General features: G+C 72.1%; 205 protein-coding genes, 1 tRNA gene, 1 other RNA gene, 3 pseudogenes and 1 riboswitch (2 of these 211 cut by a window edge). Of the genes and pseudogenes, 97 read left to right on the top strand and 113 right to left on the bottom strand.

Annotation, left to right across the window (positions count from 1 at the left end):
- A protein-coding gene (locus tag ACFYMM_RS06480; protein WP_388384426.1) for an EI24 domain-containing protein crosses the window boundary here: on the top strand, positions 1 to 175 show its end. 653 nt of this gene lie to the left of the window's left edge; only the last 175 of its 828 coding nucleotides appear in the window; its start codon lies off the left edge, out of view; the stop codon is at positions 173 to 175.
- Here ACFYMM_RS06480 and ACFYMM_RS06475 read toward each other — a convergent pair.
- The 3 genes from ACFYMM_RS06475 to ACFYMM_RS06465 form a co-directional block, all read right to left on the bottom strand.
- Positions 120 to 1,391, bottom strand: coding sequence for a pyroglutamyl peptidase (locus tag ACFYMM_RS06475; RefSeq protein WP_388384425.1), 1,272 nt, complete (start codon positions 1,389 to 1,391; stop codon positions 120 to 122). The genes ACFYMM_RS06480 and ACFYMM_RS06475 overlap by 56 nt on opposite strands.
- A 227-nt stretch (positions 1,392 to 1,618) precedes the next feature.
- Entirely contained in the window at positions 1,619 to 2,593 is a 975-nt protein-coding gene (locus ACFYMM_RS06470; protein WP_388384423.1) for an aldose epimerase family protein, read from the bottom strand.
- A gap of 9 nt (positions 2,594 to 2,602) precedes the next feature.
- Positions 2,603 to 3,496: an SGNH/GDSL hydrolase family protein gene (locus ACFYMM_RS06465; protein ID WP_388384421.1), complete on the bottom strand. Its 894-nt coding sequence runs from the start codon at positions 3,494 to 3,496 to the stop codon at positions 2,603 to 2,605.
- A 265-nt stretch (positions 3,497 to 3,761) separates the two neighbouring features.
- Here ACFYMM_RS06465 and ACFYMM_RS06460 point away from each other — a divergent pair, with 265 nt between their 5' ends.
- Complete coding sequence (locus tag ACFYMM_RS06460) at positions 3,762 to 4,256, top strand: DUF3145 domain-containing protein (RefSeq protein WP_388384419.1); 495 nt, start codon at positions 3,762 to 3,764, stop codon at positions 4,254 to 4,256.
- A gap of 90 nt (positions 4,257 to 4,346) precedes the next feature.
- On the opposite strand, the gene fabF is transcribed toward ACFYMM_RS06460, so the two are convergent.
- From fabF to ACFYMM_RS06435, 5 genes are all read right to left on the bottom strand, one after another.
- Complete coding sequence (gene fabF / locus ACFYMM_RS06455; protein ID WP_388384417.1) at positions 4,347 to 5,609, bottom strand: beta-ketoacyl-ACP synthase II; 1,263 nt, start codon at positions 5,607 to 5,609, stop codon at positions 4,347 to 4,349.
- Between the two features lie 263 nt (positions 5,610 to 5,872).
- Positions 5,873 to 6,121: an acyl carrier protein gene (locus tag ACFYMM_RS06450; protein WP_030341284.1), complete on the bottom strand. Its 249-nt coding sequence runs from the start codon at positions 6,119 to 6,121 to the stop codon at positions 5,873 to 5,875.
- A gap of 80 nt (positions 6,122 to 6,201) precedes the next feature.
- Positions 6,202 to 7,233 carry a ketoacyl-ACP synthase III gene (locus ACFYMM_RS06445; RefSeq protein ID WP_388384415.1) on the bottom strand — a complete coding sequence of 344 codons (1,032 nt, stop codon included), beginning with the start codon at positions 7,231 to 7,233 and terminating at the stop codon, positions 6,202 to 6,204.
- A gap of 17 nt (positions 7,234 to 7,250) precedes the next feature.
- Positions 7,251 to 8,198, bottom strand: coding sequence for an ACP S-malonyltransferase (locus ACFYMM_RS06440; RefSeq protein WP_388384413.1), 948 nt, complete (start codon positions 8,196 to 8,198; stop codon positions 7,251 to 7,253).
- Positions 8,199 to 8,287: 89 nt separating this feature from the next.
- Positions 8,288 to 9,493 (bottom strand): PucR family transcriptional regulator, encoded by a 1,206-nt coding sequence (locus ACFYMM_RS06435; protein WP_388384412.1) that lies wholly within the window; start codon positions 9,491 to 9,493, stop codon positions 8,288 to 8,290.
- 86 nt (positions 9,494 to 9,579) lie between these two features.
- Between ACFYMM_RS06435 and ACFYMM_RS06430 the strand changes: the two genes are divergently transcribed.
- Positions 9,580 to 10,236: a pirin family protein gene (locus ACFYMM_RS06430; RefSeq protein ID WP_388384536.1), complete on the top strand. Its 657-nt coding sequence runs from the start codon at positions 9,580 to 9,582 to the stop codon at positions 10,234 to 10,236.
- A 25-nt stretch (positions 10,237 to 10,261) separates the two neighbouring features.
- On the opposite strand, the gene ACFYMM_RS06425 is transcribed toward ACFYMM_RS06430, so the two are convergent.
- Both ACFYMM_RS06425 and ACFYMM_RS06420 read right to left on the bottom strand, forming a co-directional pair.
- The gene (locus ACFYMM_RS06425) at positions 10,262 to 11,083 is read right to left on the bottom strand and encodes a serine hydrolase domain-containing protein (RefSeq protein ID WP_388384410.1); all 822 of its coding nucleotides are present in this window, start codon (positions 11,081 to 11,083) and stop codon (positions 10,262 to 10,264) included.
- Positions 11,084 to 11,271: 188 nt separating this feature from the next.
- Positions 11,272 to 11,751: a GNAT family N-acetyltransferase gene (locus ACFYMM_RS06420; RefSeq protein ID WP_388384408.1), complete on the bottom strand. Its 480-nt coding sequence runs from the start codon at positions 11,749 to 11,751 to the stop codon at positions 11,272 to 11,274.
- A gap of 95 nt (positions 11,752 to 11,846) precedes the next feature.
- Here ACFYMM_RS06420 and ACFYMM_RS06415 point away from each other — a divergent pair, with 95 nt between their 5' ends.
- Positions 11,847 to 12,314: a MerR family transcriptional regulator gene (locus ACFYMM_RS06415; RefSeq protein ID WP_388384406.1), complete on the top strand. Its 468-nt coding sequence runs from the start codon at positions 11,847 to 11,849 to the stop codon at positions 12,312 to 12,314.
- A 39-nt stretch (positions 12,315 to 12,353) separates the two neighbouring features.
- Here ACFYMM_RS06415 and ACFYMM_RS06410 read toward each other — a convergent pair whose 3' ends face one another.
- The 3 genes from ACFYMM_RS06410 to ACFYMM_RS06400 all read right to left on the bottom strand — a co-directional run bounded on the left by ACFYMM_RS06410 (position 12,354) and on the right by ACFYMM_RS06400 (position 15,208).
- Positions 12,354 to 13,208, bottom strand: a complete 855-nt coding sequence (locus ACFYMM_RS06410) for a DUF4429 domain-containing protein (protein ID WP_388384403.1) — start codon at positions 13,206 to 13,208, stop codon at positions 12,354 to 12,356.
- 67 nt (positions 13,209 to 13,275) lie between these two features.
- The gene (locus tag ACFYMM_RS06405) at positions 13,276 to 14,493 is read right to left on the bottom strand and encodes an alpha/beta hydrolase (protein ID WP_388384401.1); all 1,218 of its coding nucleotides are present in this window, start codon (positions 14,491 to 14,493) and stop codon (positions 13,276 to 13,278) included.
- 82 nt (positions 14,494 to 14,575) lie between these two features.
- A complete protein-coding gene (locus ACFYMM_RS06400; RefSeq protein WP_388384399.1) occupies positions 14,576 to 15,208 on the bottom strand; it encodes a TetR family transcriptional regulator in 633 nt (210 codons plus the stop codon).
- Positions 15,209 to 15,325: 117 nt separating this feature from the next.
- On the opposite strand from ACFYMM_RS06400, the gene ACFYMM_RS06395 reads away from it, so the two are divergent.
- Positions 15,326 to 16,954 (top strand): MFS transporter, encoded by a 1,629-nt coding sequence (locus tag ACFYMM_RS06395; protein ID WP_388384396.1) that lies wholly within the window; start codon positions 15,326 to 15,328, stop codon positions 16,952 to 16,954.
- A gap of 310 nt (positions 16,955 to 17,264) precedes the next feature.
- Positions 17,265 to 17,573 carry a small hydrophobic protein gene (locus ACFYMM_RS06390; protein WP_388384534.1) on the top strand — a complete coding sequence of 103 codons (309 nt, stop codon included), beginning with the start codon at positions 17,265 to 17,267 and terminating at the stop codon, positions 17,571 to 17,573.
- A gap of 20 nt (positions 17,574 to 17,593) precedes the next feature.
- Here ACFYMM_RS06390 and ACFYMM_RS06385 read toward each other — a convergent pair whose 3' ends face one another.
- Positions 17,594 to 18,334 carry a potassium channel family protein gene (locus ACFYMM_RS06385; RefSeq protein ID WP_388384394.1) on the bottom strand — a complete coding sequence of 247 codons (741 nt, stop codon included), beginning with the start codon at positions 18,332 to 18,334 and terminating at the stop codon, positions 17,594 to 17,596.
- A gap of 86 nt (positions 18,335 to 18,420) precedes the next feature.
- Positions 18,421 to 21,168, bottom strand: coding sequence for a pyruvate dehydrogenase (acetyl-transferring), homodimeric type (aceE, locus tag ACFYMM_RS06380; RefSeq protein ID WP_388384393.1), 2,748 nt, complete (start codon positions 21,166 to 21,168; stop codon positions 18,421 to 18,423).
- 356 nt (positions 21,169 to 21,524) lie between these two features.
- On the opposite strand from aceE (ACFYMM_RS06380), the gene ACFYMM_RS06375 reads away from it, so the two are divergent.
- From ACFYMM_RS06375 to ACFYMM_RS06350, 6 genes are all read left to right on the top strand, one after another.
- Complete coding sequence (locus tag ACFYMM_RS06375; protein ID WP_388384391.1) at positions 21,525 to 21,959, top strand: DUF3052 domain-containing protein; 435 nt, start codon at positions 21,525 to 21,527, stop codon at positions 21,957 to 21,959.
- A 111-nt stretch (positions 21,960 to 22,070) separates the two neighbouring features.
- Positions 22,071 to 22,529 (top strand): peroxiredoxin, encoded by a 459-nt coding sequence (locus ACFYMM_RS06370; protein WP_388384389.1) that lies wholly within the window; start codon positions 22,071 to 22,073, stop codon positions 22,527 to 22,529.
- Positions 22,530 to 22,641: 112 nt separating this feature from the next.
- On the top strand, positions 22,642 to 23,217 hold the full coding sequence (locus ACFYMM_RS06365) for a TerD family protein (RefSeq protein WP_388384387.1): 576 nt from the start codon (positions 22,642 to 22,644) through the stop codon (positions 23,215 to 23,217).
- Positions 23,218 to 23,332: 115 nt separating this feature from the next.
- Positions 23,333 to 23,908, top strand: a complete 576-nt coding sequence (locus ACFYMM_RS06360; RefSeq protein WP_388384385.1) for a TerD family protein — start codon at positions 23,333 to 23,335, stop codon at positions 23,906 to 23,908.
- A gap of 104 nt (positions 23,909 to 24,012) precedes the next feature.
- Positions 24,013 to 25,161, top strand: coding sequence for a DUF475 domain-containing protein (locus tag ACFYMM_RS06355; protein WP_388384384.1), 1,149 nt, complete (start codon positions 24,013 to 24,015; stop codon positions 25,159 to 25,161).
- Positions 25,162 to 25,259: 98 nt separating this feature from the next.
- On the top strand, positions 25,260 to 25,988 hold the full coding sequence (locus tag ACFYMM_RS06350) for a Tellurium resistance (RefSeq protein WP_388384382.1): 729 nt from the start codon (positions 25,260 to 25,262) through the stop codon (positions 25,986 to 25,988).
- A 25-nt stretch (positions 25,989 to 26,013) separates the two neighbouring features.
- On the opposite strand, the gene ACFYMM_RS06345 is transcribed toward ACFYMM_RS06350, so the two are convergent.
- Positions 26,014 to 26,796, bottom strand: coding sequence for a TerD family protein (locus tag ACFYMM_RS06345; protein WP_388384380.1), 783 nt, complete (start codon positions 26,794 to 26,796; stop codon positions 26,014 to 26,016).
- A gap of 174 nt (positions 26,797 to 26,970) precedes the next feature.
- On the opposite strand from ACFYMM_RS06345, the gene ACFYMM_RS06340 reads away from it, so the two are divergent.
- The 3 genes from ACFYMM_RS06340 to ACFYMM_RS06330 are packed head-to-tail and all read left to right on the top strand — an operon-like array spanning position 26,971 to position 31,423.
- Positions 26,971 to 28,137: an HpcH/HpaI aldolase/citrate lyase family protein gene (locus tag ACFYMM_RS06340; RefSeq protein ID WP_388384378.1), complete on the top strand. Its 1,167-nt coding sequence runs from the start codon at positions 26,971 to 26,973 to the stop codon at positions 28,135 to 28,137.
- Positions 28,138 to 28,160: 23 nt separating this feature from the next.
- Positions 28,161 to 30,611 carry a phosphoribosyltransferase gene (locus tag ACFYMM_RS06335; RefSeq protein WP_388384376.1) on the top strand — a complete coding sequence of 817 codons (2,451 nt, stop codon included), beginning with the start codon at positions 28,161 to 28,163 and terminating at the stop codon, positions 30,609 to 30,611.
- Positions 30,611 to 31,423 carry an HAD family hydrolase gene (locus ACFYMM_RS06330; RefSeq protein ID WP_388384374.1) on the top strand — a complete coding sequence of 271 codons (813 nt, stop codon included), beginning with the start codon at positions 30,611 to 30,613 and terminating at the stop codon, positions 31,421 to 31,423. The genes ACFYMM_RS06335 and ACFYMM_RS06330 overlap by 1 nt, the downstream gene beginning before the upstream one ends.
- Before the next feature lie 18 nt (positions 31,424 to 31,441).
- On the opposite strand, the gene ACFYMM_RS06325 is transcribed toward ACFYMM_RS06330, so the two are convergent.
- The gene (locus tag ACFYMM_RS06325) at positions 31,442 to 31,666 is read right to left on the bottom strand and encodes a zinc ribbon domain-containing protein (RefSeq protein WP_388384373.1); all 225 of its coding nucleotides are present in this window, start codon (positions 31,664 to 31,666) and stop codon (positions 31,442 to 31,444) included.
- Between the two features lie 209 nt (positions 31,667 to 31,875).
- Here ACFYMM_RS06325 and ACFYMM_RS06320 point away from each other — a divergent pair, with 209 nt between their 5' ends.
- The 3 genes from ACFYMM_RS06320 (at position 31,876) to ACFYMM_RS06310 (ending at position 36,684) form a co-directional block, all read left to right on the top strand.
- Entirely contained in the window at positions 31,876 to 34,053 is a 2,178-nt protein-coding gene (locus ACFYMM_RS06320; RefSeq protein ID WP_388384533.1) for a transglycosylase domain-containing protein, read from the top strand.
- Between the two features lie 53 nt (positions 34,054 to 34,106).
- Complete coding sequence (locus ACFYMM_RS06315; RefSeq protein WP_388384372.1) at positions 34,107 to 35,390, top strand: hypothetical protein; 1,284 nt, start codon at positions 34,107 to 34,109, stop codon at positions 35,388 to 35,390.
- Between the two features lie 175 nt (positions 35,391 to 35,565).
- Positions 35,566 to 36,684, top strand: a complete 1,119-nt coding sequence (locus ACFYMM_RS06310; protein ID WP_388384531.1) for an amidase domain-containing protein — start codon at positions 35,566 to 35,568, stop codon at positions 36,682 to 36,684.
- Here the strand turns inward: ACFYMM_RS06310 and ACFYMM_RS06305 are convergent.
- Together ACFYMM_RS06305 and ACFYMM_RS06300 are read right to left on the bottom strand one after the other, a co-directional pair.
- Positions 36,672 to 37,223 carry a DUF4383 domain-containing protein gene (locus tag ACFYMM_RS06305; protein ID WP_388384370.1) on the bottom strand — a complete coding sequence of 184 codons (552 nt, stop codon included), beginning with the start codon at positions 37,221 to 37,223 and terminating at the stop codon, positions 36,672 to 36,674. The genes ACFYMM_RS06310 and ACFYMM_RS06305 overlap by 13 nt on opposite strands.
- Positions 37,224 to 37,308: 85 nt before the next feature.
- A complete protein-coding gene (locus tag ACFYMM_RS06300; RefSeq protein WP_388384368.1) occupies positions 37,309 to 38,580 on the bottom strand; it encodes a hypothetical protein in 1,272 nt (423 codons plus the stop codon).
- Positions 38,581 to 38,734: 154 nt separating this feature from the next.
- Between ACFYMM_RS06300 and ACFYMM_RS06295 the strand changes: the two genes are divergently transcribed.
- A tRNA-Val gene (locus ACFYMM_RS06295) sits at positions 38,735 to 38,809 on the top strand.
- A gap of 49 nt (positions 38,810 to 38,858) precedes the next feature.
- Here ACFYMM_RS06295 and ACFYMM_RS06290 read toward each other — a convergent pair.
- Both ACFYMM_RS06290 and ACFYMM_RS06285 read right to left on the bottom strand, forming a co-directional pair.
- Positions 38,859 to 39,203 carry a hypothetical protein gene (locus ACFYMM_RS06290; RefSeq protein ID WP_388384366.1) on the bottom strand — a complete coding sequence of 115 codons (345 nt, stop codon included), beginning with the start codon at positions 39,201 to 39,203 and terminating at the stop codon, positions 38,859 to 38,861.
- A gap of 67 nt (positions 39,204 to 39,270) precedes the next feature.
- Positions 39,271 to 40,176 (bottom strand): ketopantoate reductase family protein, encoded by a 906-nt coding sequence (locus ACFYMM_RS06285; protein WP_388384364.1) that lies wholly within the window; start codon positions 40,174 to 40,176, stop codon positions 39,271 to 39,273.
- A 106-nt stretch (positions 40,177 to 40,282) separates the two neighbouring features.
- On the opposite strand from ACFYMM_RS06285, the gene ACFYMM_RS06280 reads away from it, so the two are divergent.
- Positions 40,283 to 40,522, top strand: coding sequence for a DUF2277 domain-containing protein (locus tag ACFYMM_RS06280; protein WP_388384363.1), 240 nt, complete (start codon positions 40,283 to 40,285; stop codon positions 40,520 to 40,522).
- 62 nt (positions 40,523 to 40,584) lie between these two features.
- Here the strand turns inward: ACFYMM_RS06280 and ACFYMM_RS06275 are convergent, their stop codons facing one another.
- A complete protein-coding gene (locus ACFYMM_RS06275) occupies positions 40,585 to 41,196 on the bottom strand; it encodes a DedA family protein (protein ID WP_388384361.1) in 612 nt (203 codons plus the stop codon).
- Between the two features lie 214 nt (positions 41,197 to 41,410).
- The gene (locus tag ACFYMM_RS06270; RefSeq protein WP_388384359.1) at positions 41,411 to 41,866 is read right to left on the bottom strand and encodes a DoxX family protein; all 456 of its coding nucleotides are present in this window, start codon (positions 41,864 to 41,866) and stop codon (positions 41,411 to 41,413) included.
- 373 nt (positions 41,867 to 42,239) lie between these two features.
- Between ACFYMM_RS06270 and ACFYMM_RS06265 the strand changes: the two genes are divergently transcribed.
- From ACFYMM_RS06265 to ACFYMM_RS06250, 4 genes are all read left to right on the top strand, one after another.
- Positions 42,240 to 42,797, top strand: a complete 558-nt coding sequence (locus ACFYMM_RS06265) for a DUF3291 domain-containing protein (RefSeq protein ID WP_388384357.1) — start codon at positions 42,240 to 42,242, stop codon at positions 42,795 to 42,797.
- Between the two features lie 206 nt (positions 42,798 to 43,003).
- Entirely contained in the window at positions 43,004 to 43,738 is a 735-nt protein-coding gene (locus ACFYMM_RS06260) for a dienelactone hydrolase family protein (protein ID WP_388384355.1), read from the top strand.
- A gap of 262 nt (positions 43,739 to 44,000) precedes the next feature.
- Positions 44,001 to 44,582 (top strand): TMEM165/GDT1 family protein, encoded by a 582-nt coding sequence (locus tag ACFYMM_RS06255; protein ID WP_388384354.1) that lies wholly within the window; start codon positions 44,001 to 44,003, stop codon positions 44,580 to 44,582.
- A 180-nt stretch (positions 44,583 to 44,762) separates the two neighbouring features.
- Positions 44,763 to 45,422 (top strand): HAD family hydrolase, encoded by a 660-nt coding sequence (locus ACFYMM_RS06250; protein WP_388384352.1) that lies wholly within the window; start codon positions 44,763 to 44,765, stop codon positions 45,420 to 45,422.
- 54 nt (positions 45,423 to 45,476) lie between these two features.
- Here the strand turns inward: ACFYMM_RS06250 and ACFYMM_RS06245 are convergent, their stop codons facing one another.
- A complete protein-coding gene (locus ACFYMM_RS06245) occupies positions 45,477 to 46,373 on the bottom strand; it encodes a peptidoglycan-binding protein (RefSeq protein ID WP_388384350.1) in 897 nt (298 codons plus the stop codon).
- A gap of 173 nt (positions 46,374 to 46,546) precedes the next feature.
- Here ACFYMM_RS06245 and ACFYMM_RS06240 point away from each other — a divergent pair, with 173 nt between their 5' ends.
- Positions 46,547 to 48,595, top strand: a complete 2,049-nt coding sequence (locus ACFYMM_RS06240; protein WP_388384348.1) for a DHA2 family efflux MFS transporter permease subunit — start codon at positions 46,547 to 46,549, stop codon at positions 48,593 to 48,595.
- On the opposite strand, the gene ACFYMM_RS06235 is transcribed toward ACFYMM_RS06240, so the two are convergent.
- Positions 48,588 to 49,094, bottom strand: coding sequence for a GNAT family N-acetyltransferase (locus tag ACFYMM_RS06235; RefSeq protein WP_388384346.1), 507 nt, complete (start codon positions 49,092 to 49,094; stop codon positions 48,588 to 48,590). The genes ACFYMM_RS06240 and ACFYMM_RS06235 overlap by 8 nt on opposite strands.
- Positions 49,095 to 49,235: 141 nt before the next feature.
- On the opposite strand from ACFYMM_RS06235, the gene ACFYMM_RS06230 reads away from it, so the two are divergent.
- Entirely contained in the window at positions 49,236 to 49,874 is a 639-nt protein-coding gene (locus tag ACFYMM_RS06230; RefSeq protein WP_388384344.1) for a hypothetical protein, read from the top strand.
- 5 nt (positions 49,875 to 49,879) lie between these two features.
- The gene (locus ACFYMM_RS06225) at positions 49,880 to 50,608 is read left to right on the top strand and encodes a hypothetical protein (RefSeq protein ID WP_388384342.1); all 729 of its coding nucleotides are present in this window, start codon (positions 49,880 to 49,882) and stop codon (positions 50,606 to 50,608) included.
- 9 nt (positions 50,609 to 50,617) lie between these two features.
- On the opposite strand, the gene ACFYMM_RS06220 is transcribed toward ACFYMM_RS06225, so the two are convergent.
- Positions 50,618 to 51,025 carry a DUF1992 domain-containing protein gene (locus tag ACFYMM_RS06220; protein WP_388384340.1) on the bottom strand — a complete coding sequence of 136 codons (408 nt, stop codon included), beginning with the start codon at positions 51,023 to 51,025 and terminating at the stop codon, positions 50,618 to 50,620.
- 99 nt (positions 51,026 to 51,124) lie between these two features.
- Between ACFYMM_RS06220 and ACFYMM_RS06215 the strand changes: the two genes are divergently transcribed.
- Positions 51,125 to 51,517, top strand: a complete 393-nt coding sequence (locus ACFYMM_RS06215) for a hypothetical protein (protein ID WP_388384338.1) — start codon at positions 51,125 to 51,127, stop codon at positions 51,515 to 51,517.
- Positions 51,518 to 51,635: 118 nt separating this feature from the next.
- Here ACFYMM_RS06215 and ACFYMM_RS06210 read toward each other — a convergent pair whose 3' ends face one another.
- Both ACFYMM_RS06210 and proP read right to left on the bottom strand, forming a co-directional pair.
- Complete coding sequence (locus tag ACFYMM_RS06210; protein ID WP_388384336.1) at positions 51,636 to 52,307, bottom strand: O-methyltransferase; 672 nt, start codon at positions 52,305 to 52,307, stop codon at positions 51,636 to 51,638.
- A 100-nt stretch (positions 52,308 to 52,407) separates the two neighbouring features.
- The gene (gene proP / locus ACFYMM_RS06205) at positions 52,408 to 53,763 is read right to left on the bottom strand and encodes a glycine betaine/L-proline transporter ProP (RefSeq protein ID WP_388384529.1); all 1,356 of its coding nucleotides are present in this window, start codon (positions 53,761 to 53,763) and stop codon (positions 52,408 to 52,410) included.
- Positions 53,764 to 54,161: 398 nt separating this feature from the next.
- On the opposite strand from proP, the gene ACFYMM_RS06200 reads away from it, so the two are divergent.
- Positions 54,162 to 56,201, top strand: coding sequence for a bifunctional glycosyltransferase 87/phosphatase PAP2 family protein (locus ACFYMM_RS06200; RefSeq protein ID WP_388384335.1), 2,040 nt, complete (start codon positions 54,162 to 54,164; stop codon positions 56,199 to 56,201).
- Here ACFYMM_RS06200 and ACFYMM_RS06195 read toward each other — a convergent pair whose 3' ends face one another.
- From ACFYMM_RS06195 to ACFYMM_RS06185, 3 genes are read right to left on the bottom strand one after another with little or no spacing between them, the layout of a single operon-like run.
- Entirely contained in the window at positions 56,202 to 58,298 is a 2,097-nt protein-coding gene (locus tag ACFYMM_RS06195) for a hypothetical protein (protein ID WP_388384332.1), read from the bottom strand.
- Positions 58,295 to 58,735, bottom strand: coding sequence for a hypothetical protein (locus tag ACFYMM_RS06190; protein WP_388384330.1), 441 nt, complete (start codon positions 58,733 to 58,735; stop codon positions 58,295 to 58,297). The genes ACFYMM_RS06195 and ACFYMM_RS06190 overlap by 4 nt, the downstream gene beginning before the upstream one ends.
- Before the next feature lie 58 nt (positions 58,736 to 58,793).
- Positions 58,794 to 59,159 carry an ATP-binding protein gene (locus ACFYMM_RS06185; RefSeq protein WP_388384527.1) on the bottom strand — a complete coding sequence of 122 codons (366 nt, stop codon included), beginning with the start codon at positions 59,157 to 59,159 and terminating at the stop codon, positions 58,794 to 58,796.
- A 117-nt stretch (positions 59,160 to 59,276) separates the two neighbouring features.
- On the opposite strand from ACFYMM_RS06185, the gene ACFYMM_RS06180 reads away from it, so the two are divergent.
- Together ACFYMM_RS06180 and ACFYMM_RS06175 are read left to right on the top strand one after the other, a co-directional pair.
- Positions 59,277 to 60,104, top strand: a complete 828-nt coding sequence (locus ACFYMM_RS06180; RefSeq protein WP_388384328.1) for a helix-turn-helix domain-containing protein — start codon at positions 59,277 to 59,279, stop codon at positions 60,102 to 60,104.
- Positions 60,085 to 60,339, top strand: a complete 255-nt coding sequence (locus ACFYMM_RS06175) for a DUF397 domain-containing protein (RefSeq protein WP_388384326.1) — start codon at positions 60,085 to 60,087, stop codon at positions 60,337 to 60,339. Before ACFYMM_RS06180 ends, ACFYMM_RS06175 begins: the two co-directional genes overlap by 20 nt.
- On the opposite strand, the gene ACFYMM_RS06170 is transcribed toward ACFYMM_RS06175, so the two are convergent.
- Positions 60,323 to 61,492 carry a steroid 3-ketoacyl-CoA thiolase gene (locus ACFYMM_RS06170; protein WP_388384324.1) on the bottom strand — a complete coding sequence of 390 codons (1,170 nt, stop codon included), beginning with the start codon at positions 61,490 to 61,492 and terminating at the stop codon, positions 60,323 to 60,325. The genes ACFYMM_RS06175 and ACFYMM_RS06170 overlap by 17 nt on opposite strands.
- 239 nt (positions 61,493 to 61,731) lie before the next feature.
- Here ACFYMM_RS06170 and ACFYMM_RS06165 point away from each other — a divergent pair, with 239 nt between their 5' ends.
- The gene (locus ACFYMM_RS06165; protein WP_388384322.1) at positions 61,732 to 62,976 is read left to right on the top strand and encodes a cytochrome P450; all 1,245 of its coding nucleotides are present in this window, start codon (positions 61,732 to 61,734) and stop codon (positions 62,974 to 62,976) included.
- A 14-nt stretch (positions 62,977 to 62,990) separates the two neighbouring features.
- Here the strand turns inward: ACFYMM_RS06165 and ACFYMM_RS06160 are convergent, their stop codons facing one another.
- The 8 genes from ACFYMM_RS06160 to ACFYMM_RS06125 form a co-directional block, all read right to left on the bottom strand.
- Positions 62,991 to 63,731: a YoaK family protein gene (locus tag ACFYMM_RS06160; protein WP_388384320.1), complete on the bottom strand. Its 741-nt coding sequence runs from the start codon at positions 63,729 to 63,731 to the stop codon at positions 62,991 to 62,993.
- 207 nt (positions 63,732 to 63,938) lie between these two features.
- Positions 63,939 to 64,346 carry a transglycosylase SLT domain-containing protein gene (locus ACFYMM_RS06155; protein WP_388384318.1) on the bottom strand — a complete coding sequence of 136 codons (408 nt, stop codon included), beginning with the start codon at positions 64,344 to 64,346 and terminating at the stop codon, positions 63,939 to 63,941.
- Positions 64,347 to 64,681: 335 nt separating this feature from the next.
- Positions 64,682 to 65,500: an ECF transporter S component gene (locus ACFYMM_RS06150; protein ID WP_388384317.1), complete on the bottom strand. Its 819-nt coding sequence runs from the start codon at positions 65,498 to 65,500 to the stop codon at positions 64,682 to 64,684.
- Positions 65,497 to 67,557, bottom strand: a complete 2,061-nt coding sequence (locus ACFYMM_RS06145) for an ATP-binding cassette domain-containing protein (protein WP_388384526.1) — start codon at positions 67,555 to 67,557, stop codon at positions 65,497 to 65,499. Before ACFYMM_RS06145 ends, ACFYMM_RS06150 begins: the two co-directional genes overlap by 4 nt.
- Entirely contained in the window at positions 67,554 to 68,621 is a 1,068-nt protein-coding gene (locus tag ACFYMM_RS06140; protein WP_388384315.1) for a CbiQ family ECF transporter T component, read from the bottom strand. The genes ACFYMM_RS06145 and ACFYMM_RS06140 overlap by 4 nt, the downstream gene beginning before the upstream one ends.
- Positions 68,614 to 69,279: an SCO2322 family protein gene (locus ACFYMM_RS06135; RefSeq protein ID WP_388384313.1), complete on the bottom strand. Its 666-nt coding sequence runs from the start codon at positions 69,277 to 69,279 to the stop codon at positions 68,614 to 68,616. The genes ACFYMM_RS06140 and ACFYMM_RS06135 overlap by 8 nt, the downstream gene beginning before the upstream one ends.
- Complete coding sequence (locus ACFYMM_RS06130) at positions 69,276 to 70,499, bottom strand: prenyltransferase/squalene oxidase repeat-containing protein (RefSeq protein WP_388384312.1); 1,224 nt, start codon at positions 70,497 to 70,499, stop codon at positions 69,276 to 69,278. Before ACFYMM_RS06130 ends, ACFYMM_RS06135 begins: the two co-directional genes overlap by 4 nt.
- 185 nt (positions 70,500 to 70,684) lie before the next feature.
- Positions 70,685 to 71,764: a hypothetical protein gene (locus tag ACFYMM_RS06125; RefSeq protein WP_388384310.1), complete on the bottom strand. Its 1,080-nt coding sequence runs from the start codon at positions 71,762 to 71,764 to the stop codon at positions 70,685 to 70,687.
- A 247-nt stretch (positions 71,765 to 72,011) separates the two neighbouring features.
- On the opposite strand from ACFYMM_RS06125, the gene ACFYMM_RS06120 reads away from it, so the two are divergent.
- Positions 72,012 to 72,632, top strand: coding sequence for a helix-turn-helix domain-containing protein (locus tag ACFYMM_RS06120; protein ID WP_388384308.1), 621 nt, complete (start codon positions 72,012 to 72,014; stop codon positions 72,630 to 72,632).
- A gap of 11 nt (positions 72,633 to 72,643) precedes the next feature.
- On the opposite strand, the gene ACFYMM_RS06115 is transcribed toward ACFYMM_RS06120, so the two are convergent.
- Entirely contained in the window at positions 72,644 to 73,093 is a 450-nt protein-coding gene (locus tag ACFYMM_RS06115; RefSeq protein ID WP_388384307.1) for a nuclear transport factor 2 family protein, read from the bottom strand.
- Positions 73,094 to 73,165: 72 nt separating this feature from the next.
- Entirely contained in the window at positions 73,166 to 74,191 is a 1,026-nt protein-coding gene (locus tag ACFYMM_RS06110; protein ID WP_388384305.1) for an MBL fold metallo-hydrolase, read from the bottom strand.
- Between the two features lie 85 nt (positions 74,192 to 74,276).
- Between ACFYMM_RS06110 and ACFYMM_RS06105 the strand changes: the two genes are divergently transcribed.
- Together ACFYMM_RS06105 and ACFYMM_RS06100 are read left to right on the top strand one after the other, a co-directional pair.
- Positions 74,277 to 75,734: an aldehyde dehydrogenase gene (locus tag ACFYMM_RS06105; protein ID WP_388384303.1), complete on the top strand. Its 1,458-nt coding sequence runs from the start codon at positions 74,277 to 74,279 to the stop codon at positions 75,732 to 75,734.
- A gap of 6 nt (positions 75,735 to 75,740) precedes the next feature.
- On the top strand, positions 75,741 to 76,010 hold the full coding sequence (locus ACFYMM_RS06100; protein ID WP_388384301.1) for a ferredoxin: 270 nt from the start codon (positions 75,741 to 75,743) through the stop codon (positions 76,008 to 76,010).
- Between the two features lie 87 nt (positions 76,011 to 76,097).
- Positions 76,098 to 76,276: riboswitch (TPP riboswitch) on the top strand.
- A 56-nt stretch (positions 76,277 to 76,332) separates the two neighbouring features.
- Here the strand turns inward: ACFYMM_RS06100 and ACFYMM_RS06095 are convergent.
- Entirely contained in the window at positions 76,333 to 76,986 is a 654-nt protein-coding gene (locus tag ACFYMM_RS06095; RefSeq protein ID WP_388384300.1) for a TetR family transcriptional regulator, read from the bottom strand.
- Between the two features lie 220 nt (positions 76,987 to 77,206).
- Here ACFYMM_RS06095 and ACFYMM_RS06090 point away from each other — a divergent pair, with 220 nt between their 5' ends.
- The 3 genes from ACFYMM_RS06090 to ACFYMM_RS06080 are packed head-to-tail and all read left to right on the top strand — an operon-like array spanning position 77,207 to position 80,399.
- A complete protein-coding gene (locus tag ACFYMM_RS06090) occupies positions 77,207 to 78,604 on the top strand; it encodes a glycosyltransferase family 4 protein (protein ID WP_388384298.1) in 1,398 nt (465 codons plus the stop codon).
- On the top strand, positions 78,598 to 79,332 hold the full coding sequence (locus ACFYMM_RS06085; protein WP_388384295.1) for a class I SAM-dependent methyltransferase: 735 nt from the start codon (positions 78,598 to 78,600) through the stop codon (positions 79,330 to 79,332). The genes ACFYMM_RS06090 and ACFYMM_RS06085 overlap by 7 nt, the downstream gene beginning before the upstream one ends.
- On the top strand, positions 79,329 to 80,399 hold the full coding sequence (locus ACFYMM_RS06080; protein ID WP_388384293.1) for a prenyltransferase/squalene oxidase repeat-containing protein: 1,071 nt from the start codon (positions 79,329 to 79,331) through the stop codon (positions 80,397 to 80,399). Before ACFYMM_RS06085 ends, ACFYMM_RS06080 begins: the two co-directional genes overlap by 4 nt.
- A gap of 251 nt (positions 80,400 to 80,650) precedes the next feature.
- Here ACFYMM_RS06080 and ACFYMM_RS06075 read toward each other — a convergent pair whose 3' ends face one another.
- Complete coding sequence (locus tag ACFYMM_RS06075; RefSeq protein ID WP_388384291.1) at positions 80,651 to 80,938, bottom strand: hypothetical protein; 288 nt, start codon at positions 80,936 to 80,938, stop codon at positions 80,651 to 80,653.
- A gap of 137 nt (positions 80,939 to 81,075) precedes the next feature.
- On the opposite strand from ACFYMM_RS06075, the gene ACFYMM_RS06070 reads away from it, so the two are divergent.
- Positions 81,076 to 81,642, top strand: coding sequence for a hypothetical protein (locus ACFYMM_RS06070; RefSeq protein WP_388384289.1), 567 nt, complete (start codon positions 81,076 to 81,078; stop codon positions 81,640 to 81,642).
- Here ACFYMM_RS06070 and ACFYMM_RS06065 read toward each other — a convergent pair.
- The 7 genes from ACFYMM_RS06065 to ACFYMM_RS06035 form a co-directional block, all read right to left on the bottom strand.
- A complete protein-coding gene (locus tag ACFYMM_RS06065; protein WP_388384288.1) occupies positions 81,639 to 82,649 on the bottom strand; it encodes an LLM class F420-dependent oxidoreductase in 1,011 nt (336 codons plus the stop codon). The two genes, ACFYMM_RS06070 and ACFYMM_RS06065, sit on opposite strands and share 4 nt — an antisense overlap.
- Positions 82,650 to 82,762: 113 nt before the next feature.
- Entirely contained in the window at positions 82,763 to 83,599 is an 837-nt protein-coding gene (locus ACFYMM_RS06060) for a hypothetical protein (protein ID WP_388384523.1), read from the bottom strand.
- Positions 83,600 to 83,682: 83 nt separating this feature from the next.
- On the bottom strand, positions 83,683 to 84,675 hold the full coding sequence (locus tag ACFYMM_RS06055; RefSeq protein WP_388384286.1) for an N-acetylmuramoyl-L-alanine amidase: 993 nt from the start codon (positions 84,673 to 84,675) through the stop codon (positions 83,683 to 83,685).
- A 22-nt stretch (positions 84,676 to 84,697) separates the two neighbouring features.
- Positions 84,698 to 85,348, bottom strand: coding sequence for a class I SAM-dependent methyltransferase (locus ACFYMM_RS06050; RefSeq protein ID WP_388384284.1), 651 nt, complete (start codon positions 85,346 to 85,348; stop codon positions 84,698 to 84,700).
- Positions 85,349 to 85,438: 90 nt separating this feature from the next.
- On the bottom strand, positions 85,439 to 87,181 hold the full coding sequence (locus ACFYMM_RS06045; protein WP_388384282.1) for an MFS transporter: 1,743 nt from the start codon (positions 87,179 to 87,181) through the stop codon (positions 85,439 to 85,441).
- 145 nt (positions 87,182 to 87,326) lie between these two features.
- On the bottom strand, positions 87,327 to 88,106 hold the full coding sequence (locus ACFYMM_RS06040) for a TIGR03943 family putative permease subunit (protein WP_388384279.1): 780 nt from the start codon (positions 88,104 to 88,106) through the stop codon (positions 87,327 to 87,329).
- On the bottom strand, positions 88,103 to 89,140 hold the full coding sequence (locus ACFYMM_RS06035; RefSeq protein ID WP_388384277.1) for a permease: 1,038 nt from the start codon (positions 89,138 to 89,140) through the stop codon (positions 88,103 to 88,105). The genes ACFYMM_RS06040 and ACFYMM_RS06035 overlap by 4 nt, the downstream gene beginning before the upstream one ends.
- A gap of 144 nt (positions 89,141 to 89,284) precedes the next feature.
- Here ACFYMM_RS06035 and ACFYMM_RS06030 point away from each other — a divergent pair.
- A pseudogene (locus tag ACFYMM_RS06030) lies at positions 89,285 to 89,659 on the top strand (MFS transporter); the annotation flags it as partial.
- 273 nt (positions 89,660 to 89,932) lie between these two features.
- On the opposite strand, the gene ACFYMM_RS06025 reads toward ACFYMM_RS06030, so the two are convergent.
- The 4 genes from ACFYMM_RS06025 to ACFYMM_RS06010 form a co-directional block, all read right to left on the bottom strand.
- Positions 89,933 to 90,544 (bottom strand): response regulator, encoded by a 612-nt coding sequence (locus ACFYMM_RS06025; protein ID WP_388384275.1) that lies wholly within the window; start codon positions 90,542 to 90,544, stop codon positions 89,933 to 89,935.
- 39 nt (positions 90,545 to 90,583) lie between these two features.
- Positions 90,584 to 91,822 carry a sensor histidine kinase gene (locus ACFYMM_RS06020; RefSeq protein WP_388384274.1) on the bottom strand — a complete coding sequence of 413 codons (1,239 nt, stop codon included), beginning with the start codon at positions 91,820 to 91,822 and terminating at the stop codon, positions 90,584 to 90,586.
- A 64-nt stretch (positions 91,823 to 91,886) separates the two neighbouring features.
- Complete coding sequence (locus ACFYMM_RS06015) at positions 91,887 to 92,603, bottom strand: ABC transporter permease (protein WP_388384272.1); 717 nt, start codon at positions 92,601 to 92,603, stop codon at positions 91,887 to 91,889.
- The gene (locus ACFYMM_RS06010; RefSeq protein WP_388384270.1) at positions 92,603 to 93,520 is read right to left on the bottom strand and encodes an ATP-binding cassette domain-containing protein; all 918 of its coding nucleotides are present in this window, start codon (positions 93,518 to 93,520) and stop codon (positions 92,603 to 92,605) included. The genes ACFYMM_RS06015 and ACFYMM_RS06010 overlap by 1 nt, the downstream gene beginning before the upstream one ends.
- Before the next feature lie 277 nt (positions 93,521 to 93,797).
- Between ACFYMM_RS06010 and ACFYMM_RS06005 the strand changes: the two genes are divergently transcribed.
- Genes ACFYMM_RS06005 through ACFYMM_RS05995 form a run of 3 tightly spaced genes read left to right on the top strand, consistent with a single transcriptional unit; the run spans position 93,798 to position 96,708 of the window.
- Complete coding sequence (locus tag ACFYMM_RS06005; protein WP_388384268.1) at positions 93,798 to 94,652, top strand: MaoC/PaaZ C-terminal domain-containing protein; 855 nt, start codon at positions 93,798 to 93,800, stop codon at positions 94,650 to 94,652.
- A 29-nt stretch (positions 94,653 to 94,681) separates the two neighbouring features.
- Positions 94,682 to 95,758, top strand: a complete 1,077-nt coding sequence (locus ACFYMM_RS06000) for a Zn-dependent alcohol dehydrogenase (RefSeq protein ID WP_388384265.1) — start codon at positions 94,682 to 94,684, stop codon at positions 95,756 to 95,758.
- 11 nt (positions 95,759 to 95,769) lie between these two features.
- Complete coding sequence (locus tag ACFYMM_RS05995; protein WP_388384263.1) at positions 95,770 to 96,708, top strand: 3-oxoacyl-ACP reductase; 939 nt, start codon at positions 95,770 to 95,772, stop codon at positions 96,706 to 96,708.
- Positions 96,709 to 97,305: 597 nt separating this feature from the next.
- Here the strand turns inward: ACFYMM_RS05995 and ACFYMM_RS05990 are convergent.
- Both ACFYMM_RS05990 and ACFYMM_RS05985 read right to left on the bottom strand, forming a co-directional pair.
- Positions 97,306 to 97,458: a hypothetical protein gene (locus ACFYMM_RS05990; protein ID WP_388384262.1), complete on the bottom strand. Its 153-nt coding sequence runs from the start codon at positions 97,456 to 97,458 to the stop codon at positions 97,306 to 97,308.
- A gap of 94 nt (positions 97,459 to 97,552) precedes the next feature.
- Positions 97,553 to 98,773: a hypothetical protein gene (locus tag ACFYMM_RS05985; RefSeq protein WP_388384260.1), complete on the bottom strand. Its 1,221-nt coding sequence runs from the start codon at positions 98,771 to 98,773 to the stop codon at positions 97,553 to 97,555.
- 187 nt (positions 98,774 to 98,960) lie between these two features.
- Between ACFYMM_RS05985 and ACFYMM_RS05980 the strand changes: the two genes are divergently transcribed.
- The 3 genes from ACFYMM_RS05980 to ACFYMM_RS05970 are packed head-to-tail and all read left to right on the top strand — an operon-like array spanning position 98,961 to position 101,915.
- Positions 98,961 to 99,824 (top strand): Nif3-like dinuclear metal center hexameric protein, encoded by an 864-nt coding sequence (locus ACFYMM_RS05980; protein ID WP_388384257.1) that lies wholly within the window; start codon positions 98,961 to 98,963, stop codon positions 99,822 to 99,824.
- Complete coding sequence (locus ACFYMM_RS05975) at positions 99,821 to 100,564, top strand: zinc ribbon domain-containing protein (RefSeq protein WP_388384520.1); 744 nt, start codon at positions 99,821 to 99,823, stop codon at positions 100,562 to 100,564. Before ACFYMM_RS05980 ends, ACFYMM_RS05975 begins: the two co-directional genes overlap by 4 nt.
- Positions 100,565 to 100,595: 31 nt before the next feature.
- The gene (locus ACFYMM_RS05970; RefSeq protein WP_388384256.1) at positions 100,596 to 101,915 is read left to right on the top strand and encodes a bifunctional RNase H/acid phosphatase; all 1,320 of its coding nucleotides are present in this window, start codon (positions 100,596 to 100,598) and stop codon (positions 101,913 to 101,915) included.
- Here ACFYMM_RS05970 and eda read toward each other — a convergent pair.
- The 3 genes from eda to ACFYMM_RS05955 form a co-directional block, all read right to left on the bottom strand.
- Entirely contained in the window at positions 101,887 to 102,573 is a 687-nt protein-coding gene (gene eda, locus ACFYMM_RS05965; protein WP_388384254.1) for a bifunctional 4-hydroxy-2-oxoglutarate aldolase/2-dehydro-3-deoxy-phosphogluconate aldolase, read from the bottom strand. The genes ACFYMM_RS05970 and eda overlap by 29 nt on opposite strands.
- 81 nt (positions 102,574 to 102,654) lie before the next feature.
- Positions 102,655 to 103,446, bottom strand: a complete 792-nt coding sequence (gene yaaA, locus ACFYMM_RS05960; RefSeq protein WP_388384252.1) for a peroxide stress protein YaaA — start codon at positions 103,444 to 103,446, stop codon at positions 102,655 to 102,657.
- A 47-nt stretch (positions 103,447 to 103,493) separates the two neighbouring features.
- Positions 103,494 to 105,104 (bottom strand): FAD-dependent monooxygenase, encoded by a 1,611-nt coding sequence (locus ACFYMM_RS05955; protein WP_388384251.1) that lies wholly within the window; start codon positions 105,102 to 105,104, stop codon positions 103,494 to 103,496.
- Positions 105,105 to 105,206: 102 nt separating this feature from the next.
- Between ACFYMM_RS05955 and ACFYMM_RS05950 the strand changes: the two genes are divergently transcribed.
- From ACFYMM_RS05950 to rnpB, 5 genes are all read left to right on the top strand, one after another.
- Positions 105,207 to 105,803 carry a TetR/AcrR family transcriptional regulator gene (locus tag ACFYMM_RS05950; RefSeq protein ID WP_388384518.1) on the top strand — a complete coding sequence of 199 codons (597 nt, stop codon included), beginning with the start codon at positions 105,207 to 105,209 and terminating at the stop codon, positions 105,801 to 105,803.
- 132 nt (positions 105,804 to 105,935) lie between these two features.
- Entirely contained in the window at positions 105,936 to 106,763 is an 828-nt protein-coding gene (locus tag ACFYMM_RS05945) for an AraC family transcriptional regulator (protein WP_388384248.1), read from the top strand.
- A gap of 19 nt (positions 106,764 to 106,782) precedes the next feature.
- The gene (locus ACFYMM_RS05940) at positions 106,783 to 107,712 is read left to right on the top strand and encodes a DMT family transporter (protein WP_388384246.1); all 930 of its coding nucleotides are present in this window, start codon (positions 106,783 to 106,785) and stop codon (positions 107,710 to 107,712) included.
- A gap of 106 nt (positions 107,713 to 107,818) precedes the next feature.
- Positions 107,819 to 108,397, top strand: coding sequence for a Uma2 family endonuclease (locus ACFYMM_RS05935; protein ID WP_388384244.1), 579 nt, complete (start codon positions 107,819 to 107,821; stop codon positions 108,395 to 108,397).
- Positions 108,398 to 108,475: 78 nt separating this feature from the next.
- An RNA gene (gene rnpB, locus ACFYMM_RS05930) (RNase P RNA component class A) lies at positions 108,476 to 108,879 on the top strand.
- 99 nt (positions 108,880 to 108,978) lie between these two features.
- Here the strand turns inward: rnpB and ACFYMM_RS05925 are convergent.
- Positions 108,979 to 109,362 (bottom strand): annotated as a pseudogene (locus tag ACFYMM_RS05925) (helix-turn-helix domain-containing protein); the annotation flags it as partial.
- Positions 109,363 to 110,044: 682 nt separating this feature from the next.
- Between ACFYMM_RS05925 and ACFYMM_RS05920 the strand changes: the two are divergent.
- The 4 genes from ACFYMM_RS05920 (at position 110,045) to ACFYMM_RS05905 (ending at position 116,188) form a co-directional block, all read left to right on the top strand.
- Positions 110,045 to 110,242, top strand: a complete 198-nt coding sequence (locus ACFYMM_RS05920) for a hypothetical protein (protein ID WP_388384242.1) — start codon at positions 110,045 to 110,047, stop codon at positions 110,240 to 110,242.
- Between the two features lie 9 nt (positions 110,243 to 110,251).
- Positions 110,252 to 110,656, top strand: a complete 405-nt coding sequence (locus ACFYMM_RS05915; protein ID WP_388384239.1) for a type II toxin-antitoxin system VapC family toxin — start codon at positions 110,252 to 110,254, stop codon at positions 110,654 to 110,656.
- A 743-nt stretch (positions 110,657 to 111,399) separates the two neighbouring features.
- Positions 111,400 to 111,741: a CU044_2847 family protein gene (locus ACFYMM_RS05910; protein ID WP_388384237.1), complete on the top strand. Its 342-nt coding sequence runs from the start codon at positions 111,400 to 111,402 to the stop codon at positions 111,739 to 111,741.
- Positions 111,734 to 116,188, top strand: a complete 4,455-nt coding sequence (locus tag ACFYMM_RS05905) for a trypsin-like peptidase domain-containing protein (protein ID WP_388384236.1) — start codon at positions 111,734 to 111,736, stop codon at positions 116,186 to 116,188. Before ACFYMM_RS05910 ends, ACFYMM_RS05905 begins: the two co-directional genes overlap by 8 nt.
- Before the next feature lie 57 nt (positions 116,189 to 116,245).
- Here ACFYMM_RS05905 and ACFYMM_RS05900 read toward each other — a convergent pair whose 3' ends face one another.
- From ACFYMM_RS05900 to ACFYMM_RS05890, 3 genes are all read right to left on the bottom strand, one after another.
- Positions 116,246 to 116,959 carry a hypothetical protein gene (locus ACFYMM_RS05900; protein ID WP_388384234.1) on the bottom strand — a complete coding sequence of 238 codons (714 nt, stop codon included), beginning with the start codon at positions 116,957 to 116,959 and terminating at the stop codon, positions 116,246 to 116,248.
- Positions 116,960 to 117,068: 109 nt separating this feature from the next.
- The gene (locus tag ACFYMM_RS05895; RefSeq protein WP_388384232.1) at positions 117,069 to 117,422 is read right to left on the bottom strand and encodes a MazG-like family protein; all 354 of its coding nucleotides are present in this window, start codon (positions 117,420 to 117,422) and stop codon (positions 117,069 to 117,071) included.
- 30 nt (positions 117,423 to 117,452) lie between these two features.
- Entirely contained in the window at positions 117,453 to 117,998 is a 546-nt protein-coding gene (locus ACFYMM_RS05890) for a DoxX family protein (RefSeq protein WP_388384231.1), read from the bottom strand.
- A gap of 261 nt (positions 117,999 to 118,259) precedes the next feature.
- Here ACFYMM_RS05890 and ACFYMM_RS05885 point away from each other — a divergent pair, with 261 nt between their 5' ends.
- Both ACFYMM_RS05885 and ACFYMM_RS05880 read left to right on the top strand, forming a co-directional pair.
- Positions 118,260 to 119,264: an aldo/keto reductase gene (locus tag ACFYMM_RS05885; protein ID WP_388384229.1), complete on the top strand. Its 1,005-nt coding sequence runs from the start codon at positions 118,260 to 118,262 to the stop codon at positions 119,262 to 119,264.
- 128 nt (positions 119,265 to 119,392) lie between these two features.
- Positions 119,393 to 120,673: a D-alanyl-D-alanine carboxypeptidase family protein gene (locus ACFYMM_RS05880; RefSeq protein WP_388384227.1), complete on the top strand. Its 1,281-nt coding sequence runs from the start codon at positions 119,393 to 119,395 to the stop codon at positions 120,671 to 120,673.
- Between the two features lie 328 nt (positions 120,674 to 121,001).
- On the opposite strand, the gene ACFYMM_RS05875 is transcribed toward ACFYMM_RS05880, so the two are convergent.
- Together ACFYMM_RS05875 and ACFYMM_RS05870 are read right to left on the bottom strand one after the other, a co-directional pair.
- Positions 121,002 to 121,760, bottom strand: a complete 759-nt coding sequence (locus ACFYMM_RS05875; protein WP_388384225.1) for an SDR family oxidoreductase — start codon at positions 121,758 to 121,760, stop codon at positions 121,002 to 121,004.
- 119 nt (positions 121,761 to 121,879) lie between these two features.
- Positions 121,880 to 122,887 carry a Gfo/Idh/MocA family protein gene (locus ACFYMM_RS05870; RefSeq protein ID WP_388384516.1) on the bottom strand — a complete coding sequence of 336 codons (1,008 nt, stop codon included), beginning with the start codon at positions 122,885 to 122,887 and terminating at the stop codon, positions 121,880 to 121,882.
- A 138-nt stretch (positions 122,888 to 123,025) separates the two neighbouring features.
- Here ACFYMM_RS05870 and ACFYMM_RS05865 point away from each other — a divergent pair, with 138 nt between their 5' ends.
- The 4 genes from ACFYMM_RS05865 (at position 123,026) to ACFYMM_RS05850 (ending at position 127,389) form a co-directional block, all read left to right on the top strand.
- On the top strand, positions 123,026 to 124,321 hold the full coding sequence (locus ACFYMM_RS05865; RefSeq protein WP_388384224.1) for a multidrug effflux MFS transporter: 1,296 nt from the start codon (positions 123,026 to 123,028) through the stop codon (positions 124,319 to 124,321).
- Entirely contained in the window at positions 124,273 to 125,460 is a 1,188-nt protein-coding gene (locus tag ACFYMM_RS05860) for a serine hydrolase domain-containing protein (protein ID WP_388384222.1), read from the top strand. The genes ACFYMM_RS05865 and ACFYMM_RS05860 overlap by 49 nt, the downstream gene beginning before the upstream one ends.
- A gap of 110 nt (positions 125,461 to 125,570) precedes the next feature.
- Positions 125,571 to 126,551 (top strand): small ribosomal subunit Rsm22 family protein, encoded by a 981-nt coding sequence (locus tag ACFYMM_RS05855; protein ID WP_388384220.1) that lies wholly within the window; start codon positions 125,571 to 125,573, stop codon positions 126,549 to 126,551.
- Between the two features lie 106 nt (positions 126,552 to 126,657).
- Positions 126,658 to 127,389: a bifunctional DNA primase/polymerase gene (locus tag ACFYMM_RS05850; protein WP_388384217.1), complete on the top strand. Its 732-nt coding sequence runs from the start codon at positions 126,658 to 126,660 to the stop codon at positions 127,387 to 127,389.
- Positions 127,390 to 127,440: 51 nt separating this feature from the next.
- Here ACFYMM_RS05850 and ACFYMM_RS05845 read toward each other — a convergent pair whose 3' ends face one another.
- Positions 127,441 to 128,436: a hypothetical protein gene (locus ACFYMM_RS05845; protein ID WP_388384215.1), complete on the bottom strand. Its 996-nt coding sequence runs from the start codon at positions 128,434 to 128,436 to the stop codon at positions 127,441 to 127,443.
- Positions 128,437 to 128,595: 159 nt separating this feature from the next.
- Between ACFYMM_RS05845 and ACFYMM_RS05840 the strand changes: the two genes are divergently transcribed.
- Entirely contained in the window at positions 128,596 to 129,267 is a 672-nt protein-coding gene (locus ACFYMM_RS05840) for a PhzF family phenazine biosynthesis protein (protein ID WP_388384213.1), read from the top strand.
- A 10-nt stretch (positions 129,268 to 129,277) separates the two neighbouring features.
- Here the strand turns inward: ACFYMM_RS05840 and map are convergent, their stop codons facing one another.
- Positions 129,278 to 130,135 carry a type I methionyl aminopeptidase gene (gene map, locus ACFYMM_RS05835; RefSeq protein WP_388384211.1) on the bottom strand — a complete coding sequence of 286 codons (858 nt, stop codon included), beginning with the start codon at positions 130,133 to 130,135 and terminating at the stop codon, positions 129,278 to 129,280.
- Positions 130,136 to 130,193: 58 nt separating this feature from the next.
- On the opposite strand from map, the gene ACFYMM_RS05830 reads away from it, so the two are divergent.
- Positions 130,194 to 130,427 carry a hypothetical protein gene (locus ACFYMM_RS05830; protein WP_388384209.1) on the top strand — a complete coding sequence of 78 codons (234 nt, stop codon included), beginning with the start codon at positions 130,194 to 130,196 and terminating at the stop codon, positions 130,425 to 130,427.
- A 27-nt stretch (positions 130,428 to 130,454) separates the two neighbouring features.
- On the opposite strand, the gene ACFYMM_RS05825 is transcribed toward ACFYMM_RS05830, so the two are convergent.
- Positions 130,455 to 131,054: a hypothetical protein gene (locus tag ACFYMM_RS05825; protein WP_388384207.1), complete on the bottom strand. Its 600-nt coding sequence runs from the start codon at positions 131,052 to 131,054 to the stop codon at positions 130,455 to 130,457.
- A 149-nt stretch (positions 131,055 to 131,203) separates the two neighbouring features.
- Between ACFYMM_RS05825 and npdG the strand changes: the two genes are divergently transcribed.
- Positions 131,204 to 131,920 carry an NADPH-dependent F420 reductase gene (npdG, locus tag ACFYMM_RS05820; RefSeq protein ID WP_388384205.1) on the top strand — a complete coding sequence of 239 codons (717 nt, stop codon included), beginning with the start codon at positions 131,204 to 131,206 and terminating at the stop codon, positions 131,918 to 131,920.
- 78 nt (positions 131,921 to 131,998) lie between these two features.
- The gene (locus tag ACFYMM_RS05815; protein ID WP_388384204.1) at positions 131,999 to 132,184 is read left to right on the top strand and encodes a hypothetical protein; all 186 of its coding nucleotides are present in this window, start codon (positions 131,999 to 132,001) and stop codon (positions 132,182 to 132,184) included.
- On the opposite strand, the gene ACFYMM_RS05810 is transcribed toward ACFYMM_RS05815, so the two are convergent.
- A complete protein-coding gene (locus ACFYMM_RS05810) occupies positions 132,174 to 132,974 on the bottom strand; it encodes a site-2 protease family protein (protein ID WP_388384202.1) in 801 nt (266 codons plus the stop codon). The genes ACFYMM_RS05815 and ACFYMM_RS05810 overlap by 11 nt on opposite strands.
- A gap of 156 nt (positions 132,975 to 133,130) precedes the next feature.
- Between ACFYMM_RS05810 and ACFYMM_RS05805 the strand changes: the two genes are divergently transcribed.
- Positions 133,131 to 136,472 (top strand): BTAD domain-containing putative transcriptional regulator, encoded by a 3,342-nt coding sequence (locus ACFYMM_RS05805; protein ID WP_388384199.1) that lies wholly within the window; start codon positions 133,131 to 133,133, stop codon positions 136,470 to 136,472.
- Positions 136,473 to 136,494: 22 nt separating this feature from the next.
- Here ACFYMM_RS05805 and ACFYMM_RS05800 read toward each other — a convergent pair whose 3' ends face one another.
- The 3 genes from ACFYMM_RS05800 to panB all read right to left on the bottom strand — a co-directional run bounded on the left by ACFYMM_RS05800 (position 136,495) and on the right by panB (position 139,461).
- Positions 136,495 to 137,307, bottom strand: coding sequence for an ABC transporter permease (locus tag ACFYMM_RS05800; RefSeq protein WP_388384197.1), 813 nt, complete (start codon positions 137,305 to 137,307; stop codon positions 136,495 to 136,497).
- Positions 137,304 to 138,329 (bottom strand): ATP-binding cassette domain-containing protein, encoded by a 1,026-nt coding sequence (locus ACFYMM_RS05795; protein ID WP_388384195.1) that lies wholly within the window; start codon positions 138,327 to 138,329, stop codon positions 137,304 to 137,306. Before ACFYMM_RS05795 ends, ACFYMM_RS05800 begins: the two co-directional genes overlap by 4 nt.
- Before the next feature lie 253 nt (positions 138,330 to 138,582).
- Positions 138,583 to 139,461, bottom strand: coding sequence for a 3-methyl-2-oxobutanoate hydroxymethyltransferase (panB, locus tag ACFYMM_RS05790; protein WP_388384193.1), 879 nt, complete (start codon positions 139,459 to 139,461; stop codon positions 138,583 to 138,585).
- A gap of 189 nt (positions 139,462 to 139,650) precedes the next feature.
- Between panB and ACFYMM_RS05785 the strand changes: the two genes are divergently transcribed.
- From ACFYMM_RS05785 to ACFYMM_RS05770, 4 genes are all read left to right on the top strand, one after another.
- A complete protein-coding gene (locus ACFYMM_RS05785; protein WP_388384192.1) occupies positions 139,651 to 141,240 on the top strand; it encodes an MFS transporter in 1,590 nt (529 codons plus the stop codon).
- A gap of 76 nt (positions 141,241 to 141,316) precedes the next feature.
- Positions 141,317 to 141,946, top strand: a complete 630-nt coding sequence (locus ACFYMM_RS05780) for a TetR/AcrR family transcriptional regulator (RefSeq protein WP_388384190.1) — start codon at positions 141,317 to 141,319, stop codon at positions 141,944 to 141,946.
- Positions 141,947 to 142,219: 273 nt separating this feature from the next.
- A complete protein-coding gene (locus ACFYMM_RS05775; RefSeq protein WP_388384514.1) occupies positions 142,220 to 143,179 on the top strand; it encodes an endonuclease/exonuclease/phosphatase family protein in 960 nt (319 codons plus the stop codon).
- A gap of 101 nt (positions 143,180 to 143,280) precedes the next feature.
- A complete protein-coding gene (locus tag ACFYMM_RS05770; protein WP_388384188.1) occupies positions 143,281 to 144,513 on the top strand; it encodes an MFS transporter in 1,233 nt (410 codons plus the stop codon).
- Positions 144,514 to 145,002: 489 nt separating this feature from the next.
- Here ACFYMM_RS05770 and ACFYMM_RS05765 read toward each other — a convergent pair whose 3' ends face one another.
- On the bottom strand, positions 145,003 to 145,569 hold the full coding sequence (locus ACFYMM_RS05765; RefSeq protein ID WP_388384186.1) for a Uma2 family endonuclease: 567 nt from the start codon (positions 145,567 to 145,569) through the stop codon (positions 145,003 to 145,005).
- Between the two features lie 490 nt (positions 145,570 to 146,059).
- A complete protein-coding gene (gene glnA, locus ACFYMM_RS05760; RefSeq protein ID WP_388384184.1) occupies positions 146,060 to 147,421 on the bottom strand; it encodes a type I glutamate--ammonia ligase in 1,362 nt (453 codons plus the stop codon).
- A 353-nt stretch (positions 147,422 to 147,774) separates the two neighbouring features.
- On the opposite strand from glnA (ACFYMM_RS05760), the gene ACFYMM_RS05755 reads away from it, so the two are divergent.
- Positions 147,775 to 148,971: a globin domain-containing protein gene (locus ACFYMM_RS05755; RefSeq protein WP_388384182.1), complete on the top strand. Its 1,197-nt coding sequence runs from the start codon at positions 147,775 to 147,777 to the stop codon at positions 148,969 to 148,971.
- Between the two features lie 66 nt (positions 148,972 to 149,037).
- Here ACFYMM_RS05755 and ACFYMM_RS05750 read toward each other — a convergent pair whose 3' ends face one another.
- The gene (locus ACFYMM_RS05750) at positions 149,038 to 149,478 is read right to left on the bottom strand and encodes an RrF2 family transcriptional regulator (protein ID WP_388384180.1); all 441 of its coding nucleotides are present in this window, start codon (positions 149,476 to 149,478) and stop codon (positions 149,038 to 149,040) included.
- A 146-nt stretch (positions 149,479 to 149,624) separates the two neighbouring features.
- On the opposite strand from ACFYMM_RS05750, the gene ACFYMM_RS05745 reads away from it, so the two are divergent.
- From ACFYMM_RS05745 to ACFYMM_RS05730, 4 genes are all read left to right on the top strand, one after another.
- The gene (locus ACFYMM_RS05745; RefSeq protein WP_388384178.1) at positions 149,625 to 150,296 is read left to right on the top strand and encodes a DUF3105 domain-containing protein; all 672 of its coding nucleotides are present in this window, start codon (positions 149,625 to 149,627) and stop codon (positions 150,294 to 150,296) included.
- Positions 150,296 to 150,919 carry a DUF305 domain-containing protein gene (locus ACFYMM_RS05740; RefSeq protein WP_388384176.1) on the top strand — a complete coding sequence of 208 codons (624 nt, stop codon included), beginning with the start codon at positions 150,296 to 150,298 and terminating at the stop codon, positions 150,917 to 150,919. Before ACFYMM_RS05745 ends, ACFYMM_RS05740 begins: the two co-directional genes overlap by 1 nt.
- Before the next feature lie 210 nt (positions 150,920 to 151,129).
- Positions 151,130 to 153,067: a protease pro-enzyme activation domain-containing protein gene (locus ACFYMM_RS05735; RefSeq protein ID WP_388384174.1), complete on the top strand. Its 1,938-nt coding sequence runs from the start codon at positions 151,130 to 151,132 to the stop codon at positions 153,065 to 153,067.
- Positions 153,068 to 153,262: 195 nt separating this feature from the next.
- Positions 153,263 to 154,825, top strand: a complete 1,563-nt coding sequence (locus ACFYMM_RS05730) for a protease pro-enzyme activation domain-containing protein (protein WP_388384173.1) — start codon at positions 153,263 to 153,265, stop codon at positions 154,823 to 154,825.
- Positions 154,826 to 154,836: 11 nt separating this feature from the next.
- Here the strand turns inward: ACFYMM_RS05730 and ACFYMM_RS05725 are convergent, their stop codons facing one another.
- The 3 genes from ACFYMM_RS05725 to ACFYMM_RS05715 are packed head-to-tail and all read right to left on the bottom strand — an operon-like array spanning position 154,837 to position 158,040.
- Entirely contained in the window at positions 154,837 to 155,856 is a 1,020-nt protein-coding gene (locus ACFYMM_RS05725) for a TolB family protein (RefSeq protein WP_388384171.1), read from the bottom strand.
- Positions 155,853 to 157,166, bottom strand: a complete 1,314-nt coding sequence (locus ACFYMM_RS05720; protein ID WP_388384169.1) for an MFS transporter — start codon at positions 157,164 to 157,166, stop codon at positions 155,853 to 155,855. Before ACFYMM_RS05720 ends, ACFYMM_RS05725 begins: the two co-directional genes overlap by 4 nt.
- A 1-nt stretch (position 157,167) precedes the next feature.
- Positions 157,168 to 158,040, bottom strand: a complete 873-nt coding sequence (locus ACFYMM_RS05715; RefSeq protein ID WP_388384512.1) for an alkaline phosphatase family protein — start codon at positions 158,038 to 158,040, stop codon at positions 157,168 to 157,170.
- 177 nt (positions 158,041 to 158,217) lie between these two features.
- On the opposite strand from ACFYMM_RS05715, the gene ACFYMM_RS05710 reads away from it, so the two are divergent.
- On the top strand, positions 158,218 to 159,165 hold the full coding sequence (locus ACFYMM_RS05710) for a DUF72 domain-containing protein (protein ID WP_388384167.1): 948 nt from the start codon (positions 158,218 to 158,220) through the stop codon (positions 159,163 to 159,165).
- Positions 159,166 to 159,277: 112 nt separating this feature from the next.
- Positions 159,278 to 162,283, top strand: coding sequence for a bifunctional [glutamine synthetase] adenylyltransferase/[glutamine synthetase]-adenylyl-L-tyrosine phosphorylase (locus ACFYMM_RS05705; protein WP_388384165.1), 3,006 nt, complete (start codon positions 159,278 to 159,280; stop codon positions 162,281 to 162,283).
- 13 nt (positions 162,284 to 162,296) lie between these two features.
- On the opposite strand, the gene ACFYMM_RS05700 is transcribed toward ACFYMM_RS05705, so the two are convergent.
- The 6 genes from ACFYMM_RS05700 to ACFYMM_RS05675 all read right to left on the bottom strand — a co-directional run bounded on the left by ACFYMM_RS05700 (position 162,297) and on the right by ACFYMM_RS05675 (position 169,327).
- Complete coding sequence (locus ACFYMM_RS05700) at positions 162,297 to 163,130, bottom strand: phosphatase PAP2 family protein (RefSeq protein ID WP_388384163.1); 834 nt, start codon at positions 163,128 to 163,130, stop codon at positions 162,297 to 162,299.
- Positions 163,131 to 163,198: 68 nt separating this feature from the next.
- Entirely contained in the window at positions 163,199 to 164,233 is a 1,035-nt protein-coding gene (locus tag ACFYMM_RS05695) for a LacI family DNA-binding transcriptional regulator (RefSeq protein ID WP_388384161.1), read from the bottom strand.
- A 25-nt stretch (positions 164,234 to 164,258) separates the two neighbouring features.
- Entirely contained in the window at positions 164,259 to 165,908 is a 1,650-nt protein-coding gene (locus tag ACFYMM_RS05690; protein ID WP_388384159.1) for a glycoside hydrolase family 13 protein, read from the bottom strand.
- A gap of 77 nt (positions 165,909 to 165,985) precedes the next feature.
- Positions 165,986 to 166,897 carry a sugar ABC transporter permease gene (locus ACFYMM_RS05685; protein WP_388384157.1) on the bottom strand — a complete coding sequence of 304 codons (912 nt, stop codon included), beginning with the start codon at positions 166,895 to 166,897 and terminating at the stop codon, positions 165,986 to 165,988.
- A gap of 12 nt (positions 166,898 to 166,909) precedes the next feature.
- The gene (locus ACFYMM_RS05680) at positions 166,910 to 167,899 is read right to left on the bottom strand and encodes a carbohydrate ABC transporter permease (protein ID WP_388384155.1); all 990 of its coding nucleotides are present in this window, start codon (positions 167,897 to 167,899) and stop codon (positions 166,910 to 166,912) included.
- A gap of 138 nt (positions 167,900 to 168,037) precedes the next feature.
- Complete coding sequence (locus ACFYMM_RS05675) at positions 168,038 to 169,327, bottom strand: extracellular solute-binding protein (RefSeq protein WP_388384153.1); 1,290 nt, start codon at positions 169,325 to 169,327, stop codon at positions 168,038 to 168,040.
- A gap of 305 nt (positions 169,328 to 169,632) precedes the next feature.
- Between ACFYMM_RS05675 and ACFYMM_RS05670 the strand changes: the two are divergent.
- Positions 169,633 to 169,833: pseudogene (locus tag ACFYMM_RS05670) on the top strand (glycosidase); the annotation flags it as partial.
- Positions 169,834 to 169,951: 118 nt separating this feature from the next.
- Here the strand turns inward: ACFYMM_RS05670 and ACFYMM_RS05665 are convergent.
- Positions 169,952 to 172,021 carry a carbohydrate-binding module family 20 domain-containing protein gene (locus ACFYMM_RS05665; protein ID WP_388384151.1) on the bottom strand — a complete coding sequence of 690 codons (2,070 nt, stop codon included), beginning with the start codon at positions 172,019 to 172,021 and terminating at the stop codon, positions 169,952 to 169,954.
- Between the two features lie 196 nt (positions 172,022 to 172,217).
- Between ACFYMM_RS05665 and pulA the strand changes: the two genes are divergently transcribed.
- The 3 genes from pulA (at position 172,218) to ACFYMM_RS05650 (ending at position 179,789) form a co-directional block, all read left to right on the top strand.
- The gene (pulA, locus tag ACFYMM_RS05660) at positions 172,218 to 177,656 is read left to right on the top strand and encodes a pullulanase-type alpha-1,6-glucosidase (RefSeq protein ID WP_388384149.1); all 5,439 of its coding nucleotides are present in this window, start codon (positions 172,218 to 172,220) and stop codon (positions 177,654 to 177,656) included.
- Between the two features lie 198 nt (positions 177,657 to 177,854).
- Positions 177,855 to 179,390 (top strand): SpoIIE family protein phosphatase, encoded by a 1,536-nt coding sequence (locus tag ACFYMM_RS05655; RefSeq protein ID WP_388384509.1) that lies wholly within the window; start codon positions 177,855 to 177,857, stop codon positions 179,388 to 179,390.
- Between the two features lie 36 nt (positions 179,391 to 179,426).
- Positions 179,427 to 179,789 (top strand): 5-carboxymethyl-2-hydroxymuconate Delta-isomerase, encoded by a 363-nt coding sequence (locus ACFYMM_RS05650; RefSeq protein ID WP_388384147.1) that lies wholly within the window; start codon positions 179,427 to 179,429, stop codon positions 179,787 to 179,789.
- 26 nt (positions 179,790 to 179,815) lie between these two features.
- On the opposite strand, the gene ACFYMM_RS05645 is transcribed toward ACFYMM_RS05650, so the two are convergent.
- The gene (locus ACFYMM_RS05645) at positions 179,816 to 180,532 is read right to left on the bottom strand and encodes a TetR/AcrR family transcriptional regulator (protein WP_388384145.1); all 717 of its coding nucleotides are present in this window, start codon (positions 180,530 to 180,532) and stop codon (positions 179,816 to 179,818) included.
- Between the two features lie 117 nt (positions 180,533 to 180,649).
- Complete coding sequence (locus ACFYMM_RS05640) at positions 180,650 to 182,581, bottom strand: hypothetical protein (protein WP_388384143.1); 1,932 nt, start codon at positions 182,579 to 182,581, stop codon at positions 180,650 to 180,652.
- A 66-nt stretch (positions 182,582 to 182,647) separates the two neighbouring features.
- Between ACFYMM_RS05640 and ACFYMM_RS05635 the strand changes: the two genes are divergently transcribed.
- From ACFYMM_RS05635 to ACFYMM_RS05610, 6 genes are all read left to right on the top strand, one after another.
- Positions 182,648 to 183,016 (top strand): arsenate reductase family protein, encoded by a 369-nt coding sequence (locus ACFYMM_RS05635; protein ID WP_388384141.1) that lies wholly within the window; start codon positions 182,648 to 182,650, stop codon positions 183,014 to 183,016.
- A gap of 118 nt (positions 183,017 to 183,134) precedes the next feature.
- A complete protein-coding gene (locus ACFYMM_RS05630; protein ID WP_388384139.1) occupies positions 183,135 to 183,908 on the top strand; it encodes a hypothetical protein in 774 nt (257 codons plus the stop codon).
- A gap of 256 nt (positions 183,909 to 184,164) precedes the next feature.
- Positions 184,165 to 185,193: a glutamine synthetase gene (gene glnII, locus ACFYMM_RS05625; protein WP_388384137.1), complete on the top strand. Its 1,029-nt coding sequence runs from the start codon at positions 184,165 to 184,167 to the stop codon at positions 185,191 to 185,193.
- A 380-nt stretch (positions 185,194 to 185,573) separates the two neighbouring features.
- Positions 185,574 to 186,152 carry a winged helix-turn-helix domain-containing protein gene (locus tag ACFYMM_RS05620; protein WP_388384136.1) on the top strand — a complete coding sequence of 193 codons (579 nt, stop codon included), beginning with the start codon at positions 185,574 to 185,576 and terminating at the stop codon, positions 186,150 to 186,152.
- 67 nt (positions 186,153 to 186,219) lie between these two features.
- Positions 186,220 to 187,251, top strand: a complete 1,032-nt coding sequence (locus ACFYMM_RS05615) for an SDR family oxidoreductase (protein ID WP_388384135.1) — start codon at positions 186,220 to 186,222, stop codon at positions 187,249 to 187,251.
- 262 nt (positions 187,252 to 187,513) lie between these two features.
- Entirely contained in the window at positions 187,514 to 189,073 is a 1,560-nt protein-coding gene (locus ACFYMM_RS05610) for a DUF1996 domain-containing protein (protein WP_388384134.1), read from the top strand.
- A gap of 101 nt (positions 189,074 to 189,174) precedes the next feature.
- Here ACFYMM_RS05610 and ACFYMM_RS05605 read toward each other — a convergent pair whose 3' ends face one another.
- A complete protein-coding gene (locus tag ACFYMM_RS05605; RefSeq protein WP_388384132.1) occupies positions 189,175 to 189,582 on the bottom strand; it encodes a hypothetical protein in 408 nt (135 codons plus the stop codon).
- A gap of 121 nt (positions 189,583 to 189,703) precedes the next feature.
- On the opposite strand from ACFYMM_RS05605, the gene ACFYMM_RS05600 reads away from it, so the two are divergent.
- Positions 189,704 to 190,222 (top strand): tetratricopeptide repeat protein, encoded by a 519-nt coding sequence (locus tag ACFYMM_RS05600; protein ID WP_388384508.1) that lies wholly within the window; start codon positions 189,704 to 189,706, stop codon positions 190,220 to 190,222.
- Positions 190,223 to 190,438: 216 nt separating this feature from the next.
- Positions 190,439 to 190,729 (top strand): hypothetical protein, encoded by a 291-nt coding sequence (locus ACFYMM_RS05595; RefSeq protein ID WP_388384131.1) that lies wholly within the window; start codon positions 190,439 to 190,441, stop codon positions 190,727 to 190,729.
- Between the two features lie 66 nt (positions 190,730 to 190,795).
- On the opposite strand, the gene ACFYMM_RS05590 is transcribed toward ACFYMM_RS05595, so the two are convergent.
- Positions 190,796 to 191,998: a winged helix DNA-binding domain-containing protein gene (locus ACFYMM_RS05590; RefSeq protein WP_388384129.1), complete on the bottom strand. Its 1,203-nt coding sequence runs from the start codon at positions 191,996 to 191,998 to the stop codon at positions 190,796 to 190,798.
- Between the two features lie 85 nt (positions 191,999 to 192,083).
- The gene (locus tag ACFYMM_RS05585; protein ID WP_388384128.1) at positions 192,084 to 192,818 is read right to left on the bottom strand and encodes an alpha/beta hydrolase; all 735 of its coding nucleotides are present in this window, start codon (positions 192,816 to 192,818) and stop codon (positions 192,084 to 192,086) included.
- 120 nt (positions 192,819 to 192,938) lie between these two features.
- Here ACFYMM_RS05585 and ACFYMM_RS05580 point away from each other — a divergent pair, with 120 nt between their 5' ends.
- The gene (locus ACFYMM_RS05580) at positions 192,939 to 193,226 is read left to right on the top strand and encodes a hypothetical protein (RefSeq protein WP_388384126.1); all 288 of its coding nucleotides are present in this window, start codon (positions 192,939 to 192,941) and stop codon (positions 193,224 to 193,226) included.
- Positions 193,227 to 193,245: 19 nt separating this feature from the next.
- On the opposite strand, the gene ACFYMM_RS05575 is transcribed toward ACFYMM_RS05580, so the two are convergent.
- The 3 genes from ACFYMM_RS05575 to ACFYMM_RS05565 form a co-directional block, all read right to left on the bottom strand.
- Entirely contained in the window at positions 193,246 to 193,830 is a 585-nt protein-coding gene (locus ACFYMM_RS05575; RefSeq protein ID WP_388384124.1) for a hypothetical protein, read from the bottom strand.
- Between the two features lie 2 nt (positions 193,831 to 193,832).
- A complete protein-coding gene (gene htpX / locus ACFYMM_RS05570) occupies positions 193,833 to 194,750 on the bottom strand; it encodes a zinc metalloprotease HtpX (RefSeq protein ID WP_388384122.1) in 918 nt (305 codons plus the stop codon).
- Positions 194,751 to 194,885: 135 nt separating this feature from the next.
- Positions 194,886 to 195,143, bottom strand: a complete 258-nt coding sequence (locus tag ACFYMM_RS05565) for a hypothetical protein (protein ID WP_388384120.1) — start codon at positions 195,141 to 195,143, stop codon at positions 194,886 to 194,888.
- A 299-nt stretch (positions 195,144 to 195,442) separates the two neighbouring features.
- Here ACFYMM_RS05565 and ACFYMM_RS05560 point away from each other — a divergent pair, with 299 nt between their 5' ends.
- Positions 195,443 to 195,703, top strand: coding sequence for a hypothetical protein (locus ACFYMM_RS05560; protein WP_388384118.1), 261 nt, complete (start codon positions 195,443 to 195,445; stop codon positions 195,701 to 195,703).
- Positions 195,704 to 195,782: 79 nt separating this feature from the next.
- On the opposite strand, the gene glnA (ACFYMM_RS05555) is transcribed toward ACFYMM_RS05560, so the two are convergent.
- Complete coding sequence (gene glnA, locus ACFYMM_RS05555) at positions 195,783 to 197,192, bottom strand: type I glutamate--ammonia ligase (RefSeq protein ID WP_388384116.1); 1,410 nt, start codon at positions 197,190 to 197,192, stop codon at positions 195,783 to 195,785.
- A gap of 223 nt (positions 197,193 to 197,415) precedes the next feature.
- Here glnA (ACFYMM_RS05555) and ACFYMM_RS05550 point away from each other — a divergent pair, with 223 nt between their 5' ends.
- Entirely contained in the window at positions 197,416 to 197,883 is a 468-nt protein-coding gene (locus tag ACFYMM_RS05550) for an RDD family protein (RefSeq protein ID WP_388384114.1), read from the top strand.
- A gap of 333 nt (positions 197,884 to 198,216) precedes the next feature.
- On the opposite strand, the gene ACFYMM_RS05545 is transcribed toward ACFYMM_RS05550, so the two are convergent.
- From ACFYMM_RS05545 to lipB, 4 genes are all read right to left on the bottom strand, one after another.
- A complete protein-coding gene (locus ACFYMM_RS05545) occupies positions 198,217 to 198,918 on the bottom strand; it encodes a DUF4191 domain-containing protein (protein ID WP_388384112.1) in 702 nt (233 codons plus the stop codon).
- A 60-nt stretch (positions 198,919 to 198,978) separates the two neighbouring features.
- Positions 198,979 to 199,176: a hypothetical protein gene (locus tag ACFYMM_RS05540; RefSeq protein ID WP_388384111.1), complete on the bottom strand. Its 198-nt coding sequence runs from the start codon at positions 199,174 to 199,176 to the stop codon at positions 198,979 to 198,981.
- Positions 199,177 to 199,411: 235 nt separating this feature from the next.
- Positions 199,412 to 200,365 (bottom strand): lipoyl synthase, encoded by a 954-nt coding sequence (gene lipA, locus ACFYMM_RS05535; protein ID WP_388384109.1) that lies wholly within the window; start codon positions 200,363 to 200,365, stop codon positions 199,412 to 199,414.
- An 80-nt stretch (positions 200,366 to 200,445) separates the two neighbouring features.
- Complete coding sequence (lipB, locus tag ACFYMM_RS05530; RefSeq protein WP_388384107.1) at positions 200,446 to 201,288, bottom strand: lipoyl(octanoyl) transferase LipB; 843 nt, start codon at positions 201,286 to 201,288, stop codon at positions 200,446 to 200,448.
- 198 nt (positions 201,289 to 201,486) lie between these two features.
- Between lipB and ACFYMM_RS05525 the strand changes: the two genes are divergently transcribed.
- The gene (locus ACFYMM_RS05525) at positions 201,487 to 202,974 is read left to right on the top strand and encodes a regulator (protein ID WP_388384105.1); all 1,488 of its coding nucleotides are present in this window, start codon (positions 201,487 to 201,489) and stop codon (positions 202,972 to 202,974) included.
- 10 nt (positions 202,975 to 202,984) lie between these two features.
- Here the strand turns inward: ACFYMM_RS05525 and ACFYMM_RS05520 are convergent, their stop codons facing one another.
- A complete protein-coding gene (locus ACFYMM_RS05520) occupies positions 202,985 to 204,340 on the bottom strand; it encodes an NAD(P)/FAD-dependent oxidoreductase (RefSeq protein WP_388384104.1) in 1,356 nt (451 codons plus the stop codon).
- A 163-nt stretch (positions 204,341 to 204,503) separates the two neighbouring features.
- On the bottom strand, positions 204,504 to 205,397 hold the full coding sequence (locus ACFYMM_RS05515) for a TIGR01777 family oxidoreductase (RefSeq protein WP_388384102.1): 894 nt from the start codon (positions 205,395 to 205,397) through the stop codon (positions 204,504 to 204,506).
- A gap of 69 nt (positions 205,398 to 205,466) precedes the next feature.
- On the opposite strand from ACFYMM_RS05515, the gene ACFYMM_RS05510 reads away from it, so the two are divergent.
- Positions 205,467 to 205,955 carry a GNAT family N-acetyltransferase gene (locus tag ACFYMM_RS05510; protein ID WP_388384100.1) on the top strand — a complete coding sequence of 163 codons (489 nt, stop codon included), beginning with the start codon at positions 205,467 to 205,469 and terminating at the stop codon, positions 205,953 to 205,955.
- A 12-nt stretch (positions 205,956 to 205,967) separates the two neighbouring features.
- On the opposite strand, the gene ACFYMM_RS05505 is transcribed toward ACFYMM_RS05510, so the two are convergent.
- Positions 205,968 to 207,161, bottom strand: coding sequence for a MarP family serine protease (locus tag ACFYMM_RS05505; RefSeq protein ID WP_388384098.1), 1,194 nt, complete (start codon positions 207,159 to 207,161; stop codon positions 205,968 to 205,970).
- Between the two features lie 179 nt (positions 207,162 to 207,340).
- On the opposite strand from ACFYMM_RS05505, the gene ACFYMM_RS05500 reads away from it, so the two are divergent.
- The gene (locus ACFYMM_RS05500) at positions 207,341 to 208,156 is read left to right on the top strand and encodes a peptidoglycan recognition protein (RefSeq protein WP_388384096.1); all 816 of its coding nucleotides are present in this window, start codon (positions 207,341 to 207,343) and stop codon (positions 208,154 to 208,156) included.
- A 170-nt stretch (positions 208,157 to 208,326) separates the two neighbouring features.
- Positions 208,327 to 208,545: a hypothetical protein gene (locus ACFYMM_RS05495; protein ID WP_388384094.1), complete on the top strand. Its 219-nt coding sequence runs from the start codon at positions 208,327 to 208,329 to the stop codon at positions 208,543 to 208,545.
- A gap of 30 nt (positions 208,546 to 208,575) precedes the next feature.
- Here ACFYMM_RS05495 and ACFYMM_RS05490 read toward each other — a convergent pair whose 3' ends face one another.
- The 8 genes from ACFYMM_RS05490 to ACFYMM_RS05455 all read right to left on the bottom strand — a co-directional run bounded on the left by ACFYMM_RS05490 (position 208,576) and on the right by ACFYMM_RS05455 (position 220,104).
- On the bottom strand, positions 208,576 to 209,094 hold the full coding sequence (locus tag ACFYMM_RS05490; protein WP_388384506.1) for a DUF4240 domain-containing protein: 519 nt from the start codon (positions 209,092 to 209,094) through the stop codon (positions 208,576 to 208,578).
- 66 nt (positions 209,095 to 209,160) lie between these two features.
- Positions 209,161 to 210,147 carry a helix-turn-helix transcriptional regulator gene (locus ACFYMM_RS05485; RefSeq protein WP_388384093.1) on the bottom strand — a complete coding sequence of 329 codons (987 nt, stop codon included), beginning with the start codon at positions 210,145 to 210,147 and terminating at the stop codon, positions 209,161 to 209,163.
- 90 nt (positions 210,148 to 210,237) lie between these two features.
- A complete protein-coding gene (gene aceE / locus ACFYMM_RS05480) occupies positions 210,238 to 212,940 on the bottom strand; it encodes a pyruvate dehydrogenase (acetyl-transferring), homodimeric type (protein ID WP_388384091.1) in 2,703 nt (900 codons plus the stop codon).
- 283 nt (positions 212,941 to 213,223) lie between these two features.
- Positions 213,224 to 213,847, bottom strand: a complete 624-nt coding sequence (locus ACFYMM_RS05475; protein ID WP_388384089.1) for a GntR family transcriptional regulator — start codon at positions 213,845 to 213,847, stop codon at positions 213,224 to 213,226.
- Positions 213,848 to 214,024: 177 nt separating this feature from the next.
- Positions 214,025 to 215,842 (bottom strand): 2-oxoglutarate dehydrogenase, E2 component, dihydrolipoamide succinyltransferase, encoded by a 1,818-nt coding sequence (gene sucB / locus ACFYMM_RS05470; RefSeq protein WP_388384087.1) that lies wholly within the window; start codon positions 215,840 to 215,842, stop codon positions 214,025 to 214,027.
- 74 nt (positions 215,843 to 215,916) lie between these two features.
- Positions 215,917 to 217,305: a dihydrolipoyl dehydrogenase gene (lpdA, locus tag ACFYMM_RS05465; RefSeq protein ID WP_388384086.1), complete on the bottom strand. Its 1,389-nt coding sequence runs from the start codon at positions 217,303 to 217,305 to the stop codon at positions 215,917 to 215,919.
- A gap of 254 nt (positions 217,306 to 217,559) precedes the next feature.
- Positions 217,560 to 219,095 carry a leucyl aminopeptidase gene (locus ACFYMM_RS05460; protein ID WP_388384084.1) on the bottom strand — a complete coding sequence of 512 codons (1,536 nt, stop codon included), beginning with the start codon at positions 219,093 to 219,095 and terminating at the stop codon, positions 217,560 to 217,562.
- A gap of 208 nt (positions 219,096 to 219,303) precedes the next feature.
- On the bottom strand, positions 219,304 to 220,104 hold the full coding sequence (locus ACFYMM_RS05455) for an adenosylcobinamide-GDP ribazoletransferase (RefSeq protein WP_388384082.1): 801 nt from the start codon (positions 220,102 to 220,104) through the stop codon (positions 219,304 to 219,306).
- A gap of 74 nt (positions 220,105 to 220,178) precedes the next feature.
- Between ACFYMM_RS05455 and ACFYMM_RS05450 the strand changes: the two genes are divergently transcribed.
- Positions 220,179 to 220,946: a hypothetical protein gene (locus ACFYMM_RS05450; protein ID WP_388384081.1), complete on the top strand. Its 768-nt coding sequence runs from the start codon at positions 220,179 to 220,181 to the stop codon at positions 220,944 to 220,946.
- A 4-nt stretch (positions 220,947 to 220,950) separates the two neighbouring features.
- Here the strand turns inward: ACFYMM_RS05450 and ACFYMM_RS05445 are convergent, their stop codons facing one another.
- The 3 genes from ACFYMM_RS05445 to cobT form a co-directional block, all read right to left on the bottom strand.
- On the bottom strand, positions 220,951 to 221,661 hold the full coding sequence (locus ACFYMM_RS05445; protein WP_388384079.1) for a hypothetical protein: 711 nt from the start codon (positions 221,659 to 221,661) through the stop codon (positions 220,951 to 220,953).
- Positions 221,662 to 221,671: 10 nt separating this feature from the next.
- Positions 221,672 to 223,447 (bottom strand): phosphatidylglycerol lysyltransferase domain-containing protein, encoded by a 1,776-nt coding sequence (locus ACFYMM_RS05440; protein WP_388384077.1) that lies wholly within the window; start codon positions 223,445 to 223,447, stop codon positions 221,672 to 221,674.
- 64 nt (positions 223,448 to 223,511) lie between these two features.
- Positions 223,512 to 223,817, bottom strand: partial view of a nicotinate-nucleotide--dimethylbenzimidazole phosphoribosyltransferase gene (cobT, locus tag ACFYMM_RS05435; protein ID WP_388384076.1) — the final stretch only. It continues 828 nt past the right edge of the window; the window shows 306 of its 1,134 coding nt (coding positions 829–1,134); its start codon lies off the right edge, out of view — the gene reads right to left on this strand; the stop codon is at positions 223,512 to 223,514.

Raw genomic sequence — 223,817 nt, 5'->3', positions numbered from 1 at the left:
GGCCTTCCTGGTGCCGTTCGTCGCCGTGTTCCTGATGCCGGGCGCGGTCGCGGGCGCCACCCTCCTCGCCCGCGACCTGCTGGGCGAGGACGAGGAGGAGGGCCAGGAGGACGACGACGTCAGTTCAGCGCCGCATTCACCGCCACCGTCAGGATCGACCTCGCCTGCGCGATGATGTCCAGCCGGTTCCGCACGAACTGCGGGTCCGTGACCGTACCGGTCGCCGGATCGGTGTTGCCCGGGCCGAACTCCAGCACCGGCGTGTGCACATGCCCGCCCGGCAGCGTGTCGTGCAGGCCCAGCCGGTCGCGCAGCAGGGTCGCCCGGTAGGCGATCTCGTTGGAGAGGTAGTCGCCGCCACCGCCCGCACGGGCCGTGGAGCCGGGGGTGGGCCCGTCGGGGCGCACGACGGGACCGGCACCTCCCCCAGAGGGGGTACCCCCAGCCGGGATCTCGGTGACCTCGGTGTGGTCGTACACGGGGAAGCGTCCGGTGTCCGCGGCCGTGACGGCGGCGTACGGCAGGGTCGTCGTCGTCCACTGGGGCTGGGTGGCCGGGTCGGCGACCGGGACGGTCCCCGTGCTGCCGACCCGGTCGTTGTCGGGGAAGCCGCCCCGCCAGGCCCCGTTCGTCCGCTCGACGTCGAAGCGCCCGGCCCGCCCCTGGCTGACGGTCGTGAACAGGTCGACCCTCGGCAGGCACGGGGCCAGCGTCCGCTCCACCGTCCCCTGCGCGAAGTCCTCCCAGCGCACCGGGAAGGTGACGGTCTCGATCCGCGCCGGACCCGCCCCGGTCGGGATCACCGTCCCGTCCAGGGCGAGCGCGGTGGCCCCGGACGGATTGGAGATCCGGATGTCCCGGTCCAGCGTGAACGGGTCGAACCCGGTGACGAGGATCCGTCTGATCCCCGTCGCCCGGTCCGGAAAGCGGATGTCGCCCTGGCCGCGCGAGGTCCGCTCCAGCTCGCCCAGCAGTGCCGAACGCTGGACCTCGGTGAGGCCGAACCCCGGTTCCCAGGTGCGGACTTCGCGGGTCATCCCGAGCCGTGCCCAGTACAGCGGCCGGTCGTCGTCCCGGCTCAGGTCCCCACCGGCCGGACCCCGTCCCTGCGCGCGGTCCACGGCCCGCCGCCACAGGGCCGAGCCCTCGCGCACCACGAGGTGGCGGGCCTGGGCGTAGGAGCGCGCCCGGTCGAGCGCGCGGACGAAGCGGGGGGTGACGGTGTCGAATCCGGAGCGGCGCAGGATCTCCTGGGGCACGGCCCCGTCGAGGCGCTGTTCCTCGACGGTCGGGGCGGGCGCCGTGTCCGCGGCGGCCGGGGCCGAGGGTGCGGCCAGCCCCGCGAGCAGGGTCAGTCCGAGGATGCCGATCCGAAGGCGTACGGCGCTCAAGGCGGTCGGGGTCCTTCCGTCACAGTGGGGGCGCAGTGGGGTGCGTGCGGTGGTGCCGGACGGGCGCAGTATCCCGTGAGGCCGCCGGTGTTTGTGAAGGGTTCGTACGGGATCGCCGTCGGGTGCTCGATCGCCGACCGTCGCCGTGCCGTCACGATTAACGTCTGATCGGGGAAACCCCCAGAGCAGCCCCGGCCCGGGACCTGACCCCTGGGCCGGGGCTCGGTTCAGCCCCGCACGCCGAAGCCGTACACCGTCTCGGAGCGGAACACCCCGCCCGGCCGCAGTTCCGTGCTCGGGAAGTGCGGGTGGTTGGGGGAGTCCGGGAAGTGCTGGGTCTCCAGGGCGATGCCGTCACCGGGGGAGAACGGGCCGGTCAGATGGTCGGCGGTGTAGAGCTGCAGGCCGGGCTCGGTGGTGGCCACGGTCAGCACCCGGCCGGACGCCGGGTCGTGCAGCTCGGCGACCTCCTCGGGCGCGTCGGTGACGCCCTTGTCGAGCACGAAGTTGTGGTCGTAACCTGCGCCCGTCTCGCGGGCCGTACGGAAGTCGAAGCGGGTGCCGGAGACGTCCTCCAGGACGCCGGTCGGGATCAGATCGGCGTCGACCGGGGTGAACCGGGACGCCGCGAGCCGCAGTTCCTGCCCGACCGCGTTCCCCGAACCGCCCAGGTCGAAGTAGCTGTGGTTCGTCAGGTTCACCACGGTCGGCGCGTCCGTCACCGCCTCGTACGCGATCCGCAGCGCGCCGGACCCGTCCAGGGTGTACGTCGCCGAGACCTCCAGCCGGCCAGGGAAGCCCTCCTCGCCGTGCGGGCTGACCCGGCTCAGCCGGACCCCGTGCCCGACCGGCTCCGCGTCCCACACCCGCTTGTCGAAGCCGCGCTCACCGCCGTGCAGGGAGTTGGGCGCGTTGTTCGGCGCGAGCGCGTAGGTCACGCCGTCCAGCGGGAAGCGGGCGCCCGCGATCCGGTTCGCGTACCGGCCGACCAGGGCGCCGAGGTACGGCCCCGGGTGGGCGAGATAGCCGTCCAGGCCGGCGAACCCCAGCACGACGTTCGCCGTGCGCCCGTCCCGGTCCGGGACCTCCACCGACCGCACGATCCCGCCGTACGTCAGGATCTCCACCCGGGTGCCGGCCCGCTCCAGCGTCCAGCGGTGCACTTCGGTGCCGTCGGAAAGTGTGCCGAAAAGTTCACTCATGTGGGAACCCTAGGACACGGGTTTCCTCGCGGTGACCGTCCGGTAGGCGATCGCCGCCAGCCGCGCCTGGCCGTCCGGGCTCGGATGGAACCAGTCCCAGTGGCTCAGCTGGTCGGTGCCGAACCGGTAGTCGTACACCGCGCCCCCGTCGAACCGGCACCGCCGGTCCTTGGCGCAGACCTCCTGAAGCACCCGGTTGTAGGCCACCACCCGCCGCTGGACCTCGTCCCGCCGCAGGGTGGCCGCGCTGGTCAGGTCGTCGGCCCCCGCCAGCATCGACGGGCAGATGCCCAGCTTCCATACCCGCATGCCCAGCGGATTGGTCCGCCCCTGCGACCACAGCCGCTTCAGGTTCGGCACGCTCGCCACGTACACCTGCGCCCTCGGCAGCGCCGCGCGCAGGGTGCCCATCGCCTTCTCGAAGTCGGCGCGGAAGTCCGCCACCGGTGTCATCGCCGACGCCGACGCGCGACAGGCGTCGTTCGCCCCCGCCATCACCGTCACCAACTGGGGCGCGCGGGTGACCGCCTGCGCCATCTGGGCCGGCAGATCGGCCATCCGGGCGCCGGTCACCGCGTAGTTCCAGCTGCGCCGCGCCGCCCCGGTCACCCCGAGCAGCCGCACCGCCAGGCTGTCCACCCTGGCGTCGCTGCCCGTCGCCCAGGACACCTCGGGACAGTCCGACAGCACCGTGCACGCGTCGAAGCCGCGGGTGATCGAGTCGCCGACGGCGGCGATGGAGGACGGGCTGCGGTCCCACACCGAGACCGGCCGCCCGGCACGCGTCCCGCCGGCGCTCGGCGCCGCGGAACCACCGCCCCGGGCCGTGCACCCGCCGGCCGCCAGCACGGCCGTCACGGCCACGGCGAGGGCCGCCCGCACCCGGTGGCTTCGCTTCCGCATCCCCTGGTGATCCCCTCGTTCGTCCTCGCGGTTCCCGCAGTACTCCCCTCCATGACAACGCGCGGGAGTTCCCGGGCGGCGCGGTGCAACGGCTCACCCCCGTACAAGCGTCCCCCTGGGTGAATGGCGGGGGTTTCCTGGCACCGGGACCGACGGTACGTCACACTCCTTGCGCCGCCGCACGGTAGCCTCGCCCTCAACGCGGCCGTCGCGCCACTGCCGCCCAGCCAGTCCGCAAGATGTCCCGCTCTGCCCGGAGGTTCCGGTGACGACACGTGGAGTTCTGTACGTGCACTCCGCGCCGCGCGCGCTGTGCCCGCACGTCGAGTGGGCCATCGCCGGGGTGCTCGGCACCCGGGTCAACCTCGACTGGATCCGGCAGCCCGCGGCCCCCGGCACCTGGCGCTCGGAGTTCTCCTGGCAGGGCGAGGCCGGTACGGCCTCCAAGCTCGCCTCCGCGCTGCGCGGCTGGCACCTGCTGCGCTTCGAGGTCACCGCCGAGCCCTGCGCCACCGCCGAGGGCGAACGCTACAGCTGCACCCCGGACCTCGGGATCTTCCACGCCGTCACCGGCATACACGGCGACATCCTGATCCCCGAGGACCGGCTGCGCGCGGCCCTGCTGCGCAGCCAGCGCGGGGAGACGGAGCTGGAGGCGGAGCTGTCCAAGCTGCTGGGCAAGCCCTGGGACGACGAGCTGGAGCCGTTCCGGTACGCGGGAGAGGGCGCGCCGGTGCGCTGGCTGCACCAGGTGGTCTGACCGGTGGCCTGACCCGGCCCGACACGACGTGAGGGGCCCCCACCGGCCGGTGGGGGCCCCTCACGTTCGTACCGGTGTGCTGCCGGCCGGTCAGACCGTCCGGAACGCCAGCACCACGTTGTGGCCGCCGAAGCCGAACGAGTCGTTCAGCACGGCGATGCGGCCCTGAGGCAGCTCACGGGCCTCGCCGTGGACGACGTCCGCGTTGACCTCGGGGTCGAGGGCGTCGAGGTTGATCGTCGGCGGAGCCAGCCGCTTGGTGAGCGCGAGGACGGACGCGACGGTCTCGATGCCGCCGGCGCCACCGAGCAGATGCCCGGTCATCGACTTGGTCGCGGAGATCGCCATGTGGTCGACGTCGTCCCCGAACACCTTCCGCAGCGCCTTGATCTCCGCCACGTCACCCTGAGGCGTCGACGTGGCGTGCGCGTTCACGTGCACGATGTCGGCCGGCTTGAGGTCGGTGTTGTCGAGCAGGTTCTGCAGCGCGTGCGCGATGCCGTTGCCGGACGGCTCGGGCTGCGTGATGTGGTGGCTGTCGGAGGAGATGCCCTGGCCGACGGCCTCGACGTAGATCCGCGCACCGCGGGCCTTCGCGTGCTCCTCGGACTCCAGGACGATCACACCGGCGCCCTCGCCCATCACGAAGCCGTCGCGGCCGGAGTCGTAGGGGCGCGAGGCGCCCTGCGGGTCGTCGTTGTTCTTGGACATCGCCATCATGTTGCCGAACGCGACGATCGGCAGCGGGTGGATGGCCGCCTCCGTGCCACCCGCGACGACGACGTCGGCGCGGCCGGTGCGGATCATCTCGATGGCGTAGCCGATGGCCTCGGCGCCCGAGGCACAGGCCGACACGGGGGTGTGCACACCGGCGCGGGCGCCCAGCTCGATACCGACGTTGGCCGCCGGCGAGTTGGGCATCAGCATCGGCACGGTGTGCGGGGAGACCCGGCGTACGCCCTTCTCCCTGAGTACGTCGTGCTGGTCGAGGAGGGTCGTCACACCGCCGATGCCGGAGGCGATGACGGCGCCCAGCCGGTCGGGGTTCACCGACGAGTCCTCGCCGGCCCGGGCGGTGAAACCGGCGTCCTTCCAGGCCTCCTGGGCGGCGATCAGGGCGAACTGCGCCGACCGGTCCAGCTTGCGGGCCTGCGGACGCGGGATGATCTCGCCCGGCTCGACGGCGATCCGCGCGGCGATACGGACGGGCAGCTCGGCCGCCCAGTCCTCCTGAAGAAGACGGACACCGGACGTGCCGGCGACCAGGGCCTCCCAGTACGAGGCTGCGTCGCCACCCAGCGGTGTGGTTGCGCCGATACCGGTGACGACCACGGTGCGATTGGTCGGGCTCACGGGAATTCTTTCTCCAACGGAACGGGATTCGACGGCGCCACCGCCGGGTGGCGGGGCCTTGCGGCCGACGGGGCGGGCCCCGCCGGCCGCAGGGGTCTCGCACTGTGCCCGCCCGGGTCGCGGGGCCTGGCACCGCACCTCGCCGCGTTGCCGGAAAACCCTAGTAGCTCCGCTACGAGAACCTTCCGGCGCCTTGCGATGCACGGCACCAGACCACGCGACCTCATCGGGCGCTCACAGTGCGAGAACCCCCAAGGGACGGCTCAGGCCTGGTGCTTGAGGATGTAGTCGGTCGCGTCGCCGACGGTCTTGAGGTTCTTGACGTCCTCGTCCGGGATCTTGACGTCGAAGCGCTCTTCGGCGGCGACGACGACCTCGACCATGGACAGCGAGTCGACGTCCAGGTCGTCGGTGAAGGACTTGTCCAGCTGGACGTCCTCAACCGGGATCCCGGCGATCTCGTTCACGATCTCCGCGAGACCGGCGACGATCTCTTCCTGAGTGGCGGCCATGTCAGGCGCTCCTTCTTAGATATCCAGACGGTTTGTGGCGGTACGTCCCGTACCGGATCGCATGATCCGGCACGGAGTGCCTAGGGGAGGGTAACGACCGTGGCGGCGTAGACGAGACCCGCCCCGAATCCGATGACGAGCGCGGTGTCGCCGCTCTTCGCCTCGCCGGTCGCCAGGAGCCGCTCCATCGCGAGCGGGATCGAGGCGGCCGAGGTGTTGCCGGTGGTGCGGATGTCACGGGCGACCGTGACATGTTCCGGCAGCTTCAGCGTCTTCACCATCGAGTCGATGATCCGCACATTGGCCTGGTGCGGAATGAAGACGTCCAGGTCGTCCGGGGTGATCCCGGCCGCGTCCAGCGCCTGCTGGGCGACCTTCGCCATCTCGAACACGGCCCAGCGGAACACCGCCTGGCCCTCCTGCGTGATCGCAGGGAACTTGATGTTGCCCTCGCTGTCCAGGGGCAGCGTCGAGACGTCGCCCACGTGGAAGCGGTCCCAGGGGGTCGTCTGCTTGATGGTCTCGGACTTGTCGCCCTCGGAGCCCCAGACGGTCGGGCCGATCGCCGGCTCCCGGGAGGGGCCGACCACGACCGCGCCGGCGCCGTCACCGAACAGGAAGGCCGTCGCCCGGTCCTCCAGGTCCGTCAGGTCGCTCAGCCGCTCCACGCCGATGACCAGGACGTACTCCGCCGAGCCCTCGACGATCATGCCCTTGGCGAGCGTGAGGCCGTAGCCGAAGCCCGCGCAGCCCGCCGAGATGTCGAAGGCGGCGGCCTTGTCGGTGCCCAGCTTGTCGGCGATCTCGGTGGCCACCGCCGGGGTCTGGCTGAAGTGCGAGACCGTCGAGACGACCACGGCGCCGATCTGCTCGGCGTCGATCCCCGCGTCCGCGATCGCCTTGCCGGAGGCCTCGATCGCCATCGCGGCGACGGTCTCCTCGGGGCCCGCCCAGTGCCGGGTCTCGATGCCGGAGCGCGAACGAATCCACTCGTCCGAGGAGTCGATCTTCTCCAGGATCACCTCGTTGGGCACCACCCGGGTCGGCCGGTAACCGCCGACACCGAGGATGCGCGCGTACGGGGCACCCTTGCTGGGCTTGATCTTCGACATTGCTCCTGGGCTCCCTTTCAGGCGCCCGCCGCGTCAGCGGCAGGTGCGGTCGTCTCGGCGATGAGCTCGCGAGCGGCGTCGAGGTCGTCGGGTGTCTTCAGGGCCAGCGTCCGCACCCCGGGCAGGGCGCGCTTGGCCAGGCCGGTCAGCGTGCCGCCGGGGCACACCTCGATGAGGGCGGTCACGCCCAGCTCCTTGAACGTCTCCATGCACCGGTCCCAGCGGACCGGGCTCGCGACCTGGCCGACCAGCCGCTCCAGCACCTCGGCGCCGGTGGCGACCGTCCGGCCGTCCTTGTTGGAGACGTAGGTGATCTCCGGGTCGGCGGGCGTGAGGTCCGCGGCGGCCTTGGCCAGCGTCTCGACCGCCGGGGCCATGTGGTGGGTGTGGAAGGCGCCGGCGACCTTCAGCGGGACGACCTTGCGGACGCCCTCGGGCTTGTCCTCGTTCAGCGCGGCCAGCTGCTCGAGGGTGCCCGCGGCGACGATCTGGCCCGCGCCGTTGATGTTCGCCGGGGTCAGGCCGAGCTTCTCCAGGTGCGCGACGGACACCTCCGGGTCGCCGCCGAGCAGCGCCGACATACCGGTCCGCGTGACCGCGGCGGCCTCCGCCATGGCCAGGCCGCGCCTGCGGACGAGGCCCAGGGCGGCGGTGTCGTCCAGGACACCCGCGAAGGCGGCGGCCGTGAACTCGCCGACGCTGTGACCCGCGACCGCGCCCGGCGCGGTCCCCGGGCGGGTGCCGAGTGCCGCGGCGGACAGGATCCCGGCGGCGACCAGCAGCGGCTGCGCCACCGCGGTGTCACGGATGGCGTCCGCGTCGGCCCGGGTGCCGTAGTGGACCAGGTCCAGTCCGATGGCGTCGGACCACGCGGCGACGCGGTCGGCGGCACCGGGGAGTTCGAGCCAGGGAGTCAGGAAGCCGGGCGTCTGGGCGCCCTGGCCGGGAGCGACGAGTACGAGCACTCTCACACTCTCTCTTGGGGACGGCCGGGGCCGCCCGTGGGGACAGGGACGAAGAACACGGAGGGGTTTTGTGGACCCCCGACAAAAGCTTAGGTTTGGGCATCCCCATCGGCCAGACGCCCCAGGATCAGCGCGATCCGCAGTGTGAAGGCGGATCGTACATCGGATGGCGACCAACCGGTGACGTCAGTCACACGTCGGAGCCGGTAGCGCACGGTGTTCGGGTGAACGAAGAGCATCCGGGCGGCTCCCTCCAGGCTGCTCGCCTGCTCCAGGTAGACGCTCAGGGTCTCCAGCAGCGCCGAGCCGGCCTCTTCGAGCGGTCTGTAGATCTCCTCCACCAACTGCTCACGCGCGCTCGGATCGCCCGCGATGGCGCGCTCCGGGAGCAGATCGTCCGCCAGCACCGGCCGAGGCGCGTCCTGCCAGGCGGAACACGCCTTCAGCCCGGCCGCGGCGGCCTGCGCGGACCGGGTGCCGGCCAGCAGGTCGGGTACCACCGGACCGGCCACCACCGGTCCGGCGGCATAGGGTCCGATCAGCGACTTCGCCACCGCGAGCGGGTTGTCGCTGCCCCCCGCGATGACCACGAGCCGGTCCCCGAGCACTCCCGTGAGCACCTGCAGCTTGGCGTGCCGGGCGGCCCGCCGGATCGCCTCCACGGTCAGCTCGCTGTCCCCGTCCGGCGCGGTGCCGAGCACGACGCACACATGGTCCGGCGAGTTCCAGCCGAGCGCGGCGGCCCGGCTCACCGCCCCCTCGTCGGCCTCCCCGCTCAGGACGGCGTTGACCACCAGCGACTCCAGCCGCGCGTCCCAGGCACCGCGTGCCTCGGCGGCCTGGGCGTACACCTGGGCGGTGGCGAAGGCGATCTCCCGGGCGTACACGAGCAGCGCCTCGCGCAGCACGCCCTCGTCGCCCGGGGCGGCGACCTCGTCGATCGCGCTCTCCATGACCTCGATGGTGGTGCGCACCATCTCCACGGTCTGCCGCAGGGTGATGGCCCGGGTCAGCTCGCGCGGGGCGGTCCCGAACACGTCGGTGGAGATGGCCTGCGGGGCGTCCGGGCGCCGGAACCACTCGGTGAAGGCGGCGATACCGGCCTGGGCGACCAGCCCGATCCAGGAACGGTTCTCCGGGGGCATGGCCCGGTACCACGGCAGCGTCTCGTCCATCCTGGCGATCGCCTGCGCGGCCAGGGACCCGGAGGACCTCTCCAGCCGCTTCAGGGTCGCGGAGTGCGCGTGGACGTCGTGCGCTGCGGGTTCGGACTTGCGCGTTACGGGTTCGGGCACGGGACAAGACTGCCTTATCGGGACGGGACCGTGCGCCGCCGGGGTTGTGCCCGCCGCCGCCCGGCAGGGCTACCGTGGTGGGCGTGATGGATGTGAGGCGCGCGGCGGAGCGCTATCCAGGCGGGGATCCTGAGGCCGGGATCGACTCCCGGCACGCGTTCTCCTTCGGGCCGCACTACGACCCCGACAACCTCCGCTTCGGCGCGATCATCGCCTGCAACGAGGAACGGCTCGCGCCGGGCGCCGGCTTCGACGAGCACCCGCACAGCCACACCGAGATCGTCACATGGGTGGTCGAGGGCGAGCTGACCCACCGCGACTCCACCGGCCACGAGACGCGGGTCCGCCCCGGTGACGTCCAGCGCCTCAGCTCGGCGGCGGGCGTGCGCCACGTCGAGCGCAACGACACGGAGGTCCCCCTGACCTTCGTCCAGACCTGGCTGGCACCGCTGGAACCGGGCGGCACCCCCGCCTACGAGATCGTCCCGGGCATCGCCGACTCGACCCCCTACGCGGTTCCGGGGGCGGCGGCCATGCTCCACGTCCGCCGTCTGGCACCGGGGGAGCGGACGGCGGTGCCGGACGCGGCGCGGCTGTACGCGCATGTGGTGCGCGGCGAGATCCGGTTGGCCGGGCGGACACTGCGGGCGGGCGACGCGGCCCGGATCACGGACGCCCGGGACCTGGCGGCGGAGGGGATCACCGCGGCGGAACTGCTGCTGTGGGAGATGGCCGCCGCGTGAGCCGGCCGCGCGGTCCCCGCCGGCCTCAGCCGCGCAGCTCCGCCAGCACCGCGTCCGTGAACGCCGGCCACGCCTCGGTCGCCCAGGGGCCGAACGCCCGGTCCGTCAGGGCGACCCCCGCGACCTGGGCGTCGGGGTCGATCCACAGGAACGTACCGGACTGCCCGAAGTGGCCGAAGGTGCGCGGTGAGGACGAAGCGCCGGTCCAGTGCGGGGTCTTGGAGTCCCGGATCTCGAAGCCGAGCCCCCAGTCGTTCGGGTTCTGGTGCCCGTACCCCGGCAGGACGCCCTTCGTCCCCGGGTACTGCACGGTCATCGCGTCGGCCACCGTCCGCGGGTCCAGCAGCCGCGGCGCCTGCACCTCCGCCGCGAACCGCAGCAGGTCCTCCACGGTCGAGACCCCGTCCTTCGCGGGGGAGCCCTCCAGGGACGTCGACGTCATCCCCAGCGGCTCGAACACCGCCTGCCGTACGTACTCCCCGAACGGAATGTCCGTGGCCTTCGCGACATGGTCGCCCAACTGTTCGAACCCGGCGTTGGAGTACAGCCGCCGCTCACCGGCGCCCCCGGTCACCCGGTGCTCGTCGAAGGCCAGCCCGGAGGTGTGCGCCAGCAGATGACGGACCGTCGACCCGGCCGGCCCCGCGGGCTCGTCCAGCTCCACGGCCCCCTCCTCGTACGCCACGAGCACCGCGTACGCCGCGAGCGGCTTGCTGACCGAGGCCAGCGCGAACCTCTGCCCGGCCGGCCCATGGGTCCCCAGGACCGTCCCGTCGGCCCGTACGACCCCCGCGGCGGCGGTCGGCACGGGCCAGCTCTCGATCAACGACAGGCTCTTCAACGACATGTCCCCGAGCCTAAGGGGTCCTTGCACTATGCCCGCCCGGGTCGCGCGGCCTGGCACCGCGCCTCGCCGCGTTGCCGTAAAGCCCTGGTAGCTCCGCTACCAGGGCTCTCCGGCGCCTTGCGATGCACGTCACCAGACCACGCGACCTGATCGGACGCTCATAGTGCAAGGACCCCTCTAAGGGGTCCTCAAGCGCCCGGAAGCGTCAGCTCCATCAAGGGGTCCGGCTTGGGCAGGAAGCCGAGGGAGTCGTACAGCGGCCGTGCCTCGGCGGACGCGGTGAGCTGCACCCGGACCGCACCCCGGGCCCGGAACCAGTCCAGCAGAACCGCCATGCACGCGCGGGCGTAGCCCTGCCGGCGCGTCCCGGGGTCCGTGGCGACGCTGAAGACGAAGCCGACGGTGCCGAGCGGATTGCCCATCCTCCCGATCCGGTAGTCCACCGTCCCGGCGACCAGCGCCGCCAGCGCCCCGGGCCGCTCCGGGTGGTCGACGACGAACGCGGCGAAGTCCCCGTCGGTGTCGGCGAGGCGTTCGCGAAGGGTCGGCAGGGACGTCTCGTGCCAGTCCGTGGACGGGTCCGAGCCGACCATGGAATCGATCATCACCTGACGCAGACGCAGTACTTCCTCCGCGTCCTCGGGCGTGGCACGTCGTACGAGGCTCATGCCCCGCACGCTAGCGGCCGTACCCTGGCCGGTCCCCCTCTTTTCTTACCGGTTCCGCTTGCTTGGAGTGCACTCGAAGGTCATAGCGTGGGGGCATGACGGTGATGCAGACCATGAAAGTGGACACCGAGCGAGTCACCCCCGCGCCGGCCGACAGCTGCTCCGCCGCGCCCCGGCGCCACCCACGCCCCGCCGGCAAGGACAAGTACACGATCAGCGAGGTCGTCGCCTTCACCGGTCTGACCGCCCACACGCTGCGCTGGTACGAGCGGATCGGCCTGATGCCCGACGTCGACCGCTCGCACACCGGCCAGCGCCGCTACAGCAACCGCGACCTGGACTGGCTGGACTTCGTGACCAAGCTGCGGCTGACCGGGATGCCGGTGGCGGACATGGTCAGGTACGCGGAACTGGTCCGCGAGGGCGAGAGCACCTACCTGGAGCGCCAGGCGCTGCTGGAGTCGACCCGCCGGGACGTCCTGGCCCGGATCGCCGAACTGCGCGACACGCTCTCCGTGCTCGACCGGAAGATCAGTTTCTACGCCCAGGGAACCATCCGCTGACCGGTGCGGCCGGCGCCGGGACGATCCGGACGACAGGGCCTAGAGCTCCGCGAGGAGTTCCGCCTTCTTGGCCGAGAACTCCTCGTCCGTCACCAGTCCCGCCTGGTGCAACTCCCCGAGGTGGCGGATGCGTTCGGCGATGTCGGCGGGGTCGCGGCGCGGGGTCGTTGCGGTCACCGCCGCCACCGCCCCGCGCGAGCGCACCGCGGCCAGCACCGCCGCGGCGAACGGCAGCGACTCGTGCACCGGGCCGTACCCGAGCCCGAACACCACCGCCGCCGGATCCTGGTCCGGCTGCTCGCGGCGCTCCCCGCCCGCGGGGTCCCGGGGCAGCAGCCGCAGATGCCCCTCGAACACCTCCGGCGAGCGCCACTCGACGCCGCTGAGGGCGCTGACCGGGTAACTCTGGTCCCCGGCCTTCCACTTCGCCGAGGACGCCCCCGTCCAGGACCACCGGAACCGCACGGCCTTCCCGTCGAAGGAGACCTTCGCGTCGTACGACTTGAACCGCAACGGGGCCTCGGGTGCCGCGACCAGATACCGCTCGGCCGGCCCGGACTCGGTCAGCAGCGGGCGCAGCTCCTCGGCGTAGTACTCGGCGAGCGTCTCCCGCTCGGCCGGCAGGACCAGCCGGTAGGGGTCGCAGGCCTCCCTGAGCTGCCCGTCGGCCGCCTCCATCAACGGGTCGGCGCCCGGGCGCACCTGGGCGCGCAGGACGACGGTGCCGCGCTTGCCGGGAGTGAGGGTCACCCCCTCGAGCGCGGACAGCGGGACGCGCCGTTCCCCCAGGGCCTGGAACAGCCTGGGTGTTCGAATCCCCCGTTCGTAGCGGATGAGCACGGAGTCGGACTCGAACTCCCAGACGGCATGAAAACCGGCCAGCACGTCACCCATGCGGCTCATGGTAAGCGGCACGTACTCCTCACGTCCCTCCCCGAGTGGACCGCACTTCCTGCTGTCTCTACGCGCGTCGGCCCGTCGACGCGTCGGACAAACCGGTCCGGCAGCCCTCGACATCGTGCGCGCAGGTCACCGAGTGGTATGCGCCGACCCCGATGTCCGCGAGGTTGCGCAGGCTGTCCGTGCCGGGCCGGAAGTACCCGGCGTGTCCCTGGGCGTCCCGGGCCGACAGCACCCGCGCCCCGAAGTCCGAGGAGACCGGGTCGGCCCCGTGCCCGAGTCCGCCGACCTCCAGGTAGGGCACGTTCTGGATCCAGTCGGTGGCGTCCCGCATCGCCCACACCTGGGCGGAGGTGTCCAGGTGCGAGGCCCTGGAGACCCGCATCCCGGGGCTGGCGGCCACGGCTATGTCGGCCACCCGGCGCGGCATGCCGTGCGCGGCGACCCCGCAGACCACCGAGCCGTAGCTGTGGCAGAACATCGACACCGGGGCGCCGCCGGGCAGGGCGCGCAGCAGCGCGTTCAGCCGTACGGCACCCTCCTCGGCGCGCATCGCGGTGGCCGCGTCCACGCCGAGTCCGTCGGGGGAGGTGTAGTCGGCCCAGGCGATCACGGCCGTCCGGGTCGTGGGGCTCGCGGTGCGCTCCGCCGTGTACAGCGCCTCGGCCATGCCGACCGGGGCGGTGTACTCGCGGTAGGTCTTCTCGAAGGTGAGCAGGTCCGTGTCGACACCGGGGACGACGACCGAGATCCGCTCGGCCTTCGTCAGGTTCCCGAACACCTCGGCGACCCGCCCGGAGCCCTCGGGGTCGAAGGCGAGGATCTGCCGGTCGCCCCGCATGAGCGCCTCGTAGCGGTGCATACGGCGCCCGGCGTCCTGCTGGCCGGCCGTGCTGAGCCGGTTGTCGTGCATGCGTTTCTTCTCGACCTTGCGCGCCTGGTTCAGCGCGACACGGTTGGCGCGGTAGCGCAGGGCGACCGGGGCGCCGTTCATGTTGCCGACCGCGAGCGGATAGCGCTGGACGAGGTACTCGCGCTCGTGCGGGGTGAGCGAGGCGAAGAAGCGGGCGAGCCGCGCGGGGTCCGCCCCGGGGTCCGGCAGGTGCAGTCCGTGGAGCGTGCCGTGCTCCCACTGGGAGAGCGAGGCCTGCAGTGCGGTCGTCTCCCGGTGGCTGCGCAGGGCGGTCCAGCCGGTGGTCGCGAGCATCACGAACACGACGGCCAGGGCGAGCAGCATGCGCCAGACGCTGAGTTGCGGGGGGGTGTCGAAGGAAGTCACTGGGAGGACACACTAGGAGAACGAGAGGGTCTCGGGGCAACCGAGTGACAGGGATCACGTTTTGCCGGGCGTGAGGTTGACCTCAGGCGCTGCGCCAGTTCCCGGTGAGCGCCGGCCCCACCTGGTCGAGGTAGGACGCGGTGAGCGCGCGGATCGCCTCCAGGCTGAAGTCCTCGCCGGTGCTCCACTGTCGTTCGGTGACCCGGATCACCCCGCCGAAGACGGCCACCATCAGCCGGGGCCGGGGGTCGGCGTCCACGTCGACGCCCTCCCGTTCGGCGAGGATGCGCGCGATGGTCTCCTCGGTGGCGGCGCTGCGGCGCAGATGCGCGGCGAGCAGGGCCGGGGTCGACTCGATCGTCCGGTACATGCGCAGGTACAGCTCGACCGGGACGGCCGACTCGACGGTCTCGCGGATCGTCTCCCAGCCCTCCAGCACCGCCCGGCGCAGCGCCTCCATCGGCGCCTCGTGCGGCGGGCGCGCCCGCACCGCCGCCACGTACTGCTCCTCGGTCATCTCCTGGACGGCGAACGCGGCCTCCTCCTTGCCGGCGAAGTAGCGGAAGAAGGTGCGCTGCGAGACGTCGACGGCCTCGGCGATCTCGTCGACGGTGGTGTGTTCGTAGCCCTGGGTGGTGAACAGTTCGAGCGCGGCCAGCAGCAATGCCTCCCGAGTACGCCGCTTCTTCCGCTCGCGCAGCGTTTCCGTCTCCATCGCCTCTTCTCTCCCGGTGGACGTCCTTCCAGCTCAGCGTAGGCGCTGGAGTTGTGTCAGTCACCGACTCGTGTCGGCGTTTGTCAACTGTCAGTGGCTGTCACTAGCCTCGAACACATGACTAGTCAGACCACCGTCGACACGACGGGACCGGGGGACCGGGCGGACGGCGTCCCGTCCGAGCCGCCCAGCCCCGCCGCGGCCTCCGGCCTGCGCGGCCATCCCTGGCTCACCCTGATAACCGTCGCCGTGGGGGTCATGATGGTGGCCCTCGACGGCACCATCGTGGCCATCGCCAACCCGGCGATCCAGAAGGACCTGGGGGCCACCTTCGCCCAGGTGCAGTGGATCACCAACGGCTACTTCCTCGCCCTCGCGGTCTCCCTGATCACCGCGGGCAAGCTCGGCGACCGCTTCGGGCACCGGCAGACCTTCCTCGTCGGCGTGACCGGCTTCGCCGCCGCCTCCGGCGCCATCGGACTGTCCGGCAGCATCGCGATGGTCGTCACCTTCCGTGTCTTCCAGGGACTGTTCGGCGCGCTGCTGATGCCGGCCGCGCTCGGCCTGCTGCGGGCCACCTTCCCGGCCGAGAAGCTCAACATGGCGATCGGCATCTGGGGCATGGTGATCGGCGCGTCCACCGCGGGCGGCCCCATCCTCGGCGGTGTCCTCGTCGAACACGTCAACTGGCAGTCGGTGTTCTTCATCAACGTGCCGGTCGGCGCCCTCGCCCTGGTCCTGGGCGTGCTGATCCTGCGCGACCACCGCGCCGAGAACGCCCCGCGCTCCTTCGACCTGCTCGGCATCGCCCTGCTCTCCGGCGCCATGTTCTGTCTGGTCTGGGCGCTCATCAAGGCTCCGGCCTGGGGCTGGGGCGACGGCAGGACCTGGGCGTTCATCGCCGGCTCGGTGCTGCTGTTCGGCCTCTTCTCGTTCTGGGAGACCAGGGTCGGGGAGCCGCTGATCCCGCTCGCCCTGTTCCGCTCGGTCCCGCTGTCGGCCGGTGTGGTCCTCATGGTCCTGATGGCCATCGCCTTCATGGGCGGCCTGTTCTTCGTGACGTTCTACCTCCAGAACGTGCACGGCATGAGCCCGATCGACGCGGGTCTGCACCTGCTCCCGCTCACCGGGATGATGATCGTCGGCTCCCCGCTGGCCGGCGCGTTGATCACCAAACTGGGCCCGCGCATCCCGCTGGCCGGCGGCATGGCGGCCACCGCGATCGCCATGTACGGCATGTCGACGCTGAAGGCCGACACCTCCAGCGGTCTGATGTCCGTCTGGTTCGCCCTCCTCGGTCTCGGCCTCGCGCCGGTCATGGTCGGCGCCACCGAGGTCATCGTCGGCAACGCCCCCATGGAGCTGTCCGGCGTGGCGGGCGGTCTGCAGCAGGCGGGCATGCAGATCGGCGGCAGCCTCGGTACTGCGGTGCTGGGCGCCGTGATGGCCTCCAAGGTGGACAGCGACCTCGCGGGCAACTGGACCGGCGCGGGGCTGCCGAAGCTGACCCCGGCTCAGCTGGACCAGGCCTCCCAGGCGGTCCAGGTCGGTGTGGCGCCGGTGCCGCACGGCACACCGGCCGCCGTCGCCGCGAAGATCACCTCCGTGGCGCACGACACCTTCATCTCCGGGATGAGCCTCGCCTCGCTGGTCGCGGCCGGCGTGGCGGCGGTCGCGATCTTCGTGGCCCTGCTCACCAAGCGGGGCGAGAACGCGGAGGCGGGCGCGGGCGTGGGCCACATCTGAGCGGTCTCCCGGAACGGCGGCCCTCAGCCGTTTCCGGGCGGTTCCTCCCGGCTCGCGGTGATTCATGCGGCCGGCGGGCGAATTCACGCCATCGCCGGACGGGATTCCCCTATCAGGGTGACTCCCCTAAAGATCCCTGGCACTGGGCCCGCGCCGCAGGTCACAGTGGGTCAAGTCCTCCGCAGGGCATGGGAGGACGGTGGGCCGGCGGCGCGCTGCCGGAGGGGGGCAGCGCGCGCAGGTCTGAGTCCGCGGAACAGGGGTACCCGTCGTACCGAACCCGAACTGTCCATACGTGACGAGGGAGTTGATGATGGCGGGATTCGGGCACGGAACGCGCAGGTACCCCCGTTCACGCGGCCGGACGTGGTCCCGGAGCGGGCCGGATCGCGCGACGCTCGGAATCATCGGGACCATCTGCGCGGTCGCCGGTTTCTTCACCCTGGGCATCATCCTGGGGCCGGTGGCCGCCGTGTGCGGCTGGCTCTCCATGGGCCGCGCATGGTCTCCCGACCGCAACATCCCCGCCCTCGTGGCCCTGGTCCTGGGCGCCATCGACACCCTGCTGGCCATCCTCTGGCTGGCGGGTTCGGCAACGGTGGGCCACGGGTTCTTCTGAGCGGCGCGGGTGGGCAGCGCTCAGTGCCGCTGCTCCTCCCGCGCGGCCAAAGCCGCCACTTCCGAGCGCAGCCGGCGGACCTCCTCCGTCAGTGACTCGATGGCCTGGGTCTGCCGCCGCTCTTCCAGGTCGTCCTTGGCGAACTGCCCGATGAACCACGCGGCGATGTTCGCTGTGACGACACCGAGCAGCGCGATCCCCGACAGCATCAGCCCGACCGCGATCATCCGGCCCAGCCCGGTGGTGGGCGCGTGGTCCCCGTACCCCACGGTCGTCATCGTCGTGAACGACCACCACACCGCGTCACCCAGCGTCCGGATGTTCCCGTGCGGGGCGTCGCGCTCCACGGACAGCACGGCCAGTGACCCGAACATCAGCAGCCCCACCACCGCACCCGCTACGTACGTGGTCAGGCGGATCTGCGAGGCCATCCGCGCCCGCCGCCCCACCAGCAGCAGCGTCGCCACCATCCGCAGCAGCCGCAGCGGCTGCAGCAGCGGCAGCACCACCGCGCACAGGTCTATCCAGTGCGACCGCACGAACTCCCGTCGGCGCCGGGCGAGTGCCAGCCGTATGACGTAGTCCACGGCGAACGACCCCCACACCACCCACTCCGTCACCGTGCACAGCCAGGTCAGCGACCGGTCGGCGGTGCTGTCCACGATCGGCACGGCATAGGCGACCGCGAACGTCACCGCGAGCGCCAGCAAAGGCCGTTGGGTACGCCGCTCCCAACAGGTCTGCGCCGACTGTTCGTTCATGCGGATAATCGTAAAGAACTGGTAAGGGCGGTGGAGACCGGCTCCACCGCCCTTCACCCGCTCACGCCGCCCGGGGCGGCGCGGCGCTACGCGTCGCCGCCGGCCGTTCCCGGGTGCGCCGCCGAGACGTCCAGCAGCTGGTACCGGTCGATGGCCTGCTTCAGCACCGACCGGTCCAGCTTCCCCTCGCGGGCCAGTTCGGTCAGCACCGCCACCACGACCGACTGCGCGTCGATGTGGAAGAACCGCCGCGCCGCACCGCGCGTGTCGGCGAAGCCGAAGCCGTCCGCGCCCAGCGACTGGTACGTCCCCGGCACCCACCGCGCGATCTGGTCAGGAACCGACCGCATCCAGTCGGACACGGCCACGAAGGGACCCTCGGCCCCGCTCAGCTTCCGTGTCACGTACGGCACCCGCTGCTCCTCCTCCGGGTGCAGCAGGTTGTGCTGCTCGACGGCGACGGCCTCGCGCCGCAGCTCGTTCCAGGAGGTCGCCGACCACACGTCGGCCCTGACGTTCCACTCCTCGCCGAGGATCCGCTGCGCCTCCAGCGCCCAGGGCACCGCCACGCCGGAGGCCATGATCTGCGCCGGGATCGAGCCCGTCGCGCTCTCGCTGATCCGGTGGATGCCCCTGAGGATGCCCTCGACGTCCACGTCCGCCGGCTCGGCCGGGTGCTGGATGGGCTCGTTGTAGACGGTCAGGTAGTAGAAGACGTCCTCGCCGTGCGGGTGCTCGGCGCTCTCCCCGTACATCCGCCGCAGACCGTCCTGCACGATGTGCGCGATCTCGTACGAGTACGCCGGGTCGTAGGCGACACAGGCGGGGTTGGTCGAGGCCAGCAGCTGGGAGTGGCCGTCCGCGTGCTGGAGCCCCTCACCGGTGAGAGTGGTACGCCCGGCGGTCGCACCCAGTACGAAACCGCGCGCCAGCTGGTCGGCCATCTGCCAGAACTGGTCGCCGGTGCGCTGGAAACCGAACATCGAGTAGAAGACGTAGACCGGGATGAGCGGCTCGCCGTGGGTGGCGTAGGCCGAGCCCGCCGCGATCAACGAGGCCGTGCAGCCCGCCTCCGAGATGCCGTCGTGCAGCATCTGACCGGTCGGCGACTCCTTGTAGGCCAGCAGCAGTTCCCGGTCCACGGACTCGTACTGCTGCCCCAGCGGGTTGTAGATCTTCGCACTCGGGAAGAAAGAGTCCATGCCGAACGTGCGGTACTCGTCCGGCGCGATCAGTACGAACCGCTTGCCGATCTCCTTGTCCCGCATCAGGTCCTTGAGCAGTCGCACAAAGGCCATGGTGGTGGCGATCGACTGCTGACCGGAACCCTTCTTCACGCTCGCGTACGTCTTGTCGTCGGGCAGCGCGAGCGGCTTGGAGCGCACGACGCGCGTCGGGACGTACCCGCCGCACTGCTTGCGCATGTCGTGCATGTACTGGATCTCTTCGGTGTCGCGGCCCGGGTGGTAGTACGGCGGCGCGCCGGACTCCAGCTCCTTGTCGGAGATCGGCAGGTGCAGCCGGTCCCGGAAGCGCTTGAGGTCGTCGACCGTCAGCTTCTTCATCTGGTGCGTGGCGTTGCGGCCCTCGAAGTTCGGGCCGAGCGTCCATCCCTTGATCGTCTTGGCCAGGATGACCGTCGGCTGGCCCTTGTGCTCCTTGGCCGCCTTGAAGGCCGCGTAGATCTTGCGGTGGTCGTGACCGCCGCGCCCCAGGTGCAGGATCTGGTCGTCGGTCATGTTCTCGACCATCGCGCGCAGCCGGTGGTCGTCGCCGAAGAAGTGCTCGCGGATGTAGGCGCCGGTCTCGGTGGCGTACGTCTGGAACTGGCCGTCGGGGGTCGTGTTCATCCTGTTGACCAGGATCCCGTCCCGGTCCTGCGCCAGCAGCGGGTCCCAGGAGCGGTCCCAGACCAGCTTGATCACGTTCCAGCCGGCACCCCGGAACTGCGACTCCAGCTCCTGGATGATCTTGCCGTTGCCGCGCACCGGCCCGTCCAGCCGCTGCAGGTTGCAGTTGACCACGAAGGTCAGGTTGTCCAGGCCCTCACGGGCGGCGATGGACAGCTGGCCGAGCGACTCCGGCTCGTCCATCTCGCCGTCGCCGAGGAACGCCCACACGTGCGACTGCGAGGTGTCGGCGATGCCCCGCGCCTCCATGTAGCGGTTCATCCGCGCCTGGAAGATCGCGCCCAGCGGGCCGAGCCCCATGGAGACCGTCGGGAACTCCCAGAAGTCCGGCATGGAGCGCGGGTGCGGGTAGCTGGAGAGGCCGTCCGGGTACTTCGACTTCTCCTGCCTGAAGCCGTCCAGCTGCTGCTCGGAGAGCCGGTCGAGCAGGTAGGCGCGCGCGTAGATGCCCGGGGAGGCGTGACCCTGGAAGAAGACCTGGTCGCCGCCGTCGCCGCCGTCCTTGCCGCGGAAGAAGTGGTTGAAGCCCACGTCGTAGAGGGAGGCGGAGGAGGCGAAGGTCGCGATGTGGCCGCCGACGCCGATGCCGGGGCGCTGGGCGCGCGAGACCATCACGGCCGCGTTCCAGCGGGTCGCGTTCAGGATCCTGCGCTCGATCTCCTCGTTGCCGGGGAAGAACGGCTCACTCTTGGTCGGGATCGTGTTGACGTAGTCCGTGCTGCGCATCTCGGGCACGGCCACGCGCTTCTCGCGGGCCCGCTCGATCAGGCGCAGCATGAGATAGCGGGCCCGCTCCCGGCCGCGCTCGTCGACGGCGGCGTCCAGGGAGTCGAGCCACTCCTGGGTCTCTTCGGGATCGAAGTCAGGAACCTGACTCGGAAGGCCGCCAATGATGATCGGGTTGCGATCGGATCCGGAAGCCACGCTGTTCCTTACCTGTCAGAGGGCCACTTTTTTTGCTTGTGCCTACACCGTTCCCCATCGTGTACCTCGGGAGGGCGTACGTCATCTCTACCGTGAGGTAACCGAGACGTCCGCCGAGCCCCTCTCCGGGCATATGGTTCCAAACCGGGCAAATCGGGCACAACGGTGTGGTGGATGACCATCGGGCTCGCGATACGGTGCCAGGAGTTGCGGCGACACGGCCCGGATCGTCACCGTTTCGGCGGTCTGTACGGCCGGGTACTTGCGCGATCCGCCCCGCCCGTGTGGACTACGGCCAATGCTTCGCGCACGCGCGTGGCTGAGATACTCACCAAGACATGATCAGGAGGCAACCCGTGAGCGCGACCGCGGACCACGCGGAGGAGCGGACGAGCCCTGCCGTCAGGCTGGGGTTCCAGCCCGAGCAGGTGGTCCAGGAGATCGGCTACGACGACGACGTCGACCAGGAGCTCCGCGAGTCCATCGAGGAAGTCATCGGCAACGAGCTGATGGACGAGGACTACGACGACGTGGCCGACGCCGTCGTGCTCTGGTTCCGCGACGATGACGGCGACCTGACGGATGCGCTGGTGGATGCCACCACGTACATCGAGGAAGGCGGCGCGATCCTGCTCCTGACGCCGAAGACCGGCCGTTCGGGGTACGTGGAGCCGAGTGACATCTCGGAAGCCGCGGCCACGGCGGGGCTGACGGCGTCCAAGAGCGTCAGCGTCGGCAAGGACTGGAGCGGCTCGCGACTGGCGACGCCGAAGGCCAAGGCCAAGAAGTGACCTGCCGGCCGGGCCGGGCGAGTGCGCCCGGCCCGGCCGCGGCACGGGCCACGGTGCCGGCTGCGTAGGGTGGTTCCCACCCGAACAGCCCACCGAGAGGAATGCAGGACGATGGCGATCCAGGTCGGCGACAAGGCCCCCGACTTCGAGCTCAAGGACAACCACGGCGCGAGCGTGAAGCTCTCCGACTTCCGCGGCCAGAAGAACGTGGTGCTGCTCTTCTACCCCTTCGCCTTCACCGGGGTCTGCACCGGTGAGCTGTGCGAGGTGCGCGACAACCTGCCGAAGTTCGCCGACCGCGACACGCAGGTGCTCGCCGTCTCCAACGACTCCATCCACACCCTGCGCGTCTTCGCCGAGCAGGAGGGCCTGGAGTACCCGCTGCTGAGCGACTTCTGGCCGCACGGCGAGGTCTCCCGCGCCTACGGGGTCTTCGCCGAGGACAAGGGCTGCGCGGTGCGCGGCACCTTCGTCATCGACAAGGAGGGCGTCGTCCGCTGGACGGTCGTCAACGCGCTCCCGGACGCCCGTGACCTCGGCGAGTACGTCAAGGCGCTCGACACCCTCTGACGGCGGGTCCAGGGACTGCGGGGAGCGGGAACCCGTCACTAGGATCGACACGTTGATCCCATATCCGAAGCACGACGGGGCTCCCCGCCCCTGGACACCAACTGGAGGACTCGTGGGAGTCAGCCTCAGCAAGGGCGGCAACGTATCGCTGACGAAGGAGGCTCCGGGCCTGACCGCCGTCATCGTCGGTCTCGGGTGGGACGTGCGCACCACGACCGGCACGGACTTCGACCTGGACGCCAGCGCGCTGCTGCTGAACGCGTCGGGCAAGGTCGGCAGCGACCAGAACTTCGTCTTCTTCAACAACCTCAAGAGCCCGGACGGCTCGGTCGAGCACACCGGGGACAACATCACCGGTGAGGGCGAGGGCGACGACGAGCAGATCAAGATCAACCTGGCGGCGGTCCCGGCCGACGTCGACAAGATCGTCTTCCCGGTGTCGATCTACGACGCGGAGAACCGCCAGCAGTCCTTCGGTCAGGTGCGCAACGCGTTCATCCGCGTCGTCAACCAGGCCGGCGAACAGGAGATCGCCCGGTACGACCTGAGCGAGGACGCCTCCACGGAGACCGCGATGGTCTTCGGGGAGCTGTACCGCAACGGCGCGGAGTGGAAGTTCCGGGCCATCGGCCAGGGCTACGCCTCGGGCCTGCGCGGCATCGCCCAGGACTTCGGCGTCAACGTCTGACCGTCGGTGCCCGTCTCGGCACCGACCCCCGGATCGTCCGGCGCCGCACCGTTTACGGTCGGCGCCGGACGCGCAGGACAACCGAAGAGGCACCACTAGGGGAGGACCAGCAATCATGGGCGTCACGCTCGCCAAGGGAGGCAACGTCTCCCTCTCCAAGGCCGCACCCAACCTGACCAACGTCATGATCGGGCTGGGCTGGGACGCGCGCTCCACCACCGGCGCCGACTTCGACCTGGACGCCAGCGCGCTGCTGTGCAGCGGCGGCCGGGTGATGGGCGACGAGTGGTTCGTCTTCTACAACCAGCTCAAGAGCCCGGACGGCTCGGTGGAGCACACCGGGGACAACCTCACCGGTGAGGGCGAGGGCGACGACGAATCGATCCTGGTCGACCTCGCGAGGGTCCCGGCCGGCTGCGACAAGATCATCTTCCCGGTCTCCATCCACCAGGCCGACGAGCGCGGCCAGACCTTCGGCCAGGTCTCCAACGCGTTCATCCGCGTGGTCAACCAGGCCGACGGCCAGGAGCTGGCCCGCTACGACCTCAGCGAGGACGCCAGCACGGAGACGGCCATGATCTTCGGCGAGCTGTACCGCTACGGCGGCGAGTGGAAGTTCCGCGCCGTCGGCCAGGGGTACGCGTCGGGGCTGCGGGGCATCGCCATGGACTTCGGCGTGAACGTCGGGTAGGCGGCGTCCGGGCCGTAGCCACCACGCTTTACACTCGTCGGGGTCAACGTTTAGCAAAGCCGAGTGCGGCGCGGGGCAGCCCGTACTTACAGGAGGGTTAGCCAGTGCTTCTGAAAACCTTCGGCTGGTCGTTCGCGGTCACCGCGCTCGGTCTGGTCGCGGCGGCGTTCTACGGGGGATGGACCGCCTTCGGCATCGTGGCGATCCTCGCCGTCCTGGAGATCTCGCTGTCGTTCGACAACGCGGTGGTCAACGCCGGGATCCTGAAGAAGATGAACGCCTTCTGGCAGAAGATCTTCCTCACCGTCGGCGTGCTCATCGCCGTCTTCGGTATGCGTCTGGTCTTCCCCGTCGTCATCGTGGCCCTCACGGCCAAGATCGGCCCCATCGACGCGGTCGACCTCGCGCTCAACAACAAGGACCACTACCAGCAGCTGGTCACCGACGCCCACCCGGCGATCGCCGCCTTCGGCGGCATGTTCCTGCTGATGATCTTCCTCGACTTCCTCTTCGAGGACCGGGACATCCAGTGGCTGCGCTGGATCGAGCGGCCGCTGGCCAAGCTCGGCAAGGTCGACATGCTGTCGGTCTGCATCGCCCTGATCGTCCTGCTGGTCACCTCCTTCACCTTCGCCACCCACGCCCACCAGCACGGCGGCGCCCACGTCGACAAGGGCCAGACGGTCCTGATCGCCGGCATCGCCGGCCTGATCACCTACATGATCGTCGGCGGTCTCTCCGGCTACTTCGAGGACAAGCTGGAGGAGGACGAGGAACGCGAGCACGAGGAGGAGGAAGAGGCCGAGCGCACCGGCCGCAAGCGCTCCGCGGTCGTCCTGGCCGGCCAGGCCGCGTTCTTCATGTTCCTCTACCTGGAGGTCCTGGACGCGTCCTTCTCCTTCGACGGCGTGATCGGCGCCTTCGCCATCACCAACGACATCGTGCTGATGGCGCTGGGCCTGGGCATCGGCGCGATGTACGTCCGCTCGCTCACCGTCTACCTGGTCCGCCAGGGCACCCTCGACGACTACGTCTACCTGGAGCACGGCGCGCACTACGCGATCGGCGCGCTGGCCGTGATCCTCATGGTCACCATCCAGTACGAGATCAACGAGGTCATCACCGGCCTGGTCGGCGTCGTCCTGATCGGCTGGTCCTTCTGGTCCTCGGTCCGCCGCAACCGCGCGCTGGCGGCGGCGGAGGGAAAAGCGGCGGGCTCGGACGAGAAGGCTGAGGTCCCGTCCGGGGTGTGACACCCTGCCGGGTGAGGAACGCTCAAGGCGGGGCGGCCTGCGAGGACGGACGTGTCCTTCGGCCGCCCCGCCGGTTTTCGACGAACGTGGGGGCGGGAATGGGCTTCTTCGACGGTCTGCTGGGCGCACGCGTCAACGACTTCGACACGGGCAGCGCCGACAACTCGATCCAGCTCACCAGGCGGCACCAGCAGGTGTCCCTCACCAAGCAGGACGCGGCCACCGGCCATCTGCGCGTCAACCTGAACTGGCGGATGCGCACCTCCGACTTCGACGGCACCCAGCGCACCAGCCTGCTGCGCCACCCCTTCAAGGCGCTGAAGCCGCCGGAGGTGCTGGGGCACGGCCAGAGCATGGTCAACGTCGACCTCGACCTGGGCTGCCTGTACGAGCTGATGGACGGCACCAAGGGGGTCGTACAGCCGCTGGGCGGCTACCTCGGTGACGTCAACGCGCCGCCGTACATCAAACTCAGCGGGGACGACCGGTTCGGCTCGGCGTCCGGCGAGACGATGTACGTCAACCTCGACCACCGGGACGCCATCAAACGGCTGCTGGTCTTCGTGTACATCTACGACCAGACCCCCGCCTTCGACCGCACGCACGCGGTGGTGACGCTCTACCCCAGCAACGGTCCCCGGATCGAGATAGGCCTCGACGAGCGGCACCCGCAGGCCCGGTCCTGCGCGGTGGTCCTCATCGAGAACGTCAAGGGGGAGCTGCTCGTCCGCCGCGAGGTGAAGTTCGTGTACGGGTTCCAGGGCGAGCTGGACCGGCTGTACGGGTGGGGGCTGCAGTGGGGGCGCGGCTACAAGACCAAGACGTGACAGCGCCGGCGCGGCCCCGGCGCGGTCAGCGTCCGACGAACTGCGGGCCCTGCGGCGGCAGCCGGAAGTTCGGGTCCTGGGCCGTCAGTACCGGCTGCGGCGGCTGCTGCGGATAGCCGTACGCCGGCTCCGGATAGCCGTAGGCGGGCCGGCCCGACGTGGGCTGCGGGTAGCCGTACGCCGGCTGGACCGGGGCCGCCGTGGGCCGCTCCGGAGGCAGCGGCCGGGAGGCGGGCTCCGGCTGCGGCGGCTCCTCGGCGGACTCGGACTCGTCCACCGAGATGCCGAAGTCGGTGGCGAGGCCCTTGAGGCCGTTGGAGTAGCCCTCGCCCAGGGCCCGGAACTTCCAGCCCTCGCCCCGGCGGTACAGCTCCCCGCAGATCAGCGCCGTCTCCCCGCCGGTCTCCGGCTTGATCTCGAAGTGGGCCAGCGGCTCGCCCTCGGCGACGGCGGCGTCGTACAGCAGGATGCGCAGGGCGGGTACGTGTTCGAAGGCGATACCATCCGCCGAAGCGACCAGCAGGATCCGGCCGACACCGGGCTCGACACCGGCGAGGTCCGTCTGGATCGTGTCCGTGAGGCCGTCGGCGCCCCGCTTCTTGCCGAGCCGCCACACCTTCCCGGAGGGGTGCCGGGGCTGGTTGTAGAAGACGAAGTCCTCGTCGGAGCGCACCCGACCGTCGAGGCCGAGGAGCAGCGCGGAGACGTCGACGTCCGGCACCTCCTGGCCCGGCGTCCAGCACAGCACGGCTCGCACCGTGGTGGCTTCGACCGGGACGTTCGACCCCTTCAGCATCGCGTGCGTCATGCGGTCATCCTGCCCTCTCGGTCCTGGTCACGACAATGCGGGGGGTGGGTCGGGCGACATGGCGGAGTTACCAGAAATTCATGCCCCGCGGGAACCTTGGACATGGATCCCTACGTACTATTACCGGCCACCCTTTACCGAATCCACAGCATCTCTTGGCCCTGGGGAAGTCCTATGCGTCATTTCGGGCACATCGCCCCTGAGGTGCGACAGCGCCTCTTCCACCAGGAGCCGTGCGAGTTCGGCGTCGGCTCCCCGGCCCGGCTGCTGTCCGCCGCCCTGGGCGCCACGCTGTACAGCCCGGCCACCCGGCCGAGGCTCGCCGACGACATCGTCAGACAGGCCGGCAACGGCGTGGTCTCGATGGTGCTGTGCCTGGAGGACTCGATCTCCGACGCGGACGTGGTGGAGGGCGAGGACAACCTCGTCCGCCAGTTCGCCGACCTCGCCGCGCGGACCGGCGGGGAGCTGCCCCTGCTGTTCGTCCGGGTCCGGGCCCCCGAGCAGATACCCGACCTCGTGCGGCGCCTCGGGCCCGACGCCCGGCTGCTGTCCGGGTTCGTGATGCCGAAGTTCACCGAGGAGCGCGGCATCCCCTTCCTCGAGGCGCTGACCTGCGCCGAGGCGGAGAGCGGACGGCGCCTGTTCGCCATGCCCGTACTGGAGTCCCCCGAACTGCTGTACCGCGAATCGCGCGTCGACACGCTCGAGGGCATCTTCCGCGCGATCGACAAGTACCGAGACCGGGTGCTCGCGCTCCGCCTCGGCGTGACCGACTTCTGCTCCTCCTACGGCCTGCGCCGCGCCCCCGACATGACGGCGTACGACGTCCAGATCGTCGCCTCCGTCATCGCCGACGTGGTCAACATGCTGGGCCGCGCCGACGGCACCGGATTCACCGTGACCGGGCCGGTGTGGGAGTACTTCCGGGTCCCGGAGCGCATGTTCAAGCCGATGCTGCGGCACAGCCCCTTCCTGGAGGGGCAGGCCGTGGAACTGCGCGAGCGGCTCATCGAGCACGCCATGGACGGTCTGCTGCGCGAGATCTCCCTGGACCAGGCCAACGGCCTGCTCGGCAAGACCTGCATCCACCCCTCCCACGTACTGCCCGTGCACGCGCTGTCCGTGGTCAGCCACGAGGAGTTCAGCGACGCGGCGGACATCCTGCGGCCCGAACGCGGCGGCGGGGGTGTCCTCAGGTCGGCCTACACGAACAAGATGAACGAGGTGAAGCCGCACCGCGCCTGGGCCGAGCGGATCATGCTCCGCGCCGAGGTGTTCGGCGTCGCCAACGAGGACGTCGGCTTCGTGGAACTGCTCGCCGCCGGGATACCCGGCTGACCACCCCCCAAAGCAAGGAACGCATGAACAAGGCAGTGAACGACGGGGTCTGGTCCGGCAGCTGGGTCGCCGAGCGACTCGGCGTCGAACTCGTGGGCGACGACGGCCTGCGGGCCCTGCTGGGGATGGCGCTGCGCCGCAACCCCAAGCGCGCCCACCTGCTCGTCTCCCACGTCCTGGGCAAGCACGTACCGCAGTCGCCGTCCGTGGTGTACGGCCACGGGTTCGCCCTGGGCCGGCGGGTGCGCGAGCTGCTCGGTGAGAAGGAGGCGGCCCGGGCCCTCGTGCTGGGCTACGCGGAGACCGCCACCGGCCTCGGCCACTCGGTCGCCGACGGCCTCGGCCTCGCCCCCTACCTGCACTCCACCCGCCGCCCGGTCGCCGGCGTCGCCCGGGCCGGCGGCTTCGAGGAGGCGCACTCGCACGCCACCTCGCACCTGCTGCTCCCCGAGGACCCGGCGCTGCTCGCCCAGGACGGCCCGCTGGTACTGGTCGACGACGAGTTCTCCACCGGCAACACGGTCCTGAACACCATCAGCGACCTGCACGAGCGCCATCCGCGCGAGCGGTACGTCGTGGTCGCCCTGGTCGACATGCGCTCGGCGCGGGACGCCGGCCGCCTGGAGCGGTTCGCGCGCGAGATCGGCGCCCGTGTGGACCTGGTCGCGACCGCCTCCGGGACCGTACGGCTGCCCGAGGGGGTGCTGGAGAAGGGGCAGGAACTGGTGGCCCGGTACGAGTCCCCGGCAGGCACCGCGCCCAAGGCGGCCGGCCGGATCGCCCGGGTCGGGCTCGACTGGCCGCACGGTCTGCCCGACGGCGGCCGGCACGGCTTCACCCCGGCCCACCGGGCCCGCCTGGAGGACGCCCTGCCCGCGCTGGCCGCCCGGCTCGCCGAGGCCCTGCCCGCCGACGCCCGGCGGGTGCTGGTGCTGGGCTTCGAGGAGCTGATGTACGCGCCGCTGCGGCTGGCCCACGCGCTGGAGCAGCTCGCCCCCGCCCCGCGGATACGGTTCTCCACCACCACCCGCTCGCCCGTCCTCGCGGTCGACGACCCCGGCTACGCGATACGCAGCCGGCTGGTCTTCCCGGCCCACGACGACCCGGCCGACGGCCCCGGTGAGCGCTACGCCTACAACGTGGCCGGCGGCGGCTTCGACGCCGTCGTCGCGGTCGTCGACTCGGCCGCCGACACCCCCGCGCTGCACGCGCCCGACGGCCTGCTCGCCCAGCTGGCCGCGCACACTCCGCACGTCCTGCTCGCCGTCGTACCGTCGTACGTCCCCGAGCCCGCGCAGGTTCCCGAAAGGCCGCCCATGCTCCCCGAGCCCCTCCGTGGTCCCGCCTTCTCCTCGTACCCGCCCGACGAGGTCGGCTGGCTGCTCCAGGACCTCTCGGACGTCACGCTGGAGGCGCCGACCGAGGAACGCGAGGAGGCCATCCAGAGCGGCGGGGCGCACTACGCGGAGTCACTGCCGGTGGAGTACCAGCCGAGCGAGCAGTACCAGGAGCTGTTCCGCACGGCACTGGACGCCTCGGCCGCGCGGCTGGCCCTGGCGGCCGGCGTGGTCACCGAGACGGTGATCGCGGAGCGGTCCCCCCGCCCCGTGCTGGTGTCGCTGGCCCGCGCGGGCACCCCGGTCGGCGCTCTCATGCGCCGCTGGGCCCGGTTCCGGCACGGCCTGGACCTGCCGCACTACGCCGTCTCCATCGTGCGCGGCCGGGGCATCGACACCAACGCGCTGCGCTGGCTGGCCGACCGTCACGACCCCCGGGACGTGGTCTTCGTCGACGGCTGGACCGGCAAGGGCGCCATCACCCGCGAACTCGCCGACGCGATCGCCCTGTTCGAGGCGACGGACGGCATCACGGGCTTCGACCCGGAGATCGCGGTGCTGGCCGACCCCGGCTCGTGCGTGCGCACGTACGGCACCCGGGAGGACTTCCTCATCCCCTCCGCCTGCCTGAACTCGACGGTCTCCGGACTGGTCTCCCGCACCGTGCTGCGCGCGGACCTGGTCGGCCCGCACGACTTCCACGGCGCGAAGTTCTACCGCGAACTGGCCGGCGCGGACGTGTCGGTGGCCTTCCTGGACGCGGTCTCGGACCGCTTCCCGGAGGTCGCGGACAGCGTGGCCACGGCGGCCAAGGAACTGGCCTGCGCCGACCGCACGCCGACCTGGGAGGGCTGGAAGGCGGTCGAGCGCATCAGCGAGGAGTACGGCATCCACGACGTGAACCTGGTCAAGCCCGGCGTCGGCGAGACCACCCGGGTGCTGCTGCGCCGGGTGCCGTGGAAGATCCTCGCGCGGGCCGGAGCCGGGGCCGACCTGGACCATGTGCGCCTGCTGGCCGCGCAGCGGGGCGTCCCCGTCGAGGAGGTCGCCGAACTGCCGTACACCTGCGTCGGGTTGATCCACCCGCAGTACACGCGCGGGGCGACCGGCGCCGACGGCCGGGCGGTGGCCCTCTGATGCCGGTGCTGGTGGCGAGCGACCTCGACCGTACGCTGATCTACTCCGCGGCGGCCCTCGCGCTGACCATGCCGGACGCGCGGGCCCCCCGGCTGCTGTGCGTGGAGGTGCACGAGAGCAGACCGCTGTCGTACATGACGGAGACCGCGGCCCAGCTGCTGACCGACCTGGGCGACGCGGCGGTGTTCGTGCCGACCACCACCCGCACCCGCAAGCAGTACCAGCGCATCAACCTGCCCGGTCCGGCGCCGAAGTACGCGATCTGCGCCAACGGCGGCCACCTGCTCGTGGACGGCGTCACCGACGCCGTCTGGCACGCCGGGGTGCTCGCGCGGCTGGCCGACGAGTGCGCGCCGCTGGCCGAGGTGCGGGCGCACCTGGAGGAGAGCGCCGATCCGGCCTGGGTGCGCAAGCACCGCGTCGCCGAGGACCTGTTCGCCTACCTGGTGGTCGAGCGCGAGCTGCTGCCCGAGGAGTGGGTGAAGGAGCTGGCGGTGTGGGCGGAGAACCGGGGCTGGACGGTGTCCCTGCAGGGCCGCAAGATCTACGCCGTCCCCAAGCCGCTCACCAAGAGCGCGGCCGTGCGCGAGATCGCCCGTCGCACCGGGGCCGAACTCGTCCTGGCCGCCGGTGACTCCCTCCTGGACGCCGATCTGCTCCTGGCGGCGGACCGGGGCTGGCGCCCCGGCCACGGCGAACTGGCGGACACGGACTTCACGGCGCCGGGGATCAGCGCGCTCCCGGAGCGAGGGGTGCTGGCCGGGGAACGCATCCTGCGGGAGTTCCTGCGGGCGCAACGCGCGACCGCCTAGGTCTCCAGGACCGGTCGGTCAGCCGCAGCAGCCCCCTCCGCAGCAGCCGCCGCCTCCGCCGCCCGCGCGGGGGGCCGGGGCGGACGGTGCCGACGCCGAGCCGCCGACGGCCACGGTCGACAGGAGCTTCACCGTGTCGTCGTGGCCGGCGGGGCAGGGGGCGGGGGCCGAGGACTCCGCCATGGGGCGGTTCAGTTCGAAGGTGTCGCCGCAGGTCCGGCAGCGGTACTCGTAACGAGGCATGCGCCCAGGTTAACCGTCGAGAGCAAACACACAGGGTTCTGTGTTTCTTATGGGTTGGTTTCCGTTCCCCACCCATGTGGAGGAATTGAAAAGAACGCTGATAATTTTATAGCGCGTGAGGCCGCGGTGCGGCGGTGAAAGTAAGGGGCGCAGTGGGGACCGAAGAGGGTCGGGGGGAGGGCGGCGCGCCGCTTCCGCCGGACGAGACGATGCGGCTCAAGGTGGACGCCCTGCGCGAACCCCGCCCGGACGAGACCATGGCCCTGCGCCTGCCCGGCCCGCAGCATCCCGCCGAAGCCGCCCGCGCAGTGAACGAGCCGGCCCCCCGGCGGCCCGGCCACCGCTCCACCCGTCGCAAACCGCGCCCCCGTCCCGCGCTTCCCCCGGCCCTGACGCGTGCCGCCGCCACCGCGGTCGCCCGCCTCGCCCCGCTCGCCGCCCGCGTCGCGCCGTACGCCCGCAGGCTGAGGCCCGCCTACCCGCGCCGGGGCCGCGCGGGCTGGCGCCGCTGGATACCCTCCTGGCGGCAGTGGCTCGGCGCCTGGCTGACCTCCATCGGCCTGACCGGAACGTTCCTGGTCGTCGCCTACGCCGCCACCGGCATACCGAGCAACCTCAACAGCTACGCCACCCAGCAGGACAACGTCTACTTCTGGTCCGACGGCACGCCCATGGCCCGTACCGGCTGGGTGCAGCGCCAGGCGATGCCGCTGAAGGACATCCCCGAGAACGTCCGCTGGGCCGTGCTGGCGGCGGAGAACGAGAGCTTCTACACCGACCCCGGCATCTCCGTGAGGGGCATCGCCCGCGCCCTGTACCGCACCATCGGCAAGGGGGACACCGAGGGCGGCTCCACCATCACCCAGCAGTACGTGAAGAACGTCTACCTCACCCAGAACCAGACCGTCACCCGCAAGTTCACCGAGGCGATGATCGCCCTCAAGCTCGACGACAGGATGAGCAAGGACCAGATCCTGGAGGGCTACCTCAACACCAGCTGGTTCGGCCGCGGCACCTACGGCATCCAGCGCGCCTCCCAGGCCTACTACGGCAAGGACGTCAGCAAGCTCGACGTCAGCCAGGCCGCCGTGCTCGCCTCCCTGCTCAAGGGCGCCGGCCTCTACGACCCCACCCTCGGCAAGGCCAACCACAAGCGGGCCGTCGAACGCTGGTCCTGGATCCTGGACCGGATGGTGAAGATCGGCAAACTGTCCAAGCAGGAACGGGCCAAATACACCAAGTTCCCGGACCCGCTCAAGACCAACCCGCTGTACGACACCGGCGAGCAGAGCGACTACCTGGTCGAACTCGCCTCGCAGTACGCGAAGAAGGCCGGACACCTCACGGACCGGCAGTTCGACCTGGGCGGCTACCAGATCTACACGACCTTCGACCGCAAGCGGGAGACCGCGCTCACCGACGCCGTCACCAAGGCCCGCAAGCGGGCGCGGCACGAGCATCCGGGCCCGGCGAGGACCGCCCACTACGGTGCCGCCTCGGTCACCACCGACGGCCGGATCCTCGCCGTCTACGGCGGCCCCGACCACCGCACACAGGGCTACAACGAGTCCAACGCGTCCACCGTGCGGGCCGGATCGGCCTTCCTGCCGTTCGTCTACGCGGCCGCCCTCGAACACGGCGTCCACAAGACGCGCACCGGCCCCGCGACCCCCGTCACGCCCCGGACGCTCTACGACGGCGACGACGCCGTCCCCGTCACCACCCCCGAGGGCCCCTACTGGGACCGGGGCGGCCACAAGGTCTTCGCCCACAACGACGGCCGCAGATCCTATGGGCAGATCACCCTCGAACAGGCGCTCGCCCAGTCCGTGAACACCCCCTTCATGCAGCTCGGCATGGACACCGGACTGGCCACGGTGCGCCAGACCTCCGAGGCGGCCGGCCTGTTGGAATCCAGCCTGGGAGCCCAGGTGCCCGCCCTGTCCGTCGGCAACTCCACCCCCAGCGCGATCCGGATGGCGAGCGGATACGCCACCTTCGCCGCCGCCGGCACCCACACCGAGCCGTACTCCGTGCTCCGCATCACCCGCAACGGCACCCAGATCGCCCTGCCCACCCCACGCCCCCGGCGTGCCGTCGGCGCCGATGTCGCCCAACAGGTCGGCCAGGCGCTCGCGCGGTCCTTCGACAGCGCACACCCCTCGGCGAAGGCCACCCTGGCCCGGGCGGCGGGCAAGCCCGGCACCACCCAGGACGGCACCGCCGCCTGGTACACCGGCACCGCCTCCTCCGTGTCCACCGCGGTCGTCGTCTACCGCATGGACCTGGGCAAGTCCCTGGAGCCCCTCCCGCTCGACGGACTCGCCGGCACCACCACCGACAGCTCCCCCTACGACATCTGGGCGAGCGCCATGGGCCTCGGCTGACCCCGGGCCGCCGTTCCGCAGCCTCCACCTCACCACGCAAGAATGAGCCGCGCATGTCCCGCACCACACAGTCGACGGGCCGCCGTCGCAAGGCCCGTGCCCGCCGCACCAGCCGCTCGCAGTTCATGACCCTGGCCGCCTTCCTCGTCGTGTCCTCCGTCGTCGCCGGCTACCTGGTGCTGACCCGGTCGGACGGAACCACGCCCGCCGCCGCCGACACCGGCACCAGGCCCGTGCCCAGATCAACCGAGGAGGCCAAGTGGGACGGCAGGACGCACATCCTCGGCGACGGCTCCACCTCCTACACCGGACCGCAGAAGGACCAGCTGAAGCCCGTACCGCTCAAACCCGGTGAGAAACCGCCCCAGTTCGTCGTCTTCTCCTGGGACGGCGCCCTCCAGGGCGACGACCGGCTCTTCTCGCACTACCGCGAGATGGCCCAGCGCTACAACGCCCACATGACGTTCTTCCTCACCGGCATCTACCTGCTGCCCAAGAGCAAGCGGACCCTCTACCACCCGCCGATGCACCCGACCGGCTCCGCCGCGATCGACTTCGCCACCGACCAGCACATCCGCGACACCCTGGAACAGCTCCGCCTCGCCTACACCGGGGGCAACGAGATCGGCACCCACTTCAACGGCCACTTCTGCGGGGCGAAGGGCGGCGGCGACTGGAGCGTCGACCAGTGGCGCAGCGAGATCAACCAGTTCTTCTCCTTCGTCGAGAACTGGAAGACCAACACCGGCTACCAGGACGTCCCCGCCCTGCCCTTCGACTTCAAGAAGGAGGTCGTCGGCGGGCGCGCCCCCTGCCTGGAAGGCCAGCCGAACCTGCTCAAGGCGCTGCAGGGCTACGGCTGGCGCTACGACGCCAGCTCCCCGGGCGACTTCCAGATATGGCCCAAAAAGAAGGACGGCCTGTGGGACTTCCCGCTGGAGATGCTGCCGTACCAGGGGCACGACTTCCAGGGCCTGTCGATGGACTTCAACTTCCTCTACAACCAGTCCAACGGCGAGACCCACGGCGCCCCCGCCGACTACGCCCAGTGGGAACAGCAGACCGTCGCCTCCTACATGGCCGGCTTCGACCGGGTGTACTACGGCAGCCGGGCACCGCTGTTCATCGGCAACCACTTCGAGAACTGGAACGGCGGCATCTACATGAAGGCCATCGACCAGGTCATTCCGAAGATCTGCACCAGGAAGGGCGTCCGATGCGTGTCCTTCAAGGAACTCGCCGACTGGATGGACGTACAGAAGCCCTCGACCCTGGCGAACCTGCGCGGTCTGGACCCGGCACAGGCCCCGTCGGACTGGTCGACCGTGGTCGGCTGAGCCGCGAACTCCCCTCATTCCACTTGTGTATCCCCTCTTCACATCCGTCGCAGATGCCATGCGAAGATGCGGTCTCCCGGTAGGTGTACCGGCGTAGAGGGGAACAGCATTGAAATCCAGAAGACTCAGCCGTAAGGGGCGTCGCACGGGCATAGTCACGGTCGCCGCCGCCTCGGTGGTGGCGGGCGTCGCCCTGGTGCCGAACTGGAGCGCGGGCGCCGCCGTCGTCAACGATCCGACGGTGGACGCGGCGACGAAGGCGACCTTCCAGCGGCTGGCCGACGCGGTGTTCACCGACCGCACCCAGGCCCTGGTGGACTCCGCCCACGGGGACACCGAACGGCACCAGCGCACGGCGGCCTTCTCCGGCAACGTGCGGCTGTCCGGCACCCAGTCGCGCGAGGAGCACTCCGCGCTGACCGAACTGCGCGGCCGCAAGTCCCGGCTCGCCAGGGCCGGGGAGAAGTACAGCAAGGGCAGCACGACGGTCACGCTCGACGCCACCCAGGTCAAGGGCCGCAACGCCACCGTCGACGTCACCGAGAGCACGACCCTCACGTACGAGAAGGTCAAGGGCACCGAGCCGAAGACCACCGGCTTCCAGGCCCACCACGAGCTGACCTTCAAGGCCGACCAGCAGGGCGACTGGCAGCTCACCGGCATCCGCGACACCGACGACGGCTACCTCGCGGTGAACCAGGTGGCCACGCCGTCCGTCAGGACGCCCGCCACCCCCGCCGACGACAGCCCGCCCGAGGCGCCCCGCGCGGCCACCGCCTGGCCGGCGCCCGCCAAGCCGAAGAACCTCACCACCGGCGCCTACGACTACAAGGCCATGGTGGCGTACGCGACCAAGTACTGGAGCCACTACAACCCGGACTACCCCGACTTCAACGGGGAGGCCGACGGCGGCGACTGCACCAATTTCGTCAGCCAGACCCTCAAGGCCGGTGGCTGGAAGCACGTGCCCGGCGACGGCAGCGACTTCCACAAGTGGTTCGGCAACTCCTCGATCCAGTCGGACTCGTTCGTCGGCGTCAACGAGTTCTCCTGGTTCGCCCTGTCCTCCAAGCGCGTCACCAGCCTCGCCGACGTCTACCAGCTGGACATCGGCGACGTGCTGCAGATGGACTTCAACAAGGACGGCTCCAAGGACCACTCCATGATCGTCACCTACCGCAGCCCGCAGGGCGTGCCGTACGTGACGTACCACTCCACCAACACCTACAACAGGTCGGTGGCCAGCCTGGTCGCGTCGTACCCGAACGCCGCGTACTACGCCTACCGCACCTGATCCGGCCGGGCCCGCTCCTCGTCCGGCGCCTCCGCGTCGGGATGCCGGGCCCGCCAGTACGGGTTGTCGTGCGGGAGGCTCGAACTGACCCTCCCGTACATCCCGAACACCATCAGCAGCAACCCGACCACAAAGCTGAACAGCACGTTCTGGATCCTGAAGGCCAGGAAGTTCTGCGGGGTGTCGAGCAGGCCCAGGAACAGGAACCCGTTCAGGATGAACAGGACGCCCAGCACCATGTTCAGCGTGGACGCGAAGTTCCCCCCGACCACCATGCCGACGAAGAGCAGCACCCCCACGCAGACCGACAGCACGCTCAGCGTGCCGTTGGTGTTCAGCCCCACAGCGGTGTTCCCGCCGGTGTCGAAGAAGCCGATGTTGTCGGTCAGCCCGAGGACCCCGAAGGCCAGCAGGAACAGGCCCATCAGGCCCGCGCCGATCCGGTAGACCGTGTTCAGCCGGTGGTCGACGGGCAGGTGCTCGTCGAACTTGATCCGCTGCCGCGACTGCGACTGCGGGTGCAGTGCGTTCGAGGCCATGTCCGCCTCCTGGTGCGAGTACGAGCGCAGGGCGTACGTCACTCCAATATCCGCCTGCCCCGGCGCACCGGCAACACCCGGCCGCTCAGTGCGGTGCGCCTCCGCGGTCCTCCCGGATCCGGGTCACCACCCGCGCCACCGTCTGCCGTACGGCCTCCGTCTCGGTCAGGAAGTGCCAGTAGTCCGGATGCCGGCCCTCCAGCGTGCCGACCGCCCGCTCCAGCCGGGCCACGCACTCGTCCAGCGGGCCCGCGTGCCGCGGATCCGGGGTCGCCCGCCCGGTCATGGCCAGCCGCTGCGCGTCCCGGATCGCGAACCGGGTCCGCTCGATCTCCTGCTGCGGATCCTTCTGTACGGCGTTCAACCGCCGCAGCCGGTCCCCGGCGGCCGACACCGCCTCGTCGGTGGTGTTCAGCAGCGCCCGGACCGTCGACAGCAGCGAGGTGGCCTCCGGCCAGCGCTGGGCGTCCCGGGCGGCCCGCGCCTCGGTCAGCCTCCGCTCCGCCTGCCGCACGTTCTCGGCGGCCTGCTCGGGCACGTGCTGCAGATCCTGCCAGCAGGCGGCCGAGAACCGGCGCCGCAGCTCGCTCAGCACCGGGTCGACCTGCCCCGCCCGTGTCGTCAGCGCCTGCGCCCGGGTCCGCAGGCTCACCAGCCGGTGATCGATCTCGGCGGCCCGCTCCGGCAGCCGCGCGGCCTCGGCCCGGATCGCCTCCGCCTCCCGGGCCACCCGCTCGGCCCGCTCCAGCGTCTGCGGCACCCCGTGCTGACCGGCGCCCTGGTTCAGCCGGGTCAGCTCGGGGGACAGGGCGGCCAGCCGGGCGGCGAGGTCGTCCGCCCTCAGCCCCGACTCGCGTACGGCGTCCAGGGCGTTCGAGGCGGCGAGCAGCGCCTGACGGGCCCGCTCGACGGCCGGGGCGAGCCGGGCCAGCTGGGTCTCGGCCTTGCCCAGCAACGGCCCGAGCGAGCTGCCGAAACGGTCCAGCTCCTGCTTGACCCGGACCAGCTCGTCCCTGGCCGCCGTCAGCTCCGCCCGGGCCCGGCCGGCGACGGAGGCCTCCAGGTCGTCCCGGTCGAGGTCCTGCGCGTCGACGGCCTCGATGTAGCGGCTGCTGGCCTCGTCGATGCGCCGGCCGAGCGCCTCGAAGTCGGCGATCGCGCGCCGGGCGGCGGCGGAGTCGTCGACGGCCGAGATGGTCTCGACCGAGATCCGGAGATCACGCTGGGCGGTGTCGAGTTCGTAGAACGCGCCGGCGGCGGCGTCCTTGGCGGCCTGCGCCTCGGCCCGCTGACTCTCCGCCCGGCCACCGAACCAGCCACGCACCGGACCGGGGGTCCTACGGGGTGTCGCCGCCACATCCCTCTCCTGTGCCGTGGGTCGACCTGCGATGGGTCATTCTCCCACCCGTTGGAGACGAACACACAGGCTGGTCGGTTCGCGATGTCCCGGGTTCGCCCAGGACGGGTTTGCGGGGCAGGGCTCCGGGCAATGTAGGCTGTCGACTCGTCGCGGGTGCGTAGCTCAGGGGTAGAGCGCCTGCCTTACAAGCAGGATGTCGGCGGTTCGAAACCGTCCGCGCCCACCAGGACGAACGAGGAGCCCCCGGCCGGTCACGGTCGGGGGCTCCTCGCTTTTCACTCCGTGGGGTTCTCCGGCTCCTCGTGCGCGTGCTTGAGCTTCATCCGGGCGTCCACCCGGTCGGCCGCCGCGACCTCGGACCAGAAGCGGTGGCCGCTGACGAACACCGCCAGCTCGTGCTCCCGTCGCCGCAGCTTCTCCACCTCGGCCTGTTCGTCCTCGGACCAGCCCGGGGAGGCGGGGCGCTCCACCTTGCGCCAGCCGCCGTCGTCACTGAGACCGTCCATCGGCTCGACCGACCAGGGGAGCCGCTTGAGCAGGGCCGACAGCTCGGCCCGGACCTGATGCAGCTCCTCCTGACCGGCGAGGAGGTCACTGGGGAATTCATAGGTCGTAGCCACGCGGCAATGCTACGCCTGTTCGAATTTGGGTGACGAGTTCACCGGTGGGGTTCCTTCGAACGAGTGCTCAGTCCGTCGCGGTCCGTTCCCTCAACTCCCGCACCAGGCGCGCGGTTACGGGTACCGGTACGCCGTGTCGGTCCGCCGCGCGCAGCAGTGCCCCGCCGATCGCGTCGAGTTCGAGGGCGCGGCCGGCCTCGGCGTCGCGTTGCATGGACGACTTGGCGGCGGGCGGGAAGGCGTCGTACCGGGCGAGGGCCTGGGCCGGGTCGGCGGGGGCGCCGCAGGCGCGGCTGACCGCGGCCGTCTCCGCGACCAGTGACTCCAGCTCCTCGCGGTGGCGGGTGCGGGCCTCGCCCAGGGGGAGGCCGTAGCGCGTGGTGAGCAGGGCGAAGGGGGCGAGGAAGGCCATCTTGGCCCACAGGGCCGCCGTCTCGTCGTCGAGGACGCGGGCGGTGACGCCGGCGCCGGTGAGGGCCGCGGCGAGGGTGTCCAGGCGGTCGCGCGGGACCCGGTCGCCGGTCAGGTCGATCTCGGTGAAGGGGCTGCCGTGGTCGATCAGGCCGGGGGAGAGCCGGGTGGACTCGACGCGGATCACGGCGGGGGCGACCCGGTCGGCGCGGTAGCGGGTGCGCAGGCCGGCGGGGTGTTCGACGCCGTTCAGGAGCGGTACGAGCAGGGCGTCGCCGAGGGCCGTGGCCGGTACGCGGGCCAGGGCCGTGTCGAGGTGGGTGTGCTTGACGGCCACCACGCACGCGTCCACGGCTTCGCGCAGCTCGGTGTCCGCCTCCACGGGTGCCGTGAAGTCGCCGTACTGGCCGCTGCGGACCTGGATGCCGGTCCGGGTCAGGGCGTGGGCGGTGTCCGGGTTCGCCAGGCAGACGACCCGGTGGCCGGCGCGGGAGAGCAGGCCGGCGAGGAGGCCGCCGGTGCCGCCGGGGCCCAGGACGGCCACGGTGAGTCCGGTCGCCATGATGTGTTCCTCTCTTCGGTCGGCCCCGGTGGGTCGGTGGCCGCCTTCGGAGGTGATCTTCGCAGAGGGGTGCGGGTGGCGGAGGCGGATGGGTCAGACTGGGGGCATGTGCCGGAGTATCAAGACGCTGCGTCCGCCCGCGCTGGCCGAGGAGGCCACGGAGGACGAGATGCGGGCCGCTGCTTTGCAGTACGTGCGGAAGGTCTCGGGGTTCCGGGCGCCTGCCGCGCACAACCAGGAGGCGTTCGACCGGGCGGTGGACGCCGTCGCCGGGGCCACGGCCGAGCTGCTCGGCGCGCTGGAGGTGCGGGGGCAGGCGGCGCGGCGGGCGGGCCAGGCGGTCTGACGGGGCTCGGCCTCGGTCACCGGGTCACGGAGTGCCGGGGCGTCGGTGCGGTCGTCACGCCGTCACGTCGGGCGTCTGCGCATCAGGTAGCCCGCGCCCGCTCCCGCTCCGAACAGGGCCGCCAGCGACACCAGCGTGGCCAGCCAGGTCGTGCCCAGCCACTGGGCGCCGTAGTAGCCGAGTGCCACGCTGTAGGCCGCCCAGGAGAGGCCGGCCAGGGCCGACCAGGGCAGGAAGTCGCGGGCGCGGCGGTGTGCGGCCCCGGCGCAGAAGGAGACGACCGAGCGGCCGGCCGGGGCGAACCGGGCCAGGACGACCAGCGCGCCGCCGCCCCGGGTCAGCGCCTCGCCGAGACGTTCCTGCGCGCTGGTCAGGCGCCGGGAGCGGGCGATCGCGCGGTCCAGGCGTTCGCCGCCGCGCCAGGCCAGGCGGTAGGCCACCAGGTCGCCGAGGACCGAGGCGGTCGCGGCGGACAGGATCAGCGCGAGGGCGCTGGGTACGTCCTGCGGGACGTGGCCCGTGGCGCCCGAGCCCGCCGCGGCCGCCGTCGCCGCCGTGATCACCAGTACCCCGCTCGGCAGGACCGGCACGAACACGTCCAGCAGCACCGACAGGGCCACCGTGGCGTAGATCCATGGCCCCGCCGCCAGTTCCCCCAGGCTGTCCAACACCATGACTCCCCGTTGCTCCCCCGATGACAGCCCAACAGCGTACGCCGCAGATGTGACAGTGGGGTCACGGGGGGCGTATGGGACTCCGGCAGCGAAACGGCACCCTCCGGGAGGGTGCCGTCACACCGGCGCGGGCGCCGGCCGGAGGGTCACGAGGTCACGCCGGTCCCGCGGTCACGCGGTCACGCCGGTCCCGCTGGTCCCGCGGTCACGCCGGTCAGGCCGCCACCGGCGTCTGGTCCGTGGCCGTCTGCTGCTCGCTCGCCGTGCGGCGGGCGAGGAGCCGGTCCAGGCCGAGGGCGCCCGAGCCGGTGAAGACCAGCAGGAAGAAGGCCCAGCAGAACATCGCGGCCGGCTCGCCGCCGTTCTGGATGGGCCACAGGGCCACCTTCAGGTGGACGTCGAAGTAGGCGTACGCCATCGACCCGGAGGCGATCAGCGCGGCCGCGCGGGTGCCGAGGCCGAGCAGGACCAGACCGCCGCCGACCAGCTGGATCACCGCCGCGTACCAACCGGGCCAGGTGCCGGCGTCGACGGTGCCGCCGTGGGTGCCGGGCATGCCGCCGAGGACGCCGAAGAGCGAGGCGGCTCCGTGCATGGCGAAGAGCAGGCCGACGACGATGCGGAACAGGCCTATCACGTACGGCTGGGCGGAGTTGAGACGAGCGGACATGTGGGGGGTTCTCCTCTTCGGGGGAGGTGGGCCGGTCGGGGACTGACCGGTCTCCTGGGGACGGCGGTACCGAACGAGCCATCCACGTTAGGTGGGCCTAATGAAAACTTGCAAGTTCAACATTCGGCCAGGATTGCCCCTCTGATCACGGCTCCACGCAGGCCGTAGCGGCACGTAGTGGCACGTGGGACGGTTCGTGCCGCCCCGCCGGTATCCGAAAGCGTGACCGAATACACGCCTGGACAGCCGACCAGAGGCCACTTTGACAGGGACAGCGCAACTTCGACAGGGCCCGCGGACGCGGCTACCTTCACCTGGCCTTGGTGGCGACCGTCGGTCGCGCCCCAACTCACCCCGGACCAGGGAGAGACGCGTGCCTCATCTTGCTCTGTACACCTTCGGCGTCCTGAAGACCCCTCTCGCCGATCCCGCACCCCTCACGCACGAGTTCTACGACGTCGGTGAGGCCGTCTACCGGCAGGTCGGCAGGCACCCCGGATACCTCGCGCATGCCGAAGCGGCGGACGGCGGCCGGGGCGAACTCTTCGGGGCGGACTGGGGTGCGTGGGGAGAGTTCGCCGTGCCGGCCTGGTACGGCAAGGGCCGTACGCCGGACACCGCCGCCCTGGCCGCGACCCTCTCGCTCTGGACCGGCCCTCGAGCCGCCTTCGACGCCGTCCACACCGGTCGGCACCGTGAGGCGCTGAACCGGCGGTACGACTGGTTCGAGAGGACAGGGCACCCGAACTACGTGTTCTGGTGGGTCCCCGAAGGCGTGATACCCACCTGGCGTGACGGGGTCTCCCGGCTGGAGCACCTCAGCGACCACGGCTCCGCGCCGCACGCCTTCACCTTCCACCACTCGTTCGCCGCCGACGGAACTCCGGCCAGGGTCGACGGAATCGGGCCGAGGAACGATCAGGTTCCCTGACCCGGGAGCGCGGACACGGCTATGTTGTGGGAATGACCACCGGGACGGCTTCGCGCCACACACGGATCGGTGACCCGGTGCTCCGCTGAGCGCCGTACGGGCCGGTGCGGGCCCGCTGCTCGATCGCGGAGCCCGCACCGCCGCGCGGGCTCCGCCTCCGTCGTGTCGATCACAGCCCAGGCACATCGACCACGACAGGAGAACCCATGCCCACCCAGACCTTGCGAATTCCCACCGAAGACGGCCAGGCCGACGCCTTCGCGGCCTTCCCCGACCGTGGCGGGCGGCACCCGGGAGTGCTGATGTACGCGGACGGCTTCGGCATCCGGCCCGTGCTGCGCGAGATGGCCCGCGAACTCGCCGGACACGGGTACTACGTGCTCGTCCCCAACCTCTTCCACCGGCACGGCCCGGCACCGGTGATCGAGCTTCCCGAACACATCGGAGAAGAGGCCCGGCCGCGGGTCATGGCCCGGGTCATGCCGTTGCTCAAGGCGCACACCACCGAACGCGTCCTGAGCGACGCCGAGGCCTACCTCGGGTTCCTCGCCGCCCGGCCCGAGGTCGCCGCCGGTCCGGTCGGGGTGACCGGCTACTGCATAGGGGGCCTCTACGCGATGCGCACCGCGGCCGCCCACCCCGGGCGGGTGGCCGCCGTCGCCGCGTTCCACGCCCCCGTGGCCGCCGACGGGCCCGGCCTCCTGTCCAAGCTGACCGCCCGGGTCCACCTGGGCCACGCCGAAGGCGACATGACCCCCGAGGGGCTCGGCCGGCTCGACGAGGCCCTGGACGCCGCGGGTGTCGGCTACACCTCCGAGATCTACCCCGGCACCGTCCACGGCTTCACCATGTCCGACACCGACGCCTTCAGCGCCTCCGGGCTGCAACGCCACTGGGACGACCTGCTCCCCCTCCTGGACCGCACCCTGGGCACGGGCTGAGGCTCCGGTTCCCTTCCCGTACCATGGACGGCGTTGAAGGGGAGTAGCTCTTCGCCGGACCGTCGACATACTGCTCAGCCAGCCTGAGCCGGCGCCCGGAGGCGGGTCCTTGGGGACCGGCCAGCGAGACCTTCGGCAAGCAGTGCACGCCCGTGCTCCACGGCACGGGTGCCATGTGCGCTGCCCTGCCGAGGTGTCGTGTCGCGTGATGTACGTGAGGTACAGCACTCTCGGTGGGGCAGCCCCGACCGATTGAGGAACCTTGATCAGCATCACCGTGACGGCGCTCGTCTTCGGCGTCATCTTCCTCGCCGAACTGCCCGACAAGACCGCGCTCGCCGGCCTCGTCCTCGGCACCCGCTACCGGGCCTCCTACGTCTTCGCGGGCGTCGCCGCCGCCTTCCTGCTGCACGTGGTGGTCGCCGTCGCGGCCGGCAGCGTGCTGACCCTGCTGCCGCAGCGGATCGTGCACGCGGTCACCGGCGTCCTGTTCCTGGGCGGTGCCGCGATGCTGCTGCTGGCGAAGCACGAGGACGACGAGGAGATCCGCAAGCCCGCCGACCAGTCCTTCTGGAGGGTCGCCGGTACGGGCTTCATGCTCATCCTGGTCGCCGAGTTCGGCGACCTCACCCAGATCATGACCGCGAACCTCGCCGCCCGCTACGCCGACCCGCTCTCCGTGGGTCTCGGTGCGGTGCTGGGGCTGTGGGCGGTGGCCGGTCTGGGCATCGTCGGCGGAAAGGCGCTGATGAGGCGGGTGCCGCTGAAGCTGATCACGCGGATCGCCGCCCTGCTGATGCTGGGGCTCGGGGCGTGGAGCCTCTACGAGGCGGTGGCCGGCTGAGCGTGCCGGAGCCGGGTGTGCGAGGCGAACACCGGGTGAACGGTCGCCGGGGGTGGTGGCGCGGCCCGGCCGGATTTTGTACCGTGATGGAACAAAGTGGCTCCCGCCCGTTCTCCCTGACCGGCGGGCGGGGCACTTTGTTTCCCTCCGGGGTCCCGTCCTCTCGCCATGGAGCTGCCGATGCCGGCCACCGCCCTGACCGCCCACGCCCTGCTGCTCGACATGGACGGCACCCTCGTCAACTCGGATGCCGTGGTCGAGCGCATCTGGCGCCGCTGGGCCGGGCTCCACGGGCTGGACGCGGAGGAGGTGCTGAAGGTCGCGCACGGACGGCAGGGACACGCGTCGATGGCGCTGCTGCTGCCCGACCGGCCCGTGGAGCAGAACCTCGCGGAGAACGCGCGGCTGCTCGCCGAGGAGACGGCCGACATGGACGGCGTCGTGCCGGTGCCGGGCGCCGCGGAACTCCTCGCCTCCCTGCGGGGGTTGCCGCACGCCCTGGTGACCTCGGCGGACGTCGCCCTGTCCACCGCGCGGATGGCCGCCGCCGGACTGCCCCTGCCCCAGGTGCGGATCACGGCCGAGTCGGTGGGCGCGAGCAAGCCCGACCCCGAGGGGTTCCTGAAGGGGGCCGCCGAGCTGGGCGTCGATCCGGGGGAGTGCGTGGTGTTCGAGGACTCGGGGGCGGGCATCTCGGCGGGACGCGCCGCGGGGATGCGGGTGGTCGGGGTCGGGCCCCGGGCCCTGTCCCATGCGCCGGACGTCGTGGTGCGTGACCTGACCCAGGTGCGGGTCGAGCCGGCGGAGGACGGGACGATCCGGCTGCACTTCGCCGAGTAGGTTCCGTCGGCTCACGGCTCACGGCTCACGGCTCACGGCTCACGGCTTCGCGGCTCACGGCTTCGCGGTCTCCGACTCCAGGCGTGCCCGGGTCGCCGGGCCGTACACCCCCAGGTCGTCCCCCTGGATCCCCCGCGCCCACTGGTAGGTGCGCACCGCGTCCTCCAGTTGGCGGTCGAAGACGCCGTTCGTCGCACCGTCGAAGAGGTTCAACTGTTTTAGCCGCAGCTGGAGTTCCATGACCTCGGGGCCGCTGTCGCCGAGGCGCAGGGCCGGGGCTGCGGAGGGCCGGGGCGTGACCGGGGTGTCCGCGATCGTCGCGGTCTGCGTCGGGGAGGCCGAGCGGGACGGCGTGGGCGTGGGTGACGGCCGCGACGGAGACGGGCTGGGGGAGTGGGCCGGGACGGCCGGCCGAGCCTGCGCGGGCCTCGACGCCGGAAGTGAGGAGGGGGCCGGAGCGGCGGGTGACGACGGAGTCGTACTCGGAGCCGTGTCCGGGACGCTCTCCCGGACCTCGGGTGCCGACTCGTCGTGCGACGGGTTCCGGTAGGAGAGCAGGCCGCCGGCGAAGGCCGCCGTCGCGGCGACCCCGAGCACGGCGGCCGTGGCGGCGGACAGCAGCAGGGCGGTACGGCGACGGCGGGGCCGGATCTCCCGCGGCGGCTCCGGGTCCGGCTCGGGCTCCGGCCGCGCCGGGCCCGCCTCGAAGAGGTTCGCCCCCGGCACGTCCGTCACGCGACGCAGCGGCATGGTCGCGTCCGGAGCGGGGCCCTCCAGCTCCACGTACGGCCGTATCCGCAGCGGGTCGAAGTCCTCCGCCGCTGCCGCCTCCGCCGTACGCGTGTGACGTAACGCCTCCGCCGCCCGCCGGGCGCAGTCGCAGGACGGAGTGTTGCCCGCCCCCTTCGGCGCCCCGCACTCCGGGCAGGTGTGCCCCTCAGGACCGGTCACGCGGTGTCCCTCCCCTGCCGTTTCCCCTCAGGAACTCCAGAGTTTATGCAGACCTCCCCCACACCCGTCGGCCCGCGCGCCACACGATTCCCCCGCCCCCGGAGGACTCAACAGGCCATAACGGGAGACACCGATCAGGATGGAAGGTGCACGACAGCCCCGGGAGGTCCGAGATGGCCCTGGACACGCACGGCACGGAGAAGGACGCGAGCAACGCGCGGGGCCAGGAGCACGTCTCCGGCAACGTCCTCGTCTCGATCGGCGCCCTGCTGCTCGGCCTGCTGCTCGCCGCGCTCGACCAGACCATCGTGTCGACCGCGCTGCCCACGATCGTCAGCGACCTCGGCGGCCTCGAGCACCTGTCCTGGGTGGTGACGGCCTATCTGCTCGCCTCGACCGCCGCCACCCCGCTGTGGGGCAAGCTCGGCGACCAGTACGGACGCAAGAAGCTGTTCCAGACCGCCATCGTGATCTTCCTCGTCGGCTCCGCACTGTGCGGGGCCGCGCGGAACATGCCCGAGCTGATCGGCTTCCGGGCGCTGCAGGGCCTCGGCGGCGGCGGACTGATGGTGCTGTCGATGGCGATCGTCGGCGACATCGTGCCGCCGCGTGAACGCGGGCGCTACCAGGGCCTGTTCGGTGCCGTGTTCGGCGCGACCAGTGTGCTCGGACCGCTGCTCGGCGGACTGTTCACCGAGCACCTGAGCTGGCGCTGGGTGTTCTACGTCAACCTGCCCGTCGGTGTCGTCGCCCTCGCCGTCATCGCGACCGCCCTGCGCATACCCCGCCACGCCGCCCACCACGTCATCGACTACCTGGGCACCCTGCTGATCGCCTCCGTCGCCACCTGCCTGGTCCTCGTCGCCTCCCTCGGCGGCACGACCTGGCCCTGGGCGTCGGCGCAGATCATCGGGCTCGCCGTGCTGGGCGTCCTGCTCGCCGTGGCGTTCGTCGCCGTCGAACGCCGGGCCGCCGAACCGGTCCTGCCGCTCAAGCTGTTCCGGCTGCGCACCTTCACCCTCGCCGCCGTCATCAGCTTCATCGTCGGCTTCGCCATGTTCGGCGCGATGACCTATCTGCCGACCTTCCTCCAGGTCGTGCACGGCGTCTCCCCGACCATGTCCGGCGTCCACATGCTGCCGATGGTCTTCGGCCTGCTGCTGTCCTCGACGGTCTCCGGACAGATCGTCAGCCGCACCGGCCGCTGGAAGGTCTTCCCCGTCACGGGCACCGCCGTCACCGCCATCGGCCTGCTCCTGCTGCACCGGCTCGACGAGCACAGCCCGACCGCCGAGATGAGCGCCTGCTTCTTCGTCTTCGGCCTGGGCCTCGGCCTGGTCATGCAGGTCCTCGTCCTCATCGTGCAGAACGCCGTCTCCTACGAGGATCTCGGCGTCGCCACCTCCGGCGCCACCTTCTTCCGCTCCATCGGCGCCTCCTTCGGCGTCGCCATCTTCGGCACGGTCTTCGCGAGCCGCCTCGGCGAGAAGCTCACCGACGCCTTCCGGGGCGCCCGGCTGCCGGGCGGCCTGTCCGCCGACGCGCTCAAGTCCGACCCGCGCGGCATCGCCGCCCTGCCGCCCACGCTGCGCCCGGCGGCCCTGCACGCGTACGCCACCTCCATCACCGACGTGTTCCTCTACGCCGCTCCGGTCGCCGGCCTCGGCTTCCTGCTGGCGTGGTTCCTGAAGGAGGACCGGCTGCGCGCCTCGGTCACCGCGCCGGACGTCTCCGAGACGATCCCGCCCAACCCGGTCGAGCGCTCCTCCTACGACGAGGTGTGCCGGGCGCTGTCCGTGCTGGGCACCCGGGAGGGCCGGCGGAGGATCTACGCGACCATCACCGAGCGGGCCGGGTACGACCTGCTGCCCGCCGCGAGCTGGCTGCTGCTCAGGATCCGCCGTTACGGCTCGGTCGAGCCCGGCGCGCTCGCCGAGTCCACCTCCGTCCCGCTGGGCGCCGTCCTCGCCGCCGCCCGCCAGGTCGAGGAGCGGCGCCTGGCCGAACGCCGGGGACTCGATCTGACCCTCACCGACCAGGGCCGCCAGGTCGCCGACCGGCTGGCGCGGGCCCGGGAGGAGTCCCTCGCGGAGCTGCTGGGCGACTGGTGGGGCCCGGACCGGCCCACCGACCTGGCGCGGCTGGTGAAGGAACTGACGGACGAGCTGTGCGGCTCGGAGCGGGAGCGGCCGCAGAACGGGCAGGTCGCGCAGGTCAGCTGACCTGCGAGGCCGCCAGTTCCTTGCGGAACCAGTGCTCGGCGTACTCGTTGTCGTTGTACGGCTCGGTCTCCTCGTAGCCGAGCCGGGCGTACAGGGCCCGCGCCGCGACGAGGTCGGAGCGGGTGTCCAGGACCATGCGCGTGGCGCCGAGGGCACGGGCGGCGTCCTCGGCGGCCCGGACGAGCAGCGCGGCACCGCCCCTGCCGCGCATCCCCTCGTGCAGGAAGACCCGGGTGAGTTCGGCGGTGTCCGGCTCCAGCAGCCGTACGCCCGAGCAGCCGGCCGGCTCGCCGTCGTACCGCGCGACCAGCAACCGGCCGGTGGGCGGGGTGAGTTCGGCGCCGGTGTGGGCGGCGATCTCGCGCTCCAGCTCGTCCGGGTCGGTGCGCCGGCTCTCGTACAGGAGGTACCAGCGGTCGCTGACCTCCGTGTAGTACGCCCGCCACAGCGCGGCGGCGACCGGGGAGTCGAAGGGTTCCGGGGCGATGGTCCAGCTCATGCGGCCCATTCTCGGCGCGCCGGGCGCGGTCGCCGCAACCGAATATGGGAGGCGGGGACCGGACGGCCGTTTGTGGGCCGTCTTCCGGGTCACCCGAGGGATGAACCGGCCAGTGGGGCCGGTCGGATCCGGAAGGCAACCATGTCCACAGGCATGATCATTGTTCTGATCGTGATCGTGGCGGCCGTGGTCCTCGTCGCGGCCGCCCTGACGGCACGTAGTCGCGGGCGGGGCGGACCGAGCCTGAAGCGGCGCTTCGGGCCCGAGTACGAGCGGACCCTGGCCCGGCACGACGGCGACACCACGGCCGCCGAGCGGGAGCTGGCCGAGCGGGTCGAGCGCCACGGCGACCTGCGGGAGCGTCCGCTGCCGCCCGAGGAGCGGGAGCGGTACACGCAACGCTGGACGGTCGTCCAGGAACGCTTCGTCGACTCGCCCCGGGAGGCGGTCGCCGAGGCCGACCGGCTGCTCTCGGAGGTGGCCGGAGCGCGCGGCTTCCCCGACGGCGCCCGGTACGAGGAGCAGTTGGCCGCCCTGTCCGTGCACCACGCCGACCATGTGAACGGCTACCGGCAGGTGCACCGGGTGGCCGTGGCCGGAGTGGGTGACGACGGCGTCGGCACGGAGGAACTGCGTACGGCCCTGGTCGAGGCCCGCGCCCTCTTCGACGACCTCACCAGCGGCCAGGGCGCCACGCCCGGCCGGCACCGCGCGACCACCGACACCCACGCCCATCACCTGCCGTGGGCCCTCCACCGGACCCACCCGAAGGGGAGCTGACGACCATGGCTGACACCACACCCGACCGGGCCCCGGGAACCCCGGCCCGGGAGAGGCCGACGCCGAACGCCGACCCGTTCGGCGCGGCTGCGGAGGACCGGCCCGAGTCCGGCACCGTCGGCAGCGGCGCTCTGGCGTCCGGTGGCCCCGGCGCCCGCAGGCCGGACGACGACCCGCCGGCCCCGCCCGCGCGGGGTGCGGCCCCGGACCGGCCCGAGACCGGCACGCCCGGCGGTACCTCCGTGAGTGGTACCACCGGCGCCGGAACCGGCATGGAGAAGGCCCGGGGGGCGGACGACGACCCCTTGGCCCCGCCCGCGCCCGGAGCGGCCCCCGGTCCGACCGGGACCGACACCCCCGCGTCCGGGATGACCCGAACCGATCGCGCCGGCGGCACCTCCGGCACCCCTGACACCGGCGCTACCGGTACCCGGCTGTCCGGCGGTGCCGCCCCGCTCCTCCCCCACGAGGAGACCGGCAAGCTGGAGCAGCGGCTCCGGCATGCCGTGGCCGGGTTCGTCGACGAACCCCGGGAGGCCGTCGAGGAGGCCGACCGGGCCTTGGAGGAGATCAGCGCGCGGTTCACCGACGCCGTGACCCGGCGCCGCCGCACCCTGCGCATGTCCTGGCAGGAGGGTGACGACGACCGGCCCGGGACCAAGGCCGACACCGAGCAGTTGAGGCTCGCCCTGCGCGACTACCGCGAGTTGGCCGACCGGCTGCTCCACATCTGAGGCACCGCACTACCGCGCCGCCCGGCGCTCCCGCCACCGGCCCACGACCTCTTCGACGTCGTACGGCTTCTTGCCCAGCGGGGGCCCGGGCGGCGGCTTGAACATCATGTCCCGGATCTTGACGTTGACGTCCTCGATGATCTTCCGGGCCATTCGCTCCGAGGGGGCGGCGAGGGCGGCGACCAGCGCGTCCTCCGCCTCCTTGCGCAGGGCCAGCGCGGGGGGAAGGACGGTCAGGCCCTCGCGCGCCAGCTTCCGTTTGACCCACCACAGTTCGTCGTAGGTGGAGTCGAGCCCGGCCGGCAGCGGTTCACCCGCCCCCGCGAGCCGCTCGAACTCACCGCGCCGCTGCGCTTCACGGATCTGCTTGTCCACCCAGGACTCGAACGGCACACCCGGCGGCTTTCGCTCGGTCATGAATCCATTGTGCCGGACGCGGCCCCTCCGGGCGTTTTATCATGCGGCGGCGGTGCGGCAATCGGGCCACCGCACAAGGACGTTTCAGGGGGAACGCACGTGCTCGAACTCACCATGGCCTCCGTCTCCTCGGCGGACTCGGGCGCCACGGCCGGCATGCTGATGGCCGACGCGCCCAGCGAACCGGGCGCCGTGCTGCGGGTGGGCCGGGACGCGGCCGTGTGCCGGCTCGTGACCCCCGAGGACTGGCTGTTCGTCTCCCGGGTCCATCTGGAGTTCCTGTGCGGCCCCGACGGTACCTGGCAGGTGACCTGGCTGCGCGGCTCCCAGCCCGATCCGTCGTCCGAGGTACGGCTGACGGCCGGGGAGTACGCGCAGCCCCTGGTCTACGGCGGTACGGTCGCGCTGCCCCACGGCGGTTCCGGCGAGATCATCGTCCAGGACCGCACCGAGCCCCGCAGCGTCAACGTCGGCTTCTACCACGAGGTCTAGTGCCGCGGCAGGTGCGGCGAGTGGGGGTCCCCCCCGGCCGAAGGCTGGGGGAGCGTGCCGGGCGTCGCGACGGGGCGAACGTTGCCTGTTGCGGCACCAGCCTCGTGGACGGCAGGACCTAGCCCAGCACGCGGGCCAGTGCGAAGCCGTCGTACCCCTTGCTGCCCACGGTCTGGATCGCCGTGCCGCTCAGCCTCGGGTGGGCGGCGATCATCTCGATCGCGGCGCGGGTGCCGACGACGTCCGGCTCGTCGCTCCCGGCGTTCAGGACCCGGCCGCCGCGCACCACGTTGTCCACGATGATCAGGCTGCCCGCGCGGGTGAGCCTGAGCGCCCACTCCACGTAGTGCGGGTTGTTGACCTTGTCGGCGTCGATGAACACCAGGTCGAAGGGGGCCGGGTTCTCGTCGGCGAGCTTGGGCAGCGACTCCAGGGCCGGCCCCACCCGCACCTCCACGATCCGGTCGAGGCCCGCCCGGGCGATGTTGCGGGTGGCGACCTCGGCGTGCTTGGCGCTGTACTCCAGCGAGATCAGGCGGCCGTCGGCCGGCAGGGCCCGGGCCAGCCAGATCGTGCTGTAGCCGCCGAGCGTGCCGATCTCCAGGATGTGCCGGGCGTCCTGGATCTGGGCGAGCAGCTGGAGCAGCTTGCCCTGGGTCGCCGTGACATTGATGTGCGGCAGCTGAGCCGCCTCGCTGTCCCGCACCGCCGCCTGCAAGGCCTCGTCATCGGGGGAGAGATGGCTGCTGAAGTAGAAGTCGACGTCGTCCCAGAGCTGTGTCCCGCTCATGCGCCTGCTGCCTTCCGTGTCCACTTGTATCGTAGCTAGCTCCACCTACTTAGCACGTCTAACTAGATACGCGACGGATCTCGGCCGGCTTTCGCGCTACTCAGAGCGACGGCGCCGACCCCGGCAGCGGACGTCCCGCCGACTCCGCCATCCGCCACACCGCGAACCCGCCGACGACGGCCGCCGCCATCATGTAGTACGCGGGCATCATCATGTTGCCGGTCGCGCCGATCAGGGCGGTCACCACCAGCGGGGTCGTGCCGCCGAACAGCGACACCGACACGTTGAAGCCGATCGACAGGGAGCCGTAGCGGACCCGGGTCGGGAACAGGGCCGGCAGCGCGGCCGGCATCGCCGACGTGAAACACACCAGCAGCATGCCCAGGGCACCCATGCCCAGCGCGACCGCGAGCAGGCTGCCCTGCCGGATCAGCAGCAGCGCGGGAACGGACAGCAGCAGGAAGCCCGCGCAGCCGGCGGCGATCACCGGGCGACGGCCGACGCGGTCGGTCAGCGCGCCCGCGAAGGGCTGCACGATCATCATCAGCGCCATCACGCCCAGCACGACCAGCAGTCCGTGCGTCTCGTCGTACTTCAGCTCGCTGGTCAGATAGCTCGGCATGTACGACAGCAGCATGTAGTCGGTGACGTTGAAGACCAGGACGAGGCCCATGCAGAGCAGCAGCGACTTCCACTGGCCGGCGAGCATCTCGCGCAGCGGCACCTTCGGGCGGGCGGCCTCCGCCTTCTCGACCTCGGCGGCGAAGGCCGGGGTCTCCTCCAGGCGCAGTCGCAGGTACAGTCCGACGATGCCCATCGGCCCGGCGATCAGGAACGGGATCCGCCAGCCCCAGGTGAGCAGGTCGTGGGTGGAGAGCAGGGTGGTCATGAGGGTGACCAGGCCGGCGCCGCCGATGTAGCCCGCCAGCGTGCCGAACTCCAGCCAGCTGCCGAAGAAGCCGCGCTTCTTGTCCGGCGCGTACTCCGCGATGAACGTCGACGCGCCCGCGTACTCGCCACCGGTGGAGAAGCCCTGCACCAGCCGCGCGGCGAGGAGCAGCAGCGGCGCGCCGACCCCGATCGACGCGTACGACGGAATCAGGCCGATCGAGAACGTGCCCGCCGCCATCATGATCATGGTCACGGCGAGGACCTTCTGCCGGCCCACCCGGTCGCCGAGCGGTCCGAAGACCAGGCCGCCCAGCGGGCGGACCAGGAAGGCCGCCGCGAAGGCGCCGAAGGTGGACAGCAACTGCGCGGTCGGATTGCCGGAGGGGAAGAAGACCTTGCCGAGGGTGACCGCGATGTAGCTGTAGACACCGAAGTCGAACCACTCCATGGCGTTGCCCAGCGCGGCCGCCTTGACGGCGCGTTTGACCAGGGCGGGTTCGGTGTGGGTGGCGTCGGCGGCCTGCCTGGCCGACCGGGCCTTGCGCGGTGGGATGTTGGCTGCGATGGTCGCCAAAACGGGGTTCGCCTACCTTTCGACGGGGACAGGGGCGAGGCCGGCCCGGCGGCGCTGCCATGAGCGGCCCGAAAAACGACGATAGGCGGACTTCACCGCCTTACGTCCCGTACGCGAATCGATGCATAGCGCAGCTAAAGGTTGCGTACGCAGGTACGTCTGCCCGCTTCCATGCGGGATTTTCGGCCACCCCATGTGATCTTTGTCCCGTTCCGAACAAGTGACCGCACGGCCCTGGACCGTCGTCTTCCGGACAAAAGGCGGGAGGACGGGAGGTGAAGTGAGGGTTGCCCGCGTCTGTGTCAACGGGTGCTGCAAGGCTCAGAGGGTTCTCAGAGGTACCGGGCGTGTGGGACGCCCGGGACGAACGGGGCGGAGGCCGGCGAGGCGTGGCGAACGTGGAGCACAGCGGGGGAGCGACGGAGGCCTTCGGGACGGTGGGGGCGGGGGCCCGGCTGCGCGCGGCCCGGCTCGGGCTGTGGGCGGTGGCCGCCGTCCTCGCGGTACGGCAGGTGGCCGTCGTCCTCGGTACCCCCAGCGGGGAACGGCTCACGGACCTGGAGACCTGGGTCGGCCCGCACGGCGTCCTGCATGTGAAGGGCTCCCTGTACGACTCGACGAGGTTCACCGGCACCCCCTTCGCCGGGCTGGTCCTCAAGCCCCTCACCAGATCCGCCGAGCAGGCCCTCGGCTGGGGCTGGACCTTCGGCACCCTGCTCCTGGTGGTCGCGCTCGGCCTGGTCGCCGCCCGCGCGCTGCCCCGGCCGGTCAGCCGCCGCACCTCGCTGCTGGCCGCCCCGGTCGCCGTCAGCCTCCTCATGCTCTCGCTGCCGGTCCGCAACACCCTCTGGCTCGGCCAGACCAGCATCATCCCGGTACTGCTGGTGCTGCTCGGCTGCTTCACCGTGCGCGGCGAACGCGCCGGCGGCCTGTGCGTGGGCCTCGCCGCCGCCCTGCAGCCGACCGTGCTGCTGTTCGTCCCGCTGCTGTGGTTCACCGGCCGGCGCCGGGCCGCGCTCTCCACCGCCGCCGCCTTCGCCGTGTGCACCGCGCTCGCCTGGGCCGCGATGCCGCACGACTCGCACACCTACTGGCTCCACCACATGGCGGGCGTCGGTCTCGGCGGCAAGGCCGACGCCCTCGGCAACCAGTCCCTGCACGGCGCCCTGCTGCGCCTCGGGGTCACCGGCGACCTGGAGATCGGCCTCTTCCTGCCGCTCGCCGCCGCCGTCGTGGTCCTCGCCCTGCGCCGCGCCGTCCGCTACGCCCGCGACGGCCAGCTCCTGCTCGCCGTGGCCGTCACCGGCTGCGCCGCCGTCGCCGTCTCACCCACCACCTGGGAGCACCAGCTGCTGTGGGTGCTGCTCGCGGTCGTCGGCCGGGTCGGCACCCGCGCCTCCGACCGGTACGTCTGGCCGGTCGCGGTCGTCCTGGTCACCACGCTCCCGGCCAAGATGATGCTGCCGAACGTGCCGGTGATGTACCCGCTGCGGGACAACATCGCGCTGCTCGCGGCCCTGTCCGCCGCCCTCGCCGTACCCTTCCTGCCCCGCAGCTCGCCGTACTTCCGGGACCCGACGCCCACGGAGTACGCCGAACCCGTACCCGCCCGCTTCTCCCGCGTCCCGCTCCTGCCGTTCCTGCGCAGGGTCCTCACCCGCCCCAACCTCGTCCTGGAACTGCTCCTCATACGCGTCACCTACGCGGCCTACCAGCGGGTACGGCTCGCGGCCACCGGCGGCGGTTCGGCGGGCCGGGCGACGGCCGAGCACCACGGCCGCATCGTCCTGGACACCGAGCGGTTCCTGCACATCGACATCGAGCACGCGCTCAACCACGCCGTGGCCGGTGTCGGCTGGCTGCGGGACTTCTTCGGGTTCTACTACGAGTCCTTCCACTTCGTCTTCCCGCTGACCGTCCTCGCCGTCCTCTACTGGCGCCGCCCGGTCGACTACCGCTGGGCGCGCTCCGCCCTCGGCTTCGCCACCTTCCTGGCCCTGATCGGCTTCTGGCTCTTCCCGCTGGCCCCGCCCCGCCTGATGCCGGCCCTCGGCATCATCGACACGGTCCACGGCGTCCAGGACTTCTCCAAGCCGGACTACGGCGCGCTGACCGCGCTCACCAACCAGTACGCGGCGATGCCCTCGCTGCACTTCGGCTGGGCCCTGTGGTGCGGGATCGTCATCGCGGTCATCGCCCCCAGGTGGTGGATGAAGGCCCTCGGTCTGCTCCACCCGCTGCTGACGGTCTCGGCCATCGTCGTCACCGGCAACCACTGGGTCCTCGACGCGGTCGGCGGCGCGGCGGTGGTGGGCGCCGGCTTCGCACTGGCGTACGTCTTCCAGGGACCGAGGGCGCGCACCGCCACCGTGGCGGCGGAGCGCGTCGCATCCCCCGAGCAGCCCGTGAAGGACCCGGCACCCAGCTGATCAGCGGGTCCGGGCGAGGCGTTCCTGGAGACGGGAGTGCCGGAACTGGTAGACCGGGCCGGTGGCCCGCAGCAGGTTGCGGCGGCGGGCGTCCTCCAGGAACGCCATCAGGAGCACCGGGGTGCCCTCGCGGGCGGAGAGCTGGAGCGCGGTGGCGGTGGTGGCGACGGCCGTGTTGCAGACCGGCCCGGCCATGACGGCCGTCATCAGCGCGCCCGAGAACGCTGTCATCGCGCCGAGCGGGAAGCCCAGCCACCAGCCCACCAGAGGTCCGGCCAGCAGCCCCACCGCGACCCCGGTCAGCAGGCCGAGGACCAGGCGCAGTCCGAGGTGGTGACGCCACACGTCCCTGGGGCCGACCGAACGGGTGTCCTGTACCGGTGGGCGGTTGTAGTGCTCCCGTACGTCGTCGTACCAGGAGCCCGCCCCGGCGGACAGGAACGGCACCCCCGCCACGATCTCGTGGCCGCGGCCCGTCACCAGCACCCCGGTGTACCCGAGCGGCAGGGTGGTGAGGAAGCAGAGCCACGCGGGCGGCGGGTGGTCACCCGGCAGCAGCGGGGCGGTCAGAGTCGCCGCGGTGCCGAGGACCAGCCACTCCACCACGCCCGAGACGATCGCTCCCGGCGTGAAGATGTCCCGCCAGCCGGCACTCTGCAACGGCTGCGGATCGCTGAGTTCCGCGAAGCGGTCGCCGGCCGCCCAGCCGCCCAGGACCACGCCCGGGACCCCGACCAGCACGGTGGACAGGCCCGGGGAGACCAGCCACACCACGACGAAGGTGGGCACCCCGCACACCAGGCTGACCAGCGCCCACATGGCGAGCTGTCTGGGCCGGACCTCCGCCCAGCCCGGGATGTGCCACCATCGCAGGTCCCGGTCCCTCTCCTCGGTGAGGCGCCGCGCGACGAACCGCAGGGTCCGCTCCGCCGTCTCGGCGGACCAGCGGGGTGCCGGGGTGCCGGGCCGCGCCGTGTAGGCGGCGGTGACGGCGTGGTCCAGCAGATGGTTCTCGACCTTGGCGCACGTGTCGAAGCGGGCGCTGTCGAGGAGTTCGTCCACCGGCCCGTCGTCGGCGTAGATGTCCCGTACGAGGGTGATCGCCAGCGGCTTGGCGAGGGCCAGGGCCACCGCGCTGTCCGGGGCGTGCAGCAGCCGGTCGGTGAGTGCCCGCCACGCGGCCGGCGCCGGGTCGGGCAGCTGGTCGAGCAGGTACCTGGCGGCCTCGGCCGGTTCGACGGACTGGATCTCCAGCGCGACCGCACTGCCCAGCCGGGCGCACCTCTTCGCGGTCAGTACGGCCTCCAGCGCCCGGGAGACCAGCACCAGCCGGCACGGAGCCTGCGCCAGCGCCTTCACCATCGCGCCCCGCAGTTTGTTGCCGTCGACCTCGTCGAGCCCGTCCAGGAACAGTGCCACCCGTCCCGACTCCAGGAGCTGCCGGGCCCGCTCGCGCCCGCCGCGCCCGGCGAACAGCGTGTACTCCCGGGACAGGCGCTGCGCCGCCCACTCCGCCGGCTTCTCCCGGGCCGGGTCCCAGCCGTCGAGTGTCAGCAGCACCGGCACCGGTACCCGCGCCCGCTCCCTCGCGCCGAGGTCCGGCCGGGCGCGGTGGCGCAGCGCGGCCAGGAGCAGCAGCACCGCGGTGGCAGTCTTGCCCACCGCCGGGGCGCCCAGCAGGAGCAGCCGGCCCGAGGCCAACCCGCCGTACACGGCGTGCAGTTCGTCCAGTCCGCCACCGGCCCGCAACCGCTCCTGGGTCACCGCCGCCAGCCCGGGCAGCGGCTCGAACCGGGACCACCGGCCCTCGGCGGTCGCCGCGCGGACGGGACCTGACAGGTCCCGGCTGGTCACCCGCCAGCGCGACGGCAGCGGGGCGGGATCCAGCAGCCGCCGCAGCCCGGCCTCCTCCTGCCACTGCGCCCACACCGCGCGGGCCAGCTCGTCGGCCGAGGCGTCCAGCGGGGTGAGGGGCTCGGAGCCGTAGTGGTATTGGACGTTCTGCGTGCTGCCGGCGCCGGTCTGCAGGGCGACCGGCCCGTTGAAGGCGTTGCCGGACACCCCGCCTGGTCCGGCACCGGGTACGGACCCGCTCATCCCGCCGTCCCGAAGCGGATGTCCTGGGTGCTGTGCGCGCCCGTCTGGAAGGCGACCGGCCCGCGAAAGGTGTTCCCGGACACCGTCCCGCCGGTCCCGTCGCCCCCGGTCCGCGCCCGCAGCGCGTCGAGCCCGGCCACCAGCTCGTCCCGCTCCGCCGCCGCCACGCTCTCCAGCAGCGAGGCGAACTCCTCCCGCCACAGGCGTGCCTGCACCTCGCGCCGCCACTCCCGCTCGGCCTCGTCCTCGCCCGCCGCCGCGAGGGTGGCGGCGGTGCGGTCCAGCCGCTCCAGCGCCTCACCCTCCCGGCCCGGGTCACCGCGGCCGACCAGCCGGGCGCACCGGGTCCGGAACCAGGCCCACAGGTCCGAACCGGCGGCCTCCACCACCGCGGTGCCCCCCGCCGCGGCGGCCGCCGTCATCACCTCGTCAAGCATCGCCAAACCCCCCAGTCCAGCCAGAACGTCCTGAACGTCCTGAATCAGGACAGGGACCCTAGCGCGGTACGCACTCGAACCAGACGGTTTTCCCGATTCCCGGGCCGGGGACCACGCCCCACTCGTCGACCACGGCGTCCAGCAGCAGAAGGCCCCGCCCGCACTCGGCCTCCGCCGGGGAGGCGTCCTGCGGACAGGGCAGCCTGGGGGACCCGTCGCCCACCTCCACCCGGACCGCCGACGCCAGCCGAAGCACCGCCAACGAGCAGCGCCGGTCCGGTACATGGCGTACGACGTTGGTGACCACCTCGGTCACCGCCAGCTCGACGCTGTCGGCCAGTTGCGGTAGCTCCCAGTCGTCGAGCAGGGAGCGGACGATACGACGGATGTGCCGCACCGAGTGCTCGCCGACGGTGAGGTTCATGCGGTAGTGGGGGATGTGGAGTTTCACGGGACGAGCCTCACCCGGCGCCGCTACCGTCGGCAACGGAACGGATACAACCGGTCCCGTTGTGGGCCGAGTTGCGAGAGGGGACCGTGCGTGACCCACATCAACGTCCTCGACCCGGGCGCCTCGCCGCTCGACTACTACGGCTTCGAGCTGCGCCGGTACCGGGAGGCGGCCGGCCTGACGCAGAAGCAGCTGGGGGACGTCCTCAACTACACCGGGTCACTGGTCGGCCAGATCGAAACGGCGAGAAAACTGCCCACGCCGGCGTTCAGCGAACGGGCGGACGTGGCGCTCGGCACGGGCGGACTGCTGTCCCGGCTGGTCGTACTGGTGATGCGGAGCCAACTTCCGGCTTGGTTTCAGCAGGTGGCTGAGCTTGAGGCTCGGGCGACGGAGATCTGCACCTTTCAGATGGGCATGGTCCATGGCCTGCTCCAGACCAAGGCGTACGCGCAGGCCACCCTCGGGACCATCGACGAGACCAACCTCGACGACCGCACCGCCGTGCGGCTGGCTCGGCAGAGCATCTTCGTGAAGGGTGAGCCGCCGGTCTTCTGGCTGGTCCTCAGCGAGGCCGCGCTGTACCAGGAGATCGGCGGCCCGGCCACCATGCGCGAGCAACTGGCTCACCTGTTGTCGTTCGAGTTCGACCCGCGGGTCAACATCCAAGTGCTGCCGTTTTCAGCTGGGGCGCACGCGGGATTGACCGGCTCATTCACCGTCTTCCGCTTCACGAGCGATCCGACCATCGTCTACACGGAGGGATACGGCAGCGGGCATCCGACCGCCAATCCGGACACCGTCAAGGACTGCTCGCTCCGTTACGATCATCTACAAGCCGCCGCTCTCTCCCTCAAGGACTCGGCGGAGCTGATCCGACGGGTGATGGAGGACCGCTATGGAGAGCAAGTGGCGTAAGTCGTCGTACAGCGGTGACCAGGGGGGCCAGTGCGTCGAATGCGCGGCGCTCGGTGGCCTCGCCTGGCGCAAGTCGTCGTACAGCAGCGACCAGGGCGGCGAATGCGTGGAGATCGCGGAAGCGCCCTGCACCGCCGTAGCCGTACGAGACTCCAAGACCCCCACCGGCCCGGTGCTGACCCTCGCGCCCGCCTCCTTCTCCGCCTTCCTGGAGTGGACTACAGGCGCTGAATGATCGTGCCGGTGGCCAGCCCGCCGCCCGCGCACATGGTGATGAGCGCGAACTCCTTGTCCGCTCGCTCCAGTTCGTGCAGGGCGGTGGTGATCAGGCGGGCCCCGGTCGCCCCCACCGGGTGACCGAGGGCGATCGCACCGCCGTTGACGTTGACCTTGTCCAGGTTCTGGTCGAAGACCCGGGCCCAGCTCAACACCACCGACGCGAAGGCCTCGTTGATCTCGACGAGGTCGATGTCCTTCAGGGACATGCCGGCCTTGCCCAGCACCGCGCGGGTCGCGTCGATCGGGCCGTCGAGGTGGAAGTGCGGGTCGGCGCCCACCAGCGCCTGGGCGACGATCCGCGCCCGGGGCCGAAGCTTCAGCGCCCGCGCCATCCGTTTCGACGCCCACATGATCGCCGCCGCGCCGTCCGAGATCTGCGACGAGTTGCCCGCCGTGTGGACGGCCGTCGGCATCACCGGCTTGAGCCGGGCCAGCGCCTCCGCCGACGTGTCCCGCAGGCCCTCGTCCTTGTCGACGAGGCGCCACATGCCCTGGCCGGCGTGCTGCTCCTCCTCGGTGGTGGGGACCTGGACGGCGAAGGTCTCGCGCTTGAAGCGCTCCTCGGACCAGGCGGCGGCGGCCCGTTCCTGGGAGAGCAGCCCGAGGGAGTCGACGTCGGCGCGGGTCAGCCCACGGTGGCGGGCGATCCGCTCGGCCGCCTCGAACTGGTTCGGGAGATCGACGTTCCACTCGTCGGGGAAGGGCTTGCCGGGACCGTGCTTGGAGCCCGAGCCCAGCGGCACCCGTGACATCGCCTCGACCCCGCAGCTGATCCCGACGTCGATGACGCCCGCCGCGATCATGTTGGCGGTCATGTGCGAGGCCTGCTGCGAGGAGCCGCACTGGCAGTCGACGGTCGTGGCGGCCGTCTCGTACGGCAGCCCCATGGCCAGCCAGGCCGTACGCGCGGGGTTCATGGACTGCTCGCCGGCGTGGGTCACCGTGCCGCCGACGACCTGCTCGACGGCGTCGGCGGGGATGCCGGTGCGGCCGAGGAGTTCCCGGTAGGTCTCGCCCAGCAGATAGGCGGGATGGAGGTTGGCGAGCGCGCCGCCGCGCTTGCCGATGGGGGTGCGTACGGCTTCGACGATCACGGCTTCCGCGGCCATGGGGGCTCGTCCTCTCCTCGGTCACCCGCGCGGCGCGGGCGCGTCCCGGCCCGGCCCGCCACGCAGAACTAGAACGCGTACCAGTTCTCCGTGCAGTGTGCTGACCAGCTGTCCAGAACGGCAAGGGGCGTGCAAGTAATTGGGGTGCCCGTGCCCCTTGCCTCTTGTAGAACCCGTTACTACCTTCACGGCATCCGTGAGTTCCTGATGGTCCGTCAGATGGTGGGAGTGAGTCGCTCATGCCCTGTCCCGCGCTGCCCGACGGGTTCGACTTCACCGACCCCGATCTGCTGCACCACCGGGTGCCCCTGCCGGAGTTCGCCGCGCTGCGCCGGGCGGAGCCGGTCCGCTGGATCCCGCAGCCGCACGGTCTGGCGGGCTTCGCCGACGACGGCTACTGGGCCGTCACCCGGCACGCGGACGTCAGGTACGTCTCCACGCACCCCGAGATCTTCTCCTCGTACCTCAACACGGCGATCATCCGCTTCAAGGAGGGCATGGACCGGGCGTCGATCGACGCGCAGCGGCTGATCCTGCTGAACATGGACCCGCCGGAACACACGCGGGTCAGGCAGATCGTGCAGCGCGGTTTCACCCCGCGCGCGATCCGGGCGCTGGAGGACCGGCTGCGGGCCCGCGCCCGGTCGATAGCCTCGGCCGCCGGTGCCCGCTCCGGTCCCTTCGACTTCGTCACCGAGGTGGCCTGCGAACTCCCGCTCCAGGCCATCGCGGAACTGATCGGCTTCCCCCAGGAGGACCGCTCCAAGATCTTCGACTGGTCCAACAAGATGATCGCCTACGACGATCCGGAGTACGCGATCACGGCGGAGGTGGGCGCCGAGTCGGCCGCCGAGATCATCTCGTACGCGATGAACATGGCGGCGGAACGCAAGCGGTGCCCGGCGCACGACATCGTCACCACGCTGGTGGCCGCCGAGGACGAGGGCAACCTCAACTCGGACGAGTTCGGCTTCTTCGTCCTGATGCTGGCGGTGGCGGGCAACGAGACGACCCGCAACGCCATCACCCACGGCATGCACGCCTTCCTGACCCACCCCGAGCAGTGGGACCTCTTCAAGCGCGAACGCCCCGGGACGACCGCCGAGGAGGTGGTCCGCTGGGCGACCCCGGTCAATTCCTTCCAGCGCACGGCCACCCAGGACACCGAACTCGGCGGCCAGCACATCCGCAAGGGCGACCGGGTCGGCCTCTTCTACGCCTCGGCCAACCACGACCCCGAGGTCTTCGCCTCCCCCGACGCCTTCGACATCACCCGCGACCCCAACCCCCACCTCGGCTTCGGCGGTGGAGGCCCCCACTACTGCCTCGGCAAGTCCCTCGCGGTCCTGGAGATCGACCTGATCTTCAACGCGGTCGCGGACACCCTGCCCGGCCTGCGTCTGGCGGACGCCGACCCCCGCCGCCTGCGTTCGGCGTGGATCAACGGCGTGAAGGAACTCCAGGTGACGACCGCCCCGGCGTAATCGTCGAAGAACGGTCACTCCCGGCCGGAGGCCACCAGCGCCAGCACCCCGGAGGCCAGGGCCGCGACCAGCAGCGGCGGCGCCAGGTCGTGGTGGACCACCAGCCACGCGCCCAGGGCGGCGCCGGCCAGCATCGCCACGACCGCCGCCGTGCGGCGCGGGGAGCGGTGGCCGGAGGCGTCGCCCAGCCGGGAGTCGGAGGCCAGCCCGGTCAGGGTCATGGTCAGGACCGTGGTGGTGAGGTCGGGGACGCCCAGTTTGCGGACCGTCGCGTTGCGCAGGCCCATGGCGAAGGCGGTGAGGGCGATGAGGGCGTACCGCGTCGGCGCCCCGTGCGGCCAGGCGAAGGCCACCGCCGCCGACGCCCCGACCAGCACCGCCTCCGCAGCCAGCGTCAGCCGGGCCCAGGTGCGGCGCGGGCCGGAGCCGAAACGGGCCGCCACCCTGCCGCCCGTCACCGCGCCGAGCAGGAAGCAGACGAGGGAGGTCACCGTGTGCGGGACGGAGAAGCCCGGCGCGCCCGCCGCCGCGAAACCGAGGACCACCACGTTGCCGGTCATGTTCGCCGTGAAGACGTGGCCCAGGCCCAGATAGCTGACCGCGTCGATCAGACCGCTCACCACCGTCAGCGCCAGCAGCACCGCCACCAGGCGAATCCCGCGGTCCCTGGTCGTCCCGCCGTCGTCGGGGACGGTCCCGCCGTCGTGGGCCGTCCCGCCGCTCCCGGTCGCCCCGTCGCCCTCGGTCGTCGTCATCGGTCCACCATGACATCCGTGACATCGGTGGCGCACATACGCGCGCACCCCCGCCCGTCAGGGGGCGAGGGTGCGGGTCTGGACCGGCGAGCCGTTGACCGCGGGGGGTCTCAGCTGGTGGTGCCGGAGGTCACGTGGTGCCTCGGCGGGGGAGCGGCCCGGATCCAGCGGGTCGAATCCAGCGGATCAGGTCCGGGACGGGACGGCTCAGTACCAGCCGTTCGCCTGCCAGAAGTTCCACGCGGCGGCCGGGCTGCCGTAGCGGGAGTTCATGTAGTTCAGGCCCCACTTGATCTGGGTGGCCGGGTTGGTCTTCCAGTCGGAACCGGCGGACGCCATCTTGGAGGCCGGCAGCGCCTGGACCAGGCCGTAGGCGCCGGAGGAGCTGTTGGTGGCGGAGATGTTCCAGCCGCTCTCACGCGAGACGATCTTGTCGAACGCGCTGTACTGCTTGGCGTCCGGGATCATCTTGTGCGCGATCGCCTGGGCCGAGGAGCCCGAGGCGGCCTGGGCGGGCGCCGCGGTCAGGGCCATGCCGGCGGTGGCGGCGACCACGGCGGCGGCGGTGAGGGCCTTCTTCGGGGAAGCGATGCGGCGGATGAAGGAGACGGTCACAGGAAACCTCTTGGGTGGGGGACAGGGGATCGCCCGTACTCGGGAGCCACACGAGGTGGCCCGCCGCATACGTCGGCGCCGCGGCCCGGGAGGGCTCGTGGCGCCTGGCGACTGCTCCAGAGAAACAGGCTCCGGGATCGTCCGCAATGACCCCTTTTACTAGTTGTGGCCGAATCGAGGGGAAAGGTCGTCTGTGTGAGCTGGCTCTCAAACCCCAGGTCAGCGGGGGTATGGAAACGGACATATCGGACAAGGCGGGGTACGGCCCCGCGTCGTAGGTGACGTGCGTCATGTGGGGTGCTTCACCGACTCGCTGACCGGACGCGTACGAGCGCTCACCCAGCGGGTGCGTCGAATGTGACCGCGGTCTCGAAAGCGGCCCGTCGGGTGGCCCGGCGCAGCGCCCGCAGCAGGGCCGGACCCAGAGCCAGGGTCAGGGCGACCGTGCACAGGGCCCGGCCCAGGTCCCAGCCGAGCGAGGTGGCCAGGCAGTACGCGAGGAACCGGGCCAGGTTGGCGGGCACACCGGCGCGCGGGTCGAAGGCGATGTCCGAGGACAGCGCGCCCAGGAAGGGCCAGCCCGCCAGATTCATGACGGTGCCGTAGGCGAAGGCCGCCAGGAAGCCGTAGGCGGACAGCATCAGCAGCTCGGCCCGGCCGCGCAGGCGGGCGGCGCCCGGCAGCAGCCCCGCGCCCATCGTGAACCAGCCCATGGCCAGCATCTGGAACGGCATCCACGGCCCCACACCGCCGGTGAGCAGCGCGGACGCGAACATCGTCACCGCGCCGAGCACGAACCCGAAGCCGGGCCCCAGCACCCGCCCGCTCAGCACCAGCAGGAAGAACATCGGCTCGATACCGGCCGTCCCCGCACCGATCGGCCGCAGCGCCGCCCCGGTCGCCGCCAGCACGCCCAGCATGGCGACCGCCTTCGGGCCGAGCCCCGACTCCGAGATCGTCGCGGCCACGACGGCGACCAGCAGTACCAGCAGCCCCGCGAACAGCCACGGCGCGTCCTGGGCGTGGGCACTGATCCGGGACGTGGGCGGGGCCAGGAACGGCCAGCCGAAGGCGGCCACCCCCACCGCTCCGACCAGGGCGAGGGCGGCCAGCGAGCGGGGGCCGAGCCGGACCGGGCGCGGGGCGGCGCTCACGACAGGGCCCGCCTGACCTCGGCGACCGTGAGCCACTGCCGAGGCGCCAGGATCTTGGTCACCTGCGGGGCGAAGGACGGCGAGGACACCACGATCTCGGCCGTCGGACCGTCGGCGATCACCTCGCCGTCGGCCAGCAGCACCACCCGGTGCGCGATCTCGGCGGCCAGCTCCACGTCGTGCGTGGCCAGCACGATCGCGTGCCCCTCGGCCGCGAGACCGCGCAACACGGCGACCAGGCGGGACTTGGCCGCGTAGTCGAGGCCGCGCGTCGGCTCGTCGAGCAGGAGCAGTGGAGGGCGGGCCGTCAGGACGACGGCCAGGGCGAGCGTCAGCCGCTGGCCCTCGGAGAGGTCGCGCGGGTGGGTGTCGTCCGTGATGCCCGGCAGCAGCTCCGAGACCAGCGCCCGGCAGGTGCCGGGGTCGGCCCCCGCGTCCCGGTCGGCGGCCCCGCACTCGGCGGCCACCGTGTCGGCGTACAGCAGGTCGCGCGGTTCCTGCGGGACGAGACCGACCCGGCGTACGAGGTCACGGGGCGCGAGCCGGTGCGGCACCGCCCCGCCCACCCGCACCGCGCCGGCGGTCGGCTCGACCAGCCCGACGAGCGAGCCCAGCAGCGTGGACTTCCCGGCGCCGTTGCGGCCCATCAGGGCGATCGTCTCGCCGGGGGCGACGGTGAGGTCGACCCGGCGCAGGGCGTCCACGCGTCCACGGCGGACGGCGAGGGAACGGACTTCGGCGACCGTGGGCCGGGGAAGGGGGTCCGCTTCGCGCTGGGCGCGCCGGAAGAGACGCCTACGGGGGGCTACCGGCGGGACGGGCTTCACGGCGGCCTGCGGCGCGGCCTCGGGTGCGGGCTCGGGTGTGGCCTGCGGTACGACCTTGGGTGTGGCCTCGGGTGTGGCCTGCGGTACGACCTTGGGTGTGGCCTCGGGTGTGGCCTGCGGTACGACCTTGGGTGCGGGCTCGGGTGTGGCCTGTGGTGCGACCTTGGGTGCGGGCTCGGGTGTGGCCTGCGGTGCGACCTTGGGTGTGGCCTCGGGTGTGGCCTGCCGTGTGGCCTGTGGCGCGGCCTCCGGTGCGACCTTCGGTGCGGTCTGCGGCGGGGCCTCGGGTGTGGCCTGTCGTGCGGCCTGCGGTGCGACCTCGGGTGTGGCCTCCGGTGTGGCTTGCGGCGTGACTTCCGGTGCTGTCTGCGGTGAGGCCTTCCTCGCTGCCTCCGGAGGAGGGGGTACCGCCCGGTCCCCGAGGCGTTCGCGCAGGGCGCCGGCGCGGCGGCGGGCGTCGCGGACCGTCAGCGGCAGCGGGGACCAGCCCGCCAGCCGGCCCAGCTCCACCACCGGCGGACACACCGGCGAGACGGCCATGATCTCGGCCGGGGCGCCCAGGCGCGGGGCGGCGCCGGGGGCCGGCAGGAGGGCGACCCGGTCGGCGTACTGGACGACGCGTTCCAGGCGGTGCTCGGCCAGCAGGACCGTCGTACCGAGGTCGTGGACCAGGCGCTGCAGGACCGCCAGGACCTCCTCGGCGGCGGCCGGATCCAGGGCGGAGGTCGGCTCGTCCAGGACGAGGACCTTCGGATGCGGAGTGAGGACCGAGCCGATGGCGACACGCTGCCGCTGCCCGCCGGACAGTGTGGCGATCGGCCGCTCGCGCAGCTCGGCCAGGCCCAGCAGGTCCAGGGTCTCCTCGACGCGCCGCCGCATCACGTCCGGGGCGAGCCCCAACGACTCCATCCCGTAGGCGAGTTCGTCCTCGACCGTGTCCGTCACGAAGTGCGCCAGCGGATCCTGGCCCACCGTGCCGACGACATCGGCGAGTTCGCGCGGCTTGTGCGTACGCGTGTCCCGGCCCGCGACCGTGACCCGGCCGCGCAGGGTGCCGCCGGTGAAGTGCGGGACCAGCCCGCTGACCGTGCCCAGGAGGGTGGACTTGCCGACGCCGGACGGCCCGACGAGAAGGACCAGTTCGCCCTCGGGCACCTCGAAGTCGACGCCCCGGACGGTGGGTTCGGCCGCGCCCTCGTAGGTGACGCCGACCTCCTCGAAGCGGATCACCATGGCTCCCTGGGGACGACGAAGGCGGGCAGAAGGGCGAGCAGCACGGCCGCCGCCGGCCACAGCGGCAGGGTGGGCGCGACCAGCGGTACGACCCCCGGGTGCAGCGCGGCGGGGTCCTCGGCCGAAGCCCACGCCAGCAGCGCGGCCACCGCCGCCCCGGAGCCCGCGACCAGCCAGGCGCGAACACCCCACGGGTCCGGGCGGTAACGGGTGCGCAGGGTACGGCGGCCGCCCAGGCGCAGGCCCGCGAGGGCCGCGGCACAGCCGGCCAGCAGTACCGGCACACCGTAGGTGCCGCCCTCGGCGGTGAGCAGACCGTACGTTCCCGCGCAGACACCGAGCAACCCGCCCAGGGTGAGCGCGGCCGTCGTACGGCGGACCGGGGCGGGAACGTCGGCGGTGCGGCCGTAACCGCGGGCGTCCATCGCGGCGGCGAGCGCCACCGACCGCTCCAGCGCGCCCTCCAGGACCGGCAGTCCGACCTGCAGCAGACCGCGCACGCCCCGGTCCGGACGCCCCCGCAGCCGGCGGGCGGCCCGCAGCCGCCGCACGTCGGCGATGAGGTTCGGCGCGAAGGTGAGGGCGACGACCACGGCCACACCCATCTCGTACAGCGCCCCCGGGAGGGACTTCAGCAGCCGGGCCGGGTCGGCGAGGGCGTTCGCGGCGCCGACACAGACGAGGAGCGTGGCCAGCTTCAGGCCGTCGTAACAGGCGAACACCAGGGCCTCCGCCGTCACCTCACCGCCCAGCCGGATGCCCTGCGCCCAGTGGGGGAGCGGGACTTCGGGGAGGGTGAGGAGGACATGGGTGCCCGGGATCGGGGAGCCGAGGAGGACCGCGAAGACGAGCCGGACGAGGAGGACGGCGAGGGCGAGCCGGACGAAGCCGGCGTAGGAGCGGGACCAGGGGGCGGCGGTGCGGTGGGTGGCCACCACATAGCCGGAAGCACCGGCGAGGAGGGCGAGCAGGAGGGGGTTGGTGGTGCGGCCGGCGGCGGTGCCGAGGCCCAGCGCCCAGAGCCACCAGGCGCCGGGATGGACCGGGGTCCGGCTACGCATTGCGGCGCCGCCTGGCCTGCCACACCGCGGCCCCGGCCAGGAGGACGACCACACCGGCCCCGGCCGGCAGCCCCAGGGAGGGCCCGGGGTGCTTCGCCGGTGCCGGGGCCGTGGTCGTCGTCGGGTCAGCGGACTCTCCCCCGGGACTCCCGCCGGCCGACACCTGTTCCCCGCACCCCTGCCGCGGATACCCGGCGATGGCGCACAGCAGCGCGTTGGTGTCGTAGCGCAGCGGCGGGGCGACCGAGGCCAGGGCGTCGGCGGTGGTCGCGTCGGGGGAGACGCGGGCGCAGGCCGTACGGGGCGCGGGCGGCCGCTCGCCCGACGGCGCGTCCTGGGGCGTACCGAAGTCGAGGACCAGCGCCACCCGTTTGCTGCCCGCCCGCGCGGGCGTCGCCGCGCAGATCGTGCCGAACCCGCCCGTGCCGCGTGGCCGTGTCGCGTCGGCCGAGTCCTCGCTCACCGCGAAGCGGAAGCCCTGCACGTCACCGTCGGACGGGCGGGCGGTCGACGGGCCCTGGGTGGCGTACGTCCAGTGGCCGCCGGACCGTTCCCAGAACGACCAGTACCGGTAGCCGGCGGCCCGCGCCTGCCCGGCGGCGGCGCACAGCACCCAGACGGCGAGGAGCAGGGCCCCGGCGCGGCGCACGGCGATCACGGCCGCCGCTTCCCGCGACGGCCGCTGAGCAGGAAGCCGATGCCGATGCCGGCGACCAGGCCCACGCCGACGATCCACCAGACGCCGGCGCCCGAACCCTTGGTGTGCTTCGTGGCCTTCTCGGCCCCGGCGGGGTGTGCCGCCGGCGCCGGGCCCGTCGCGTCGAGGGCCGCCACGAGGTCGGTGCCGCCGAAGGCGTGCGGGTCGGCGCCCAACGCGTGCGCCGCGAGGATCAGTTCGGCGTAGGCGGCCGGGCCGCTCTGCTTCGCCCACGGCGTGGCGTTCTTCTCCAGCCAGGCGTACGGCTCGCGCGCCTCGGCGGTCCAGCCCAGTGCGGCGAGGGCGACGACCGTGTCGGCGGTGTTCCCGAAGTCGGGCTGGTCCTTGGCGCCGGGGAGGACGGACTTCAGGTAGCCGGTGCCGTGGACCTGGGCCGACAGGTAGGCGGCACCGTTGCGGGCGACCTCTCCAGGTGTGAGCGGCTTGCCGGAGCCGGCGCAGCCGTGGGCCCCCTCGGGTGTCCTGCCGGGCGCCACCACGAACCCCTGGCCGAGGGCGGCGGGCACACCGGCCGCCGTCGCGTCCGCGTTGGCGGCGAGCGTGCCCTTCTTGTCCGGCTGGTAGGCGAGACCGCCCCCGCCGTCCTTGTCGCACGGCACCGACCACTTGGCGAGCAGTGCGAACGGCGTCCCGCCCCCGGCACCGCGCGGCCGGCCGGGATCCTCCCCGGCCGCCTTCAGCGCGCCGACGACCACGGAGGTGGAGTTGGTGTCGCTGGGGCCGCCCGGCGCGTAGCCCCAGCCGCCGTCCTCGTTCTGCGCCTTCTTCAGCCAGTCGGCCGCCCTGCGGACCGCGCCGTCGTGCCCGCCGAGCGCCGCCAGGGCCTGTACGGCCGCCGCCGTGCTGTTGGTGTCGGCCTGGGCGGCCGTCGCCTCGCAGGACTTGGCGGGGTCGGGGCGGAAGGCGGCGAAGCCGCCGCTCGCGCACTGCTGGCCGGTGAGCCAGCCGACGGCCGCGGCGGCGGGCCGGACGCCGACGGTGTGCTGGGCGAGCAGCGCGAGGGACTGGCGCCAGACGCCGTCGTACTTCGGGTCGGTGGTGCCGTACAGCCCCGACGGTGCCGGGGAGGGGGACGGGGACGATGCGGCGGTGGCCGGTGCTGCGGCGGTGGCCATCAGGCCGACTGCGGCCAGAGCCGTGGCGCTGCGGCGGACGTTCATGGTCGGCGACTGCCTCTCCCTGAAGAGAGCCGGGCAGCGCGGGACACCCCGGGCGGCTCGGCTCCGTAGACCTCGACGGTGCGTCAGCGCCGGAATCGCCCCGGCTTCCTCCCGTACGGGTGTGACGACGACCCGGCCACCTTACCGGCAGCGCTGCGGGGCTTCCGGGGGTGGGGCACCAGGGCCTATGCGGCGTGCGGGGTACGGGCGAGGGGGGTGACGGCGGCGCTCAGATGGCGGGCCATCCGGCGCAGCGCGTGCTCGCACTGTGCCGGGGTCTCGGCGACCGCCACCCAGTGCGCGAGCCGGTCGGCCGCGCCCGCCGACGGGCCCGCCGTGACCGGGTTGCCGACGTGCTGGGTGAGCACCATGCGCTCGGCGTACGGCTCGTGGGCGGCGGCCGGGTCCAGGTCCAGGTGGGCCAGGTGTCCGGTGACGGCCGGGTAGGCGAACTGGATCGCGGCGGCCCGCTGCCGGGTGGGGGCCACGTCCGGGACCTGGCCGGTGGCGAGTTCGGCGGCGGCCCGCGCGAGGTCGACGCCGGTCGCACGCTTGACCAGCAGCGGGATCAGGTCGCCGGGCAGGTGCGCGGCGACGTCGGTGACGCGGGGGCCGCGGGCGGTGAGGCACAGCCCGATGTGCAGGACGCCCCGCGAGATGCCGGTCGCGCGCACGGTCCGTTCGACGGTCTGCCGCAGGAACGGGTTGTGCAGCAGCCCGTCATGGGCGTGCACGGTGTGCCGCAGCGGCTGCCGGGCGGGCGGCGGGCCCAGGGTCGTACGGGTGAGCGCGGTGATCCGGACCTCGCCGTCGAGGACGACGGTCTCGGCGGAGATACGGGGGTCGACGGGGGTGTCGTGGCCGCCCGGCTGCGGCTCGGGGTCCCACGGGTCGGCCAGCGGCACCCGGTGGCGGGACAGCAGGGACCGTAACTCGGCGCGGTCGGCGCAGGCGGCCGCCGTGCCGGGGGAGACGCCGGGCAGCCCCAACTGCCCGGCGATCCGTGCGGCGGCGACCAGGTGATGCCTCGCGAGGGTCAGCACGCCGCGGACCGCGTGCCGTGCCGCGTACCGCGTCACGGCTGCCGCCGTCGCCTCGCCCCGGCCGGGATCGGCGGCCAGATGCCCGGCCAGGAAGGGGCGCGCCCAGGCCGGCGGGGCCGCGTCGACCAGCAGCACCGGGCGGACCGCCGCGATCCCGGCGAGCGGGAACTCGCCGCACGCGGGATCCCGGCCGGCGCCGAGCAGAAGGACGGGCCGCGGCATCGGCGCCTCACCTTCGTGGGGAGGAGGCGGTCGGATGACGCCCCGGATGCTGCTCCCCCGTAGGCAGCACCCGGAGCGGGTCAGATCGTGGCCGTGCCTGGTGATCCTCGCCTCTGCCGCCCCAACTGTCAACGATTGCTGCCTCTTTGAGCAAGCGTCGCTGCATGTCTGGCCGGTGGACGGGCGATCGGTTAGCCTCGCGTCAGCCCAGCCACCGATCGTGACGACGCACCCAGGGGGGACCTCGGTGAGTGACGCCCATGCCCCGCTGGCCGGCCTGCTGCAACGGCTCGGGGAGCTGACCGGACGCCCCGGACAGCCCGGCCGGCTGCCGGAGGTCCTGGACGTGGCCGACCTGTCCTACCGCGCCGGCATCCCCGTCGGTGTCGTGGTGGAACTCCTCGCCGGCGGTACCGCGCCCGAGGCCGGACTGGCCGAACGGGTGCGGCAGCGCCTGGACTTCATCCGCGAGACCCGGCGCCGGCCCGACGGCAAGCGCTACTCGCTGGACGAGCTGGCGCGGATCGCCGGGACCAGCAGGCAGTGGCTGAGCGAGTGGCGCAAGAGCGGTATGCCGAGCCTTGAACACACCGACCGGCTGCGGAGGTTCTTCGGCCTGCCCGCCGGCTTCTTCACCGCCGACGAGCCGGAGGCGCTGTTCGAGGCGCTGCAACCGGTGGTGCAGTCGCTGGAGGCCGAGTCGGACCCGCTGCTGCGGCTGCGCGAGAGCGGGCTCGTCCGGCTGGCCGCCCGCGCCCCGCAGATGAACGCCCGCCAGCTCGCCACCCTCGCGGACCTGGCGGAGATGATCATCTCCGCCGAGAACGTGGAACGTGCCGGGCGGCCCGAGCGCGTCGAGCGTGCGTGAGGCGACGGGACTCACTCCCCGCCGACCGTCGGGGTCGGACCCCCGAACGGCAGGTTGAGCACCCGGGTGGCCAGCAGCCACTTGCCGTCGACGCGGCGGAAGGTGTCCGTGTAGTCACCGACCTGGACGGGCGGTCCGGCGGGGACCAGTCCGCCCCGGTGGCCGTCGACCCGGTGCGTCGCGAAGTACGAGGTGCCGGTGGCCGTCTCCGGTGAGTCCACGGTGACCAGGATGTTGGTCATCAGACGGCGCGAGAGCCGGTCGTCCGGGCGGGAGCCGAAGTAGGCGCGCAGCGCCTCCCGGCCACTGACCAGACGCCCGCCCGCCGGCCACTCCCAGGTGCCGTCCTCGGTGAACAGGTCGGCCACCGCGGACGGATCGCCGAGGTCCAGGCGGCGGACGAAGTGCAGGATCAGGTGCTCGCAGGCGTGTTGCGCGCGGATCCGCTCGAGGAGGTCCATGAGGACTGTGTAACAGCCGTGCCCCGGGCGGCGCGATCGGATTACACCCCCGGTCACCGCACCGGCGGCCGGCTACACCGCCACGTAGGCCACCGGCTCGCCCCCCGTCGCCGGTTCCGCCCGGCCCAGCTTCACCAGGCGTCGCAGATGTGCCTCCGCCTCCGAGACGGCGATGTTCCTCGACCCGTGCGGGATCTGGTCCCAGGGCCGGTTCCACTCCATCCGCTCGGCCAGCTGCCAGGGGGTCAGCGGTTCGGCGAGCAGCGACAGCAGCCCGGCGAGGCGGTCCTCGTGGTGGGCCAGCAACTCCCGGACGCGGGCGGGCGCGTCGGTGAAGGCGTGCTGGTGGGCCGGGAGCACCTCGGCGGGGGACAGCCGGCCGACGCGCTCCAGGGAGTCGAGGTAGTCGCCGAGGGGGTCGGTGACCGTGGTGTCGTCGGGATCCTCGTACAGGCCGATGTGCGGGGTGATCTCGGGGAGCAGGTGGTCGCCGGAGAAGAGACGCCCGTGGCCCGGGAGCCGGGCGGGGTGCTCCTCCTCCAGGTGCAGGCAGACATGGCCCGGCGTGTGCCCCGGCGTCCAGATGGCGCGCAGCCGCCGCCCCGGGAGGCCGAGGAGTTCGCCCGGGACGATCTCACGGTCGGGCAGGGCGGGGGAGAGGCCGGGCAGGACGCGGTGGGGGGGCGTGCGCAGCGGGGCCACGTGCTCGTCCGGCGCCCCGGCCGCCGTGAGCTTGGCGGCCATGTACGTGAACCACCGCTCGGGCCGGGTCTCCCGGGTGCGCCGCACGATCGCCGCGTCGGCCGCGTGCATCGCGATCCAGGCGCCGGAGGCCTCACGCACCTTGCCCGACAGGCCGTGGTGGTCGGGATGATGGTGGGTGACGACGACGCCGTGGATCTCGCCGACGGAGGTGCCGCAGGCGGCCAGCCCCTCGGCCAGCTCGGTCCAGGACACCGGGTCGTCCCAGCCGGTGTCGATCAGGACGGGGCCGCGGTCGGTGTCGACGACGTACACCAGGGTGTGGCCGAGGGGGTTGTCCGGGATGGGGACCCGTACGGACCGTATGCCCCCGCCATGATCGAACGTCTTCGTCATCTGCCCTCCGCTTCACGGCCATTGCCCACTATAACCAGACCTGATATCAGTTTCTGAAACACCGTCAGAAACGAGGGCAGTGGCGATGGCCGAGCTGATGGAGCACGGACAGCTGTTCATCGGCGGGGAGTTGACCGACCCGCTCGGCGAGGACGTCATCGAGGTGATCTCCCCGCACACCGAGGAGGTCATCGGGCGGGTGCCGCACGCCTCGCGGGAGGACGTCGACCGGGCGGTGGCGGTCGCGCGCCGAGCCTTCGACGAGGGGCCCTGGCCGCGGACGACCCTGGACGAGCGGATCGAGGTCGTCACCCGGATCAAGGACGCGATCGCCGTACGGCACGAGGAGATCGCCCGCGTGATCTCGTCCGAGAACGGGTCGCCGTACTCCTGGAGCGTCCTCGCGCAGGCCCTCGGCGCGATGATGGTGTGGGACGCGGCGATCACGGTCGCGCGGGACTTCACGTACGAGGAGACGCGGAACGGGGTGCTGGGGAAGATCCTGCTGCGGCGCGAGCCGGTCGGGGTCGTCGCCGCCGTGGTCCCCTGGAACGTCCCGCAGTTCGTCGCCGCCGCCAAGCTCGCGCCCGCGCTGCTCACCGGCTGCGCGGTGATCCTCAAGCCGTCGCCCGAGTCGCCGCTGGACGCCTACCTCCTCGCCGAGATCACCAAGGAGGCCGGGCTGCCCGAGGGTGTGCTGTCCGTCCTGCCCGCCGACCGCGAGGTCAGCGAGTACCTGGTCGGGCACCCGGGGATCGACAAGGTCTCCTTCACCGGCTCGGTCGCGGCGGGCCGGCGGGTGATGGAGGTGGCGTCGCGGAACCTGACGCGCGTGACGCTGGAACTGGGCGGGAAGTCGGCGGCGGTGGTGCTGCCGGACGCGGACGTCGCGACCTCGGTGGCCGGGATCGTGCCGGCGGCCTGGATGAACAACGGGCAGGCGTGCGTCGCCCAGACCCGCATCCTGTTGCCGCGATCGCGCTACGACGAGTTCGCCGAGGCCTTCGCGCAGGCGGCGGGCGCGCTCGTGGTCGGCGACCCGCTGGACCCGGCGACCCAGGTCGGCCCCCTGGTCGCCCAGCGCCAGCAGCGGCGCAACCTCGACTACATCCGCATCGGCCAGGAGGAGGGCGCCAAGATCCTCACCGGTGGCGGGCGCCCGCCCGGCCTGGACCGGGGCTGGTACGTCGAGCCGACCCTCTTCGGCGACGTCGACAACTCCATGCGGATCGCGCGGGAGGAGATCTTCGGCCCGGTGATCTGCCTGCTTCCCTACGGCGACGAGTCCGAGGCCCTCAGGATCGCCAACGACTCGGAGTACGGGCTGAGCGGCAGCGTGTGGACGGCCGACGTCGCGCACGGCATCGAGGTGGCCAGGCGGGTCCGTACCGGCACCTACTCGGTGAACACCTTCAGCCTCGACATGCTCGGCCCGTTCGGCGGCTACAAGAACAGCGGCCTGGGACGGGAGTTCGGGCCGGAGGGGTACGGCGAGTACCTGGAGCACAAGATGATCCACCTCCCGGCCGGCTGGGAGGGGTGAGGGACGGTGACACCTCCCGGGCGAGCGAATCCGGGCGCGGGGGCGGGCGACCGCTGGCACGTCGACGTCGACCGTTCCCTGTGTATCGGCTCCGCCCAGTGCGTCCATCACGCCCCCGACGGCTTCCGGCTCGACACCGCCCGCCAGTCCCACCCGGCCGAACCGGACACCGGCGCGGCCGAACAGGTCCTGGCGGCGGCGGAGAACTGCCCGGTGGAGGCCATCACCATCACCCTGCTGGGCAGCGGGGAACCGGTGTTCCCGCCCGAGGAGTGACCGGCGGTCCACCGGCGATCCGGGGGTAAAAAATCCGATTCGGGGTATTGCATCCGGGAGTGGGCGTTCTATCCTGGAAGTGGCCTACGGGACGAGTGAGGGAGTTCGACCGGAGTAGCCGACTCGGGCGAGACGTCCCACGGGCATCCGCCGGGGCCGACGTCGACGGTCAGACTGAGAGGCCGGAAGGCAGCAGTTGGGCCGGAAGGCGACCCCCAGCACCTGATCCGGGTAATACCGGCGAAGGGAACCCGTCTCGTAGGTTCTTCGCGTGCGCTCGCCGGTTCTCCTCGCGCGTCCGCCAGGTCTCCTCGCGCGCCCGCTACCGGCGTTCGGCCGGTTCCGTCAGGTCGATCAGACGGCACACCGTCTCGATGTCGATCTTGACCTGGGCGATCGAGGCCCGGCCGGACAGCCAGGTGACCAGGGCCGAGTGCCAGGTGTGCTCGATGACCCGGACGGCGGACAGCTGCGCGGGCGTGGGATCCGCCAGGCCCATCGCGTCCAGGATGATCACCGTCGTCTGCCGGGAGACCTGGTCCACCTCGGGGGAGACGCTGCGGTCGGCGAAGGTGAGGGCCCGCACCATCGCGTCGGCCAGATGGGGCTCGCGCTGCAGGGCGCGGAAGGCCCGCATCAGGGTCTCCGCCACCCGCTCCGCCGCGGTGTCACCCGCCGGCGGCTTCTTGCGCAGGGTGCCGTGCATGTGCTCCAACTGGTCCTGCATGGTGGCGACCAGCAGATGGACCTTCGAGGGGAAGTAGCGGTAGAGCGTGCCGAGGGCCACCTGCGAGGACTCGGCCACCTCCCGCATCTGCACCGCGTCGAAACCGCCCCGGCTGGCCAGCTGCGCGCTCGCGTGCAGGATCCGGCGCCGGCGGGCCTCCTGGCGCTCGGTGAGCGCGGAGGACGGGGGTCCCCCCGCGCGAGCGGAGCCGAGGGCGGGGGAGGTTCGGGGGCTGACTTCCGCAGGCATGGGTCCCGTTCCGTGACACTCGGTGAGGCAGCCGGTGAAGGCGGTGATCATCCAGCATGGCAGGGGTGGCCGCCGTGGCGCGAATCACCTGATCCACTGCTCACAGCACCCTTACCTGCCGGTAGATTCGGAGCCTCTTGAACGATCAAGTCTGAAACTTGTTCTAGATTAGCGTCCCGGCGTAGTCTCGCGGGACCATGCAGGCAGAAGGGGGCCCGGAGTGACCGCTGAGGCCAGGGAGGCGGGTGCTCCTCGGGACCCCGCCGCCGACGGCGAGCGACCGCTCGACATCGCGCTCCTCACCTACAAAGGGAACCCGTTCTGCGGCGGCCAGGGCGTCTACGTACGGCACCTCTCCCGCGAGCTGGCCCGCCTCGGCCACCGGGTGGAGGTCATCGGCTCCCAGCCCTACCCCGTCCTCGACGAGGGATACCCCGGGCTCACCCTGACCGAGCTGCCCAGCCTCGACCTCTACCGCCAGCCGGACCCCTTCCGCACCCCCGGGCGGGGCGAGTACCGCGACTGGATCGACGCCCTCGAGGTCGCCACCATGTGGACCGGTGGCTTCCCCGAGCCGCTGACCTTCTCCCTGCGCGCCCGCCGCCATCTGCGCGCCCGGCGCGGCGAGTTCGACGTCGTGCACGACAACCAGACCCTCGGGTACGGGCTGCTGGGCGACCTGGGCGCCCCCCTGGTCACCACGATCCACCACCCCATCACCGTCGACCGGCAGCTGGAACTGGACGCGGCCGAGGGCCGCGCCCGCCGCCTCTCGGTGCGCCGCTGGTACGCCTTCACCCGGATGCAGAAGCGCGTCGCCCGCCGCCTGCCCTCCGTGCTCACCGTCTCCGGCACCTCCCGCCAGGAGATCGTCGACCACCTCGGCGTCCGCGACGACCGCGTCCACGTCGTCCACATCGGCGCCGACACCGACCTCTTCTCGCCGAATCCGGCCGTGCCCGTCGTACCGGGCCGGATCGTCACCACCTCCAGCGCCGACGTCCCGCTCAAGGGCCTGGTCCACCTCGTCGACGCGCTCGCCAAGGTCCGCACCGAACACCCCACCGCACACCTCGTCGTGGTCGGCAAACGCCCCGAGGAGGGACCGGTCGCCCAGGCCGTGGAGCGCTACGGCCTCGAAGGCGCCGTCGAGTTCGTCAAGGGCATCTCCGACGCCGAACTCGTCGGCCTGGTCCGCTCGGCGGAGATCGCCTGCGTGCCGTCCCTGTACGAGGGCTTCTCGCTGCCCGCCGCCGAGGCCATGGCCACCGGCACCCCGCTGGTCGCCACCACCGGGGGCGCGATCCCCGAGGTCGCCGGACGCGACGGCGAGACCTGCCTCGCGGTGCCGCCCGGCGACGCGGGGGCGCTGGCCGCCCAGCTCGGGCGGCTGCTCGGCAACCGTGAGCTGCGGTCGCGGCTCGGCGCGGCCGGCCGGGACCGGGTGCTGCGGAACTTCACCTGGGCGCGGGCCGCCGAGGGCACCGTCGCCCGCTACCGCGAGGCGATCGCCCGTTCCGGACCGAGCCGCTCCGGGGGGCCGGTGACCACGCAGCGAAACCCTGGCCGCGAGACGGCCGCAACAGGTGTCTACTCCGAAAGCAGGGCCACGTGCTGACCGTCGACTTCTCCCGGTTCCCGCTCGCCCCCGGCGACCGCGTCCTGGACCTCGGCTGCGGGGCCGGCCGGCACGCCTTCGAGTGCTACCGGCGCGGCGCGCAGGTCGTGGCCCTCGACCAGAACGGCGAGGAGATCCGCGAGGTCGCCAAGTGGTTCGCGGCGATGAAGGAGGCCGGCGAGGCCCCGGCGGGTGCCACCGCGACGGCCATGGAGGGCGACGCCCTCGCGCTGCCGTTCCCGGACGAGTCCTTCGACGTCGTGATCATCTCCGAGGTGATGGAACACATCCCGGACGACAAGGGCGTACTCGCCGAGATGGTCCGGGTGCTCAGGCCCGGCGGCCGCATCGCCATCACCGTGCCGCGCTACGGCCCCGAGAAGGTCTGCTGGGCCCTGTCCGACGCCTACCACGAGGTCGAGGGCGGACACATCCGCATCTACAAGGCCGACGAACTGCTCGCCAGGATCAGGGAAGCCGGCCTGAAGCCGTACGGCACCCACCACGCGCACGCCCTGCACTCGCCGTACTGGTGGCTGAAGTGCGCGTTCGGCGTCGACAACGACAAGGCGCTGCCCGTGCAGGCGTACCACAAGCTGCTGGTCTGGGACATCATGAAGAAGCCCCTGGCCACCCGGGTCGCCGAGCAGGCGCTGAACCCGCTGATCGGCAAGAGCTTCGTGGCCTACGCGACGAAGCCGCACCTGCCGGCGGTGGACGCCCGGTGACCACTCCCCGGACAGAACACCTCGTCCTGCCCGGGGTCCTCACCGCCGAGCAGGCCGCCGCGACCGTCCGCGGCGTCCTCGCCGAGCAGCGGGAGGACGGCGCGATCCCGTGGTTCCGCGGCCACCACCTCGACCCGTGGGACCACACCGAGGCGGCCATGGCCCTGGACGCGGCCGGCGAGCACGAGGCCGCCGAGCGGGCCTACACCTGGCTCGCCGCCCACCAGAACGAGGACGGCTCCTGGTACGCGGCGTACGCGGACGGAGCCCACGACGAGGTCACCGACCGCTCCCGCGAGTCGAACTTCGTGGCCTACGTCGCCGTGGGCGTCTGGCACCACTACCTCTCCACCGGCGACGACACCTTCCTGGACCGCATGTGGCCGTGCGTGTACGCGGCCGTGGAGTGGGTCCTGCGGCTGCAGCGGCCCGGCGGACAGATCGGCTGGCGGCGCGAGGACGACGGCACGCCCACGGCGGACGCGCTGCTCACCGGCAGCTCCTCGATCCACCACGCGCTGCGCTGCGCGCTCGCCATCGCCGACCAGCGCGAGGAGCCGCAGCCCGACTGGGAGCTGGCGGCCGGCGCCCTGCGCCACGCGATCCGCCGCCACCCCGAGCGGTTCCTGGACAAGGACCGCTACTCGATGGACTGGTACTACCCGGTGCTGGGCGGCGCCCTCACCGGACCGGAGGCCAAGTCCCGCATCGAGTCCGACTGGGACCGCTTCGTCGTGCCCGGCCTCGGCGTACGCTGCGTGGTCCCCAACCCCTGGGTGACCGGCGGCGAGTCCGCCGAACTCGCCCTGGCCCTGTGGGCGATGGGCGAGTCCGACCGCTCTCTGGAGATCCTCCAGTCCATCCAGCACCTGCGCGACCCCGACTCCGGCCTCTACTGGACCGGCTACGTCTTCGACGACGACGCCCTGTGGCCCCGGGAACTGACCACCTGGACGGCGGGCTCCCTCCTCCTCGCGGTCGCCGCCCTCGGCGGCCACGAGGCGACCTGCGCGGTCTTCGGAGGCGAGCACCTGCCCTCCGGCCTCGACCCGGACTGCTGCGGCTAGTACCGCAACAGGCGACGTTCGCCCCGTCGCGACGCCCGGCACGCGCCCCCGCTCTCGAACCGGCTTCGCCGCCTCGGGCGGGGGGACCCCCTTCGCCGCACCGGGCACAGGCCCAAGTACGTCCAGTACGAGGGCCCGTACCCGGCACTCCCCCAGCCTTCGGCCGGGGGGGACCCCCAGAGCGCGCACCGGACGCCGCGAGCTTCTCGGCAAACCTTTCCGGTCACAGCACTGGCCGGTGGCGGAGCCGGTCAGTGGCGGTGCATCCGGTTCGCGATCGCGTGCCCCACGAACAGGTAGACGACCGCGGCCAGGCCGTAACCGGCGACCACCCTCGCCCACGCCTCGTCGAAGGTGAACAGGTCGTGCGACCAGCCGGCGAGCCAGTTGGCCGCGTCGTGGACGAACTGCACCAGGCTGTTGGCCCGGTTGGCGTCCAGCAGGTACATCAGAATCCACAGGCCCAGGATGACGGCCATGACATCGGCGACGACCGCTATCACGGTCCCGGCCTCATTCGCGCCTCTGCGAGATGACATGTCCTTCGGATTGCCGCCGGCGGCCCCTTGAAACCGGGGCGGGACCGCTCCCGAGTGGCGAAGCTCGGCCATCTGGGTGAGCCTGCCGGAAGGAGCACCTGCTCGGGGGACATGTCCAGACCACCCCGGAGGACCCAGTGCCCGTACCGATACGGCGTCTCATAGTGGCGCTGACCGTCTGCTGCGCCCTGCTCGCGGGCGCCACCGCCTACGGCAGTGTCAGCGGCAGCAAGTCCACCGACACCGCGGCGGTGGCCTATCCCTACGCCGCCACCCCCAGTCCGAGCACGACCGTGGAGAAACAGAAACTGGCCAAGACCCGGTTCGTGGCCAACGCGGGCCTCGCCGCGGGCGCGGCCTACGAGTGGATCGTGAAACCCTGGAAGGCCGGCAAGTTCAAGAAGGGCACCCATGGCCGCACCGGGACCCTGATCAAGGCCGGTCTCGCGGGCGCCTTCGCCTACAACCGGCTGCAGGCCGCCAAGCGGAACGCCCAGGGTGACCCGCTGCTGTCCAAGGCGCTGGCGCCGCTCACCGCGAGCATCGACGGCCTGAAGAGCCTGCCCTCCAAGCTCCGCAAGGGCGACGGCAACGCCGCCGGGTCCTTCGACGACGTCATCAACAAGGTCAAGGACGCGGGGAACAGCGCGGGGGCGCCGGTCCACGACAAGGTACCGTCGGCCGGCCAGCTCACCGGGGGCTAGGAGTTCAGCTCCGCGAGCACCCTGAGCGTGTGGGGGTCCGGTGCCAGCGCCAGCAGGTCCGTCACCGGGCCCTTGCGCCACAACTCCAGCCGCTCGGCGATGCGTTCACGCGGGCCGACCAGGGAGATCTCGTCGGCGAAGGCGTCCGGCACGGCCAGCACCGCCTCCTCGCGCCGGCCCGACAGGAACAGTCCCTGGATCCGCCGGGCCTCCTCCTCGTAGCCCATGCGCGCCATGAGATCCGCGTGGAAGTTGCGGGCCGCGTGCCCCATCCCGCCGATGTAGAAGCCGAGCATCGCCTTCACCGGGAGCAGCCCCTCGGCCACGTCGTCACAGACCTTCACCCGCGCCATCGGCGCCACCAGGAACCCCGGGGGCAGCTCCCTTACCGCGTCCCCGTACACCTCCGGCCGGCTCGGCGACCAGTACAGCGGGAGCCAGCCGTCCGCGATACGGGCCGTCTGGGCCACGTTCCTCGGGCCTTCGGCGCCGAGCAGGACCGGAAGATCATGGCGGAGGGGATGGGTGATGGACTTGAGGGCCTTGCCCAGCCCGGTGCCGTCCGCACCCCGGTAGGGGAAGGGGTGGAAGCGCCCGTCCAGCTCCACCGGCGCCTGTCTGCGCAGCACCTGCCGTACGACCTCCACGTACTCCCGGGTCGCGGTCAGCGGCGAGGCCGGGAACGGGCGGCCGTACCAGCCCTCCACCACCTGCGGCCCCGACAGCCCGAGCCCCAGCGTCATCCGCCCGCCGGAGAGGTGGTCCAGGGTGAGCGCGTGCATCGCGGTGGTGGTCGCGGAGCGCGCCGCCATCTGCGCGACCGCCGTACCCAGCCCGATCGTCGACGTCCGCGCCGCGATCCAGGTGAGCGGGGTGAAGGCGTCCGAACCCCAGGACTCCGCAGTCCACACCGAGTGGTACCCGAGCCGCTCCGCCTCCTGGGCCAGCGGCAGATGGTCGGTGGACGGACCACGACCCCAGTAGCCGAGCGCGAGACCGAGCCGCATGGACACCAACCTCCTGACGGACCGTCAGCAATCGCCGGGAGGCGACTGTACGACAACGGCCCCCCGCCCGGAAGGGCGAGGGGCCGTGCCGACGGCCGTACGGCTCTCGCGGCTCAGCCGCGCTGGATCCCGGAGGTGTCCTGGAGCACGCCACGGCGGCCGTCCTGGGTCTGCGCGACCAGCGCCGGGCCGCGCTGCTCCACGGCCAGGTACCAGGTGCCCGGCGCCAGTTCGGCGATCGGCGCCGGCGAGCCGTCCTCCGCGAACAGCGGCCGGGCCACCGGCACCGCGAACCAGAACGGGGAGAAGTCGGCGGGCGGCTGCGGCTGCTGCGCCGCGGCCGGCTGCCCGAACGGCTGGCCCTGCTGCGGCTGACCGGGCTGCCCCGGCTGCGGCTGGGCACCGTACGGCTGCGGCTGGGCGGCGCCCGGGTAGCCGTAGCCACCGGGCGGCTGGGCGCCGTAGGGCTGCGGGGCGGCCGGCTTGGGGGCCGGGATCAGCGCGGCCTGGAGGACCGGGACGAGCGGGGTGGCGACGGCGGCGGCGGCCATGACGAGGGTGGCGACGAGGGCGAGGATCAGGCCCAGGCCGGCGCTGGGCGCCTTTGACGTGTCGCCGCCGAGGTTGTCCAGGCCGCCGACCGGGTCGATGACGTTGCCGAGGGCGCTCCACGCGGCGAAGACCGCGAACGCGGCCCCGAAGGCGCCGAGTTCGAGACCGGCGACCTTGAGGGGCTGCGGCAGGGCGCGGGACACGACGACGAGCGCTGCCCCGATGATCCCCGCAAGTACGACGCCCATCAGGACCGGTCCGCTCGACCAGAGGCTCGGCAGGTCGACGCCGTCGGGCAGGCCGTCGTACGAGTAGTTGTCGAGGAACGACGCGATGAAGAGCAACACCGCTGCTCCGATCACCACGCCGTCGCCTCTAGTGAGGGAGCGGATATTCACTTCAGGTCCTTCGTAGGTCGTCTCGTCGTCGGTAGACACTATCGTTCGCATGATCGGGCCGTCCGCCCGGATGCGCCCGCCGGTCACGACTCGCGCAGGAAACTCACGATTCCCTCAGAGATCCCTTGCGCCGCCTTCTGCCGCCAGGCGCCGCTGCCCAACAGCGCCGCGTCCTTGCTATCGCGCATGTTGCCGCACTCGATGAACACCTTGGGAACCGTTGACAGATTGAGACCGCCGAGGTCCGTCCGCGTGACGAGACCGGTGCCGCCGCCGACGTAGTTGGAGGGCGGCTCACCCGTGGCCCCGACGAAGTTGCCCGCGACGCGCTCACCGAGGTCGCGGGAGGAGGCGACGATCGGGCCGGTGTCGGCGGCCCCCGCGTGCACGGCACCCGGCAGGATGACGTGGAAGCCCCTCTCGCCCTGCGCCGCGCCGTCCGCGTGGATCGAGATGGCCGCGTCGGCGTGCGCGTTGTTGCCGATCCGGGCCCGCTCGTCCACGCACGGACCCCAGGCCGGCCGGTTCGCGTCGTGGGTCAGCTCCACCGTCGCGCCCTCCTCCTCCAGCAGCACGCGCAGCCGGTGAGCGACGTCGAGGGTGAACTCGGCCTCGCTGTAACCGTCGTTGGTGGACGTCCCGGTGGTGTCGCACTCCTTGGAGTTCGTCCCGATGTCCACCTTGCGGTTGATCTCGGCCGGGTGCTGGAAGTTGCCCGGGTTGTGCCCGGGGTCGATGACGACAACCTTGCCCTTGAGCGGCGCCGCGCCGGCCGGCGCGGTCCCGGCGGACGCGGAGCCGGTGGACGCGGACCCGGTGGGCGCGGACCCGGCCGGCGTCGGCTTCTTGGCGTCGTCGGTGGCCGACGCCGACGACGGCGGCGCCTCGCGCAGGGTGGAGGCGGAGGGCGCCACGGTGGTGGCCGAGTGGTCCGGGCCGCCGGGCCCGCCCACCGTCGCGTACACCAGCCAGCCGAGCAGCGCACCCGGCACCAGCGCGGCGAGCGCGATGGCCATCGGTCCGCGCCGGGGGCGGCGGGGCTGCGGGGGATCGAAGTCGGGGCCTACGTAGGACACGACTGTGACTCTAACGGCGCACTCAGATCCCTGCTCCGGTTCGCCGCAGGACGCGCAGCGAGTCGTGCACCGAGACCTCGGTGAACGCGCCGGACCGAAGGGCCCGGAGGTAGACGCGGTACGGGGCCTGGCCGGTGAACTCGTCGGCCGGGTCGGGGAAGACGTCGTGGATCAGCAGCAGGCCGCCGTCGGCCACGTGCGGGGCCCAGCCCTCGTAGTCGGCGCCCGCGTGCTCGTCGGTGTGGCCGCCGTCGATGAAGACCAGGCCGAGAGGAGTCCCCCAGACCTTCGCCACCTGCGGCGAGCGGCCGACCAGCGCCACCACGTGCTCCTCCAGGCCGGCCCGGTGCAGGGTGCGGCGGAACGTGGGCAGCGTGTCCATCAGGCCGATCTCGGGGTCCACGGTCTCCGGGTCGTGGTAGTCCCAGCCGGGCTGCTGCTCCTCGCTGCCCCGGTGGTGGTCGACGGTGAGCGCGGTGACCCCGGCCCCACGGGCCGCGTCGGCGAGCAGGATCGCCGAGCGCCCGCAGTACGTGCCGACCTCCAGCAACGGCAGCCCCAGCCGCCCCGCCTCCACCGCCGCCGCGTACAGCGCCAGCCCCTCGTCCAGCGGCATGAACCCCTTCGCCGCCTCGAACGCGGCCAGGATCTCGGGCTTGGGTGCCGCCGGCATGGGGTCCCTCTCGGTCGTACGTGCGGATGGGCGCCCCCATGCTGCCGTACCCCCGGCCGGCGACGCGACAGGGGGTACGGCGGGACGGGCTCAGGCGCTGACCGTCTCCCCGGGCAGGGCGAGGTCCAGCAGCACCGCCCGGTCGTCGCCCGCGTGGGTCGCGGACGAGGCCAGCGGGCCGTGCCCGGAGGCCTTCGCGGCCAGGACGTACGGGCCCTGCGCGGGGACGGCGAGGGCGTAGGTGCCGTCCTCGGCCGACACCGTGGCGCCCGCCTGACGGCCCCGGCGGTCGATCAGGGTGACCTTGGCGCGGGCGACCGGCAGGCCGTCGGCGCCCAGCACCCGGCCGCGGAAACCGCGCAGCGCCTCCCGGGCGTGCGCCAGGTTCGCCTCCTCCTCGCTGCTCGCCCGCAGCTGGACCTGCTGGGCGGGGCGGGCCTGCCTCGGCAGGAACAGGGCCAGCAGCAGGCCGACGGCCACCGCGGCGGTCGCGATCAGGAAGGAGACGTGGAAGCCGTGCATGGTCGGGATCGCGAGCCCGCCCACGTGGTTCGCGGTGTTGGCCAGCACCATGCCGATGACGGCGCTGGACACCGACGTGCCGATGGAACGCATCAGCGTGTTGAGGCCGTTGGCCGCGCCGGTCTCCGAGGCGGGGACTGCGCCGACGATCAGGGCGGGCAGGGAGGAGTAGGCGAGGCCGATGCCCGCGCCGAGCACCACGGACGTGACGATCGTCTGCCAGGCCGCGTCCATCAGGCCGAGGCCGCCGCCGTAGCCGATCGCGATGATCAGCATGCCGAGGATCAGGGTGGTCTTCGGGCCGTAGCGGGCGGACAGACGGGCGTAGACGGGCGCCGTGAACATCATGGTCAGGCCCAGCGGGGCCACGCACAGGCCGGCGACGACCATCGACTGGCCGAGGCCGTAGCCGGTGGCCCTGGGCAGCTGGAGCAGCTGGGGCAGGACGAGCGAGACGACGTAGAAGCTGACGCCGACCATGATCGAGGCGAGGTTGGTGAGCAGCACCTCGCGGCGGGCGGTGGTGCGCAGGTCGACCAGCGGGGCCGCGATGCGCAGTTCCAGGACGCCCCACAGCAGGAGGACCACGACGGCCGCGGCGAACAGACCGAGGGTGGTGCCGGACGACCAGCCCCAGTCGCTGCCCTTGGTGATCGGGAGCAGGAGAAGCACCAGTCCGGTGGACAGGCCTATCGCTCCCAGCAGGTCGAAGGAGCCCTCGGCGCGCATCGGGGACTCCGGTACGACGAGGAGGGTGAGGGCGATGGAGAGCACGCCGAGGCCGGCGGCGCCGTAGAAGAGGGCGTGCCAGTCGGCGTGCTGGGCGACCAGGGCGGCGGCGGGCAGGGCGAGGCCACCGCCGACGCCGATCGAGGAACTCATCAGGGCCATGGCCGAGCCGAGCTTCTCGCGCGGGAGCATGTCCCGCATCAGGCCGATGCCGAGCGGGATGGCGCCCATGGCGAAGCCCTGCAGGGTGCGGCCCACGATCATCAGGAGCAGCTGGCTGGTGAGCGCGCTGACCAGGGCGCCGACCACCATGACGGCGAGGCTGAGGATCAGCATGCGCCGCTTGCCGTACAGGTCGCCGAGGCGGCCCATGATCGGTGTCGCCACGGCGCCCGACAGAAGCGTCGAGGTCAGCACCCAGGTGGCGTTGCTGGGGGCGGTGTCCAGCAGCTGCGGCAGGTCCTTGATGACCGGCACGAGCAGGGTCTGCATCACCGCGACCACGATGCCCGCGAAGGCGAGTACCGGGACCACGGCCCCGCTCGTCCTCCGGTCGGGCTGGTCGGTCGTCGTGTGCGTCATTGAGTGAGGCCTCCCGTGGAACATAAGTGGTGGGTAAACCTCGTATGCGCAGGCAACTATTCCGTTGCTTCGGGCCTCTAACGAATCCTTGACCGACTCATGGGTTTCTGACGAGCGCTCAGCGGGTTGTCGTGTGGGCCTTCGCTCAGCGGGCGGCCGGTGGGACGAGGGGGAGGTCGTCCGTGTAGCCGTTGGCCGGCCGTTCGATCCCGGTGACGGTACGGGCGTCGAGCGCGACCGGCGCGGACGGGGTGCCCAGGGTCCCGCCGGGGTGCCAGGTGCCGGTGACGGAGACCCAGGTGCCGGCGGCCGGGGCGGGGGCGTAGACCCTCACCTTCACGGTCTCCGCGTCCGCCGCGCAGCACGAGATGATGATCCGGGTCAGGTACCAGTAGCCGCCCGCGCCCGGCCGGCCGGGCGTGACCAGACCGGACATCCGCACGGCGCGCCCCCCGATGGCCCGCCCGCGGTCCTGCCGCACCCGGCGGGTGAAGTCGGTGAGGGTCATCGGGAGGGGCGAGGCGGCGGGCAGCGGGTCGAAGTGCCGCTGCAGCGTCACGGCCCTGGGGGCCGCGTGGGCTGCGGTGTACGCCCCGAGGGCGGGCGGGGCGTAGAAGAGCAGGCTCAGGGCCGGCAGGAACAGCAGCCAGGCGACCCGGGGGACGCGGGAGTGGTCGTGGCCGTGGCCGCCGTCACCGTCCTGGCCGTCGTGGCCGTCGTGGCCGTCGTGGCCGTCGTGGTCAGGGCGCGGTTTCGACGACCAGGCCTCCGCCAGGCCCAGCAGGAGCAGCACGGCCCCCGACGCGATCAGCAACGGCCGCATCCCCGGCTTGACGTATCTCAGGCACAGGTCGGTGAAGAGCGAGGCGTGCAGCACGCCGAGGCCGCCGAGGACGAGCAGGACCACCTGAAGGGGGCGTCTCACAGCAGTACTCCTCCGACCAGCGCGCTGCACAGGACCGCGACGACCGTCGTGGCGGCGGAGAACCGGACCGCGAAGGCCCGGCCGAACGTGCCCGCCTGCAGCGCGATCAGCTTCAGGTCGACCATCGGCCCGACCACCATGAACGCCAGCCGCGCCGTGGGCGGGAAACCGGCGAGCGAGGCCGCGACGAACGCGTCGGCCTCCGAGCAGACCGCGAGCACGACGGCGAGCGCGGCCAGGAACGGCACCGACAGCCAGGGCGAGCCGGAGAACGTGTCGAGCACGGAGCGCGGGACCGTCACGTTGAAGGTGGCCGCGGCCATCGCCCCGACGACCAGGAAGCCGCCCGCGTGCAGGAAGTCGTGCTGGAAGCCGCGCCGGAACTCGCTCCAGCGGCTGTGTCCGGGCCGGTGCCCGGTGTGCCGTACGGCCGGCCGCAGCCACTCCTCCCTGCCCAGCCAGAGCCACAGCCAGCCCATCACGGCGGCGGTGGCGAGCGAGGCCAGCAGCCGGGCCAGGACCATCGCGGGGCTGCCCGGGAAGGCGATGGCCGTGGCGGTCAGCACGACCGGGTTGATGGCGGGGGCCGACAGCAGGAACGCGAAGGCGGCGGCCGGGGTGACACCGCGGCTGATCAGACTGCTCGCGACCGGCACCGACGCGCACTCGCAGCCCGGCAGGACCACTCCGGCGAGGCCGGCGACCGGGACGGCGAGCGCGGGCCGCCCGGGCAGCAGCCGGCCGAAGACATGGGCCGGCACGAAGGCGTTGATGGCACCGGACAGTGCCGTGCCGAGCAGCAGGAAGGGCAGCGCCTGCACGGTGACGGCCAGGCACACGGTCCGCCAGGCCTGCACGGCCGCCGCGTCGACCGACCGCCCGAGGAGGACGATCGCCGTACCGGGCACCACGGCCGCGGCCAGCAGCACGAGCGGCCAGAACCGGGGCAGCTCACGTCCGGGGTCCTCGCCGGGACCGGCCGGGCCGGCGGAGGCCGCCTCCGGCGCCGTCGCCAGTTCGGATGTGTGCTGCATGCCGGCTCCGCAGGTCGGGTGGTCCGTAGAAGATAGCGGGCGACCGGCGCGCCGTACGTAGGCCCCGGGACCTACCCCGCCTCCTGCGAAATCCCGATGCAAGGACCGTAACCCGGTTGAGAGCATGACACCCATGCTCGAAGCGGCCGGCAGTCCACGATGAGCGCGCACGGCGCCTATCCGACGGCGATCATGATCCCGGGGGTCCTGATGATGCTCGGCGCGGGCCTGGCCGGCACGCCGCTCGCCGCGCCGGCCACGTCGGGCACGGCGCCGGGGGAGGCCGGACTGGTGTCGGGGCTGATCAACACCTCGCGCACGATGGGCGGTTCGCTGGGCCTCGCGGTGCTGTCGACGATCGCGGCGGCACGCACCGGCGGCGCCCCGGGCAGCGCGGCCGAGGCGTTGACCGAGGGATACGCGCTGGCCTTCCGGACGGGGACGGGGATGCTGCTCGGCGGGGCGGTGCTGATGCTGCTGTGGCTGCCGCGAGGAACGTCCCCGACGTCCGCCGACTGAGCGACGGCAGGGCCCGTCACCGGGCCCGTCGGCCGAGCGGCGGCAGGGCCCGTCACCCGGGCCGTCGGCTGAGCGGCGGAAGGGGCCTCCACCGCGTCACGGCCCGGGCCGTCACCCGGGCTGTCGGCTGAGCGGCGGAAGGGGCCTCCACCGCGTCACGGCCCGGGCCGTCACCCGGGCCGTCGGCTGAGCGGCGGCAGGGGCCGCCACCGCGTCACGGCCCGGGCCGTCACCCGGGCCGTCGGCCGAGCGGCGGCACGGGCCGCCACCCAGTCACAGCCAGCCCTGCTGCCGTGCCTCCCGGACCGCCTCCGCCCGGTTGCGGGTGCCCGTCTTGCCGATGGCCGAGGACAGGTAGTTGCGCACGGTCGACTCGGACAGGTGCAGTCTCGCGGCGATGTCGGAGACCGTCGCGCCGTCCACCGACGCCTTCAGGACGTCGCACTCACGCGTCGTCAGCGGACTGGGCCCGGCGCTGAGCGCGGCCGCGGCCAGGGCCGGGTCGACCACGGTCTCCCCGGCGAGCACGCGCCGGATCGCCGCGGCCAGTTCCTCCACCGGGCCGTCCTTGACGAGGAAGCCGGCCGCCCCGGCTTCCATGGCCCGGCGCAGATAACCGGGCCGGCCGAAGGTGGTGAGGATCAGCACCTTGCAGCCGGGGGCCCGCTCCCGCAGCTCGGCCGCGGCGTCCAGACCGCTCCTGCCCGGCAGCTCGATGTCCAGCAGGGCCACGTCCGGACGCCGGTCCAGCGCGGCCTCCACGATGGCGTCGCCCGCCGCGACCTGGGCGACGACCTCGATGTCGGGCTCCATGCCGAGGAGCAGGGCGAGGGCGCCGCGCATCATCCCCTGGTCCTCGGCGAGCAGCACCCTGATCTTGTCCACGGATCCAGGTTAGCCAACGCAACTCCGGTGACAGGGCGGTCAGCTCGCCCCGGGCGCCGTGGACAGGGACAGCGCCGCCGGCCCGGCGGACAGGTCGCCGTCCACCGGGAGTTCCGCGGTGACCGTGAAGCCGCCGCGCGACGCCGGGCCGGCCCTGAGGGAGCCGCCCGCCGCCGCCAGACGCTCGGTCAGCCCCTTCAGACCGGTGCCGCCGATGCCCTCCCGGGGCCCGGCGGCGGCCACGCCCGTCCCGTTGTCGGTCACCGTCAGCCGGGCCCGCTCGGTACCGCTCTCGACCGTGATCTCGCAGCGGCCGGCGTCGCTGTGCCGGACGACGTTGGTGACCGCCTCGCGGACCACCCAGCCGAGCAGTGCCTCGGTCTGCGAGGTGAGCGGGGTGCCGGACTGGCGGACGACCGGTTCGATGCTCGCCGCGGACAGCGCCGAACGGGCCCGGGTCAGCTCGGTGGCCAGACTGCCCTCGCGGTAGCCGGTCACCGCCTCCCGGATCTCGGTCAGGGCCTGCCGGCCGACCGACTCGATGTCGCCGATCTGTGCCAGCGCCGCGTCCATGTCGCGCGGCGCCAGACGGCGGGCCGCCTCCGACTTCACCACGATCACCGACAGGGTGTGGCCGAGCAGGTCGTGCAGGTCGCGGGAGAAACGCAGCCGCTCCTTCTCCACCGCCCGCCGGGCCAGCTCCTCCCGGGCGGCGCGCAGTTCCCGTACGGCCTCGGTCAGACCCAGGATGGCGGCGGTGACCATGGTCGACAGGAAGGTGCCGTAGGCGATGTTCACGGCGTCCGTGCCGTCCCGGTAGGCGGAGACGGCGCCCGCGAACGCGGCCAGCAGCAGGCCGGTCCTGCCCAGCCAGGGCCCGCGCAGGACCGCGCCGGTGGCGAGGCCCAGCAGCGGGAAGAACATCAGCCAGCTGCCGCCGTAGCCGAGGGCGAGACCGGTGGTCACCAGGCCCATCAGCAGCAGCGCCACACGGGTGGCCGGGGCCTCGCGCCGCTCCTTGTCGAAGGCCCGGAAGGTGACGTAGAGGTAGAGCGAGTTGAAGGCGAACAGGCCCACGCCGCCGACCCACGGGTCGGACGCCTTGCCCTGGACGAGGTTCGAGAAGGCACCCATGCCCATCAGCAGCCAGGGCATCAGACCGAAGCCGGTGGGCGGCGGCCCGGGGTGCTCGGGGCCCTCCCCGCACGTTCCGGCGGTCTTCCGCGCGGCCTTGAACCGCGCCATGTCCTCCTTCCAGGCCGCGCGTGCCCGGCGCATCTCCTCCCACTGGCACCGCACCCCACGCCACCACGACACGCCACCGGTCACCGCGATCCCCCGATCAGATGTTCCCCGCGCTACGGCGGTACGACAGCACAGCGTACGAGCCGAACGCCAGCAGCCAAGCGCCCAGCACGAGGATCGCACCGGGAGCCGGGGCGTGACCGCCGGCCACCGAACCGCCCAGCTGCGCGAAACGGTTGGTCGGGGTGTAGGCGGACACCGCGCGCAGCCAGCCGGGGAACAGGGCGACCGGGAACCACAGGCCGCCGACCACCGCAAGCCCCAGGTTGCACACCATGTTCGTCACGCCGGTGGCCGCGCCGGTCAGCCGGTAGCCGTTGCCGAGCCCCAGCAGCGTGAAGGGGACCGAGCCCAGCCACAGCAGCAGCGCGGTCGCCGCCCACTGCCAGGGCGAGAGCCGGACGCCGTTGACCAGACCGCCCGCCGCGAGCACCGCGACGATCGCGGGCAGCACGGTCACCGCCCCCGTCAGCGCCCGCCCGGTCACCACCTCGCGCGGGGTCATCGGCGTCACCCGCAGCTGCCGCAGCCAGCCGATCGCCCGGTCCTCGGCCACCGCGCCGCCGGTGTTCAGCGCCGAACCGACCGCGCCGTAGGCGGCCATCCCCACCATCGACGCGGTCTTCCACTTCCCGTCGCTCTGGCCGATGTTCGTGAACAGCAGGTACATCATCACCGGCATCGCGATCCCGCCGATCACGAAGGTCATGTCGCGCAGCGTCCGGCGCACCTCGAGGCGCAGATAGTCCAGCATCACGCCGACTCCATTTCCTCGTGAGGGGTCTTCGGGGCGGTCAGGGCCAGGAAGGCGTCGTCCAGCGAGGCGGGGGCGACCTCCAGGCCCCGTATCGCCCCGAGCCCCGCCAGGGCGACGACGGTCGCGTCCGAGTCGTCGGTGCGCATGCGGGCCCGCCGCCCGCGCACCTCCACCGACCGCACGCCGGGCAGCAGCGCCAGCCCGTCCGGGTCGCGTCCGGCCAGGTCGACGGTGACCAGGTTGCCGCCGGCCGCCCGGCGCAGCTCCTCGCCGGTGCCGTCCGCGACGATCCGGCCCCGGTCGATGACGAGGATCCGGTCGGCGTGGTCGTCGGCCTCCTCCAGGTAATGGGTGGAGAACAGGACCGTGTGCCCCTGGCCGGCGTACGCCCGCATCGACTCCCAGAAGGCGCGCCGCGCCTCCACGTCCAGGGCGGCGGTCGGCTCGTCCAGCACCAGCAGGGAGGGGTTTCCGGCGAGGGCCACCGCGAACCGCACGCGCTGTGTCTGCCCTCCGGACAGCCGGTCCACCCGCCGGCCGGCCAGCTCGGCGATCCCGGCCAGCTCCAGGGCCCGGGGCACGGGCAGCGGAGCCGGATAGCGGGAGGCCACGAAGGCCACCAGTTCCCCGACGGTGACCCGGGGGACGGCACGCGCCTCCTGGAGCATGGCGCCCACCCGGCCGGCGCGCACGGCCCGCTCCGGGGCCGCGCCGAACAGTTCGACGTGGCCGGCGTCGGGTTCGAGCAGGCCGAGCAGCAGGGCGATGGTGGTGGACTTCCCGGCGCCGTTGCGGCCGAGCAGGGCGACCGTCTCGCCGCGCGCGATCCCCAGGTCGACGCCGTCGACGGCGCGTACCTCGCCGTAGGCCTTGACCGCCCCCCGGAAGGAGACCGCGGGTGATGTCTGTGTCATGCCTGTGAGACTAGGAGTCCGCGCCCGGTGGACGGCAGATGCGCTTGTACGGAACCGGGCGGTACAAATGTCACGGCCGGCGGATCTGACACACTGTCAGGAGCCTTCACAAGTAAGGGGTGCTGGGCTATACAGGGGGCGCCGGACTGGAACGCGTTCTAGATCGGCCCGTGACGACCTCGGTGCGGCCGACGGTGCGGACGGTCGCGCCGGGGTCTCGCAGCCGCGGTCGCACGAACCCGCCGGTGTCCCTCGAACCCACGAGTGCAGGAGCCGTATGCCCATCGACGCAGCGAAGGCCCTCGCCGCCGAACCCCGGTCCGGCGAGATCAGCTGGGACCGCAAGGACGTGCAGCTCTACCACCTCGGGGTGGGCGCCGGGATCCCGGCCACCGACCCCGGCGAACTGCGCTACACCCTGGAGTCCCGGCTGCACGTGCTGCCGAGCTTCGCCACCGTCGCGGGCGCCGGCTCGCCCGGGGTGATCAGCTCACTGTCCATGCCCGGCATCGAGGTCGACCTGGCCAGGGTCCTGCACGGCGGTCAGTCCCTCACCCTGCACCGGCCGATCCCGGTCCAGGGCACCGCCACCGCCACGGGCCGGATCGCCGCCGTGTACGACAAGGGCAAGGCCGCCGTCCTCGTCATGCGCACCGAAGTCGCCGACGCCGAGGGGCCGTTGTGGACCAACGACGCCCAGATCTTCGTACGCGGCGAGGGCGGCTGGGGCGGCGACCGCGGCCCCTCCGCCCGTTCGAACCCGCCCTCCGGCGAACCCGACCGCGTCCTCGACCGGCCCGTCCGCGAGGACCAGGCGCTGCTCTACCGGCTGTCCGGCGACTACAACCCGCTGCACGCCGACCCGGAGTTCGCCAAGCTCGCCGGCTTCGACCGGCCCATCCTGCACGGCCTGTGCACCTACGGCATCACGCTCAAGGCCGTCGTCGACACGCTGCTCGACGGGGACGTGAGCCGGGTCCGCTCCTACGCCACCCGCTTCGCCGGGGTGGTGTACCCGGGCGAGACCCTGCGCATCCGGGCGTGGCGGCGGCAGGGCCGGATCCTGGTGGCCGTGAGCGCCGCCGAGCGGGAGACGCCCGTCCTCGCCGACACCGTCGTCGAACACTCCTGAGCCACGCAGATTCCGAGGGGAGCCGCACCATGCGCGCAGCCGTACTGCACGAGATCGGCCAGGACAAGCTGGAGGTCCTCGACGACGTCGAGGCGGTGGGCTTCGGCCCGGGCAGGGTGCGGGTGCGGGTGCGGGCCACCGGGCTGTGCCACTCGGACCTGTCCGCGATGAACGGGGTGCTGCCGCAGCCCGCGCCCTTCGTACCCGGCCACGAGGGAGCGGGCGAGGTCCTGGAGGTCGGGGAGAACGTGAGCCACCTCAAGCCCGGCGACCGGGTCGTCCTGTGCTGGCTGCCCGCCTGCGGCGCCTGTCCCGCCTGCCGGCGCGGCCAGACCGAGCTGTGCCTGGCCGGCTTCATGAACGCCGGCACGCCCAACTTCAGGCGCCCCGGCGGGGACCTGTTCGGCTTCGCCGGCACCGGCACCTTCGCCGAGGAGGTCGTCGTCGACGCCGGATGCGCCGTGCCCATCCCGGACGACGTGCCCTTCGACATCGCGGCCCTGATCGGCTGCGGGGTCACCACCGGGCTCGGCGCCGCGCTCAACACCGCCGACGTGGAGGCCGGTTCGTCGGTCGCCGTCATCGGGTGCGGCGGCGTCGGCATCTCGGCGATCCAGGGGGCGCGGCTGAAGGGCGCCGCCGAGATCGTCGCCGTCGACCCGGTCGCCTCCCGGCGCGAGTCGGCCCTCAGGTTCGGCGCCACCAAGGCCGTCGCGCCCGAGGGGCTGGCCGACGCCAAGCAGCAGGTCACCGGCGGCGAGGGCTTCGACTACGTCTTCGAGGTCGTCGGCCGGTCCGCCACCGCCCGCACCGCCTACGAGACCACCCGGCGCGGCGGCACCCTCGTCGTGGTCGGCGCGGGCGCCATGGACGATTTCCTCCAGCTCAACATGTTCGAGCTGTTCTTCGACGAGAAGCGGATCCTGCCGTCGATGTACGGCGGCGGCGACGTCCTGCGCTCCTACGAGCGCACCATCGCCCTGTGGCGGGCGGGCCGCGTCGACCTGGCCGGTCTGATCACGCACCGGGTGCCGCTCGCCGAGATCAACGAGGCGCTGGACCAGATGCGCACCGGCACCGCACTTCGTACCTGCATCGAGATCTGACCGGAGGGCCCGTGTCGCTGCCACTCGAAGGACTGTCCGCCGTCGTCACCGGAGCCGGTCGCGGCCTGGGCCGGGCCGAGGCGCTCGAACTCGCGCGGCTCGGCGCGGCCGTCGTCGTCAACGACTTCGGGCAGCCGGGCCGGGACGGCTCGGGTGAGGCCTCGGCCGGCCCCGCGGAGGAGGTCGCCGCCGAGATCCGCGAGGCCGGCGGGCGGGCCGTCGCCCACACCGGGGACGTCGCCGACTTCCAGCAGGCCGCCGAACTGGTCGAACTGGCCGTGACCGAGTTCGGCAAGCTGGACATCCTGGTCAACAACGCGGGCATCCTGCGCGACCGCATGGTCTTCTCCATGACCGAGGGGGAGTGGGACGCGGTGATCCGGGTCCACCTCAAGGGCCACTTCAACACCACCCGCTTCGCCGCCGCGCACTGGCGCGAGCGCTCCAAGGCGTCCGGCGGACCGGTCTACGGCCGGATCGTGAACACGTCCTCGGAGGCGTTCCTGGCCGGTTCCGCCGGCCAGCCCAACTACGCCGCCGCGAAGGGCGGAGTGGTCGGGCTGACCACCTCCACGGCCCTCGCCCTCGCCAAGTACGGCGTCACCGCCAACGCGATCTGCCCGCGCGCCCGCACCCGGATGACCGAGGACGTCTTCGCCGGTCTCGACCGGCCCGCCGAGGGCCTCGACCCGCTCGCCCCCGAGCATGTCGCCCCGCTCGTCGGCTATCTGGCCGCACCGGCCGCCGCCCACGTCAACGGCCAACTGCTCGTCGTCCACGGCGGCATGGTCGCGATCATCGAACGGCCCCGGGTGCGGGCCCGGTTCGACAGCAAGCAGGACACCTTCACCCACGACGAACTCGACGCCCTGCTCACCCCGCACTACGCGCAGCGGCCGACGGGGGAGACGTTCGCGGCGGCGGAGGTACTGACGCTCCGTCGCGGATGAGGCACGTCTGAGGGGGTGACGCTGGGGCGTCGGTGAGGCCGGCCGGAGGAGTTGACGCCCAGGCGTGGGCGAGGTCGGCCGGACGGGGGTGCCGCCCAGGCGTGGGCGAGGCCGCCCAAAAGGTCGAAGCTCAGGTGCCGGTGAGGCCGGCCGGAGGGGGTGTCAGGTGCCGGTGAGGCCGGCCGAAGGGGTTGACGCCCAGGTGCCAGGGAGGCCGGCCGAAGGGGGTTGACGCCCAGGGGTCGGTGAGGCCGCCCAAGGGGTCGAAGCTCAGGTGCCGGTGAGGCCGGCCGAAGGGGGTGTCAGGTGCCGGGGAGGTCCGCCGAAGGGGGTTGACGCCCAGGGGTCGGTGAGGCCGCCCAAGGGGTCGAAGCTCAGGCGCCGGTGAGGCCGGCCGAAGGGGGTGTCAGGTGCCGGGGAGGCCGGCCGAAGGGGGTTGACGCCCAGGGGTCGGGGAGGCCGGCCGAAGGGGGTTGACGCCCAGGCGTCGGTGAGGCCGGCTGGACGGGTTGGCGCTTCGGTGGCGGTGGCGGTGGCGACAGTCGAAGGGGGTGCCCGTCCGAGGACGGGCACCCCCTTCGTTTGCCGCGTGTGCCGTCAGGCCGCGTGCTCGGTCTCCTCGACCGGCTTGCGGTGCCGTCCGTGCGGTGCCGTCTCGCCGTCCCCGGCCGCGACCGGGCCGCGGTGGCGGCCGTGTCCGGCCTCCTGAGAGTCGGCAGACAGCTGCTGCGTCGTGCTGGTGTCGCTCATCGGAAGAATTCACCCCGTCAACAAGATCTCTTACAGCCGGGCGAGTCTAACCGGCACACCTCGGGCCGAATCCAGGCGGGCACGCCGACCGGTGCTACTTCGTTACAAGTCGTCCCAACGGTGCCTGTTGCAAGGGCACCGGCCGCACGGCGACAGGCTCCGGAACGTCCGCTTCCGCCGCCTCCCGAGGCGCCTCGGACCCGGCGGGCAGGCCGCCCGGAACCGCATCCTCCGGACCTGCCGCGCCCGTGCCCCCCGTACCCCCGACGTCCCCCGGCGCCCCGGCCTCCCCCCTCGGGACCGTCAGCTCCGCCACCCCGCACGGGACCTCCCGCGTGGCGTACGGCAGCCGCAGCACCCCGCCCTCCGTCCACAGCCCGGCCCCCGCCAGCCAGCCGTCCGGCGCCGGGAGATGACGTACCCACCGCTCGGCGGGCCGCCAGGTGCCCACCCAGCTGCCCAGCGGCCCGTCCACCCGCAGCGCCACCCCGCAGTGCTCCGGCGTCAGCACCTGCCCCGGCTGGATCGCGAACGGCGTCACCGCACACCCCGGTACCCGCAGGAACTCCGGGAAGCGCACCGGCAGCGTGCTGCCCAGAACACCCCAGCCCAACCGTTCCTGCCCGGGCGAGGGCGCGTCCGAGGAGATCAGCAGCAGCCCGCTGTCGGGGTCGGCGAGAAGCAGCCGGTCGTCGCTGCCGGCCGCGATCTGCAGCAGCGGCGACACCTCGCCGCCGCGCCCCAGGTCCACCACGACCGCCTTGGTGCGCCCGCCCAGCTCCCGGTCGAGCGCCAGCATGCGCCCGGTGCGGTCCAGCCAGACCCCGCCCGAGCACCGCCCCGGGATCTCGGCGAGGTGCTCCGGCCCGAAGGCACCGCCCGCCACCAGCCACACCGCCGTGGAACGCGGGCCCACCGCGAGGGCGTAGGCGTCGGCCCCGCCCGGCGCCGGCGGCAGCAGGGTGAGCCGCGCCCCCTGGTCCGGGCACTCCACGGCGCCCAGCGGCAGTTCACCGGTGCCGGGGCCGGTCGGGTACAGCAGCGAGAACACGTGCCGCCGCTCCACCAGCCGGTGGATCAGGACCCGCCCGTCGCCCATCGGCTGCACCTCCGTCCCCGGCTCCTCCGGCTGGTTCCCGGGCAGCGGGACGGCGTACGGCTCCGGGCCGTCCAGCGTCCAGCGCTGCGGGAACCAGCACTCGCCGGCCGGGGCGAGACGCGCGGCGTACGTGCCGTCCGCGGTGATGGCACAGGCCGCCCGAGGTCTTCCGGAATCCTCGTGAGCGGCCGAAGGCTCGATCGCACAGGCTGTCATCGTTCGGTCACCTCCAGCGACGAAGCTAGTTTTCGCACGCACGGGCGTGGCATCGCCAGGCCCCGGCTTCACACATACGGGTGGCCAGGAAACGATTCGCCTGAGGAAGCGGGGGCGTATGTGCTGGAGCGGTCCGAAGGGGCCCGAGACGGTACGACCGCGCAGAACAGCCAGGTAGCCTTGCCCCGTGCCCCGTCTGTCTGAAGTCATCGCCGCGCTGGACAACCTGTGGCCCGCCGAGCGGGCCGAGTCCTGGGACGCGGTCGGCACCGTCGTGGGCGACCCGGACCAGGAGGTCACCCGGGTCCTGTTCGCCGTCGACCCGGTCCGGTCGATCGTCGACGAGGCGGTGAAGCTGGGCGCCGACCTGCTGGTCACCCACCACCCGCTCTACCTGCGCGGTACGACCACGGTCGCGGCCTCCACCGCCAAGGGCCGCGTCGTGCACACGCTCATCAAGAACGACATCGCGCTGCACGTCGCTCACACCAACGCCGACACGGCCGACCCGGGCGTCTCCGACGCGCTCGCCGGCGCCCTGGACCTGCGGGTGCTGCGCCCCCTGGTGCCGGACGCGACCGACCCGGAGGGCCGTCGGGGCCTGGGCCGGATCTGCGAACTCGACCACCCGGTCACCGTCCGCGAACTGGCCGCCCGCGCCGCCGAACGGCTGCCCGCCACCGCGCAGGGCATCCGGGTGGCCGGCGACCCCGAGGCCGTCGTGCACACCGTCGCGGTCAGCGGCGGCTCGGGCGACAGCCTCTTCGACCAGGTCAGGGCGGCCGGCGTCGACGCCTTCCTGACCGCGGACCTGCGCCACCACCCCGCCTCGGAGGCCGTGGCACAGGTGTCCGCCAGCCCCCTCGCGCTGCTCGACGCGGCGCACTGGGCCACCGAATGGCCCTGGTGCGAGCTGGCCGCAGCCCAGCTCGACGAGATCTCCGACCGTCACGGCTGGGACCTGCGCGTGCATGTCTCCAAGACCGTCACCGACCCCTGGACCGCCCACGCGGCATCCTCCATCACCGACCCCCTGGGAGCCCCCAACTGAACGCCGCGCCCGCCGACCAGATCCGACTCCTCGACGTCCAGGCCCTCGACGTACGCCTCCAGCAGCTGGCGCACAAGCGCAGGTCGCTGGCCGAGCACGCCGAGATCGAGTCGCTGACCAAGGACCTCACCCAGCTGCGCGACCTGTTGGTGGCCGCGCAGACCGAGGAGAGCGACACCGCCCGCGAGCAGACCAAGGCCGAGCAGGACGTGGACCAGGTGCGCCAGCGCGCCGCCCGCGACCAGCAGCGGCTGGACTCCGGCGCGGTCACCTCGCCCAAGGACCTCTCCAACCTCCAGCACGAGATCGCCTCCCTGGCCAAGCGGCAGGGCGACCTGGAGGACGTCGTCCTGGAGGTCATGGAGCGCCGCGAGGCGGCCCAGGAGCGGGTCGGCGAGCTGACCGAGCGGGTCGGCTCCGTGCAGGCGAAGATCGACGACGCGACCGGGCGCCGGGACGCGGCCTACGAGGAGATCGACGGCGAGGCGGCCACGGTGACCAAGGAGCGCGAGGTCATCGCGGGCTCGGTCCCCGCCGACCTGCTCAAGCTCTACGACAAGCTGCGCGAGCAGCAGGGCGGGATCGGCGCGGCCAAGCTCTACCAGCGCACCTGCCAGGGCTGCCGGCAGGAGCTGGCGATCACCGACATCAACGAGATCCGCTCGGCCGCCCCCGACACGGTGGTGCGCTGCGAGAACTGCCGCCGCATCCTGGTGCGTACGGCCGAGTCGGGTCTGTAAGGGCCCGGGCGGGCGGTAAGGGGCTGTGGGCGTGCGGGAGTTCATCGTCGAGGCGGACGGCGGGTCGCGGGGCAACCCGGGCCCGGCGGGCTACGGCGCGGTGGTCAGCGACGCGTCCACGGGGGAGACCCTGGCGGAGGCGGCCGAGTACATCGGCGTCGCCACCAACAACGTGGCCGAGTACCGGGGCCTGCTGGCGGGCCTGACGGCCGCGCACGCCCTGGACCCCGCCGCCCGTGTGCACGTCCGGATGGACTCCAAGCTGGTCGTCGAGCAGATGTCGGGCCGCTGGAAGATCAAGCACCCCGACATGAAGCCCCTGGCGGCACAGGCGTCCCGGATCCTGCCGCCCGGCCAGGTCACCTACGAGTGGATCCCGCGGGAACGGAACAAGCACGCGGACCGCCTGGCCAACGAGGCGATGGACGCGGGCGCGCGGGGCGAGCAGTGGGAGCCGTCGGCCTCCACGGCGGAACCGGCCACCGCCGACGAGGCCGCCGAGGTCGCCGCCGCCGACGCGCGGGCCGCCGACGGCATCGCCTCCGCCCCCGGAGCCTCCGCGCCGAGCGGCTCCGTGCCGGGCGGCTCCGTGCCGGGCGGCTCCGTGCCGGGCGGCTCCGTGCCGGGCGGCTCCGTGCCGGGCGCGGACACCCCCAGCACCTCTACCCCCGGCGCCTCCGCCCCCAGCGCCTCCGCTCCCGGCTGGAGCGCCGGTCCCGATCTCGGGGCGCCCGCCACCTTCGTCCTGCTCCGGCACGGCGAGACGCCGCTCACCCCGCACAAGCGGTTCTCCGGCAGCGGCGGCGGCGACCCCTCCCTCTCCGACGTGGGGCGCGAGCAGGCCCGACGGGTCGCGGCGGCGTTGGCCAGGCGCGGGACGATCGAGCACATCATCGCCTCGCCCCTGGCCCGTACCCGTCAGACCGCCGGTGCCGTGGCCGACGTACTCGGGCTGGAGGTGTCGATCGACGACGGGCTGCGGGAGACGGACTTCGGTGCCTGGGAGGGGCTGACCTTCGGCGAGGTGCGCGAACGGTACCCGGACGACCTGAACACCTGGCTCGCCGACCCGGAGGCCCACCCCACCGGCGGCGGCGAGAGCTTCGCCGAGACCGCCACCCGGATCGCCGCCACCCGCGACAAGCTGGTCGCCGCCCACGCCGGCCGCACGGTCCTGCTCGTCACGCACGTCACCCCGATCAAGACCTTCGTCCGCCTCGCCCTCGGCGCCCCGCCCGAGTCCCTGTTCCGGATGGAACTGTCGGCGGCGTCCCTGTCGGCGGTGGCCTACTACGCGGACGGCAACGCGAGCGTACGACTGCTCAACGACACGTCCCACCTGCGTCCCTGAGTCCGGCCGCGGCCCGCGCCAACTCCTCCACCCGGGCCCAGTCACCGGCGGCCACCGCGTCCGCCGGCACCATCCAACTCCCGCCCACACAGCCGACGTTGGGGAGCCGGAGATACTCGGGCGCAGTCTGGGGGCCGATCCCGCCCGTCGGACAGAAGCGGGCCTGCGGCAGCGGACCGGCCAGCGACCGCAGATACGGCGCACCGCCCGCCGCCTGCGCCGGGAAGAACTTCATCTCCCGCACCCCGTGCTCCAGCAGCGCCACCACCTCCGAGGCGGTGGAGACCCCCGGCAGGAACGGCACTCCGGCCCCCCGCATCGCGCCCAGCAGCGCCTCCGTCCACCCCGGGCTCACCAGGAACCGGGCGCCCGCGCCCACGCACCGGTCCACCTGCCCCGGCGTCAGCACCGTGCCCGCCCCGACCACCGCCCCGGGAACCTCCCGGGTGACGGCCCGGATCGCGTCCAGCGCGGCCGGCGTCCGCAGCGTCACCTCGATCGCGGGCAGCCCCCCGGCCACCAGCGCCCGCGCCAGCGGGACGGCGTCGGCGGCGTCCGCGACGACCACCACGGGCACGACGGGCGCGAGATCCAGCACGGAGACCGGCGCAGAGGCCGAAGGTGAGGCAGGCGCCGAGGCGGGCACGGAGGAGGGCATGGGCGTCATCCTGCCCGCGAGAAGCATCCTCCGCAAAGGTCGTTGCACATGTTGCAATGTAGGGGCCGGGCGGGGGGAGGCTCAGTGGATCTCCGTCACCAGCACATCCAGCGCCCAGGCCTTCCGGTCCGTCCCGGCCGCCGCGACCTCCACCTCGTACCCGAGATCCCGCAGCGCCTCCACCAGTTCCGCCGGGCTCGCCGGAGCCGTGCCCGCCGCCAGCAGGCTCCGTACGATCCGCCCCTTCGTCGCCTTGTTGAAGTGGCTGACCACCTTCCGGGTCGGCGCGTGCAGCACCCGTACCGTCGCCGTGCGCCCCGCGATCTCGCCCTTCGGCTTCCAGGCCGCCGCATAGGCCGCCGACCGCAGGTCCAGCACCAGCCCGTCCCCGGCCGCCTCGGGCAGCGCCGACGCCATCGGTGTCCGCCAGTGCGCGCCCAGCGCGCCGAGCCCCGGCAGTCTCACGCCCATCGAGCAGCGGTAGGAGGGGATCCGGTCCGACACGCGCACGGCGCCCCACAGTCCGGAGAAGACCAGCAGCGAGCGCCTGGCGCGCTTCTTGGCGGCCGGATCGAGGGAGGCCAGGTCGAGCGCGTCGTACAGGACACCGGTGTAGATCTCCCCGGCGGGGCGGGCCCCGGCCGTGCGCAGCCCCGCGTTCTTCGCGACCTCCCCGCGCAGCCCCTCGCTCAGCCCGAGCACCTCGCGCGCCTTCTCGTTCTGGTCCGGGTCCCCGGCACACAGCTCGACCAGCTCCCCGAGCACGGCCTCACGGGCGGCGGTCAGCCCCGGCAAGGACAGCGACTCCAGCTTCAGCGGGGCCCCACGGCCCGAGGACGCCTTGCCTTCGGAGGGCGGCAGCAGGACAAGCACGGGGTACTCCTTCTCACTCAGCTCCGGAAAGCGTACGGCGTGCCCCCTCACCCTTCCCGCGCGCCCGACGGCAGTGGTCGGGTGGCCTCGGCCGGCGCCCCGAACCACCGCTCCAGCGACTCGGCGAGGGCCGCCCCCGGCTTCCCTCCTTCCTCGTCGTCGCCGTTCCCGCCCTCCGTGCCCCCCGCGCGCTCCGCTGCCCACGCCACGAACCCGTCCGGTCGCACCAGCAGTGCCGCCGTCCCCGGGCGGTCCGGGCAGGTGGCGCTGACGACGTCCACCCGGTCGCCGTGTCCCGCCGCTCGGGCCCGCAGTGCGGGGTCGTCGGCGAGGTCGAGCAGGAGGGCCCGGCCGGCGTGCAGGTGGTCGCCGAGGCGGGTGCCGTCGGACAGGACGAGATCGGGGGCGCTGTGGCCGGTCAGCGGATGGTCGCCGGGGAGGTCGTAGTGCTGCCAGACGCCGGAGATCTTCTTGACCAGGTACGTCGTGCCGGTGGTGGTCAGCGCCAGGTCGGTGACCACCCGGCGCAGGGCGCGGGCGTGCTGGTCGGGGCGCATCAGCGCGATCTGGGCCCGGGTCCAGTCCAGCACCCAGGCGCCGATCGGGTGCCGTTCGGCGGTGTAGGTGTCCAGCAGGGCCTGCGGCGCCCGGCCGCCCGCCACGGCGGCGAGCTTCCAGCCGAGGTTCATCGCGTCGCCGATGCCGAGGTTGAGCCCCTGCCCGCCGAACGGCGAGTGCACGTGCGCCGCGTCGCCCGCGAGCAGCACCCGGCCCTCACGGTAGGTGGTGGCCTGGCGGGCGTTGTCGGTGAACCGGGTCAGCGAGTGCACCCGGTGGATGGTCACCTCGGGCACACCGGAGACCCGGCGCAGGGCGGCCTGGACTTCCTCGGTGGTGATGGGTGCGGTGCGGTCGGAGGGCGGTCCGTCGAACTCGACGGTGAGGATGCGGCCGGGGAACGGCCCGTTGACGTACGTCCCCTTGCCGGTGGTGTTCCAGCCCCTGCCCAGCCGCTCGGCGCCGGTCATCTCGACGACCGCCTGGTAGCCGGTGATCTCCGGGGCGGTGCCGGGGAAGTCGAAGCCGGCGAGCTTGCGTACGGTGCTGCGGCCGCCGTCGCAGCCGACCAGCCAGCCGGCCCGCACCTGTGCGTGCCCCGCCAGGGTGACCGTCACCCCTTCCTCGTCCGCGGTGAACCCGGTCAGTTCCACACCCCTGCGCACCTCGACGCCCAGTTCCCCGGCGCGGGCGGCCAGGATCCGTTCCAGTTCCGCCTGCGGGACGCCGAGGCCGGCGGAGTCGGCGGGACCTATGTCCACGTAGGCCGGGTCCGACTCGTCGAACAGGTCGGGGTTCATCATGATCCCGGCGAAGTGCCCGGCGAACTTGGGGGGCGTGCGCGGCTCGCCGCCCGACTGCCGGGCGAAGGCCTGCATCCCGCTCCGCGCCTTCTCCCACGCGGCCGTCAGCTCGGGCAGCAGGCCACGGCGGTAGAACGCCACGGCGGTGGGCGTGTTGACGGCCCCCGCCTTGATCGTCTCGTCCACCTCGGTCAGCCGCTCCACGACCAGCACCCGAGCCCCGCCGAGCCGCAGCTCGCAGCCCAGGAAGAGACCGACCGGGCCGGCGCCCGCCACCACCACGTCGTAGTCCGTCATGACCCTGACTATAGTTACTAAACTTTTCGATCAACTATATTTTTCGATCGGCAATATTTTTCGATCGGCTATATTTTTCTCGTGATCGACGACGGCGACGAGATGCCCCTCCGGGAGCGCAAGAAGCGGGAGACGAGGCAGCGGCTCTCGGACCTGGCGACCGGACTGTTCCGCGAGCGCGGCTTCGAGCAGGTGACGGTCGCGGAGATCGCCCGCGCGGCCGGCGTCTCCGCCATGACGGTCTTCAACTACTTCCCGCGCAAGGAGGACCTGTTCCTCGACCGCATCCCGGAGGCGGTCGAACTGTTCACGGGGGCGGTACGGCACCGAGCCCCCGCCGAACCCCCGCTCACCGCCCTGCGGCGCCTGGCCCGGGAACTCCTGGACCGGCGCCACCCGTTGTCCGGGGTCGGGGACTACGCGTCCTTCTGGCGGGTCGTCGCGGACTCGCCCGCACTGCGGGCCCGGGCCCGCGAGGGCGTCGAGGAACTGGAGAACGCCCTGGCCAGGGCCCTCGCGGAGACGGACACCCCCGACCCCGGCCTGCTCGCCGCGCTGACCGTCGCCGCGTACCGGTCGCTCTACACCGCCTCCGCGCGCCGCCTGCTCGCGGGCGACCCGGTGGACGAGGTCGCCGCCGACCACCGCGTCCGCCTGGAGACGGCCTTCGACGCGCTGGAACGCATGACGAGGCGGTAAGCCCCCCGCCGGCCGGGCATGGAAGCGGACCCGAGGGCGTTGAACGTACCTGCGCAGCGCATGCCGGCGCGGCGGCGCATGCCGGCACATAGGGGAATCCATGCCGGCGCATACGGGAATCCGGGGGACGACATGGGTGAGCAGGCACTGTGGACGCGGGCGAGAATGGGCCGCTGCGGCCCGCCGCTCTACCTCCTCACCGCCCGCTTCGACCAGCACGTCTACGCCCCGCACGCCCATGAGGAGTTCACCATCGGGGTGTGCGTCGGCGGCTCCGAGGTCATCGACTACCGGGGCGGCCACATCCGCACCGGCCCCGGCGCCATCGTCGTACTGGCCCCCGGCGAGGTGCACACCGGAGGCCCCGCCACCGCGACCGACGGCTACGCCTACCGCGCCCTGTACGCCGAGGCCGCCCTGCTGGCCGACGGCACCCTGGGCGGCGTCCCCCACTTCCCCGACCCGCTCATCGCCGACGACCCCGAACTGACGGCCGCGATCCGCCTGGCCCACACGGAACTGGCACGCTGCCCCGACCCCCTGGAAGCCGAGTCCCGCCTGCCCTGGCTGCTGACGGCCCTGGCCCGCCGCCACTCCACCGCCCGGCCCTGCCCCGACCGCATCCCCGGCGCCGACGCCGTGGCCCGCACGGTCCGCGACCGCCTCGCGGACGAACTGACGGACCCGCCCTCCCTCGCCTCCCTCGCCGATGACCTGGACCTGTCCCGCTACCAACTCCTGCGGGCCTTCCGTACGACGATGGGGATACCCCCGTACGCCTGGCTCGCCCAGTACCGGGTGACCCGGGCCCGCGCACTGCTGGAGTCCGGTCTGCGCCCGGCCGAGGTCGCCCCGCTGGTGGGCTTCGCCGACCAGGCGCACCTCACCCGCTGGTTCCGCCGGGTGCTGGGGGTGACCCCGGCGGCGTACCGCAACAGCGTTCAAGACTCCCCGGCCTGAGACGGCCGAGACTCATCCCATGACTGCACGCGGCTGGTTCCTGTTCTCCCTCATGGGAGTGATCTGGGGCATCCCCTACCTGATGATCAAAGTGGCGGTGGACGCGGTGTCCCCGCCGGTGGTGGTGTTCACCCGCTGCGCCGTGGGCGCCGCGCTCCTGCTCCCCTTCGCCCTGCGCCGGCCGGGCCTGCCCGCGACGGTACGGGCGCACTGGCGCCCCATGCTGGCCTTCGCCCTGCTGGAGATCGTCGGCCCCTGGTTCACCCTGACCGACGCCGAACGGCACCTGTCCAGCTCCACGGCGGGCCTGCTGATAGCGGGCGTACCCATCGTCGCGGTCGCCCTGACCCGGTACTTCGGCGACACGGAGCGCCTCGGGACCCGACGGGTGACCGGACTGACGATCGGCCTCGCCGGTGTCGCCGTGCTCACGGTCCCCCATCTGACCGGCGGCGACGCCCGCTCACTCGGCGAGGTGCTGCTGACGGTCCTCGGCTACGCGACGGCCCCCCTGATCGCGGCCCGCCACCTCAAGGACGTCCACACCCTCCACCTCATCACCCCCTGCCTGACCCTCGCGGCGCTCCTCTACACCCCCGCGGCCATCGCCACCTGGCCCTCGTCCCTTCCCTCCGCCCACGTCCTGGCCGCGCTGGCCGGTCTCGGTGTCATCTGCACCGCGGTCGCCTTCGTCGCCTTCCTCGAACTGATCAAGGAGATCGGTCCGACCCGCGCCTCGGTCATCACGTACGTCAACCCGGCGGTGGCGGTCGCGGCCGGATCGGCGTTCCTCGGCGAGTCCCTCACCCTCGGCATCGGCGTGGCCTTCGCCCTGATCCTGGCGGGATCGGTCCTGGCCACGACGGCCGGCACCAGCCGCCGTACGACCCCGGTGACCCGGTCCGCCCCGCGGGCGAGCCGGCCGGAGGACCACGTCGAGTCCGCCTGACGGCGGCCGCGCGTGTGTGCCACGATCGAGGGAACGGTTCCCGATCTCATGTACAGGTGATCTTGGGATGTCCCAGTCTGGCGACCGACCGAAGGAGGGGCGTGACATGACTGCCGTGACTCATGAGCCCACCACGCCGGCCGAGGGCCTGCTGGACATCTTCCTGTCCCTCGACACCCCGGAGGGCTTCCGGGCCGAACTGATCGAGGGGGAGATCGTCGTGACACCGCCGCCGGACGGGGACCATGAGGACTGCATCAGCGTGATCGCCAAGCAGGTGATCAGGCGGTCCCGGACCGATATGGACTTCTCCGGGAACAAGGGCCTGAAGCTGAAGAGCGGAGGGGCCTGTCCGAAGAACCATGTGGTCCCGGACGGCACCTTCGCCCCCACCGCACTACGGCCCTACCGGGGCGCCGACCCGTGGATGCCCTGCGACGGCGTCGCCCTGGTCCTCGAAGTGACGTCCACCAGGCCCACCGCCGACCGCGAGGCCGAGCGCCGGCGCTACGCCCGCGCCGGCATCCCCCTCTGCCTTCTGGTCGACCGGGACACGTCGTCGGTCACGCTGTTCCGCGATCCGGAGAACGACGACTACCGCGAGCACTGCACCCTTCCGTTCGGCAAGCCCCTCACCCTCCCGGAGCCCTTCGCCCTCGACCTGGAGACGGCGGACTTCCTCTGAGCGGCTGAGCGGCTGAGCGGCTGAGCGGCGACGGACGGAACCACTCGCCCCGCCCGGTAACATGGTCGACACGGCAGACGAGCCGGGCGGGCGGCCGCGTGGAGTCCCCCAGGGGGCTTCCCGAGGAACGTCCGGGCTCCACAGGGCAGGGTGGTGGCTAACGGCCACCCGGGGTGACCCGCGGGACAGTGCCACAGAAAACAGACCGCCGTGAGCCTCGGCCCACGGTAAGGGTGAAACGGTGGTGTAAGAGACCACCAGTGCCCAGGGTGACCTGGGCAGCTAGGTAAACCCCACCCGGAGCAAGGTCAAAAGGAGCGCTGTAAAAGGCACTCTGCGGGGACGTTCGAGGGCTGCCCGCCCGAGTCCCCGGGTAGACCGCACGAGGCCGGTGGCAACACCGGCCCTAGATGGATGGCCGTCACCCCGGGCTCCGCGAGGAACCCGGGAGACAGAACCCGGCGTACAGCCCGACTCGTCTGCCGCTAGCTGTGGCTTTGCCTGGGAAAGGGCCTCTGACCTGCGTCGGAGGCCCTTTCTGATTTTTCAGCGTCTTGCCGTGTCAGGCGGCGGAAAGTCCCTCGGAAGTCCCTCGGACAGCGGCGCCGCACCCCCGGCTCCACCAGCCCGTGACGGACCAGGATCCGATACACCGTCATCCGCGACGGCACCGGACTCACCGTCCCGGACCGCTCCAGCACATGAGCGATCCGCCGCGGACCCCACTTCGGATGCTTGCGCCGCAGCTCACACACCACCGCCTCGACCTCGGCAGAGGCCTGGTGCGGACACGACGCGGGCCTACGGGAACGGTCCGCCAACCCGGCCAGACCCGAAGCCTCATACCTCGACTTCCAGCCGCTGACCGTCTGCCGGGACACCCCAAGCTGGGCGGCGACCTCGGTCACCGTCGCTCCCGCCAGCACGGCCAGGACAGCCCGGTATCTCTGCTCGACAACCGACAACTCCACCAGCACCAATCCCGGCCTCCCCACACGCACCGCAACAACGCGCACAGAAAACCCGATCACGGCCACTGTCAACCATCAGCTGGGACCGAACTGTCAAGCATCTACCGGGACCGGACACCAGGGGCTGGAACTGTGCGTCCAGATTTCTCTACGAGGTTCAAGGCGGGGCCCGCCCGCCGGAGCTGGCCGCCGTCGCCGACAAGCCCACCGTTCACTCGGGAAAGATCCGCGCTGCCGCAGGCATCGGGTGGACGCGGCCGCCGGGGTGATCCAGGGCTGCGGGAACGGCAAGCGGCCTGGTCGCCGGGCCGACCATAACTGGGCTCCTGGCGGAGCAAGTTGTCGCCTACGACCGTCCTACGGTCGGACCGCAGGCACAGGGCCGACCAGGGGGCCGACCCTTCACGTCCGTCGCCGGGCCCACCGAGGGCGGTGGCCGGCGTCGCCTCCGGCGGGGAGCGAAGCTCCCAGCGCCCCACTGGCCCGGCGTACGGCCCCCTGCCCGTACCTGATCCCACCCCAGGCAGGCCACCGGCCCAAGATCCCGCCAGCAGCTGCGAGGATCGGCGCACGCACGTTCGGAGATCGGCTCCGTGGGGTGAAGCCCGGTGTCAGCGCGGGGCAGCCCCCGTATGCTGGCCTCGGTAGCCACATCCCGTCCCTGGTGGAGGTCCCGATGAGCACACCCGACGCGGAGAACTCCGGCTACCCACCGCTCCGGCCCCGCGTTTCGGTCGAGGAGCTGCTGGCCGCGAAGAACACCCAGCCGATCCGGTCCCTGGACGACCTCGCCGCCGACACCTTCGAGTCGGACGAGGAACTGGAGGAGTTCCTGGCCTTCACGTACGCCGAGCGCCACCGCGACGTCGCCTGAGCCGCCGCCGTGCAACCCGTCATCCTCGACACCGACGTCGCCTCGCTGTCCCACAAACGTAAGCTCACCGGCCCGCTCGCCACCAGGCTGATCGGCCGCAAGCCGCTGATCACCTTCGTGACCTTTGGCGAACTGACCAAGTGGACCGAGATCCGCCACTGGGGCACCCGCAGCCGCCAGGAACTCGCCGACTGGCTCTCCGGCATCCCGATCCTGCCCAGCGACGAAGCCGTCGCCGCAACCTGGGGCCGCCTGTCAGCCGCGGGCATTCAGCGCGGACGCCCACGCCCGATCAACGACATGTGGATCGCGGCCTGTGCCCTCACCTACGACCTGCCGCTGGCCACGCTCAACCTCAAGGACTACGAGGACTTCCGAGCCCACCACGGTCTGCGCATCCTCGGCGCGGAATAGGCCGCCCGCCGCTGGCACAGCCGGACCCGGCTACCAGACGAGACAGCGGCCCGTGACCAGGCTGACCAGAAATTGCTGCTGGCGCGTCGTTGTCCCCTGGATATCCCAACGGGCTATCCAGGGGAACAGAGCCAGCCAGGGGGCTGGCTCTCCGCGCGAATCGCCAGCTCGCCGTCGAGCGGTGGCCGGCGTCGCCTCGGACGGGGAGCGAAGCTCCCGGTCGCCCTCCGAGCGGCGAACCCGTCCCGCCCCGGCCTCCAAACTCCCAGACTGGCGAACGCACGAACCTTGCCGCACGCCGACCGAGGGCCGCCTCGGAGGCCCACCGCCGAGCTGTCGCGAGGCCCCAGCCCTACCTGATTGGTCTAGACCCTTGACGGCAGTGGTGACGGCGACAACCACGAACAACCACGGCCGAACCCGCACCTCAGCGGACCGCCGAATACCACTTGACCTGCGAAAACGCTGGTAGAGAGGGGTCGCTTAGCACACGTACTGTGTTGTGGCGGGCGGCGTGTCGATCTTGGTCCACAACACCAATTGCCGCAGGGGCAGCAGGCGTGCGGGCGGAAGAGCGTGGACCTGGTGCGGGCCACGGAGACCATATCGCCCTGCATGTCGGGGAGTTGATCTTCGCTCCCCTGCGCTTGCGGGGTTCCGAAACGGGTTCGAGTCGGCGGGCCGCTCGGTTAGGGTCGTGTCGGCCCGCGCATCGGGAGGGGCTTGCGGCGGAGGGGAAGTACGTGACTGCTCTGGTTCGAATGGCCTTGGGCGATGGCGGGTCGGTCTTGGTCGAGGCGCCGCCGGCGGCGGACTCGGACGGGCCGGTGAAGGCCGGCCGGATCGGTGATGCCATCCAGGATCTGCCGGTGAACTTGCAGACGGCCCTTGGCACGGTGACGGAGACCGCACGGGCAGCGCTGGAGCAGTTGCGCAGGGCCGGGCCCGCCGAAGTCGAGGTGGAGTTCGGTGTCGATCTGTCGTGCCAGGCCGGGGTCGTGATCACCAGGGGGGAGGCCGCGTGCCATCTCAGGATCAGGGCGACGTGGCGGCGCGGAGAGTCGGGCACCGGTACGGATGGCTGACTCCGGGGACGTGGACCGGTCGGTGACGGGCAGCCAGGTGTCTGCCGCGGTCGCCCAGATCCTCGACTCGGCGGGTGAGGTGGCCGGAGCCGGCTTCCTCGTCGCGGACACGATCGTGGTCACGTGCGCGCACGTGGTCTCCGCCGCCGGTTTCGGCCCGGGCGGCACCGTGGATCTCGCCTTTCCGCAGGCATCCGGCGTCCCACGGGCGCAGGGGCAGGTTCTCGTCGAACCGTGGCGCGCGCCCGCTGCCGAGGACGTCGCGGTGATACGTCTTGCGCGGGGCCCCGCCGGCGTTGCGCCGTTGCCCCTCGGTTCCGCTGAGGGCTGCCGGGGGCATCGGGTGCGTTCATTCGGTTATCCCAGCCAGGCGCCGCCCGGCGGTCATCACGGCTACGGCACGGCCGGCCATCTGCTCGCGCCCGGTTCTGCCGGCGCCGAGGAGAGCGGCGCCCTGCTGCAGCTGACCGACGCCAACGACCTGACGACCGGTTTCAGCGGTGCACCGGTGATCGACGAGCAGACCGGCCGGGTCATCGGCATGGTCACCGCCATCGCCGCTCCCGATGCGCATGTGAAGGGGCTCGGCATCGCCTACGCCACCCCCACCGAGGTGCTGCGGGACGTCTGGCCGCAGCTGGCCGTGCGTGAGAACGCACGCCCCTACCGGGAGCTGGAAGCGTTCACCGCCGAACACGCCGCGTGGTTCCACGGCCGGGACGCCGCTGTCGAGCGGGTGCTGGCAGCCCTGGCCGGGCAGCGCCGCGCTGTGCTGCTGCTCGGACCGTCCGGCGCGGGCAAGTCCTCGCTGGTCCAGGCGGGGGTGCTGCCGGCCCTGTCCGCGGGCTGCCTGCCGGGCAGTGACCGGTGGCTGCCCGTCGTGGTGCGCCCGGAGCAGGATCTGCCGACCGCAATCGAACAAGCCGGGCTGCCCGGCTCGGCCGACGACGGGATCGTCGCGGCCGTGGACCGCCGGCTCACCGCGGAACCCGGCAGCCACCGTGTCCTGCTGGTGATCGACCAGTTCGAGGAGCTGTTGACGCAGGCCGTCGCAGGCGGGGCCGCGGGCGACCGCCACCTGGCGGCGCTGCGCCGGCTCACCGACGCCATCACCTCGTCCGCCGCACTGGGTGTGCTGCTGGTCATGCGGGACGACTTCTATCCGAGGCTCGCCGCGCTCGCCCCCGAACTGCTCGACGCCGTGGCGCCGGGGCTGGTGAACGTTCCCGCGACGCTGGACGCTCAGGACCTCGACGCCATGATCACGCTGCCTGCCCGAGCGGCGGGCGCGCACTTGGAGGAAGGGCTCCCCGAACGGATCGTCGCCGACGTCCTGGCTGCCGGAAGCGAGGGCTCCGCGAGCCGGCGGGCGCCGGTCACCGTGCTGCCCCTGCTGGAGCTCACGCTGAGCCAGTTATGGCAGCGACGCGTCGACGGATACCTCACGCACGATGCCTACCGGGCCATCGGCCAGGTCACCGGCAGCCTGGCCGCCTGGTGCGACGACGCCGTCCGCGCCCTGCCCGCCGAGCAGCGGCCCGTCGCGCGGCGGATCCTGACGGCACTGGTCAGGCCCGCCGACGAGGCCCACGACATCCCGGCCGTACGCCAGCAGGTCCCGGTGCCGACGCTGCGCGAGCTGGCCGTCGACACGTTGGCCGACACTCCACACGACGAGCAGCTCACACGCGCGGACGACACGCTGTCCGCCCTCACGCGGCATCGCATCATCACCACCCGCGCGGTCCGCCTGCCGGGACAGCCGGAGAACGACCCCGCGCAACCCGTGGTGGCCGAACTCATCCACGACGCGCTCATCCGCGAATGGGGGACGCTGCGCGACTGGGTCGGCAGCGACCGCAACTTCCAGGACTGGCTGCGCCGCGCCCGTGAACAGCATGCGGTGTGGACACGCTCCCGGCGACCGGGCGACCTGCTGGACGGCACCGACCTGTCCGAGGGCATGTCCTGGCCCGCACGGCGCGGCCTGCCGGCCGACATCGCCGTGTTCCTCAACCTGTCGCACGCCGCCGAAGCGAGGCGTCGCCGGTTGCGCCGCGCCGCGGTGGCGCTGGTGACGGCCTTGGCCCTGCTCGCCTCCGGCACGGCGGTCGCCGCCCTCGTCGAGCGCCGCCAAGCCCTCGCGCAGGGGCGCAGCGCTCTGGCCCGGACGGTCGCCGCGGAGGCCCAGAATCTGCTCAAGTCCCAGCCTGGCCTGGCGAAGCAACTCGCCGTCAGCGCCTATCACCTGGACCCGGCGGTCGGCATGGCCGGCATGCTTGCGGCGCTGGAGGCGCCAGGGATGTTCGACCGCGCCGACCCCGTGCTCGACCTGGCCGTGACCGGCGACGCACGCACTCTGGTGCTGTCCACCGGCACGGACATCGCCGTCTGGAACACTTCACGCGGCAAGGCCGACCGCCGCATCAGTGGCGCTGGGGTCGGCCCGCTGGCCGTCAGCCGGGACGGACGGGTACTGGCGGCCGGCACGTCCAGCGGCTCCACGAAGCTGTGGTCCCTGGCCGACCCGGGGCACCCCGCCCCGCTCGCCTCCCTTCCGGGGGGAGCGGGCGGCGTCGCCGCCGTCGCGATCAGCGCCGACGCCCGGCTGCTCGCCGCCGGCGGCCCGGACGGTGCCATCCGGCTGTGGGACATCTCGGAGCCTGCCGCGCCCCGGCCGCTTCCGTCCGTGACCGGCCGCCTCGGCGGTATCGACTCCCTGGTGTTCTCCCCGTCCCGCCGCCTGCTGGCCAGCCACTCGACCGACCATCGAGTGCGGCTGTGGGATCTGAGCCGGCCCGCGCACGGATCGACGCCCGCCGCCACGCTGGGCGGGGACCAACTCAAGGACGACACTTCGTCGGCGTACCGACCGGTGGCCCATCGGATCGCCTTCAGCCCTGACGGGACGACCCTGGCCGGACCGGGTGACGCGAACAGCGTGGTCCGGCTGTGGAGCGTGAAGACCCCGTCGAAGCCACGCCTCCTCGCCGCGCCGGGCGACGGTGTGCAGACAGTGGGGTCCACGGACGTCTGCCAGCAGGGTCTTCAGTCGATCTCGTTCAACGGCACCGGACGTGTCTTCGCCACGGTCTGCGGTGGCAGCACCGGTTCCTTGACACTCTGGCAGTCGCACGACATGGCGCACGTGGTTCCCGTCCACCCACTGCCGGGTGTGGACGGGGACCACAACGGTCCCGCGCTGTTCGAGCCCGGCACCGATGTCCTTCTGCACGCGACCGGCAACGGTGTCCAGCAGTGGGACGTCGGCGACCCCTACCAGCCGGGTGCCTCCGCCTCTGAGGGCCAGATCCCGAACGGCTTCGAGAGGAAGGTCGTGATCAGCGGCGGACGAAAAAGGCTGCTCGCCGTCGTCGGCGGGGACTCCGGCCAACTCGTCGACCTCACCGGCAGCACAGGCCACCACGTGGTGGCCGACCTGCCCGGCGGCAGCGTCACCGCCTCTGCTGTCGCGTTCACACCGGACGGCACGGTGTTCGCCGACAGTGAGCACACCGGCACCGGGAAGGCGATCCTCCGACTGCGCGACACGACGCGTCCGGGTGTTCCCGCGCTTGCCACCATCGGCTCCATCGACCAGGGCGTGGTCAGCATCGTCTTCAGCCCGGACGGCCGGATCATGGCCGTGGCCGACAACAACGACGCCACGAACGGCCCTTATCCCGCCGGACCGTCGGTGAAGCTGTTCGACGTTCACGACCCGGCCCACCCGCAGCAGCTCGCCCGGCTGTCCGCCAACGCGTCTCAGGTCGCGATCTCGCCGGACGGCCGCCTGCTCATCGCGAACACCGCAGAGACCCTGCTGACCTGGAACATCTCGGATCCCCGCCACCCCGTCGCCCGGCCGACCTACCGGCTGACGCCCGGGAGACCGGGCTCGGGCAGTGCCAGTGCGTTCCGCCCGGACGGCCAGTGGATCGCGGTCTGCGACAGCAGTGGCACGATCCGGCTGTGGAAGGTGGACGGTGACCGCCTCACCGCTGCCCCCGGCGTCATCCACGCGCCCGGAGCCGATGGCATCCCGTCGTTCAGCCCGGACGGACGCACCCTCGCCTTCGTCGAGGACGGCGACCTGGGCAATGTCATCGGTCCGGAGGACAACCGCGCGCGAGTGGCGCTGTGGGACGTCACTGATCCGCGGGCCCCCGTCCCGCAGGGGGGAATGGCCCACCAGGACTCGATGGGCATTGCGAGCATGGTCGCCTTCAGTCCCACCGGGCACTTCCTCGTCACCACGATCTCCCAGTCGGTGGACCTCTGGAGCACCCGCCCGGAAGACAACGAGTACGAATTGTGCAGGGCCATGGGCGATGTCATCAGCCGGGAGGAATGGGGCGAGTACGTACCCCACGAGCCGTACACCCCGCCCTGCCGACAGCCCAATGTCCCGGCCTCGATGGTTCCCGTACCGACCCGCACGTCGTAACGGCACGAGGCTGGGCTCCCGGCCCGCAGAGGACAGCCAGTGATGTTCGTGGGGCGTTCAAGCGCTGTGTCGGAGAGGTAGTACGGCCAGGTCCATGTCGACGTGAAAGCCGACGGTCTTCAGGGGGCGGTCGTCGTCGGGCTGCCCGGAGCGGCTTCGTGCCCAGGTGCTCCCGATGTCACGGAAGATGTGGTTGCTCTTCCGGTCTATGAGGACCCAGTGGGTGCCATAGGTGTAGGGGCGGAAATGGTCGCGCATCATGGCCCACAGCCGGTCGAGGAAGTCGGCGACCGTCGCCCCCTCGGCCAGTGGGAACTCCGCTCTGAAGCCCCGGAAGTCCGGATGGATGTCGCTCAGGTCGACGGAGAGCATGCGATTGGCGATGCCCTCGTGCGCGCTGGCCACCGCCCGGTCCACCAGTTGTGCGACCTGCTGCGGGGTGACCGTCCGGGACAGCGTGCTGGGGATCACCTCTTCCAGGGTGTCCCGTACGACTGCTTGCAGCAGTTCGGCGTTCGCCGCCGAGCCGTGGCGCATGCCGTCCACGTAGGCGGTGACCGAGACATGCTCGGGGAAGTCGCCCGGCGCATAGAGAACTTCCGGCTTCCTCCATAAGATCGAGAAGAAGGCCCCGGACACGAGCACCGGGAAGGTCACCGCGAATATCGCGAGAGCCCCCTGGACCCAGCCGTTCGACAGCGTGGCCGCGATTCCCACCGTGGTCTCGGACAACCCGAGGAAGAGCGAGATGATCCACAGTGGGTTGAGCACCCTGGGCAGCGTATGCGTCGGCACGTCCCGCTCACTCGGCATCCCGTCAGCATGCCAGAGGCCCCGGGGGCACGGAGCGTGCCGTGCGAGACCGTGCCGTCCTGCTCTCTCACCCGCCCAGTGAGCGTGCCGTCACCCTCGTCAGGTGGCGGGTGAACACCTCACGGGCGTCCGGGGTCAGGGTTCGCAGGGCGATGAGCGCGGTGATGACGACGTCGCACAGTTCGCCCTGGACGTCCTCCCACGTATGAGTGACACCCTTCCGGGGGTTCTGGCCCGTCGACCCGATCACCGCCTGGGCGACCTCTCCCACCTCCTCCGTCAGCTTCAGCATGCGCAGGAGCAGGCTTTCCTGGCCGTCGTGGGGGCTGTTGGTCTCCAGCCACGTCCAGAGGGCGTCGATGGCCGGCCACAGGTCGGCGCCGGCGGGCCGAGGGGGCGGGGGCGTGTGTTCGTTGGTCATCCGCGCAGCCTGCCATGGCCGGCCCGGCCGCTACTCCTCGAACAGGGGTTCCTGTTCGCCCTCCGTGGCCTTCCGTACCCGCCTGTTGCGGGCGCCCACCACCAGTGCCGTGCCCGCCGCCGTCACACCGAGGGCCGTCGGGACCATCCAGCCCCGGTCGAAGACGTGGCCCAGGGCGTGGTCGACGGAGAGCCGGCCGGGGCCGGTGACGGCGAGGCCGGTCGCGGCCAGGGCCAGGCTTGCCGCGTACTCGTAGCCGCCCCCCTGGGCGAAGAAGCCGTTGGGCTTGTGGACCGCCGCCGCTCCCACCATCGCGCCGGCCGCCGCCGCACCCGCCCCCGGCGTGGCCAGGCCCAGCGCCAGCAGCGTGCCGCCGCCCGCCTCCGCCAGGCCCGCCGCCGTCGCGCTCGCCTTGCCCGGCGCGTAACCGACGGACTCCATGAACTGGCCGGTGCCCTCCAGGCCGTGGCCGCCGAACCAGCCGAACAGCTTCTGCGCGCCGTGCGCCGCCAGCACACCGCCGGTGCCCAGCCGGAGCAGCAGCAGACCCAGATCGCGTCGGTCGTAACACGTCACGTTCACTCCCAGAGGCAGATAGAGGCAGATAGAGGCAGATGGGCGGAGGCAGGCAGAGGTCTACGAGGTATGCGAGGTGTACGCGGGGCCAAGGGGCGCGTATCCAGCGTCGCATCGTCCACACCTCTCGGCCGCCCGCGGGCCGCCGTCCGGGTGGTGGGTGGTGTGGTTGCGGGCCTCGCCTTCGTGTGGTGCGGGCCTCGCCTTCGTGTGGTGCGGGCCTTGCCTTCGTGTGCGCTTCAACTCTTAGTGTCCCGGGACATGGAGACAGCAAGCGGCGGGACGACCGTCAGGACACTGGGACGCAGCGGGATACGGGTCAGCGCGCTCGGCTTCGGGTGCTGGGCCGTCGGGGGCGAGTGGCAGGCCGCCGACGGGCAGCCGCTGGGGTGGGGCAAGGTCGACGACGAGGAGTCCGTACGGGCGATCCGCCGCGCCCTCGACCTCGGCGTCACCTTCTTCGACACCGCCGACGTCTACGGCGCCGGGCACAGCGAGCGGCTCCTCGGCCGGGCCCTCGGCAAGCGGCGGGACGAGGTGGTCGTCGCCACCAAGTGGGGCAACGTCTTCGACGAGGACACCCGCACCCTCACCGGCTCCGACGACTCGACGGCACACGCCCGCCGCGCGCTGACCGCGTCGCTGCGGCGCCTGGGCACCGATCACATCGACCTCTACCAACTGCACCTGTCCGACGCCGACCCGGCGCGGGGCGCCGAACTCAGGGACGTGTGCGAGGACTTCGTACAGGAAGGGCTCATCCGGGCCTACGGCTGGAGCACCGACGACCCCGACCGCGCCGCCGTCTTCGCCGAGGGCGCGCACTGCACGGCCGTACAGCACACGCTCAACGTGCTGCAGGACGCGCCGCGGCTCATCGCGCTGTGCGAGGGGTCCGGGCTCGCCAGTGTCAACCGCAGCCCGCTCGCCATGGGGCTGCTCACCGGGAAGCGGCGGCAGGGCGAGGGACTCGAGGCCGGGGACATCCGGAGCCGGCCGCCGGCCTGGCTGCCCGGGTTCGGGGACGGGTCGGGGGCCGACCCGGAATGGGTCGCCCGGGTGGACGCCCTCCGCGAGATCCTCACCAGCGGCGGCCGTACCCTCGCCCAGGGCGCCCTCGCCTGGCTGTGGGCGCGCAGCCCGCGCACCGTCCCGATCCCCGGCTTCCGGTCGGTCGAGCAGGCCGAGCAGAACGCGGGGGCCATCGGCAAGGGGCCGCTCAGTGCCGGGCAACTGGCCGAGGTCGACCGGATTCTCGGACGGTGAGCTACGACACCGTCAGAAACCGGCCCACTGTCCGGTAAGGAATCGTATTTTCATAAGACAGCAAATTCCTTGGCGGCAGAGGGTCTCCTGCCAGGAAAGCGCTGTTGGGTGCGGTGTACCGTCCCGGGATGCGCGATTGTTCTCGGCTCACTCGGCGTGCCGCTCTCGGTCTGACGGCAGCCGCCCTTCCTCTGTCCGCGGCCACCCCCGCCTCGGCCTCGGGCGCCGCGTCCGGCGTCTCGGCCGTCGGCGGGGAGCGGCTGGGCGGCGACGGCGTTCAGGTGCGCGGTGCGAACGGCCTGCCCGCGAAGCTCAACGCCCGTTCCTGGCTGGTCGCCGACTGCGACAGCGGGGAGGTGCTCGCCTCGTTCAACGCGCACCGGCGGCTGCCGCCGGCGTCCACGCTGAAGATGCTGTTCGCGGACACGGTGCTGGGGAAGTTCGAGCGGACCGAGCGGCACCGGGTGACCGACGTCGAACTGTCCGACATCCCGGCGGGCTCCAGTCTGGTCGGCATCCGGCCCGGGATCACCTACACGGTCGACCAGTTGTGGCAGGGCGTGTTCCTGCGGTCCGGCAACGACGCGGTGCACGTCCTCGCCCATATGAACGGCGGGGTCGCGAAGACGGTCGCCGAGATGCAGGCCAAGGCCGGCGACCTGCAGGCGCTGGACACCCATGTGGTCAGCCCGGACGGCTTCGACCACCCCGGGCAGGTGTCCTCGGCGTACGACCTGACGCTGTTCGCGCGGCACGGGCTGAAGAACCCGGACTTCCGGGGGTACTGCGCCACCCGGATCGCGAACTTTCCGGCGGGCGGCAAGAAGACCTTCCAGATCCAGAACACCGACCGTCTGCTGACGGGGGCGTGGGGGCTGGGGCCGTACCAGGGGCTGATCGGTGTGAAGAACGGCTACACCAGCAACGCCGGCAACACCTTCACCGGCGCGGCCACCCGGAACGGCCGCACCCTGCTGGTCACCGTCATGCACCCGGTCGCCGGAAGCAACGCCGTCTACGAGGAGACGGCCGCACTGCTCGACTGGGGTTTCGGCAGGGGGAGTTCGGCACGGGCGGTGGGCACGCTGGTCGACCCGGTGAGCGAGGGCGGGGCGGCCGTGAGCCCGGCACCCGACCGGAAGGCGGCGGCCGGCGCGGCCGGAGCCTCCGCCTCCGTCGCGGGCGGTCCCTCGACCGGACGCCTGGTGGAAGGGGCGGTGGGGACGGTCGTCCTGCTGGGCGCGGGGCTGTGGGCGCTGCGACGCCGCAGGACGAAGCCGGCGACGGCGGAGGGGGCGGCGGAGGAGGGGACGACGGTGGAGCGGACGAAGACCGAGCGGGCGAAGACCGAGCGGGCGAAAGCCGCGGGGGAGCGGGAGCCCGAGTCCGGCGGCAGGCACCGGCGCTGAGCGAGCCGGCGGCGGCCCGGGGCCGAGCGGGCGCGTCGGCTCTCCCGCCGAAGCATCCGCTCTCCCGCCGACGTGCCCGACGCGCCGCAGGTTCTCGCGGCAGCCGCTCCACCCACCGGTGCGTACCCCGCGCTCTCGCGGGGTCCACCCCCAATCCGGTGCGGTGGAGCGGCTGCCGCCTCCCCCCTCGGTATGGTCTGCGGAATACCAGTGCTCCAAGTGTGAAGTACTGGTGAAGAAAGTTGAGCATACGGCCGCCATCGGCCGCAATACCTCGGATTCTCAAATTCCGTTTGTGAACATGGGGAGTTGGTGGGCGCGAGGGGGTTCAGCCCCGGCCGACGTACGGCATCGTCGTCGCCAGTACCGTCGCGAACTGCACGTTCGCCTCCAGTGGCAGCTCGGCCATGTGCCGTACCGTGCGGGCCACATCGGCCACGTCCATCACCGGCTCCGGCACCGTCTCACCGTTGGCCTGGAGGATCCCGGCGCGCATCCGGGCCGTCATGTCGGTGGCCGCGTTGCCGATGTCGATCTGCCCGACCGCGATCCGGTACGGCCGTCCGTCCAGCGACAGCGACTTGGTCAGGCCGGTCAGCGCGTGCTTGGTCGCGGTGTAGGCGACCGAGTGCGGCCGGGGCGTGTGTGCGGAGACGGAGCCGTTGTTGACGATCCGGCCGCCCTGCGGGTCCTGCTCCTTCATCTGCCGGTACGCCGCCTGCGCGCACAGGAACGCCCCGTTGAGGTTGGTGTCCACCACCTGCCGCCACGCGTCGTAGGACAGGTCCTCCACCGGGACACCGCCCGGGCCGGAGATCCCCGCGTTGTTGAACAGCAGGTCGACCCGCCCGAACCGCTCGACGGCGGCCGAGAACAGCGCCCGGACGTCGGCCGGCCGGGACACGTCGGTGCGTACGGCGAGCCAGGGACGCCCGGCCGCGAGCGCCGCCGTCTCCTCCAGCGTCTCCACGTGCCGGCCGGCCAGCACCACCGACCAGCCGGCCCGCAGCAACTCCACGGCCACCGCCCGCCCGATGCCGGACCCGGCGCCGGTCACCACCGCGATCTTCGATTGCGTGTCAGTCATGGCTCCGCAGCGTAGGCGGCCAGTCCGGCATGCGGAATCCGGTGTCCGCCATACGGTTGTCGGAGCGCGTAACCCCGCTTCCCAGGCCAAGGCGCCGAGGTCGAGGCCGAGGCCGAGCCTCAGGCCGCCGCGGCCTCCGCCGGGTAGCGCACCCCGATCCGCTCCCGTATCGCGTCCAGCGTCCGCATCACCGCGAGCGTGCCGTCCAGCGGCACCAGCGGGGACTCCGTCTCGCCCGCCCGGAGCGCCCGCATGACCTCCTCGGCCTCGTGCCGCAGGGTGGAGCGCGGGCCGTCGGCCGGGTCGGCGGCGAACTCCTCGGGGTCGCGGCCGTCGCGGTGCAGCACGAAGCGGTCGGGGTGGAAGAAGCCGGCCGGGAGGTCGATCCGGCCCAGCGAGCCGGTGACGGACGCGGTCACCGCCGTACCGCCGACCAGGGAGCAGTGCACCGAGGCGAGCGCGCCGCCCGCCCAGGAGAGCAGCGCCCCGGTCTGCAGGTCGACGCCCTCCTCCGACAACACGGCCCGCGCCGTCACCTCCGCCGGCTCACCCAGCAGCAACTGCGCGAACGACACCGGGTACACGCCCAGGTCCAGCAGCGCCCCGCCGCCCAGCGCCGGATCCCGCAGCCGGTGCGCGGCGGGGAACGGCCCGGCCAGCCCGAAATCCGCCTGTACGGTGCGCACCTCGCCGATCGCCCCGTCCTCGACCAGCGCCTTCAGCCGCCGTACCAGCGGGTTGCAGTACATCCACATCGCCTCCATCAGGAAGCGTCCGCGCCCGCGCGCCAGCGCGACCAGTTCCTCGGCCTCGCGCAGGTTCAGCGTGAAGGGTTTCTCGCACAGCACGTTCCGCCCCGCCTCCAGGCACAGGCCGGCCGCCGTCCGGTGCGCCGAGTGCGGGGTGGCGACGTACACGACGTCGATGTCCTCGTCCCGGGCGAGGGCCTCCCAGTCGCCGTACGCCCGGTCGATCCCGAACCGCTCGGCGAACGCCCGAGCGGACTCCGGCCGCCGGGAGGCCACCGCCACTATCTCCGCGTCCGGCAGGTCCACCAGGTCCGCCGTGAAGGCGGCGGCGATCCCGCCGGTCGCCAGAATCCCCCACCGCACCTTGCGCTCGGTCATCCCGCCGTCCCCGCCCTCGCTCATGTGATCCTCGGCACTGTGTACGAGCTGAGAGCATAGGTGCGGTTCACTCGGACGCACCAAGGAACAGCACCGAGGGACCCATGCGAAACGAAGCGAGAGGAAGCAGGGGGGCACATGCCTGAGCACGCGGCGGCGCCGACGCCGGACACGGCGCGAGGGTCCGCACCCGGAGAACCGTCCGCGCGCACCGTCCCTCGCACCGGCCTGCTGGTGACCCTGGTCCTCGGCGGACTCACCGCCACACCACCGCTCGCGATGGACATGTACCTCCCCTCGCTGCCGGCGGTCACCCGCTCCCTGCACGCGCCCGCGGCGACCGTCCAGCTCACCCTCACCGCCTGCCTGGCCGGAATGGCGCTGGGGCAGCTGGTCGTGGGACCGATGAGCGACCGCTGGGGGCGCCGCCGTCCGCTGCTCACCGGCCTCGCCGTCTACCTCCTCGCCACCGCCCTGTGCGCCTTCGCGCCCACCGTCGGGACACTGGTCGCCTTCCGGCTGGCGCAGGGGCTCGCGGGCGCCGCGGGGATCGTCATCGCGCGGGCCGTCGTACGGGATCTGTACGACGGCGACGCGATGGCGCGCTTCTTCTCCACCCTGATGCTGATCTCCGGGGTGGCCCCGGTCGTGGCGCCGCTGATCGGCGGGCAGATCCTGCGGGTGACCGACTGGCGGGGCGTGTTCGTGGTGCTGACCGTGGTGGGCGCGGGGCTGGCCGCGCTGGTGTGGCTGCGGCTGCCCGAGACCCTGCCACCCGCCGAACGGCACGGGGGAGGCGTCGGCGAGGCACTGCGGGCCATGCGCGGACTCCTCGCCGACCTGCCCTTCACCGGCTACACACTCGCGGGTGGTTTCGCCTTCGCCGCCCTCTTCGCCTACATATCGGCCTCCCCGTTCGTCATCCAGGAGATCTACGGCGCCTCCCCGCAGACCTTCAGCCTGCTCTTCGGCCTCAACTCGGTCGGCCTGGTGATCGCCGGGCAGGTCAACGGCAAGCTGCTGGTCGGCCGGGTGCGTCTGGAGAAGGTGCTGGCCGTCGGCCTGACGGTGATCGTCCTCGCCGCCACCGCGCTGCTGCTGATGTCCACCGGCGCCTTCGGCGAGGTGGGACTCGTCCCGGTCGCCGCCGCGCTCTTCGTCCTGATGTCCGCGATGGGCATCACCCTGCCCAACACCCAGTCCCTCGCCCTGCTGCGCACCCGCCACGCCGCCGGCTCCGCCTCCGCCCTGCTCGGCACCACCTCCTTCCTCGTCGGCGCGGTCGCCTCCCCGCTGGTCGGCGTCGCGGGCGAGCACACCGCCGTCCCGATGGCGGTCGTCCAACTGGCGGGAGCACTGGTCGCGGCGGCCTGCTTCGTGGGAATGTGCCGTCCCTGGAACACACGCGCGGGGTCGGAGGGAGCAGGGAGCTGAGCGCACCGAGACTGCGCGTCGACACACCGGAACGGGCCGGTCTCGACGCCGCGGAACTCCGGCACCTCGTCAGCGCGGTGCACGACCTCACCACCGGCGAGCGCCCCTGGGCGGCCGGCGCCGTCGTGGTGGCCGGACGCGGCCCGGTGATCGCCGTCGAGGAGGCGGCCGGCTGGGCCGTGCGGTACGCCTCCTACGACCCCGCCGCCGACGCGGGCGTCGAACTGCCGCCCGCCGCCCGGGTCCCGATGACCGTCGACACCCCCTTCGACCTCGCCTCCCTCACCAAACTGTTCACCGCCGTCGCCGCCGTGCAGCAGATCGAGCGGGGCACCCTCGGCATCGACGCCCTGGTCGGCGCCTATCTGCCCGAGTTCCACGCGGCGGCCGAGCACGGCGTGACCGTGCGGCAGCTGCTCACCCACACCTCCGGGCTGCGCCCCGAACTGCCGCTGTACGACTGCCTGGACGACAAGGCCCGGCTGACGCTGCTGCGCGCCGAGGCGCCGACCGCCCAACCGGGGACGTACCTCTACTCGGACCTCAACCCGCTGCTCCTCCAGTTCGTGCTGGAACGGATCACCGGCCGCGCCCTCGACGTCCTCGTCCACGACGGCATCACCCGGCCGCTCGGCATGACGGCGACCGGGTTCGGGCCCTGCCCCGGCGCGGCGGCCACCGAGGACCAGCGCCGGCCGTGGGCCAAGGCGGACCGGGGGATGCTGCGCGGGGTCGTCCACGACGAGAGCGCCTGGGCGCTGGGCGGGGTGGCCGGCCACGCGGGCCTGTTCTCCACCGGCCGCGACCTGGCCGTCTTCTGCCGGACGCTGCTGGCGGGCGGCGCGTACGGCCCCGCCCGCATCCTCGGCCCCGACTTCGTGGAACTCCTGCTGACCCCGCCCGGCCTGGGCTTCGCCGTGGACCAGCCCTGGTTCATGGGGGAGCTGGCGGGCCGGGGCGCGGCCGGGCACACCGGCTTCACCGGGACCTCGCTGGTACTGGACCCGGCCACGGACACCTTCCTGGTCCTGCTCGCGAACACCGTGCACCCCCGCAGACGCCCACCGGACAGCCGGCCGAGGGCACGGCTGGCCACCCATCTGGCGAGGGCGGCCTTCCGCAGCGCGTCCGGGGGCTGAGGACGAGAGCGGAGGCCGAGGGGCGGTCCGGGGGGCGGCCGGGGTCGTGGTCGGGGTCGTGGTCGGGGCAGCCGGGGCCGTGGTCCGGGCGGGCCGCATAGAATCGCCGGGTGAACGACCCCCTGCCCCCGGCCGAACGGCTGCGCGCCGCCCTGGCGGACCTGCTCGCGGGGCTGCCGCCCACCCAGGCGGCCCAGGCCGTGGAGCGGCTGATCGCCAACTACCGGGGGGCCACGCCCACCGACGCGCCGATCCTGCGCGACCGCGCCGACGTGGCCGCCTACGCCGCCTACCGGATGCCGGCCACCTTCGAGGCGGTGCGGTCGGCGCTGGAGGCGTTCGCGGACGCCGTGCCCGGCTGGGTGCCCGCCGGCCATGTGGACGTCGGCGGCGGGACCGGCGCCGCGACCTGGGCGGTCGCCGCCACCTGGGACGGGGTGCGGCCGGTGACCGTACTGGACTGGGCCGCGCCCGCGCTCGCCCTCGGCCGGGAGATCGCAGCGGCCGACCCCGCACTGCGTGACGCCCGCTGGCAGCGCGCCCGCATCGGTTCGGCGCTCACCCTGGAGACCACCGACCTCGTCACCGTCTCCTACGTCCTCAACGAACTCGCCGAGGCCGACCGCGCCGCCCTCGTCGACGCCGCCGCGGCCGCCGCGCGGGCCGTCGTCATCGTCGAGGCCGGCACCCCCGCCGGTTACGCCCGCGTCATCGAGGCCCGGGACCGCCTGATCCGCGCCGGATTCCAGGTCGCCGCGCCCTGCCCGCACAGCGCCGCCTGTCCCATCGCCCCCGGCACCGACTGGTGCCACTTCTCCGCCCGGGTCAGCCGCTCCTCCCTGCACCGTCAGGTCAAGGGCGGCTCCCTGGCCTACGAGGACGAGAAGTTCAGCTACGTCGCCGCCACCCGCCTCCCCGTCGAGCCGGCCCCCGCCCGCGTCGTCCGGCGCCCGCAGATCCGCAAGGGACAGGTGCTGCTCGACCTGTGCGAGGCCGACGAGCGACTGAGCCGTACGACGGTCACCAAACGCCACGGCGACCTGTACAAGGCGGCCCGCGACGCGGACTGGGGGGACCCCTGGCCGCCGTGACCGCACGGCCCCGACGGGGGCCGTGGCCGTCCGGGGTGCCGGGAGGTGGGACCATGGGGCGGTCGAGGTTCCAGGGTGTCCGCACGACAGCGAGGCGAGGGGATAGATGAGCGCGACGTTCGGTGGCCGGGCCGGCCAGGGCAAACTCTCCCAGTGGCTGCGGGGACGACGTCCGCAGGAGGCCGTCGGCGACGACGGCCGCGAGGCCCTGCTGCTGGCCGCCGCCGGTGCCGGGCTGCCCCTCGCGCCCGCCGCGCACCCCGCACCCGGCTACCGCTGCTCCTGCGACCGCGTCGGCTGCCCCACCCCCGCCCGCCACCCGGTGTCCTTCGCCTGGCAGACGCAGTCCACCACCGACCGCTCCCAGATCGAGCGCTGGGCCCGGCACCAGCCGCAGGCCAACTTCATCACCGCCACCGGCATGGTGCACGACGTCCTCGACGTGCCCCTGGAGGCCGGACGCCAGGCACTCGGCCGGCTGCTGGAGTCGGGCGTGGAGGTCGGGCCGGTCGCCCAGAGCGACGACGGCCGCATGCTCTTCTTCACCCTCACCCGGGGCACGCCCGAGGACGAGGACGAGTGGTGGCCCTGCGAACTGGACTGCCACCCCGAGACGATGGACGAGCACCCGGGGCTGCGCTGGCACTGCCGTGGCTCCTACGTCCTCGTACCGCCCGCCCTGCTGCCCGGCGACGACCAGCGGGTCCGCTGGCTGCGCGGCCCCGAGCACGCCCTGCCCGACCCCCTGACCCTCCTGGAAACCCTCACCGACGCCTGCACCCGCCACGCCGAGGAGAGCCCCGGCCAGACGGCCTCGGCCTGGCCGCTGCGCGGCTGACCCCCCGCGGGCAGGCGGGTACGTGACGACAGGGCCTCCGCCCGACAGGGCCTACGTGCCCTGTGCCGCCGTCAGGCCCTGGATCCGGCCCAGGAGCGACACCCGGGCGCCGGGGCCGGCCGGGTCGAGGGCGACCTCGTTGGAGATGTACTCCAGCGTCAGTGACTGCTTCACCTCGCCCTCGGTCAGGGCCTGGACGTCCTTGTTCTGGGCCGGCACCGAGGCGCCGGGGGCGGCGGTCTGCTTCTCGTAGTGGTGCGTGGTGAAGAACACCAGCGCCCCGCCGTCCGCCAGGCGCAGCGCCAGCGGCGCGTAGTCACCGCTCGTCAGCGGCTGGTCGATGTACTGCCTGACCAGCCCCGGCCGCCTGGCGTCCCGGGCCCGGTCCGCCCGCCAGCCACTGGTGTGCGGGCCGTCGGCGAAGGTCCTGCCGCCGCTCTTCAGGTAGGCCGCGTAGTCCTTGCTCAGGTCGGCGGGACGCACGGCGAACGCGGCGGAGCCGGCGGGCACGGCCTGCGCCCAGCCGTCCTTGTCCTTCTTGAACGCGGGTACGGCGGAGGGCGCCACGAGCGTCAGATACGCCACCTGCCACGGCTCGCTGAGGCTGTTGCGGGTGAACACCAGCAGCCAGCGGGCGTCGCCGCCCTTGTTGCCCCGCGCGTCGGCCACGAACCAGCGGGGCCAGCCGGCCTTCTTGGGAATGGTGAACTTCGCGTCCGTCAGCACGAGCGGAGTGTGCCCGGCGTTGCCGGCCGGGCTGGTGGCGTGTCCGGCCCGCAGCCGCGCCGCGTCGATGTCGGCGAGGGCGCCGGTGACACGGCCGGCGTCCAGGGAGCTGTCGTAGGCCTTGTCGGCCGCGTTGTAGGCGTCCGTGAACTGCCGGAGCGCCTTGGCGGCCTCGGCGCGGGTGCCGGCCGGGACCACCACGCGCTCCCCGTGCACCACCACGCATCCGCTCGCGGTCAGCGACAAAGCGGTCAGCGAGGCCGCTACGAGTGCGTTCCGCCCATACCCGCGGAACCCGCGGAGCCTGCCGTCCCTGCTCATCGGATCCGTTCACCCTCCCCTTCCCGGAGGCGAACCCTACCGGGAGGGCACGCGCGGCGGGCGAAGGGTCCTCGACTTCCGCCGCGCGCACCCGGCCGCTCCCCGGCTCCGCCCCCGCCTGGGACGATGCGGCGGGCGCCGCGATGTTTCAATTCCCCCGTGACTGATTACGACGTACTGCGCGTCTTCTGCGCACCGAACGGCGGCTACGGCAACGAACTCGGCGTGGTCCGCGACGGCTCGTCGGTCCCCGGGCAGGGCGACCGGCAGGCGTTCGCCGCGAAGCTCGGCTTCAGCGAGACCGTGTTCGTGGACGACCCCGAGCGCGGGGTGATCGACATCTACACGCCCACGCTGCGCCTGCCCTTCGCCGGCCACCCCTGCGTCGGTACCGCCTGGCTGCTGGACGTACCCGAACTGGTCACACCCGCGGGGGTCGCCGGCGCCCGTCTGGACGGCGAGTTCAGCTGGATCGAGGCCCGCCCGGAGTGGGCGCCGCCGCGCACCCTGCGCCAGTACGCCACCGCCGCCGAGGTCGACGCCCTCGACGTGCCGCCACCGGGCGACTGGCTCTACGCCTGGGCCTGGGAGGACGAGGCGGCCGGGCGGATCCGCGCCCGCGCCTTCCCGGGCCGCGGCGACGGCATCGAGGAGGACGAGGCCACCGGCGCGGCGGCCCTGCTCCTCACGGACCGGCTGGGCCGTGCCCTGAACATCACCCAGGGGGCGGGCTCCCAGATCCTCACCGCCCCGCAGCCGTACGGCTGGGTGGAGATCGGCGGCCGGGTGTTCCTGGAACGCCAGCCGGAACGCCACGCGGCCCTCGTCTGACGGCCGGGCGTCACGGCAGGGTCAGGATGTCCGCCCCGGTCTCCGTCACCACCAGCGTGTGCTCGAACTGGGCCGTCCGCCTGCGGTCCTTGGTCACGACCGTCCAGCCGTCGTCCCACATGTCGTACTCGTGGGTGCCCAGCGTGAGCATCGGCTCGATCGTGAAGGTCATCCCGGGCTGCATGACCGTCGTCGCGTGCGGGCTGTCGTAGTGCGGGACGATCAGCCCGGAGTGGAACGACGAGTTGATGCCGTGACCGGTGAAGTCACGGACCACGCCGTAGCCGAAGCGCTTGGCGTACGACTCGATGACCCGGCCGATGATGTTGATCTGCCGCCCCGGCTTGACCGCCTTGATCGCCCGGTCGAGCGACTCCCGCGTCCGCTCCACCAGCAGCCGTGACTCGTCGTCGACGTCCCCGACCAGGTAGGTGGCGTTGTTGTCGCCGTGCACCCCGCCGATGTACGCCGTCACGTCCAGGTTGACGATGTCGCCGTCCCGCAGCACCGTCGAGTCCGGGATGCCGTGACAGATGACCTCGTTGACGCTCGTGCACAGCGACTTCGGGAAGCCGCGGTAGCCGAGCGTGGACGGGTAGGCGCCGTGGTCGCACATGTACGCGTGCGCCACCCTGTCGAGTTCGTCCGTGGTCACCCCCGGCGCGATGATCTTCGCGGCCTCCTCCATGGCCCGCGCCGCGATCCGCCCGGCGATCCGCATCGCCTCGACGGTCTCGGGCGTCTGCACCTCGGGCCCGGTGTACGGCGCCGGCGCGGGCTTGCCCACGTACTCGGGGCGGCGGATGTTTCCGGGAACCGGACGGGTGGGGGACAGCTCCCCTGGTACGAGCAGCGACTGGCCAGACATGCCAGCGAGTCTAACCAGCGGACGTGGGGGAACATGTCGGTGGCGAGAGGAGCCGGTCATGGCACTGTTCAAGAAGCGGACCGTCGGGAAGCCCGGCGAGTGGTACTACTGCCTGGAGCACAGGAAGGTCGAGGAGGGGCCGGAGTGCCCCGCCAAGGACCGCTTCGGCCCGTACTCCACCCGCCAGGAGGCCGAGCACGCCATGGAGTCGGCGCGCGAGCGCAACCTCCAGTGGGAGAACGACCCGCGCTGGCACGACACACCGGCGCCCGGCGACGCGGGCCAGGACTGAGCGCACCCCGGCACGGGCACCGGGCCGTCACCAGGGGGCGGGCGGCGGGGCCGTCAGGATCTCCGCCAGGCGGGACAGCCGGTCCCGGAACCGGCGGCGGCCCCGCACGCACGCCACCGCGTTCTCCCCGGCCGCCGCGCTCACCAGGTGCTGCACGCTGTCCAGGTCCAGCTCGGCCCCCTCCGGCACCGCCAGCGTCTCGTGCGCCAGCGACTCCAGGGAACCGCCGCCGCGGCCCAGGGCCAGCACGGTCACCCCGGCCCGGCGGGCGTCGTGCACCCGCCGCAGCAGCGGCTCGGACTCCCGTGGAGCCACCACCAGCAGGGTCTCGCCGCGCCGCGCCGCCTCGATCCGGCCCGGACCCACCGCCAGGTGCGGCGGATCGGAGGGCCGCGCACCGTGCCGTACGAGTGTCGGGGCCAGCTCCGGTGTGCCCGACCAGGCGGCCTCGTCCACCAGATGGGCGGCCAGATGCCAGGGTTCGTACTCCGGCGTGCCCACCAGCAGCAGCCCGCCGCCGTGCGCCACCACCGACCCGCGCAGCACCCCCGCGAACCGCCGCGTGGCCCCCAACCACTCGGTCCCGGCGAGCACTTCACGCAGCAACGCGACCCGTACGGCGTCCATACGACCGCATGGTGCCGTAAACGGCCACGCTCGAGGCGCACTTCGCTCCGGATTCGCCCGACTCAGGGACCCCGCCCGGCGCCCGCCGCCGCCCGGGACGCGGTCCACCCGACCGGGTGGCGGCGCCCCGGCGGACGTAGAGTCGGCCCATGACCTCTACCGACAGCGCTGCACAGACCCCCGCGAAGGCCCCCGCCAAGGACCCCTGGGACCTGCCCGACGTCTCCGGACTCGTCGTCGGCGTGCTCGGCGGTACCGGCCCGCAGGGCAAGGGCCTCGCCTACCGGCTCGCCAGGGCCGGCCAGAAGGTGATCATCGGTTCCCGGGCCGCCGACCGCGCGCAGGCCGCCGCCGCGGAACTCGGGCACGGCGTCGAGGGCGCCGACAACGCCGAGACCGCGCGCCGCAGCGACATCGTGATCGTCGCCGTGCCCTGGGACGGCCACGGCAAGACCCTGGAGTCGCTGCGCGCGGAGCTGACCGGCAAGCTCGTCGTGGACTGCGTCAACCCGCTCGGCTTCGACAAGAAGGGCGCCTACGCGCTGAAGGTCGAGGAGGGCAGCGCCGCCGAGCAGGCCGCCGCCCTGCTGCCGGACTCCCGGGTCACCGCCGCCTTCCACCACCTGTCGGCCGTACTGCTCCAGGACCCGGAGATCGCCGAGATCGACACCGACGTGATGGTGCTGGGCGAGGAGCGGGCCGATGTGGAGATCGTGCAGGCGCTGGCCGGACGGATCCCCGGCATGCGCGGCGTCTTCGCGGGCCGTCTGCGCAACGCCCACCAGGTCGAGTCCCTGGTCGCGAACCTGATCTCCGTCAACCGCCGCTACAAGGCACACGCCGGGCTCCGCGTCACGGACGTATGACCGCATGGGGGACACTGGAGGCAGTCAAGCCGGCGGTGTCCCCCCGCCCCCGGCCAGTCCCGACAGGAGCCGACCATCATGCCCCGCCTCGCCCTCTACGCCCTCGTCGTCTGCGTCCTCGCCGTGGCCGCGGCGGTCGTCTCCTTCGTCCAGGGCAGCCTGCTGGGGATCGTGTGGGTGCTGCTCGCGGGGCTGTCCAGCAACATGTGCTGGTACTACGTGAAGCGGGGCAGGGCCGCCCGTCGGGAGTCCGTCACCGGCTGAACGAGCAGTACGGGTCGCCGCTCGTCCAGAAGCGGTACAGGTTCTGACCGCAGTAGCGGTCGATGTCGTCGACTCCCAGGCCGCGCAGGATCGCGTAGATCGCGTCGAAGAACGCCTGGTTGATCGACGGCACCCACAGCAGCGCGAACACGAACAGCAGCCCGAACTGGGCGAACGGCTCCACCTGCCGCTTGACCTGGTACGACAGCCACGGCTCGAGCACCCCGTAGCCGTCCAGGCCGGGCACCGGCAGGAAGTTCAGGATCGCCGCGGTGACCTGGAGCAGCGCGAGGAACGCCAGCGCGTAGCGGAAGTCCCGGGGCACGCCGTCGAGGGCGTGCAGCCAGAAGGGCGCGCTGCACACCGCCGCGAACAGCACGTTCGTCAGCGGGCCCGCCGCCGAGACCAGACTGTGCCGCCAGCGGCCCCGGATCCGGCCGCGCTCGATGAACACCGCCCCGCCCGGCAGGCCGATACCGCCGGCGATCAGGAACAGCACGGGCAGCAGGATGCTCAGCACGGCGTGCGTGTACTTCAGCGGGTTCAGCGTGAGATAGCCCTTGGCGCCGACCGAGATGTCCCCGCCGTGCAGCGCCGTGCGGGCGTGCGCGTACTCGTGCAGACAGAGCGAGACGATCCAGGCCGCCGTCACGAACAGGAACACGGCCGGCCCCGGCCGGCCCGCGGATCCCGTCCAGGTGGCCCATCCGGTGACCGCCGTGACGGCGAGGATCCCGAGGAAGACGGGGCTGATCCGCCGGTCGCTGGGGCGGGTGGTGGCGGTGGTCATGGCGCGGGACTCCTGGGGCCTGTGAGGTGGTGCGGGGCGGGGTCGACGGTATCGGTGACGGGGGGCGGGGGGAACCGGTCCTCGTGGGCCGCTCTCCCGGTCGGGCGCGGGGAAACCCGGGAGCGGTGCGGGTCCGTCACCGGGGACAATGGACCCGTGCGCTACCGCATCCTCGGCACCACCCAGGCATTCCGCCCCGACGGCACGGCCGTCCCCGTGGGCGGAGCGCGGCTGCGCGCGCTGCTCACCGTGCTCGCGCTGCGGGCCGGCCGTACCGTGCCGACGCGGCTGCTCGTCGACGAGGTGTGGGGCGCGGACCCGCCGGCCGACGCGGCCGGTGCGCTGCAGGCGCTGGTCGGACGGCTGCGGCGGGTGCTCGGCGCGACCGCCGTGGGCTCCGCCGAGGGCGGCTACCGGCTCGCCGCCGCCCCCGACGACATCGACCTGCACCGCTTCGAACGGCTCACCGGTGAGGGCCTGCGCGCCCTGGCCGACGGCGACCCCGCGAAGGCGGCCGCCGTCCTCGACGACGCCCTCGGCCTGTGGCGCGGGCCCGCCCTCGCGGACCTGCCCGAACGCACCGCCGAGGTGGCCCGCGCGGACGCCCGCCGCCTCGACGCCCTGCGCGCCCGGCACACCGCCGCGTTGGCCCTCGGCGAACACGCCCTGCCCGAGCTGACCGCCCTGTGCGACGAGCATCCGCTGGACGAGCCGCTGCACGTCCTGCGCCTGCGCGCCCTGCGCGACACGGGCCGTACGGCGCAGGCGCTGGCCGCCTACGAGGACGTACGCCAGCTCCTCGCCGGCCGTCTGGGCACCGACCCGGGCCCCGAACTGCGGGATTTGCACGCGGAGTTACTGGCGGAGGAGGCCTCCGACGGGTCCGAGCGGGGGACGGCGGCGGCTTCCAGCGCCGTCGCCTCCGGCCCCGTGGGCAACCCCTCCGTGGGCGGCCCCACTGTCGCGAAGGCCGCGGTGGCCGCGGTGGCCCGGCCGGTGCCCGGCAATCTGCGGGCGCGGCTCACCTCGTTCGTCGGGCGCGAGAGGGACATCGCGGCCATCCGGGGGGACCTCGCCGTGGCGCGGCTGGTGACGCTGCTCGGGCCCGGTGGGGCCGGGAAGACACGGTTGTCGCAGGAGGCCGCCGAGGGGGTGGGGGACGCCGCCCGGGACGGGGTGTGGCTGGCCGAGCTGGCGCCCGTCGACGACCCGGACGCCGTACCGGAGACCGTGCTCACCGCGATCGGCGCCCGCCAGACCGTGCTGCACGGCGCCGGTGCCGAGAGCATGCGGGCCGTCGCCGACCGGCACGACGAGCCGGTCGAGCGGATCGTGGAGCACTGCGCCCGCCGCCGCATGCTGATCGTCCTCGACAACTGCGAGCACGTGGTGGGGGCGGCGGCCCGGCTGGCGGAGCAGTTGCTGGAGCGCTGCCCGGAGCTGACCGTGCTGGCCACCAGCCGCGAACCCCTGGGCGTGCCGGGGGAGTTGCTGCGCCCGGTGGAACCGCTGCCCGAGCCGGTCGCGCTGCGGCTGTTCGCCGAGCGGGGCCGGGCCGCCCTGCCCGGCTTCGACGTGGCGGACGACCCCCGGGCGTGCGCCGAGATCTGCCGCCGGCTCGACGGTCTGCCCCTGGCCATCGAACTGGCGGCGGCCCGGCTGCGGATGCTGACGCCACGCCAGATAGCCGACCGGCTCGACGACCGGTTCCGGCTGCTCACCTCCGGCAGCCGCACCGTGCTGCCCCGCCAGCAGACCCTGCGCGCCGTCGTCGACTGGTCCTGGGACCTGCTCGACGAGGAGGGACGGGACGTCCTCGGGCGGCTCTCGGTCTTCGCGGGCGGCTGCGACCTGGCCGCCGCCGAGGCCGTGTGCGGACCCGTCGCCCTGGAGGTGCTCGGCTCCCTGGTGGACAAGTCCCTGGTGGTGGCGGCCCCTTCGGCGGACGGCGGCATGCGCTACCGGCTGCTGGAGACCGTCGCCGAGTACGCCCGTGAACGGCTGGAGCGAACCGGCAGGCGCCCGGAAGCCGAGCGCGCGCACCTGACGTACTACCGCGAACTCGCCCGCACCACCGACCCGTTGCTGCGCGGCTCCGGGCAGCGCACCGCCGTCGCCCTGCTCGAACTGGAGCACGAGAACCTGCGTACCGCCCTGCGGCACGCCGTCACCGAACGCGACGAACAGGAGGCGCTGAGCCTCGTCCTCTCCCTGGTCTTCTACTGGCAGATGCGCGACCTGCGCATCGAGGCCCGCCACTGGAGCGCCGAGGTCATGGCGCTCGGCCCGGACCCGTTCGCCGAGCCGGTCCGCCGTGCCGAACCGGTGTGGCAGCCCTGCAACGACACCCCGCCCCCGCTCACCGGCGAACGCCTCACCGAGGCCCGGCGCGGTGTCCACCTGGCCCATCTGGGCTGCATGGACACCGAGTTGGACGCCTGGCAGTCCCCGCGGGCACAGGCCAAGTTGCGCGCCGTCGCGCAGGCCTACGACCCCGGTCTGCCGCAGACCTGCCGCACCCCGGGCATCCTGTGGTGCATCGCCGTGATGCTGACCGACGGCATGGACCGGCTGCTTACCATCGTCGACGCCTGCGTCCGCACCTGCCGGGAGACCCCCGGCTACGAGTGGGAGCTGGCCTGCACCCTGCAGATGCGCGCCAATTTCCTCGCCAACCGTTCCGACTGGGCCGGCGACGCCGGCCGGGACGCCGACGAGGCGCTGGAGATCTTCGAACGCCTCGGGGACGACTGGGGCGCCGCCGAAGCCCTCGCCGCACGCGGCGAGGCCCATGAGCGCAAGGGGCGCTACCGGCGCGCCGCCGCCGACTACCAGGCGGCGATCGAGCACGCCGAACGCCTCGGCGCCCGTGCCCATGTGGCCACGCTCGCCGCCCGCCTCGGCGGCGGTCTGATCGAGGCGGGCGAGACGGAGCGCGGCGAAGGGCTGCTGCGCGAGGTCATCGCCGGTGAGGACGGCGCGAACAGCCAGGCCATGCCGGCCGCCCGGCTCTTCCTCGCCGCCTGGCTCGGCCTCACCGGCCGCGTCGCCGAGGCGCGGGAGCAACTGCGGCTGCTGCGCAAGGGGTTCAGGATCGCGCACTTCGTCGTCTTCGACGCCACGATCCTCGTCCAGGAGGCCTGGCTGGACGCCCTCGACGGGCAGCACGAGGAGTCCCTGGCCCGGATCCGGCAGGCGCTGCGGCATGCCGCCGACCCGCTGACCCAGACCCTCGCCCCGCATCTGCCCGCGGTCTGCCTCTGTGTCGCGGCGATGGCCCTGACCGGCCCGGACGGCGGCCGTGCCGAGGACGCCGCCCGCTGTCTGGCCGCCTCCGACGCCCTGCTGTCGGCCGACCACGTGGCCTCCGGCACGAAGCGCCGGGTGCGCGAGTTGGTGGAGGCCCGGGTCCGGTCCCGGCTCGACGACGCGGCCTACGAGGCGGCGTACGCCGAGGGCGGTGGCCTCTCCCTCGCGGAGGCCACCGCCCTGGTCTGACGTCAGCTCTTGGTGCCGAACCTCAGCTCTTGGTGCGGAACTTGTGGATGGCCACCGGCGCCATCACGGCGGTGATCGCCACGGACCAGGCGATCGTCACCCACAGGTCGTGGGCGACCGGGCCGCCCACCATCAGGCCGCGTGCCGCGTCGGCGAGCGTGGACAGCGGGTTGTAGTCCGTGAAGCGCTGGAGCCAGCCCGGCATCGACCTGGTCGGGGCGAAGATCGACGAGCCGAACTGCAGCGGGAACAGCACCAGGAAGCCCATCGCCTGCACGGACTGCGCGTTCTTCAGGACCACGCCGAGGGTGAGGAACACCCACATGATCGACGAGGCGAACAGCGCGGACAGCCCCACGGTCGCGAACAGGCCGGGCCAGTTGGCGATGTGGAAACCGACCAGGACGGCGACGGCCATCAGCACGGCCGTGGCGAACAGCATCCGCGCCAGCTCCACCGTGATCTTCGCGAACAGTACCGAGCCGCGGCCGATCGGCAGCGACCGGAAGCGGTCCATGACACCGGAGTTGAAGTCCTGGCTGAAGCCGGTGCCGACGCCCTGGGAGAGCGTCATGCTCATCATCGCGATCATGCCGGGGATCACGTACTGCACGTACCCGTCCTGTCCGCCGCCCAGCGCCTGTCCGATGGAGCCGCCGAAGACGTAGACGAACAGCAGGGTGAAGATGACCGGCATCAGCACCGCGTCCATCATCGATTCGGGGTCCTGCTTGATCCACAGCAGATTGCGGCGGATCAGGGCCCCGGTGTGCCGCAGGTGCCCGCGCAGCGGGATGCGCGGGTCGACGGGGGCGGTGGTGGTGGCGGCGCTCATACGGCGACCTCCTTGCGGGGCTCGGCGGGCGCGATGTCCTGGAGGTCACCGGCGCGGTGGCCGGTGAGCGACAGGAACACCTCGTCCAGGCTGGGCAGTTCGGTGGTGATGGAGGAGATCGTGATGCCGCGCGCGGTGACCGCGCCGACCGCGGCGGTCAGCTGCTCGTCGCTGAGGATCGGCACCAGCAGGGTTCCGGTCTCGCTGTCCACGCCGGTGCTCGCGAGGCCGGTGATGCCCAGCTCGTCGAGCATCGCGGCGAGCGGGCGCAGCTGGAGCGGATCGGCCGGCCTGACCCGTAGCGTGCGCCCGCCCACCTTGGCCTTCAGTTCCTCGATGCGGCCGTTCGCGATGACCTTCCCGCGGTCCACGACGGTCAGCTCGGAGGCGAGTTGTTCGGCCTCCTCCATGTACTGGGTGGTGAGCAGGACGGTGACCCCGCCCCCGACCATCGCCTTGACCTCGTCCCACACCTCGTTGCGGGTCCGCGGGTCGAGGCCGGTGGTCGGCTCGTCGAGGAAGAGGACGGCGGGCCGCCCGATCAACGAGGCGGCCAGGTCGAGGCGTCGTCGCATACCGCCCGAGTACGTACTGGCCGGGCGCTTGGCCGCGTCGGTGAGGGAGAAGCGCTCCAGCAGTTCGTCGGCGCGGGCCCGGGCGTCCTTGCGGGGCAGGTCGAGGAGCCTGCCGATCATGTACAGGTTCTCCCAGCCGGGGAGCTTCTCGTCCACCGAGGCGTACTGGCCGGTCAGGCCGATCACCCGGCGCAGCTGCCGGGGCTGGAGTGCGACGTCGTAGCCGGCGACGGTGGCCCGGCCGGCGTCGGCGGTGAGCAGGGTGGACAGGATGCGTACGAGGGTGGTCTTGCCGGCGCCGTTCGGCCCGAGGACACCCATCACGGTGCCCTCGCGCACGTCCAGGTCGACACCGTCCAGCGCCTTGGTCTCGCCGTAGTGCTTGACCAGCCCCCGCACGGTGACGGCGTGTCCCGCGCCGCCGGGGATGTTGTCGATTCGCGTCATGCCCACGACGGTGTCAGCCCCCACCGACAAACCACCGACAGACCGTTCGTACGACCGACAGACCGCCTACATCGCCGAAAGTCCCCTGACAAGCACCGCGACCACCAATTGAGGAACCACGACGGCGGGCAACCACATCCGCGAGAGCGGCGCCGGTTTGGGCGCAGAGGTGCGGCAGCCCCGCTGACGGGGGAAGATCAGCGGGGCTGCCTCGGTGTTGCCGCAGTGGTCTGGGTGGTGGGGTCCGGTGGCCTCAGTGGACGGAGTGCTCCTCCAGCGGGAACGTTCCGCCGACGACGTCCTCCGCGAACGCCTTCGCCGCGCCGGTCATGACCTCGCGCAGGTCGGCGTACTTCTTGACGAACTTGGGCACGCGCCCGCCGGTCAGCCCGAGCATGTCGGTCCACACCAGGACCTGCGCGTCCGTCTCCGGTCCGGCGCCGATGCCGACGGTCGGGATGTGCAGCACACGGGTGACCTCGGCCGCCAGCTCGGCCGGCACCAGCTCCAGCACCACGGCGAAGGCTCCGGCGTCCTGCACCGACTTCGCGTCGCGCAGCAGCTGCTGGGCCGCCTCCTCGCCACGCCCCTGCACGCGGTAGCCCATGGCGTTGACGGACTGCGGGGTCAGGCCGATGTGGGCCATGACCGGGATGCCGGACTCCACCAGCAGCCGGATCTGGTCGTGGGAGCGCTCGCCGCCCTCCAGCTTCACCGCGCCGACGCCGGCCTCCTTGACCAGCCGGGTGGCCGAGCGCAGCGCCTGCACCGGGCCCTCCTGGTACGAGCCGAAGGGGAGGTCGCCGACGATGAGGGCGCGCCGCGTGCCGCGGACGACCGCCGCGGACAGCATGGTCATCTCGTCGAGTGTGACGGGGACGGTGGACTCGTACCCCAGGTGACAGTTGCCGGCCGAGTCCCCGACCAGCATGACCGGGATCCCGGCCTCGTCGAAGACGGACGCGGTCATCGCGTCGTAGGCGGTGAGCATGGGCCACTTCTCGCCGCGTTCCTTGGCGAGGGCGATGTCGCGGACCGTGATGCGGCGGGTGCCCTTGCCCCCGTACAGCGCCTTGCCGCTGCTGTCGGGGGTGCTGTGCTGCGCAGGCTGGGCAGCCGAAAGCTGCGTCATTGCAACGGCTCCTAACGTCATCTCGAGGCGCCCTGACGGCGTCCCCGGATCCCCTCCATGGTGGCACCTCGTGCCAGTCGGGGCCAGGGCACCTCCGCGTGATCCCTCGCGCAGTACTTGAGTAAGTCCTTTGTAAAGAAAATAAGATACGAGACGGTCCCGTATCGGAATTGTCCTAGGCTCGACCGCATGACAACTCCTCCCGCCCCCGCCTCCCGGATACCGGAAGCCGTGCACCGGCGCCGTTGGGCGATCCTCGGTGTGCTGATGCTGAGCCTGCTCATCGTGGTGCTGGACAACTCGATCCTGAACGTCGCCATCAAGACGATCTCCACCCCGGCGCCGACCGGTCTGGGCGCCACCCAGAGCCAGATCGAATGGGCGATCAACTCGTACACCCTGGTCTTCGCGGGTCTGCTGTTCACCTCCGGTCTCATCGGTGACCGGCTGGGCCGCAAGAAGGTGCTGCTCGGCGGCCTCGTCGTGTTCGGCGTCGGCTCCGCCCTCGCCGCCGAGTCCGGCTCGCCGGCCCAGCTCATCGCCTACCGTGCGCTGATGGCCCTCGGTGCCGCCTTCGTGATGCCGGCCACCCTCGCCGTCCTGATGAACGTCTTCGAGCGTGAGGAGCAGCCCAAGGCCATCGGCATCTGGGCCGGCGGCGTCGGCCTGGCCATCGCGATCGGCCCGATCACCGGCGGCGCGCTGCTCGACCACTTCTGGTGGGGCTCGGTCTTCCTCATCAACGTGCCGATCGTGATCCTCGCGGTCGTCCTGATGGTGTGGCTGGTGCCGGACTCCCGCGACCCCAGGCCCGGCCGCCTCGACCCCGTCGGCGTGGTCCTGTCCGTGGTCGGCCTGGTGCTGCTCGTCTACGGCATCATCAAGGGCGGCGAGCTGGCCGACTTCACCGGCACGGCCGTCCTCGCCACCATCGCGGCCGGCCTCGTCGTCCTCACGGCGTTCGTCGTCTACGAGAAGCGCAGCGACCACCCCTCGCTGGACGTCGGCTACTTCAGGAACAAGGTCTTCTCGGCCGCCATGAGCGCCATCGCGCTGGTCTTCTTCGCGCTGATGGGCGTGACCTTCTTCTCGGTCTTCTACACCCAGAGCGTGCGCGGCTACTCCCCGCTGCAGTCCGGCCTGCTCCTGCTGCCGCTGGCCGTCGCCCAGCTGATCTTCGCGCCGCGCGCCCGGCTGCTGGTCGACCGGTTCGGCAACAAGGCCACGACCACCGCGGGCCTGGTGCTGATCGCGGTGACGCTGACCATCTTCGCCACCTACCGGACCGACACGCCGATCTGGCTGCTGGAGGTCAACTTCTTCCTCATGGGCACCGGCATGGCGCACATCATGACGCCGACCTCGGTCGTCATCATGCAGGCGCTGCCGCGCGAGAAGGCCGGTTCCGCCTCGGCGCTGAGCAACACCTTCCGCCAGGTCGGCGGCGCCCTCGGCATCGCCGTCCTCGGCTCGGTGCTCTCCACGTCGTACCGCAACGGCATCGAGGGCAAGCTCGGTCTGCTGCCGCCCGCCCTGCGCCATACGGCGGGCGAGTCCATCGAGGCCACCCTCGGCGTCGCCGGCCGGCTCGGCCCGCGGGGCAAGGCCCTCGTCGGCCCCGCCAACGACGCCTTCCTGCACGCCATGCACGTCACCGCCCTGTGCGGGGCGGGCGTCGCGCTCATCGGCGCCGTGGTGGTCGCCCTGTTCCTGCCGGGCAGGCCGTCGGCCGGCCGGCGGCAGAAGCCGGAGCAGGAGTTGGTGGGCGCCGCGGACTGAACGGCCGGGGCGGCACTACGGGGGAGGGAGGCAGCTGCGGGACAATTCCCGCAGCACAGGGAGAGGACTGAATGACGTGAGTCTCGCCGACAGCCGGCCGCGGCCGGCCGGCCCCGCCCGGGGCCGGCCGCGCAGCGAGGCCGTGGAACGCGCCATCCTGGAAGGTGCGATGAGCCTCCTGGAGGAGGGCGTCCCGCTGGCCGATCTGTCCATCGAGCGGATCGCCCGCACCGCCGGCGTCGGCAAGGCCACCATCTACCGCCGCTGGAACGGCAAGGAGGACCTGTTCGTCGACGTCATCAGCGCCTTCGAACCCGCCGACCCCGAACTCCCCGGCACCTCCATGCGCGACGACCTGGTCGTGCTGCTCGAAACCCTGCGCCAACGCGGCCTGGTCAGCCGCTCGTCGGCGATCCTGCACAACGTGTACGCCCAGATGAAGTCCAGCCCCAAGATCTGGGCCGCCTACCACGCGAGAGTCATCACGCCCCGCCGCAACCTCGGCCTGGAGGTGCTGCGCCGCGGCCGGCGCACCGGTGAACTGCGCGCCGACATCGACCTGGAACTGGCCAACGACATGTTCGTCGGCCCCATGTTCGTGCGCTCCGTGATCCGCCTCGACGACGACCTTCCCGAGGGCCTTTCCGAACAGATAGTCGACACGGTCCTCGCCGGCCTACGCCCCGTCAGCCCGCCCGAACCGTAGCGTCAATGTGCGCGTTTCGTCACAGACGCGCCGGCACCGGGGGCAGCCGGAACTCACCGCCCCGACTCGTTCGTCCTCGTCTTCCGTACGGCCGTCATGGGACGGCGGGAACGGACCGATCATCCCCTAGGGTCGGATACACGGGGGAACGACGGTTGCACGGCAGGCAGTGAGGCAGACGGTATGGCGCAGCAGGCGTACATGACGGAGACGGACAACGGCGGCTCGGGGCCCGAGCGACCTGGATCCCGGCTTCGGCGCCTGCTGAGCCGGATGACGGCCGGCTGGCGCGGCGATCCGCGCGTCTGGCGCCGGGGACTGGTCCTCGCCGCCCTCGCGCTGCTGCTCGCCCTGGTGATGCTGATGCACTCGCGGGTCCCCAACCGGTTCGGCAACCTCGGCAGCCTCACGGAGACCTTCCTGCCCTGGCTGGGGCTGGCCATCCCGGTCCTGCTGGTGCTCGGGATCGTACGGAGGTCGGCGACCGCGCTGATCGCGGTGCTGCTCCCGGCGATCGTCTGGCTGAACCTGTTCGGCGGGCTGCTCACCGACAAGTCGGGCAGCGGCGGCGACCTCATGGTGGCCACGCACAACGTCAACGCCGCCAACCCGGACCCGGCCGGCACCGCCCGGGAGGTGGCCGCGTCCGGCGCGGACGTGCTGGCGCTGGAGGAGCTGAAGGCGTCCGCCGTACCGGTCTACGAGCGGGCGCTGGCGCCGACGTACCGATACCACGCGGTGGAGGGCACCGTCGGCCTGTGGAGCAAGTACCCGATGACCGGCGTCCGGGCCGTCGACATCAAGCTGGGCTGGACCCGTGCCATGCGCGCCACGGTGTCGACTCCCAAGGGCCAGGTCGCGGTGTACGTCGCCCACATGCCGTCGGTGCGGGTGAAGGTGGAGGCCGGGTTCACCGCCCGGCAGCGCGACAAGAGCGCCGACGCCCTCGGCGAGGCGATCGTCGACGAACCCCTGGCGCGGGTGGTGCTGCTCGGTGACCTCAACGGCACGATGAACGACCGCGCGCTCAACGACGTCACCTCGCAGATGCGTTCCACCCAGGGGGCGGCGGGCAGCGGCTTCGGTTTCACCTGGCCGGCCTCGTTCCCGATGGCGCGGATCGACCAGATCATGGTCAAGGGCGTCGAGCCGGAGAGTTCCTGGACCCTGCCGAGGACGGGCAGCGACCACCTTCCGGTGGCCGCGCGTGTGAAGCTCGACACGTCGAATTAACCGGTTGGAATACCGGACCCGGGAGACTTTGTTCCGTAGCTGAACATAGAAGTCGTAGAAGTCACGGACCACCGCTCTCCCCGAAAGGCACAGGCACTTCCATGCCCCTGGCCCTGCTCGCACTGGCCGTCGGCGCTTTTGGCATAGGCACCACCGAATTCGTGATGATGGGCCTGCTGCCCGACGTCGCGGACGACCTGCACGTCTCGATCCCCACCGCCGGACACCTGGTCTCGGCGTACGCGCTGGGCGTCGTGATCGGCGCCCCGCTGCTGGCCGCCCTCACCGCGCGGATGTCCCGCCGCACGGTCCTGATCGCCCTGATGGCCCTGTTCGTGGCCGGCAACGCGCTCTCCGCGCTGGCCCCCGGCTACGACTCCCTCCTGGCCGCCCGCTTCCTCAGCGGCCTGCCGCACGGCGCCTTCTTCGGCGTCGGCGCCGTGGTCGCCACGACGATGGTCACCCCGGAGCGCAAGGCCCGCTCGGTGTCCCTGATGTTCCTGGGCCTGACGGTCGCGAACATCGCCGGCGTCCCCGTCGCCACCCTGATGGGCCAGCACCTCGGCTGGCGCGCCACCTTCCTCGGCGTGAGCGCGATCGGCCTGGCGGCGATCGCCTCCCTGGCCGCGCTGATCCCGCACGACCACACGCACGCCCCCGCCACCGGCCTGCGCGGCGAACTGACCGCGCTGCGCTCCCTGCCGGTCTGGCTGGCCCTCGCCACGACGGTGGCGGGCTTCGGGGCGCTCTTCGCGGCGTACAGCTACGTCACTCCGATGCTGACCGGCTCCGCCGGGTTCGCGGAGGGAAGCGTGACGCTGCTGCTGGCCCTGTTCGGTGTCGGCGCCACGGCCGGCAACCTGCTCGGCGGCCGCCTGGCCGACCACTCCCTGCGGGGCACCCTCTTCGGTGGCCTGGCCTCGCTGGCGGCGGTCCTCCTGCTCTTCCCGCTCCTGATGCGGGCGCAGTGGACGGCTGCCGTGGCGGTGGCCCTGCTCGGCATGGCCGCCTTCATCACCGGCTCGCCCCTCCAGCTGATGGTCATGGAGAAGGCCTCGGCGGCCCCCTCCCTGGCCTCCTCGGCCAACCAGGCGGCCTTCAACCTGGCGAACGCGGGCGGAGCCTGGATCGGCGGACTGGCCCTGTCGGCGGGCCTCGGCGCCACGTCACCGGCCCTCGCGGGCGCGGCACTCGCGGCGCTGGGCCTCGTGGTGGCCTCGGTGGCCTCCGGCGTGGACCGCCGACGCCAGGCCGTCCGGCCGACCGAACCGGCTTCCCCCGGCCGAGTGATCGCCTCCCACGTCCCGGACCAGCCCGGAGCGCTGCACCGCTGATCAGTGCCTGCGGCTGCTCGCCGGCCACCTGGCGTCGAGCCTGCCGCTCGCTGCCCGGCGCGTCCGCGACCCGACGGGGCCGACGGCCCGCGACCGTCGGCCCCGCTCGCAGAGTCAACGGACTGACAGCCCCGGCAGGTTCTTCCAGCCCGAGGCCATGAGCCGACATGGTTCGGCTCCTGCGAAAACGGCGCCTCTGTCGCGTCTGACCGCCCCCGTTGATGCCAGAAGTAGACGTCAAAGGCCCCGGACCATGATTGGTCCGGGGCCTCCTGGCTGGCTGGTGCCCCCGGTGGGATCCGACTCTGCGACACCCGCTTCAGGGGTGGGACCGAATCCCTGCCAGGGGATGCCCGGCGCTGCCGCGCGGTGCTGTTTCCCCTGCTCGGAAGCGCACGGTGAGCTACCTGGATCCGGCTCGTGCCGCGCCGTACCAGGCCGTCCGCTCACGTATCGCTCAGGCGCCGTCGACTGCCAAGCGGCGCGTGGTCAGACCTGGCCGAGGTCGATCTCCACCGGGAAAGGGGCCACAACCTTGAGGACGCCGGTGAACACGTCTCCGTCCCGGTAGGTCTTCGTCGCGGGGTCGAGAACGTAGGTGTACACGAGCGGAACGCCTGTCGCGGCCTGCTCGACCCGCCAGTAGAAGCCGATGCCTGCCTTGGCGTACTGGTCGACCTTCACGATCCGGTCGGTGGTCTCCGATCCTGGTGACACCACCTCCGCGACCAGCAGCACGTGCTCAGGGCGGGTGGGGGTGATGTCGATCGTGTCTGCGCGGTACACGACGACATCCGGGCGGCGATTGGTGAGCGGGACGTCCTGAAGCCGGACGTCGAAGTCCGTGTCGGCGTTCCACTCCGGGCCCGCGGCGGCATCCAGGGCATTCGTCAGAATCCGGGCCAGCCGGCTGTGCCGCTTGGAGGCACTCGGACTCACGACGACCATCCCGTCCACGATCTCGATACCGGCGCACTGCTCCTCGGACCAGGACTCGTACTCCTCCGCCGTGATCTGCTCATGCATCCATGCGGGGGCCACCATCTCGGCCGTCATGAAGCACCTCCTGGACGCTGTGCTGCGGGCTCTGTCCCGCCCGGTTCAGCGTACTGTCTGCCCCGTACGGGACGTTGATCTCGCTCGTGGGCCGTGATCTGCTGGTGGGACCGAGGGACGCCGCATATCCGGAGGCACCCGTGCCCGGATGATGCCGATCCGTCGGAGGGGGTTTCGGGAGATCCCCCGTCCGCTCGCGAACGGTCCGGGGTGACGAGTCCGAGGGCCGACCAGAGTGCGTCCCCAGGTGGAGAATCCCCAGGTCAAAGCGGTAACGCGCTGTGTCCCTGGCAGCGAGGTGACCGACGAGCGCAACCTGCACCTACCTGCACCGGCCCAGTAGAAGCAGCGTCCATCTGCCCGGCGATCCCACTGGCGCCCGCAGTGTCCGGCGGCCCACGGACGGCCCAGGACCGCTTGGGGCACCGAAGGGCCGACGGCCGTCGGCCCTTCGGTGTCGAGTCACCGGGACACCCGCCCCGACCAGCCCTTACAGCACCGGCAGGTTCTTCCGCAGCTCGAACGCGGTGACCTCCGAGCGGTACTCCTCCCACTCCTGCCTCTTGTTGCGCAGGAAGAAGTCGAAGACGTGTTCGCCCAGGGTCTCGGCGACCAGGTCGCTGCGTTCCATCAGGGTCAGGGCCTCGCCCAGGTTCTGCGGCAGGGGCTCGATGCCCATCGCGCGGCGTTCGGCGTCGGACAGGGCCCAGACGTCGTCCTCGGCGCCGGGGGGCAGCTCGTAGCCCTCCTCGATGCCCTTCAGGCCGGCGGCCAGCAGCAGGGCGTAGGCCAGGTACGGGTTGGCGCCGGAGTCGATGGAGCGGACCTCCACACGCGCGGAACCCGTCTTGCCGGGCTTGTACATCGGGACCCGGACCAGCGCCGAGCGGTTGTTGTGGCCCCAGCAGATGTAGGACGGGGCCTCGCCGCCGGCGCCCGCCGTGCGCTCCGTGCCGCCCCAGATGCGCTTGTAGGAGTTCACCCACTGGTTGGTGACCGCGGAGATCTCCGCCGCGTGCCTCAGCAGGCCCGCGATGAAGGACCGGCCGACCTTGGAGAGCTGGAACTCGGCGCCGGACTCGTAGAACGCGTTGCGGTCGCCCTCGAACAGGGAGAGGTGCGTGTGCATGCCCGAGCCGGGGTGCTCGGAGAAGGGCTTCGGCATGAAGGTCGCCTGCACCCCCTGCTCCAGCGCCACCTGCTTCATGACCAGGCGGAACGTCATGATGTTGTCCGCCGTGGACAGCGCGTCGGCGTAGCGCAGGTCGATCTCCTGCTGGCCCGGCGCGCCCTCGTGGTGGGAGAACTCGACCGAGATGCCCATCGACTCCAGCATGGTGATCGCCTGCCGGCGGAAGTCCATGCCGATGTTCTGCGGGGTGTGGTCGAAGTAGCCCGAGTTGTCCGCCGGGGTCGGCCGGGAGCCGTCCAGCGGGCGGTCCTTCAGCAGGAAGAACTCGATCTCGGGGTGGGTGTAGAAGGTGAAGCCCAGGTCGGAGGTGCGGGCCAGGGCGCGCTTGAGCACGTAGCGCGGGTCCGCGAAGGACGGGGAGCCGTCCGGCATGAGGATGTCGCAGAACATGCGGGCGGTGCCGGGGGCCTCCGCGCGCCACGGCAGCACCTGGAAGGTGGAGGGGTCCGGCTTCGCGATCATGTCGGACTCGTAGACCCGGGCGAAGCCCTCGATGGCCGAACCGTCGAAGCCGATGCCCTCGTCGAAGGCCTGTTCCAGCTCGGCCGGGGCCACGGCGACGGACTTGAGGAAGCCCAGCACGTCCGTGAACCACAGGCGTACGAACCGGATGTCACGCTCCTCCAAGGTCCGGAGCACGAACTCCTGCTGCTTGTCCATCTTCCGCTTCCCCATCCTTGCTGGTCAGGCCGCCTGTCTCCGATACCACCGGAGGCGGTCGGGCACCTGAGCATCCCACCACAACACCATTTCGTGCGCGTTGCGGACCTTGATCGTCCGGCCGTCATCGGCCTGAACGGCTCGTGTCCGGCAGGTGTACTGCGCCCGCGTCCGGCAGCTGTACTGCCCTGTCGCCCATCTTGCCTGCTCGGAGCGGCATCCGTAATGGCCGGTCCGTCTCCCGCGTGAGCGACACCACGTCCATTTAATTTGCATCTCAGATGCAAGTTTAAATAGCGTGCTGACCGGCGCCGGTCCGGCCCGGACCGACCCGTCGAGTCAGGAGGAGTCCGATGCTCTCCGAGCAGTCCGCAGCCACCGTCCGCGCCACCCTCCCCGCCGTCGGCGCGGCCATCGGCGAGATCACCGAGCGCTTCTACGCCGGCCTGTTCGCCGCCCACCCCGCACTGCTGCGCGACGTGTTCAACCGGGGCAACCAGGCCGCCGGCACCCAGCGCCAGGCCCTGGCCGGCTCCATCGCCGCCTTCGCCACCCACCTGGTGGACCACCCCGACCAGCGCCCGGACGCCATGCTGGCGCGCATCGCCCACAAGCACGCCTCGCTCGGGGTCACCCCCGAGCAGTACGCCGTCGTCCACGAGCACCTCTTCGCCGCCATCGCCGCCATCGCCGCCGTCCTCGGCGCGGCGGTCACGCCCGAGGTCGCCGCCGCCTGGGACGAGGTCTACTGGCTGATGGCCAACGCCCTCGTCGCCGTCGAGAAGCGGCTGTACGAGGAGAGCGGCAGCCGTGAGCGGCGGCTGTGGGAGGTCGTCGAGCGGGTCACCGAGACCGCCGACGTCGCCTCCTTCCGGCTGCGCCCGGCCGACGGCGGGCCGGTGGCCGGCTTCCGCGCGGGGCAGTACGTCTCCGTACGCGTCGAACTGGCCGACGGCGCCCGGCAGATACGGCAGTACAGCCTCTCCGGAGCCCCCGGTTCGGGGATACGGCAGTTCAGCGTGAAGCGGGTGCGGGGTGGCGACGCGGGCCCCGACGGCGAGGTCTCCAACCATCTGCACGCGCGCGTGCGCGAGGGCGACCTCCTGGAGCTGTCCGAGCCGTACGGCGACCTCGTCCTGGACGTCGACGACACCACCCCCCTCCTGCTGGCCTCCGCCGGCATCGGCGTCACCCCGATGATCGCCATGCTGGCCCAGCTCGCCGAGGACGGCCACGGCGCCCCGGTCACCGTCGTGCACGGCGACCGTTCCCCCGCCGACCACGCCCTGCTCGACGACCACGAGGCCTACGCCGGCAAGCTGGCGGACGCCACCACCTGGTTCTGGTACGAGCGGGACGTGCCGGCCGGCGCCCACCGCGGGCTCGTCGACCTCACGGCCGTACCGGTCGCGCCCGGCACGCGCGCGTACCTGTGCGGACCGCTCCCCTTCATGCGGACGGTGCGTACCCAGCTGATCGAGAGGGGCGTGGCCCCGGCCGACATCCACTACGAGGTCTTCGGGCCGGACCTGTGGCTCGCGAAGAGCTGAAGAGCTGACGAGCTGAAGAGGCGAAAAGCCGAACAGCCGAAGTGCTGAAGAGCTGGAGAGCCCGCGCTAACGGCTTCCGGGGGCGGAGAGCTCCAGCAGCAGCGGACCCGTCGGATCCGCGATCATGTCCGCCACCGTGAGCGGGTCCAGCGCGGCGAAGAACGCCTCCTGGGCCCGCCGCAGCGCACCGCGCAGCCGGCACGCCGAGTTCAGCGGACAGGGTGTGGGCCCCTCGCAGTCCACGACGTCGCCCTCGCCCTCGAAGGCGCGCACCACGGCGCCCACCGAGGCCGTACGCCCCCGCTCGCTGAGCGCGAGCCCGCCGCCCCGCCCGCGCCGGGCGTCGACCAGACCCATGTGCCGCAGCTCGGCGACGACCTTCGCGGCGTGCGTGTACGGCACGTCCATGACGCCCGCGACCTCCCGGGTCGTCGGGCTGGACCCGCCCGCGACGGCGAGCCGCATGAGAACCCGCAGAGCCAGGTCGGTGGAGCGCAACAGCCGCATACGGGCAGCGTAGGTAATGCGCATCCGGCATTCAACTTATCGTTTGCGGCTCATTCCCACGCCCTCCCTACGGCAGGAGACCCCCGCCCCATTACGATCAGCGGGCCCCGTCCGTCCCGCACCTTTCCCCCAGAAGGACACCGCCCATGGGTTCCGCCAAGAACAGCAGCACCGCCGCGCGCAAGGCGCGAATAGAGGAGATGCGGCGCGCCGAGCAGGCCCGTGAGCGGCGCGGCCGGCTGCTCACCATCGGTGCGAGCGTGGTGGTCGTCGCCGGGCTCGTCGTCGGCGGGGTCGTCCTGGTGAACTCGCACTCGGGCAAGAAGGACGCGGCGAGCGACGGGAAGACCTCCGGGGACTCCGGGCACTTCGTCACCGGCCAGGACGGGGTGCGGACCTGGACCGGCAAGCTGTCCCGGACCCACGTCACCACGAGCGTGACGTACCCGATGCACCCGCCGGTGGGCGGCAACCACAACCCGGTGTGGCTGAACTGCAACGGCGACGTCTACACCTCGCCCGTGCACGACGAGAACGCCGTGCACGCGCTGGAGCACGGCGCGGTCTGGGTGACGTACACCGCGAAGGCCACGAAGGCGGACGTGGACGCGCTCGCGGCGAAGGTGAAGCAGACGCCGTACTCGCTGATGAGTCCGTACGAGAACCAGTCGGCGCCGCTGATCCTGTCGGCCTGGGGCCACCAGGTCACCGTGAAGAGCGCCTCCGACCCGGAGGTGAACAAGTTCTTCTCCGCCTATGTGCAGGGCAAGCAGACGCCGGAGCCGGGCGCCTCCTGCACGGGCGGGATGATGAAGTGATGCGGCACGTCGGCTGGGTCGCGGGAGCCGCGGCGGCGGTGCTCGTCGCGGCGGGGGCGGTCACCTACGCGGTCGCCTCGGACGGCGGTTCGGGGACGAAGGTGCCGGGCGCGGAGTCCGCGGACGCCGGGTTCGCGCGGGACATGGCGGTCCATCACCAGCAGGCCGTCGAGATGTCCTACATCGTGCGCGACCGCACCAAGAACGAGGAAGTGCGGCGGCTCGCCTACGACATCGCGCAGACGCAGGCCAACCAGCGCGGCATGCTGCTGGGCTGGCTGGACCTGTGGGGACTGCCCAAGGTGTCGGCCGAGCCCCCGATGACCTGGATGGGCATGGGTGACATGGCCTCCGGCAAGGACGGCGCGCTGATGCCGGGCATGGCGACCAACACCGAACTGAAGAAGCTCGGCACGCTCGACGGCAAGCAGGCGGAGATCTTCTACCTGCAGCTCATGACGGCCCATCACAAGGGCGGTATCCACATGGCCGAGGGGTGCGTCGCCAAGTGCACCGTGGGGGTGGAGAAGGACCTCGCCCAGGGCATGGTGGACGCGCAGCAGTCGGAGATCCAGTTGATGGCGGACATGCTCAAGGAGCGTGGAGCGCAAGCGCGTTCTTAATGCGCCCGAAAGAATGAAAGCCTCAAATCGCCCCGCATGACGGTTCCTTGGGGTTCTCTTGACTTTTGCGTTCCCCTGGCATGAACGGTTCATCGAGAGAGTGGCCCCCATCGTGTGATCCATTCCCGGGCCGACACCGCCGCGGGCCCGGCGGGCGGATCCGCGACGACCGACCACTACATGCATGCGAACCGCATCGCAGGGGGTTCTATGAGATCCAATCGCGCCAACCTGCGCGCCGTGAGCCTGGCAGCGACACTGCCGATGCTCGCCGGCGCACTGGCGCTCGGCATACCCGCGGCGCACGCCGCGGACAACCCGGGCCGGGCCGCGCTGGCGGGCACCAAGCCCGCCTGGGCCACGGCCAAGGCGGACAAGGGTGCCACGAACAACAGCGCCCAGGTCCACGCCCGGGTCTACCTGGCGGGCCGCGACGCGGCCGGCCTCGCGGCGTACGCCAAGGCGGTGTCCGACCCGACCTCGCCGTCGTACGGCAAGTACCTCAGCGCCAAGCAGTCCCAGGCCCGCTTCGGCGCCACCAAGGCCCAGGTGTCCGCGGTCAAGTCCTGGCTGAAGTCGGCCGGGCTGCAGGTCACCCAGGTCACCCAGCACTACGTCGCCGTCTCCGGTGACGTGGCCGCCGCCGAGAAGGCGTTCGGCACCCAGCTGCACGACTTCGCCAAGGGCGCCGCGACGTACCACGCGCCGGCGAAGACGGCCTCCGTGCCGGACGCCCTGCACGGCGCGGTCCTGACCGTCACCGGCCTGGACAACGCCCCGCACAAGGCGAACCACGACGACGCGCTGCCGCCGCCGGACGCCGTGTTCAAGAACTCCGGGCCGTTCTCCTCGTACTTCGGCTCGAAGATCGCGAGCACGCTGCCGGACGCGTACGGCTCGAAGATCCCGTACGCCATCAAGGGCTACACCGGCAAGCAGCTGCGCTCGGCCTACGGCGCGGGCAAGTACACCGGCAAGGGCGTCCGGGTCGCCATCACGGACGCGTACGCCTCGCCGACCATCGCCTTCGACGCGGCCACCTACGCCAAGAACAACGGCGACTCGGGCTGGAAGACCAGCCAGCTGCGCCAGGCGCTGCCGGACGCGTACACCAGGATCGACGAGTGCAAGGCGGCCGGCTGGTACGGCGAGGAGACCCTCGACGTCGAGGCCGTGCACGCGGTCGCGCCGGACGCCAACGTCACCTACGTGGGCGCCGCCTCGTGCTTCGACGACGATCTGCTCGACTCGCTCAGCAAGGTCGTCGACAACCACCTGGCCGACATCGTCTCCAACTCCTGGGGCGACGTCGAGGCCAACCAGACGCCGGACCTGGCCGCCGCCTACGACCAGGTGTTCCAGTTCGGCGCGGTCGAGGGCATCGGCTTCTACTTCTCCTCGGGTGACAACGGCGACGAGGTCGCCAACACGAAGACGAAGCAGGTCGACACCCCGGCCAACTCGGCCTGGGTGACCGCGGTCGGCGGTACGTCGCTGGCCGTCGGCAAGGGCGACAAGTACCAGTGGGAGACCGGCTGGGGCACCGAGAAGGCGGCCCTGTCGGCGGACGGCAAGAGCTGGACCAACTTCCCCGGCGCCTACACCTCGGGCGCGGGCGGCGGCACCAGCAAGACCGTCGCGGAGCCCTTCTACCAGAAGGGTGTCGTCCCGGACTCGCTCGCCAAGGCCAACAGCGCCAACGGCAACCGCGTGGTCCCGGACATCGCGGCGATCGCCGACCCGAACACCGGCTTCCTGGTCGGGCAGACCCAGACCTTCCCGGACGGATCGCAGCAGTACAGCGAGTACCGCATCGGCGGCACCTCGCTGGCCGCGCCGACCATCGCCGCGATCCAGGCGCTGGCCGAGGAGGCGAACGGCGGCAAGGCGCTCGGCTTCGCCAACCCGGCGATCTACGCCAAGTACGGCACGAAGGTCTACCACGACGTGGTGGACAAGCCGACCGGCAAGGACCTCGCGGTCGCCCGGATCGACTTCGCCAACGGCCTCGACGCCACCGGCGGCCTGCTGACCTCGGTCCGCAGCCTCGGCAAGGACAGCTCGCTGTCCGCGGTGAAGGGCTACGACGACGTGACCGGCGTGGGCTCGCCCGCGGACGGCTACGTCGACTCGTACCGCCGTCACTGACGTCGCCGACGTGACCCGTTCGCGCGGGTAGGAGGGCGCGGGGTGGTTTCCACCCCGCGCCCTCTTCATGTCTTCCGCACGTCTTCCGACGGAGTGCATCCATCCTGCTGATCGGTCCGGAAAAACGTGTGATCTTGCGATGATCCGCATATGGATCCAGCTGACTGTCGTCCCGTCAGCAGAAAGTGATCCACCATGCCCCAGCAGCACGTCCTCCTCGAGGGAAGCAGGCGGCCGCACCCGACCAGGGCCGCGCAGATCGCCAAGGCCATCGACCCCGAGGAAACGATCTCGATCACCGTCTCCCTGCGCGGGGCCGGCCGGAACGAGAACCCCGAGCAGCGGCGCGCCGACGCGGAGAAGGTGAAGGAGGCCCTCGGGCGGTACGGGCTCAGGGTGAAGGACGAGCGGCGGCTGGAGGCCGGCAGCATCGAGATGGAAGGGAAGGTGAAGGACGCCAACAGCGCCTTCCGGACCGATCTGAAGCTCTACCACGGCGAGCGGCAGGGCGAGTTCCGCGGGCGGGAGGGCGAGCTGAGCATCCCCGCCGAACTCGACGGGATCGTCACCGGCGTGTTCGGCCTGGACAAGCGTCGGGTGGCCCGGCGCAGGGTGTTCCCCGGGAGCGGGAACCACGGATCCTTCACCCCGCGGGACCTCGAAGAGCAGTACCAGTTCCCGGAGGGTGCCGGTGCGGGTCAGAAGATCGGCATCCTCGAGTTCGGCGGATGCTACTTCGACGAGGACACCGCGACCTTCTGCCGCAACCACGGGCTGCCTCAGCCGGCCGTCGGCATCGTGCCCGTGGGATACACCCCGCCGCGCGACGCACAGCAGCTCAGGCAGCTTCCGCCGCAGGAGCGGCGGCAGGCCTTCGAGGTGGCGGGCGAGGTGATGATGGACGTGCAGATCGTCGTCGGCCTGTGCCCCGAGGCGGACATCTCGGTCTACTTCGCCGAGTGGGACCAGAAGGGCTGGATCGACCTGCTCGACACGATCATCCTCGAAAAGCCGGTATCGGTGTCGGTCAGTTACGGTCTGGCCGAGGATCACCCCGACTGGTCGCAGCTGGGACTCACGGAGATCGACAAGCGCCTCGCGGGCGCGGCGGCCCTCGGGATCACCGTCTGCATCTCGTCGGGGGACGACGGATCGGGCGACCAGATGGACGACAACGACTGCCACACGGACTTCCCGGCGTCCAGCCCCCATGTGCTCGGCGTGGGCGGCAGCATGATCCTCAAGGGCGGACAGGAGACGTCCTGGTGGACCACGCCCGGTGACCGCAGAGGGGGCGGCGGAGCGACCGGCGGCGGGGTCAGCCGGGTCTTCGACCGGCCGGCCTGGCAGAACGTCCAGGTCGCCTCCCTCAACGAGAACGCCATCGACGGCCGGGTGGTACCGGACGTCGCGGCCCTGGCGGGACCGCCCTTCTACGACCTGACGTTCGCGGGGCAGTCCCAGCCCTCCGGCGGCACCAGCGCCTCCGCCCCGCTGTGGGCCGCCCTCATCGCCCGTATCAACGCCCTGCTGCCCGCCGCCAAGCAGCAGCGCTTCCTCACACCGCTGCTCTACGGCACCGGCACCAACAGCAAACCGCTCGGACAGCACGGCTGCCGGGACATCAGTTCCGGTCATGACAACCGCTCGACGCCCTTCCCGGGCCGGGGCTACGAGGTCCGGTCCGGGTACGACGCGGTGACCGGGTTCGGCGTGCCGTTCGGGACCGAGTTGCTGAAGGCGCTCGAAACGGTCTGAGTCCGTCCGGCTCAGCCGACGAACGCCGGGGAGACGGCCGCGGTGCTGACGCGCCGCGGCTCTCCCGTGCCGTCGGCCGGAACCCGGTAGAGGTCGGCGCCGTAGTCCCCGGGCAGGGCGTAGACCAGGGTGCGGTCGTCCCGCCACACCGCCTGGTCGTCCACGCTCCGGGTCTCCGCCAGCGGGGTCTCGCGCAGCGTGCGCAGATCGAGGACGTACAGGTGCCACGGGGCGTCCTTCGGGAGGCCCGCCACGCGCTTCTTGTAGGCGACGCGGGTGCCGTCGGGGGAGAGCGAGGGGCACTCGACGTTCGCGTGCACGACGGTGACCGTGCGGGCGCGCAGGTCGCCGCGGACCAGATGGGTACGGCCCTCGGTGGCCAGCGTCGCGTAGAACGTGCGGTCGTCCGGGGCGAACGTCACACCCCAGAAGTTCGCGTCGGCCGCCCGCAGGACGTGGCCGTCCTGGACGATCCGGAACGACTCCAGGGACGGGATCAGCGCCCCCGTGCGGGTGTCCGCGATCGCCGTACGGGTCGAGAAGTCGGTGCCCGCGTACGAGTCGCCGCCCACGAACGCCGTCCACGCGGCGAAGTGTCCGGTGGGGGAGACCCGGGCGCGGGAGGGGATGCCGGGGACGTCGTAGTGGGCGGTCTCCTTCAGCCGGGCGTTCAGGATCAGCGCGCGGTAGGTGTCGGAGACCGGGCCGTGGACGGCCTGGAGGCATACGCCGGTGCCGGCGGCGGCGTAGAAGCGCAGGCACTTGACGCCCGAGGCGGTGCGCGGGCCGGACGGGTCGCTCGCGGGGACCGTGGTCAGCTCGTCGCGGTGCGGGCCCCACGCCAGGTTGCGGAACACCATGAGACCGGGCCGGGTGAGGTTCACCGAGCCCGGCGTGACCTTCGGGCCGCCCGCCTGCGTGTGGTCACGGCGGTCCGCCCGTGCCGAGGCGTGCAGCACGGAGGCCAGTCCCACCGCCGCGAGCACGGCGACCGCCGAGAGCAGGACGAGGATCCGGGTGCGTACGGTCATGCGGACACCTCCGGTGCCGTGGCTGATGCCGTACCCCTCGGGACCAGCGTCAGCGAGAACGCCGCGCACGCCGCCAGCGCCGCCGTCGAGGCCGCCAGCGCGGTCCGGTCGCCCCACAGCGTCCAGGCCGCCCCGAAGAGCAGAGAGCAGGCGAAACGGGTCAGGGCCTGGCCCGTCTGGACCAGTGCCAGGCCCGAGGAGCGCAGCGCCTCGGGCACGCTCTCCGAGGCCGCCGCCATCAGGACGCCGTCGGTGGCCGCGTAGAAGGTGCCGTGCAGGAGCAGGACGGCGTAGGGCAGCGCCGGGCCGTGCCAGGCCGTCAGGAGCAGGGCGTACGCGAGGAGCAGCGCGCCGTGGCCCGCCAGGAAGACCTGCCGGCGGCCCACCCGGTCCGCCAGCCGGCCCAGCGGCACCGCCAGCAGCAGGAACGCCGCCGCCGTGCCCAGGGGAAGCAGGGCGAACCAGCGGTCGGGGACGCCCAGTCTGCGCTGCAGCAGCAGGTACACGAAGGAGTCGCTGACCGTGGCCAGGCCCAGCAGCAGCGCGCAGACGGTGATGCGGCGCAGGTCGCGGCGGCCGAGCAGGGCGACGGCGGCGCGCAGGGTGGGGCGCGGGGCGGGGGGAGCGCCGGGGTGCTTCCCGGCCGTCGCGGGGGTGCGGTCCCCGGGGACGAACAGCACCAGGACCAGTACTCCGAGCACCGCCACGCAGAAGCTCACCGTGAACACCGCGTCGTAGCCGTCCACCGTGGCCCGCAGGATCAGGAAGGCGGCCAGCGGCCCGAGCAGCGCGCCCGCCGTGTCCATCGCGCGGTGCACACCGAAGGCCCGGCCGCGGGACTCGGGCGTGGCGGACAGGGAGATCAGGGCGTCGCGCGGGGCGGTGCGCAGGCCCTTGCCGGTGCGGTCGGCGGCCAGCACCAGGCCGATCGGCGTGAGGGTGTGGACCAGGAGCAGCAATGGCTTGCACAGGGCCGAGATGCCGTAGCCGAGGCCCGCCACCCACTTGTGCCGGCCGCCGCCCCGGTCGGCCAGGTGGCCTCCCACCAGGCGTACGACCGCCGAGAAGCCGTTGTAGACGCCGTCGAGGAGGCCGAAGCCGAGCGGGGACAGGCCGAGGCCGGTCACCAGGTACAGCGGGAGCACCGCCGTGACCATCTCGGAGGACACGTCGGTGACCAGGCTGACCGTTCCGAGGGCGAGCACCGTGGGGGCGAGCGCGGCACGGCGCCGCCCGGTCCGTGACCGGACGGCACCGTCCGCGGACACCGGCGCGCCGGGGGAGCCGGCGCGGCTGTCCGCTACGTACACGTCAGGAGGCCCAGACGCCGCTGATGTCCTGCGCGGAGGCCGCGTTGCCCGCGTGCGCGGTCAGGCCCTGGGTGTCCTCCAGGGTGCGCAGCAGGTCGTAGTGGTTGTAGGTGGTGGAGGAGGACGAGCCCGCGGTCACCGGCTGGCCGTACAGGACCGTCGGGATCCGGTTGCCGGAGAGCCGGTTGTCCTCGTCGAAGGTGATCACCAGCAGGCTGTTGTGGGTCTTGGCCCAGGTGGCGTACCCGCCCAGGTTGTTCTTCAGCCAGGTGTCGCCGGTCGAGACCGAGCAGTCGTGCATGTCGCTGCACAGGTTGGGGGTGACGAAGGACAGCTGGGGCAGCGTCGAGTAGTCCGTCGGGAACTGCGCGAACGTCTTGGCGCTGGACGTGGGCACGTTGCCGAACCCGAACCACGGGTTGTGCTTCTGCGCGTAGTTGCCACTGCCGCAGGTGGTCGAGCCCTGGCTGGGCAGCGACTCGTTGTAGCTGGCCCAGGTGCGGCCCGCCGCCAGCTGCTCGGAGGCGAGGTTGGCGGCCGAGGAGAAGCCCGGCGTGACACAGCTGTCGTCGGTGACGCCCTGGGTGGAGCCGGAGAACAGGGCGTAGTAGTTGGGCTGGCTCGGGTGGGTGATCGCGTACGACTGGGTGAGGTTCGCGCCACCGGTCTTGAGCGAGTTGATGTACGGGGCGCTGGACGAGCCGATGACCTGGCCGTAGGCGTGGTTCTCGAGGATCACGACGACCACGTGGTCCGGGGTCGGTACGGCGCCCGCCGCGTGCGCGGACTCACCGCCCAGCCCCGTCCACAGGCCGACGGCGGCCGCGGTGAACGCGGTTGCGGACGCCACGACGGTACGGGCACGGCGGAACACGGAACTGCCGGACGCGGAACTGCCGGACACATCAACCTCCGGGGTGGGGGACGGACGGGGCTGGCGGTGCGGACAGAGCATGCTCACGTCAACATTCCCCGCGCGTCAAGCCGGCCAACCCGGCGGATGAAAACCCGGTGAACTGTTGACCCGTGGTCCGCGGGGTACTCCCGCCGGATGGCCGAGATACGGGTGGGGACGTGTTCGTGGACGGACCGCGCGCTGGTGGCGAGCGGGTGGTACCCGCGGGGGCGACGGGACGCGGAGGGACGGCTGCGGCACTACGCCGAGCGGTTCCGCGTGGTCGAGGCGGACTCCCCGTACTACGCGCTGCCCAGCGCCCGCACCAGCCACCTGTGGGCGGAGCGCACGCCGGACGGCTTCGTCTTCGACGTCAAGGCGTTCTCCCTGCTCACCGGCCATCCGACCCGCACCGCGGCGCTGCCCGCCGACTTACGCGGGGCGTACGGCCGCTCCTCCGGCACCGGGACCGGGACCGACCCCGGTCTGCTCGACGAGGTGTGGACACGGTACGCGCAGGCGATCCGGCCGCTCGCGGAATCCGGCCGGCTGGGCACCCTGCTGTTCCAGTTCCCGCCCTCCTTCACCCCCGGCCCCCGGGCCGAGGCGTTCCTGCGCCGGTCCCGCGAACGGGCCGGCGGCCTGCCCCTCGCCGTGGAGTTCCGGCACCCCGACTGGTGGCACCCCGACCGTGAGCCGTCCACCACGGCGCTGCTCACCGACCTGGACGCCACCGCGGTGGCCGTCGACACGGCACAGGGGCTGCCCACCTCCATGCCCCCCGTCACGCCGGTCACCACACCCCGGCTCGCCGTCGTCCGCTTCCACGGCCGCAGCCCGCACTGGGGGACCGGTTCCAAGGAGGACCGCTTCCGCCACACCTACACCGAGCGGGAGCTGACCGAGTGGCTGCCCCGGATCCGCGAACTGGCCGACCGCACCGACCGGCTGCACCTTCTCTTCAACAACTGCTGCGCCGACGCGGCGGTCCGGGCGGCGGAGACCCTGCGCGCACTGCTGGCCCGAACGCTGCCCCGGCAGACGCCCCGCGAGACGTCCCCCGAGGCGCCCGACCGGCTTCCCCACCAGCTTCCCGCCTGGTGAACCCGCGCGGCGGCTCCGGCTTCCGGATTCACCCGGGTCCGCCCCGGCGCGGCGCTCCCGCTCTGAGGTTAGGCTCTCGGCAAGCACGACCTTGATCCGAGGGAGGCCGGGGATGACGGCGCCGGGGCGCAGGAGCAGTACCTTCAGCCGGCTGCTGCGGCACGGATTCACCGACCCGTCGGCCGCCGAGCGGCTCCTGGACAGCGCCGAGCTGATGCCCGTGCGCAACGACCCCGTGCTCCTGGAGGCCCTCGGCGCCACCGCCGACCCCGACCTCGCCCTGCACGGCCTGGTCCGGCTGCTGGAGGCCCAGCCGGGGCTCACGGCCCGCCGCGAGCTGCTGGACACGGTGATAGCCGCCAAGCCCCTGCGGGACCGGCTGCTGGGCGTCCTGGGCGCCTCCGCCGCCCTCGCCGACCACCTCGCCCGCCACCCCCGCGACTGGCACGCCCTGGTCACCTACGAGCCCCGGGACCTGCATCCCGGGGTGGAGGAGTTCGAGCGCGGGCTCGCCGAGGCCACCGACCCCGTCTCCCTGCGCGTCGCCTACCGCCGCTGTCTGCTGTCCATCGCCGCCCGTGACGTGTGCGGCACCACCGACGTCGCCGAGACCGCCGCCGAACTGGCCGACCTCGCCACCGCCACCCTGCGCGCCGCCCTGGCCATAGCGCGGACCGCCGCTCCCGGCGACGCCGCCGTGTGCCGGCTCGCGGTCATCGCCATGGGAAAGTGCGGCGGACACGAGCTGAACTACGTCTCCGACGTCGACGTCATCTTCGTCGGCGAGGCCGCCGAAGGCGCCGACGAGGGCAAGGCGATCCGGTCCGCCACCAAGCTGGCCTCGCACATGATGCGGATCTGCTCCGAGACCACCGTCGAGGGCTCCATCTGGCCGGTGGACGCCAACCTGCGCCCCGAGGGCCGCAACGGCCCCCTGGTACGCACCCTCAGCAGCCACCTCGCCTACTACCAGCGCTGGGCCAAGACCTGGGAGTTCCAGGCCCTGCTCAAGGCCCGCCCGGTGGCCGGCGACGCCGAACTGGGCGAGGCCTACCTCGACGCGCTCGAACCGCTCGTCTGGAAGGCGGCCGAACGCGAGAACTTCGTCGCCGACGTGCAGAAGATGCGCCGCCGGGTGGTGGAGAACATCCCCGCCGCCGAGATCGAACGCGAACTCAAGCTCGGCCCGGGCGGACTCAGGGACGTCGAGTTCGCCGTCCAGCTGCTGCAGCTGGTGCACGGCCGCGCCGACGCCGCACTGCGCAGCGGCACCACCCTGGACGCCCTCCAGGCACTGGCCGCCGGCGGCTACGTCGGCCGCGCCGACGCCGTCCAGCTCGACGACGCCTACCGCTTCCTGCGCACCATGGAGCACCGCATCCAGCTCTACCGGCTGCGCCGCACCCACCTCGTCCCCGAGGACGAGGCCGACCTGCGCCGCCTCGGCCGCTCACTGGGCCTGCGCGCCGACCCGGTCGCCGAGCTGACCCGTGAGTGGAAACGGCACACCGGTGTCGTACGCCGGCTGCACGAGAAGCTCTTCTACCGGCCGCTGCTCGACGCCGTCGCCCAACTCGCACCCGGCGAGGCCAGACTGAGCCCGGAGGCCGCCCGGGAACGGCTGGTCGCCCTCGGCTACGCCGACCCGGCCTCCGCCCTGCGCCACCTGGAGGCACTCGCCTCCGGCGTCACCCGCAAGGCCGCCATCCAGCGCACCCTCCTGCCCGTCCTGCTCGGCTGGTTCGCCGACTCGGCCGACCCCGACGCGGGCCTGCTCAACTTCCGCAAGGTCTCCGACGCGCTCGGCAAGACCCCCTGGTACCTGCGCCTGCTGCGGGACGAGGGGGCCGCCGCCGAGAACCTCGCCCGCGTCCTGTCGGCCGGCCGCCTCGCCCCCGACCTGCTGATGCGCGCCCCCGAGGCGGTCGCCCTGCTCGGCGACGGCGACGGCGGCGGACTTGAGCCGCGCGGCCGTGCCCCCCTGGAGCAGGAGATACTCGCCGCCGTCGGCCGCGCCCAGAACGCCGCGCAGGGCGTCACCGCCGCCCGGGGCGTGCGCCGCCGCGAGCTGTTCCGCACGGCCGCCGCCGACATCGTCGACTCCTACGGCACCGAGTCCAACCCGGCCGAGGCCGACCAGGGCGCCCTCGTGGACCGGGTCGGCGCCGCCGTCTCCGACCTCACGGCGGCCACCCTCTCCGGCACCCTGCGCGCGGTGGTCCGCGACAGCTGGGGCGACACCCTGCCCACCCGGTTCGCGATCATCGGCATGGGCCGGTTCGGCGGCCACGAACTGGGCTACGGCTCCGACGCCGACGTCCTGTTCGTCCACGAACCCCGCGACGGCGTCGACGAACGGGAGGCCGCCGAGGCCGCCAACAAGGTCGTCGCCGAGATGCGCCGCCTGCTCCAGCTGCCCAGCGCCGACCCGCCCCTCCTGATCGACGCCGGGCTGCGCCCGGAGGGCAAGTCCGGCCCGCTGGTGCGCACCCTGAAGTCGTACGAGGCCTACTACCGCCGCTGGTCCCTGGTCTGGGAGTCCCAGGCCCTCCTGCGGGCCGAACCGGTCGCCGGTGACGAGGACCTCGCCCGCCGCTTCATCGGCCTGATCGACCCGCTGCGCTACCCGGCCGGCGGTCTCGCCGAGGACGGCACCCGGGAGATCCGCCGCCTCAAGGCCCGGATGGAGTCCGAACGCCTCCCGCGCGGCGCCGACCCCAAACTCCACACCAAGCTCGGCCCCGGCGGCCTCTCCGACGTCGAGTGGACCGTACAGCTGCTGCAGCTGCGCCACGGCTGCGACCACCCGGGCTTGCGCACCACCCGCACCCGCGAGGCCCTCGACGCCGCCCGCCTGGCCGGCCTCATCGACGCCGCCGACGCCGCCATCCTCGACGAGGCCTGGGTGCTGGCCACCCGTGTCCGCAACGCCGTGATGCTGGTACGCGGCCGGGCCGGCGACACGTTCCCCACCGAACCCCGCGAGCTGGCCGCCGTGGGCCGCTACCTGGGCTACGGCGACGGCCACGCGGGCGACATGCTCGACGCCTACCGCCGCACCACCCGCCGGGCCCGCGCCGTGGTGGACGAACTCTTCTACGGCACCACGGACCGCTGACGCCGGCCGGACCCTAGGCGGGCGCCGGAGCCAGCCGTGGCAGGGCGTACGGCAGGGCGCCGTACCAGAGGCGGGACAGGGTGAGGCCGAAGGTGAGGCAGAGCGCGCCGCCCACCGCGTCCAGCCAGAAGTGGTTCGCCGTGGCGACGATCACCAGCAGCGTGGCCGCCGGGTAGAGCAGGCCCAGCACCCGAGCCCACGGCACCGACGCCAGCGTGCAGACCGTCAGACCGCACCACAGCGACCAGCCGATGTGCATCGACGGCATCGCCGCGTACTGGTTCGACATGTGCTTGAGGTCGCCGGAGGCCATCGACCCCCAGGTGTGGTGGATCATGACCGTGTCGACGAAGGCGCCGCCGCTCATCAGCCGGGGCGGCGCGAGCGGGAACAGGTAGTAACCGACCAGCGCGACACCCGTCGTCGCGAACAGCGCCAGCCGGGTCGCCGCGTACCGCCCCGGATGCCGGCGGTACAGCCACACCAGGACACCCAGCGTCACCACGAAGTGCAGCGTCGCGTAGTAGTAGTTCATGCCGATGATCAGCCAATGCACCGAGTTCACGGCATGGTTGACCGACTGCTCCACGGCGATCCCCAGACGGTGCTCCGTCCGCCAGATCCAGTCCGCGTCCCGCAGCGCCTCGGCCTTCTGCTCCGGCACCGCGTTGCGGATCAGCGAGTACGTCCAGTAACTCACCGCGATCAGAAGGATCTCGAACCACAGCCGGGGCCGCCGCGGAGACCGCAGCCGCCCCAGCAGACCCCACCCGCCCTCGCCCGTGACGGTCCGCGGAACGGCCGGCTGCTCGCGACCTTCCGGCTCTGTCACGGTCGAGTCACTCATAGGCACAGAGTCTGCCAGAAAAGACATCCTCGACAGATCATCCCAAGCATGGGTCCATGCCGCACGTTCTACGGGCGGCCCCGGTCCCCGGGCGCCGAGGCCGTCGACCCGCGCACCACCAGCTCCGGCATGAACACGAACTCGCTGTGCGGCGCGGGCGTCCCGCCGATCTCCTCCAGCAGCGTCCGCACCGCCGCCTGCCCCATCGCCGGCACCGGCTTGCGGATCGTGGTCAGCGGCGGATCGGTGAAGGCGATCAGCGGGGAGTCGTCGAAGCCCACCACGGAGACGTCCCGCGGCACCTCCAGACCCCGCTGCCGGGCCGCCCGTATCGCACCCAGCGCCATCATGTCGCTGGCGCACACCACCGCCGTGCACTCCCGCTCGATCAGCGCGGTCGCCGCCGCCTGACCACCCTCCAGGGTGTACAGGGAGTGCTGGACCAGCCGCTCCTCTATGTCGGCCGGCGCCAGACCGAGCAGCTCCTGCATCGCCCGCACGAACCCGTCGATCTTCCGCTGCACCGGCACGAACCGCTTCGGCCCGAGCGCCAGACCTATCCGGGTGTGGCCCAGGGAGGCCAGGTGCGTGACCGCCAGGGTCATCGCCGCCCGGTCGTCCGGGGAGATGAACGGCGCCTGCACCTTCGGCGAGAACCCGTCGACCAGCACGAAGGGCACACCCTGCGCGCGCAGCTGCTCGTAGCGCTGCATGTCGGCGGTGGTGTCGGCGTGCAGCCCGGAGACATAGATGATCCCGGCGACCCCCCGGTCCACCAGCATCTCCGTCAGCTCGTCCTCGGTGGAGCCGCCCGGCGTCTGGGTGGCCAGCACCGGCGTGTACCCCTGACGGGTCAGCGCCTGCCCGATCACCTGCGCCAACGCGGGGAATATCGGGTTCTCCAGCTCCGGGGTGATCAGTCCGACCAGGCCCTCACTGCGCTGCCGCAGCCGTACGGGCCGCTCGTAGCCCAGGACGTCCAGAGCGGCCAGGACGGACTGGCGGGTGGTCGCGGCGACGCCCGGCTTCCCGTTCAGGACACGGCTGACGGTGGCCTCGCTGACCCCCGCCTGAGCCGCGATGTCGGCAAGCCGTGTGGTCACAGGGTTGGACTGTACCGGTCGCATCTCAGACTGCCCACCAGATGGTCGAATCCGCCGGCACCGCGGTCGTGCCCGTGCCCGCCACCACCTCCGCGCTGGCCAGCAGCACCGTGCCGGGCGTCGGCACCGCGACCGGAGCGGCCGTGAGGTTGACCGTGCACACGAAGGAACCCCCCTCGGCGTCCCGGCGGAAGGCCAGCACCCCCCGGGGCGCCTCCAGCCAGGTGACCTGGCGGCCCGCCCCGAGCGCGGGGTGCGCGCGGCGCACGGCGAGCGCGCTGCGGTAGAACTCCAGCGTCGAGGTGGGGTCGCCGTCCTGCGCCTCGACCGTCAGCTCCCGCCAGCCGGCCGGCTGCGGCAGCCAGCTCGGGCCGCCCTCGACGGGCCCGAACCCGAACGGCGCCACCCGCCCCGACCACGGCATCGGCACCCGGCAGCCGTCACGGGTGCCGTCCTGCCCGGCGCTGCGGAAGAACGCCGGGTCCTGACGCACCTCGTCGGGCAGGTCGACGACCTCGGGCAGACCGAGTTCCTCGCCCTGGTAGAGGTACGCCGAGCCGGGCAGCGCCAGCATGAGCAGGGTCGCCGCCCGGGCCCGGCGCAGACCACGCGCCTCGTCCCCTTCCGCGAGACGCGTGGAGTGCCGTACCACGTCGTGGTTGGACAGCACCCAGGTCGCGGGCGCGTGCACGGCGTTCATGGCGCCGAGCGAACGGTCGATGACCTCGCGCAGCCCGTCCGCGTTCCAACCGGTGGTCAGGTAGGAGAAGTTGAAGGCCTGGTGCAGTTCGTCCGGGCGCAGGTACAGCGCGCTGCGCTCCACGGTCGGCGTCCACGCCTCGGCCACCGCGATACGGTCACCGGTGTACTCGTCGAGGATCCGCCGCCAGCTGCGGTAGATCTCGTGCACGCCGTCCTGGTCGAAGTACGGCACCGCCTCCGTGCCGAGCAGCTTGACCTGCTCGTCATGGCCGATGTCCGGCAGACCGGCCGCCTTGACCAGACCGTGCGCCACGTCCACGCGGAACCCGTCGACCCCGAGGTCCAGCCAGAACCGCAGGATGGAACGGAACTCGTCGTGCACGGCCGGGTGGTCCCAGTTGAAGTCCGGCTGCTCCGGCGCGAACAGATGCAGGTACCACTCGCCGTCCGGGACCCGCGTCCAGGCCGGCCCGCCGAAGATCGACTCCCAGTCGTTGGGCGGCAGTTCACCGTCCGCGCCCTTGCCCGGCCGGAAGTGGAAGCGCTCCCTGACCGGCGAACCGGGCCCCTCGCGCAGCGCCTGCTTGAACCACTCGTGCTGGTCCGAACAGTGGTTCGGCACCACGTCCACGATGACCCTGAGACCCAGCGCGTGCGCGTCCCGGACCAGGTCGTCGGCGTCCGTCAGAGTGCCGAACATCGGGTCCACGGCCCGGTAGTCGGCGACGTCGTACCCCGCGTCGGCCTGCGGGGAGGCGTAGAACGGCGACAGCCAGACCGCGTCCACCCCGAGCTTCCTCAGGTACGGCAGACGCGCCCGGATCCCCGGCAGGTCGCCCATGCCGTCGCCGTTGCCGTCGGCGAAGCTGCGCGGATAGACCTGGTAGATGACCGCGTCGCGCCACCACTCCGGGCGCCCGTGGTCGGCGGAGACGGCATCGGTGGGGACTGCGTCGGTGACGTGCTGGGTCATGGATTCCCTTAGGGGTGCGAGGGGAACGACGGAAGCGCTTGCTCAGTGGGTAGGGGCCGGCGCGGCCCGGGCCGGGGTCAGGACTTGGTGCCGCCCGCCGTCAGCCCGGAGACCAGGCTGCGCTGCACCAGCATGAACACCACGGCCGCCGGGATGGTGATGATGATCGCCGTGGCCGAGGTCCAGGCCCAGTCGGGCCGCTGGTCCTGCGCGAAGGTACGGATGCCGACGGCGAGCGTGTAGTGGTCGGACTGCATGAACTGCGTCGCGTACGCCACCTCGCCCCAGGCGGTCAGGAAGCTGTAGAACGCGGTCACCGCCAGGCCCGGCCGGGCCAGCGGCACGATCAGCCGCCAGAACGTGCCGAACGGGGTGAGCCCGTCCACCCGGCCCGCCTCGTCGATCTCCTTCGGGATGGTGTCGAAGTAGCCCTTCATCATCCACGCGCAGAACGGCACCGCCGTGGTCGCGTACGCCAGGATCAGTCCGAGGTAGTTGTCGAGCAGGTCCAGGTCGGACATCAGCAGGTACAGCGGCACGATCAGCACGATACTGGGAAACATCTGGGTGACCAGGAACGTCCACATCAGCTGACGGCTGCCCGGGAACTTCATCCGGGACACCGCGTATCCGGCGGTCGAGGCGAGGAAGACACCGAGCACGGTGGTGCCGCCGGCCACGACGACGGTGTTCAGGAACCACTTCGGCAGGTCCGAATGGGCCAGCACGTCCGTGTAGTTGTGCAGACTGAGGTCCTTCAGCACCTGGCTCGGCTGCTGCCAGGCGTTCTTCGGGCCCAGTGAGATGAACAGGATCCACACCACCGGGAAGGCCGCGATCACCGTGGCGAGGATCAGCGTGCCGTGCAGGGCGATCGACGCGCCCGGGCCGCGCTCCTCCCTGCCCCGTTCCCTGCGGGTCCGGGCGGCGGGTGCGGGCTGGGCGGGGGAGCCGGCGGTCGCGGCGGTCTGGTGCGTTGCGGCGGTCATGGCGATGGCTCCTTACGCCTGCTCGGACTTCAGGGTGTTGCGGCGGTAGAAGGTCGAGAAGGCCAGCAGGAGGGCGAGGATGATGATCCCGTAGGTGGCCGCTCCCGCGTAGTCGGAGATCCCGGTGAAGGCCTTGCGGAAGGCGAAGGTGACGAGGATGTCGGTGTCACCGGTGGAGTTGTTGCCCAGCAGCAGGTAGATGACGTTGAACATGTTGAACGTCCAGATGCAGCCCAGCAGGACCACCGTGTTCGACACCGGGCGCAGACCGGGCAGCGTGATGTTGACGAACCGCTGCCAGGGCGAGGCGCCGTCCATCTCGGCCGCCTCGTACAGCTCCTTCGGGATGGACTGCAGGCCGCCCAGCACCGCGACCATGTTGAAGGGGATGCCGATCCAGACGTTCACCATGATGACGGCGATCTTCTGGGCCAGCGGGGTGCCCAGCCAGTCCTGCTGGGGCAGGCCGACAGCGGTGATGATCTCGTTGAAGACGCCGTACTGCGAGTTGAGCATCAGCCGCCAGGCGAAGACACCGATGAACGACGGGACGGCCCAGGGCAGGATCAGCATCGCCCGGTAGAAGCCGCGCAGCCGCATCTCGCGGTTGAGCAGCACCGCGAGGCCCATGCCGAGGCCGACCTGGAGGGCGACGCAGGACACCGTCCACACGATCGTCCACACCAGGCGCGGGTAGAAGTCGCCGTCCGCGCCGGACAGCACGTGCCAGTAGTTGTCCAGGCCCACGAAGCCGTAGGTGGCCGGGCGGTGGAAGGCGCCGATGGTGGTGGCGACGTTCGCCTCGTTGGCGTTGGTCAGCGACTGGTAGAAGCCGTATCCCAGCGGATACAGCACCAGTACGCCGATCACGACGGCCACCGGGGTCACCATGGCCCAGGCGTACCAGTACTTGTCCCAGGACCGCCGCAGCGCCGAAACGCGTGCTGTCCTCCCGGACCTGCCGGGCTCTCCGGTCTGTGCGGTGCTCGCTGCGGTGGTCATCCTCATCGACTCTTATCGGCTCGTTCGCGGCGGAGGTCTGGTGGTTACGCGGCCCCGGGGAGCCCCGGTCGGGGCGGCAGCGGGGAGAACGTTCCCCGGGGCCGCGTGTCCTTCGGTTACCGTTCGTCGGCTGCCGGGTCAGCCGACGGAGTAGCCGGGCAGCAGCTGCTGGAACTGCTTGGCGGTGGCGTCCAGGCCCGACTTGACCGACTCGTCGCCCTGCAGGATCTTCGCGTAGTTCTGCTGCATCGGCGTGAAGAGCGAACCGACCTGCGGAAGCGCGACGCGCGGCCGGGCGGTCTTCGCCAGGATCGGCTCGAAGCCGGCGATCTTGGCGTCGGCGGTGACCGCGTCGGTGTAGGCGGACTTGCGGGTCGGCAGGGTGCCGTTCTTCTCCGCGATGGTGATCTGGCTCGCGGTGGACGTCATGAACTGGGTGAACAGGTAGCTGGCGTCCAGGTTCCGCGAGCCCTGGTAGACCGTGAGGTCGTGACCGCCGGTCGGGGCCTGGGCGGTGCCGCCCGCGCCGGCCGGGACCGGGGCGAAGCCGAGGTTGGACTCCTTGCCCTTGAACGCCGGGCCGGTCAGGTCGTCACTGACCGACCAGGGGCCCTGGACCAGCATGGCGACCTTGCCGTTCTTGAAGGCGGTCTGCATGTTCTGGTAGGCGTTCGCGAAGTCGACCTTCATCGAGGCCTCGTCGTAGATCTTCTTCGCGGTGGTCAGCGCGGTGACGGCCTTGTCGTCACTGATGGTGATCTTCTTCGACGAGGTGTCGGCCATGTCCGCGCCGTTGCTGTAGAGCAGCGGCAGCAGGAAGTACGCGTCCGGGTTGACGTAGGTGCCGTACGCGCCGGTCTTCTGCTTGATGGTCTTGGCGTCGGCGATGAACTCGTCCCAGGTGGCCGGCGGCCCCGCGATGCCCGCCTTCTTCAGCAGGTCCTTGTTGTAGAGGATGCCCAGGGTGTCGGTGACCGAGGGGACGCCGTAGGTCTTGCCGTTGTACTTGGTGGTGTTCATCGGGCCGGTGTTGAAGTCCGAGGTGTCCTTCAGTGCGGCCGTGCCGTCCAGCGGGGCGATGTACCCCAGGGAGGCGTACTCGGCCATCAGGCCGACGTCGGTGCGGATGACGTCGGGGGCGCCCTTGCCGCTCTTGGCGGCGGACTTGAACTTCTGCTCGATGTCGGTGAACGGGACGGGCTGGTAGTTCACCTTGATCTTCGGGTACTTGGCCTCGAACTCCTTGATCAGGGCCTGGTACGCCGGGGCTTCGGTCGCCGCGTCCGAGGTGTCCCAGTACGTGATCGTGCCGGAGACGTCCTTGGGGTCCTTCGGCTTGCTCGAGGCGCTGCCGCCCGAGCCGCCACAGGCGGAGGCGGACAGGGCGACCACGGTGACCGCGGCGGCGATCGATATGCCACGTCGCATAGGAGGCTCCTAGAAGAGGTTGCCCGGATCATCCCTTGGGAGGACCGCGGGTGCCGTCTGTCCCTTTCGACGGCCGCCGGGCGCGGGAGGAAGGTAACAGCGCTGCAAGTCCTTGCGAAAGACGTTGCAAGGAAATTTCCGCAAGGGGCTCCCAAGCGTGATGTTCCCGTTACCGGCACGGCCGTGGGCTGCTCGGAAACCTCTTGCACATCTTGCTGAAACGTAACGGCAAGGGATACGGTCCGCCGGCATCCCCCCCACGCACGACTCTCCCCACCCGCACGATGAAGTGCAGGAGCACCCCCATGCCCAAGAGAACGCTCGCCGCCGTGGCCGCCCTCGCCGCGGCCTTCACGGTTGGCATGAACCCGACGATCGCGCAGGCCTCGCCGCCCGGCGCCAAGGACGTCACCGCCGTCCTCTTCGAGTGGAACCACGCCTCCGTCGCCAAGGAGTGCGCGAGCACCCTGGGTCCCGCCGGCTACGGATACGTCCAGGTCTCCCCGCTGCGACGTGCAGAACGGCACGACGGTGGCGGTGAACCCGAGCGGGCAGTTCACCGCCACCCTGGGCAGCAACACCGCGCTGGCGATCTACGCCGGCAAGCCGCGCTGCTGAGCCCGCTCACCGCCAGGAGTCGCTCGTCGTGTAGCCGGACGAACCGCCCGTCGTGTACGAACGGTTCGTCCCGGACTCCCAGGTCACGTTCCCGGAACCGTCCTTCTTGACGTACTTGTAGGTGAAGGCCGTGTTCTTCGGGACGATCACCAGCCTGCTCCACGTCGGGTAGGACGCCGACGAGAGCGGGATCGCGTCGCCGGTGTTCCAGGAGCCGAGGGAGGGGACCGAGCCGACGACGTAGACGCCCGTGCCCCAGTCGGTCGTGGCGCCGACGCGGAAGGTGACGTCGGTGGCGTTCGCGTCCGGCACGTTCCAGGAGTCGTCCAGCGACAGGGCCGACGTGGTCGTGGTGGCGGACCTGTTGGCGTTCGACTCCCAGGTCACCTTGCCCGAGCCGTCCTTCTCGACGTACTTGAACTGGAAGGACGTGTCGACCGGCACGCTCACCTCCCCCGACCAGACCGGGTACCCCGACGACGACAGCCTGACCGCCTTCGAGGTGTCCCAGCCGCCCAGGGCGGGGATCGAGCCGACGACGTACACGTCGGTGCCGGACGGGGTCGGCGCGTACTCGTGGAAGGTGGCGTTCACCGTGCCGCCGGAGCCGCCGCCCGCGTCCGAGCAGCCGACCGTGCAGGTGTAGGAGGAGTTGTAGAAGGCGACCGCGCTCTTCGCGGGGACGGTGATCGTCGCGTCGCCGCCGGAGACGGTCACCGTCGTCGCGCCGCCGTCCACCACGTTCTTGTAGGTGCCGTCCGCCATGCCCGTGGTGAAGGTGTAGGCGGCGCCGCTCGTGCCGTTGTTGAGGGCGAAGAACCCCGCGCCGCCGCGGCCGAAGCCGATCACGTTCGAGGACTTCGTCTGCCAGTCGGACACCGCCGCCGTGCCGGCCGCGTTGTGCCAGGCGACCATGCCGACCACCGCGGTGTCCCGGTCCAGGCAGTACCAGGAGCCGCCGGCGCAGTCCGTGTCGGTCACGAAGCCGGCGGAGTTCGGCGGGGCCTGGTCGGACTGGGTCCACTCCCAACTGGCGTACACCGTCGGCGTCGACCACTTGTAGGCGAGCTGGAAGAGGTTCGCCAGCTTGTAGGTGTCGCCGTCCTTGTACGACATGTCCAGGCCGTTGCGCTCGGTGTCGTGGTTGGTCACGAAGGACACCGAGTCGGCGGCGGGCAGGATGCCGGACGAGGACAGGGACGCGAGATCGCTGACACTGCCCTGGAAAGCCGACTTCAGCCGGCTCGCGTAGGTGAAGTCCAGGACGTCCCCGGAGCCGTAGTAGTCGCCGGGCTGCGGGGTGGCGCCGGGGTAGACCTCCTGGAAGACGTAGGGGGCCGCACCGGAGGTCGTGGTGTTCAGCCCGGCGACGATCGCCGCCAGGTCGGCGGCCGGGATGTGCTTGGCCGAGTCCACCCGGAAGCCGTCGACGCCCAGCGCGAGCTGCTTGTCGAGGAAGGCAACGAGCCCGGAGCGGACGTGCTCCGTGCCGGTCCTGAGGTCGGGCAGGCCGAGCAGTTCGCAGTTCTGGACCTGGGTGAGGTTCGAGTAGTCCTGGATCGTCAGGTCGGAGGTGGGGCAGTCGGCCGACGTGTGGTAGTCGCCGGGGCCCCAGTCGGGGGTGTGGTACTTGTCGCCGATGGTGGTGCCGTCGTAGCCGGTGCCGGTCTGGGCGGCCGTGTGGTTGATCACCGCGTCGGTGTAGACCTTCACGCCCGCCGCGTGGCAGGCGGAGATCATGGACGCGAACCGGGCCGCCGTACCGAAACGGCTGTTCAGGGTGTAGGAGTACGGCTGGTAGACGTCCCACCAGTAGTAGTTCGACTGCTTGAGGGACTCGGAGGGCGGCGCGACCTGCACCGCGCCGTAACCGGCCGGTCCGAGCACATCGGTGCACTCGCGGGCGACCGAGTCCCAGTTCCACTCCCACAGGTTGGCGATCACGTCGCCCTGGGCGGCGGTGTCCGCCCGCGCGTCGGCCGCCGGGAGGGCGACGGCGCCCGCGAGTGCCAGGACGCCCGCGGCCACGGCCGAGACCGTGCGGCTGCGGACACCTGGGGATCGGTGTCGGGTCATGTGCGGCTCCGGAGAGATCAGAAGAGAAGGATCGGGGTTCAACAACCGGTGAGCGTGCGGCAGTTGCCAGAAGCAGTCAAGGCCGTTCGTGAAAGTTCTTGCTGTGAATTGCAAGCCTCTTGCTGTAAACCTTTCGTCAGCGGTACGGTCGCGCCCGTCGCCCCGAGAGGGCCGTATTCGCAAGGAGTTCACGCCTGTGACACCGAGATGGCCGGCGCCGCGGAGGCGTCGTACCGCATACCTCGCAAGGGCCGCGGCCGTCACCGTCGCCGCCCTCGCGGCAGCACTGGTGCAGCCCCTCGCCGCCCGTGCCGCGACCCCGCCCGCGCCTCCCTCGGACGCGAGGCTCGCCGCCGAGCCCGCCCGGCACGGCGATACGCGCGAGCAGTTCTACTTCGTTCTGCCGGATCGTTTCGCCAACGGGGACGCGTCGAACGACAGGGGCGGCCTCACCGGCTCACGCACGAGCACCGGATACGACCCCACCGACAAGGGCTTCTACCAGGGCGGCGACCTCAAGGGCCTGACCCGGAGGCTCGACTACATCAAGGGACTCGGCACCACCGCCATCTGGATGGCGCCGATCTTCAAGAACAAGCCCGTGCAGGGCACCGGCGCCAACGCCTCGGCCGGCTACCACGGCTACTGGATCACCGACTTCACCCAGGTGGATCCGCACTTCGGCACCAACGACGACCTGCGCGTCCTCATCTCCCGGGCGCACGCCAAGGGCATGAAGGTCTTCTTCGACGTCATCACCAACCACACCGCCGACGTCGTCGACTATGAGGAGAAGTCGTACGACTACCTGTCCAAAGGCGCCTTCCCCTACCTGACCAAGGACGGGCGGCCCTTCGACGACGCCGACTACGCGGACGGGAAGAAGGAGTTCCCGGCGGTCTCCGCCGCCTCCTTCCCGTACACCCCGCGCGTCACGAGCGACGACAAGGTCCCCGCCTGGCTCAACGACCCGACGATGTACCACAACCGGGGCGACTCGACGTTCGCCGGCGAGTCCGCCACCTACGGGGACTTCTCCGGCCTCGACGACCTGTGGACCGAGCGCCCCGAGGTCGTGCACGGCATGGAGAAGATCTACGAGCGGTGGGTGAAGGACTTCGCCGTCGACGGCTTCCGCATCGACACCGTCAAGAACGTCAACATGGAGTTCTGGACCCAGTGGGCCACCGCGCTCGACACCTACGCGGCGCGGCACGGCCGTAGGAACTTCTTCATGTTCGGCGAGACGTACTCCGCCGACACGTCCGTCACCTCCCCGTACGTCACCCAGGGACGGCTGGACGCGACCCTCGACTTCCCGTTCCAGGACGCGGCCCGCTCCTACGCCTCGCAGGGCGGCAGCGCACAGAAGCTGGCGAGCGTCTTCGGCGACGACTACAAGTACACGACCGACAAGGCCAACGCCTACGAACAGGTCACCTTCCTCGGCAACCACGACATGGGCCGCATCGGGTACTTCCTGAAGCAGGACAACCCGAAGGCCACGGACGCCGAGCTGCTCGCCAAGGACCGGCTCGCCAACGAGGTGATGTTCCTCAGCCGGGGCAACCCGGTCGTCTACTACGGCGACGAACAGGGCTTCACCGGCTCCGGCGGCGACAAGGACGCCCGGCAGACGATGTTCGCCTCGAAGGTCGCCGACTATCTCGACGACGACGAGATCGGCACCGACCGGACCGCCGCCGTTGACTCCTACGACCCGAGTGCGCCGCTCTACCGGCAGATCAGCGCACTCTCCAAGCTGCGCGCGGCCAACCCCGCCCTCGCCGACGGCGTGCAGACCGAGCGCTACGCGGCCGACGGCGCCGGCGTCTACGCGTTCACCCGGACGGACGCGAAGACCGGCCAGGAGTACGTCGTCGCCTTCAACAACGCGGACACGGCGAGGACGGCGACCTTCGCCACCGGCTCCGCCGATATGCGCTACCGCGCGCTCTACGGCACCGACGGCACCCTCACCTCCGGCCGGGACCACGGCATCACCGTCACCGTCCCCGCCCGGTCCGCCGTCGTGTACAAGGCCACCGGCCCCCTCGCCAAGCCCGTCACCGCCTCCGCCCTGACCCTCACCGCCCCGGCCGCCGGCGCCACCGGCACCGTCGACCTCACCGCCGACGTCACCGGCGGACAGCTGAACCGCGTCGTGTTCGCCGCCCAGGTCGGCGACGGGAAGTGGACGGTCCTCGGCTCCGCCGACCACGCCCCCTACAAGGTCACCCAGACCCTCGCCGGTGACGTCCCGGCCGGCACCGCCCTGCGTTACAAGGCGGTCGTGACCGACTCGGCCGGGCACACGGGCAGCGCGCTCGCCGAAAGCACCTCCGGCACCCCGCCTACGGCCGAGACCCCCACCGCCTCCTCCCGTGACTACGCGGTCGTCCATTACAAGCGCGCCGACGGCGACTACACCGACTGGGGCCTGTACGCCTGGGGCGACCTCGCCGACGGCGAGGCGACCACCTGGCCCGCGGGACACCCCTTCACCGGCCGGGACGCCTACGGCGCCTTCGCCTACGTCAAGCTGAAGCCCGGTGCCTCGAACGTCGGCTTCCTCGTCGTCGACAAGGACGGCAACAAGGACGTCTCCGCCGACCGGTCCATCGACGTCACCAAGACGGGCGAGGTCTGGATCGAGCAGGGGAAGACGGACGTCCTCACGACGCGGCCCTCCGGCGCGTACCCCGCCCAGGACACCACCAAGGCCGTCATCCACTACCACCGCGATGGGGGCACCTCCCAGGCTTTCGGCTCTGGGGGAGGGAACTACGACGGCTGGGGGCTGCACGTCTGGACGGGCGCCGCGAACCCCACCGACTGGTCGAACCCGCTGAAGCCGGTGAAGACTGACACCTATGGCGCGGTCTTCGAGGTTCCGCTCACCAAGGGTGCCACCAGTCTCAGCTACATCATCCACAACGGCGACGAGAAGGACCTGTCCGCCGACCAGTCCCTCGACCTCACGTCCGACGGCTACGAGGTGTGGCTGTTGAACGGCCAGGAGAAGCACCTGCTGCCGCAGCCCGCCGGCAGCGCGGCCGCGCTCGACCTGACCACCTCCAAGGCGGTCTGGATCGACCGGAACACGGTGGCCTGGGACGGCGTCGACGGTGCCGCCTCCACCCAGCTGCTCTCCTCCCACGACGGCTCGATCGCCGTCAAGGACGGGGCGCTGACCAGCGACGACGAGCGCTGGCTGCGGCTGACGAAGACCACGCTCACCGACGCGCAGAAGGCGAAGTTCCCGCACCTGAAGGACTACACGGCCTGGTCCGTCGACCCGCGTGACCGCGGCCGGGTGCGCGAGTCGCTCAGCGGGCAGCTCGTCGCCTCCCAGCGGGCCGCGAACGGCGCGGTACTGGCCGCGACCGGCGTACAGACCGCCGGTGTGCTCGACGACGTGTACGCGACGGCCACCAAGGCGGCCCTCGGCCCGGTCTTCCACCACGGGAAGCCGACCCTCTCGGTCTGGGCGCCGACCGCGCAGTCCGTCGCCCTCGAACTCGACGGCACGGTGCAGCCGATGCACCGCGACGCGGCCACCGGTGTCTGGTCCGTCACCGGCCCGGCGCCCTGGCGGAACAAGCCCTACCGGTACGTCGTGAAGGTCTGGGCGCCCAGCGTCCGGAAGATCGTGACCAACAAGGTCACCGACCCCTACTCGGTCGCCCTCACCGCGAACTCCGAGCGCAGCCTCGTCGTCGACCTCGCCGACCGGTCCCTCGCGCCGGGCGGCTGGTCGACGTACACCAAGCCCAAGGCCGTACCGCTGAAGGACGCGCAGATCCAGGAGCTGCACGTCCGGGACTTCTCGGTGGCGGACGCCACGGTCCCGGCCACGCACCGGGGCACCTACCTCGCCTTCACCGACAAGGGCAGCGACGGCTCCAGGCACCTGCGGGCACTGGCGAAGGCGGGCACGTCGTACGTCCACCTCCTGCCCGCCTTCGACATCGCGACCATCCCGGAGAAGAAGGCCGACCAGGCCACCCCCGGCTGCGACCTCGCCTCCTACCCGGCCGATTCCGACCAGCAGCAGGCGTGCGTCGCGAAGACCGCCGCGAAGGACGCCTACAACTGGGGCTACGACCCCTACCACTACACGGTCCCCGAGGGCTCGTACGCCACCGACCCCGACGGCACCGCCCGCACGGTCCAGTTCCGCGAGATGGTCAAGGCGCTCAACGAGGACGGCCTGCGGGTCGTCATGGACGTCGTCTACAACCACACGGCGGCCGCCGGACAGGCGGACACCTCCGTCCTCGACAAGATCGTGCCCGGCTACTACCAGCGGCTGCTCGCCGACGGCAGCGTGGCCGACTCCACCTGCTGCGCGAACACCGCGCCCGAGAACGCCATGATGGGCAAGCTGGTGGTGGACTCGATCGTCACCTGGGCCAAGGAGTACAAGGTCGACGGGTTCCGGTTCGACCTGATGGGCCACCACCCCAAGGCCAACATCCTGGCGGTCAGGAAGGCCCTGGACGCGCTGACCGTCGCCAAGGACGGCGTCGACGGCAAGAAGATCATCCTGTACGGCGAGGGCTGGAACTTCGGCGAGGTCGCGAACGACGCCCGCTTCGTGCAGGCCACCCAGCGGAACATGGCCGGCACCGGCATCGCCACCTTCTCCGACCGCGCCCGTGACGCCGTGCGCGGCGGCAGCCCCTTCGACTCCGACCCCGGCGTCCAGGGTTTCGCCTCCGGCCTGTACACCGACCCCAACTCCTCCACGGCGAACGGCACCAGGGAGGAGCAGCGGGCCCGGCTGCTGCACTACCAGGACCTGATCAAGGTCGGGCTGAGCGGCAACCTCGCCGGGTACCGCTTCACCGACACCGACGGCAAGGAGGTCACCGGCGCCGGGATCGACTACAACGGCTCGCCCGCCGGCTACGCGGACGCGCCCGGCGACGCCCTCGCCTACGTCGACGCCCACGACAACGAGTCGCTGTTCGACGCCCTGGCCTACAAGCTGCCCGCCTCCACCGGCGCGTCCGACCGGGCCCGGATGCAGGTCCTCGCGCTGGCCACCGCCGCCCTCTCGCAGGGGCCGTCCCTCTCCCAGGCCGGCACCGACCTGCTGCGCTCCAAGTCGCTGGACCGCAACTCCTTCGACAGCGGCGACTGGTTCAACGCCATCCACTGGAACTGCGCGGACGGCAACGGCTTCGGACGCGGGCTGCCCATGGCGGCCGACAACCAGGCCAAGTGGCCCTACGCCAAGCCCCTGTTGAGCACGGTCGAGGTGGGCTGCGCACAGATCGACGGCACCTCCGCCGCCTACCGGGACCTGCTGCGGATCCGTACCACGGAGAAGGCGTTCTCCCTCGGCACGGCCGCGCGGGTGCAGTCGCGGCTCTCCTTCCCGCTGTCCGGCAAGGACGAGACGCCCGGCGTGATCACCATGGAACTGGGCGACCTGGTCGTGGTGTTCAACGCGAGCCCCGACCGGCAGGAACAGCGGATCGCCGCGCTCGCCGGAACCGACTACCGGCTGCACCCGGTACAGGCCGCGGGGGCGGACCCTACCGTCAAGTCGGCCTCCTACGCGGCCGAATCGGGCACGTTCGCCGTTCCGGGTCGTACCGTGGCGGTGTTCACGCGCGGTCACTGACCGCGCATTAGATTGGGCGGGGCGGACACCGGGTCACGGCGTCCGCCCCACCCTCATCTCGGCTGACGGGCGTAGGAGTCGAACGGGCGCGGCACGCACACGGACACGCACAGGGGCACGCACACGGACACGCACACGGGCACCGGCACGGAGACCACGGTGCTGGTCGTCGACGACACGGCGGCCAGCAGGTACGCCATGGGCGCCGTGCTGCGCCGGGCCGGCCACCACGTCGTACCGGTCGCCAGTGCCGGCGAGGCCCTGGTGGAGCTGGACAACCGGCTGCGCGGCGGCGACCTGCCGGACCTGGCCCTGTTCGACGTCCGACTGCCGGACATGAGCGGCTTCGAGCTGTGCCGCCGGGTGAAGTCCCGGCCCACCCTGGCCGGGCTGCCCGTGGTGCACTTCTCCGCCGCCGCCGTCGAGTCCGGCGACCGGTGCCGGGGGCTGAACGCGGGCGGGGACGCGTACCTGTCCATGCCCGCCGAACCGGAGGAGATCCAGGCGGTCGTACGGGCCGCCGTACGCGGGGCCCGCCGGCACACCGGCGACGCCACCCTCGTCCACCGGCTCACCCTGCTGTCCGAGGCGACCGCCGCCGTGCAGGCGGCACGCCGGCCGCGCGAGCTGGCCGACGCGGCCGCCCAGGGCGCCACCCGGCTCACCGGGGGACCGGCGGTCTCCTTCGTGATCGGGCCGGACGGCGAGTTGTACCGCAGCCGCAGCCTGCTCTCCACTCCCGACGCCACCGCCCACGCCGCCGTGGCCCGGCTGGTCACCCGGCTCGCGGACGGGAGGACCGGGGCGCACACCGCCGTCGTACCCGCCCCGCTGTGGCCGCCCGGCTTCTTCCGGGCCGGCGCCACCGACGGCGCCCGGCTGGTGCTGGCCCAGGCCCGGCCCGGCGGCACCCCCGTCTGCGTGGCCACGCCCGCGCGCCGCGACCCGGGCCCCGACCCCGCCGACGAGGCCCTGCTCACCCGGCTGGCCCAGGCCACCGCGCTGGCCGCCGAACCACTGCTGATGTACCAGGTCGAGCGGCATGTGGCCCTCACCCTCCAGCACAGCTTCCTGCCCCGCCCGGAGACCCTGCGGATGCCGGGTCTGGAACTCGCCGTCCGGTACGTGCCCGCCTCCTCGCAGGCCGAGATCGGCGGGGACTTCTACGCCGCGCTGCGCACCCGCGCCGGGATCCTCACCGCCGTCGGCGACGTCGCCGGGCACTCGCTGGACGCGGCCACCGTCATGGTGGAGATCCGGCACGCGCTGCGCGCCTACTGCCTGGAGGACAGCGACCCGCGCACCCTCGCCGCCCGGCTGGACCGGATGCTCCAGCACCACCACCCGGACATCACCGCCACCGTCTGCCTGGTCCTGCTCGCCCCGGACACCGGGCACGCCAAAGTGGCCAACGCCGGGCACATCGCGCCCCTGGTGGTGCGCGGGCGGGGCGGAGCCGAGTACGTCGACGCCGACGGCCCGCTGCTCGGCCTCGGTCTGCGACGGCCGCCGCCCACCGAGCTGTTCCTCGGCCCCGCCGACCGGCTGCTCATGGTCACCGACGGCCTGATCGAGACCCGGGGCACCGACCTCTCCGTCTCCCTGGACCGGCTCCGCACGGCCGCCGCCGAGGCACCGCCCGGCGTGCACGCCCTGTGCGACAGCCTGCTGAGCCGCTTCGGCGACGACCGCGAGGACGACATCGCGATGCTGGCGCTGCGACGGGCGGCATAGGGTGGGCGCAGTTGCCGTAGAACAGGAGTGCCGCTCATGCCGCAGATCACCGTCGACTACTCCGTCACGATGGCGCCGGCCTTCGACCGGGCGGGCTTCGCGCGGGCCCTGCACACGGCGACGGTCGACATCGCCGCCGCGAAGCCGGAGGCCTGCAAGACCCAGTTCCGCAGCAGCGAGTTCACGGCCTTCGGCTACGAGGACCCCGAGGCGCTGGAGCACGCGATCGTGCACGTCACCATCGGCCTGCTGGCCGGGCGCAGCGACGAGACGAAGGCGAAGCTGACGGAGACCGTGCTGGAACTGCTGCGGGAGCATGTGGCGCAGGACGGTTTCGCTCTGCACGCCTCGGCCGAGGTCCGGGACCTCGATCCCTCGTACCGCAAGTTCAACGCGTAGCGGACCCGCCCACAGCGAGGGACCCCTCAGGGCGCCAGCGCGATCAGCCGGCCGACCAGATCGCCGAACGGGCCGTCGGCCGGCTCGTCCTCGACCATGGTGCGCAGCACGGCCGCCATCTCCTCGTCGTAGGCGGCGCTCACCGCCGCCAGCGCGGCGAAGTCGTGCACCAGCTGGACCTCCAGCTCGGCGCGCGGGATACGGCGGCCGTCCAGCCAGATCAGCGCCGTCGACTCGGCGAGCGAGATCCAGGAGCGGACGACCAGTTCCAGTCGCGCGGGCGGATCGGTCACGTTCAGATGCGACAGGATCTGGTCGTACGCGGCCTGCCGTACGGAGTCGACGAGCGCGTTGGTCGCCGACGCGTGAGCCATGGAGTGGGCTCCGCCCACGGAGACCGCCGGGCCGCCGCGCATCAGGGCCGAGAAACCGGGTCCGTGCTCGTCCACGAAGTCGAAGTACCGGCGCATCACCCGCAGCAGCCTGGCCCCCGGAGGACCCTCCTGCGGCTCCGCGAACCGGCTCGCCAGATCCTCCGCGGCACGCTTCAACGCGGCCTCGTACAGGCTGAGTTTGCCGGGGAAGTAGTGGTACACCAGCGGGCGCGAGATACCGGCGGCCGACGCTATCTCGTCGATGGAGACGTCGTCGGGCGAGCGGCGGCTGAACAGTTCGAGGGCGACACCGATCAGCTGTTGACGCCGTTCCTGCACGCCCATTCTGCGGCGGACCCCGGTACTCATGCGAACACCTTACCGATCGGATCCGGCCGTCGGCGTTCACATATCGAGCACCATTCGATCACTTGGCGCCCTCGACCCACGGATCGGCATACGGCGTGGCCGTCCCGGACAGAACAACTAGTGCAGTCCGCTGATCGACCGCCCGTTCGTCAGGGTGCCGTTCAGCTCCGCCTGCGCGCCCTGCTTGGCCGGTGCGGTCAGCATCCGGCCCGCCGCGGACGCCGTGATGCCGCCGGTCGCCCGGATCGACGCGGTGTCGCGGCTGCCCGCGGCCACCAGGTACCAGGCCCCGGTGCCGGACTTCCACAACACCCCGGCCAGTACGTTGGGGTCGCGCGGGCCGCAGGCCGGCACATCCGTGGCCCTGGCCGCCACCGCCCCGGCCTTTCCGTTCGGCGTCCGGAACTGGGCCAGCGCCATCGTCCCGTCACCCCGCCAGGTCTCGGCCCGGGTGCACACCCACGAGCCGGTGCCGCCCGCGCCGGGCAGCGGCTGGTCGGCGTACGCCCAGGCGTTGACGCTGCGCACCCCGGCGGAGCGCTCGGCCGCCAGCGAGCAGGCGAACGGCGCCCAGGCGCGTCGCCCCTCGGCCCCGGAGGCCTCACCGGGTGAGCCGGGGCGCCCGGCGGTGAGGTGAGCGGGGACCAGTTCACCGAGGTCGGTGGCCAGGCGGGTGGTACCGGCGTCGGTCAGCTGGAGCACGTTCCAGGAGGCGCAGGCGCCGGGCTGCTGGCCCGGACCGGCCGTCGGCGCCGTGACACCGTCGGTCAGGGGCAGGGCGGTCGCGGCGGAGTCGGGCTTCGTCAGGTCCCGCACGGCGGCCTTCTTCACCCAGGGCGCGGTCAGATAGCGGACGTTGCCGTCGGAGCGGCTCAGCACCAGGGCGCCGGCCTCCGCGCCGGTCGCGCCGTCGACACGGGCGACGTCGAGGGCGGCGCCCCCCTCGCTGCCGCCGTCCTTCTCCTCGGCGTAGCGGACGATGCGCAGACCGTCGTAGAGGACCACCACGCGCACGGTGTCCACCACGCCCGCGTACAGCAACTGCGGTGGGCCGGCGGGGCCGCCGGCCGGGGTGCCGACGGTGGCCGAGACGTGCACCGACCCGCCCGGCCGGGCCCAGACGGCGAGGGCGCGGCGCAGCAGATCGGTGTCGCCGGTGAGCGCGCCGCGCGCGGGCCACACCGAGAAGTCGGTGCGCGCCGAGGACTCCCAGGCGGTGGCGGGGACCCGGGTCAGCCGGGCCGGGTCAAGGGCGGCCTCGGCGGCCGGATTGCGCGCGTAGGCGGGGGCGGCGGCACCGTCGGGGCCCCAGCCGCCGCCGGGCAGCACGACCAGGGCGCCGCACACCGCGAGGGCCGCCGCCGCGGCGAGCGCCGCCTTGGTGTGCTGGCGGCGCCGCATCAGATCGGTGGGCCGGGCCTGCAGCGAACAGGGGTCGAACTCGGGGGAGGTCAGCAGCCCGTCCTGGGCGGGCACCTCGCCGGCCTCGGCGAGCGCGGCACCCGGGTCGGCGACGCCGGCGGCCCGCAGGAGCCTGCGGACGTCGGTGTCGGACAGCTTCTCCAGACCGCGCAGCACATAGGCGGCCCGGGCCGGGGCCGAGAGGGTGGCCAGACGCTGGTCCAGGGCCAGTTCGTCCGAGCCGCCCGAACGCGGGAACAGGCGCAGTCCCCACACCTGGGGGAGCAGGGGCGGCAGCTGGGTGCGCCGGAACCGGGTCGGGCCGGCCGGGCGGGCCGCCTCCAGGGCCGTACGCACCACCTGGAGGCGGAGGAAGGCGTACCCGGGGTCGCCGTCACGGCCCGTGGCCTGAGCCGGGATCACGGAGGCCGGCCTGCGGCCCCTGGGCAGGGCGCGCTGCGTCAGGGCGTGCGCGGAAAGGACCCGGCGGCCGCGGCTGGAGCCCGGTGGCAGCACGAGGTAGGCGAGCCGGACCAGCCGTGGGTAGTGCTCGACGAGCGCGGCCTCGGCCTGCTCGACGTCGACGACCGGACCGCCGGCTCCGGTGGAGGCGGCGGCGTGACGCTGGGCTACATCCTGTGACTGCACGTCCGGGAAAACGAGCGAACCGTTGGTTGGTCACCGCCGCCCGGGCGCGCGCGTACCGTGGGACGCATGGAAATCTGGATCAATCCGGCCTGCTCCAAGTGCCGCAGCGCGATCAGCCTGCTCGACGCCGAGGGGGCCGACTACACCGTCCGCCGGTATCTGGAGGACGTGCCGAGCGAGGCCGAGATCAGGGACGTGCTCGACCGTCTCGGTCTGGAGCCCTGGGACATCACCCGCACCCAGGAGGAGGCCGCCAAGGACCTCGGTCTCAGGGAGTGGGCGCGGGACGAGGCCTCGCGCGAGCGGTGGGTCAGGGCGCTCGCCGAGCATCCCAGGCTCATCCAGCGGCCGATCATCACGGCCGACGACGGGACGGCACTGGTGGCCCGTACCGAGGAGGCCGTCCAGGAGGCGGTGTCCCGGCGGCGGAGCTGAGCGGTCCTCAAGCCTCCTGTGACGCAGGTTACTTCGCTGATCCCGGTGACCACTGAGTAGCTTCGTTCGGGATTTCGTACATAGCGGCGTACGCTCCCCTACCTCTCAGGAGGCGCGGATGTCGCGCAGGAGAACACTCGGTACGAAGAAGAAGCTCGCACTGCTGGTCGGTGCCGCGGCGGTGGCGGGCGGCGGGGCCTTCGCGATGGCGGCCACCTCGAACGCCGCGCAGACCACCCCCCGGACGCTGTCCGCCGCGGACTCGGGCGTCTGTCAGGGGCTGGCCACGGCCCTCGGCAACAACCAGAGGTTCATCGACGGCCAGAAGGCCAGTCCGGACGCGCAGTCGGCGGCCCGGATCACCAACCGAGAGGCGGTCATCGCCCAGATCAAGGTCCAGCAGAAGGCGTCCGGTTGCACCGTTGGGGAGTCGGCTCAGGGCTCCCAGGCGGCGCAGGGCGGCCGGGCCGGACAGCAGGCGGCGGGTCAGCAGGGCGGGCAGCAGAGCGGTCAGCAGGGCGGGCAGCAGAGCGGTCAGCAGGGCGGTCAGCAGGCAGGACAGCAGAGCGCGGCGCCCTCGCAGAGCGCGACCGCCGCCGCGGGAAACTCCGGGGCAGGCGCCGGTGGCGCCGCCGCGGCCTCCGGGCAGCAGGTCTGCAAGGGCTCGACCGTCACGCTCTCCGGCGAGGCCGGCGCCCCGGCCGCCTCCAGCGACCAGTTCCCGGCGGGGACCACGCTGAAGGTCACCAACCTGGACAACAACAAGTCCACCACGGTGAAGGTCACCTCGGTCTCCGGCAGTTGCGTGCTCCTCAACAACGCAGCATTCGAACAGGTCCGGGAGGCCGGCAAGTTCCTGATCCGCCACGCGGTGATCGAGAAGGTGGGGTGAGAACACAGCGGCAGGCGTGAGGTGAGAGGGGCCGGCGACCGTCTTCGGGGGGCGGCCGCCGGCCCCTACCCCGCACGAGCCGCCCTCACCCCGTGACACGCGGCACAAAATGACCAGGTAACACGTGGTTCACATTCGAGCAATGATCGGGAAATCGCCTGTTGACAGGCTGCCGGGCAGATAGAGCGGCGCCCCAGTGCCGCAGCGCCGCAGCACCCGCAAGTGCGCCCAGACCCACCCCCGAAGGATGTGGCCCGTGAGCTTCAAGGCTGAGTACATCTGGATCGACGGCACCGAGCCGACGGCCAAGCTGCGTTCGAAGACGAAGATCCTCGCGGACGACGCCAAGGGCCAGGACCTTCCGATCTGGGGCTTCGACGGGTCCTCCACCAACCAGGCCGAGGGCCACTCCTCGGACCGTGTGCTCAAGCCGGTCTTCTCCTGCCCGGACCCGATCCGCGGCGGCGACGACATCCTCGTCCTGTGCGAGGTCCTCGACATCGACATGACGCCGCACTCCTCCAACACCCGGGCCGCGCTGGTCGAGGTCGCCGAGCGGTTCGCCGCCCAGGAGCCGATCTTCGGCATCGAGCAGGAGTACACCTTCTTCGACGGTCCCCGTCCGCTGGGCTTCCCCGAGGGCGGCTTCCCGGCCCCGCAGGGCGGCTACTACTGCGGTGTCGGCGCCGACGAGATCTTCGGCCGCGAGATCGTCGAGGCGCACCTGGAGAACTGCCTGAAGGCCGGCCTCGCCATCTCCGGCATCAACGCCGAGGTCATGCCGGGCCAGTGGGAGTTCCAGGTCGGCCCGGTCTCCCCGCTGGAGGTCTCCGACCACCTGTGGGTGGCCCGCTGGCTGCTGTACCGCACCGCCGAGGACTTCGGCGTCTCCGCCACCCTGGACCCCAAGCCGGTCAAGGGCGACTGGAACGGCGCGGGCGCGCACACCAACTTCTCCACCAAGGCGATGCGCGAGGGCTACGACGCGATCATCACCGCCTGCGAGTCGCTCGGTGAGGGCTCCAAGCCGCTCGACCACGTCAAGAACTACGGCGCCGGCATCGACGACCGCCTGACGGGCCTGCACGAGACCGCCCCCTGGAACGAGTACTCCTACGGCGTCTCCAACCGCGGCGCCTCGGTCCGCATCCCCTGGCAGGTCGAGAAGGACGGCAAGGGCTACATCGAGGACCGCCGCCCGAACGCCAACGTCGACCCGTACGTGGTGACCCGCCTCCTGGTGGACACCTGCTGCTCCGCGCTGGAGAAGGCCGGCCAGGTCTGACCCTCGCGGTACTCCCGACAGGGCGCGCACCGGCCACGGTGGGCGCCCTGTCGCGTTGCCGGACCTCGTGCCGAGGAAAAGAAGCGTCCAAGCAGTGAGAGGAGGGTCCTGTTGCGGGGCTGTGTCTGCTTCAATGGGCCCATGGCCAGCTTCCAGAAGTACACCGCGACGGGTCGCCATGACCTCGAGCCCTTCTGGCCCTCCCGTCAGCACCACGACTTCGACCGGGTGTGTTGCCGCGCGATGAACGCGCCGGCCCTCTAAAGCCGTACACCCCGGCCTTCGGCCAGCGCGACACGACGTACGTCCCGACGAGCCCGACCACGAATCGCGGCCGTCGTCCCCCAGACGAACTCCTCGCGCGAAAGAGCTGACCTCTCATGGCGACCACTCGTTCCCTCTCCACCGCCACCCGCACCTCCCCGGCCCCGGCGAACGGCGCCCGCCACCGACTGCGTGCCGTCGACCGGGACGAGGTGGTGGACGTCGCGGACTTCCTGCCGCCGGGCGCCACCTGGCTGCCCGCGCCGCAGCACACCCTGCCCACCCTCCCGGGCCAGCCGCCGATGGTCGGCTACCTGGTGCTGGTCCCGGCCGACCAGCGCCCGCCGTTCCTGCCGGTCGCGGTCCCGGACCAGCCGGAGCCGGCCCCGTCCACGGGCGCCGAGCCGCTGGTGCGGATCGACCCCGAGGAGCGCACCGCGAGCGTCGACGGCCACCGACTCGACCTCACCTACCTGGAGTTCGAGCTGCTCGCGCACCTGGTGGCGCACCCACACCGGGTGCACACCCGCGACCAGCTGGTCACCACGGTGTGGGGGTACGGCCACGTCGGCGACGGCCGCACCGTCGACGTCCACATCGCCCGGCTGCGCCGCAAGCTGGGCGCCCAGCACCGCCAGGCGATCCAGACGGTGCGCCGGGTCGGCTACAAGTTCACCCCGCCGACCGCGCGCTGAGCCCGCGGATCTGCCGTCGGCAGATCCGTCTTCCCGCCCACGGCCCGCACCGGGCAGGCTCCCCGGCATGAGACTTCTTGTGCTGGGCGGTACGGAGTTCGTGGGCCGGGCCGTCGTCAAGGCCGCGCTCGGGCGCGGCTGGGACGTGACCGTCTTCCACCGGGGACGGCACGAACCCCCCTCGGGGGCACGGTCGTTGCACGGCGACCGCAACGCACCCGACGGCCTCGCCGCCCTGGCCGGGGACACCGGCTGGGACGCCGTGGTCGACACCTGGTCGGCCGCGCCGCGTGCCGTACGGGAGGCCGCACGGCTGCTGCGGGGCCGTGTCGGCCGCTATGTGTACGTGTCCAGCCGGTCGGTGTACGCCTGGCCGCCGGCGCCCGGCCTCGCCGAGGACGGCCCCCTGGTGGAGGGGGCCTCCGCCGACGCGGAGCAGACCGGGTACGCGCGGGACAAGCGGGGCGGCGAGCTGGCCGCAGCCGAGGCCTTCGGCGCCGACGGCTCCCTCCTCGTCCGGGCCGGGCTGATCCTCGGCCCGGACGAGAACATCGGCCGGCTGCCCTGGTGGCTGACCCGGATCGCCCGCGGCGGCCCGGTCCTCGCCCCCGGCCCCGAGGACCTCCCCCTGCAGTACGTCGACGTGCGCGACCTCGCCGAGTGGATCCTCGGCGCACTCGGGCGGGCGCTGAGCGGGCCGTACAACCTGGTGAGCCCGCCCGGCCACACCACCACCGGCGAGCTGCTGCGCGCCTGCGCCCGGGTCACCGGCGCCGACGCGGAGCTGCGCTGGACCGACCCGGACGTGATCCTCGGCGCCGGGATCGAGCCGTGGACGCAACTGCCGGTGTGGGTGCCGCCGGGCGGCGAGCTGTACGACGCCCTGCACCGGGCGGACGTGTCGCGGGCGCTGGCCACGGGCCTGGTGTGCCGGCCGGTCGGCGAGACCGTCGCGGACACCTGGAGCTGGCTCACCGGCATCGGCGGTACGGCACCCCAGCGGCCTGACCGGCCGCCCGTCGGTCTCGCCGCCGAGGCGGAGGCGAGGGTGCTGGCCGAGGCCGGCCGCACAGAACGGGCGATCGGCGAACACACCTGAAACATCCTCGGCAAACCGGGACCCGAGGTGTCGGACGACGACAATCCGCCTGTTCCCACCGTGCCGGCCCACCGCGACCGCGACCGTTGATTTTCCCGAACTTGCGCTGCTCAGGCCATGGTTGCGGGCCGTCAGGGCGCCAAACCTCTGATTAATTTGTGAGACGGCTGAACACGTCTGGGGCGGGGTTCGTATGGAAGGACGCCGCTTCACTCCTGTCGGGCGCCTCGATGCTGCCCCGCAAGGAAGTCAGAGGAGTTCCATGGGACGCAACACACGCAAACGCCGTATGCCACTGGCCACCAAGGCCATAGCTGCCTCGGCTGCTCTAGCGCTCGGCGGGGGCGGGCTGCTCTGGGCGAACTACTTCGCTTCGGCGCACGAGGCGAACAACCAGGCCTGGGGAGGGAACCAGACCAAGGCCGCCCCCGCGCAGGTGGCGACGATCTCCTGCCCGGACGTCGGCCAGAAGCTGACGAACGTGCCGGCGAGGGCCCAGCAGGGCGTGGCCACGGAGCTGGCGAACCTCGACAAGCAGATCACCGAGGCCTACACCCGCCTCGCCTCCACCCGTCAGGCGCAGGCCAATGACGCGAACTTCGTGCAGAACGCGATCGTCGGCCCCCTGAAGGAAAAGCGGGCGGCGACGATCGACCGGATCCGCATCGACGTCCAGCGGGTCGGCGGTACCTTCGACAGCTCGCTGGCCCAGCTCGCCGCCTGCACCACGCAGGCCGCCAACCAGACGACCGCCGGTGGCCAGAACAACGGCCAGCAGAACAACGGTCAGCAGAACAACGGCGGTCAGCAGAACAACGGCGGTCAGCAGAACAACGGCGGTCAGCAGAACAACGGCGGCCAGAACAACGGCGGCCAGCAGGCGAACAACGGCGGCCAGGGCGGCGACGGTCCGGCCGCGGCCGACTTCGTGGACATCACCAAGGTCGCGCCGAACGTCCAGGGCAAGCCGCAGAAGTCCGGCCAGGCCTCGACCGGCACGTTCGTCACGAAGTGCGGTGTGAACGCCAACCAGAACCACAACAGCGACAACGTGATCGTCGCGCCCGGTGTGTCCAACGGCGCCCACCACGTGCACGACTACGTCGGCAACCAGAAGGTCAACGCGTTCTCCAGCAACAACACGTTCCTGCAGGGCGGGACGAGCTGCCAGAACAAGAACGACCTGTCGGCGTACTACTGGCCGGTGATCCGCGAGCAGGACGGCACGCAGGAGAAGGACGCCAACGCCAACGGCGGTGGCAAGGACCTCAACGTCGGCAAGATCCTGGTCGCCCAGCAGGCGCAGATCACCTACGTCGGCAACCCGACCAGCAAGGTCGTCGCGATGCCGCAGTTCCTGCGGATCATCACCGGTGACGCCAAGGCCTTCGTCAACGGCCCGGGCAACGCCAACGCGCACTGGAGCTGCACCGGCTTCGAGAACAAGGTGCAGCTGACGGACAAGTACCCGATCTGCCCGCAGGGCAGCAAGGTGGTGCGTACGTTCGCCTTCCAGAGCTGCTGGGACGGCAAGAACATCGACAGCGCCAACCACCGCACGCACGTGGCCTTCGCCGACCCGGCGAGCGGCGCCTGCGGCAACGGCTTCAAGGCGATCCCGCAGCTGACGATGCGTCTGGTCTACAACGTGCCGGCGCCGGTCATCCAGAACGGCCAGGTGAAGAACGCCTACGCGGTGGACGGCTTCCCCGAGGAGCTGCACAAGGCCATCACCGACCACGACGACTTCATCAGCGTCACGACCGGTGGCCTCGCCAACAAGATCGCCAACTGCATCAACAGCGGTCAGCGCTGCCAGTGACGGTCACGGTGACGGTCGCCCCGGAAGGTGACTGACACTCCGGCAACGGGAAGCGGGCGGTGGGACTCCCACCGCCCGCTTCCGTGTGCGTGCCGCCCGGCTCAGCCGTGGTGCGCCGTGTGGTTGGTCCCGATCTCCACGTCGCCGCCCAGGGTGCCGCGCAGCGCCTTGACCACCCCGTCGTCGCCCACGGCCACCCACTTGCGGCCGACGAGGTAGTAACCGCCGTAGTCCTCCGCGTCGTTGATCCACTCGCGCTGGCCGCGGTCGGTGGCGAAGGTGGCGAGTACGAACCGTCCGTCGGCGTTCTTGCAGAGTGCCTGACGGATTTCGTCCGCGTCCGTCTGCATGTTCGGCTTGCACTTCACCTGGGCGGCCAGGCTCTCCAGGCTGCCGGTCGCGGTGACCGGCACCTTGGCGGCTGCGTCGCTGTTTCCGGTGCCACAGCCCGTCAGCGCCAGGACGGCCGCGGCGCCGGCCGCGGCGAGCATCGGTCGGGTCAGCCTCATCTTTTCCTCCGGTCCCTTTCCTGCTCCAGCCAGACCTCCGGGGGCCCGTCCCCTTGCATACGGGCGCGGGGCGCCGCGTGCTCAACGACCGTACCGAAACCGGCTGCCCCGGCAGGCACACCTGTGCGAAGGTGAGCCGGTGAACCAAGACTGGGAAGACCGCGTCACCGCCGCCTGGGCCACCTTCGACGACTACACCGAGGACGAGGCGGGCCAGTTCCGTGCCGTGATCGACAAGCTCGTCGCCGAACTGCCGGAGGGCAGCCCGCTCGGCCCGTTCGAGCAGGCCTGCGCCTGGGACTCCACCGGCCACTCGGACAAGGCGGCACCGCTGTACCGCGAGGCCCTCGCCCGCGGGCTCAGCGGCTACAAGGGCCGCCGCGCCAGGATCCAGCTCTCCAGCTCCCTGCGGAACATCGGCCGGGCGGAGGAGGGCGTCAAGCTGCTCACGCCCGAACTGGACGCCCCCTCGGACGAGTTGGACGACGCGGTACGCGCCTGCCTCGCCCTGTGCCTGTCCAGCCTCGGCCGCGACCGCGAGGGCCTCTCCCTCGTCCTCGGCGCCCTGGCCCCGCATCTGCCGCGCTACCAGCGCTCGATGGCCAACTACGCGCGCGCACTGGTCGAGCCGCAGGAGTAGCCGGACCCCGGCCTGTTCGAATTTCTGCCGCCCCTCCAGCCCCTCTCGAACCCGGCGTGACACGGCGGCAAATACCGTGCTCACCTGGGTCTTTGGGCGACTTCGCAGACCTCCGATTGTCAGTGGCAGCCAGTAAACTGGAAGCAGTGTTCGAGGGAGTTGCCGGGGCTGCCGAAGGCCTCGGCGTAGCGCCCTGACCGCGACAGGAGGATGCCCGTGCCCGCTGCCGCACTGAAGCCGAAGCCGAAGTCCGCCCACATCTCCCAGACCGTCCGGCCCCTCGTGAAGCATCCGCTTCCGGCGGGTCGGCCGCGCGAGTGGTACATCACGCACAACCGCCGCCTGAAGGCCATGCGCCTGGCCATCGCCCTGCTCGACTCGGGGGTCTACGTGCCGAACCAGGCCCGCAACGAGACGATCCGGAGCACGGCCGAGCTGATCGGCATCCACCCGCCGTCCGACACGACGTGCCACATGGTGCGCGCGTTCATGCGGTACAGCCGGTGAGCCGGTAGGCGCGTGAACCGGTGGGGCGTACGACGCCGTACGCCCCACCGTCCCACCCGCCCCGCCTCAGGCCGACAGCTCCCGCTCCAGCGGCGTCCGGAAGCGCGGTGTCACCTTTGTCGGTCCCAGCCAGCCGTGCAGCCGCTCCGCCCGCTCCGCCACCGCCGCCTCGGCCTGACGCCGTATCCCCGGGTCGACGATCCGCCAGACGATCTCACCGTCCGGCCGCTGGGCCCAGCCGCCGACCACCCGCCCGTCCCACCACACCGTCGGCCCCACGTTCCCGCTGCCGTCGAACAGCAGCGGGCGCAGTTCCGGGGACAGGTACCAGTCCCGTTGCTGCCAGCCCATGGCCGTCGGGTCCAGGCCGGGCAGCAGGGCCGCCCACGGTTCGGCGGGCTCCGGGACGGGCGCGACGTCCCCTTCCGCCACGTACCCCGTTCCGCCCTCGTCCAGGGACACCTCGACCGCCCCGATCGCGGCCAGCGCCCGGCGGACCTCCGTCACCCGCCAGCCCGTCCACCACTTCAGGTCGGCCTCCGTCGCCGGGCCGCAGGCCCGCAGCCAGCGGTTCAGCAGCTGTGCCTGCGCACCGGCGGCGTCCAGCTCCGGATGGGCCGGCGCCGGCGCCCAGCGGAACTGGCTGGACGTCCAGGAGCCCAGCGGCCGGCCGCGCACCACCTTGCCCTCGACGCCCAGCACGCGCAGCAGCCGGCCGGAGACCGTGTGGACGCCCTCGTAGCTCCTGCCCGCCGCGTACACGAACTGCTCGCGCAGGCGCGGCTCGTCCGCCGCCAGCTCCGCCGCGGTCGCCTGCCCGCGCCGGGCCAGCGCGGCCAGCGCCGAGGCCTCGACCTCAGCCAGCCAGGCGGCGTCCGGAGCGCCTGCCTTGGCCATGTCCTTGACCAGGGAGGCGCGTTCGCGGGCGGCCACGGTCAGGCCGGTGGAGGCGTGCACCACGGCGGTCAGCTCCGTCGGGAACACGAAGACCGTGTGCCGCATGCCGTGCATCCGCACCAGCGTGCCGTCCTCGTACAGCGCCCGCTCCGTGGACGGCACCGTCTTCGCCGGATCGGCAAGCCGAGCCCCCACCGCCAGGAACACCGTCGCCGGATCCGTGCCGTGCAGCGCCACCAGCGACCCGGCGACCTCCTCGGGCCCCGCCGCCCGCGCGGACCCGGCCAGCCGGTGGCGCACGGCCAGCCGGGCCCGCCGCTCCGCCACCGAGATGTGCCGCGGCCGTCCGCCCCCGCCCGTAGCAGCGCCCATACCGACCCCTCCGCACCCGTCGTGAACCGTCCCTGAGGGCATCCTCGCCGACACCACTGACAACGGGCCCCCGGGCAGGGCCTGCCTAACCCAGCCCCGTCAGCAGCGCGTCCACGAACGCCCGCCGGTCCTCGGCGTGGTCGTGCAGCCACACGCCCACCCAGTGCTCGGCGTCCGGGAGTTCGAGGCGGGTGAACCGGGCCCGCGCGGCCAGGGCCTCCTGCACGGCCCGCGTCACCTGCGCCGGGATCACCGTGTCCGTGCCCGGCACCGCCAGCACCGCCCGGCCCTCGTACTTCCGCAGCACCTCCAGGGCGGCCGAGTCGCGCCAGCCGTCCGGCGTGCGGATGATCTCGCTGAACCGGCTGTCACCCTCGCCGAACGGCACGTCCCAGGCCTCGCGCGGGTACACGGCGGGCGCGCACAGACCCACCGCCGCAACCCGCTCGCCGTAGTGCCCCGCCAGGTCGGCCACGGTCTGCCCGCTCATGCTGAACCCCACCAGCAGCAGCGGATCGGGCGCGGGAGCGTGGGCGTCGGTCACCGCCACCGCCTGCTCGAACCTGCGCCGCAGGCTCAACTCCGCGAGCGCGCCCGTGCTCCGGCCGTGCCCGGAGAAGTCGAAGGCCAGGGCGCGGCAGCCGCGCGCGGCGAACTCGGCCACCAGCGGCCGCAGCCGTTCCTCGCTGCCGAAGCCGGCACCGTGCAGCAGGACGACGGTCGCCCGCCCGGGCGGCCCCGCGTACACCCCGCTGAGCAGTTCGCCGTCGTACTCGTGGGTCAGGTCGTGGAGTCCGGTGCGGTCGGAGAGTTCGCTCATGACGCCCATTCACTCACGGAAAACAGGATGCACGCCCAGTGATCGGCTCCCTACGCTGGAGACCTCCCCACCGGCCGGTCAAACCGCTCACCCGCCCCTGCCCACACCTGGAGGTCCGCCATGAGCACCATCGTCATGTCCGGGACCGCCGTCCTGGTGCTCCTCGGATTCGCAGACCACACCTACTGGCTCGCCGCCGTCGCGCTGCTCCTCCTGTACGCGCGCTACGGCCGCGGCTCGTCCTCGGCGCCCACGTCCGGCGGAGCGCCCGGCGTGCCGGGGCCGGCGGCGCCGACCACGTACAAGGCGTACCGCGAGCGCCGCGACCGCCAGGCCAAGTGGGAGCGCCGCTACCGCCGCGAGCGCCCCTTCGAGGCCCGGCGCCAGCAGCGCGAGAAGAGCGGTTGAGCCACGGCGCCCTTGGCCGTCACAGGCCGGGGGCGCCCCACACCGGGAACCAGCGGCTCAGGTCCTGCTCGATCCGCAGATCGTTCGCGAGCGTCGCCTTCACCTGCAGCTCCAGCGCGTTGTCCCGCCGTTCGGCGGGGCCCGGCAGCGGGGCGAAGGGATAGAAGGTGGCCCGCTTGTAGAGGTAGACGAGGGCCAGTCTGCGACCGGCGTCGTCGGTGAACGCGGCCAGCGAGCACAGCAGCTGCGGCCCGAAGCCGTTGACCTCCATCGAGCTGTTCACCGCGTGCAGGTCGGTGACCAGCTGCGGCAGCTGGTCGGGGGCGCGCCGGGACACCAGCCAGGAGTAGCCGTAGTCGTCCTGCCGCAGCTCCACCGGCGGGCCGGTGCGGTCGGCGTCGGCGTCGAGGAGTGCCTGGACCTCCCGGTGGGTCTGCTCGAAGGCCGCGCCCTCCACCGTCGCGAAGCACACCGCGCCGTCCCCGGTCGGCGTGAACCCGGCGGCCGCCTCCAGTGTCACCGCCGCCGACGGCAGCGCGAACAGCTGGTCGAGGTCGGGCGCGACGGGCTTCGTACGGCCCAGCAGGATGTCCAGCAGCCCCATGCTCAGCCCGCCTTCCCCGGCGTCGCCGCCTCGCCCAGCTCCGCGGAGATCCGGCCCAGCTGCTCCAGCCGCTGTTCCAGGCTGGGGTGGGTGGAGAAGTACCGGGAGATGCCGGGCTCGGCGCCGAAGGCCGGGGTGAAGTAGAACGCGTTGAAGGCCTGGGCCGTACGCAGGTCCTTCGTCGGGATCCGCGCGATGTCCCCGGAGACCTTGGTGAGCGCGGCGGCCAGCGCCGAGGGACGGCCGGTCAGGTACGCCGCCGCGCGGTCGGCGGCCAGCTCACGGTACCGGGACAGGGCCCGGATCAGCAGGAAGCTGATCGCGTACACGGCAGCCGAGACGCCCATGACGGCGGCGAACACCGCCATGGTGTTCTGGTCCTTGCGCCCCCGGAAGAGCTGCGAGTAGAAGGCGAAGCGCACCATCAGGCCCGCGATCACCCCGAGGAAGGACGCCACCGTGATCACGGCGACGTCCTTGTGCGCCACGTGCGACAGCTCGTGCGCCAGCACGCCCTCCAGTTCGGCGGGCTCCAGACGCCGCAGCAGCCCGGTGGTCACACAGACCACGGCGTGATCGGGATTGCGGCCGGTGGCGAACGCGTTCGGCATGTCCAGCTGCGACACCGCGACCACCGGCTTCGGCATGTCCGCCTGCGCGCACAGCCGGTCGATCACCCCGTGCAGTTCGGGATACTCCTCCCGCTCCACGATCCGGCCGTGCATGGCGTAGAGCGCGACCCGGTCGGAGAACCAGTACTGGGCGGCGAGCAGCCCCGCCGCGACGACCACGACCAGCACCCACGACTTCAGCAGCACGATCAACGCGGCGACGAACCCCACGTACAACAACCCGAGCAGGAACAGCGTGACCCCCATACGCGCGGTCAACCGCCGATCGCTCCGGAAGCGGCTCTGCATCTTGCATCACCCCGCAGTCAGGCACTCGTCCCGCTGTCCAGTGTGCACCTGCCGAATGCCATGAAGTGGTTCGGAACGGCCCTAGGAGCAGCAAAAGGTCCCTGTGAGTTCCGGAGCGTCACCGCGGGTCAGGGGTCAGCGGTAGGCCCGCATCTGCGCGTAGCCGAGCAGGACGATCACCGCCGCCACACAGCCCAGTACCACGACCGTCGATATCCACGACGACCTGCGCGGCGGCGCGGGGTCGGGGTCGGCGCGGAACGGCGCCGGGTCGGGCGGGTTCTCCTTCCAGCGGGCGGCCAGCATCCGCGCGCGGGCGGACGGCTCCTTGTGCTCGGCCGAATTCGCCCATCTGTGATCGAATTCCCGCTCCCAGTCGGCTTGCTCAGTCATCCCCGTTCAACCTCTCTCGCAACCTCTCTCGTCCCGCCAGGGTCAGGGGGATGATCCCCCGAGAGTAGGAAGCCTGGGAAGGCCGGAAGGTTGCACGGAACGTCGCACGGGATGCCGGGTTGTCGAGGGGCGGCTAGCCTTTACAGGTGAGAGCCGCTCCGGGGGCCGGCCACAGTCGGCCCTGCCTCTCGGAAACCAAGGCGGCACACCTACGACCGCGCCGGACGTTTCGCCCTGCGGCCGCGGCCATCCGTCTCGTGCCCCGGAAACCGCACGAGGGGATGGAAGGAGGTTCACTCATGAAGGCACAACGCGCGAGGCGTCTGCTCGCGGTCTCCGCGATCGGCGTACTGATGGCCGGCGGCGCCACGATCGGCGCGGCGGGTGCGGCCTCGGCCGCCCCGGCCAAGGCTCCCACCGGCTTCGGCTGCTTCGACCGCGGTTTCGATCGCGGCTTCAACGGCGGCTTCAATCGCGGGTTCGGGTTCGGCGGGTTCGACGACTGCCGCTTCAACAACGGCTTCAACAACGGTTCCGTCGTGGTGATCGTGGTCGGCTGACGGCCGCAACGGTGAGGGCCGCCACCCGTCGCGGGTGGCGGCCCTCACCTCGGCCCGGATCCTGCCGGATCCGGCAGGATCACACGTCGAAGTACAGCTCGAACTCGTGCGGGTGCGGACGCAGCTGCAGCGGGGCGATCTCGTTGGCGCGCTTGAAGTCGATCCACGTCTCGATCAGGTCGGACGTGAAGACGTCACCGGCGAGCAGGAACTCGTGGTCGCGCTCGAGGGAGTCGAGGACGGCCGGGAGCGAGGTCGGCACCTGCGCGACGTTCGCGTGCTCCTCGGGAGCCAGCTCGTAGAGGTCCTTGTCGATCGGCTCGGCCGGCTCGATCTTGTTCTTGATGCCGTCCAGGCCCGCCAGCAGCAGGGCCGAGAAGGCCAGGTACGGGTTGCCGGAGGAGTCGGGCGCGCGGAACTCGACGCGCTTGGCCTTCGGGTTGGAGCCCGTGATCGGGATACGCATCGCGGCGGAGCGGTTGCGCTGCGAGTACACCAGGTTGATCGGCGCCTCGAAGCCCGGCACCAGACGGTGGTACGAGTTCACCGTCGGGTTGGTGAAGGCCAGCAGCGACGGGGCGTGCTTGAGGATGCCGCCGATGTAGTAACGAGCGGTGTCCGACAGACCGGCGTAGCCCTGCTCGTCGTAGAACAGCGGGTCGCCGCCCGCCCACAGCGACTGGTGGACGTGCATGCCCGAACCGTTGTCACCGAAGATCGGCTTCGGCATGAAGGTCGCCGTCTTGCCGTTGCGCCAGGCCACGTTCTTCACGATGTACTTGAAGAGCTGGAGGTCGTCGGCCGCGGCGAGCAGCGTGTTGAACTTGTAGTTGATCTCGGCCTGGCCTGCGGTGCCCACCTCGTGGTGCTGGCGCTCGACCTGGAGGCCGGACTTGGCCAGCTCCAGGGAGATCTCGGCGCGCAGGTCGGCGAAGTGGTCGACCGGCGGGACCGGGAAGTAGCCGCCCTTGTAGCGGACCTTGTAACCACGGTTGTCCTCGAGTGCGCCGGTGTTCCAGGCGCCCGCCTCGGAGTCGATGTGGTAGAAGCTCTCGTTCGCCGAGGTGGCGAAACGGACGCTGTCGAAGACGTAGAACTCGGCCTCGGGACCGAAGTACGCGGTGTCCGCGATACCGGTCGACGCGAGGTAGGCCTCGGCCTTCTTCGCCACGTTGCGCGGGTCGCGGGAGTACTGCTCGCCCGTGATCGGGTCGTGGATGAAGAAGTTGATGTTGAGCGTCTTGTCGCGGCGGAAGGAGTCCACCCGGGCGGTGGACAGGTCCGCGCGCAGCGCCATGTCGGACTCGTGGATGGCCTGGAAACCACGGATCGACGATCCGTCGAAGGCGAGCTCCTCGTCCGGGTCGAACGCCTCGACGGGCAGCGTGAAGTGCTGCATGACGCCCGGCAGGTCGCAGAAGCGGACGTCGATGAACTTGACGTCCTCGTCCGCGATGAACTTCTTGGCCTCGTCGGCGTTCTGGAACATCCAGCTCCTCCTACTCCCGGCCGTTCCCGTGCCGGGGTGGTAGTTCGTTCGTGCGGCCAGTGCGGTGGCACACGCTGGTCCCGACCCTAGGGACGGGTGATTTCTCGGGCGTGACCCATTTGTTTCGCAGAAGTTAACCGGGTCCGGTTCCACCGTAGCGTCGGCACCCCCCGGCGACACCCCGCCGTCCGTGGGTCATATACGGGCGCAGTACCGTGGACGGGTGGACAACAGGCAAGCAGTCGGATCGTGGCTCTCCGGGCCGCGCGCGGCCATGGAAGACGCCGGTGCGGACCTCGGATACCGGGGCGAGCAGCTCGGTCTGCCGGAGCAGGGACCGGGCTCCATCGCCCGCCCGGGACGACGGCTCGGTGCGCTGGCCGTGGACTGGGCGCTGTGCGTCTTGATCGCATACGGCCTGATCACCCACCGCTACACCCCCGCCACCAGCAACTGGGCCCTGCTCATCTTCCTCGCCCTGAGCGTCCTGACGGTCGGCACGATCGGCTGCACCCCCGGCAAGCGCCTCTTCGGCCTGCGCGTGGTCGGCGTCGACACCGGCCGGGTCCAGCCGCTGCGCTCCCTGGTCCGCACGATCCTGCTGTGCCTGGCGATCCCGGCCCTGGTCTGGGACCGCGACGGCCGCGGCCTGCACGACCGGCTGGCGAGGACGGTCGAGGTCCGCGCCTAGTGCTGCGACCGGAAGGGTTCGCCGGCTCGCGGCGTCCGGCACGGCGCTCCCCCAGCCTTCGGCCGGGGGTACCCCCACGCCGCGTTGTCGCATCACCCGAGTACGTCCAGTACGCGGGCGACGCTCCGCCCTGCGAGGCTCCCCCACTGCCTGAACGGCGTGGGAGGTGCCCCCAGCACCGGACGCCGCGAGCTTCTCGGCAAACCTTTCCGGCCACAGCACCAGCGCCGGCGAAGCCGACCACGGTACGGCGAGCGGTACGGCGAAGGGGGCGCCCGGATCGATCCGGGCGCCCCCTTCGCCGTAGAGGGAAAAGCTCGTGGCGGAGAAGCTCTAGCGGGCCTTCCCGCCGCCCTTCGGCATCCGCATGCCCTTGGGCATCGGACCCTTCGGCAGCGGCATGTTGCTCATCAGGTCGCCCATGGCGCGCAGCCGGTCGTTGGTGGCGGTCACCTGGGGGCCGGCCAGGACCCGCGGGAACTTCAGCATGGTCGTGCGCAGCTTCTTCAGCTCGACCTGGCCCTCGCCCGTGCCCACGATCACGTCGTGCACGGGTACGTCGGCGACGATGCGGTTCATCTTCTTCTTCTCGGCGGCCAGCAGGCCCTTGACCCGGTTCGGGTTGCCCTCGCCCACCAGCACGATGCCGGCCTTGCCGACGGCCCGGTGCACCACGTCCTGGCTGCGGTTCATCGCCACCGCGGGGGTCGTCGTCCAGCCCCGGCCGATGTTGTCCAGCACGGCCGCCGCAGCGCCCGGCTGGCCCTCCATCTGTCCGAAGGCGGCCCGCTCGGCCCGGCGTCCGAACACGATCGCCGTCCCGAGGAAGGCGAGCAGCAGGCCCAGGATCCCGAGGTAGACGGGATGACCGAGCAAGAAGCCGATCGCGAGGAAAACACCGAGGATGCCGATGCCGACAGCCGCGAGTACAAGACCGATCTTCTTGTCGGCCTTGCGGGTCATCTTGTACGTCAGGGCGATCTGCTTCAGTCGCCCGGCATTCGCAGCATCCGCTGCGGTTTCCTTCCTCGCCATGCCACGAAGTCTACGTGCCCCGGGAAGCGCCGACGACGGCAGTGCCCGGTGAGGAAGGCCTCAGGGACGGGTGGCGGCCTGCTCCAGGAAACGCTGCGTCTCGACCCGGTCCTTGGCGCGGCGGCGGTCCTCCAGGACGGAGGTCCAGGCGTTGCGGCGGGCGGTGCGCTGGCCGCCGCTCATGAGCAGCGACTCCACGGCGCGGAGCGTGTCGGTGAAGGACGGGATCGCGGTGGCGCGGACGGGTGCGGCCTGCATGGTGGAGGTCCCCCCTCGGTGCGGGTCTTGGCGGTGTACGTGGTGTGATTCGAGGGTCACAGATTGGTGTTACCAGGGCGTGACCGACCGGTCAAACGCCAATGAAGCCTTGATGCGCGGCCCGGGAACGCGGACGCGGCCCTGACGTACGCCCTCATCAGCGAGGACGGTCAGGACCGCGGCCAAATGGTCGTTACCGACCGGTAGCTCCTTGTGCGTGAATTCACACGTCCGTTCAGACGGCCGCCGACCGACGCTGCTCGACGGCCATCCCGTACAGGCGGCCGGCGCGGTACGAGGAGCGCACCAGCGGGCCGGACATCACGCCGGAGAAGCCGATCTGCTCGGCCTCCTGCTGCAGTTCCACGAACTCCTGCGGCTTCACCCAGCGCTCCACCGGGTGGTGGCGGACGCTCGGGCGCAGGTACTGCGTGATGGTGACCAGCTCGCAGCCCGCCTCGTGCAGCTGCCTGAGCGCCTCGCTGACCTCCTCGCGGGTCTCGCCCATGCCGAGGATCAGGTTGGACTTGGTGACCAGGCCGAAGTCGCGGGCCTCGGTGATGACCTTCAGCGAGCGCTCGTAGCGGAAGCCGGGGCGGATGCGCTTGAAGATCCGCGGGACCGTCTCGACGTTGTGCGCGAAGACCTCGGGGCGCGCGGAGAAGACCTCGGCCAGCTGCTCGGGCACCGCGTTGAAGTCGGGGGCGAGCAGCTCCACCTTGGTGCGGCCGCCCTCGCGGCCGGCGGTCTGCTGGTGGATCTGGCGCACGGTCTCGGCGTACAGCCAGGCACCGCCGTCCTCCAGGTCGTCGCGGGCGACGCCGGTGATGGTGGCGTAGTTCAGGTCCATGGTGACCACGGACTCGCCCACCCGGCGCGGCTCGTCGCGGTCCAGCGCCTCGGGCTTGCCGGTGTCGATCTGGCAGAAGTCGCAGCGCCGGGTGCACTGGTCGCCGCCGATGAGGAAGGTGGCCTCGCGGTCCTCCCAGCACTCGTAGATGTTCGGGCAGCCGGCTTCCTGGCAGACCGTGTGCAGGCCCTCGCTCTTCACGAGGTTCTGCATCTTCGTGTACTCGGGGCCCATTTTCGCCCGGGTCTTGATCCACTCGGGCTTGCGCTCGATGGGGGTCTGGCTGTTACGGACCTCCAGGCGCAGCATCTTGCGTCCGTCGGGTGCGACTGCGGACACGACCGGCTCCCTGTGACTTCGATTCTTCGGCGCCCACCAGGGTACGCCCTGTGATTTGTGACCAGCCGTGGGCCGGGGGCCTACGCCGTCGCCTTCTCGACCAGGCGCGGCTTGAGCTCCGCGTTCTCCAGTACGTCCCTCAGGTGCCGTTCGGCGACCGGCAGCACCTCGTCGATCGTGACGTCCCGGCCCAGCTCGCCCGCCAGGGAGGCGACCCCCGCGTCCCGGATGCCGCACGGGATGATCCGGTCGAACCACTTGTTGTCCGGGTTCACGTTGAACGAGAAGCCGTGCATGGTCACGCCCTTCGCCACCCGGATGCCGATCGCCCCGATCTTGCGGTCCTCGCGGCGCTGGCCCGCGTTGGACGGGGCGTACTCGGGGCCGTTCAGGCGCGGGTCGAACTCGTCGTCGGTCAGTCGCGGGTCGAAGTCCAGCGCCAGTCCGCCGAGCGCCGGCCGCCGCTCCACCGGGTCGCCGAGCACCCAGACGCCGCTGCGTCCCTCGACGCGGGTGGTCTCCAGGCCGAACTCCGCGCAGGTGCGGATCAGCGCCTCCTCCAGGCGGCGTACGTGCGCGACCACGTCCACCGGGCGGGGCAGCTTCTGGATCGGGTAGCCCACCAGCTGGCCCGGACCGTGCCAGGTGATCTTGCCGCCGCGGTCGACGTCGATGACCGGAGTGCCGTCCAGCGGGCGCTCGCTCGCCTCGGTGCGGCGGCCCGCCGTGTAGACCGGGGGGTGTTCGAGGAGCAGCACGGTGTCGGGCACCTCGTCGGCGAACCGCGCCGCGTGCACCCGCCGCTGCTCGTCCCAGGCCGCCTGGTAGTCCACGGCCTCGGCACCGAAACCCATGCGGACGAACCGCAACTCACTCACGGCAAGCGCCTCCCTCGAAGCTCGTAAGGCACGTAACGCGCCCACGCCACTGTACGTCCGACCGATGTACGTCAGCCCTGCGGCCAATCCTCACACGATCGGATGAATGCGGGGCGAACCGTGCGATCGGCCGCTCACTCTCCGCTACATTCGCGCCGTTCACGAGGCCATAAGGGCTGCTCACAGGCAATACGGGCACCAAGCCTCCGCTTGGCAGCCCGAAGGCAGGAGACCGCACCGCAGATGACGGACCGACCCGCGCAGCGCACCCCCAACCGCCAGCTCGCCGCGCTCATCGCAGAAGCCGGGTTCTCCAACGCCGGTCTGGCCCGTCGCGTCGACCAGCTCGGCCTCGAACACGGGCTGGACCTCAGATACGACAAGACCTCCGTGACCCGCTGGCTGCGCGGCCAGCAGCCCCGGGGCACCACCCCCGCCCTCATCGCCGAGGTCTTCACCCGCCGGCTCGGACGCCGGCTCACCGCCCAGGACCTGGGCCTGGACGCCTGTGCGCCGGTGTACGCCGGGCTGGAGTTCGCGGCCTCGCCCGAGGAGGCCGTCGACATCGTCAGCGGGCTGTGGCGCAAGGACTCCGGCAGCCACGCCGAGCTGCGGAAGATCGCGTTCACCCCGGCCGGCCTGGTCGTGCCCAGCCGGGACTGGCTGATCGGCCGCGCCGACGACAAGGTGGGCCGCGGCGAGCCACCCGCCCGGGTGCCCGCCCAGGGCCGCCCCGCCCTGCCCGCCCTGCCCAAGGTCCCGCCCCAGTCCGACCCCGTCGGCCCGCTGCCCCGGCCGCGCGGCCACGCCGGCGAGCGCGGCCCCGGCCAGCGGGTCACCGGCGGCGACATCGCCGCGCTGCGCTCGGTCGGTGAACTCTTCCGCACCCTCGACGACGCCTACGGCGGCGGCCACGCCCGCCAGGCCCTCGTGCGCTACCTGGAACACGAGTGCGAGCCGATGCTGCGCGGCACCTACGGCGAGCAGACCGGCCGCCGCCTGTTCTCGGCCGCCGCCGACCTGACCCGGCTGGCCGGCTGGACGTCGTACGACATCGCCGCGCACGGGCTCGCCCAGCGCTACTTCGTGCAGGCCCTGCGGCTCGCCCAGGCGGCCGGGGACCGGGCCTACGGCTCCTACGTGCTGGTCACCATGAGCCGCCAGGCCGTCTACCTCGGCCATGGCCGCGAGGCCGTCCAGCTGGCCCGGGTGGCCCAGCAGGGGGTGGGCACCAACGCCCCGCCGGTGGTGCAGGCGCTGCTGCACGCCTCCGAGGCACGGGCGCACGGCGTGCTCGGCGAGGTGCGGGCGTGCACCGGCGCGCTGGTGCGGGCCGAGCGCGCCCTGGAGGTGGCCCGGCCCGGGGACGAGGTGCCGTACTGGGCCCGCTTCTTCGACGAGGCGCAGCTCGCCGACGAGTTCGGGCACTGCCACCGGGACCTCCAGCAGTTCCGGGCCGCCGCCCAGCACGCGGAGCGCTCGCTGCAACTGCGCGCCCCCTCGTACGCCCGCAGCCGGCTGTTCTGCCGGGTCGTCCTCGCCACCGCCCGCCTCGGCCTCGGCGAACTCGACCAGGCCTGCGCGCTGGGCGCGGAGGCGGCCGGGCAGGCGGCGGAGATGCGCTCCGTCCGGGCGGTCGAGTACGTCAGGGACTTCGAACGCCGGCTGGAGCCGTACAAGGACGCGGCGCCGGTGCGGGGCTACCGGGACAAGGTGGCGGCCCTGAACTGACCGCCGCCGCTCAGGCCGCCCGGGGCAGGGAGGCCGGCGGGTCCGCCCGGTGCATCGATCCGGCCGCCCCCAGGTCCGCGAGGATCGCGGCGGCGGCCCGGTGCGCCGAGTGCAGGGCGCCCTGGACGGTGCTGGTGTCCCGGTGGTCGCCGCAGACGTACAGGCCGGCCATCAGGCGCACCGGGCGGCGCAGGTCGTGCGGCGGCCTCATCGCGGGCACCGCCTCGGCGGTGTGGTGCACGGCGAGGGTCTCCCAGCGCCGCGTCGAGGTGCCGTAGAGCCGGGACAGATGGACGCGTACGGCGGTGTCGAGGCCGTCGGGCGGGGTGCCGAGGACGGTCGACGAGACGAGCGTGCGCCCGGCCGGCGCCCGGCTCGGGTCGACGCTGCTGAGCACCGCCGTGTGCGCCACCGGCCCGCCCCGGTCGGCGTCGAGCAGCAGCGAGGTGCCGGTCGACAGGGCCACCGCCGGTTCGTCGGTGGTGTGGTGGACGACGGTCACCGGGTGGAAGTCCGGCACCCGGAGGCCGGGCAGCAGTTCCGCCGCGGCCCGCGCGTCGGTCGCCAGCAGCACCGCCCGGCAGCGGACCTCGCCGTGCTCGGCGGTGGTCACCGAGGTCGTGGAGACAGAGGTGACGCGCACCCCGGTGTGCACGGTGCCGGGCGGCAGCGCGCGGGCGAGCAGCTCCGGCAGCATCTCGGCGCCGCCCTCCGGCACGCACAGCCGCCCGCCGGCGAAGGAGCGGAGCGCGAGGTCGGCGCACCGGCTGGAGGTGGTCAGCTCCGGGTCGCACAGCAGGGCGGCGAGCAGCGGGCGCAGGAAGCCGTCGACGGTCCGGGCGGGCACGCCCCGGGCCGCGAGCGCCCGCGCGGCGGGCAGTTCGGGGCGGGCCAGGAGACGGGCGGTGGGCGTGGCCGCGATCCTGGTGAGCGCGGCGCCCAGACGGGCCTGGTCCATGGCGCTGCCCACCGGGGCCGTGCTCGGCGTGGCCGCGCCCCTGGGGGCGCTCGCCAGGGCGCGCACCGTATGGAGTGCGCCCCTTGCGCTCCGCCCGACCGCCGGGGCCCCCGCGCGGTGCCTGCGCCCGTCGCGGTGGAGCAGGACGCCGGGCGCGAAGCGGCGCAGGACGAGGGCGTCGAGGCCCGGGGTCAGGCGGAGTTCGGGGTACGACGTGGACAGCAGCTGTCCGATCCGGTCGAGCCGGAAGCCGTCCACCTTCTCCGTCGACATACGGCCGCCCACGTAAGGGGCGGCCTCCAGGACTGCGGTCGTTACACCTGCGCTGGTCAGCCGATGAGCCGCCGAGAGTCCGGCGATCCCGGCTCCCACGATCACGACGTCCGCCTGGTACACGGGCTCAAGCACGAGGCCCCTCCTCGACGTTGCGCGGCCAGTGGAGACGTCATGCCCCCAACTGCCTCCAGGGATACCCGAGTTCGGCTTGAGGGTAGGTCCGGGACCGGTCAGGTACAGTCGCGCATCGACAGGGCACGGTCGCACGGCGGTCGCATATGGTCACAGGAGTTCCTCACGCTGCGCGGAGGGCATCCTCGATCCCCGGAAACGCGAAACCGAACCCCGACTCCAGCAGCCGCTTCGGCACCACCCGTTGGCTGCCCAGCACATCCCCGGCCATCTCGCCGAGCGCGGCCCGCAGCACCTGCGCGGGCACCGCGAACCGCGTCGGCCGGCGCAGCACCCGCCCCATCGCCTCGGTGATCTCACGGTTGGTCAGCGGCTCGGGAGCGGTCAGGTTGAACGGCCCGGAGAGCCCCTCGGTGTCGATGAGATGCCGGATCGCGGCGACCTCGTCGTGCAGCGCGATGTACGACCAGTACTGCCGCCCGTCGCCCATCCGCCCGCCGAGCCCGGCCCGGAACAGCGGGAACAACCGTCCCCACGCACCGCCCCCACGGGCCACCACCAGCCCCGTCCGGGCGAACACCGTCCGCACACCCGCCTCCCGGACGGGCGCCGCCGCCGACTCCCACTCCACGCACAGCGAGGGCAGGAAACCCTCACCCGGCGGCGCCGACTCGTCCACCACCCGGTCCCCGGTGTCGCCGTAGACGCCGATCGCGCTGCCGTTCACGAAGACCCGCGGCGCCTGGTCCAAGGAGGTGACGGCCCGCGCCAGCGCGGCCGTGCCCAGCACCCGGCTGTCCCTGATCCGCCGCTTGTACTCCGGCGTCCAGCGCCGGTCGCCCACCCCCGCCCCGGCGAGGTTGACCACGACGTCACAGCCGGCCAGCCCGGCCGTGTCCACGTACTCCCGCTCGGGGTCCCAGCGGACCTCGTCCGCGCCCCCCGGCGCCCGGCGGACCAGACGCACCACCTCGTGCCCGTCCGCGGTCAGGGACCGCACCAGGGCGCTGCCGATCAGACCGGACGCGCCGGCCACCGCGATTCGCGAACGTTCCATGCACCCATCCTGCCGGGTGCCCGGGCCGTACGACGGGTCGGCCGCGCAGCCCGGCATAGGGTGACCGTCATGCCGGAACCGTCCATACGCACCGCCCTGCCCGACGACGACGCGGAGTTGGCCCTCCTCGACCGGGCCGCCTGGTCCCCGCTGCACGCCGTCGTCCCCGAGCCCCGGCCGCCGTACCCGCCCTTCTTCGGCGAGCGGCAGCGGCCGGACGACTGCCTGGTGGCCGAGCTGGACCGGCGCATCGTCGGCTACGTCTGCCTCGGATTCCCGACCCCGCTCGCATCGAACGCGCACGTGCGGCAGATCCAGGGCATCGCCGTCGCCGAGGAGGCCCGCGGCCGGGGTGTGGGCCGGGCGCTGGTCCGCGCAGCCGTGGCGGAGGCGCGCAGACGCGGCGCCCGGCGCATCACGCTGCGCGTCCTCGGCCACAACACCCCGGCGCGCAGGCTCTACGAGGCCGAGGGCTTCGTCGTCGAGGGCCTGCTCCCCGAGGAGTTCCGGCTGGACGGGAAGTACGTCGACGACGTGTTCATGGGCCGCCCGCTGTGAGCCGTCCTTCGCTCAGGACGTGATCAGGTTCCCGGTGCCCACGGCCGCCGTCGCGCCCGCCCCGCGCGCGGCGTCGGGAGCCACCTCGTCCGCCGTCAGCACGTACCCCGTCTCGTTGTCCGAGGTCGAGCGGGCGAAGACCACGCCGAACACCCGGCCGCCGGTGGTCAGCAGCGGGCCGCCGGAGTTGCCGGGCCGGACCGTCGACCGTATCGAGTAGATCTCCCGGGTGACGGTGGCGTCGCTGTAGATGTTCTGCCCGGTCGCCCGCACCCGGCTGGCCACGGTCGCCGCCTGCAGGTTCAGATCGCCGTCCTGCGGATAACCGGCCACCACCGCCGAGTCCCCGCGCGCCGCGCTGTCGTCGAAGCGCAGCACCGGGGCGCTCAGCCGGGGCACGTACAGCACCGCGACGTCCTTGTCCGGGTCGAACAGCACCACCCGGGCGTCGTACGACTGCCCCACCCCGCCCACCCGCACGGTCGGGTTGCTGATGCCCGCCACCACGTGGGCGTTCGTCATCACGTGCTGGGGCGCGTACACGAAGCCGCTGCCCTCGCGGCCCTGGGTGCCCGAGGAACCCTCGATCTTCACCGTGCTGGTCCTGGCGGCACGGTCGGCGGCGGGTGTGACGCTGTCCCCGGACGGCTTGGCGACCTCGGCCGTCGACGCGTTCTCGAACGGGTTGAAGACCTGCGGGAAACCCGCCTCCGTGAGCGCGTTGGTGGCCCGCGAGAACCAGGTGGGCGTGGTGTCCGGCATGGTCCGCTGCACCGCGCCGAGCAGCGCCGAGTCCCTTATCGCCGTCGTCACCGTCAGCGACGAGGACGCGCCCAGCACACTGGCCGCCACCCAGGCCACGATCAGTACCGCCACCGAGTTGGCCGCCGCACCGCCTATCCCGTCGGCCACCCGCAGCGGACCCCGGCCCTCCCGGTCCAGCTCCCGCCGCAACCGCAGCGCCAGCCGCCCCGCCAGCTCGTGCCCCACCCCGGCAGGGACCAGCACGGTCAGCACCGCGAGCACCGTGGCGGCGGTCGACCCGCGGGCGACGAGACCCGTCACCCAGGGCAGCACCCACACGCCCACCACCGCGCCGCCCACGAACCCGGCCAGTGACACGCACCCGGCCACCAGGCCGCGCCGGTAACCGGACGCCGCGTAGAGGAGGATCACCAGCAGCAGGAGCAGGTCGAGCAGATCCACGGAGCCGCCTTTCTCTTGGACCCCCTAGTACGGCCCGGACGGCCCCAGTGATCAGTCGGCCGCGGCCGGCCGGTCACCGTTCGGTCCTACCCTCGAAAACGCCCCGGACCAGGACGATGGTTCCACCAGGTGGCACAGCACACATCGCGGGCGCGGCCGAACGGCCACACATTGGGATCATGCGTGTCCTCCGAAGAGCCCGAGGCGCCCACGGACGGGGTGTCCCGCGCATCCCCCGGCCGGTCCTGCTGCTGCTCGGCTGTCTGCCCGGCGCCGTCGCCGTCGTGGCGCTGGGGCTGTGCGCCCGCGGCGTCGAGCGCACGGCCGTCGCCCCCCGGCAGCCACGGCCCGCGGCGGCGGCCCCGGCCGTGACGACGGCCCACCGGGCGGCCCGCCCCCGCATCGTGCCGCGCTCGGCCTGGCTGGACGCCACCGCCCGGCGGGCCCAGCCGCCGCCCCGCTACGACGACAGGGTCGTCGCCGTCTTCGTCCACCACACGGACTCGCCCAACGGCTACGCCTGCGCCGACGCGCCCGTCATCATCCGCCACCTCTACTCCGGCCAGACCACCGCCCGCAGCTGGGACGACATCGGCTACAACTTCCTCGTCGACCGCTGCGGCACGATCTACGAGGGCCGGGCGGGCGGCGTCGAACGCGCCGTCACCGGCGCCCACACCCAGGGCTTCAACCACCGCACCGCGGGCGTCGCGGCCCTGGGCACGTTCACCGCCGGCGTCCCGGTCCCGCGCGCGATGACGGAGGCGATCGCGGCCCTGGCCGCCTGGAAACTGGGCCTGTCCGGCATCGACCCCCGCGCCCACGTCGCCCTGACCTCCAGCAACGACCTCAGCCGCTACCGGGAGGGCACGACAGCCGCCCTCCCGGCCCTGGCGGCCCACACCGACGGCTTCATGACGAACTGCCCCGGCGCGGCCCTGAGCGCCGAAATCCCCGCCATCCGGGAGCGGGCGGCGCGGTTGCAGGGACGGTGAGGAACGCTCCCGTCGCCGCCCTCGCCCGCGCCGCCCTCGTCCGGGCCCCCTCCCCGTGCGCCCCCGCGCCCCCGCGCCCCCTCACAGCTTCCTGCCGGCCCGCTCACCGATCCCGCCGAGCCGCGCGCCCTAACGTCAGGGGCACGCACCGAGTGAAGGCGGGGATCGAGATGAGCACCGAGACGAAGAAGGCGGCCGTCCTGGCCGGAGCCCTCCGCGGCCCCTGGGCGGTGGTGTGCGCCGTCGCGACCGTCCTCCTCGGGCCGGCCGCCGTCACCGCGTCCGCGCTCGACCAGGCCAACGCGGCGCCGCCGCACCACCCGGTCAGGTTCGAGCAGGCCCAGGCGTACGTCCCGGCGGACACCGGCCGCCGGCGCACGACCGCCTGAACCGCACCGCCGCCCCACCCCGAACCGCGCTCACTCCTTGAAGCGCTGCCACAGCTTCGGATAGCGCTCCGCCAGGGCCGACTCGTTCTCGAAGCGGACCGGTGTCCCCTCCGGCTCCGAGGGGGCGGGGGCGATACCGAGGTCCGGCGCCACCGTGCCCGTCAGCTGTTCGTACGCCTCGTCCGCCGCGTACCCCAGCTCCTCGCCGTCGCCGTCGATCTCCTCGTCGAAGTCGTCCAGCAGGTCGGCCAGGGAGTCCGGGTCGTGGACCGCGCCCTCGAAGACCTCGCGGCCCTGGCCGATCAGCCAGCAGCGGAAGAAGTCGAACGCGTCGTCGCCGGCCCCGTCCAGCAGGACCCAGGCGGCGCCCCACAGGTCCCAGCGGTAGGCGCGGTTGTAGCGGGCCTCGAAGTGCCGGGCGAAGTCCAGGACCATGTCGGGGTCCAGCTGGAGCAGCCGTTCCACCAGCAGGTCGGCCTGGTCCTCGGGGTCGCCCTCGGCGGCCTCGCGGGTGGTGTCCACCAGCTCCCAGAACTCCGTCTCGTCCATCACGGGTCCAGCATCGGGCCTGGACGGAGGGGACGCACGCGGAGTGGAGTGGTGTGGGGACGATCGTTATGTCACGTACAAGGCGGCCAGGCGGCGGGCGTCCGCCGCGAAGCGCGTCCGCAGCGAGGCCGGGGCCAGGACCTCCGCCCGCGGCCCCAGCGCCATGAGCTGCCCGTGCGCCACCTCCTCGGACTCGACGGGCAGGGTCACCGTGACCCGGCCCTCGTCGTCCGGACCGTCCGCGGCCGCCAGCGCCTCCCGGGCCGAGACCGGATCGACGGCGTACGGCAGTGCCCGCACCCCGTCCGCCGACAGCCGTACGACGACCTCGGTCCGCAGGATCGACCGCGCGAACTGCTCGGCCCGCTCCGCCCAGAAGGCGGGCAGGTCGAAGTCCTCGTCCCGCTCGAAGACACCGTCGCCGGCGTCCGCCGAAGCGAACCGGTCGATCCGGTAGACCCGGAAGGCACGGAAGGCGCCCCGGTCGTCCGCGACCCGGGCGCACAGGTACCAGACCCCCGCCTTGAGCACGAGCCCGTACGGCTCCAGCTCCCGCGCCACCTCGGCCTCCCGGCCCCGGTAGCGCGCGACGACCCGCCGGTCGTCCCACACCGCGTCGGCGATCACCGGCAGCAGCTCGGGCGCCTTCGGCTCGGTGAACCAGTTCGGGGCGTCGAGGTGGAAGCGCTGCGCGGCCGTGCGGGAAGCGTCCCGCAGCGACGGGAGCAGCGCCGCCGACACCTTCAGCCGGGCGGCCGAGGCGGCGTCCTCCAGACCCATCTGCCGCAGCGCCCCCGGCACACCGCTCAGGAACAGTGCCTCGGCCTCGTCGCGGGCCAGCCCGGTCAGCCGTGTCCGGTACCCGCCGACGAGACGGTAGCCGCCCGCCCGGCCCCGGTCCGCGTACACCGGGACGCCCGCCTCCGACAGCGCCTGCGCGTCCCGGGTGACCGTCCGCTCCGACACCTCCAGCTCCCGGGCCAGCTCGGCGGCGGTCATGGAGGCACGGGACTGGAGCAGGAGCACCATCTTGATCAGGCGGGCTGCGCGCATACGGTCATCATGCAACGGGGCCCCGCCGCGGCGGGGCCCCGTTGCACGGGCACGCTCCTACAGGCCCTGCTTCACTTCGGGCCGTGGTTCCTACAGGCCGTACTTCTCCCGAGCTTCCTTCACCGCCGCCGCCTTGACCTCGCCGCGCCGGGCCAGCTGGGCCAGGGCCGCGACGACGATCGACTCCGCGTCGACGCCGAAGTGCCGGCGGGCCGCCTCACGGGTGTCGGAGAGGCCGAAGCCGTCCGCGCCCAGCGAGGAGTAGTCCTGCTCCACCCACTGCGCGATCTGGTCCGGGACCTGGCGCATGTAGTCGGAGACCGCCAGCACCGGGCCCTCGGCGCCGTGCAGCGCCTGGCGGACGTACGGGACGCGCTCCTCGCCGCGCAGCAGGGCCGCGTCGGCGTCGAGGGCGTCACGGCGCAGCTCCGTCCAGGACGTCGCCGACCAGACGTCGGCCGCGACACCCCAGTCCTCGGACAGCAGCCGCTGCGCCTTCAGCGCCCAGTGGATCGCCGTGCCGGAGCCCAGCAGCTGGATGCGCGGGGCGTTGGCCACCGGGGACAGACCCGCCGACTCCGCCGTGTTGAAGCGGTACAGGCCCTTGACGATGCCCTCGTCGACGCCGGGGCCGGCCGGCTTGGCGGGCTGCGGCAGCGGCTCGTTGTAGACGGTGAGGTAGTAGAAGACGTTCGGGTCCTCGTCCGGCGCCGCCTCGCCGTACATCCGGCGCAGACCGTCCCGCACGATCACCGCGACCTCGTAGGCGAACGCCGGGTCGTACGACAGCGCCGCCGGGTTCGTCGCCGCGATCACCGGGGAGTGCCCGTCCGCGTGCTGCAGGCCCTCGCCCGTCAGCGTCGTACGGCCCGCCGTCGCCCCGACCAGGAAGCCGCGGCCGAGCTGGTCGCCGAGCTGCCACATCTGGTCGGCGGTGCGCTGCCAGCCGAACATCGAGTAGAAGATGTAGAACGGGATCATGGCCTCGCCGTGCGTGGCGTACGCGGTGGACGCGGCGATGAAGTCGGCCATCGAACCGGCCTCGGTGATCCCCTCGTTGAGGATCTGGCCGTTCTTGGCCTCCTTGTAGTACATCAGCTGGTCGCGGTCGACCGGCTCGTACGTCTGGCCCTTGGGGGAGTAGATCCCGAGCGAGGGGAAGAGGCTCTCCATGCCGAAGGTGCGCGCCTCGTCCGGGACGATCGGCACCCAGCGTCTGCCCGTCTCCTTGTCCCGGACCAGGTCCTTGACCAGGCGGACGAAGGCCATGGTGGTGGCCACGTTCTGGCTGCCCGAGCCCTTGTCGAAGGCGGCGAACGCCTTCTCGGCCGGGGCCGGCAGCGGCGCGAGCGCGTGCGTACGGCGGGCGGGGGCCGGGCCGCCGAGGGCCGCGCGGCGCTCCTGGAGGTAGCGGACCTCGGGGGAGTCGGCGCCCGGGTGGCCGTAGGGGACCTGCCCGTCGGCGAAGTCGCCGTCCCTGATCGGCAGGTCGAGGAGGTCGCGCATCGCCTTGAACTCGTCCACCGAGAGCTTCTTCATCTGGTGGTTGGCGTTCTTCGACGCGAAGCCCTCGCCGAGGGTGTGGCCCTTGACCGTCTGGGCCAGGATGACCGTCGGCGCGCCCTTGTGCTCGACGGCGGCCTTGTAGGCCGCGTAGACCTTGCGGGCCTCGTGACCACCGCGCGAGAGGTGGAAGCACTCCAGGATCTTGTCGTCGCTCAGCAGCTTCGCCAGCTCGACGAGGGCCGGGTCACCGCCGAAGAAGTCCTGGCGGATGTAGGCGGCGTCGCGGGTCTGGTACGTCTGCACCTGCGCGTCCGGTACCTGGCGCAGCCGCCGTACCAGCGCGCCCGTGGTGTCGAGCCGGAACAGCTCGTCCCAGGCGGAGCCCCACAGCGTCTTGACGACGTTCCAGCCGGCGCCGCGGAACTGGGCCTCCAGCTCCTGAACGATCTTGAAGTTGGCCCGCACCGGGCCGTCGAGGCGCTGCAGGTTGCAGTTGATGACGAAGGTGAGGTTGTCCAGGCCCTCGCGGGAGGCCAGGGCGAGGGCCGCCGTCGACTCCGGCTCGTCCATCTCGCCGTCGCCGAGGAAGGCCCACACGTGCGAGGAGGAGACGTCCTTGACGCCGCGCGCGGTCAGGTACCGGTTGAAGCGCGCCTGGTAGATCGCGGACAGCGGGCCGAGGCCCATGGACACCGTCGGGAACTCCCACAGCCAGGGCAGCCGGCGCGGGTGCGGGTACGACGGCAGGCCGTTGCCGCCGGCCTCCTGGCGGAAGTTGTCGAGGTGCGCCTCGGTCAGCCGGCCGTCGAGGAAGGCGCGGGCGTAGATGCCGGGGGAGGCGTGGCCCTGGATGTAGAGCTGGTCGCCGGACCCGTCGGCCTCCTTGCCCTGGAAGAAGTGGTTGAAGCCGGTCTCGTACAGCCAGGCGGCCGAGGCGAAGGTGGCGATGTGACCGCCGACGCCGTGTTTGCTGCCCCGGGTCACCATCGCGGCCGCGTTCCAGCGGTTCCACGCGGTGATCCGGGCCTCCATGGCCTCGTCACCGGGGACGGCCGGCTCGGCGGCGGTCGGGATGGTGTTGACGTAGTCGGTCTCGAGGAGCTTCGGCAGCGCGATGCCGCCCGCCTCGGCGCGCTCCAGCGTGCGTCGCATCAGGTACGCGGCGCGGTGCGGCCCGGCCTCCCTGGCGACGGCGTCGAGGGAGGCCTGCCATTCGGCGGTCTCCTCCGGGTCGCGGTCCGGGAGCTGGTCGAGCGCGCTCGGCTGGATGGCGTGGGGGTCGGTCATGTCGCCGCCTTCCTCAGTCGAAGGGGGTTCCCTCATCGGTGAAGGGTTCGGGGGTGCCCTTGGTCTTTGGCAGGACAGGGCGTGGACTCGGGTGGCGAGTCCGTCGGCGACTGTAACTCCCTGATCGATGATCGATCAAAGGGTTGAGGGGCAAAACCTCTCGATTTCGAGAAAATAGGCACGCGGTGCCTTTCGGGCAGGCACGGCGTGCCGCCATTTTCGAACCGTTTTCGCAGGTGAGCGGGGGGATGCTCGACTGCGGAAGGGCTCGCAGGACCTGCCGTCAGGCCCGTGGCGCGCACCCCAGCACATGGGCCTTCACCAGCTCGGCGATCCGGGGATCGCGCCGCTTGAAGGCCGCCACCAGCTCGTCGTGCTCCTCCGCGTACGACTGCTGGACCGTGCCGAGCCAGCGGATCGACAGCGCCGTGAAGACCTCGATGCCCAGGCCCTCCCAGGTGTGCAGCAGCACCGAGTTGCCCGCCGCCCGGACCAGTTCCCGGTGGAAGCCCACGGTGTGGCGGACCTGGGCGGTGCCGTCGGTCCTGCGGTCGGCCTCGTAGAGGGCGAGGACATGGGGTTCCAGGGCCGAGCAGTCCTCCGCCAGCCGGCCGGCCGCCAACTCCGCCGCGATGGCCTCCAGGCCCGCCCGCACGGGGTAGCTCTCCTCCAGGTCGGCCGCCGTCAGGTTCCGCACCCGTACGCCCTTGTTCGGGGCGGACTCGATCAGACGCAGCGACTCCAGCTCGCGCAGCGCCTCCCTGACCGGTGTCTGGCTGACCTCCAGCTCGGTGGCGATCCGGCGCTCCACGATCCGCTCACCCGGCTGCCAGCGCCCGCTGACGATCCCCTCCACGATGTGCTCGCGGATCTGTTCGCGCAGCGAGTGGACGACGGGCGCGGTCATGAGGGCTCCTTAGGGAGGGCTTTGACGTTTAGACAATACGGCCGGTTCGCTCCGCCGGAGGGGCTGGTGGGGGCGCTTTGACGCAGGTGAGACGAGACTTACACGCGCCGTGTGCCGGCACGCACGGACGCCCCGCCCGGAGAAGCTCCGGACGGGGCGCCGTACTGCCTGATCGGGTCAGAGGCCCAGCTCGACCTCGAACTCGCCCGCCTCCAGGATCGCCTTGACCGCCGTCAGGTAACGGGCCGCGTCGGCGCCGTCCACCAGGCGGTGGTCGTAGGAGAGGGTCAGGTAGGTCATGTCGCGGACGCCGATGACCGTGCCCTCCTCGGTCTCGATGACCGCCGGGCGCTTGACCGTGGCACCGATGCCGAGGATCGCGACCTGGCCGGGCGGCACGATGATCGTGTCGAACAGCGCACCGCGCGAACCGGTGTTGGAGATGGTGAAGGTCGCACCGGACAGCTCGTCCGGGGTGATCTTGTTGGCGCGGACCTTGCCGGCCAGCTCCGCCGTGGCCTTCGCGATGCCGGCGATGTTGAGGTCGCCCGCGTGCTTGATGACCGGGGTCATCAGGCCCTTCTCGGAGTCCACCGCGATTCCGACGCTCTCGGAGTCGAAGTAGGTGATCGTGCCCTCGCCCTCGTTGATCCTGGCGTTGATGACCGGGTGGGCCTTCAGCGCCTGGGCCGCCGCCTTCACGAAGAACGGCATCGGGGAGAGCTTGACGCCCTCGCGCGCGGCGAAGGAGTCCTTGGCCTGGGCACGCAGCCGCATCAGACGCGTGACGTCGACCTCGACGACCGACGACAGCTGCGCCTGCTCGTGCAGCGCCTTGACCATGTTGTCGCCGATGACCTTGCGGATGCGCGGCATCTTGACGGTCTGGCCACGGAGCGGGGAGGCCTCCAGGGAGGGCGCCTTCTTGGCGGCCGGAGCGGCGGCAGCGGCCGGAGCCGGGGCGGCGGCGGCCTTCGCGGCCTCGGCGGCGGCGATGACGTCCTGCTTGCGGATACGGCCGCCGACGCCGGTGCCCTTGACGGAGGCCAGGTCGACGCCGTTCTCGGCGGCGAGCTTGCGCACCAGCGGGGTCACGTACGCACCCTCGTCGGTCGCCTGGGTGGCGGTCGGCGCGGTGGGCGCGGCGGCCGGGGTCACCGGGGCCGGCGCGGGCGCCGGGGCGGCGGGCACCGGCTCGGGAGCCGGGGTCGTCACCTGCTGCGGGGCCGGGGCCGTGGGCGCCTGCGGGGCGGGGGCCGGGGCAGCGGCGGGAGCCGGGGCCGGGGCCGGGGCGGGAGCCTCCGCGGCCGGAGCCGGAGCCGGAGCCGGAGCGGCGGGGGCCGGGGCGGCGGCCGGCGCGGCACCGGGGGCACCGATGACGGCGAGCTTGGCGCCGACCTCGGCCGTCTCGTCCTCGCCGACCGTGATCTCCAGCAGCACACCGGAGGCGGGCGCCGGGATCTCGGTGTCGACCTTGTCCGTGGAGACTTCGAGCAGCGGCTCGTCGGCCTCGACGGAGTCACCGACCGACTTCAGCCAGCGGGTGACGGTGCCCTCGGTGACGGACTCGCCGAGCGCGGGCAGGACCACGTCCGTGCCCTGGGCGCCGGAGGCACCGGAGGCGGCCTCGGCGGTCGGGGCCGGAGCCGGGGCGGCCTGCTCGGTGGAGGGGGCGGCCGGGGTCTGCGCGGCCGGCGCGGCCGTCGGGGTCGGCGCGGGCTCGGCGGCCGGAGCCGGGGCGGCGGCCGGAGCACCGGTGCCGTCGTCGATCACGGCCAGCTCGGCGCCGACCTCGACGGTCTCGTCCTCGGCGACCTTGATGGAGGCCAGCACACCGGCGGCGGGCGAGGGGATCTCGGTGTCGACCTTGTCCGTGGAGACCTCGAGCAGCGGCTCGTCGGCCTCGACGCGCTCGCCCTCGGCCTTCAGCCACCGGGTGACAGTGCCCTCGGTGACGCTCTCGCCGAGCGCCGGAAGGGTTACGGAAACCGCCATGGTTTCGGTTGCTCCTTACGAATTGCGGAAGTCTGTGTCGTCGCTGAGACGCGGAGTCGCTTGTCGACCGAGGGTCAGTCGTGCGAGTGGAGCGGCTTGCCGGCCAGGGCCAGGTGGGCCTCGCCCATCGCCTCGTTCTGCGTCGGGTGGGCGTGGATGAGCTGCGCGACCTCGGCGGGCAGCGCCTCCCAGTTGTAGATCAGCTGGGCTTCGCCGACCTGCTCGCCCATGCGGTCGCCGACCATGTGGACGCCGACCACGGCACCGTCCTTGACCTGGACGAGCTTGATCTCGCCCGAGGTGTTGAGGATCTTGCTCCTGCCGTTGCCCGCGAGGTTGTACTTCAGAGCGACGACCTTGTCCGCGCCGTAGATCTCCTTGGCCTTGGCCTCGGTGATGCCCACGGAGGCGACCTCGGGGTGGCAGTACGTCACCCGGGGCACGCCGTCGTAGTCGATCGGGACGGTCTTGAGACCGGCCAGACGCTCCGCCACCAGGATGCCCTCGGCGAAGCCGACGTGCGCGAGCTGGAGCGTCGGGACCAGGTCACCGACGGCGGAGATGGTCGGTACGTTCGTCCGCATGTACTCGTCGACCAGGACGTAGCCGCGGTCCATGGCGACGCCCTGCTCCTCGTAGCCGAGGCCGGCCGAGACCGGGCCGCGGCCGACGGCGACGAGGAGGATCTCCGCCTCGAACTCCTTGCCGTCGGCGACGGTGACCTTGACACCGTCGGCCGTGTACTCGGCCTTCGAGAAGAAGGTGCCCAGGTTGAACTTGATGCCGCGCTTGCGGAAGGCGCGCTCAAGAAGCTTGGAGGAGTTCTCGTCCTCGACCGGGACGAGGTGCTTGAGGCCCTCGATGACCGTGACGTCCGAACCGAAGGACTTCCACGCCGAGGCGAACTCGACGCCGATGACACCGCCGCCCAGGATGATCGCGGACTTCGGCACGCGGTCCAGGACGAGGGCGTGGTCCGAGGAGATGATCCGGTCGCCGTCGATCTCCAGGCCCGGCAGCGACTTCGGCACGGAGCCGGTCGCCAGCAGCACGTGGCGGCCCTGGACGCGCCGGCCGTTCACGTCGACGGAGGTGGGGGAGGACAGACGGCCCTCGCCCTCGATGTACGTCACCTTGCGGGAGGCGACGAGACCCTGCAGGCCCTTGTACAGGCCGGAGATCACGCCGTCCTTGTACTTGTGGACCCCCGCGATGTCGATGCCCTGGAAGGTGGCCTTGACGCCGAACTGCTCGCTCTCGCGGGCCTGGTCGGCGATCTCGCCCGCGTGCAGCAGGGCCTTGGTGGGGATGCATCCCCGGTGCAGGCAGGTGCCGCCGACCTTGTCCTTCTCGATCAGGGCGACGTCAAGGCCCAGCTGGGCCCCGCGCAGGGCCGCGGCGTAGCCGCCACTACCACCGCCGAGGATCACTAGGTCGAAAACGGTGCTGGCGTCGTTCGCCACGTCACGTCCTCCATGCATGTGCGCCACGCCGGTCGTCGGTGACCGGTCGGCGGCTGGTGTCCGGCCGCTCTTCTTCGGCCCTGTGGTGGGGGCCCTGTCCTGCCGGGCTCCATCTTCGCACTTGTCGGTGGAGTCCGAGACGCCGGGCCGGTGTGTGAGACATCGCACTACGGCGACCCCGGGGAGGAGACCGCGCCGCGGCCCCGCACCCCCGTGGTCGCCGTACGACGGCCCGGACCGCGCCGGACGGCGGGTCAGCCCAGCTCGCCGGCGGCGGTCAGCTCGGCCAGCCGGACCAGGGTCCGCACGGCCGACCCGGTACCGCCCTTCGGGGTGTACCCGAACGCCCCGCCCTCGTTGAAGGCCGGCCCCGCGATGTCCAGGTGGGCCCAGGGGATGCCCTCGCCGACGAACTCGCGCAGGAACAGGCCGGCCACCAGGCCGCCGCCCATCCGCTCACCCATGTTGGCGATGTCGGCGGTCGGCGAGTCCATCCCCTTGCGCAGGTGCTCCGGCAGCGGCATGGGCCAGGCCGGCTCGCCGACCTCCTCGGCGGCCTCGTGCACCGCCGAGCGGAACGCGTCGTCGTTGGCCATGATCCCGAAGAGCCGGCTGCCCAGCGCCAGCACCATGGCGCCGGTGAGCGTGGCCACGTCCACGATCGCGTCCGGCTTCTCCTGCGAGGCCGCCCACAGCGCGTCGGCCAGCACCAGCCGGCCCTCGGCGTCGGTGTTGAGCACCTCGACGGTCTTGCCGCTGTACATGCGCAGCACGTCACCCGGGCGCACGGCGGTGCCGGACGGCATGTTCTCGGCCAGCGCCAGCCAGCCGGTGATGTTGACCTCCAGGCCCAGCCGCGCGGCGGCGATCACGGCGGCGAACACGGCGGCGGCACCGCTCATGTCGCACTTCATGGTCTCGTTGTGGCCCGGCGGCTTCAGGGAGATGCCGCCCGAGTCGTAGGTGATGCCCTTGCCGACCAGGGCCAGGTGCTTGCCCGCCTTGGAGTTCGTGTACGACAGCTTCACCAGCCGGGGAGTGGCGGCCGAACCGCCGCCGACCCCGAGGATGCCGCCGTAGCCGCCCTTGACCAGGGCCTTCTCGTCGAGCACCTGCACCTTGACGCCGTGTTCCTTGGCCGCGGTCTGCGCGATCGCGGCGAACGCCTCGGGGGTGAGGTCGTTCGGCGGGGTGTTGATCAGGTCGCGGGCCCGGTTCAGCTCCTCGGAGACGGCGGTGGCCCGGGCGAGGGCCGCCTTGTGGGCGGCGTCGCGGGGCTTGCCGCCGAGCAGCGCGGCCTCGGCCAGCGGCGCCTTGCCGTTCTTGGCGCGGGAGCCGTTGCCCGTCGCCGCGCTCTCCTTGTAGGCGTCGAACGTGTACGCGCCCAGCAGCACGCCCTCCCCGATCGCGGCGACGGCGGCGGCGTCCTCGACGGGCAGCGCGAAGGCCGCCTTCTTGTTCCCGGCGAGCGCGCGGGCGGCCACACCGGCCGCCTTGCGCAGCGCCTCGTCGTCGTAGGAGTCGTCCTTGGCGGGCTGCGCGCCCAGGCCCACCGCGACGACGAGCGGCGCCTTGAAGCCGGCCGGGGCGGGCAGTTTCGTCAGCTCGCCCTCGGCACCGGAGGCGCCGAGGGTCTCCAGGATGCCGGCGAGCCGGCCGTCGTAGGCCTTGTCCACGGCTTCGGCACCGGGCACGACGACGGGTCCCTTGGCGCCCTTGGCGACACCGATCACGATCGCGTCGGCCCGTAGGCCTGGCGCCGCGGCGGTGCTGAGAGTGAGAGCAGTCACGGTGGTGGAATCTCGCTTCCGATGTGAAGTTGCTGTGGCCGATGCGGAGGGTGGGCCGACCGGGCCCGGGAGGCCACCCCAGGCGGAGTCCCGTGGGCGCGTCTGGACCGGGGCCTTCACCCTGTCGGCGAACACCCGGGACGAGCCTACGCGCGTCACCGGGTTCGCTCATTCCTGCGGGTGTTCACCGCCGGCGGACGGGGTCGGCTCAGCCCAGCGACAGCACCACGAGTGCGGTGGTCGCCGCCGTCTCCGCCAGTCCTCCGAACACGTCTCCGGTGACCCCGCCGAAGCGGCGGGTGCAGTGGCGCAGGAGGAGTTCGGCCGCGGCGACGGCGGCGAGGACCGCGAGGACGGCGCGGGCGGCGCGGGCGGGGTCGTACGGGCCGGAGCACGCCCCCGCCGCGCCGGCCGCCGCCAGCACGGCGAGCAGCACGGCCAGCGCCCCGTTCCTCGGCACCACCCCGGCGACCGCCGCCCCGAGCCCCTCCGGGCGGGCGGCCGGCACCCCGGTGCGGGCGGCCAGGGTCAGCGCCAGCCGGGCGGCGGTCGCCGAGACGACGGCGGCCAGCACGCCCCGGGCCCACGAGTCGCCGTACGCCTGGGCCAGCGCGGCCACCTGCGCGAACAGCGCGAAGACGAGGGTGATGACCCCGAACGGCCCGATGTCCGACTGCTTCATGATCCGCAGCGCGTCCTCGGCGGGCTTGCCGCTGCCGAGACCGTCGGCGGTGTCGGCGAGCCCGTCGAGGTGCAGGCCACGGGTGAGCGCGGCCGGTACGGCGGCGGTGGCGACGGCCGCGAGGAGGGCGCCGGCGCCGAGGAACAGCAGCAGGGTGCCGAGCGCGGCGGCGCACAGGCCGACCGCGAGTCCGGCCAGCGGGGCGCACAGCATGCCGCCGCGTGCCGCCGCGCGGTCCCAGCGGGTCACCGGCACCGGGAACACGGTCAGGGTGCCGAAGGCGAAGCGCAGGCCGTCCGGCCAGGGGGTCGCGGAAGATGCGGGCATCGGCGCAGGCTACCGGTCGCCCGGCCGGGACCGTCCCCTCGGCCGGGCGCCAAGGGCGGGGATAAAGTGCGCACATGGGGCATTGGCTGCAGCGGAACATCATCGAGCCGGGGAAGCTCCCGCTGCTGCTCGCCCTCGGCGCGTTCGTCCTCACCTTCGTGGTGACCCGGGTGATCACCCGGCTGATCCGGGCGGGCAAGGGGCCCTTCGGCAACGTGGAGGCGGGCGGGCTGCACATCCACCACGTGGTCCCCGGTGTGCTGCTCACCGTCGTCGGCGGCTTCGCTTCCGTGGCCAGCGACCGGCACGGCTTCGGCGGGGCGCTCGCCGCCGTCCTCTTCGGCATCGGGGCGGGGCTGGTGCTGGACGAGTTCGCGCTGATCCTGCACCTGGACGACGTCTACTGGAGCGCGGAGGGCCGCAAGAGCGTCGAGGTCGTCGTGCTGACCGCCGCCCTGGTCGGTCTGGTGCTGGCCGGCTTCTCGCCGTTCGGCGTCAACGGCACCTCCCAGCAGGAACTGCAGGGCCGGTCCACCGTGATCAGCGGCGTCGTCGTGAACTTCCTCTTCTCGGTCATCTCCCTCAGCAAGGGCAAGACCCGCGTCGCGGTCTTCGGTGTGATCGTGCCCCTGATCGCCCTGGTCGGTGCCCTCCGGCTGGCCCGCCCCGGCTCGCCCTGGGCCCGCCGCTTCTACGGCCACCGTCCGCGCGCCCGCGCCAAGGCCGCCCTGCGCGCCTACCGCCACGACCGCCGCTGGACCAGACCCCGTCGCGTCCTCCAGGACTGGATCGGCGGCAAACCCGACCCCGGCCCGGCCCGCCTGCCCGACGGCCGCCGCTGAGGGTTCAGGACCGGAGCGGGGGCAGGCCGGATCCGGGGCCGGCGTGTCTGCGGGGGAGGAGGTAGGGGTATCTGTGCCGCAGTGCCGTCAGCAGGCACAGCGATCCCACCGCCATCAGCGCGGCCAGGTGCTCCTTGCCCGCCAGGTTCTCCTTGACCAGTACCTCGACCACCATGGACGCGGTCACCGCGCCGGCCGTCGCGTACGCGCCGTACCGCCAGGCCACGAAGACGGCGAGCCCCACCACGGCCGCCGACGGACCGGTGTCCACCACCTGCGCGTCCGTCCACGGCAGCCCGAACGGAGCGTGCCGGCCGAGATCGATGCCCACGCGCGCGTACAGCGTCCCGGCGAGCGTGGCGACGTACGCGATCCCCAGGGTCCGCCACCAGCCCAGGCACACCTCGGCGACGCCGAACACGAACAGGACCTGCGCCAGGGCCCCCCACACGGGCAGGTCGAGCGCCGGCACGAACAGCGACAGGGGGGTGCGCAGCAGGGCCAGCCACAGCGGGTCCTCGGCCCGTACGGCGCCCAGGTTCTGCACGAACCGGTACCCCCACGGCTCGTTCTGCACGAACTGCAGCACCGCGGTCAGGCACACCACCGCGACCGTCATCGGGAGCGCCCCCAGGCGCCGCTTGAGGAGGGGCTCGCGTGCGGTGACGTACAGCAGCCCCCACTCGGCGCGGGCCCAGTGGGCGAGGGTCTTCATCAAGCGGTCCTCATCGGTGCGTCTCCAGGTGCCTGCGGTGCAGCCACTTCGGCAGCCCCGGCGCCTCCAGGAAGCCCTCCGCGCGGGCCGAGGCCAGGCCGATGCGCGGCAGGTCCGCGCTCTTCTCGAAGAGCAGGAACCGGGGCTCCCAGATGGGCCGGTACTTTGCGTTGGCGCGGTACAGCGACTCGATCTGCCACCACCGTGAGAAGAAGCTGAGCAGCGATCGCCACAGCCTCAGCACCGGCCCGGCGCCGAGGCGTGCGCCACGTTCGAAGACCGACCTGAACATCGCGAAGTTGAGCGAGACCTGCGTGATCCCGATCTCCGCGGAGCGCCGCAGCAGCTCGATGACCATGAACTCCATCAGCCCGTTGTCGGACTCCCGGTCCCGCCGCATGAGGTCGAGGGACAGCCCGTGCGGCCCCCACGGCACGAAGGAGAGCAGGGCCCGCAGCGCGCCCTCGGCGTCCGTGCACTCCAGCATCACGCACTGCCCGTCCGCCGGGTCCCCGAGCCGCCCCAGCGCCATGCTGAAGCCGCGCTCGGTCGCCCCGTCCCGCCAGTCGTCCGCGCGCTCGACCAGGTACGTCATCTCGTCCGCCGGGATGTCCTCGTGCCGTCGGATGCGCACCTGGTACCCGGCCCGCCGCACCCGGTTGTGGGCCTGGCGGACGGTGCGCATCGCCCTCCCCTCCAGGGTGAACTCCGCCAGCTCCACCAGCGCCTCGTCACCGAGTTCCAGCGCGTCCAGACCGTGCCGCGCGTACACGGTCCCGGCCTCCTCGCCCGCCCCCATGACCGCCGGGATCCAGCCGTGCGCCCGCGCCTCGGCCAGCCACGGCGCGATCGCCCCCGGCCACGCCTCCGGATCGCCCAGCGGATCCCCGGAGGCCAGGCTGACCCCGCCGACCACCCGGTAGGCGACCGCCGCCTTCCCGGTCGGCGACCACACCACGCTCTTCTCCCGGCGCAGCGCGAAGTACCCGAGCGAGTCCCGCTCGCCGTGCCGCTCCAGCAGCACCCGCAGCCGTTTCTCGTCGTCCTCGGTGAGCGGGTCGACGGCCCGCCGGGAGCGGAAGGCGGCGTACAGGACGGCGAGCACCAGGAGCGTGGAGAGCGCGTTGACGGCGACATCCACCCAGTTGGGTGAGTCGATACCCGGGAAGTGGGAGTCGTCCGGCGCCACCGACACCAGCCGCAGGGTGCCGTAGTGCCAGCGCTCCAGGAAGGTCGAACGCCCCGCGTCCGGTGCCTGGTTGGTCACCGTCACCAGCAGCGCGGCCAGCAGCGAGGCGAGCAGTCCGCCGCCGACGGCGACCGTGGCGGCGAGCCGGGGGTTGGACCGGTCGCCCTTGGCGTAGAACTCCCGGCGCCCGACCAGCAGCGCGCCGACGAAGGCCGCCGTCAGCACCAGCGAGATCCAGTTCTGTGCCGACTGCCGGATCTCGGGGAAGGCCATGGCGAAGGCGAACAGGGCGAGGAACGCCCCGCTGAACACCAGGTTGAGGATCCATGCGGCCCGCTTGCGGCGCCGCATGGTGATCGCCAGGAACGCGGTGAACACGCCCGGGGCGAAGCCGGCCGTCAGCAGGTACGGCGTGAACAGGTTCTCCTGGTTGTGGCGGCGCACGTCCTGCCCGAGGGAGACCCACACCGCACTGAGGAAGTTGATGAAGGCGACGGCCCGCAGATACCAGACGGCGAAGGCGGCGGCCCGTCGCCCGGGGGCATCGCGGCGGGCCGGATCGTCTTCCTTTTCAGCAGCAATTCGGGCATCTCCCATGAGGGAGGATCATATGGCGCGGTACCGACCAACCACGCTTTCCCGGCCGGGCCGACCATGCCGACTATTCCGCCCCTGTTGACCCTTCCGGCTCCCCGGCAGGCCCCTCCGGCGTCCCGGAGTCCTCCGGCTTCTCCGCCTGTTCTGCCTGTTCCGGCTTCTCGGGAAGCTCCGCGGCCAGCGCGGCGGCGGCCCGCACCAGCGGCAGTGCGAGCAGCGCGCCCACGCCCTCGCCGACCTTCACCCCCTGGTCCAGCAGCGGCTCCAGCGCCATCCGATCGAGGGCCTTCGCCTGTCCAGGTTCACCGCTGTCGTGCCCCGCCAGCCACCAGTCCGGCGCCCGGAACGCGACCCGCTGCGCGACCAGCGC

It is taken from the genome of Streptomyces sp. NPDC006739, assembly GCF_042869815.1.
GTDB lineage: Bacteria > Actinomycetota > Actinomycetes > Streptomycetales > Streptomycetaceae > Streptomyces.
This window is presented reverse-complemented; position numbering and strand designations above follow the sequence as displayed.

Excerpts from the sequence above, each read along its gene's own strand:
- ACFYMM_RS06240 (WP_388384348.1), top strand. The coding sequence starts at position 46,547 with ATGGCCCTGGACACGCACGGCACGGAGAAGGACGCGAGCAACGCGCGG.
- ACFYMM_RS05710 (WP_388384167.1), top strand. The coding sequence starts at position 158,218 with ATGGCCGAGATACGGGTGGGGACGTGTTCGTGGACGGACCGCGCGCTG.
- ACFYMM_RS05795 (WP_388384195.1), bottom strand. The coding sequence starts at position 138,329 with ATGACGCGAATCGACAACATCCCCGGCGGCGCGGGACACGCCGTCACC.
- ACFYMM_RS05590 (WP_388384129.1), bottom strand. The coding sequence starts at position 191,998 with ATGGGCGCTGCTACGGGCGGGGGCGGACGGCCGCGGCACATCTCGGTG.
- ACFYMM_RS06400 (WP_388384399.1), bottom strand. The coding sequence starts at position 15,208 with ATGGAGACGGAAACGCTGCGCGAGCGGAAGAAGCGGCGTACTCGGGAG.
- ACFYMM_RS05525 (WP_388384105.1), top strand. The coding sequence starts at position 201,487 with ATGACGGACCGACCCGCGCAGCGCACCCCCAACCGCCAGCTCGCCGCG.
- ACFYMM_RS06285 (WP_388384364.1), bottom strand. The coding sequence starts at position 40,176 with ATGGCGACCGGACTCACCGTGGCCGTCCTGGGCCCCGGCGGCACCGGC.
- ACFYMM_RS06470 (WP_388384423.1), bottom strand. The coding sequence starts at position 2,593 with ATGAGTGAACTTTTCGGCACACTTTCCGACGGCACCGAAGTGCACCGC.
- ACFYMM_RS06115 (WP_388384307.1), bottom strand. The coding sequence starts at position 73,093 with ATGGACCTCCTCGAGCGGATCCGCGCGCAACACGCCTGCGAGCACCTG.
- ACFYMM_RS06325 (WP_388384373.1), bottom strand. The coding sequence starts at position 31,666 with ATGCCTCGTTACGAGTACCGCTGCCGGACCTGCGGCGACACCTTCGAA.
- ACFYMM_RS06275 (WP_388384361.1), bottom strand. The coding sequence starts at position 41,196 with ATGGTGTTGGACAGCCTGGGGGAACTGGCGGCGGGGCCATGGATCTAC.
- ACFYMM_RS06175 (WP_388384326.1), top strand. The coding sequence starts at position 60,085 with ATGGAGAGCAAGTGGCGTAAGTCGTCGTACAGCGGTGACCAGGGGGGC.
- ACFYMM_RS05940 (WP_388384246.1), top strand. The coding sequence starts at position 106,783 with ATGACTGCACGCGGCTGGTTCCTGTTCTCCCTCATGGGAGTGATCTGG.
- ACFYMM_RS06105 (WP_388384303.1), top strand. The coding sequence starts at position 74,277 with ATGGCCGAGCTGATGGAGCACGGACAGCTGTTCATCGGCGGGGAGTTG.
- ACFYMM_RS05620 (WP_388384136.1), top strand. The coding sequence starts at position 185,574 with ATGGCGACCACTCGTTCCCTCTCCACCGCCACCCGCACCTCCCCGGCC.
- ACFYMM_RS06230 (WP_388384344.1), top strand. The coding sequence starts at position 49,236 with ATGTCCACAGGCATGATCATTGTTCTGATCGTGATCGTGGCGGCCGTG.
- ACFYMM_RS06225 (WP_388384342.1), top strand. The coding sequence starts at position 49,880 with ATGGCTGACACCACACCCGACCGGGCCCCGGGAACCCCGGCCCGGGAG.
- glnA (WP_388384116.1), bottom strand. The coding sequence starts at position 197,192 with ATGTTCCAGAACGCCGACGAGGCCAAGAAGTTCATCGCGGACGAGGAC.
- ACFYMM_RS06385 (WP_388384394.1), bottom strand. The coding sequence starts at position 18,334 with ATGAACGAACAGTCGGCGCAGACCTGTTGGGAGCGGCGTACCCAACGG.
- ACFYMM_RS06370 (WP_388384389.1), top strand. The coding sequence starts at position 22,071 with ATGGCGATCCAGGTCGGCGACAAGGCCCCCGACTTCGAGCTCAAGGAC.
- ACFYMM_RS06445 (WP_388384415.1), bottom strand. The coding sequence starts at position 7,233 with ATGTCGAAGATCAAGCCCAGCAAGGGTGCCCCGTACGCGCGCATCCTC.
- ACFYMM_RS06065 (WP_388384288.1), bottom strand. The coding sequence starts at position 82,649 with ATGCGGCTCGGTCTCGCGCTCGGCTACTGGGGTCGTGGTCCGTCCACC.
- ACFYMM_RS06015 (WP_388384272.1), bottom strand. The coding sequence starts at position 92,603 with ATGCTGGACTATCTGCGCCTCGAGGTGCGCCGGACGCTGCGCGACATG.
- ACFYMM_RS05445 (WP_388384079.1), bottom strand. The coding sequence starts at position 221,661 with ATGAAGACCCTCGCCCACTGGGCCCGCGCCGAGTGGGGGCTGCTGTAC.
- ACFYMM_RS05895 (WP_388384232.1), bottom strand. The coding sequence starts at position 117,422 with ATGACCAACGAACACACGCCCCCGCCCCCTCGGCCCGCCGGCGCCGAC.
- ACFYMM_RS06010 (WP_388384270.1), bottom strand. The coding sequence starts at position 93,520 with ATGACACAGACATCACCCGCGGTCTCCTTCCGGGGGGCGGTCAAGGCC.
- htpX (WP_388384122.1), bottom strand. The coding sequence starts at position 194,750 with ATGCAGAGCCGCTTCCGGAGCGATCGGCGGTTGACCGCGCGTATGGGG.
- ACFYMM_RS05510 (WP_388384100.1), top strand. The coding sequence starts at position 205,467 with ATGCCGGAACCGTCCATACGCACCGCCCTGCCCGACGACGACGCGGAG.
- ACFYMM_RS06220 (WP_388384340.1), bottom strand. The coding sequence starts at position 51,025 with ATGACCGAGCGAAAGCCGCCGGGTGTGCCGTTCGAGTCCTGGGTGGAC.
- ACFYMM_RS06260 (WP_388384355.1), top strand. The coding sequence starts at position 43,004 with ATGCCCACCCAGACCTTGCGAATTCCCACCGAAGACGGCCAGGCCGAC.
- ACFYMM_RS05985 (WP_388384260.1), bottom strand. The coding sequence starts at position 98,773 with ATGACAGCCTGTGCGATCGAGCCTTCGGCCGCTCACGAGGATTCCGGA.
- ACFYMM_RS05515 (WP_388384102.1), bottom strand. The coding sequence starts at position 205,397 with ATGGAACGTTCGCGAATCGCGGTGGCCGGCGCGTCCGGTCTGATCGGC.
- ACFYMM_RS05775 (WP_388384514.1), top strand. The coding sequence starts at position 142,220 with ATGACGGCCGGCTGGCGCGGCGATCCGCGCGTCTGGCGCCGGGGACTG.
- ACFYMM_RS05870 (WP_388384516.1), bottom strand. The coding sequence starts at position 122,887 with ATGACCGAGCGCAAGGTGCGGTGGGGGATTCTGGCGACCGGCGGGATC.
- ACFYMM_RS06190 (WP_388384330.1), bottom strand. The coding sequence starts at position 58,735 with ATGCTTGACGAGGTGATGACGGCGGCCGCCGCGGCGGGGGGCACCGCG.
- ACFYMM_RS05540 (WP_388384111.1), bottom strand. The coding sequence starts at position 199,176 with ATGCAGGCCGCACCCGTCCGCGCCACCGCGATCCCGTCCTTCACCGAC.
- ACFYMM_RS05645 (WP_388384145.1), bottom strand. The coding sequence starts at position 180,532 with ATGAGTACCGGGGTCCGCCGCAGAATGGGCGTGCAGGAACGGCGTCAA.
- ACFYMM_RS06320 (WP_388384533.1), top strand. The coding sequence starts at position 31,876 with ATGCGGCTCAAGGTGGACGCCCTGCGCGAACCCCGCCCGGACGAGACC.
- ACFYMM_RS06410 (WP_388384403.1), bottom strand. The coding sequence starts at position 13,208 with ATGGGTGACGTGCTGGCCGGTTTTCATGCCGTCTGGGAGTTCGAGTCC.
- ACFYMM_RS06395 (WP_388384396.1), top strand. The coding sequence starts at position 15,326 with ATGACTAGTCAGACCACCGTCGACACGACGGGACCGGGGGACCGGGCG.
- ACFYMM_RS05475 (WP_388384089.1), bottom strand. The coding sequence starts at position 213,847 with ATGACCGCGCCCGTCGTCCACTCGCTGCGCGAACAGATCCGCGAGCAC.
- ACFYMM_RS06315 (WP_388384372.1), top strand. The coding sequence starts at position 34,107 with ATGTCCCGCACCACACAGTCGACGGGCCGCCGTCGCAAGGCCCGTGCC.
- ACFYMM_RS06465 (WP_388384421.1), bottom strand. The coding sequence starts at position 3,496 with ATGCGGAAGCGAAGCCACCGGGTGCGGGCGGCCCTCGCCGTGGCCGTG.
- glnA (WP_388384184.1), bottom strand. The coding sequence starts at position 147,421 with ATGGACAAGCAGCAGGAGTTCGTGCTCCGGACCTTGGAGGAGCGTGAC.
- ACFYMM_RS06095 (WP_388384300.1), bottom strand. The coding sequence starts at position 76,986 with ATGCCTGCGGAAGTCAGCCCCCGAACCTCCCCCGCCCTCGGCTCCGCT.
- aceE (WP_388384091.1), bottom strand. The coding sequence starts at position 212,940 with ATGACCGACCCCCACGCCATCCAGCCGAGCGCGCTCGACCAGCTCCCG.
- ACFYMM_RS05690 (WP_388384159.1), bottom strand. The coding sequence starts at position 165,908 with ATGACCCAGCACGTCACCGACGCAGTCCCCACCGATGCCGTCTCCGCC.
- ACFYMM_RS05560 (WP_388384118.1), top strand. The coding sequence starts at position 195,443 with ATGAAGGCACAACGCGCGAGGCGTCTGCTCGCGGTCTCCGCGATCGGC.
- ACFYMM_RS06075 (WP_388384291.1), bottom strand. The coding sequence starts at position 80,938 with ATGTCATCTCGCAGAGGCGCGAATGAGGCCGGGACCGTGATAGCGGTC.
- ACFYMM_RS05955 (WP_388384251.1), bottom strand. The coding sequence starts at position 105,104 with ATGACGGACTACGACGTGGTGGTGGCGGGCGCCGGCCCGGTCGGTCTC.
- map (WP_388384211.1), bottom strand. The coding sequence starts at position 130,135 with ATGTCTGGCCAGTCGCTGCTCGTACCAGGGGAGCTGTCCCCCACCCGT.
- ACFYMM_RS05635 (WP_388384141.1), top strand. The coding sequence starts at position 182,648 with ATGGAAATCTGGATCAATCCGGCCTGCTCCAAGTGCCGCAGCGCGATC.
- ACFYMM_RS05815 (WP_388384204.1), top strand. The coding sequence starts at position 131,999 with ATGCCCCGCCTCGCCCTCTACGCCCTCGTCGTCTGCGTCCTCGCCGTG.
- ACFYMM_RS05785 (WP_388384192.1), top strand. The coding sequence starts at position 139,651 with ATGACAACTCCTCCCGCCCCCGCCTCCCGGATACCGGAAGCCGTGCAC.
- ACFYMM_RS05825 (WP_388384207.1), bottom strand. The coding sequence starts at position 131,054 with ATGGACGCCGTACGGGTCGCGTTGCTGCGTGAAGTGCTCGCCGGGACC.
- ACFYMM_RS05685 (WP_388384157.1), bottom strand. The coding sequence starts at position 166,897 with ATGACCGCCGCAACGCACCAGACCGCCGCGACCGCCGGCTCCCCCGCC.
- ACFYMM_RS06165 (WP_388384322.1), top strand. The coding sequence starts at position 61,732 with ATGCCCTGTCCCGCGCTGCCCGACGGGTTCGACTTCACCGACCCCGAT.
- ACFYMM_RS05500 (WP_388384096.1), top strand. The coding sequence starts at position 207,341 with ATGCGTGTCCTCCGAAGAGCCCGAGGCGCCCACGGACGGGGTGTCCCG.
- ACFYMM_RS05680 (WP_388384155.1), bottom strand. The coding sequence starts at position 167,899 with ATGACCACCGCAGCGAGCACCGCACAGACCGGAGAGCCCGGCAGGTCC.
- ACFYMM_RS06130 (WP_388384312.1), bottom strand. The coding sequence starts at position 70,499 with ATGAACGTCCGCCGCAGCGCCACGGCTCTGGCCGCAGTCGGCCTGATG.
- panB (WP_388384193.1), bottom strand. The coding sequence starts at position 139,461 with ATGACGCAGCTTTCGGCTGCCCAGCCTGCGCAGCACAGCACCCCCGAC.
- ACFYMM_RS05920 (WP_388384242.1), top strand. The coding sequence starts at position 110,045 with ATGAGCACACCCGACGCGGAGAACTCCGGCTACCCACCGCTCCGGCCC.
- ACFYMM_RS06450 (WP_030341284.1), bottom strand. The coding sequence starts at position 6,121 with ATGGCCGCCACTCAGGAAGAGATCGTCGCCGGTCTCGCGGAGATCGTG.
- ACFYMM_RS05440 (WP_388384077.1), bottom strand. The coding sequence starts at position 223,447 with ATGGGAGATGCCCGAATTGCTGCTGAAAAGGAAGACGATCCGGCCCGC.
- ACFYMM_RS05875 (WP_388384225.1), bottom strand. The coding sequence starts at position 121,760 with ATGACTGACACGCAATCGAAGATCGCGGTGGTGACCGGCGCCGGGTCC.
- ACFYMM_RS05810 (WP_388384202.1), bottom strand. The coding sequence starts at position 132,974 with ATGACCACCGCCACCACCCGCCCCAGCGACCGGCGGATCAGCCCCGTC.
- ACFYMM_RS06235 (WP_388384346.1), bottom strand. The coding sequence starts at position 49,094 with ATGAGCTGGACCATCGCCCCGGAACCCTTCGACTCCCCGGTCGCCGCC.
- ACFYMM_RS06140 (WP_388384315.1), bottom strand. The coding sequence starts at position 68,621 with ATGCGTAGCCGGACCCCGGTCCATCCCGGCGCCTGGTGGCTCTGGGCG.
- ACFYMM_RS05495 (WP_388384094.1), top strand. The coding sequence starts at position 208,327 with ATGAGCACCGAGACGAAGAAGGCGGCCGTCCTGGCCGGAGCCCTCCGC.
- ACFYMM_RS06125 (WP_388384310.1), bottom strand. The coding sequence starts at position 71,764 with ATGCCGCGGCCCGTCCTTCTGCTCGGCGCCGGCCGGGATCCCGCGTGC.
- ACFYMM_RS05705 (WP_388384165.1), top strand. The coding sequence starts at position 159,278 with ATGACGGCGCCGGGGCGCAGGAGCAGTACCTTCAGCCGGCTGCTGCGG.
- ACFYMM_RS06045 (WP_388384282.1), bottom strand. The coding sequence starts at position 87,181 with ATGACGCACACGACGACCGACCAGCCCGACCGGAGGACGAGCGGGGCC.
- ACFYMM_RS05765 (WP_388384186.1), bottom strand. The coding sequence starts at position 145,569 with ATGACGGCCGAGATGGTGGCCCCCGCATGGATGCATGAGCAGATCACG.
- ACFYMM_RS05610 (WP_388384134.1), top strand. The coding sequence starts at position 187,514 with ATGGGACGCAACACACGCAAACGCCGTATGCCACTGGCCACCAAGGCC.
- ACFYMM_RS06195 (WP_388384332.1), bottom strand. The coding sequence starts at position 58,298 with ATGAGCGGGTCCGTACCCGGTGCCGGACCAGGCGGGGTGTCCGGCAAC.
- ACFYMM_RS06335 (WP_388384376.1), top strand. The coding sequence starts at position 28,161 with ATGAACAAGGCAGTGAACGACGGGGTCTGGTCCGGCAGCTGGGTCGCC.
- ACFYMM_RS05450 (WP_388384081.1), top strand. The coding sequence starts at position 220,179 with ATGGGGCATTGGCTGCAGCGGAACATCATCGAGCCGGGGAAGCTCCCG.
- ACFYMM_RS05490 (WP_388384506.1), bottom strand. The coding sequence starts at position 209,094 with ATGGACGAGACGGAGTTCTGGGAGCTGGTGGACACCACCCGCGAGGCC.
- ACFYMM_RS05700 (WP_388384163.1), bottom strand. The coding sequence starts at position 163,130 with ATGAGTGACTCGACCGTGACAGAGCCGGAAGGTCGCGAGCAGCCGGCC.
- ACFYMM_RS05750 (WP_388384180.1), bottom strand. The coding sequence starts at position 149,478 with ATGCGGCTGTTGCGCTCCACCGACCTGGCTCTGCGGGTTCTCATGCGG.
- ACFYMM_RS06160 (WP_388384320.1), bottom strand. The coding sequence starts at position 63,731 with ATGACGACGACCGAGGGCGACGGGGCGACCGGGAGCGGCGGGACGGCC.
- ACFYMM_RS05770 (WP_388384188.1), top strand. The coding sequence starts at position 143,281 with ATGCCCCTGGCCCTGCTCGCACTGGCCGTCGGCGCTTTTGGCATAGGC.
- ACFYMM_RS06340 (WP_388384378.1), top strand. The coding sequence starts at position 26,971 with ATGCGTCATTTCGGGCACATCGCCCCTGAGGTGCGACAGCGCCTCTTC.
- ACFYMM_RS05650 (WP_388384147.1), top strand. The coding sequence starts at position 179,427 with ATGCCGCAGATCACCGTCGACTACTCCGTCACGATGGCGCCGGCCTTC.
- ACFYMM_RS05485 (WP_388384093.1), bottom strand. The coding sequence starts at position 210,147 with ATGCGCGCAGCCCGCCTGATCAAGATGGTGCTCCTGCTCCAGTCCCGT.
- ACFYMM_RS06345 (WP_388384380.1), bottom strand. The coding sequence starts at position 26,796 with ATGACGCACGCGATGCTGAAGGGGTCGAACGTCCCGGTCGAAGCCACC.
- ACFYMM_RS05580 (WP_388384126.1), top strand. The coding sequence starts at position 192,939 with ATGAGCACCATCGTCATGTCCGGGACCGCCGTCCTGGTGCTCCTCGGA.
- ACFYMM_RS05850 (WP_388384217.1), top strand. The coding sequence starts at position 126,658 with ATGAGCGCGACGTTCGGTGGCCGGGCCGGCCAGGGCAAACTCTCCCAG.
- ACFYMM_RS05675 (WP_388384153.1), bottom strand. The coding sequence starts at position 169,327 with ATGCGACGTGGCATATCGATCGCCGCCGCGGTCACCGTGGTCGCCCTG.
- sucB (WP_388384087.1), bottom strand. The coding sequence starts at position 215,842 with ATGGCGGTTTCCGTAACCCTTCCGGCGCTCGGCGAGAGCGTCACCGAG.
- ACFYMM_RS06110 (WP_388384305.1), bottom strand. The coding sequence starts at position 74,191 with ATGACGAAGACGTTCGATCATGGCGGGGGCATACGGTCCGTACGGGTC.
- ACFYMM_RS06210 (WP_388384336.1), bottom strand. The coding sequence starts at position 52,307 with ATGAGCGGGACACAGCTCTGGGACGACGTCGACTTCTACTTCAGCAGC.
- ACFYMM_RS05745 (WP_388384178.1), top strand. The coding sequence starts at position 149,625 with ATGGGTTCCGCCAAGAACAGCAGCACCGCCGCGCGCAAGGCGCGAATA.
- ACFYMM_RS05585 (WP_388384128.1), bottom strand. The coding sequence starts at position 192,818 with ATGAGCGAACTCTCCGACCGCACCGGACTCCACGACCTGACCCACGAG.
- ACFYMM_RS06305 (WP_388384370.1), bottom strand. The coding sequence starts at position 37,223 with ATGGCCTCGAACGCACTGCACCCGCAGTCGCAGTCGCGGCAGCGGATC.
- ACFYMM_RS06280 (WP_388384363.1), top strand. The coding sequence starts at position 40,283 with ATGTGCCGGAGTATCAAGACGCTGCGTCCGCCCGCGCTGGCCGAGGAG.
- ACFYMM_RS05655 (WP_388384509.1), top strand. The coding sequence starts at position 177,855 with ATGGGCGCCGTGCTGCGCCGGGCCGGCCACCACGTCGTACCGGTCGCC.
- ACFYMM_RS06270 (WP_388384359.1), bottom strand. The coding sequence starts at position 41,866 with ATGTCCGCTCGTCTCAACTCCGCCCAGCCGTACGTGATAGGCCTGTTC.
- ACFYMM_RS06420 (WP_388384408.1), bottom strand. The coding sequence starts at position 11,751 with ATGAGCCTCGTACGACGTGCCACGCCCGAGGACGCGGAGGAAGTACTG.
- ACFYMM_RS05630 (WP_388384139.1), top strand. The coding sequence starts at position 183,135 with ATGTCGCGCAGGAGAACACTCGGTACGAAGAAGAAGCTCGCACTGCTG.
- ACFYMM_RS06350 (WP_388384382.1), top strand. The coding sequence starts at position 25,260 with ATGGGCTTCTTCGACGGTCTGCTGGGCGCACGCGTCAACGACTTCGAC.
- ACFYMM_RS05565 (WP_388384120.1), bottom strand. The coding sequence starts at position 195,143 with ATGACTGAGCAAGCCGACTGGGAGCGGGAATTCGATCACAGATGGGCG.
- ACFYMM_RS06250 (WP_388384352.1), top strand. The coding sequence starts at position 44,763 with ATGCCGGCCACCGCCCTGACCGCCCACGCCCTGCTGCTCGACATGGAC.
- ACFYMM_RS05740 (WP_388384176.1), top strand. The coding sequence starts at position 150,296 with ATGCGGCACGTCGGCTGGGTCGCGGGAGCCGCGGCGGCGGTGCTCGTC.
- ACFYMM_RS05990 (WP_388384262.1), bottom strand. The coding sequence starts at position 97,458 with ATGAGCGACACCAGCACGACGCAGCAGCTGTCTGCCGACTCTCAGGAG.
- ACFYMM_RS05455 (WP_388384082.1), bottom strand. The coding sequence starts at position 220,104 with ATGCCCGCATCTTCCGCGACCCCCTGGCCGGACGGCCTGCGCTTCGCC.
- ACFYMM_RS05905 (WP_388384236.1), top strand. The coding sequence starts at position 111,734 with ATGGCTGACTCCGGGGACGTGGACCGGTCGGTGACGGGCAGCCAGGTG.
- ACFYMM_RS05945 (WP_388384248.1), top strand. The coding sequence starts at position 105,936 with ATGGGTGAGCAGGCACTGTGGACGCGGGCGAGAATGGGCCGCTGCGGC.
- ACFYMM_RS06170 (WP_388384324.1), bottom strand. The coding sequence starts at position 61,492 with ATGGCCGCGGAAGCCGTGATCGTCGAAGCCGTACGCACCCCCATCGGC.
- ACFYMM_RS05665 (WP_388384151.1), bottom strand. The coding sequence starts at position 172,021 with ATGACCCGACACCGATCCCCAGGTGTCCGCAGCCGCACGGTCTCGGCC.
- ACFYMM_RS06425 (WP_388384410.1), bottom strand. The coding sequence starts at position 11,083 with ATGTCGTTGAAGAGCCTGTCGTTGATCGAGAGCTGGCCCGTGCCGACC.
- ACFYMM_RS05800 (WP_388384197.1), bottom strand. The coding sequence starts at position 137,307 with ATGAGCGCCGCCACCACCACCGCCCCCGTCGACCCGCGCATCCCGCTG.
- eda (WP_388384254.1), bottom strand. The coding sequence starts at position 102,573 with ATGCCCTCCTCCGTGCCCGCCTCGGCGCCTGCCTCACCTTCGGCCTCT.
- ACFYMM_RS05545 (WP_388384112.1), bottom strand. The coding sequence starts at position 198,918 with ATGGCGAGGAAGGAAACCGCAGCGGATGCTGCGAATGCCGGGCGACTG.
- npdG (WP_388384205.1), top strand. The coding sequence starts at position 131,204 with ATGACCTCTACCGACAGCGCTGCACAGACCCCCGCGAAGGCCCCCGCC.
- ACFYMM_RS05605 (WP_388384132.1), bottom strand. The coding sequence starts at position 189,582 with ATGAGGCTGACCCGACCGATGCTCGCCGCGGCCGGCGCCGCGGCCGTC.
- ACFYMM_RS05865 (WP_388384224.1), top strand. The coding sequence starts at position 123,026 with ATGCCTGAGCACGCGGCGGCGCCGACGCCGGACACGGCGCGAGGGTCC.
- ACFYMM_RS05880 (WP_388384227.1), top strand. The coding sequence starts at position 119,393 with ATGCGCGATTGTTCTCGGCTCACTCGGCGTGCCGCTCTCGGTCTGACG.
- ACFYMM_RS05950 (WP_388384518.1), top strand. The coding sequence starts at position 105,207 with ATGCCCCTCCGGGAGCGCAAGAAGCGGGAGACGAGGCAGCGGCTCTCG.
- ACFYMM_RS06020 (WP_388384274.1), bottom strand. The coding sequence starts at position 91,822 with ATGCGCCGGGCACGCGCGGCCTGGAAGGAGGACATGGCGCGGTTCAAG.
- ACFYMM_RS06430 (WP_388384536.1), top strand. The coding sequence starts at position 9,580 with ATGGATGTGAGGCGCGCGGCGGAGCGCTATCCAGGCGGGGATCCTGAG.
- ACFYMM_RS05830 (WP_388384209.1), top strand. The coding sequence starts at position 130,194 with ATGGCACTGTTCAAGAAGCGGACCGTCGGGAAGCCCGGCGAGTGGTAC.
- ACFYMM_RS06415 (WP_388384406.1), top strand. The coding sequence starts at position 11,847 with ATGACGGTGATGCAGACCATGAAAGTGGACACCGAGCGAGTCACCCCC.
- ACFYMM_RS05730 (WP_388384173.1), top strand. The coding sequence starts at position 153,263 with ATGCCCCAGCAGCACGTCCTCCTCGAGGGAAGCAGGCGGCCGCACCCG.
- ACFYMM_RS06000 (WP_388384265.1), top strand. The coding sequence starts at position 94,682 with ATGCGCGCAGCCGTACTGCACGAGATCGGCCAGGACAAGCTGGAGGTC.
- ACFYMM_RS05885 (WP_388384229.1), top strand. The coding sequence starts at position 118,260 with ATGGAGACAGCAAGCGGCGGGACGACCGTCAGGACACTGGGACGCAGC.
- ACFYMM_RS06035 (WP_388384277.1), bottom strand. The coding sequence starts at position 89,140 with ATGCAGCACACATCCGAACTGGCGACGGCGCCGGAGGCGGCCTCCGCC.
- ACFYMM_RS06005 (WP_388384268.1), top strand. The coding sequence starts at position 93,798 with ATGCCCATCGACGCAGCGAAGGCCCTCGCCGCCGAACCCCGGTCCGGC.
- ACFYMM_RS05725 (WP_388384171.1), bottom strand. The coding sequence starts at position 155,856 with ATGACCGTACGCACCCGGATCCTCGTCCTGCTCTCGGCGGTCGCCGTG.
- ACFYMM_RS06390 (WP_388384534.1), top strand. The coding sequence starts at position 17,265 with ATGATGGCGGGATTCGGGCACGGAACGCGCAGGTACCCCCGTTCACGC.
- ACFYMM_RS06360 (WP_388384385.1), top strand. The coding sequence starts at position 23,333 with ATGGGCGTCACGCTCGCCAAGGGAGGCAACGTCTCCCTCTCCAAGGCC.
- ACFYMM_RS05735 (WP_388384174.1), top strand. The coding sequence starts at position 151,130 with ATGAGATCCAATCGCGCCAACCTGCGCGCCGTGAGCCTGGCAGCGACA.
- ACFYMM_RS06185 (WP_388384527.1), bottom strand. The coding sequence starts at position 59,159 with ATGAACCTCACCGTCGGCGAGCACTCGGTGCGGCACATCCGTCGTATC.
- ACFYMM_RS05755 (WP_388384182.1), top strand. The coding sequence starts at position 147,775 with ATGCTCTCCGAGCAGTCCGCAGCCACCGTCCGCGCCACCCTCCCCGCC.
- ACFYMM_RS05935 (WP_388384244.1), top strand. The coding sequence starts at position 107,819 with ATGACTGCCGTGACTCATGAGCCCACCACGCCGGCCGAGGGCCTGCTG.
- ACFYMM_RS05845 (WP_388384215.1), bottom strand. The coding sequence starts at position 128,436 with ATGAGCAGGGACGGCAGGCTCCGCGGGTTCCGCGGGTATGGGCGGAAC.
- ACFYMM_RS06050 (WP_388384284.1), bottom strand. The coding sequence starts at position 85,348 with ATGCCGGCGGCACCCAAGCCCGAGATCCTGGCCGCGTTCGAGGCGGCG.
- ACFYMM_RS05615 (WP_388384135.1), top strand. The coding sequence starts at position 186,220 with ATGAGACTTCTTGTGCTGGGCGGTACGGAGTTCGTGGGCCGGGCCGTC.
- ACFYMM_RS06330 (WP_388384374.1), top strand. The coding sequence starts at position 30,611 with ATGCCGGTGCTGGTGGCGAGCGACCTCGACCGTACGCTGATCTACTCC.
- ACFYMM_RS05575 (WP_388384124.1), bottom strand. The coding sequence starts at position 193,830 with ATGGGGCTGCTGGACATCCTGCTGGGCCGTACGAAGCCCGTCGCGCCC.